At 73.3% G+C, this 230,686-nt stretch carries 210 protein-coding genes and 7 tRNA genes; 136 read left to right on the top strand and 81 right to left on the bottom strand.

The window, feature by feature from the left end; all coding sequences use genetic code 11:
- Positions 1–66: 66 nt before the first annotated feature.
- The 6 genes from O2W20_RS15545 to O2W20_RS15520 all read left to right on the top strand — a co-directional run bounded on the left by O2W20_RS15545 (position 67) and on the right by O2W20_RS15520 (position 5,089).
- Positions 67–1,047, top strand: a complete 981-nt coding sequence (locus O2W20_RS15545) for a methylenetetrahydrofolate reductase (protein WP_331254118.1) — start codon at positions 67–69, stop codon at positions 1,045–1,047.
- Positions 1,044–1,808, top strand: a complete 765-nt coding sequence (locus O2W20_RS15540; RefSeq protein WP_269171277.1) for a class I SAM-dependent methyltransferase — start codon at positions 1,044–1,046, stop codon at positions 1,806–1,808. The genes O2W20_RS15545 and O2W20_RS15540 overlap by 4 nt, the downstream gene beginning before the upstream one ends.
- 134 nt (positions 1,809–1,942) lie before the next feature.
- Positions 1,943–2,992 (top strand): NAD(P)-binding domain-containing protein, encoded by a 1,050-nt coding sequence (locus O2W20_RS15535; RefSeq protein WP_269171278.1) that lies wholly within the window; start codon positions 1,943–1,945, stop codon positions 2,990–2,992.
- Positions 2,993–3,168: 176 nt separating this feature from the next.
- Positions 3,169–4,149: an ice-binding family protein gene (locus tag O2W20_RS15530; RefSeq protein WP_269171279.1), complete on the top strand. Its 981-nt coding sequence runs from the start codon at positions 3,169–3,171 to the stop codon at positions 4,147–4,149.
- A complete protein-coding gene (locus O2W20_RS15525; RefSeq protein WP_269171280.1) occupies positions 4,146–4,778 on the top strand; it encodes a class F sortase in 633 nt (210 codons plus the stop codon). The genes O2W20_RS15530 and O2W20_RS15525 overlap by 4 nt, the downstream gene beginning before the upstream one ends.
- Positions 4,779–4,825: 47 nt before the next feature.
- The gene (locus O2W20_RS15520) at positions 4,826–5,089 is read left to right on the top strand and encodes a hypothetical protein (RefSeq protein ID WP_269171281.1); all 264 of its coding nucleotides are present in this window, start codon (positions 4,826–4,828) and stop codon (positions 5,087–5,089) included.
- A 9-nt stretch (positions 5,090–5,098) separates the two neighbouring features.
- Here O2W20_RS15520 and O2W20_RS15515 read toward each other — a convergent pair whose 3' ends face one another.
- The 3 genes from O2W20_RS15515 to O2W20_RS15505 are packed head-to-tail and all read right to left on the bottom strand — an operon-like array spanning position 5,099 to position 8,845.
- On the bottom strand, positions 5,099–7,486 hold the full coding sequence (locus O2W20_RS15515) for a SpoIIE family protein phosphatase (RefSeq protein ID WP_269171282.1): 2,388 nt from the start codon (positions 7,484–7,486) through the stop codon (positions 5,099–5,101).
- Positions 7,483–7,611 carry a hypothetical protein gene (locus tag O2W20_RS15510; protein WP_269171283.1) on the bottom strand — a complete coding sequence of 43 codons (129 nt, stop codon included), beginning with the start codon at positions 7,609–7,611 and terminating at the stop codon, positions 7,483–7,485. The genes O2W20_RS15515 and O2W20_RS15510 overlap by 4 nt, the downstream gene beginning before the upstream one ends.
- Before the next feature lie 55 nt (positions 7,612–7,666).
- The gene (locus tag O2W20_RS15505) at positions 7,667–8,845 is read right to left on the bottom strand and encodes a PucR family transcriptional regulator (RefSeq protein ID WP_269171284.1); all 1,179 of its coding nucleotides are present in this window, start codon (positions 8,843–8,845) and stop codon (positions 7,667–7,669) included.
- Between the two features lie 153 nt (positions 8,846–8,998).
- Between O2W20_RS15505 and O2W20_RS15500 the strand changes: the two genes are divergently transcribed.
- Both O2W20_RS15500 and pruA read left to right on the top strand, forming a co-directional pair.
- Complete coding sequence (locus O2W20_RS15500; protein ID WP_269171285.1) at positions 8,999–9,931, top strand: proline dehydrogenase family protein; 933 nt, start codon at positions 8,999–9,001, stop codon at positions 9,929–9,931.
- Positions 9,932–9,980: 49 nt separating this feature from the next.
- Positions 9,981–11,606 (top strand): L-glutamate gamma-semialdehyde dehydrogenase, encoded by a 1,626-nt coding sequence (gene pruA, locus O2W20_RS15495; protein WP_269171286.1) that lies wholly within the window; start codon positions 9,981–9,983, stop codon positions 11,604–11,606.
- 72 nt (positions 11,607–11,678) lie between these two features.
- Here pruA and O2W20_RS15490 read toward each other — a convergent pair whose 3' ends face one another.
- The gene (locus O2W20_RS15490; RefSeq protein ID WP_269171287.1) at positions 11,679–12,227 is read right to left on the bottom strand and encodes a gluconokinase; all 549 of its coding nucleotides are present in this window, start codon (positions 12,225–12,227) and stop codon (positions 11,679–11,681) included.
- A gap of 58 nt (positions 12,228–12,285) precedes the next feature.
- On the opposite strand from O2W20_RS15490, the gene O2W20_RS15485 reads away from it, so the two are divergent.
- Positions 12,286–13,461, top strand: a complete 1,176-nt coding sequence (locus O2W20_RS15485; protein ID WP_269171288.1) for an MFS transporter — start codon at positions 12,286–12,288, stop codon at positions 13,459–13,461.
- A 48-nt stretch (positions 13,462–13,509) separates the two neighbouring features.
- Here O2W20_RS15485 and O2W20_RS15480 read toward each other — a convergent pair whose 3' ends face one another.
- The 3 genes from O2W20_RS15480 to O2W20_RS15470 are packed head-to-tail and all read right to left on the bottom strand — an operon-like array spanning position 13,510 to position 15,454.
- A complete protein-coding gene (locus tag O2W20_RS15480; RefSeq protein WP_269171289.1) occupies positions 13,510–13,881 on the bottom strand; it encodes a hypothetical protein in 372 nt (123 codons plus the stop codon).
- A gap of 20 nt (positions 13,882–13,901) precedes the next feature.
- Entirely contained in the window at positions 13,902–14,696 is a 795-nt protein-coding gene (locus O2W20_RS15475; protein ID WP_269171290.1) for an enoyl-CoA hydratase/isomerase family protein, read from the bottom strand.
- A gap of 32 nt (positions 14,697–14,728) precedes the next feature.
- Positions 14,729–15,454 carry a GAF and ANTAR domain-containing protein gene (locus O2W20_RS15470; RefSeq protein WP_269171291.1) on the bottom strand — a complete coding sequence of 242 codons (726 nt, stop codon included), beginning with the start codon at positions 15,452–15,454 and terminating at the stop codon, positions 14,729–14,731.
- 328 nt (positions 15,455–15,782) lie between these two features.
- Between O2W20_RS15470 and O2W20_RS15465 the strand changes: the two genes are divergently transcribed.
- Positions 15,783–16,520 (top strand): GAF and ANTAR domain-containing protein, encoded by a 738-nt coding sequence (locus tag O2W20_RS15465; protein WP_331254117.1) that lies wholly within the window; start codon positions 15,783–15,785, stop codon positions 16,518–16,520.
- Positions 16,521–16,958: 438 nt separating this feature from the next.
- Here the strand turns inward: O2W20_RS15465 and O2W20_RS15460 are convergent.
- Positions 16,959–17,034: transfer RNA gene (locus tag O2W20_RS15460), tRNA-Lys, on the bottom strand.
- A 200-nt stretch (positions 17,035–17,234) separates the two neighbouring features.
- Between O2W20_RS15460 and O2W20_RS15455 the strand changes: the two genes are divergently transcribed.
- Positions 17,235–18,440, top strand: a complete 1,206-nt coding sequence (locus O2W20_RS15455; protein ID WP_269171292.1) for a L,D-transpeptidase — start codon at positions 17,235–17,237, stop codon at positions 18,438–18,440.
- Positions 18,441–18,450: 10 nt separating this feature from the next.
- On the opposite strand, the gene O2W20_RS15450 is transcribed toward O2W20_RS15455, so the two are convergent.
- Entirely contained in the window at positions 18,451–18,993 is a 543-nt protein-coding gene (locus tag O2W20_RS15450) for a DUF1353 domain-containing protein (RefSeq protein ID WP_269171293.1), read from the bottom strand.
- Positions 18,994–19,130: 137 nt separating this feature from the next.
- Here O2W20_RS15450 and O2W20_RS15445 point away from each other — a divergent pair, with 137 nt between their 5' ends.
- Genes O2W20_RS15445 through O2W20_RS15430 form a run of 4 tightly spaced genes read left to right on the top strand, consistent with a single transcriptional unit; the run spans position 19,131 to position 20,903 of the window.
- A complete protein-coding gene (locus O2W20_RS15445; RefSeq protein ID WP_269171294.1) occupies positions 19,131–19,487 on the top strand; it encodes a DMT family transporter in 357 nt (118 codons plus the stop codon).
- Entirely contained in the window at positions 19,484–19,804 is a 321-nt protein-coding gene (locus tag O2W20_RS15440; RefSeq protein WP_269171295.1) for a DMT family transporter, read from the top strand. Before O2W20_RS15445 ends, O2W20_RS15440 begins: the two co-directional genes overlap by 4 nt.
- Before the next feature lie 44 nt (positions 19,805–19,848).
- Positions 19,849–20,247, top strand: a complete 399-nt coding sequence (locus O2W20_RS15435; RefSeq protein ID WP_269171297.1) for an ArsR/SmtB family transcription factor — start codon at positions 19,849–19,851, stop codon at positions 20,245–20,247.
- Positions 20,244–20,903 carry a cation diffusion facilitator family transporter gene (locus tag O2W20_RS15430; RefSeq protein ID WP_269171298.1) on the top strand — a complete coding sequence of 220 codons (660 nt, stop codon included), beginning with the start codon at positions 20,244–20,246 and terminating at the stop codon, positions 20,901–20,903. Before O2W20_RS15435 ends, O2W20_RS15430 begins: the two co-directional genes overlap by 4 nt.
- Positions 20,904–21,358: 455 nt before the next feature.
- On the opposite strand, the gene O2W20_RS15425 is transcribed toward O2W20_RS15430, so the two are convergent.
- From O2W20_RS15425 to orn, 7 genes are all read right to left on the bottom strand, one after another.
- Complete coding sequence (locus O2W20_RS15425) at positions 21,359–22,054, bottom strand: DUF2306 domain-containing protein (RefSeq protein WP_269171299.1); 696 nt, start codon at positions 22,052–22,054, stop codon at positions 21,359–21,361.
- A 99-nt stretch (positions 22,055–22,153) separates the two neighbouring features.
- On the bottom strand, positions 22,154–22,825 hold the full coding sequence (locus O2W20_RS15420; RefSeq protein WP_269171300.1) for a response regulator: 672 nt from the start codon (positions 22,823–22,825) through the stop codon (positions 22,154–22,156).
- On the bottom strand, positions 22,822–23,952 hold the full coding sequence (locus tag O2W20_RS15415) for a sensor histidine kinase (protein WP_269171301.1): 1,131 nt from the start codon (positions 23,950–23,952) through the stop codon (positions 22,822–22,824). The genes O2W20_RS15420 and O2W20_RS15415 overlap by 4 nt, the downstream gene beginning before the upstream one ends.
- A gap of 134 nt (positions 23,953–24,086) precedes the next feature.
- Entirely contained in the window at positions 24,087–24,758 is a 672-nt protein-coding gene (locus O2W20_RS15410) for a haloacid dehalogenase type II (RefSeq protein ID WP_269171302.1), read from the bottom strand.
- A gap of 64 nt (positions 24,759–24,822) precedes the next feature.
- Positions 24,823–25,596, bottom strand: coding sequence for a hypothetical protein (locus O2W20_RS15405; protein ID WP_269171303.1), 774 nt, complete (start codon positions 25,594–25,596; stop codon positions 24,823–24,825).
- A gap of 294 nt (positions 25,597–25,890) precedes the next feature.
- Positions 25,891–25,966 (bottom strand) — tRNA-His (locus tag O2W20_RS15400).
- Between the two features lie 62 nt (positions 25,967–26,028).
- Positions 26,029–26,700 carry an oligoribonuclease gene (gene orn, locus O2W20_RS15395; protein WP_269171304.1) on the bottom strand — a complete coding sequence of 224 codons (672 nt, stop codon included), beginning with the start codon at positions 26,698–26,700 and terminating at the stop codon, positions 26,029–26,031.
- A 139-nt stretch (positions 26,701–26,839) separates the two neighbouring features.
- On the opposite strand from orn, the gene O2W20_RS15390 reads away from it, so the two are divergent.
- Positions 26,840–28,063, top strand: a complete 1,224-nt coding sequence (locus O2W20_RS15390) for a hypothetical protein (protein ID WP_269171305.1) — start codon at positions 26,840–26,842, stop codon at positions 28,061–28,063.
- A 117-nt stretch (positions 28,064–28,180) separates the two neighbouring features.
- Positions 28,181–29,935 carry a hypothetical protein gene (locus O2W20_RS15385; RefSeq protein WP_269171306.1) on the top strand — a complete coding sequence of 585 codons (1,755 nt, stop codon included), beginning with the start codon at positions 28,181–28,183 and terminating at the stop codon, positions 29,933–29,935.
- A gap of 10 nt (positions 29,936–29,945) precedes the next feature.
- On the opposite strand, the gene O2W20_RS15380 is transcribed toward O2W20_RS15385, so the two are convergent.
- The gene (locus O2W20_RS15380) at positions 29,946–30,542 is read right to left on the bottom strand and encodes an SACE_7040 family transcriptional regulator (protein ID WP_269171307.1); all 597 of its coding nucleotides are present in this window, start codon (positions 30,540–30,542) and stop codon (positions 29,946–29,948) included.
- Positions 30,543–30,605: 63 nt separating this feature from the next.
- On the opposite strand from O2W20_RS15380, the gene O2W20_RS15375 reads away from it, so the two are divergent.
- On the top strand, positions 30,606–32,207 hold the full coding sequence (locus tag O2W20_RS15375) for a carboxyl transferase domain-containing protein (RefSeq protein ID WP_269171308.1): 1,602 nt from the start codon (positions 30,606–30,608) through the stop codon (positions 32,205–32,207).
- A gap of 43 nt (positions 32,208–32,250) precedes the next feature.
- Here O2W20_RS15375 and O2W20_RS15370 read toward each other — a convergent pair whose 3' ends face one another.
- Positions 32,251–32,781, bottom strand: a complete 531-nt coding sequence (locus O2W20_RS15370) for a ferritin (RefSeq protein WP_269171309.1) — start codon at positions 32,779–32,781, stop codon at positions 32,251–32,253.
- A 98-nt stretch (positions 32,782–32,879) separates the two neighbouring features.
- Between O2W20_RS15370 and O2W20_RS15365 the strand changes: the two genes are divergently transcribed.
- From O2W20_RS15365 to O2W20_RS15340, 6 genes are all read left to right on the top strand, one after another.
- Positions 32,880–33,065, top strand: a complete 186-nt coding sequence (locus O2W20_RS15365) for a hypothetical protein (RefSeq protein ID WP_269171310.1) — start codon at positions 32,880–32,882, stop codon at positions 33,063–33,065.
- A gap of 55 nt (positions 33,066–33,120) precedes the next feature.
- Positions 33,121–35,115 (top strand): acetyl-CoA carboxylase biotin carboxylase subunit, encoded by a 1,995-nt coding sequence (locus O2W20_RS15360; protein WP_269171311.1) that lies wholly within the window; start codon positions 33,121–33,123, stop codon positions 35,113–35,115.
- Positions 35,112–36,272: an acyl-CoA dehydrogenase family protein gene (locus tag O2W20_RS15355; RefSeq protein ID WP_269171312.1), complete on the top strand. Its 1,161-nt coding sequence runs from the start codon at positions 35,112–35,114 to the stop codon at positions 36,270–36,272. Before O2W20_RS15360 ends, O2W20_RS15355 begins: the two co-directional genes overlap by 4 nt.
- Positions 36,273–36,311: 39 nt before the next feature.
- The gene (locus tag O2W20_RS15350) at positions 36,312–36,557 is read left to right on the top strand and encodes a type II toxin-antitoxin system Phd/YefM family antitoxin (RefSeq protein ID WP_269171313.1); all 246 of its coding nucleotides are present in this window, start codon (positions 36,312–36,314) and stop codon (positions 36,555–36,557) included.
- Positions 36,554–36,805: a Txe/YoeB family addiction module toxin gene (locus tag O2W20_RS15345; RefSeq protein WP_269171314.1), complete on the top strand. Its 252-nt coding sequence runs from the start codon at positions 36,554–36,556 to the stop codon at positions 36,803–36,805. The genes O2W20_RS15350 and O2W20_RS15345 overlap by 4 nt, the downstream gene beginning before the upstream one ends.
- A gap of 186 nt (positions 36,806–36,991) precedes the next feature.
- Entirely contained in the window at positions 36,992–39,322 is a 2,331-nt protein-coding gene (locus O2W20_RS15340; protein ID WP_269171315.1) for a LamG-like jellyroll fold domain-containing protein, read from the top strand.
- 96 nt (positions 39,323–39,418) lie between these two features.
- Here the strand turns inward: O2W20_RS15340 and codB are convergent, their stop codons facing one another.
- Both codB and O2W20_RS15330 read right to left on the bottom strand, forming a co-directional pair.
- Positions 39,419–40,714, bottom strand: a complete 1,296-nt coding sequence (gene codB / locus O2W20_RS15335; RefSeq protein ID WP_269171316.1) for a cytosine permease — start codon at positions 40,712–40,714, stop codon at positions 39,419–39,421.
- Entirely contained in the window at positions 40,711–41,214 is a 504-nt protein-coding gene (locus O2W20_RS15330) for a nucleoside deaminase (protein ID WP_269171317.1), read from the bottom strand. Before O2W20_RS15330 ends, codB begins: the two co-directional genes overlap by 4 nt.
- A 144-nt stretch (positions 41,215–41,358) precedes the next feature.
- Between O2W20_RS15330 and O2W20_RS15325 the strand changes: the two genes are divergently transcribed.
- The gene (locus O2W20_RS15325) at positions 41,359–42,894 is read left to right on the top strand and encodes a helix-turn-helix domain-containing protein (protein ID WP_269171318.1); all 1,536 of its coding nucleotides are present in this window, start codon (positions 41,359–41,361) and stop codon (positions 42,892–42,894) included.
- Here the strand turns inward: O2W20_RS15325 and O2W20_RS15320 are convergent.
- From O2W20_RS15320 to O2W20_RS15305, 4 genes are all read right to left on the bottom strand, one after another.
- A complete protein-coding gene (locus tag O2W20_RS15320; RefSeq protein ID WP_269171319.1) occupies positions 42,891–43,904 on the bottom strand; it encodes an NADPH:quinone reductase in 1,014 nt (337 codons plus the stop codon). The genes O2W20_RS15325 and O2W20_RS15320 overlap by 4 nt on opposite strands.
- 107 nt (positions 43,905–44,011) lie before the next feature.
- Complete coding sequence (locus O2W20_RS15315; RefSeq protein WP_269171920.1) at positions 44,012–44,275, bottom strand: WhiB family transcriptional regulator; 264 nt, start codon at positions 44,273–44,275, stop codon at positions 44,012–44,014.
- A 392-nt stretch (positions 44,276–44,667) separates the two neighbouring features.
- Positions 44,668–46,347 (bottom strand): DUF885 domain-containing protein, encoded by a 1,680-nt coding sequence (locus tag O2W20_RS15310; RefSeq protein ID WP_269171320.1) that lies wholly within the window; start codon positions 46,345–46,347, stop codon positions 44,668–44,670.
- 42 nt (positions 46,348–46,389) lie between these two features.
- Positions 46,390–46,839 (bottom strand): cupin domain-containing protein, encoded by a 450-nt coding sequence (locus O2W20_RS15305; RefSeq protein WP_269171321.1) that lies wholly within the window; start codon positions 46,837–46,839, stop codon positions 46,390–46,392.
- A 133-nt stretch (positions 46,840–46,972) separates the two neighbouring features.
- Here O2W20_RS15305 and O2W20_RS15300 point away from each other — a divergent pair, with 133 nt between their 5' ends.
- Both O2W20_RS15300 and O2W20_RS15295 read left to right on the top strand, forming a co-directional pair.
- The gene (locus O2W20_RS15300) at positions 46,973–47,851 is read left to right on the top strand and encodes an SRPBCC family protein (protein ID WP_269171322.1); all 879 of its coding nucleotides are present in this window, start codon (positions 46,973–46,975) and stop codon (positions 47,849–47,851) included.
- Between the two features lie 156 nt (positions 47,852–48,007).
- Complete coding sequence (locus O2W20_RS15295; protein WP_269171323.1) at positions 48,008–49,933, top strand: glycosyl hydrolase family 28-related protein; 1,926 nt, start codon at positions 48,008–48,010, stop codon at positions 49,931–49,933.
- A gap of 42 nt (positions 49,934–49,975) precedes the next feature.
- On the opposite strand, the gene O2W20_RS15290 is transcribed toward O2W20_RS15295, so the two are convergent.
- The 4 genes from O2W20_RS15290 to O2W20_RS15275 form a co-directional block, all read right to left on the bottom strand.
- Positions 49,976–50,956 (bottom strand): LacI family DNA-binding transcriptional regulator, encoded by a 981-nt coding sequence (locus O2W20_RS15290; protein WP_269185512.1) that lies wholly within the window; start codon positions 50,954–50,956, stop codon positions 49,976–49,978.
- Between the two features lie 237 nt (positions 50,957–51,193).
- Complete coding sequence (locus O2W20_RS15285; protein WP_269171325.1) at positions 51,194–52,204, bottom strand: ABC transporter permease subunit; 1,011 nt, start codon at positions 52,202–52,204, stop codon at positions 51,194–51,196.
- A gap of 5 nt (positions 52,205–52,209) precedes the next feature.
- Positions 52,210–53,763, bottom strand: a complete 1,554-nt coding sequence (locus O2W20_RS15280; RefSeq protein WP_269171326.1) for a sugar ABC transporter ATP-binding protein — start codon at positions 53,761–53,763, stop codon at positions 52,210–52,212.
- A 28-nt stretch (positions 53,764–53,791) separates the two neighbouring features.
- Positions 53,792–54,763 carry an ABC transporter substrate-binding protein gene (locus tag O2W20_RS15275; protein WP_269171327.1) on the bottom strand — a complete coding sequence of 324 codons (972 nt, stop codon included), beginning with the start codon at positions 54,761–54,763 and terminating at the stop codon, positions 53,792–53,794.
- Positions 54,764–54,960: 197 nt separating this feature from the next.
- On the opposite strand from O2W20_RS15275, the gene O2W20_RS15270 reads away from it, so the two are divergent.
- Positions 54,961–55,968, top strand: a complete 1,008-nt coding sequence (locus tag O2W20_RS15270) for a class I mannose-6-phosphate isomerase (protein WP_269171328.1) — start codon at positions 54,961–54,963, stop codon at positions 55,966–55,968.
- A 48-nt stretch (positions 55,969–56,016) separates the two neighbouring features.
- Here the strand turns inward: O2W20_RS15270 and yczE are convergent, their stop codons facing one another.
- Positions 56,017–56,673 carry a membrane protein YczE gene (yczE, locus tag O2W20_RS15265; RefSeq protein ID WP_269171329.1) on the bottom strand — a complete coding sequence of 219 codons (657 nt, stop codon included), beginning with the start codon at positions 56,671–56,673 and terminating at the stop codon, positions 56,017–56,019.
- Between the two features lie 60 nt (positions 56,674–56,733).
- Between yczE and yczR the strand changes: the two genes are divergently transcribed.
- On the top strand, positions 56,734–58,116 hold the full coding sequence (yczR, locus tag O2W20_RS15260) for an aminotransferase-like domain-containing protein (RefSeq protein ID WP_269171330.1): 1,383 nt from the start codon (positions 56,734–56,736) through the stop codon (positions 58,114–58,116).
- A gap of 98 nt (positions 58,117–58,214) precedes the next feature.
- Here yczR and O2W20_RS15255 read toward each other — a convergent pair whose 3' ends face one another.
- Positions 58,215–60,815, bottom strand: coding sequence for a bifunctional FO biosynthesis protein CofGH (locus O2W20_RS15255; protein WP_269171331.1), 2,601 nt, complete (start codon positions 60,813–60,815; stop codon positions 58,215–58,217).
- Between the two features lie 151 nt (positions 60,816–60,966).
- Positions 60,967–61,479, bottom strand: coding sequence for a flavin reductase family protein (locus O2W20_RS15250; RefSeq protein ID WP_269171332.1), 513 nt, complete (start codon positions 61,477–61,479; stop codon positions 60,967–60,969).
- Positions 61,480–61,505: 26 nt separating this feature from the next.
- Between O2W20_RS15250 and O2W20_RS15245 the strand changes: the two genes are divergently transcribed.
- Together O2W20_RS15245 and O2W20_RS15240 are read left to right on the top strand one after the other, a co-directional pair.
- Entirely contained in the window at positions 61,506–62,930 is a 1,425-nt protein-coding gene (locus O2W20_RS15245) for a dihydrolipoyl dehydrogenase family protein (RefSeq protein ID WP_269171333.1), read from the top strand.
- Positions 62,931–62,933: 3 nt separating this feature from the next.
- Positions 62,934–63,920 carry an NAD(+)/NADH kinase gene (locus tag O2W20_RS15240; RefSeq protein WP_269171334.1) on the top strand — a complete coding sequence of 329 codons (987 nt, stop codon included), beginning with the start codon at positions 62,934–62,936 and terminating at the stop codon, positions 63,918–63,920.
- Between the two features lie 12 nt (positions 63,921–63,932).
- Here O2W20_RS15240 and O2W20_RS15235 read toward each other — a convergent pair whose 3' ends face one another.
- Positions 63,933–64,718 (bottom strand): transglutaminase-like domain-containing protein, encoded by a 786-nt coding sequence (locus tag O2W20_RS15235; RefSeq protein WP_269171335.1) that lies wholly within the window; start codon positions 64,716–64,718, stop codon positions 63,933–63,935.
- Between the two features lie 109 nt (positions 64,719–64,827).
- Between O2W20_RS15235 and O2W20_RS15230 the strand changes: the two genes are divergently transcribed.
- Positions 64,828–65,658: an SGNH/GDSL hydrolase family protein gene (locus O2W20_RS15230; RefSeq protein ID WP_269171336.1), complete on the top strand. Its 831-nt coding sequence runs from the start codon at positions 64,828–64,830 to the stop codon at positions 65,656–65,658.
- 54 nt (positions 65,659–65,712) lie between these two features.
- Here the strand turns inward: O2W20_RS15230 and O2W20_RS15225 are convergent, their stop codons facing one another.
- Positions 65,713–68,040, bottom strand: a complete 2,328-nt coding sequence (locus O2W20_RS15225; RefSeq protein ID WP_269171337.1) for a putative bifunctional diguanylate cyclase/phosphodiesterase — start codon at positions 68,038–68,040, stop codon at positions 65,713–65,715.
- A gap of 96 nt (positions 68,041–68,136) precedes the next feature.
- Positions 68,137–68,538, bottom strand: a complete 402-nt coding sequence (locus O2W20_RS15220) for an STAS domain-containing protein (protein ID WP_269171338.1) — start codon at positions 68,536–68,538, stop codon at positions 68,137–68,139.
- A gap of 298 nt (positions 68,539–68,836) precedes the next feature.
- Here O2W20_RS15220 and O2W20_RS15215 point away from each other — a divergent pair, with 298 nt between their 5' ends.
- The gene (locus tag O2W20_RS15215; RefSeq protein ID WP_269171339.1) at positions 68,837–69,907 is read left to right on the top strand and encodes an LLM class flavin-dependent oxidoreductase; all 1,071 of its coding nucleotides are present in this window, start codon (positions 68,837–68,839) and stop codon (positions 69,905–69,907) included.
- Between the two features lie 7 nt (positions 69,908–69,914).
- On the opposite strand, the gene O2W20_RS15210 is transcribed toward O2W20_RS15215, so the two are convergent.
- Together O2W20_RS15210 and O2W20_RS15205 are read right to left on the bottom strand one after the other, a co-directional pair.
- Entirely contained in the window at positions 69,915–70,598 is a 684-nt protein-coding gene (locus O2W20_RS15210; RefSeq protein ID WP_269171340.1) for a GAF and ANTAR domain-containing protein, read from the bottom strand.
- A gap of 389 nt (positions 70,599–70,987) precedes the next feature.
- The gene (locus O2W20_RS15205) at positions 70,988–71,767 is read right to left on the bottom strand and encodes a formate/nitrite transporter family protein (RefSeq protein WP_269171341.1); all 780 of its coding nucleotides are present in this window, start codon (positions 71,765–71,767) and stop codon (positions 70,988–70,990) included.
- A gap of 682 nt (positions 71,768–72,449) precedes the next feature.
- On the opposite strand from O2W20_RS15205, the gene O2W20_RS15200 reads away from it, so the two are divergent.
- The 3 genes from O2W20_RS15200 (at position 72,450) to O2W20_RS15190 (ending at position 74,026) form a co-directional block, all read left to right on the top strand.
- Complete coding sequence (locus O2W20_RS15200; RefSeq protein ID WP_269171342.1) at positions 72,450–72,623, top strand: hypothetical protein; 174 nt, start codon at positions 72,450–72,452, stop codon at positions 72,621–72,623.
- 176 nt (positions 72,624–72,799) lie between these two features.
- A complete protein-coding gene (locus tag O2W20_RS15195; protein ID WP_269171343.1) occupies positions 72,800–73,600 on the top strand; it encodes a TIGR02587 family membrane protein in 801 nt (266 codons plus the stop codon).
- 12 nt (positions 73,601–73,612) lie between these two features.
- Positions 73,613–74,026, top strand: a complete 414-nt coding sequence (locus O2W20_RS15190; protein ID WP_269171344.1) for a hypothetical protein — start codon at positions 73,613–73,615, stop codon at positions 74,024–74,026.
- Between the two features lie 15 nt (positions 74,027–74,041).
- Here O2W20_RS15190 and O2W20_RS15185 read toward each other — a convergent pair.
- Positions 74,042–74,117: transfer RNA gene (locus tag O2W20_RS15185), tRNA-Arg, on the bottom strand.
- A gap of 200 nt (positions 74,118–74,317) precedes the next feature.
- On the opposite strand from O2W20_RS15185, the gene O2W20_RS15180 reads away from it, so the two are divergent.
- Both O2W20_RS15180 and ettA read left to right on the top strand, forming a co-directional pair.
- Positions 74,318–74,845: a single-stranded DNA-binding protein gene (locus tag O2W20_RS15180; protein ID WP_269171346.1), complete on the top strand. Its 528-nt coding sequence runs from the start codon at positions 74,318–74,320 to the stop codon at positions 74,843–74,845.
- Between the two features lie 114 nt (positions 74,846–74,959).
- On the top strand, positions 74,960–76,630 hold the full coding sequence (gene ettA, locus O2W20_RS15175; protein WP_269171347.1) for an energy-dependent translational throttle protein EttA: 1,671 nt from the start codon (positions 74,960–74,962) through the stop codon (positions 76,628–76,630).
- Between the two features lie 114 nt (positions 76,631–76,744).
- On the opposite strand, the gene O2W20_RS15170 is transcribed toward ettA, so the two are convergent.
- Complete coding sequence (locus O2W20_RS15170; protein ID WP_269171348.1) at positions 76,745–77,176, bottom strand: protein-tyrosine phosphatase family protein; 432 nt, start codon at positions 77,174–77,176, stop codon at positions 76,745–76,747.
- A gap of 81 nt (positions 77,177–77,257) precedes the next feature.
- On the opposite strand from O2W20_RS15170, the gene O2W20_RS15165 reads away from it, so the two are divergent.
- A complete protein-coding gene (locus O2W20_RS15165; RefSeq protein WP_269157286.1) occupies positions 77,258–77,671 on the top strand; it encodes an acyl-CoA thioesterase in 414 nt (137 codons plus the stop codon).
- An 86-nt stretch (positions 77,672–77,757) separates the two neighbouring features.
- Here the strand turns inward: O2W20_RS15165 and O2W20_RS15160 are convergent, their stop codons facing one another.
- The 4 genes from O2W20_RS15160 to O2W20_RS15145 all read right to left on the bottom strand — a co-directional run bounded on the left by O2W20_RS15160 (position 77,758) and on the right by O2W20_RS15145 (position 81,808).
- On the bottom strand, positions 77,758–78,357 hold the full coding sequence (locus tag O2W20_RS15160) for a biotin transporter BioY (RefSeq protein ID WP_269171349.1): 600 nt from the start codon (positions 78,355–78,357) through the stop codon (positions 77,758–77,760).
- Positions 78,358–78,452: 95 nt separating this feature from the next.
- Positions 78,453–79,964, bottom strand: coding sequence for a glycoside hydrolase family 13 protein (locus O2W20_RS15155; protein WP_269171351.1), 1,512 nt, complete (start codon positions 79,962–79,964; stop codon positions 78,453–78,455).
- A gap of 126 nt (positions 79,965–80,090) precedes the next feature.
- On the bottom strand, positions 80,091–80,489 hold the full coding sequence (locus O2W20_RS15150) for a globin (RefSeq protein WP_269171352.1): 399 nt from the start codon (positions 80,487–80,489) through the stop codon (positions 80,091–80,093).
- Positions 80,486–81,808, bottom strand: coding sequence for an MFS transporter (locus O2W20_RS15145; RefSeq protein WP_269171921.1), 1,323 nt, complete (start codon positions 81,806–81,808; stop codon positions 80,486–80,488). Before O2W20_RS15145 ends, O2W20_RS15150 begins: the two co-directional genes overlap by 4 nt.
- A 297-nt stretch (positions 81,809–82,105) precedes the next feature.
- Here O2W20_RS15145 and O2W20_RS15140 point away from each other — a divergent pair, with 297 nt between their 5' ends.
- Positions 82,106–83,101 carry an ABC transporter substrate-binding protein gene (locus O2W20_RS15140; RefSeq protein WP_269171353.1) on the top strand — a complete coding sequence of 332 codons (996 nt, stop codon included), beginning with the start codon at positions 82,106–82,108 and terminating at the stop codon, positions 83,099–83,101.
- A 22-nt stretch (positions 83,102–83,123) separates the two neighbouring features.
- Here the strand turns inward: O2W20_RS15140 and O2W20_RS15135 are convergent, their stop codons facing one another.
- Complete coding sequence (locus O2W20_RS15135) at positions 83,124–85,202, bottom strand: prolyl oligopeptidase family serine peptidase (protein WP_269171354.1); 2,079 nt, start codon at positions 85,200–85,202, stop codon at positions 83,124–83,126.
- 132 nt (positions 85,203–85,334) lie between these two features.
- Between O2W20_RS15135 and O2W20_RS15130 the strand changes: the two genes are divergently transcribed.
- Positions 85,335–85,946 carry an HNH endonuclease gene (locus O2W20_RS15130; protein ID WP_331254056.1) on the top strand — a complete coding sequence of 204 codons (612 nt, stop codon included), beginning with the start codon at positions 85,335–85,337 and terminating at the stop codon, positions 85,944–85,946.
- A 22-nt stretch (positions 85,947–85,968) separates the two neighbouring features.
- On the top strand, positions 85,969–86,823 hold the full coding sequence (locus O2W20_RS15125) for an SCO6745 family protein (protein ID WP_269171355.1): 855 nt from the start codon (positions 85,969–85,971) through the stop codon (positions 86,821–86,823).
- Between the two features lie 10 nt (positions 86,824–86,833).
- Here O2W20_RS15125 and kynU read toward each other — a convergent pair whose 3' ends face one another.
- Positions 86,834–88,099 carry a kynureninase gene (gene kynU / locus O2W20_RS15120; protein WP_269171356.1) on the bottom strand — a complete coding sequence of 422 codons (1,266 nt, stop codon included), beginning with the start codon at positions 88,097–88,099 and terminating at the stop codon, positions 86,834–86,836.
- Positions 88,100–88,135: 36 nt separating this feature from the next.
- On the opposite strand from kynU, the gene O2W20_RS15115 reads away from it, so the two are divergent.
- The 3 genes from O2W20_RS15115 to O2W20_RS15105 are packed head-to-tail and all read left to right on the top strand — an operon-like array spanning position 88,136 to position 90,480.
- Entirely contained in the window at positions 88,136–89,572 is a 1,437-nt protein-coding gene (locus O2W20_RS15115; RefSeq protein ID WP_269171357.1) for an amidase, read from the top strand.
- A 46-nt stretch (positions 89,573–89,618) separates the two neighbouring features.
- A complete protein-coding gene (gene ctaJ / locus O2W20_RS15110) occupies positions 89,619–89,951 on the top strand; it encodes an aa3-type cytochrome oxidase subunit CtaJ (protein WP_269171358.1) in 333 nt (110 codons plus the stop codon).
- Positions 89,952–90,009: 58 nt separating this feature from the next.
- Positions 90,010–90,480, top strand: coding sequence for a DUF5130 family protein (locus O2W20_RS15105; RefSeq protein WP_269171359.1), 471 nt, complete (start codon positions 90,010–90,012; stop codon positions 90,478–90,480).
- Positions 90,481–90,560: 80 nt separating this feature from the next.
- Here the strand turns inward: O2W20_RS15105 and pepN are convergent, their stop codons facing one another.
- Entirely contained in the window at positions 90,561–93,110 is a 2,550-nt protein-coding gene (gene pepN / locus O2W20_RS15100; RefSeq protein ID WP_269171360.1) for an aminopeptidase N, read from the bottom strand.
- A 157-nt stretch (positions 93,111–93,267) separates the two neighbouring features.
- On the opposite strand from pepN, the gene O2W20_RS15095 reads away from it, so the two are divergent.
- From O2W20_RS15095 to O2W20_RS15085, 3 genes are all read left to right on the top strand, one after another.
- The gene (locus O2W20_RS15095) at positions 93,268–93,933 is read left to right on the top strand and encodes a mycothiol-dependent nitroreductase Rv2466c family protein (protein ID WP_269171361.1); all 666 of its coding nucleotides are present in this window, start codon (positions 93,268–93,270) and stop codon (positions 93,931–93,933) included.
- A gap of 209 nt (positions 93,934–94,142) precedes the next feature.
- Positions 94,143–94,784 carry a hypothetical protein gene (locus O2W20_RS15090; RefSeq protein WP_269171362.1) on the top strand — a complete coding sequence of 214 codons (642 nt, stop codon included), beginning with the start codon at positions 94,143–94,145 and terminating at the stop codon, positions 94,782–94,784.
- A 132-nt stretch (positions 94,785–94,916) separates the two neighbouring features.
- The gene (locus O2W20_RS15085) at positions 94,917–95,684 is read left to right on the top strand and encodes an SDR family oxidoreductase (protein ID WP_269171363.1); all 768 of its coding nucleotides are present in this window, start codon (positions 94,917–94,919) and stop codon (positions 95,682–95,684) included.
- Between the two features lie 6 nt (positions 95,685–95,690).
- Here the strand turns inward: O2W20_RS15085 and O2W20_RS15080 are convergent, their stop codons facing one another.
- The 3 genes from O2W20_RS15080 to O2W20_RS15070 form a co-directional block, all read right to left on the bottom strand.
- Positions 95,691–97,469: a SpoIIE family protein phosphatase gene (locus O2W20_RS15080; RefSeq protein ID WP_269171364.1), complete on the bottom strand. Its 1,779-nt coding sequence runs from the start codon at positions 97,467–97,469 to the stop codon at positions 95,691–95,693.
- A 117-nt stretch (positions 97,470–97,586) separates the two neighbouring features.
- A complete protein-coding gene (locus tag O2W20_RS15075; protein WP_269171365.1) occupies positions 97,587–98,342 on the bottom strand; it encodes an MBL fold metallo-hydrolase in 756 nt (251 codons plus the stop codon).
- A complete protein-coding gene (locus tag O2W20_RS15070; protein WP_269171366.1) occupies positions 98,339–99,016 on the bottom strand; it encodes a DUF429 domain-containing protein in 678 nt (225 codons plus the stop codon). Before O2W20_RS15070 ends, O2W20_RS15075 begins: the two co-directional genes overlap by 4 nt.
- A 37-nt stretch (positions 99,017–99,053) precedes the next feature.
- On the opposite strand from O2W20_RS15070, the gene O2W20_RS15065 reads away from it, so the two are divergent.
- Together O2W20_RS15065 and O2W20_RS15060 are read left to right on the top strand one after the other, a co-directional pair.
- Entirely contained in the window at positions 99,054–99,539 is a 486-nt protein-coding gene (locus O2W20_RS15065; protein WP_269161910.1) for a ribose-5-phosphate isomerase, read from the top strand.
- Positions 99,540–99,549: 10 nt separating this feature from the next.
- Positions 99,550–100,140 (top strand): hypothetical protein, encoded by a 591-nt coding sequence (locus tag O2W20_RS15060; protein WP_269171367.1) that lies wholly within the window; start codon positions 99,550–99,552, stop codon positions 100,138–100,140.
- A gap of 66 nt (positions 100,141–100,206) precedes the next feature.
- On the opposite strand, the gene O2W20_RS15055 is transcribed toward O2W20_RS15060, so the two are convergent.
- Together O2W20_RS15055 and O2W20_RS15050 are read right to left on the bottom strand one after the other, a co-directional pair.
- Positions 100,207–101,448 carry a GNAT family N-acetyltransferase gene (locus tag O2W20_RS15055; protein WP_269171368.1) on the bottom strand — a complete coding sequence of 414 codons (1,242 nt, stop codon included), beginning with the start codon at positions 101,446–101,448 and terminating at the stop codon, positions 100,207–100,209.
- A gap of 71 nt (positions 101,449–101,519) precedes the next feature.
- Positions 101,520–103,709: an MMPL family transporter gene (locus tag O2W20_RS15050; RefSeq protein ID WP_269171369.1), complete on the bottom strand. Its 2,190-nt coding sequence runs from the start codon at positions 103,707–103,709 to the stop codon at positions 101,520–101,522.
- Between the two features lie 194 nt (positions 103,710–103,903).
- Here O2W20_RS15050 and O2W20_RS15045 point away from each other — a divergent pair, with 194 nt between their 5' ends.
- On the top strand, positions 103,904–104,254 hold the full coding sequence (locus O2W20_RS15045) for an MmcQ/YjbR family DNA-binding protein (RefSeq protein ID WP_269171370.1): 351 nt from the start codon (positions 103,904–103,906) through the stop codon (positions 104,252–104,254).
- Between the two features lie 21 nt (positions 104,255–104,275).
- Here the strand turns inward: O2W20_RS15045 and O2W20_RS15040 are convergent, their stop codons facing one another.
- Positions 104,276–104,941 (bottom strand): response regulator, encoded by a 666-nt coding sequence (locus tag O2W20_RS15040; RefSeq protein ID WP_269171371.1) that lies wholly within the window; start codon positions 104,939–104,941, stop codon positions 104,276–104,278.
- A complete protein-coding gene (locus tag O2W20_RS15035) occupies positions 104,938–106,260 on the bottom strand; it encodes a sensor histidine kinase (RefSeq protein WP_269171372.1) in 1,323 nt (440 codons plus the stop codon). The genes O2W20_RS15040 and O2W20_RS15035 overlap by 4 nt, the downstream gene beginning before the upstream one ends.
- A gap of 262 nt (positions 106,261–106,522) precedes the next feature.
- On the opposite strand from O2W20_RS15035, the gene O2W20_RS15030 reads away from it, so the two are divergent.
- The 5 genes from O2W20_RS15030 to O2W20_RS15010 all read left to right on the top strand — a co-directional run bounded on the left by O2W20_RS15030 (position 106,523) and on the right by O2W20_RS15010 (position 114,927).
- Positions 106,523–108,319 carry a cell wall-binding repeat-containing protein gene (locus O2W20_RS15030; protein ID WP_269171373.1) on the top strand — a complete coding sequence of 599 codons (1,797 nt, stop codon included), beginning with the start codon at positions 106,523–106,525 and terminating at the stop codon, positions 108,317–108,319.
- Positions 108,320–108,548: 229 nt separating this feature from the next.
- Entirely contained in the window at positions 108,549–110,054 is a 1,506-nt protein-coding gene (locus tag O2W20_RS15025) for an aldehyde dehydrogenase family protein (protein ID WP_269171374.1), read from the top strand.
- Positions 110,051–111,757, top strand: coding sequence for a choline dehydrogenase (betA, locus tag O2W20_RS15020; RefSeq protein WP_269171375.1), 1,707 nt, complete (start codon positions 110,051–110,053; stop codon positions 111,755–111,757). The genes O2W20_RS15025 and betA overlap by 4 nt, the downstream gene beginning before the upstream one ends.
- A complete protein-coding gene (gene betT / locus O2W20_RS15015; protein ID WP_269171376.1) occupies positions 111,754–113,802 on the top strand; it encodes a choline BCCT transporter BetT in 2,049 nt (682 codons plus the stop codon). Before betA ends, betT begins: the two co-directional genes overlap by 4 nt.
- Positions 113,803–113,916: 114 nt before the next feature.
- Positions 113,917–114,927: a sigma-70 family RNA polymerase sigma factor gene (locus O2W20_RS15010; protein WP_269171377.1), complete on the top strand. Its 1,011-nt coding sequence runs from the start codon at positions 113,917–113,919 to the stop codon at positions 114,925–114,927.
- A gap of 147 nt (positions 114,928–115,074) precedes the next feature.
- Here the strand turns inward: O2W20_RS15010 and O2W20_RS15005 are convergent, their stop codons facing one another.
- Positions 115,075–115,752, bottom strand: coding sequence for a response regulator (locus O2W20_RS15005; protein WP_269171378.1), 678 nt, complete (start codon positions 115,750–115,752; stop codon positions 115,075–115,077).
- On the bottom strand, positions 115,749–117,035 hold the full coding sequence (locus tag O2W20_RS15000; protein WP_269171379.1) for a sensor histidine kinase: 1,287 nt from the start codon (positions 117,033–117,035) through the stop codon (positions 115,749–115,751). The genes O2W20_RS15005 and O2W20_RS15000 overlap by 4 nt, the downstream gene beginning before the upstream one ends.
- 260 nt (positions 117,036–117,295) lie before the next feature.
- On the opposite strand from O2W20_RS15000, the gene O2W20_RS14995 reads away from it, so the two are divergent.
- The 3 genes from O2W20_RS14995 to O2W20_RS14985 are packed head-to-tail and all read left to right on the top strand — an operon-like array spanning position 117,296 to position 119,894.
- The gene (locus tag O2W20_RS14995; RefSeq protein WP_269171380.1) at positions 117,296–117,919 is read left to right on the top strand and encodes a DedA family protein; all 624 of its coding nucleotides are present in this window, start codon (positions 117,296–117,298) and stop codon (positions 117,917–117,919) included.
- On the top strand, positions 117,916–119,124 hold the full coding sequence (locus O2W20_RS14990) for a glycosyltransferase (protein ID WP_269171381.1): 1,209 nt from the start codon (positions 117,916–117,918) through the stop codon (positions 119,122–119,124). Before O2W20_RS14995 ends, O2W20_RS14990 begins: the two co-directional genes overlap by 4 nt.
- Entirely contained in the window at positions 119,121–119,894 is a 774-nt protein-coding gene (locus tag O2W20_RS14985) for a DUF998 domain-containing protein (protein WP_269171382.1), read from the top strand. Before O2W20_RS14990 ends, O2W20_RS14985 begins: the two co-directional genes overlap by 4 nt.
- A gap of 114 nt (positions 119,895–120,008) precedes the next feature.
- Here the strand turns inward: O2W20_RS14985 and O2W20_RS14980 are convergent.
- Positions 120,009–120,082: transfer RNA gene (locus tag O2W20_RS14980), tRNA-Gly, on the bottom strand.
- A 76-nt stretch (positions 120,083–120,158) separates the two neighbouring features.
- On the opposite strand from O2W20_RS14980, the gene O2W20_RS14975 reads away from it, so the two are divergent.
- From O2W20_RS14975 to O2W20_RS14950, 6 genes are all read left to right on the top strand, one after another.
- Positions 120,159–120,232: transfer RNA gene (locus O2W20_RS14975), tRNA-Pro, on the top strand.
- Between the two features lie 95 nt (positions 120,233–120,327).
- The gene (tig, locus tag O2W20_RS14970) at positions 120,328–121,770 is read left to right on the top strand and encodes a trigger factor (protein WP_269171383.1); all 1,443 of its coding nucleotides are present in this window, start codon (positions 120,328–120,330) and stop codon (positions 121,768–121,770) included.
- Positions 121,771–122,072: 302 nt separating this feature from the next.
- Positions 122,073–122,723 carry an ATP-dependent Clp protease proteolytic subunit gene (locus tag O2W20_RS14965; protein ID WP_373286332.1) on the top strand — a complete coding sequence of 217 codons (651 nt, stop codon included), beginning with the start codon at positions 122,073–122,075 and terminating at the stop codon, positions 122,721–122,723.
- Positions 122,724–122,725: 2 nt separating this feature from the next.
- Positions 122,726–123,358, top strand: a complete 633-nt coding sequence (locus tag O2W20_RS14960; protein ID WP_269171384.1) for an ATP-dependent Clp protease proteolytic subunit — start codon at positions 122,726–122,728, stop codon at positions 123,356–123,358.
- A 319-nt stretch (positions 123,359–123,677) separates the two neighbouring features.
- Complete coding sequence (gene clpX / locus O2W20_RS14955) at positions 123,678–124,952, top strand: ATP-dependent Clp protease ATP-binding subunit ClpX (RefSeq protein WP_269171385.1); 1,275 nt, start codon at positions 123,678–123,680, stop codon at positions 124,950–124,952.
- A 713-nt stretch (positions 124,953–125,665) separates the two neighbouring features.
- Positions 125,666–126,046 (top strand): endonuclease domain-containing protein, encoded by a 381-nt coding sequence (locus tag O2W20_RS14950; RefSeq protein ID WP_269171386.1) that lies wholly within the window; start codon positions 125,666–125,668, stop codon positions 126,044–126,046.
- A gap of 42 nt (positions 126,047–126,088) precedes the next feature.
- Here the strand turns inward: O2W20_RS14950 and valS are convergent, their stop codons facing one another.
- Entirely contained in the window at positions 126,089–128,677 is a 2,589-nt protein-coding gene (gene valS / locus O2W20_RS14945) for a valine--tRNA ligase (protein WP_269171387.1), read from the bottom strand.
- Between the two features lie 19 nt (positions 128,678–128,696).
- Between valS and O2W20_RS14940 the strand changes: the two genes are divergently transcribed.
- Positions 128,697–130,094 carry a bifunctional folylpolyglutamate synthase/dihydrofolate synthase gene (locus tag O2W20_RS14940; protein ID WP_269171388.1) on the top strand — a complete coding sequence of 466 codons (1,398 nt, stop codon included), beginning with the start codon at positions 128,697–128,699 and terminating at the stop codon, positions 130,092–130,094.
- A complete protein-coding gene (locus tag O2W20_RS14935) occupies positions 130,091–130,480 on the top strand; it encodes a DUF4233 domain-containing protein (protein ID WP_269171389.1) in 390 nt (129 codons plus the stop codon). Before O2W20_RS14940 ends, O2W20_RS14935 begins: the two co-directional genes overlap by 4 nt.
- A gap of 7 nt (positions 130,481–130,487) precedes the next feature.
- Here the strand turns inward: O2W20_RS14935 and O2W20_RS14930 are convergent, their stop codons facing one another.
- Positions 130,488–131,024: a Clp protease N-terminal domain-containing protein gene (locus tag O2W20_RS14930; RefSeq protein WP_269171390.1), complete on the bottom strand. Its 537-nt coding sequence runs from the start codon at positions 131,022–131,024 to the stop codon at positions 130,488–130,490.
- A 1-nt stretch (position 131,025) separates the two neighbouring features.
- Entirely contained in the window at positions 131,026–131,247 is a 222-nt protein-coding gene (locus O2W20_RS14925; RefSeq protein WP_036336706.1) for a helix-turn-helix domain-containing protein, read from the bottom strand.
- Between the two features lie 72 nt (positions 131,248–131,319).
- Here O2W20_RS14925 and ndk point away from each other — a divergent pair, with 72 nt between their 5' ends.
- The 18 genes from ndk (at position 131,320) to holA (ending at position 153,761) form a co-directional block, all read left to right on the top strand.
- Entirely contained in the window at positions 131,320–131,739 is a 420-nt protein-coding gene (ndk, locus tag O2W20_RS14920; RefSeq protein WP_269171391.1) for a nucleoside-diphosphate kinase, read from the top strand.
- 60 nt (positions 131,740–131,799) lie between these two features.
- Positions 131,800–133,728, top strand: coding sequence for a TIGR03960 family B12-binding radical SAM protein (locus tag O2W20_RS14915; RefSeq protein WP_269185511.1), 1,929 nt, complete (start codon positions 131,800–131,802; stop codon positions 133,726–133,728).
- Entirely contained in the window at positions 133,728–134,495 is a 768-nt protein-coding gene (locus O2W20_RS14910) for a TIGR03936 family radical SAM-associated protein (protein WP_269171393.1), read from the top strand. Before O2W20_RS14915 ends, O2W20_RS14910 begins: the two co-directional genes overlap by 1 nt.
- Positions 134,496–134,782: 287 nt before the next feature.
- Positions 134,783–138,148 (top strand): Rne/Rng family ribonuclease, encoded by a 3,366-nt coding sequence (locus tag O2W20_RS14905; protein ID WP_269171394.1) that lies wholly within the window; start codon positions 134,783–134,785, stop codon positions 138,146–138,148.
- Between the two features lie 222 nt (positions 138,149–138,370).
- Positions 138,371–138,706, top strand: a complete 336-nt coding sequence (rplU, locus tag O2W20_RS14900) for a 50S ribosomal protein L21 (protein ID WP_442928894.1) — start codon at positions 138,371–138,373, stop codon at positions 138,704–138,706.
- A gap of 4 nt (positions 138,707–138,710) precedes the next feature.
- The gene (gene rpmA / locus O2W20_RS14895) at positions 138,711–138,998 is read left to right on the top strand and encodes a 50S ribosomal protein L27 (RefSeq protein ID WP_166757520.1); all 288 of its coding nucleotides are present in this window, start codon (positions 138,711–138,713) and stop codon (positions 138,996–138,998) included.
- Between the two features lie 108 nt (positions 138,999–139,106).
- Positions 139,107–140,594, top strand: a complete 1,488-nt coding sequence (gene obgE, locus O2W20_RS14890) for a GTPase ObgE (protein WP_269171395.1) — start codon at positions 139,107–139,109, stop codon at positions 140,592–140,594.
- Positions 140,591–141,712: a glutamate 5-kinase gene (proB, locus tag O2W20_RS14885; RefSeq protein ID WP_269171396.1), complete on the top strand. Its 1,122-nt coding sequence runs from the start codon at positions 140,591–140,593 to the stop codon at positions 141,710–141,712. The genes obgE and proB overlap by 4 nt, the downstream gene beginning before the upstream one ends.
- A gap of 12 nt (positions 141,713–141,724) precedes the next feature.
- Positions 141,725–142,204 (top strand): peptide deformylase, encoded by a 480-nt coding sequence (def, locus tag O2W20_RS14880; RefSeq protein WP_269171397.1) that lies wholly within the window; start codon positions 141,725–141,727, stop codon positions 142,202–142,204.
- Positions 142,205–142,308: 104 nt separating this feature from the next.
- Positions 142,309–143,559: a glutamate-5-semialdehyde dehydrogenase gene (locus O2W20_RS14875; RefSeq protein ID WP_269171398.1), complete on the top strand. Its 1,251-nt coding sequence runs from the start codon at positions 142,309–142,311 to the stop codon at positions 143,557–143,559.
- Positions 143,560–143,600: 41 nt separating this feature from the next.
- Positions 143,601–144,485, top strand: coding sequence for an AAA family ATPase (locus O2W20_RS14870; RefSeq protein ID WP_269171399.1), 885 nt, complete (start codon positions 143,601–143,603; stop codon positions 144,483–144,485).
- Positions 144,485–145,921: a vWA domain-containing protein gene (locus tag O2W20_RS14865; protein ID WP_269171400.1), complete on the top strand. Its 1,437-nt coding sequence runs from the start codon at positions 144,485–144,487 to the stop codon at positions 145,919–145,921. Before O2W20_RS14870 ends, O2W20_RS14865 begins: the two co-directional genes overlap by 1 nt.
- Before the next feature lie 294 nt (positions 145,922–146,215).
- Positions 146,216–147,019: a nicotinate-nucleotide adenylyltransferase gene (gene nadD / locus O2W20_RS14860; protein WP_269171401.1), complete on the top strand. Its 804-nt coding sequence runs from the start codon at positions 146,216–146,218 to the stop codon at positions 147,017–147,019.
- On the top strand, positions 147,016–147,465 hold the full coding sequence (gene rsfS, locus O2W20_RS14855) for a ribosome silencing factor (protein ID WP_269171402.1): 450 nt from the start codon (positions 147,016–147,018) through the stop codon (positions 147,463–147,465). Before nadD ends, rsfS begins: the two co-directional genes overlap by 4 nt.
- Positions 147,462–148,232 (top strand): histidine phosphatase family protein, encoded by a 771-nt coding sequence (locus O2W20_RS14850; RefSeq protein WP_269171403.1) that lies wholly within the window; start codon positions 147,462–147,464, stop codon positions 148,230–148,232. Before rsfS ends, O2W20_RS14850 begins: the two co-directional genes overlap by 4 nt.
- A gap of 46 nt (positions 148,233–148,278) precedes the next feature.
- Entirely contained in the window at positions 148,279–149,205 is a 927-nt protein-coding gene (locus O2W20_RS14845) for a DegV family protein (protein WP_269171404.1), read from the top strand.
- A gap of 138 nt (positions 149,206–149,343) precedes the next feature.
- Positions 149,344–150,219, top strand: a complete 876-nt coding sequence (locus O2W20_RS14840; protein WP_269185510.1) for a ComEA family DNA-binding protein — start codon at positions 149,344–149,346, stop codon at positions 150,217–150,219.
- 38 nt (positions 150,220–150,257) lie between these two features.
- Positions 150,258–153,761, top strand: coding sequence for a DNA polymerase III subunit delta (gene holA / locus O2W20_RS14835; RefSeq protein WP_269171406.1), 3,504 nt, complete (start codon positions 150,258–150,260; stop codon positions 153,759–153,761).
- 152 nt (positions 153,762–153,913) lie between these two features.
- Here the strand turns inward: holA and rpsT are convergent, their stop codons facing one another.
- A complete protein-coding gene (gene rpsT, locus O2W20_RS14830; RefSeq protein ID WP_036336679.1) occupies positions 153,914–154,174 on the bottom strand; it encodes a 30S ribosomal protein S20 in 261 nt (86 codons plus the stop codon).
- A 212-nt stretch (positions 154,175–154,386) separates the two neighbouring features.
- Between rpsT and lepA the strand changes: the two genes are divergently transcribed.
- Positions 154,387–156,234, top strand: coding sequence for a translation elongation factor 4 (gene lepA, locus O2W20_RS14825; protein ID WP_269171407.1), 1,848 nt, complete (start codon positions 154,387–154,389; stop codon positions 156,232–156,234).
- Positions 156,231–156,884, top strand: coding sequence for an MOSC domain-containing protein (locus O2W20_RS14820; RefSeq protein WP_269171408.1), 654 nt, complete (start codon positions 156,231–156,233; stop codon positions 156,882–156,884). Before lepA ends, O2W20_RS14820 begins: the two co-directional genes overlap by 4 nt.
- Positions 156,885–156,886: 2 nt before the next feature.
- Here the strand turns inward: O2W20_RS14820 and O2W20_RS14815 are convergent, their stop codons facing one another.
- Both O2W20_RS14815 and selD read right to left on the bottom strand, forming a co-directional pair.
- Positions 156,887–157,852: a zinc-binding dehydrogenase gene (locus O2W20_RS14815; RefSeq protein WP_269171409.1), complete on the bottom strand. Its 966-nt coding sequence runs from the start codon at positions 157,850–157,852 to the stop codon at positions 156,887–156,889.
- Between the two features lie 54 nt (positions 157,853–157,906).
- Entirely contained in the window at positions 157,907–158,914 is a 1,008-nt protein-coding gene (selD, locus tag O2W20_RS14810; protein WP_269171410.1) for a selenide, water dikinase SelD, read from the bottom strand.
- Positions 158,915–159,124: 210 nt separating this feature from the next.
- Between selD and O2W20_RS14805 the strand changes: the two genes are divergently transcribed.
- The 9 genes from O2W20_RS14805 (at position 159,125) to selB (ending at position 169,981) form a co-directional block, all read left to right on the top strand.
- The gene (locus tag O2W20_RS14805; protein WP_269171411.1) at positions 159,125–160,123 is read left to right on the top strand and encodes a LacI family DNA-binding transcriptional regulator; all 999 of its coding nucleotides are present in this window, start codon (positions 159,125–159,127) and stop codon (positions 160,121–160,123) included.
- Between the two features lie 365 nt (positions 160,124–160,488).
- Positions 160,489–161,841 carry an ABC transporter substrate-binding protein gene (locus tag O2W20_RS14800; RefSeq protein ID WP_269171412.1) on the top strand — a complete coding sequence of 451 codons (1,353 nt, stop codon included), beginning with the start codon at positions 160,489–160,491 and terminating at the stop codon, positions 161,839–161,841.
- A gap of 103 nt (positions 161,842–161,944) precedes the next feature.
- Positions 161,945–162,901: a carbohydrate ABC transporter permease gene (locus O2W20_RS14795; RefSeq protein ID WP_269171414.1), complete on the top strand. Its 957-nt coding sequence runs from the start codon at positions 161,945–161,947 to the stop codon at positions 162,899–162,901.
- Positions 162,898–163,824 carry a carbohydrate ABC transporter permease gene (locus tag O2W20_RS14790; RefSeq protein ID WP_269171415.1) on the top strand — a complete coding sequence of 309 codons (927 nt, stop codon included), beginning with the start codon at positions 162,898–162,900 and terminating at the stop codon, positions 163,822–163,824. The genes O2W20_RS14795 and O2W20_RS14790 overlap by 4 nt, the downstream gene beginning before the upstream one ends.
- A gap of 145 nt (positions 163,825–163,969) precedes the next feature.
- Positions 163,970–165,481, top strand: coding sequence for an arabinosylfuranosidase ArfA (gene arfA / locus O2W20_RS14785; protein WP_269171416.1), 1,512 nt, complete (start codon positions 163,970–163,972; stop codon positions 165,479–165,481).
- Between the two features lie 107 nt (positions 165,482–165,588).
- Entirely contained in the window at positions 165,589–166,662 is a 1,074-nt protein-coding gene (locus O2W20_RS14780) for an ABC transporter ATP-binding protein (protein WP_269171417.1), read from the top strand.
- A 64-nt stretch (positions 166,663–166,726) separates the two neighbouring features.
- Positions 166,727–166,822 (top strand) — tRNA-OTHER (locus O2W20_RS14775).
- 61 nt (positions 166,823–166,883) lie between these two features.
- The gene (selA, locus tag O2W20_RS14770; RefSeq protein WP_269171418.1) at positions 166,884–168,221 is read left to right on the top strand and encodes an L-seryl-tRNA(Sec) selenium transferase; all 1,338 of its coding nucleotides are present in this window, start codon (positions 166,884–166,886) and stop codon (positions 168,219–168,221) included.
- Positions 168,212–169,981: a selenocysteine-specific translation elongation factor gene (gene selB, locus O2W20_RS14765; RefSeq protein ID WP_269171420.1), complete on the top strand. Its 1,770-nt coding sequence runs from the start codon at positions 168,212–168,214 to the stop codon at positions 169,979–169,981. Before selA ends, selB begins: the two co-directional genes overlap by 10 nt.
- Positions 169,982–170,039: 58 nt before the next feature.
- On the opposite strand, the gene O2W20_RS14760 is transcribed toward selB, so the two are convergent.
- Together O2W20_RS14760 and O2W20_RS14755 are read right to left on the bottom strand one after the other, a co-directional pair.
- The gene (locus O2W20_RS14760) at positions 170,040–170,201 is read right to left on the bottom strand and encodes a hypothetical protein (protein WP_269171421.1); all 162 of its coding nucleotides are present in this window, start codon (positions 170,199–170,201) and stop codon (positions 170,040–170,042) included.
- Positions 170,202–170,298: 97 nt separating this feature from the next.
- Entirely contained in the window at positions 170,299–171,084 is a 786-nt protein-coding gene (locus O2W20_RS14755) for an enoyl-CoA hydratase-related protein (RefSeq protein ID WP_269171422.1), read from the bottom strand.
- A 39-nt stretch (positions 171,085–171,123) separates the two neighbouring features.
- Here O2W20_RS14755 and hemW point away from each other — a divergent pair, with 39 nt between their 5' ends.
- Positions 171,124–172,356, top strand: a complete 1,233-nt coding sequence (gene hemW / locus O2W20_RS14750; RefSeq protein WP_269171423.1) for a radical SAM family heme chaperone HemW — start codon at positions 171,124–171,126, stop codon at positions 172,354–172,356.
- Positions 172,357–172,481: 125 nt separating this feature from the next.
- Here hemW and recQ read toward each other — a convergent pair whose 3' ends face one another.
- A complete protein-coding gene (gene recQ, locus O2W20_RS14745) occupies positions 172,482–174,320 on the bottom strand; it encodes a DNA helicase RecQ (protein ID WP_269171424.1) in 1,839 nt (612 codons plus the stop codon).
- A 105-nt stretch (positions 174,321–174,425) separates the two neighbouring features.
- On the opposite strand from recQ, the gene O2W20_RS14740 reads away from it, so the two are divergent.
- The 4 genes from O2W20_RS14740 to O2W20_RS14725 are packed head-to-tail and all read left to right on the top strand — an operon-like array spanning position 174,426 to position 177,846.
- On the top strand, positions 174,426–175,328 hold the full coding sequence (locus O2W20_RS14740; protein WP_269171425.1) for an ATP-binding cassette domain-containing protein: 903 nt from the start codon (positions 174,426–174,428) through the stop codon (positions 175,326–175,328).
- Positions 175,325–176,065, top strand: coding sequence for an ABC transporter permease (locus tag O2W20_RS14735; RefSeq protein WP_269171426.1), 741 nt, complete (start codon positions 175,325–175,327; stop codon positions 176,063–176,065). Before O2W20_RS14740 ends, O2W20_RS14735 begins: the two co-directional genes overlap by 4 nt.
- Before the next feature lie 36 nt (positions 176,066–176,101).
- Positions 176,102–177,241, top strand: a complete 1,140-nt coding sequence (locus tag O2W20_RS14730) for a sensor histidine kinase (RefSeq protein ID WP_269171427.1) — start codon at positions 176,102–176,104, stop codon at positions 177,239–177,241.
- Positions 177,238–177,846, top strand: a complete 609-nt coding sequence (locus tag O2W20_RS14725; RefSeq protein ID WP_269171428.1) for a response regulator transcription factor — start codon at positions 177,238–177,240, stop codon at positions 177,844–177,846. The genes O2W20_RS14730 and O2W20_RS14725 overlap by 4 nt, the downstream gene beginning before the upstream one ends.
- 4 nt (positions 177,847–177,850) lie before the next feature.
- Here the strand turns inward: O2W20_RS14725 and O2W20_RS14720 are convergent, their stop codons facing one another.
- Positions 177,851–178,216: a type II toxin-antitoxin system VapB family antitoxin gene (locus O2W20_RS14720; RefSeq protein WP_442929196.1), complete on the bottom strand. Its 366-nt coding sequence runs from the start codon at positions 178,214–178,216 to the stop codon at positions 177,851–177,853.
- Between the two features lie 246 nt (positions 178,217–178,462).
- Here O2W20_RS14720 and hrcA point away from each other — a divergent pair, with 246 nt between their 5' ends.
- From hrcA to O2W20_RS14705, 3 genes are read left to right on the top strand one after another with little or no spacing between them, the layout of a single operon-like run.
- The gene (gene hrcA, locus O2W20_RS14715) at positions 178,463–179,485 is read left to right on the top strand and encodes a heat-inducible transcriptional repressor HrcA (RefSeq protein ID WP_269171429.1); all 1,023 of its coding nucleotides are present in this window, start codon (positions 178,463–178,465) and stop codon (positions 179,483–179,485) included.
- A gap of 16 nt (positions 179,486–179,501) precedes the next feature.
- Positions 179,502–180,638, top strand: coding sequence for a molecular chaperone DnaJ (gene dnaJ, locus O2W20_RS14710; RefSeq protein ID WP_269171431.1), 1,137 nt, complete (start codon positions 179,502–179,504; stop codon positions 180,636–180,638).
- A complete protein-coding gene (locus O2W20_RS14705; RefSeq protein WP_269171432.1) occupies positions 180,635–181,393 on the top strand; it encodes a 16S rRNA (uracil(1498)-N(3))-methyltransferase in 759 nt (252 codons plus the stop codon). Before dnaJ ends, O2W20_RS14705 begins: the two co-directional genes overlap by 4 nt.
- A gap of 85 nt (positions 181,394–181,478) precedes the next feature.
- Here the strand turns inward: O2W20_RS14705 and O2W20_RS14700 are convergent, their stop codons facing one another.
- The 4 genes from O2W20_RS14700 to O2W20_RS14685 form a co-directional block, all read right to left on the bottom strand.
- Entirely contained in the window at positions 181,479–183,092 is a 1,614-nt protein-coding gene (locus tag O2W20_RS14700) for a PhnE/PtxC family ABC transporter permease (RefSeq protein WP_269171433.1), read from the bottom strand.
- Complete coding sequence (locus O2W20_RS14695) at positions 183,089–183,778, bottom strand: phosphonate ABC transporter ATP-binding protein (protein ID WP_269185519.1); 690 nt, start codon at positions 183,776–183,778, stop codon at positions 183,089–183,091. The genes O2W20_RS14700 and O2W20_RS14695 overlap by 4 nt, the downstream gene beginning before the upstream one ends.
- Positions 183,779–183,831: 53 nt before the next feature.
- Positions 183,832–184,797, bottom strand: coding sequence for a putative selenate ABC transporter substrate-binding protein (locus O2W20_RS14690; RefSeq protein WP_269171434.1), 966 nt, complete (start codon positions 184,795–184,797; stop codon positions 183,832–183,834).
- 153 nt (positions 184,798–184,950) lie between these two features.
- Positions 184,951–186,510, bottom strand: a complete 1,560-nt coding sequence (locus tag O2W20_RS14685) for a GAF domain-containing protein (RefSeq protein WP_269171435.1) — start codon at positions 186,508–186,510, stop codon at positions 184,951–184,953.
- A 151-nt stretch (positions 186,511–186,661) separates the two neighbouring features.
- Between O2W20_RS14685 and O2W20_RS14680 the strand changes: the two genes are divergently transcribed.
- The 7 genes from O2W20_RS14680 to O2W20_RS14650 all read left to right on the top strand — a co-directional run bounded on the left by O2W20_RS14680 (position 186,662) and on the right by O2W20_RS14650 (position 192,248).
- Positions 186,662–187,033: an HIT domain-containing protein gene (locus O2W20_RS14680; RefSeq protein WP_269171436.1), complete on the top strand. Its 372-nt coding sequence runs from the start codon at positions 186,662–186,664 to the stop codon at positions 187,031–187,033.
- Between the two features lie 93 nt (positions 187,034–187,126).
- The gene (locus O2W20_RS14675) at positions 187,127–188,257 is read left to right on the top strand and encodes a PhoH family protein (RefSeq protein WP_269171437.1); all 1,131 of its coding nucleotides are present in this window, start codon (positions 187,127–187,129) and stop codon (positions 188,255–188,257) included.
- Positions 188,258–188,259: 2 nt separating this feature from the next.
- Positions 188,260–188,757 (top strand): rRNA maturation RNase YbeY, encoded by a 498-nt coding sequence (gene ybeY, locus O2W20_RS14670; RefSeq protein WP_269157199.1) that lies wholly within the window; start codon positions 188,260–188,262, stop codon positions 188,755–188,757.
- Positions 188,754–190,094, top strand: a complete 1,341-nt coding sequence (locus O2W20_RS14665; RefSeq protein ID WP_269171438.1) for a hemolysin family protein — start codon at positions 188,754–188,756, stop codon at positions 190,092–190,094. Before ybeY ends, O2W20_RS14665 begins: the two co-directional genes overlap by 4 nt.
- Positions 190,095–190,100: 6 nt before the next feature.
- A complete protein-coding gene (locus tag O2W20_RS14660; RefSeq protein ID WP_269171439.1) occupies positions 190,101–190,439 on the top strand; it encodes a cytidine deaminase in 339 nt (112 codons plus the stop codon).
- A 73-nt stretch (positions 190,440–190,512) separates the two neighbouring features.
- The gene (locus O2W20_RS14655) at positions 190,513–191,592 is read left to right on the top strand and encodes a sensor histidine kinase (protein WP_269171440.1); all 1,080 of its coding nucleotides are present in this window, start codon (positions 190,513–190,515) and stop codon (positions 191,590–191,592) included.
- The gene (locus tag O2W20_RS14650) at positions 191,589–192,248 is read left to right on the top strand and encodes a response regulator transcription factor (RefSeq protein WP_269171441.1); all 660 of its coding nucleotides are present in this window, start codon (positions 191,589–191,591) and stop codon (positions 192,246–192,248) included. Before O2W20_RS14655 ends, O2W20_RS14650 begins: the two co-directional genes overlap by 4 nt.
- On the opposite strand, the gene O2W20_RS14645 is transcribed toward O2W20_RS14650, so the two are convergent.
- On the bottom strand, positions 192,249–192,848 hold the full coding sequence (locus O2W20_RS14645; RefSeq protein WP_269171442.1) for a hypothetical protein: 600 nt from the start codon (positions 192,846–192,848) through the stop codon (positions 192,249–192,251).
- A 75-nt stretch (positions 192,849–192,923) separates the two neighbouring features.
- Here O2W20_RS14645 and era point away from each other — a divergent pair, with 75 nt between their 5' ends.
- The 3 genes from era (at position 192,924) to O2W20_RS14630 (ending at position 195,433) form a co-directional block, all read left to right on the top strand.
- Complete coding sequence (gene era / locus O2W20_RS14640; RefSeq protein ID WP_269171443.1) at positions 192,924–193,841, top strand: GTPase Era; 918 nt, start codon at positions 192,924–192,926, stop codon at positions 193,839–193,841.
- 84 nt (positions 193,842–193,925) lie between these two features.
- On the top strand, positions 193,926–194,672 hold the full coding sequence (gene recO, locus O2W20_RS14635) for a DNA repair protein RecO (RefSeq protein ID WP_269171444.1): 747 nt from the start codon (positions 193,926–193,928) through the stop codon (positions 194,670–194,672).
- Positions 194,669–195,433 carry an isoprenyl transferase gene (locus O2W20_RS14630; protein ID WP_269171445.1) on the top strand — a complete coding sequence of 255 codons (765 nt, stop codon included), beginning with the start codon at positions 194,669–194,671 and terminating at the stop codon, positions 195,431–195,433. Before recO ends, O2W20_RS14630 begins: the two co-directional genes overlap by 4 nt.
- 61 nt (positions 195,434–195,494) lie before the next feature.
- Here the strand turns inward: O2W20_RS14630 and O2W20_RS14625 are convergent, their stop codons facing one another.
- Positions 195,495–195,845, bottom strand: a complete 351-nt coding sequence (locus tag O2W20_RS14625) for an ArsR/SmtB family transcription factor (RefSeq protein ID WP_269171446.1) — start codon at positions 195,843–195,845, stop codon at positions 195,495–195,497.
- Between the two features lie 65 nt (positions 195,846–195,910).
- On the opposite strand from O2W20_RS14625, the gene O2W20_RS14620 reads away from it, so the two are divergent.
- Positions 195,911–196,186 (top strand): antibiotic biosynthesis monooxygenase family protein, encoded by a 276-nt coding sequence (locus tag O2W20_RS14620; protein WP_269171447.1) that lies wholly within the window; start codon positions 195,911–195,913, stop codon positions 196,184–196,186.
- Between the two features lie 3 nt (positions 196,187–196,189).
- Here the strand turns inward: O2W20_RS14620 and O2W20_RS14615 are convergent, their stop codons facing one another.
- Positions 196,190–198,163, bottom strand: a complete 1,974-nt coding sequence (locus O2W20_RS14615) for a methyl-accepting chemotaxis protein (RefSeq protein WP_269171448.1) — start codon at positions 198,161–198,163, stop codon at positions 196,190–196,192.
- A gap of 136 nt (positions 198,164–198,299) precedes the next feature.
- Here O2W20_RS14615 and O2W20_RS14610 point away from each other — a divergent pair, with 136 nt between their 5' ends.
- The 3 genes from O2W20_RS14610 (at position 198,300) to O2W20_RS14600 (ending at position 200,518) form a co-directional block, all read left to right on the top strand.
- Positions 198,300–198,746: a DUF1622 domain-containing protein gene (locus tag O2W20_RS14610; RefSeq protein WP_269171449.1), complete on the top strand. Its 447-nt coding sequence runs from the start codon at positions 198,300–198,302 to the stop codon at positions 198,744–198,746.
- Positions 198,747–198,762: 16 nt separating this feature from the next.
- The gene (locus tag O2W20_RS14605) at positions 198,763–199,026 is read left to right on the top strand and encodes a hypothetical protein (RefSeq protein ID WP_269171450.1); all 264 of its coding nucleotides are present in this window, start codon (positions 198,763–198,765) and stop codon (positions 199,024–199,026) included.
- Between the two features lie 79 nt (positions 199,027–199,105).
- On the top strand, positions 199,106–200,518 hold the full coding sequence (locus O2W20_RS14600) for a glycine--tRNA ligase (protein ID WP_269171451.1): 1,413 nt from the start codon (positions 199,106–199,108) through the stop codon (positions 200,516–200,518).
- Here O2W20_RS14600 and O2W20_RS14595 read toward each other — a convergent pair.
- On the bottom strand, positions 200,488–201,681 hold the full coding sequence (locus O2W20_RS14595) for a type IV toxin-antitoxin system AbiEi family antitoxin domain-containing protein (RefSeq protein ID WP_269171452.1): 1,194 nt from the start codon (positions 201,679–201,681) through the stop codon (positions 200,488–200,490). The two genes, O2W20_RS14600 and O2W20_RS14595, sit on opposite strands and share 31 nt — an antisense overlap.
- A 240-nt stretch (positions 201,682–201,921) precedes the next feature.
- Here O2W20_RS14595 and dusB point away from each other — a divergent pair, with 240 nt between their 5' ends.
- From dusB to O2W20_RS14565, 6 genes are all read left to right on the top strand, one after another.
- Positions 201,922–203,079: a tRNA dihydrouridine synthase DusB gene (gene dusB, locus O2W20_RS14590; RefSeq protein WP_269171453.1), complete on the top strand. Its 1,158-nt coding sequence runs from the start codon at positions 201,922–201,924 to the stop codon at positions 203,077–203,079.
- 22 nt (positions 203,080–203,101) lie between these two features.
- The gene (locus tag O2W20_RS14585) at positions 203,102–203,560 is read left to right on the top strand and encodes an Rv0361 family membrane protein (RefSeq protein ID WP_269171454.1); all 459 of its coding nucleotides are present in this window, start codon (positions 203,102–203,104) and stop codon (positions 203,558–203,560) included.
- A 70-nt stretch (positions 203,561–203,630) separates the two neighbouring features.
- On the top strand, positions 203,631–204,260 hold the full coding sequence (locus tag O2W20_RS14580; protein WP_269171455.1) for a YdcF family protein: 630 nt from the start codon (positions 203,631–203,633) through the stop codon (positions 204,258–204,260).
- Between the two features lie 8 nt (positions 204,261–204,268).
- Positions 204,269–204,748, top strand: a complete 480-nt coding sequence (locus O2W20_RS14575) for a hypothetical protein (protein WP_269171457.1) — start codon at positions 204,269–204,271, stop codon at positions 204,746–204,748.
- Complete coding sequence (gene dnaG, locus O2W20_RS14570) at positions 204,748–206,634, top strand: DNA primase (protein ID WP_269171458.1); 1,887 nt, start codon at positions 204,748–204,750, stop codon at positions 206,632–206,634. Before O2W20_RS14575 ends, dnaG begins: the two co-directional genes overlap by 1 nt.
- Positions 206,631–207,191, top strand: a complete 561-nt coding sequence (locus O2W20_RS14565; protein ID WP_269171459.1) for a hypothetical protein — start codon at positions 206,631–206,633, stop codon at positions 207,189–207,191. The genes dnaG and O2W20_RS14565 overlap by 4 nt, the downstream gene beginning before the upstream one ends.
- A 7-nt stretch (positions 207,192–207,198) precedes the next feature.
- Here the strand turns inward: O2W20_RS14565 and O2W20_RS14560 are convergent, their stop codons facing one another.
- Positions 207,199–207,411, bottom strand: coding sequence for a hypothetical protein (locus O2W20_RS14560; protein WP_269171460.1), 213 nt, complete (start codon positions 207,409–207,411; stop codon positions 207,199–207,201).
- 67 nt (positions 207,412–207,478) lie between these two features.
- On the bottom strand, positions 207,479–208,528 hold the full coding sequence (locus O2W20_RS14555; protein WP_269171461.1) for a GGDEF domain-containing protein: 1,050 nt from the start codon (positions 208,526–208,528) through the stop codon (positions 207,479–207,481).
- Positions 208,529–208,709: 181 nt separating this feature from the next.
- On the opposite strand from O2W20_RS14555, the gene O2W20_RS14550 reads away from it, so the two are divergent.
- From O2W20_RS14550 to O2W20_RS14530, 5 genes are all read left to right on the top strand, one after another.
- Positions 208,710–208,782: transfer RNA gene (locus tag O2W20_RS14550), tRNA-Asn, on the top strand.
- A 79-nt stretch (positions 208,783–208,861) separates the two neighbouring features.
- The gene (locus tag O2W20_RS14545; RefSeq protein ID WP_269171462.1) at positions 208,862–210,097 is read left to right on the top strand and encodes a site-specific integrase; all 1,236 of its coding nucleotides are present in this window, start codon (positions 208,862–208,864) and stop codon (positions 210,095–210,097) included.
- Between the two features lie 1,404 nt (positions 210,098–211,501).
- Positions 211,502–214,960 carry a CHAT domain-containing protein gene (locus O2W20_RS14540; protein ID WP_269171463.1) on the top strand — a complete coding sequence of 1,153 codons (3,459 nt, stop codon included), beginning with the start codon at positions 211,502–211,504 and terminating at the stop codon, positions 214,958–214,960.
- Between the two features lie 12 nt (positions 214,961–214,972).
- A complete protein-coding gene (locus tag O2W20_RS14535; protein WP_269171464.1) occupies positions 214,973–215,428 on the top strand; it encodes a hypothetical protein in 456 nt (151 codons plus the stop codon).
- Between the two features lie 348 nt (positions 215,429–215,776).
- Positions 215,777–215,980: a hypothetical protein gene (locus O2W20_RS14530; RefSeq protein ID WP_269171465.1), complete on the top strand. Its 204-nt coding sequence runs from the start codon at positions 215,777–215,779 to the stop codon at positions 215,978–215,980.
- A 92-nt stretch (positions 215,981–216,072) separates the two neighbouring features.
- On the opposite strand, the gene O2W20_RS14525 is transcribed toward O2W20_RS14530, so the two are convergent.
- Both O2W20_RS14525 and O2W20_RS14520 read right to left on the bottom strand, forming a co-directional pair.
- Positions 216,073–217,413 carry a protein kinase domain-containing protein gene (locus tag O2W20_RS14525; protein WP_269171466.1) on the bottom strand — a complete coding sequence of 447 codons (1,341 nt, stop codon included), beginning with the start codon at positions 217,411–217,413 and terminating at the stop codon, positions 216,073–216,075.
- A 458-nt stretch (positions 217,414–217,871) separates the two neighbouring features.
- The gene (locus O2W20_RS14520; RefSeq protein WP_269171467.1) at positions 217,872–218,309 is read right to left on the bottom strand and encodes a hypothetical protein; all 438 of its coding nucleotides are present in this window, start codon (positions 218,307–218,309) and stop codon (positions 217,872–217,874) included.
- A 764-nt stretch (positions 218,310–219,073) separates the two neighbouring features.
- Between O2W20_RS14520 and O2W20_RS14515 the strand changes: the two genes are divergently transcribed.
- The gene (locus tag O2W20_RS14515; RefSeq protein ID WP_269171923.1) at positions 219,074–219,784 is read left to right on the top strand and encodes a TIGR02391 family protein; all 711 of its coding nucleotides are present in this window, start codon (positions 219,074–219,076) and stop codon (positions 219,782–219,784) included.
- A gap of 43 nt (positions 219,785–219,827) precedes the next feature.
- Here the strand turns inward: O2W20_RS14515 and O2W20_RS22810 are convergent, their stop codons facing one another.
- Complete coding sequence (locus O2W20_RS22810; RefSeq protein WP_442928940.1) at positions 219,828–220,025, bottom strand: helix-turn-helix domain-containing protein; 198 nt, start codon at positions 220,023–220,025, stop codon at positions 219,828–219,830.
- Between the two features lie 835 nt (positions 220,026–220,860).
- Positions 220,861–221,688 carry an IclR family transcriptional regulator domain-containing protein gene (locus tag O2W20_RS14510; RefSeq protein ID WP_269171468.1) on the bottom strand — a complete coding sequence of 276 codons (828 nt, stop codon included), beginning with the start codon at positions 221,686–221,688 and terminating at the stop codon, positions 220,861–220,863.
- 517 nt (positions 221,689–222,205) lie between these two features.
- Between O2W20_RS14510 and O2W20_RS14505 the strand changes: the two genes are divergently transcribed.
- From O2W20_RS14505 to O2W20_RS14485, 5 genes are all read left to right on the top strand, one after another.
- Positions 222,206–223,087, top strand: a complete 882-nt coding sequence (locus tag O2W20_RS14505; RefSeq protein WP_269171469.1) for an extradiol ring-cleavage dioxygenase — start codon at positions 222,206–222,208, stop codon at positions 223,085–223,087.
- Positions 223,084–223,443 (top strand): hypothetical protein, encoded by a 360-nt coding sequence (locus O2W20_RS14500; RefSeq protein ID WP_269171470.1) that lies wholly within the window; start codon positions 223,084–223,086, stop codon positions 223,441–223,443. Before O2W20_RS14505 ends, O2W20_RS14500 begins: the two co-directional genes overlap by 4 nt.
- A gap of 262 nt (positions 223,444–223,705) precedes the next feature.
- Positions 223,706–224,896: a cytochrome P450 gene (locus tag O2W20_RS14495; protein ID WP_269171471.1), complete on the top strand. Its 1,191-nt coding sequence runs from the start codon at positions 223,706–223,708 to the stop codon at positions 224,894–224,896.
- A 1-nt stretch (position 224,897) separates the two neighbouring features.
- Positions 224,898–225,095: a ferredoxin gene (locus O2W20_RS14490; protein ID WP_036341558.1), complete on the top strand. Its 198-nt coding sequence runs from the start codon at positions 224,898–224,900 to the stop codon at positions 225,093–225,095.
- On the top strand, positions 225,092–226,231 hold the full coding sequence (locus O2W20_RS14485) for an NAD(P)/FAD-dependent oxidoreductase (protein ID WP_269171473.1): 1,140 nt from the start codon (positions 225,092–225,094) through the stop codon (positions 226,229–226,231). The genes O2W20_RS14490 and O2W20_RS14485 overlap by 4 nt, the downstream gene beginning before the upstream one ends.
- Before the next feature lie 73 nt (positions 226,232–226,304).
- Here O2W20_RS14485 and O2W20_RS14480 read toward each other — a convergent pair whose 3' ends face one another.
- Together O2W20_RS14480 and O2W20_RS14475 are read right to left on the bottom strand one after the other, a co-directional pair.
- Entirely contained in the window at positions 226,305–227,825 is a 1,521-nt protein-coding gene (locus O2W20_RS14480) for a CoA-acylating methylmalonate-semialdehyde dehydrogenase (protein ID WP_269171474.1), read from the bottom strand.
- 47 nt (positions 227,826–227,872) lie between these two features.
- Positions 227,873–228,976, bottom strand: a complete 1,104-nt coding sequence (locus O2W20_RS14475) for a zinc-binding dehydrogenase (protein ID WP_269171475.1) — start codon at positions 228,974–228,976, stop codon at positions 227,873–227,875.
- Positions 228,977–229,368: 392 nt separating this feature from the next.
- On the opposite strand from O2W20_RS14475, the gene O2W20_RS14470 reads away from it, so the two are divergent.
- Positions 229,369–230,544: an acyl-CoA dehydrogenase family protein gene (locus O2W20_RS14470; RefSeq protein WP_269171476.1), complete on the top strand. Its 1,176-nt coding sequence runs from the start codon at positions 229,369–229,371 to the stop codon at positions 230,542–230,544.
- Positions 230,545–230,686 lie beyond the last annotated feature (142 nt).

Here is a 230,686-nt window from a genome sequence, read left to right as displayed (position 1 = left end):
CGACCAGGAGTGGGGGCAGCGGAGCAGACGGGCCCCACCGAGGAACGGCCCGGCTGTCCCAAGCGGATGGTCTTCGGGCCCTGCGGTGGGGTGCGGGACGACGGGAGCTGCGAGCTGGCGGCGTACCCGTGCGTCTTCCTCGAGCCACCGCTGCCGCGCTGGACCGAACCGACCCCGCCGGCCCCGCTGCCGTCCCCGGGTGGGTTGCTGGAGCGGGCGCGGACCGGGCCGGTGGTCCTCACCGACCTGACGGTGCGCCCGTTCGACCCGGCGTCGGTGCGGGCGGTCGTGGCCGCGCTGGCCCCGGTCAGCGACGGCCTGCTCATCGGGGAGCACCAGAACCGGCCCGACCTGCCGCCCACGCTGATGGCGCAGGAGGTGCTGGCCGCCGGGGGCCGGCCGTGGACGACGCTGGCCTGCCGGGACCGCAACCGGGTCGTGCTGGAGCAGGAGCTGGCCGGCCTCGCCGCGGTGGGGGTCGACGGGGTGCTGTGCGTGACCGGCGACGGCCGCGGCCCGGGCGTGCGGCCCGGCGTCAGCTCCGTGTTCGACCTCGACGGGACCCGGCTCGCCGCACTGGCCGCCGCAGCCGGGCTTACCGCGGCGGTGCCCGAGTCGCCGGACGCGCCGCCCGTGCCGCTGCGCCCGCAGCGGGTGGCCGGCAAGGAGCGCGCCGGAGCCCGGCTGTGCGTGCTCAACCACGTGGCCGGCCCGGCGCGGCTCGCCGCCTTCACCGCGGCCGCGCGGGCGGCCGGGGCGACCCTGCCGTTCGTCGCGTCGGTCGCCGTCTACACCGACGAGCGGTCGGCGCGCGTGCTGCAGGCCTTCCCCGGCCTGCACCTCGACGACGCGGCGGTCGAGCGGGTCCTCGCCGCACCCGACCCGGTGGCCGCCGGCATCGAGGCCGCGGTCCGAGAGGCCCGCGTCCTGCTCGCCGTGCCGGGCGTGGTCGGGGTCAACCTGTCCGGGCTCGCATCGGCCGGTGGGCCGGCCGCTGCCGCCGCAGTCAAGGCCGAGGTGGCCGCCAGGATCCGGGAGGGCACGTGAGCGAGATCGCCAGCGAGGCGATGGAGTCGGAGTTCGGCACGGTGGCCGGCTGGACCGAGGAGGCCGTGCGGGCCCTCGGCCCGGAGCACGCCGTGCCGGCTGGTTGCCGGGGCAGTGGCAGCGAGGGAGCGCTGCGCTGGCTGGCCGACTCGCTGGCCCTCCGCCCCGAGGACCGGGTGCTGGACGCCGGTGCCGGGGTCGGCGGCCCGGCCGGCTGGCTGGCCGCCGACCGGGGCGTGCAGGCGGTCTGCGCCGAGCCGATGGCCGAGGCGGTGCACGCCAGCCGCACGCTGTTCGGACTGCCCTCGGTGGTGGCCCTGTCGCAGGCGCTGCCGTTCGCCGATGACTCCTTCGACGCCGCCTGGACCCTCGGCGTGCTGTGCACCACGGAGGAGAAGCCGGCGATGCTCGCCGAGCTGGCCCGGGTGCTGGCGCCCGGCGGCCGACTCGGGTTGCTGGTGTTCGTGGCCGAGGCGCCGCTGCCGCCGCCCCTGCCCGAGGGCAACAGCTTCCCGAGCCCGGCGGAGGCGGACGCGCTCCTGGGCCAGGCCGGCTTCTCGGTCACCGGACGCGCCGACGCCGACCTCGCCGACAGCCCACCGGAGTGGCAGCAGCGGGCCGATGCGGTCGACGCCGAGGTCCAGCGCCGGCACGGGGAGGACCCGGCGTGGGCGCAGGCGCAGGAGCAGTCCCGCCGGGTGGGCCGACTGCTGGGTTCGGGGGCACTGCGCCCCCGGCTGCTCACCGCCGTCCGCCACTGACCCGGCAGCAGTGATCAGGTGCCCTGATCCACAACGGTCCCCCTGCACCAACATTCGTGCAGGGGGACACCTGGTGATCAGGGGACCTGATCACTGCTGGGCACAGGCGGGGTGGGCGTGGTGTTGCAGGGGGCGTGCACAGCGACGTCGTGGTGATCGGGGCCGGGCAGGCCGGGCTGTCGGCGGCGTACGCGCTGCGCCGGGCCGGAGCGGACTTCGCCGTCCTGGACGGGGACGGCGGGTCGGGCGGCGCCTGGCAGCACCGCTGGCCGTCGCTGCGGCTGGACGCCGCCCACCGGATCCACCCGCTGCCCGGCCTGGCGCTGCCCGACGCCGACCCGTCGGCACCGGCCAGCCAGGTGGTCGCCGACTACTTCGCCGACTATGAGCGGCGCTTCGCCCTGCCGGTGCACCGGCCGGTCGGCGTCCGTTCCGTCCGGCGCACCCCCGGCGGCTTCGCCCTGGACACCAGCGTGGGGGAGTGGACGGCGCGGGGGCTGGTCAACGCCACCGGCACCTGGACCCGGCCGTTCTGGCCCACCTACCCCGGCCGGGAGCTCTTCGGCGGCCGGCAGCTGCACGCCGCCGAGTACCGCGACGCCGAGGAGTTCCGTGGCCGGCACGTGGTCGTCGTCGGCGGCGGGACGTCCGCCGTGCAGCAGCTGATCGAGATCAGTGCGGTCAGCAGCACCACCTGGGTCACCCGGCGTGAACCGGTCTGGCGCACCGGTGGGTTCGACGAGGACGCCGGCCGGGCCGCGGTGGCGCTGGTCGAGGAACGGGTGCGCGCCGGTCTGCCCCCGGGCAGCGTGGTCGGTGTGACCGGGCTGGTCGAGACCCCGGCGGTGCTCGCTGCCCGGGCCCGGGGTGTGCTGGACCGGCTGCCGCTGTTCGACCGGCTCACCGCCGACGGCGTGGTCTGGGACGGCGACCCGGCCCGGTTCGTGCCGGCGGACGTCGTCCTGTGGGCGACCGGGTTCCGGCCGGCGCTGGAGCACCTGGCGCCGCTGCGCCTGCGGACGCCCGGCGGGGGCATCGCGATGGACGGCACCCGCGTGGTCGGCGAACCGCGGCTGCACCTGGTGGGCTACGGGCCCTCGGCGAGCACGATCGGGGCCAACCGGGCCGGCCCGCGCGCCGCGCGGGAACTGCTCCGGGCGCTGCGGGACGACGTCGCGGCCTGAACAGTTCTTGCCGAAGCGAGCCCACTGATCCGTCACCCATTGGGACTACAGGGAGTCATTCCACGACTACGGTTGGGTAATGTCGGGGCCGAGGGCACCTCGAGCACCGGCATCCATGTCGATGACGTCTTCAGCGCACTGCTAGCCCGACTCGGGTCGGAGACAGGAGCGCCGACGTGGCGTCGGTCCCCAGCACGTTCCCCAGCCCCACCCGCCGGACACGTCGGGCCCGGCTCCGATCGGCCGGGGCCCGCCGCACCACCCTCTGCGGCGTCGCGGTGGTGGCCGCCTCGGCCCTCGTCCTGGCCACCGCCGGCAGCGCTCAGGCGGCGCCCGCAGCGACCGCCGTGCCGCTGGGCACCGCCGAGCCGTTCGCCGCGCTGTCCGGATCGTCGTTCACGAACACCGGTCCCACCGTGATCGCCGGGGACATCGGCGCGTCCGACCCCTCGATGGTCGGCACCACCTCGATCACGCTCACCGGCACCAACCACGGCAACGACAGCGTCACCGCCAGTGCGAACGCCGCGCTGACCAACGCCCTGGTGTCGGCCGCGGGCCAGGGGCCCGGGGACACCATCTCGGCCGATCTCGCCGGACAGACGCTCACCCCCGGCATCTACACCTCGCCGTCGGCGCTCAGCATCGCCGGACCCACACCGCTGGTCCTGGACGGTCAGGGTGACCCCAACGCCGTCTTCCTCTTCCAGGCGGGTTCCACGCTCATCACCCAGCCGGGCACGTCGGTCAGCCTCATCAACGGCGCGACCGCGTGCAACGTGTTCTGGCAGGTCGGCAGCTCGACCACGCTGGGTGTGAACTCGGTCTTCCGCGGCGTCGTCCTGACGCTGACGGACACCACGATGAACACCGGCGCGACGCTGGAGGGCTCGGTGCTCTCCAGCGGCTCGGTGAGCCTGGACAGCAACACGATCATCCGGCCGGCCTGCGCGACACCGCCCTCGACGCCGCCGCCGACGACGGCACCGCCCACGACGACACCCCCGACGACGACGGCGTCCCCCACCGCGGCCCCCGACACGACCGGGGCCGAGGACGAGACGACCTACGGCCAGGTCGGTCGCGTCCCGGTCGGCTCGGTCGACACGGGTGACGGCAGCACCGCAGACGTCCCGCTGGCGCGGCCGACCCGGTGACGGCTCCCGGACGGCGCCACTCCTGGCCGACCCGGGCCCTGCTCGCCGTCGTCCTGACCGTCCTGGCGGTCACCACCAGTGGCTGTGCCGACTCCGCGCCGGGCGCCGCGCCGGCACCGACGAGCACGGTGGCACCGGACACCGTCGCGCCGGCCGCCGCCCCGCCCGCCGTGCTGGCGGCGTCCCCGCCGGTCCGGGTGCAGATCCCGGCCATCGGCGTCGACTCGGAGCTGATGGACCTGGGGCTGCAGCCCGACGGCACGCTCGAGGTGCCGCCGTCCGGCTTCCCGGCCGGCTGGTTCACCGACGCGCCCACCCCGGGTGAGCGTGGGCCGGCCGTCATCGCCGGGCACGTCGACTGGGCGGGCTCCCCGGGGGTCTTCGCCGAGCTGGGCGACATGGTGGTCGGTGACGAGATCGCCGTGCAGCGGGAGGACGGCAGCACCGCGCTGTTCCGGGTCACCGAGGTCGGGCAGTACCCGAAGGACGAGTTCCCGACCGCTGCCGTCTACGCGGACCTGGACCACGCAGGGCTGCGCCTCATCACCTGTAGCGGCGAGTTCGACCCCGCCGCGCACAGCTACCTGGACAACACCGTCGTCTTCGCCGACCTGGTGCTGCCGGCCTGACCCGTGCCGGACGGTTGCCGGGTGCCCGGACCAGGTAGGAGCAGGGCATGAGCGCGACCCCAGACCCGGCCCTGCCGGACTCCGGCATGGCCACCGGCAACGACGAGGGCGAGCCCGGGGAGCAGAGCCGGGCGCCCCTGACGCCGGAGGAGCAGCAGCAGCTCGCCGCCCTCCAGCAGCCGGCCGACGGCGAGGCCGAGCCCGCCGTGGAGGACGGCCCCGAGGTCGCCGCCGCCGTCGCCGACGATGCGCCCCTCCCCGGCACCGGCGGCCCGCCGGACGGGCTGACCCCGGAGTTCACCGACCGCTGACGCCCGGTCTCAGGCGGGCTGGTCCTGCGGCTTGAGCCGCACGGTGACCAGCGCGACGTCGTCCTCCGCGCGGTCGGGCAGCATCCGGGCCAGCAACTGGTCGGCCAGCTCGTCGACCGGCTCCTGCCAGACCCGACCGAACTCCTCCCGGAGCCGTTCCACCCCGATGTCGAAGAGCTGGTCGCGCCGCTCGACCAGCCCGTCGGTGTAGAGCAGCACGGTCGACCCGCGGGGGATGGTCAGCACGTGGTCGCGACGCGCGGCCGTGGCGTCGACGCCCAGCAGCAGGTCGGCACGCGCGCCGTCCAGGACCTCGACCTGCCCGTCCGGGCCGGCGACCACCGGCGGCAGGTGACCGGCGTTGGCCCAGCGCAGCCGGGTGACCCCGCGCCGGCGCTCCTCCGCCGTCTGCTCCAGGCGGGCGACGAGCACCGACGCCATCGTCTTCAGCTCGAGACCGGCCATGGCCCGGTCCAGCCGCTGGAGCACCCCGGCGGGGCTGTCGTCGCTGTCGTAGGAGATGCCGCGCAGGAGCCCGCGCAGCTGCCCCATGCAGGCCGCGGCCTCCGTGTCGTGCCCGACGACGTCCCCGATGACCAGCATGGTCGCGCCGTCGGGCTGCTGGAAGACGTCGTACCAGTCGCCGCCGACCTGGGCCTCCCGCGCCGCCGGCACGTAGCGCACCGCGAAGTCCAGGTCGTCGCGCTCCGGCGGCGCGGACAGCAGGCTGCGCTGCAGGGTCAGGGCGGTGCGGGCCACCCGCCGGGAGCGGGCGTAGAGCGCCTCCAGCAGGTTGTTGCGCAGCTCGCCGGCCTCGGCCAGCTCCGCCGGGCTCCACGCCTCCGAGCGGTCGCGCACCGTCTCCCGCCACCGGTCGAAGGACTTGCGCGGGGAGAGCCGGATGGAGTCGCCCTCCCGCTCGGCGATCGCCTTGTTGTGCGGGTCGCCGCCCCAGTCGACCGAGTGCACCTGCTCGCTGCGGGTCCAGATCACGTACTGCCCCTCGGGCAGCGGCAGCGCCAGCACGCCGCAGGCCAGCTCCGCGGGGACGTCGAGCTGGGGTGCGACCAGCGGCAACCGGTCGGTGCTCACGACGTCGCCGGACTGCTGCCCGGCCCAGCGCGCCAGCGCGCCGGCCACCTCCGGGGGCAGCGGGACGCCGGCGCCGCCGGTGTGCCCCTGCAGGCTCACCACGACCGAGGAGGCCGGGACGACGTCGAGCAGGCCCGGGCGGCCGAGCACCGTCTCCGACAGCGGCCGGTCCTCGTCCAGCGCTGCGGTGGTCAGCCACGCCATCGTCGACCGGACCCGCAGCGCCCGGCGGTGCTCCTCGTCCTCGGTGCGGTCGACCAGTCGCAGCGACAGCGTGGAGCCGAGGAACTCCGCTGCCGCGCGGGTGGCGTACGGCGGGGCGTGCGGGCCGGTGTAGTGGTGGCAGGCGATGAGGCCCCAGAGCTTCTCCCCGCGGAGCAGCGAGATCGACATCGAGGACCGGACGCCCATGTTCTGCAGGTACTCGCAGTGGATGGGCGAGACGCTGCGCAGCGTGGAGTAGGTGAGGTCCAGGGGCCGGCCGGTCGACGGCAGGTCGACCGGCTCCAGCGGCGACGGCGTGTAGGCGACGTCGGAGATCAGCCGGACCCAGTTCTTCTCGTACAGCGCCCGGGCCTGGGCGGGGACGTCCGAGGCCGGGTAGTGCAGCCCGAGGAAGGAGTTGAGCTCGGGCAGCTTCGCCTCGGCGACGACCTCACCGTTGTAGTCGGCGTCGTAGCGGTAGACCATCACCCGGTCGAAGCCGGTGAGCGCCCGCACCGCCTCGGCGGTGATGTCGTAGAGCTCTTGCAGCGAACCGGCCCGGTTGAGGTCAGCGATCGTCCCGCGCACCGCCTGGTAGGTGTTCGGGAAGGAGAACGGCCGCGGCCCGTAGGCGGGCTCGAGCTCGACGACCAGCGTGCTGGCCGAGGAGGTCACGACCTGACCGTCGACCGACGAGGCGGCCGCCGGGCTGGGGAGCGTGCTGCCGTCGGGACTGTGGATCGCCCGGTGCAGGATCGCGTCGACCGGGCACGGCGTGCCGGCGCAGTCCAGCACCAGCTCGACCGGGTTGCGCTCGCGCAGGTCGCCGAAGGCGCTGGCCGACCGGGCGATCGCCCCCGCCGGACCCACCCCGATCACGTCGGCGAGCGGGCGGCCCAGCGCGTCGTCCCAGGCCGTGCCGACGACGTCGGCGAGGTTGCGGGACACCTGGCGGACCACCATGTCCGGCTCGCTGACCGCCAGCAGCACGCCCCGCGGCTGGATGCTGCCGGGCACGTGGATCGGCTCGCGCTCGCAGTTGCTGAGATCGACCGGCTCGCCGGGCGCCAGCCAGGGGCCCGCCTGCAGTTGGTCCGTCACGCAGTGGCCCCGTTCATCGCCGGAGTGGAGGCCCGCCGCGCTTCGACGGGGTGGTGACCGGCGGTCCCGGAGGGCGGGCGACGGAACACGTCGGCGTTCTCGGCCACCCGGTCCCCGTCGGTCATGGCGTCGCTCCCGGCCCGGGCAGACGCTCGTGCAGAGTTCATGAGTCAGCCGAGCTTAGGTCACCGGCGCGTCCGGGGGGTTCCGGAACGGGTCGGCCGACGAGAGCCGCGCCGCACGGACGCCCAGGTGCAACAGCAGCCGGTCGGCCCCGTCGGCGAGGTCCAGCCCGGTGAGCTCGGCGATCCGGCCGAGCCGGTAGTAGAGCGTCTGCCGGTGGATGCACAGCTGTGCCGCCGCCCGCTGCGGGCTGCCGGCGCAGTCCAGCCACACCTCGGCGGTGCCGGTGAGCACCGGGTCGGTGAGCAGCCGCGCCAGCGAGGTGTCCGGACCGGGCAGTGCGGCCACCTGCCGCCACGCGCCGAGCTCGGACCAGGACGCCGCCGGGGCCAGCCGGGGGTCGACGGCGGCGACCCGGGCCGCGGTCCGCGCCTCGTGCCACTGTGCGGGGAGCTCCTGGCAGCCGCGCCGGGGGGCGGCGAGGCCGGCCGTGCTGCCCGCCGGGAGCTTGGCGAGGGCGGCTGCGCTCAGCGCCCCGGCCGGCCGGGTGTCGGCGTCCCGGGACAGGGGCAGCAGCACGGCCACCGCGACGGCGTCGGCGCCTGCGGGGAGCACGGCGGTGACCGCGCCGGCGCCGGGCGGCGTCCAGCCGGTGGGCAGGCCGCCGGCGGCCGGGCGCAAGGCCACCAGCGTCACCGTCGTCCGGTCGCCCCCCAGTGCGTCGGTCAGCTCCCGCACCGCCCGCCCGGGCGCGGCACCGGTGAGCACGGCGCGCAGCGCGGCGGACAGGTCTGCGGTGCCGGGCCGGCCCTCCGCGAGCAGCCGGCCCGCCTCGGCGGCCAGCGCCACCGCCTCGGCCAGGCCGGGGGCCGCCGGGTCGCCGACGTCGGTGCGGCCCCCGTCGAGCAACCAGAGGTAGCCCTGCAGCCGCCCGCTGGCGCGGACCGGCAGGCACAGCCGGGTGAGGATGCCGGCCGCCGGGTCGGCCGGCACCCGCAGCGGGTCGGTGGCGTCGGCGATGCCGAACTCCTCGAACCGGCGGCGCACCTCCGGCGTCGATCCCCGGCCCAGGATGGAGCGCGCGCGGACGGCGTCCATCGTGGTGCCGGGGTCCCCGCCCTCCGGCTCGCCGTGCGCGCAGAACGCGAGCATCGTGAAGTCGCGGTCCTCCAGCGTCGCCGGGGCGGCGAGCAGCCGGGAGACCTCGTCCACCAGGTCCTGCAGGTCGTCACGCACCGGGAGTTCCTCTCGCCGTCTCAGACGATCGTACGAGGGTGTCCCGGCGAGTCCGGACATCTGTCGATGGTGCGCAGCGGGTCGCCGTCCCTAGCGTTCGGAGCACCGCACCGCCACGCGAGACACCACCACCCCACCCCAGCGGAGGCCCCCGTGCTCACCCAGAAGGCACTCCTCGCCGCCGCCCGCCGCCCGGGGCTGCGCAAGGTGGTCACCGGCACGCCCGTCACCCGCCGGGTGGTCGAGCGCTTCGTCGCCGGGGAGACCCTGCCCGAGGCGATCGAGGTCGTGCAGTCGCTGGCCGCGGACGGCCTCGCGGTCACCCTGGACCACCTGGGCGAGGACGTGACCGACCGCAGCGAGGCCCAGCGCACCCGGGACGCCTACCTCGCCGCGCTCGAGGCCCTGGCGCCACTGGACCTGGGCCGGGCGGCCGAGGTCTCGGTGAAGCTGTCCGCGTTCGGCCAGGCGCTCCCCGTCGGCGGCGACGACCTGGCGCTGGAGCTGGTGCGCCCGGTGGTGGAGCTGGCGACCTCCCTGGGCACCACCGTCACCCTGGACATGGAGGAGTCGCACACCGTCGACTCCACCCTCGGCGTCCTGGCCGAGCTGCGCCGCGACCACCCCGGCACCGGTGCGGTGCTCCAGGCAATGCTGCGCCGCACCGAGGACGACGCCCGCGCCCTCGCCGTCCCCGGGTCGCGGGTGCGGCTGGTCAAGGGCGCCTACCACGAGCCCGCGTCGGTCGCCCACCAGGACAGGGCCGCCGTCGACGCCGCCTACGGCCGCTGCCTGGAGACGCTGGTCCGCGGGCCCGGGTACCCGATGGCGGGCACGCACGACCCGCGGTTCGTCCAGCAGCTGCTGGACCTGGTCGCCGAGACCGGCCGCAGCACCGACAGCTACGAGTTCCAGATGCTCTACGGGATCCGCCCCGACGAGCAGATCCGGTTGGCCGCCGAGGGGCACACCGTCCGGGCCTACGTGCCCTACGGCGCCGACTGGTACGGCTACTTCATGCGCCGGTTGGCCGAGCGCCCGGCCAACCTCCAGTTCTTCCTCCGCTCACTCGCCACCAAGTCCTGACCCCGAGGGCCAAAGTCGCGATTTTGGCCCCTCTCCTGAGGAGCACCCCATGGACGCCGTCACCCAGGTCCCCGCGCCGCACAACGAGCCGGTGCGCGACTACGCCCCCGGATCCCCCGAGCGGGCCGCGCTGCAGCAGCGGCTCACCGAGCTCGCCGCCTCGCCGGTCGAGCTGACCGCCACCCTCGGCGGGACCCAGCGGATGGCCGGGGGAGCCGCGTTCGACGTCGTCGCCCCGCACCGGCACGCCCAGGTGCTCGGCACCTCGGCCGCCGCCACCGCCGCCGACGCCCAGGAGGCGGTGCGCTGCGCCAAGGACGCCGCACCCGGCTGGTCGGAGCTGTCCTTCGACGACCGGGCCGCGGTCTTCCTCCGGGCCGCCGACCTGCTGGCCGGGCCGTGGCGGCAGACGCTCAACGCCGCGACGATGCTCGGGCAGAGCAAGACCGCCTACCAGGCCGAGATCGACTCCGCCTGCGAGCTCATCGACTTCTGGCGCTACAACGTGCACTTCGCCCGGGAGATCCTCGCCGAGCAGCCGGTGTCCGGTCCCGGGGTGTGGAACCGCGTCGACCACCGCCCGCTGGAGGGCTTCGTCTACGCGGTCACGCCGTTCAACTTCACCGCCATCGCCGGCAACCTGCCCACCGCGCCCGCCCTGATGGGCAACACGGTCATCTGGAAGCCCGCCCCCACCCAGCAGTTCGCCGCGCACTTCCTCATGCGCCTGCTCGAGGCCGCCGGTCTGCCGCCGGGCGTGATCAACATGCTGCCGGGCGACGGGGTCGCCGTCTCCGACGTCGTGCTCGCCGACCGCGACCTGGCCGGCATCCACTTCACCGGCTCGACCCCGGTGTTCCAGCACCTGTGGCGCACCGTGGGGGAGAACATCGCCGGCTACCGCGGCTACCCGCGGCTGGTGGGGGAGACCGGCGGCAAGGACTTCATCGTCGCGCACCCCTCCGCCGACCCCGACGTGCTGCGCACCGCGATGATCCGCGGCTCGTTCGAGTACCAGGGGCAGAAGTGCTCGGCGGCCTCGCGGGCCTACGTGCCGCGCAGCCTCTGGGGCCAGATCCGCGACGACCTGATCGGCACCGTCGAGGAGCTCCCGATGGGCGACGTCACCGACTTCTCGAACTTCATGGGCGCGGTCATCGACCGCAAGTCCTTCACCAAGCTGTCGAAGGTGCTCGAGTCGGCGAAGGACGACGACGCGCTCACCGTCGTCGCCGGCGGCACCGCCGACGACAGCGAGGGCTTCTTCGTCCGGCCCACGGTCATCGAGGGCACCGACCCCGGGCACGAGGTGTTCACCACCGAGTACTTCGGCCCGGTGCTGGCGGTGCACGTGTACGACGACGCCGACTACGACCGGGTGCTGACCCAGATGGAGTCGGCGGCGCCCTACGCGCTGACCGGCGCCGTCATCGCCCAGGACCGGACGGCGATCGACCACGCGCGCCGGTTCCTCCGGCACGCGGCCGGCAACTTCTACGTCAACGACAAGCCGACCGGCGCCGTCGTCGGCCAGCAGCCCTTCGGTGGCGGCCGCGGCTCGGGCACGAACGACAAGGCGGGGGCGAAGCAGAACCTGCAGCGCTGGACCAGCACCCGCGCGATGAAGGAGACGTTCGTCCCCGCGACCGACCACCGCTACCCGCACATGGGGTAGTCACCCGTTGATCATCGGCGAGTGGCTGCCCGCACCGGTGTGTCGGGCGGCCACTCGCCGATGATCATGCGCTCAGTCGGGGAGCTGGATCTTGCGCTCGTCGCACAGCTCGGCGAGGAAGTCGCCCACGGTCTCCTCGACCGAGCCCTCGCCGGGGACGACCGCACCCGGTTCGTCCTCACCCAGCGGCTCCAGGGTGTCCAACTGGCTGCGCAGCAGGGACGGCGGCATGTAGTGCCCCTGGCGGTTGGCCAGCCGCTCGGTGAGGGTCTCCTCCGAGGTGTTCGCGTGCGCGAACCAGACCGAGGGGTGCCCGTCGCAGAGCAGGTCGCGGTAGCTGCGCTTGAGTGCGGAGCAGGTGAGGATGAACGACGTCCCGGCGGCCTCGTGCTCGCCGATCAGCTCGGCCATCCGGCGCAGCCACGGCCAGCGGTCCTCGTCGTCCAGCGGCGTGCCACTGCGCATCTTCTCGACGTTCTCCGGCGGGTGCAGGTCGTCGCCCTCGATGAACTCCCACTGCAGGCGGCGGGCGAGCTCGTTCGCGACGGTCGACTTGCCGGAGCCGGAGACCCCCATGACGACGATCGAGGTGGTCGCCGGGATGCTGTCCGTGGTTTCCATGCCCCTGACCGTAGGGAGTCGGGGGACCAGTTGGTAACCGAGGACGGGGGCAGACCACGTGACGACGACGGAGCGGCGGAGTTCGCTGTGGCGGCTCCCGGCCGTCCGGTCCCTGTTCGCGCTCAACGCGCTCGGGTTCCTCAGCTACTCGCTGCTGCTGTCGGCGCTGCCCGTGCACGCCGCCGCCCTGGGCGCCGGGCTCACCGCTGCCGGGGCGGTGACCACGGTGTTCCTGGTGGCCACGGTGCTCGCCCAGATGGTGGTGCCCGCGCTGGTCGCCCGGTTGGGCATCGGCCCGGTGCTCGCCGGGGGGCTGGTCGCCCTGGGGGCACCGTCCCCGCTGTACCTGCTGGCCGACGACGTGCGCTGGTTCGCCGTCGTCTCGGTGGTGCGCGGTCTGGGGTTCGCGGTGCTCACCGTGCTCGGCTCCACCATCGCGGCCCAGGCGGTGCCGCCCGCGCGGCGCGGTGAGTCGATCGGCATCTACGGGCTGGCGATCTCGGTGCCGACGCTCGCCGCGGTGCCGGGCGGGACGGCGCTCACCCTGGCCGGCCACTTCCCGTGGGTCGCCGCGATGGCGGCGGCACCGGTGCTCGCCCTGGTCTTCGTGCCGGGGCTGGTGCGGGCCCTCGGCCCCCCGGAGGTGCCCACCCCGGGTGGCTCGCGGGCGGCGGTCTGGGCCGCGGCCGCGCCGTCGTTGATGCTGCTGGTGGTGACCCTGGCCGGCGGCGGGCTGGTGACCTTCCTGCCGATCGAGCTGCCCGGCGGTGCGCTGGCGGTGGTGGCGCTGCTGGTGTTCGGGGTGAGCACCGCCCTGTGCCGGTGGGGTGCCGGGCTGCTCGTCGACCGGCTGGGTGCGCGGGTCCTGCTGCCGGCCACGCTGGCCAGCGGGGTCGCGGGGATGCTGCTGGTCGCGCTGGGGCTCCGGGCGGCGGGCGCCGGCGGGGCCACGGCCGTGCTGACCGGGGCCTTCGCGCTGGGCGTGGCCTACGGCGCGGTGCAGAACCTGACCCTGGTGATCGCGCTGGCCCGGGCCGGCGCCGGGCAGACCACGACGGTCAGCGCGGTGTGGAACGCCTGCTACGACACCGGCACCGCGATCGGGGCGCTGGCCGTCGGGGCGGTCGCTGCCCAGGTCGGCCTGTCGTCGAGCTACGTCCTCGTGGCGGCGCTGCTCGCCCTGGCCCTGCCGCTGGCGGTCACGTTGCCTCGCGCGCTGCGCGCCGCCGGCTGAGCGCGCTGCGCGCCGCCGGCTGAGCGCGCTGCGCGCCGCCGGCTGAGCTCAGCGGGCGGAGGCCTGGCCGCCCAGTCGCTGTCGGGCCGCCTCGGCCAGCTGCTCCACCGTCTGCACCTCCGCGGCGGCCTCCCGCAGCCAGGTGCGCAGCCCGTCGACGTCGAAACGGTTGCGGTCGCGCAGCTGGCCGAGCAGCACCTGCCGGGCGCTGGCCTGGGCGCGCATCGCCGTGGGCAGCGTGCGCCCGGTGCGGCGGGCCCGGGTGGTGAGACTCGCGCCGAGGAAGACCAGCTCGCGGACGTCGGTCAGGCCGGCCAGGAGCGCCTCGGCGTCCTCGGGCCGGTCGTCGGCCAGCAGCTGGAGGTACTCGTCGGCACGGCGTGCGCCGGTGTCGGCGGGGGACTCGGACGGTGCGGTCACCCCTCCACTGTCCCTGGGAGTCACCGCCCTGACCACTGCGGGGGGCGCTTCTCCAGGTAGGCGGCGATCCCCTCGCGCCGGTCCTCGCTCAGATAGGGGTTCGGGCCGACGTCCAGCCGCAGCGCCGCTGCCAGCGGGAGCTCGAGCCCCTTGACCGCGGTCTCCTTCATCCGGCGCACCGACAGGGGTGCGTTGGCGGCGATCCGCTCGGCGAGGGCCAGGGCGGCGGGCAGCACCTCCTCGGCCGGGACGACGCGGTTGACCAGCCCCCAGCGGGCGGCGTCCTCGCTGGTCACGTACTCGCCGGTGAAGAGCATCTCCAGCGCGATGCCGGTCGGGATCCGCTTGGGCAGCACCACGGACCCGTAGTTGGCACCCATCCCGATCGTCGCCTCCGGCAGGCCGAGCTTGATCCCGGGGGCGGCGATCCGGATGTCGCAGGCCAGCGCGAGCTCGAAGCCGCCGGCGACCGCGTGCCCGCCGAGCGCGGCGATCACCGGTACGTAGGTCTCGCCCAGCACCTCGAACAGGGTGCGGCCGGGGCGGTTCATCGGCGGCCGGAAGGGCTCACCGCGCTGGTCGCGCTCGCGGATCTCCTTGAGGTCGAAGCCGGCGCAGAACGCCGGGCCGTTGCCGGTGAGCACGACGGCGCGGACGTCGGCGTCCTCGGCGCAGGCGAGCAGCTCGTCGACCAGGTCGGTCTGCAGCGCCGTGGAGAGTGCGTTGCGCCGCTCGGGGCGGTCGAGGGTCAGTACGCGGACGTGCCCCCGGGTCTCGGTGACCAGTCCGGACTCGCGGCGCTGCGGTTCGCTCATGGCCGCGATCCTCCCGCGCCGAGCCCGGCCGGTCAGGGGGAGGGCAGCTCCCCGGTCTCCACCAGGTGATCGGCGATGTCGCGGACCTTGGTGTTGCTCTCCATCGACAGCTTGGCCAGGGCGGAGAACGCCCGGTCGGCCGGCCACTTGTGCCGCTCCATCAGGATGCCCTTGGCCTGGTCGATGACCGCCCGTGAGTCCAGGGCGGCGCGGAGGTGCTCGGCGCGTTCGACGGCGGTCTCGTAGAGGTACATGTTCGACACCGGGACGACGGCGTAGGCGGCGAAGCGAGCGGCCAGCTCCCGGGACCGCTGGTCCAGGGGCGCAGCAGTGCGGGCGTAGACGTTCAGGCCGCCGCTGATCAGCTCCTGCGGGGGCAGCGGGAAGGACAGCATGCTCCGGCAGCCGCGCTGGGCGGCCAGCTTCGGGAAGGGGCCCCAGCGCTCGTCGATGCCGGTGTCGACGACCTCGACGAGCCGGCCGGTGGTGGCCGCCTCCAGGCAGGGGCCCGCGTCCTGCGCGTACTGGGCCCGGTCCAGCTGGCGGGCGAGGGGGTGGCTCGCGGCGGGGGTGGCGGGCCGGCCGTCACCGATGATGGTCACCGAGGTGACCGGTTCGCCGGGGAGGACCTGCGCGGCCAGGTCGGTGACCTTCTGCAGCACCGACTCCAGCGAGTGCTCGGCGAAGGAGATCCGGCCCAGCTCGTCGAAGGCGCGTTGGACGGCGTCGGCGTCGGGATCGGGGGTGGGGCGAGTCACGGTGGTACTCCGGCGTCAGATGTGCACCGGACGTCGCTCGTGCCGGCGGTGAAGGGCCCCGGGTTTCTCAGGGCTCAGCTGTCGTGGGGTGCAGGACCCCGTGCCGCACGCCGGCTGTGTGACGGTGTGGCGCGACGAGCATAGTCAGCCGCAGCAACGGCCCAGGTGGAGCGCCCTGTCAGGGCTCCACGGCAGGTACGGTGGACAGTGGTGCCCGGGTGAGCCCGGGCGTCAGTGCGTCAGACAGCGGCGTGCACGCGAGCGGGGCCTCAGTGCGGGGCCCTCGCCGAGGTTGCCACCCCGGTGCTGTACAGACCGGGAGTTTGACGTGTCCATCTCTGACAGGCCTCTGACCCGTGACGCCACCGAGGCCCTCGAGCGCCTGGGCAGCCTGGCTCTGCGTGACCACTCGATGGAGTCGGTGCTGCAGACCGTCGCCGACCTGGTCAAGCAGGTGCTGCCCGGCGAGATCGAGGCCTCGATCTCGCTCCTGGTCAACGACAAGGCGACGACGACCGTGTACACCGGCAAGCTCGCCCTGGACCTCGACGAGAGCCAGTACGGCCGCGGCTACGGCCCCTGCCTGCACGCTGCCGCGACCGGCGAGCTGGTCGAGATCCACGATGCGCGCACCGAGGATCGCTGGCCCGACTACGCCCGGGCCGCCTGGGAGCGGGGCAGCGGGAGCTCGCTGTCCGTGCCGCTGCCGATCCAGGAACAGATGGCCGGCGCGCTGAACATCTACGCCCGGGAGGTGCAGGGCTTCGGCGAGGAAGCGCGGTCGGCCGCCGTGCGGTTCGCACCGTACGCAGCCGTCGCCGTGTCGAACATGCACGCCTACCAGAGCGCCCGGCACATGGCGGAGAACCTGCAGGTCGCACTGGAGTCCCGCGCGGTGATCGACCAGGCGAAGGGCATCCTGATGGAGCGGCACAAGCTGACCGCCGACCAGGCCTTCCAGGCGATGGCGGCGGTCTCCATGCGGCGCAACCGCAAGGTGCGCGACATCGCCGAGACGCTGGTCCGGACCGGGGAGTTCCAGCCCGACGGGCCGATGGCCGGCTGAGCGACCGCTCTCGTCATTCCGGTTGGGCCGGGACGAGGGCGGGCAGAACGGAGCAGGGTCGTCTGCGTGCCGGCACACAGAGGACCTCAGGTTCGGTGGTCGAGACCACGGCCACCGAGCCGCCCCATCCGCGGACGGCGCCCGGCCCGAACACCTCGAGGTCGCGTCGTCCCCCTGACCCCGGGCCGGCGTGGCTGCCCTGCGCGGCCGGACGGCGAGGCACATCCGTGGACCGGGCGTGGTCGACGTCGACGTCGACGCCGATCCCCATGCCGAGGCCTTCTACCGGCGCCTCGGCGCGGCCCGTCCTCCCGGAGCACGGTGCCCCCGGTCGGTCCCTGCCACGGATGTCCCTCCGCGTCATGGCGGAACACCGCGTCGTCTGCCGAGCAACGACGAAGCGGCCCCGTCCCGGAGGACGGAGCCGCTGGTCGATCGTGGTGCGCCATCAGGGACTCGAACCCCGAACCCGCTGATTAAGAGTCAGCTGCTCTGCCAATTGAGCTAATGGCGCGTGTCGCTCGACGTGGTCGGGCAACAGGAGAGGACTCTACACGCCGATCGGCATCCACCGTCCGGTGGGGCAGGGTCATCCACGTCACGTGTTGTGGCAGACAACGAACTGTCAGCAGACGCGTGGACACTGGGCGACGGTGCACGACGCCCGCCGGGAGGGTCCCGGTCGGCGCGCACCGGAACAGGGGACAGGTCTTCGTGGGTTCGCAGCAGGCGAGACGGATCGCTGCACTGCTCGTCGCGGCGTTGCTCGCCGTGCTGGCGGGTTGCTCGGGGTCGTCGACCGAGAGCTCCCCGGACGAGGAGGCAGCGGCACCGACGACCGTGGCTGCCGCTTCGGTGTCGGTGAACCTGGCCGACCGCGCCGTCGACGTCGCACCGACCGCCCCGCTGCAGGTCACGGTCACCGGCGGCGAGCTGGGGGAGGTCACGGTCGCCGACGACGCCGGTGCCGAGGTCGCGGGCAGCGTCGAGCCCGAGCCGGCCGACCCGTCGACCGTCGTCTGGACGCCGGAGACCGAGCTGGACTACGGCACGAGCTACACGGTGACCGCGACGGCCGCCAACGCCTCCGCCGAGGAGACGACCGCGACCTCGACCTTCACGACGGTGACCCCGGAGACGCTGTCCACCCCGGGCATCGGCCCGCTGGACGGCACCACCGTCGGGGTCGGCATGCCGATCCGGGTGTTCTTCGACGAGCCGGTCGCCGACCAGGCCGAGGTGGAGCGCCATCTGCTGGTCACCAGCAGCACGCCCACCGACGGGGTGTGGAACTGGGTGCGCGACGACGAGGTGCACTTCCGGCCCTCCACCTACTGGCCGGCCGACAGCGAGGTGACCCTGGAGGCCGACCTCTACGGGGTCGACTTCGGCGAGGGCGTCTGGGGTGAGAAGGACCGCACCATCTCCTTCAGCGTGGGCGAGCGGCACGTCTCCGTCGCCGACGCCGCGGCTCACACCCTGACCGTCCACGACGGCGACCAGCTCGTGCAGACCTTCCCGATGAGCGCCGGCGACGCGGAGAACCCGACGCACAACGGTGCGCACGTCGTCCTGGAGAAGTTCGCCGACATCACCATGGACTCCTCCACGTTCGGCCTGGCCGTCGACGCACCCGGCGGCTACCGCACCGACGTGCAGTACGCGACGCGCATCTCCAACAACGGCGAGTTCGTGCACGCCGCCCCCTGGTCGCTGGCCGACCAGGGCTCGCGGAACGTGAGCCACGGCTGCATCAACCTGGCCACCGAGAACGCGAAGTGGTTCTACGACTTCTCCCAGCCCGGAGACGTCGTCGAGGTCGTCAACTCGATCGGCGGCACCCTCACCGCCGCCGACGGCGACATCTACGACTGGGCCATCCCGTGGGCGGAGTGGACGGCCGGCAGCGCGCTGTCCTGACCTGGGCCGGTCAGCGCCACACGTCGTGCTCCGGCTCCTCGTCCCGACCTGCCACCAGGGCCGTGACCACGGACTCGGCGGCCCGGTAGACCGTCAACGCGACCGCGATCACCGCCGCCGGCGGGACGACGATCGGTGTGGCCAGCACCGACAGGGCCAGCACCCGCGGGGCGTCGAGCCACCAGCCCACCCGGCGCACCGGGTTGGCCAGGGCACCCCAGCGGACGCCGCACCACATCAGCCACCGCCGCAGCGGCGGTACGCCGAGCTCGCGCATCACCCGCCGGAAGACCCCGTCGGCGTCCCGGGCCGAGAGCACCCCGGTGGGCACCCCGACGTCGGTCAGCCAGTCGTGCAGGACGGCGGCCGGGGTGTAGCGACCGGAACGTGGGAAGAGCCACACCACGATGCGGGGCACCGAGGCGAAGTCGGTCCGGAAGCCGGGCGGGACGACGAAGGTGTCCCGGTCACCGCGGTAGACCAGGGGCGCGAGGACCTCCCACGAGGTGTCGGTGGCCCGGCGCACGGTCAGGGCGAGGGAGTCGAAGGGCACCGCCGCAGGATCCCCCGCTTCGCCGTCCCCGGCACCCGCCCACGCCGATCGCCGGCCCGGGCGGGATGGTGGAGTGAGCGGGTGACACCAGGGTGGGGTCCGGCGGACCGTCCGGCGATCGCGACAGGAGGACCTACGTGAACCGGTGGCTGTGGCTGGCCGGGGCGATCGTCGTCGAGGTCGCCGCCACGCTGTCCCTGCGGGCAGCCGTCGAGCAGGCGGCCTGGTACCTGCCCGTGGTCGTCGGCTACGTCGCCTCGTTCCTCCTCCTGGCCGGCACGCTGCGCCGGGGGATGGCCATCGGGGTCGCCTACGGCATCTGGGCTGCCAGCGGGGTGATGCTCACGGCCGTCGCCGCCGCCTTCCTGTTCGGTGAGGCGCTGACCCCGCTGATGGGTCTCGGCTTCGTGGTCATCGTCGCCGGGGTCCTGCTGGTGGAGCTCGGTTCGCACCGCACCGAGCCCGCCCTCGCAAGGCCGGGAGAAGGCCGGTGACCTGGGCCTTCCTCGCCGCCGCGATCGCGTGCGAGGTGGGTGCCACCATGTCGCTCCGCGCCTCGGACGGGTTGCGTGACAAGCGCTGGGCCCCGTTGATCGTCCTGGGCTACCTGGCCTGCTTCACCTTCCTCACCCTCGCGCTGCGGGAGGGGCTGGCCATCGGGGTCGCCTACGGCATCTGGGCCGCGAGCGGCGTCGCCCTGACCGCGGTGATCGCGCACCTGGTGTTCCGTGACCCGCTCACCCGGACGATGGGCGCCGGGATCGTGCTCATCGCGGTCGGCGTCCTGCTCGTGGAGCTGGGTGCACATTGACCCGGCGGCCACTTCCCACCGGAGTCGAGCGCTATCATCGCCGAATGACGATGATTGACGTGGGAGCCGAGGCGCTGCCGTTGCACCGGGGTGAGACCCCGTCGGTCGACGAATCCGCCGCGCTGAGTGCGGCGGCGTGCATGTTCCGCAGCCTGGGCGACCCGGCCCGGCTGGCGATCGTGCGGCACCTGACCCTCGGGGAGCACAAGGTCGTGGAGCTGACCGAGCACCTGGGTCTGGCGCAGTCCACCGTGTCGGCGCACCTGTCCTGCCTGCGCGACTGCGGGCTGGTCACCTCCCGGCCGCAGGGGCGGGCCTCGATGTGGTCGCTGACGACCGCCCCGGAGCTGCTGGCGCTGCTGGCCGCCGCCGAGCAGCTGCTCGCCGCCACCGGCGATGCGGTCGCGCTGTGCCCCACCTACGGCGAGAGCGGTCGGGCGTGACCGGCCGGTCGCCGGCCCTGACCGACGCGGAGACCGAACGGCTGACCCGTCGCGGCCTGCGCCTGGCGCAGTTCACCGTCGTCTACAACGTCGCCGAGGGCGCCGTCGCGATCACCGCCGGCCTGCTCGCCGGGCTGGTGTCCCTGGTCGGGTTCGGCGTCGACTCCGGCATCGAGTCCTTCGCCGCGGTCCTGGTCGGGCTCCGGCTGTCGGCGCGGCTGCGGCACGGCAGCACCGACGAGCGCAAGGAGCGTCGTGCGCTGAAGGCGGTGGCGGTCACCTTCTTCGTCCTGGCCGCGTACGTGGTGATCGAGGGGGTCCGCAGCCTGCTCGGCGACGAGGAGCCGGACACCTCCACGGTGGGACTGGTGCTGCTGGCCGCTTCCATCGTGGTCATGCCGCTCCTGGCCCGCGCGAAGCGCCGGGTCGGCCTGGCGCTCGGCGGTGACCCGCTGGTCCTCGCCGACGCGGCCGAGACCCGGATCTGCGTGCTGCTGAGCATCTCCACCCTCGTCGGGCTGGGGCTCTACGCCGTGACCGGTGCCGCCTGGCTCGATCCGGTCGCCGGGTTCGTCGTCGCGGCCTTCGCCGTCCACGAAGGGCGGGAGGCGTGGGAGGGAGAGCTCGTCGAAGAGGAGGAGGACGACGACGGCTGACGCGGTGCGGAGGGGCCGGGGAGCGGCTGCCCCGAAAGGCCCTGCTCAGGCGCCGACGTCCACGGCACCTCTTGCTGGCCGCGTCCGGGAGAACCAGTCCATCGGTCAGCACTCCGGGGCCAGGGCCCGCGGCCGGGACCGTGTCGTGGCCCCCGACCCGGGCGTACCCGGCGGTCGCCCGGACTCCTCGTTCCGGGTCCCGCTGACGACGTCGGTGGGGGGCCACTGATGGAGGATGCGGATCGCTCCTGGCGCGCCACGTGCCCGTGCCCTCTGCGCCGACCCGCTCGAGGAGTCGATGAGGCGGTCCTCGCCCGAACTGCTCGCCACCGCCGGGGCCCCTCCTCGACCACGCGGCGACGGCGCAGCAGCAGGGCTGCGCGGTCTCCGGCGATCGCCGTTCGTGGTCGAGGGCCGCTCGGCCGGTGGGGCGACCGCCTCCCGGCCGGTCGCCGTCAGTAGATCTCCCCGGCCGGCGCGGTGCGGGGCCCGACGACCGGAGCCGGCCGCGGCCGGTCCGCCCGACGGCGGATCAGCCACTCCGCGACGACCAGGTTGATCAGCCAGCCGGCGCCCATGGCCAGGGCCTCCGCGGTCGGACCCGGCTCACCGGCGACGAGGAACAAGGAGGCGGCGGTGAACACCTGCGTCCCCGCGCCGAGGCCGATGGCGTAGCCGCGCAGCATCCAGGCCCGGTGCCGCGGGACGTCCCGGCGCAGGACGGCGGCGATCCCGAGCCCGATGGCCCCGGCCATCCCGATGCCCGCCGCGGCGCGGAACGCGGTCAGCAGCCCGGCGTCGGCCTCGGTGATCGTGAGCGTCAGCCACAGCCCGGTGAGCGCGGTGGCGAGGCCGGCGGGGGCCGCCAGCCGTCCCGTCGTGCGGTGCCAGCGGGGCCGCGGGCCGCGGGTCCCCGGGACGAACTGAACCGCGCCGAGGACCGTGAAGAGGAGCGCGCTGACGATGTGCAGCACCAGGGGTGCCGGCGTGGCCGCGGAGTGCGGCGCCTCGGGCAGGACCGCCGCGCCGCCGGAGAGCTCGACGAGGCGGGCGCCGCCGGCGGCGAGCGGCACCAGGGCCAGGGCGATGAGCCCCGTGGGGACCAGCCACTGCCGCGGCGGGCGGGGTGTCGTGCGGGCTGCTGTCGTCATGCACCGGATCGTCGTGACCGCGGGGCCCGTGGTCATCGCCGGAAGGACCGGTTCCGATCTCGTACTTCCGGTGGACCGGCCGGTGGTGATCGGGCCGGGCTACCGGCCCGGGGAGCGTGGCGGGACGCGGTGCGTCTCGTAGGCCCAGATGGCGATCTCCACGCGGTTCCGGACGCCGAGCTTGGCCATGAGGCTGCCGACGTGCGTCTTCACGGTGCTCAGCGTGATGTGCAGCTCGCGGGCGATCTGGTCGTTCGACCGGCCTCGCGCGACGGCGGAGACGACCTCCTCCTCACGGTCGGTGAGCCGGTCGACGGGCTGAGCCGGGGGCGCGGCGGGCCCGGACCCGGCGAAGGCGTCGAGCAGCCGGGCGGTCACGCTGGGCGCGATGAGGGCGTCGCCGCGGGCGGCGGCGTGCACCGCCTGGGCGAGCAGGTCGGGACCGGCGTCCTTGAGCAGGAAGCCCCGGGCTCCGGCGCGCAGTGCGGCGTACACGTACTCGTCCAGGTCGAAGGTGGTGATCACCACGACGGGGACCGGGTCGGCCACGTCCGGGCCGGCGAGCCGGCGGGTGGCCTCCAGTCCGTCCGTGCCGGGCATGCGGATGTCGAGCAGGCAGACGTCGGGACGCAGCCGCCGGGCCAGCTCGACGGCCGCCTCGCCGTCCGCAGCCTCGCCCACGACCTCGATCCCGGGCTGCGCGTCGAGGATCATCCGCAGCCCGGTGCGCACGATCTCCTGGTCGTCCGCGACCACCACCCGCACGGTCATGCCGGTCCGCGGCGGGGCAGCACCGCAGCGACCGTCCAGCCACGTTCGGGGCCCGGCCCGGCCTCGAACGTGCCGCCGAGCAGGTGCACCCGCTCGGCCATGCCGCGGAGGCCGAAGCCGGCCCCGCCGGCGTGGGCGGAGCCGCCCTCGCCGTCGTCGTCGACCCGCAGGTGCACCCACGCACCGTCGACGACCACCCGCACGTCGACCCTGGTGGCGTGCCGGGCGTGCCGCCGGGCGTTGGTGATCGACTCCTGCGCCAGTCGGTGGACCGCCGTCGCCACCGACGGGGAGACGCCGGTGACCTCGCCGAGGACCTCCACCGCGACGTCCGGCCCGTCGGGACCGTGCCCGGCCAGCGCCTGGAGGTCCGGGAGCCCGGGGGTCGGCGACAGTGTCGCGGGCTCGTCGCGGCGCAGCACACGGACCATGCTGCGCATCTCGGTGAGCGTGCGGGCCGCCTCCGCCTCGATCAACCGCAGCGCCTCCGTGGCGGCGTCCGGGCGTGCGGCCGACGTGGCCAGCCCGGCCTGGGCGCGGATCGCGATCGCCGACACGTGGTGGGCCACGGTGTCGTGCAGGTCGCGGGCGAGGTCCTCCCGCTCCCGCGCGGCGACCTGGTCGAGCTCGCGGGACCGGGCCCGGGCCCGGTAGCGGGCGGCCGCGCCCAGGGCGAGGGACGACAGCAGGACCGCGGCGCCGCCGAGGGCGTCCTCGGGCGACGTCGAGCCCACGACCGCCGAGGAGGCGGCGCTCCCCACGAGGACGACCAGCCCGCCGAGCGCCTCACGCCCCGAGCCCCACCGCAGCAGGGCGTAGGGCAGGACCAGCGTGACCGCGGCGGAGTACAGGCCCTCGTCGTCGCCGGTCAGGACGGCGAGGACGTGGAGGCACACCAGGAAGACGGCGAGGACGAGCAGCGGCCGCGCCCGGCGCCACAGCAGCAGCGGGACGAGCGCGCAGAGGACGGCCACCTGCAGCCAGCGGAACGGCAGGTCGGGCCGCAGGACCCCTTCGAGCACGGCTGCCGACGCCGCCAGGGCGGCCAGCACCCGGTCCGGCCAGGCCGGGGCGGGTGGGGCCGGGGGCCTGGGCTCGTGCCAGAGCGAGCTCAGCGGTGCGTGCACCGGGTCACCGTACGAGCCCGGAGGCCGTGCGGTGATCAGCCGGAAGTACGAGGCCGTGGTCGGCGAACGAGCTGCTCGGCCACCATGCGCTCGGCGGCGACGCCGTTCAGGTGCAGGTCAGCGGAGCAGCGGGATCAACCCAGCTGCCCGGCGAGGTCGGTCAGCCCGGTGGCGCGCAGCGACGGCGGGGTGAAGGAGTCCGGGTACGGCGTCCCGGCGCGATCGAGCCACGCGGTGCGTAGCCCGGCGCGGGCGGCTCCGTCGATGTCCCAGGGATGGACGGCCACCAGCAGCATGTCGCCCGGATCGCTGTCGCAGGTCCGGGCGGCGTACTCGTAGGCACCGCGCGCGGGCTTCCAGATCCCGGCGTCCTCCACCGACAGCAGTGCCTCGAACTGGTCGCGGATGCCCGCATCGGTCAGCAGGCGATCCGACACCTGGGTCGAACCGTTGGTGAGGGTCACCAGCCGGCGACCCGACTCCCGGAGGGTGCGGACCCCGTCGGGCACGTCGGGGTGCACGGGCAGCTGTCCGAAGCCGGCCATCACGTGGTCGACGGCGTCGTCGAGGTCCCGGTCCAGTTCGACCTCCTGCAGCACCGTGCGCAGCGCGCCCGTCCCGAGTTCGGCGAAGGGGCGGGAGGCGCCGGCGGCGGTCAGGGCGAACCCGTCGCGCAGCAGCGAGGCGAACCACAGCTTCGCCAGGTGCGCCGGTGCGCCGACGTCGCTGAACCGCTGGGCCATCGGGCTCATGTCGGACAGGGTCTCGTTGACGTCGAAGACGATCACGGACGGCGAGGTGCTCAACGCGGGGCTCCTGGGGATCGGTGCAGCGGGGGACGGACGGCGGATCAGGGACCGGAGCCGGCGCTCATCCGGCGTCCGCGCTGGACGCAACCAGGACGAGGACCCGCGGCAGGGTCGCGCGGTAGGCGTCCAGGACGGCGGCCATGCCGGGGCGCGCATCGGTCACCCCGGCATGCTCGAGGGCGGCCGGTGAGGCGGCGACCCGCCACGGGAGGCCGCGCGCGACCTCGGACGCCCTCGCCTGCAGGTGGTCGGCGGCCGGTCGGCTGACCTCCACCTGGGGGCGCAGTGCTGCCCAGGCCGGTTCCAGGAGGTCCCGTGCGGCCAGCGAGCGCCAGACGGTGTTGACGATCGGCGTCTCCAGCGCGGCACAGATCTCGCCGTAGACCTGCGGGGCCGGGGCGTCCGCGGGCGAGGGGGCGGGTTCCCGTGGCTGCACCGGGCGGGGCGCGGGGGCGTGCCCCGGCGCGGACGGCAGGTCGAGCTCACCGTCCAGTGCCAGCCGCAGACCGGCGGCGAGCAGGAGCATCCGGCTGAGTGGGCCGGCGAACCCGGCGAGCGCGGCTCGGACGTCGGCGTCGGCAGGCGGCTCTGCGACGTCCCGCACGGAGGTGACGAGCCGCTGGGCTGCCGACCCGAACTCGTCGGTGGACAGCACGGGGACGGCCTGCTCGTGGGCCAGCACCAGACACCCCGGGCAGAGCGCCAGGGACTTGAACAGGCTGGGCACGAACGGCATGCCCTCGAGGAGGTCGGCGTAGACGGCGGCGACGACGCCCGTGGCGTCGGCCTCCTCCACCATGGGGTAGCTCGCGGCCCCCGCAGCGTCAGCGCCCATGGTCGTCACCCGGTGACCGGGCAAGGAGCTCGAGCACGATGCCGGAGGACCGTGGCCGCACGGAGGCGGCTCCCGGTCCCGCGGCACGCCGTCGTCTCGTCGTCCTCGGCATGGGGTCTCCTCCGATCGGCTGCACGGGGCCATGCCCCCGGATGTGCCCGTGAACCGCGGAGGGTCGATGCGCGTGGAGGGCTGCCCGCTCACGGGCGCGTCCGGTCACTGGACGCGGACGTCCCGGAGCTCGGCCGGTGCAACGGGAGAAGCCCTGGTCAGCGAACTGACCAGGGCCTCCGGTGGGGTGAGTGACGGGACTTGAACCCGCGACATCCAGGATCACAACCTGGCGCTCTACCAGCTGAGCTACACCCACCATGTACACCGGGCGGCTGGCGAGAGCCGGCCCGGTGGACGAGCACACGATACCGGAGGCGGTCAGCTCTCCGACGAGGCCGGGGTGGCGGCCGGCTCGGCGTCGACCGCCAGCAGCGGTGCGAAGGCCGTCACGGCGTCGGTGGCCGCCGCCTGGGCCTGGTCGCTGCTGGGGCCCGGCTCCGGGACGAAGAGGGTCTGCCGGTAGTAGGCCAGCTCCCGGATCGACTCCAGGATGTCGGCCAACGCCCGGTGGGCCAGGCCCTTGGGCGGCTGGGCGAAGTAGACCCGGGGGAACCAGCGCCGGGACAGCTCCTTGATCGAGGAGACGTCGATCATCCGGTAGTGCAGGTGGTCGTCGAGCTCGGGCATGTCCCGCGCCAGGAAGCCGCGGTCGGTGCCGATCGAGTTGCCGCACAGCGGCGCGGTGCGGCGTTCGGGCACGAACCTCTTCACGTAGGCGAGCACGAGGGCCTGGGCCTCCTCGAGGGTGACCGTCGAGGCACGCACCTCCTCGGTGAGCCCGGACTTGGCGTGCATCTCGGTGACCACGTCGGCCATCCCGGCCAGGTCGGCGTCCTCGGCGTGGATGATCACGTCCAGCCCGGGGTCGAGCACGTTGAGCTGGGAGTCGGTCACCACCACCGCGACCTCGATGAGCTTGTCGCCGACCAGGTCGAGCCCGGTCATCTCACAGTCGATCCAGACCAGGTTGTTCGCTGCGCTGTCCGCCACGGCCGCGACCCTACGCACCGCTGCGGCAGCCCACCGGCCACACCCGCCCCAGGGCTCGCGGCCCGCCGTGGGAACGGGCCTCCCGGGCTTCTCCCGTGGCTACAGTCCGGGCTCCTGCACCGACCTCGCGGAGCCGCTCGTGTCCTCCAGCACCTCCCTCACGTCGCCGTCCCGGCCGTCGGTGCCCGCACCGGCCTCCCCGGGCGACGCGTTCCGGCACCCGGTCGCGCTCCTCCGCTGGCTCTGGCAGGCCTACATGACCCCGGGGCGTCCCGGCCGGCCCACCAGCCCTGACGAGCTGCGCTGGATCTACCTGGCCTGGCTGGGTGCCTTCGCGCTGAAGATGCTCGGCTCCTCCTGGGACGTCTCCTGGCACTTCAAGTGGCTGCGCGACGACCTGGCCCCGCCGCACCTGCTCAACTCGGCCGGCACCGCCCTCGTCGTCGCCCTCGTCGTCTTCCACAGCTACAGCGGCCGCGGCGTCGACCGGCGTGCGCTGCAGCTCATGCAGGCCGGCATCGGCACCTTCCTGGTCGCCATCCCGATCGACGTCGTCAACCACCGGGTCAACGGGCTGGACATCACCAGCTGGAGCCCCAGCCACGCACTGCTCTACCTGGGGACGGCGATCATGCTCGCCGGCGCCATCCGGGGCTGGTGGCTGTACGCAGCGCCCGGCCGGTTGCGCGACCTGGTGTCGCTGGGGCTGTGGCTGTTCTTCCTGGAGAACGTGATGTTCCCCAACCAGCACCAGGAGTACGGCGTGCTGTCCCTGGCCGCCTACCGGGCCGGCCGGACCACCGCCGAACCCCAGCTGCTGGACTTCGCCGCCTCGCAGGGGCAGACGCCCGTCCAGTTCATGCTGCCCGTGCCTGCCTGGGTGCACCCGGCCTGGCTCGTCTGCGCCGGGCTGCTGGCCCTCGTGTTGGCCCGCCGGGCCGTCGGGCTGCGCTGGACGGCCACGGTCCTGGCCGGCAGCTACCTCGCCTACCGGGCGGTGACCGGGTTGCTGCTGGACGCCACCGGCTTCCCGCCCTCGGTCCTGCCGCTGATGCTGCTCGCCGGTGCGGTCCTCATCGACCTCGCCGTGCTCGCCCGGGTGCCGGGCTGGCTGGCCGGCCTGGCCGTCACCGGGGGAGCAGCCGTCGGGGCGTTCGTCCAGTCGGCGCTCGACGTCATCCCGCCGTGGGACTGGTCGGCGCTGCCGGTGGTGGCGGTCGGCCTCGCCGTGCTCTGGGGCGGCCTGGACCTTGTCATCGGGAGCCGGCGGTTCGCCCGGTGGCGGGCGCCGGTGGCGCCGGGCGGTCCTGCGGTCGGGGACACGCCGATCGCGGCAGGGGAGGGCGGCGCGTCCTCGCGCTGAGCCCGGAACGGGCCCGGCGATGACGTAACGTCGAACCGGTCCGCCGCCCAGCCGCCGCGGCCCCGCCGCGGTCGCTCCCGTCCTGCCGCGCCCACGCTGCCAGCCCCTGGAGAGTCCGTGCTGATCCTCACGCCGACGCCGCTGCAGACAGCGGCCGAGCGTGCGTTCTTCGCCGAGCTCGCGGGCTGGGACACCGGCAGCGGCGTCCGGGGTGCCGTCATGGCCTCGCTGCCGGTCACCGAGGGCCCGATGCAGCGCCGGCAGTCCGACGCGGTGCTGTTCGTGCCCGAGGGCGTCGCCGTCGTCCGGGTCGTCGAGGTGGAGCGCCAGTCCGGCGTCGTCACCGCCGCACCCGAGGGCGCCTGGACGATCGGGCCCGGCGACGGGCCCGGCGAGGTGCTCCAGCTGGCCGGTGGGGGCTCCAACCCGCTCGACGGCCTGATGCGGTCGGGGATGCACGCCGCGGTGACCCTGCGCAAGGCCGGGATCGAGCCCGGGCGGATCGCCCGGCTCACCGTCCTCACCGGATCGGTGACCGGGCTGCTGCCGGCGGACGGCGACCTGGGCGAGGGTGACCAGGTCGCCCTCCTGGAGCCCGGCTCGCTGCAGCTCGGCGTCGCCCGCGCGGCCCGGCACGCGGGCACGGACAACCCACGACTGTGGACGACGGCCGACGTCCGCGCCGGCATCGAGGCCCTCGGCATGGCCGGCCGGGTCCCCACGGTCGAGGAGCTCAACGGCGAGGGCTTTCCCTACTCGCCCTACGTGCTGCGCCGTCCGGACCTGCTGACCCCCGCCGCGCTCAACGCGGCACCCCGCCGGACCACCGCCGCGGCACCGGCACCCGCGCCGCAGGCCAGACGCGCAGGCGGCGAGGGCGGGCCGCTGGTCGACCCGGCAGCCGCTGCCCGGATCGCCGCCGCCGCGGTCCAGGCGCAGGAGGCCGCTGAGCGGAGGGCCGACGCGTCCGCCTCCGCCGCCGTCCCCGCCGCGGAGGCAGCACCTGCTCCCGACGCGCCGCCGGCCCGCCCCGGCGACACCATGGCGCTGGTCCACGAGCCGGGCGGCCCCCCGGCCGAGGACACCGGCGGCCTGGGCGGGCTCTTCGGCACCCCCGAGGCCGGCGCGGGACCTGCTGAACAGCGGCCGCGCGAGCTGCCACCGGAGCTCCGTCCCCGTCCGCAGGCCCGCCCCCTCCAGCCGGCGTCGGGCAGCAGCGCGACGACCGCCGGGGGCGGCTCCTCCCGCCGCCGCCAGGTCCTGCTCGTGGCGGCGGTGCTGGCGGTGGTGGCGCTGCTCACCGTCGTCGGTGTCCTGGCGCTGACCGAGGACGACGGTGACGCGGGGACGACGACGGCGGGTGCGACCGCCGGAGCCGCGCCCACCACGTCGGCGCCCCCGGGCCCCGTCATCGGCTCCACCGCAGTCGTCAACGGCACCACCTTCACGCTGCAGGTGGCCGAGGAGGACGCGACCTGCAACGGGCACGCCTACGACGCCGTCGCCGGGTTCTTCGCCAACAGCGACTGCACCGACCTGGACCGGGCGCTGTGGTCGGCGGAGGTCGACGGCCTGCCCGCGGTCGTCTCCGTGGCCCGGGTGACCATGCCCGACGCGGCCAGCGCCCAGGCGCTCCGCTCGCTGACCGACACCGACGGCAGCGGCAACGTCAGCGACCTGCTGCGCGAGGGGGTGCGGTACGACGGCGCACCCGAGCGGCTGTCCAGCGCCCAGTACGCCAGCAGCCAGCAGGGCTCCACGGTCACCATCGTGGAGACCTCGTGGGCCGGGGCCCAGGCGGGCGCCACCTCGGGCCTGGACGCGCTGGCCAGCGCCGGTCTCTCGCTCCCCGGCGAGGGCGTCACCAACTGAGGCAGCGCCGTCAGCTCGTGGCGGCGGCCATGGCCATCCCGGCCAGCAGCTCGGCCATCGCCGGGCGGGCGACCCGGCCCGCGCTGTGCGGCGTGGAGTTGATCAGCCCGAACAGTGCGTGCGCCCGGGCCCGGCAGGCCGCGGTCGAGGCGCCGGGGTGGACCCGGGCGAGGACGGCGACCCACTCCTCGACGTAGCGCCGCTGCAGCTGCCGCACCTGGCGGGCGTCCCGGTCGGTCAGCGCGCCCAGGTCCCGGTCCTGCACCGTGATCAGCGCGGGGTTGTCCAGGGCGAAGTCGACCTGGAACTCCACCAGGGCGCGCAGCTGGTCGACCGGTGAGTCGCCGGCCGCCGCGATCCGCTCGGTGCCGCCGGCCAGCAGCCGCTCGCTGATCCGCAGCAGCATCTCGGCCAGCATGGCGTCCTTGCTGGCGAAGTGCCGGTAGATCGCCGGGCCGGTCACGCCCACGGCGGCACCGACGTCGTCGACGCCGACCGAGCGCGAGCCGCGCTCGGCGAACAGCTGGGCGGCCGCGCGCAGGATCTGCTCCCGGCGGGACGGGTTCGCCGCGTCGCTGTGCAGGGCGCTGTCCTGCTGGGACGTCACGGCGTCAGGTTAATGGCCGTTCACACTGGACCGGCACTGTGAACGGTGGTTAACCTCACTCCCGTGGACGCACCGGTGCTGCCCAGTGCCCCGTCGGCCGACCCGGCGGTGGCCGGCAACGCCGCGCACCACGCCGGCCTGGCCGCCGCGCTGGCCGCCCAGCTGGCCCGGGTGGCGCTCGGTGGTGGCGAACGGGCCCGGCAGCGGCACACCGACCGCGGCAAGCTGCTTCCGCGCGAGCGGGTCGACGCGCTGCTGGACCCGGGGAGCCCGTTCCTCGAGCTCTCGCCGCTGGCCGCGCACGGGCTGTACGACGACGAGGCGCCGGCCGCCGGGATCATCACCGGGGTCGGCAGGGTGGCCGGGCGCGAGGTCGTCGTCGTCGCCAACGACGCCACCGTCAAGGGCGGCACCTACTACCCGATGACGGTGAAGAAGCACCTGCGGGCGCAGGAGGTGGCCAAGGAGAACCGGCTGCCCTGCATCTACCTGGTCGACTCCGGCGGGGCGTTCCTGCCGTTGCAGGACGAGGTGTTCCCCGACCGCGAGCACTTCGGCCGGATCTTCTTCAACCAGGCGAACCTGTCGAAGGCGGGGATCCCGCAGATCGCCGCCGTTCTCGGCTCGTGCACCGCCGGCGGTGCCTACGTGCCGGCGATGAGCGACGAGGCGGTCATCGTCCGCGGTCAGGGGACGATCTTCCTGGGCGGCCCCCCGCTGGTGAAGGCCGCGACGGGGGAGGAGGTCAGCGCCGAAGACCTCGGCGGCGGCGACCTGCACTCCCGGGTCAGCGGGGTCACCGACCACCTCGCCGAGGACGACGCGCACGCGCTGCAGATCGTCCGGCAGATCGTCGGCACGCTCGGCCCGCGCGAGCCCCGGCCCTGGGACGTCGAGCCGGTCGAGGAGCCCGCCTACCCGGCGGAGAGCCTGTACGACGTCGTCCCGGTCGACACCCGCACGCCCTACGACGTCCGCGAGGTGATCGCCCGGCTGGTCGACGGCAGCCGGTTCGCCGAGTTCAAGCCGCTGTACGGGTCGACCCTGGTCACCGGCTTCGCCCGGCTGCACGGGCACCCGGTGGGGATCATCGCCAACAACGGCGTGCTGTTCGCCGAGTCGGCGCTCAAGGGGGCGCACTTCATCGAGCTCTGCGACCGGCGGAAGACCCCGCTGCTGTTCCTGCAGAACATCTCCGGCTTCATGGTCGGCCGCGACTACGAGGCCGGCGGCATCGCCAAGCACGGCGCGAAGATGGTCACCGCCGTGGCCTGCGCGCGGGTGCCCAAGCTGACCGTCGTCATCGGTGGCTCGTTCGGCGCCGGCAACTACTCGATGTGCGGTCGGGCGTACTCGCCCCGGTTCCTGTTCACCTGGCCCAACGCGCGCATCTCGGTGATGGGCGGGGAGCAGGCGGCCAGCGTGCTGGCCCAGGTCCGCCGGGACCGGCTCGGGGACGACTGGAGCGCCGAGGACGAAGAGGCGTTCAAGGCGCCGATCCGGGCCCGCTACGAGGAGCAGGGCCACCCGTACCACGCCACGGCCCGGCTCTGGGACGACGGCGTCATCGACCCCGCCCAGACCCGCACCGTGCTCGGGCTCGCGCTCTCCGCGTGCGCTAACGCCCCCCTCGAGGAGGTCGGCTATGGCGTCTTCCGGATGTGAGCCCCGGAGGGGCCAAGATCGCGACTTTGGCCCCTCGACGGGGTCAGCCGGCGGCGCCGGCGATCGCGGGGGCCATCGGGTCGGTGCCCTCGGGCTTGACCTCGCGCAGCACGTAGTCCTCGATCTGCTCCACGTCGTGGGCCGAGCGGCGGACGACGGCGAGCAGGTCGCTCATCTTGCTGACCTCCTCGACCTGCTCCTTGATGAACCACTGCATGAACTGGTCGGAGGCGAAGTCGTTGTGCTGCCGGGCGACCGCGGTGAGCTGGTTGATCTGCTCGGTGACCCGCTTCTCCTGCTCCAGGGCCAGGGCGACCGGCGCGACGACGTCGGCGAACTCCGTGATCGGGGCGGCGATGCCGGGCATCTTGACCGGGGCGTCGGCGTCGAGCAGGTAGCGCACCATCATCATCGCGTGGTCGCGCTCTTCGCCGGCCTGGTCGAAGAAGAGCTGCGCGGTCTGCGGCATGGTCAGCTCGTCGAAGTAGATGGCGCAGGCCACGTACTGCTGGTGGGCGGCGAACTCGTGGCCGATCTGGGCGTTGAGCAGGTCGATGAAGGCATCGGCGGCCATCGGGACTCCTGTAGGTCGCAAGGTGACGTCCCTGGAACGGTAGCGGGCGACACGCCGTACCCGTGGACGGGTCGGCAAGGCATGGCTAACCTCACCGCGTGGGGAAGTCGGCGAAGATGCCCAAGAAGAAGTGCTGCGTCGACAAGCCGCGGTGTGGTCGTTGTCCGCTGCGCGCGCTCGCCGAGGGCACGCTCCCGCCCGGCTACACGGTCAAGAAGCGCCGGCTGGTCAAGGCCACCAAGGCCGACGTCGCCCTCGCGAAGAGCACCCGCAAGGCAGCCTGACCCCGCCTGGGGCCAAAAGCGCGATCTTGGCCTCTCCCGTGGGGGGTGCTAAGCCGTGTTCGAGACCGTCCTGGTCGCCAACCGCGGGGAGATCGCCGTCCGGGTCATCCGGACGCTGCGGGCGATGGGCATCCGCTCGGTCGCGGTGCACAGCGAGGCCGACGCCGGCGCGCTGCACACCCGGCTCGCCGACATCGCCGTCCCGATCGGCCCGGCGCCGGCCACGCTGAGCTACCTGTCGATCGACCGGGTGCTGGACGCCGCCCGGCGCACCGGCGCGCAGGCCGTGCACCCCGGCTACGGCTTCCTCTCCGAGAACGTGGAGTTCGCCCGCGCCTGCGAGAAGGCCGGGATCGTCTTCATCGGTCCACCGGTCGCCGCCATCGAGGCGATGGGCGACAAGATCCGGGCCAAGCAGACCGTCGCCGCGGCCGGGGTGCCGGTGGTGCCGGGCCGCACCGAGCCGGGCATGGACGACGCCGCGGTCGCCCGGGCCGCGGTCGAGGTGGGCTTCCCGGTGCTGCTCAAGCCCAGCGCCGGCGGCGGCGGCAAGGGCATGCGGGTGGTGCGCGAGCCGGCCGACCTGGCCGAGCAGATCGCCGGTGCCCGTCGTGAGGCCCGCAGTTCCTTCGGCGACGACACGCTGCTCGTCGAGCGGTACCTCGGCCACTCGCGGCACATCGAGGTGCAGGTCTTCGGCGACACCCACGGCACGGTCGTCCACCTGGGCGAGCGGGAGTGCAGCCTTCAGCGCCGGCACCAGAAGGTGATCGAGGAGGCGCCGTCCCCGCTGTTGTCCGAGGCCCAGCGCGAGGCGATGGGTGCGGCGGCGGTGGAGGCGGCCCGGGCGGTCGGCTACACCGGCGCCGGCACGGTCGAGTTCATCGTGGACGCCGACTCCCCGCAGGACTTCTTCTTCCTGGAGATGAACACCCGGCTGCAGGTCGAGCACCCGGTCACCGAGTGCGTCACCGGGCTGGACCTGGTGGAGCTGCAGCTGCGGGTGGCGGCCGGTGAGCGGTTGCCGATCGGGCAGGACGACGTCCGGCTGACCGGTCACGCCATCGAGGCGCGGGTGTACGCCGAGGACCCCGCGCGCGGGTTCCTGCCGCAGGCCGGGGAGGTCGTCGGGCTGGTCGAGCCGGCCGGCGCCGGCATCCGGGTGGACAGCTCGCTGCGGGTCGGCGGCGTCATCGGCACCGACTACGACCCGATGCTGGCCAAGGTGATCGCCTGGGGCCCGGACCGGGAGACCGCCCGCGCCCGGCTGGTCACCGCACTCGGCGACACCGCCGTCCTCGGGGTGGCCACCAACACCGGCTTCCTGCGCGACCTGCTGACCGACCCCGACGTCGTCGCCGGCCGGCTGGACACCGGGCTGATCGAGCGCCGCGGCGACGCGCTGACCGGTGCCCGCCCGACCCCGCCGCACGTCCACGCGGCAGCCGCCCTGGCACTGCTGGCGGAGGCCGAGCCGCGCGGTGCGGTGGTGGACCCGTGGGCGGACACCTCCGGGTGGCGGCTCGGCGAGCCGGCCTGGACGGTCCGCCGGCTGCAGGCGCCCGGCGCGGACCCGGTGACCGTCCGGGTGTGCGGCCGCACCACCGCCGCGCAGGTGCGGGTGGGGGACGGCGAGCCGATGGCCGCCCGGGTCGCCCGGGACGGCGACCAGCTCAGCGTGACCCTGGACGACGTCACCACCCGCTACACGGTGGTGCACGCCGGCGGGACCGTCTGGCTCGCCGGCGACGGGCACACGGTCGGGCTGCGCGAGCACGAGCGGCTGGCGACGGCCGGGACGACGGCCGGGTCCGATGGTGCGGTGTCGGCACCGATGCCCGGCACGGTCACGGTCGTGCAGGTGTCCCTCGGGGACCAGGTGGAGGCAGGAACCCCGCTGCTGGTCGTCGAGGCGATGAAGATGGAGCACGTGCTGACCGCCCCCCTCGCGGGCACGGTCACCGAGCTCCCGGTGACGGCCGGCCAGTCGGTCCGGCTCGACGAGCGGGTGGCCGTGGTGACCCCACCGGCGCCCGGCGAGGAGGAATGACCGTGCTGGACTACCGGCTCGACGAGGAGACCGAGGCGCTGCGGAAGGTGGTCCGCGAGTTCGCCGTGGAGGTCATCGCACCGCAGATCGGCGGGTTCTACGAGCGCGACGAGTTCCCCACCGACATCGTGCGGCAGATGGGCGAGCTGGGCCTGTTCGGCCTGCCGTTCCCCGAGGAGTACGGCGGCTCGGGCGGTGACTACTTCACCCTGTGCGTGGCGCTGGAGGAGCTGGCCCGCGTCGACAGCTCGGTGGCGATCACCCTGGAGGCCGGGGTGTCGCTGGGCGCGATGCCGATCTTCCGGTTCGGCACCGAGGAGCAGAAGCAGCAGTGGCTGCCCCGGCTGTGCGCCGGTGAGGCGCTGGGCGCCTTCGGGCTGACCGAGGCCGGTGGCGGTTCCGATGCCGGGGCCACGAAGACCACCGCCCGGCTCGAGGACGGCGAGTGGGTGATCAACGGCTCGAAGGCGTTCATCACCAACTCCGGCACCGAGATCACCGACCTGGTCATCGTCACCGCGGTCACCGGCACCAAGCCCGACGGCGGCAAGGAGATCTCCGCGATCATCGTGCCGTCGGGCACCCCGGGGTTCGCCGTCGGCAAGCGGTACGCGAAGGTCGGCTGGAACGCCTCGGACACCCGCGAGCTCGCCTTCAGCGACTGCCGGGTGCCCGCGGAGAACCTGGTGGGGGAGCGGGGGCGGGGGTACGCCCAGTTCCTGTCGATCCTGGACGAGGGCCGGATCGCCATCTCCGCGCTGGCCGTGGGGTTGGCCCAGGGGTGCGTCGACGAGTCGGTCAAGTACGCCGGGGAGCGGGAGGCGTTCGGGCAGCCGATCGGCCGCAACCAGGCGGTGCAGTTCATGATCGCCGACATGGAGGTGCGGGCCTCGACCGCGCGGCTGGCCTACTACCGGGCGGCGGAGAAGATGCTGCGCGGCGAGCCGTTCAAGCGGGAGGCCTCGATCGCCAAGCTGTACAGCTCGGAGATGGCGATGGAGAACGCCCGCTACGCCACCCAGGTGCACGGCGGGTACGGGTTCATGACCGAGTTCCCGGTCGGCCGGTTCTACCGGGACGCCAAGATCCTGGAGATCGGCGAGGGGACGAGCGAGGTGCAGCGCATGCTGATCGCCCGCTCCCTCGGCCTCGGCTGAGTAGTACAGTTTCTCGTACCACTTGCCGATGGAGGTCTCGTGTCCGTCACCGCCAGCGAAGCCCGTCAACGACTGTTCCCGCTCATCGAAGAGGTGAACGACGACCAGGTCGCGGTGGAGATCGTGTCGAAGAAGGGGACGGCGTTCCTCGTCTCCGCGGATGAGTACCACTCGTTGAAGGAGACGGTGCACCTCCTCCAGTCGCCGGAGAACGCCCGGCGTCTCCGGGAGAGCCTCGCCGAGGCAGCCGTCGGCCGAGTGGAGCCGCACGAGCTCATCCCGTGAGGATCGTCTTCACCACCCACGGGTGGGAGGACTACACCAGCTGGGTGGGAGACCGGAAGGTGCTCCTCCGCATCAACCGCCTCCTCGACGAGGCCACGCGTGATCCCGGTGCGGGGGCGGGCAAGCCCGAACGGCTCCGGGGAGACCTCTCCGGGTGCTGGTCGCGCCGGATCGACCAGCAGCACCGGCTCGTCTACACCGTGCAGGGCGACGACCTCGTCGTCCTCCAGGCCCGTTACCACTACTGACCCCGTGCGCCTGGACTGAGGGCGTCGCCGTTCCGGTACGTCCCGGGTCGGGAAGTTGATCTAGATGCTTCACGTCCGGCTGGTGCGGCGTACACAGCGCGGACACCAGTCGGCCACAGCCGCTCGACAGCGTGCCTGGGGCGGTGGGACCACCCACCGCCCCAGCACCGTCGAAGGGCACCTCCCATGCACCTGCTCAGATCACGGCCCGCCCCCCGCGGCGCCAGCCCCACCCGGACGGCGTGCCTGCGCGCCGTCGCCGGTGTCGGGGTGGCGGCCACGGTCGCCGGTCTCGCCACCGCCGGTGGCCTGGTCACCGCCGGCCCGGCGGCGGCCGCACCGGCCGAGGCGGCACCCGGGGCGGCGGCCGCCACCGAGCCGGCCTCCCGGTTCACCCTCGCCGTCCTGCCGGACACGCAGTTCTACTCCCGCTACGCCGAGTCGGAGTTCGAGCGGCCCGACCGCTACGGCGACGGCAACAACCCCTTCGCCGCTCAGACCGAGTGGCTGGCCGAGCACGCCGACGAGCTGCGCATCCCGTTCGTCGCGCACCTCGGCGACGTCGTCGACCAGGTCAACCAAGAGGGCGAGTGGCGCACCGCCGACGCCGCCATGCAGACGCTGGAGGACGCCGACCTGCCGTACTCGGTGCTGGCCGGCAACCACGACGTCCGGAACTCGGCGAGCAACTGGTTCGACGACCAGTACGACCTGGCCGCCGAGCCCTTCCTGCGCTGGTTCGGCCCCGACCGCGCCGCGGAGCAGTCCACCTACGGTGGCAGCGACCCGACGGGGATGAACCAGTACCACGTGTTCGAGGCCGAGGGTCAGCAGTTCATGGTGCTGGCGCTGTCCTGGCGGGCCTCGGACGCCACCCTGCGCTGGGCCGACGAGGTGATGGCCCAGCACCCGACCGTGCCGGTCATCCTCACCTCGCACGACATCATCGGCATCCAGGACGACGGCGTCTCCCCGCAGGAGACCGGGTACGGCCTGCGGCTGTGGGACCAGCTCATCAAGGGCAACGACCAGATCTTCATGACGCTGAACGGCCACTTCCACGGCGCGACGCAGCTGGTCAAGCAGAACGACGCCGGGCACCCGGTGACCCAGGTCCTGATGGACTACCAGATGGCCTACGAGGGCGGGAACGGCTACCTCGGGCTGTTCGAGTTCGACCTGACCAACGACACGATCTCGGTGCAGACCGGCTCGCCGTGGGTGGTCGCCAAGCCGCAGGAGAAGCTCACCTCCTACGACCAGGCGTTCCTGGAGGGCCCGGGCCAGCAGTTCACCGTGGACATCGACTTCGAGCAGCGGTTCGCCGGGTTCAACCCGGCGTTCACCGCGGGCTCCGCGGACGAGCCGTCGCTCACCCAGGCGGCCCGCGACATCCTGCTCGACGGCTTCGTCGCCCCTGACCCGATCACCACCTCGCTGCCCGGTTCGACGAGCGACTACCCGGTCGTCGAGGGCACCCTGGCGCACTGGCGGATGAACGGGCGCAACGGCGTGGTCGCCCAGGGCGGGGTCATCCGCGACGTCGCCGGCAACAACCGGAACAACCTGATGCGCGTCCCGATCGCGCAGTCCGGGTCGCCGACGGCGCAGCTGGGTGACGTGCGGTTCACCGACGACGCGAACCCGTTCTCCTCCGACGGTGCGGCCGTCTGCTTCGCCAACTCGAGCAAGCAGACCGACCGGTACAGCTACCTGACGACCCGGTCGGACGCCCCGGTGAACACCGCTGCCCTGGCCGACGGGTACACCGTCGAGACGTTCCTGAAGATCGACGACAGCTGGACCCAGAGCGACAACGCCTGGATGAAGGCGATCGTGCGGTCGGGCAACCGCTCGGAGATCGGCGTGCCGCGCACCCGCTGGGACTGGACGGCGTCCCCGGTGGCCCTCGGCCTGTCGAACCTGAAGGAGTTCCAGTGGACCGAGGTGCCGATCGACACCGCCAAGGGTGACCGGACCGCGTGGTCGGGCGAGATCATGGTCGACACCTGGGTGCACGTCGCGGTCGTCAACGACCCGGCGACGGCCACCACGACCATGTACGTCGACGGCGCGCCGGTGCTGCGGAACGCCTCGGACACCGTGGGCCACGGCCTGGACGGCGCGATGCCGTGGCTGTTCGGTGCCGACTGGGTCGACGACCAGGCCACCAACGGCTGGAACGGCTGCATCGGGGAGACCCGGGTCGTCGACCACCCGATCGGCCAGGACGAGTGGCTGACCGCACGGGTGGACCTCGACGGGCTGACCGTCACCACCCCGGCGCCGGACGCGACCCTGTCGCGGACGGTCACGGCCAGCGGCACCGGCACGCCCGGGGCAACCGTCACGGTGCAGGCGAACATCGACCGCACGGTCACCGTCGGCGCGGACGGCGTCTGGCGGGCGAACCTCGGGACGCTGCGCCCGGGCACGCACGAGCTGGTCGCGCGGCAGTCCATGGGCGACCGGTCGGCCGATCCGGTGACCGTCTCCTTCACCGTCGCCGGCCGGTGATCCCCGGGCGCTCGGCTCGGCACCGAGCCGGCCGCTGAACGCAGTGGGGGGTGCGGACCACGGTCCGCACCCCCCACTGTGGTCCGAGCCCCGGGCTCAGCCGACCGGGGCCGGGCGCCGGCCGCGCTGCACGGCCAGCACCCCGACCACCGCCACGACCACGCCGATCACCGGCGGGATGCCCCAGCCGGCCTCGTTGCTCGCCCAGGCGGCGAGCGAGGCCACCACGTAGACGGCCAGGTTGCGCCACTCGACGCCGGGCAGCAGCGCCGTCGCCCCGGTCATCCCACCCCGCCACCGGGCCAGGAAGTCACCGATCACCACGCCGCCGAGCGGGGGGACGAGGATGCCCAGCCAGACCAGGTAGTCGATGAGGTTGTCGTAGATGCCGGTGACGGCCAGCAGCGTGCCCAGGACGACGCCCCCGACCACGAACGGCTTTTTCGACCGCGAGTTCGCGATCTCGGCACCGGCGACGCCGAAGTTGTAGGCCGTGTTGTCGTTGGTCGTCCAGAGGTTCGCCACCAGGAAGACCAGCCCCCAGCCGACCAGGCCGAGCTGGTAGAGCACCAGCACGAAGTCGCCCTCGCCGAACGCCACGGCGCCGATCGCCCCGAAGCCGAGCATCAGCAGCTGGCCGAGGAGGAAGGCGATCAGGCAGGCCCAGAAGCCCGCCGACGGGGTGCGCGCGAAGCGGGTCCAGTTCGGCGCCTGGGTGCCACCGGAGGCGAAGGTGCCGACGACGATCGTCACCGCGACGGCGACGGTCATCGTCTCGGTCGGCACGATCGCGGTCAGCCCGCTCCAGCCGCCCACCTCCTCCAGCGACCGCCAGGTCACCCACCCGGCCAGCGCGAGCAGCAGCGGGACCGAGACCAGCGACAGGGCGTACATGCCCTTGTAGCCGAAGTAGGCCGTCGCGCCCATCACCGCGCCGCCGACCACCATCAGCGCCACCTCCGGCCCGCGCCCCTCCCAGCCGAGGGCACTGGCGGTGAGCTGGGCAAGAGTGGCGACGGTGACCCCGTACCAGCCGACCTGGGTGCCGCCGAGCAGCAGCGAGGCGAGCTTCGCCCCCCGCGTGCCGAGGGTGTAGCGGCACATCATCACCGTGGTCAGCCCGGTGCGGGCGCCGATCCCGCCGATGACACCGACGTAGACGCCCAGGACGGCGCTGCCCAGCAGCAGCACCCAGATCAGGCTGGTGGCCGGGAAGGCCGCCCCGATCTGTGCACCGGCCAGCATCGTCGGGGTGAAGAAGGTGAACCCGAGCAGCACGACGGACAGCGAGAACAGCGACCGGCGCGCCGACGTCGGCACCGGGTCGATCGGGTAGTCCGGGTCGACGGCGTCGGCCGGGGACTCCGCCCGGCGGCTGGTGCTGGCGCTCATCGGGCTGCCTCCGTCCCGGCGTGGGGAGCGGCGGTGTCCTCGCCGATGTCCTCGTTCCAGAGTGCGGGCTGGGCGGCGATGAAGTCGGTCATCAGGTCGATGCACCCCGGGTCGTCGAGGACGACGACCTCCACGCCGTGCTCGGCGAGCCAGTCGTGCCCACCGGAGAACGTGCGGGCCTCACCGACGACGAGCCGGGTGATGCCGAACTGGCGCACCAGCCCGCTGCAGTACCAGCAGGGGGACAGCGTGGTCACCATCGTGGTGCCGCGGTAGGAGGGCCGGCGGCCGGCCGCCCGGAATGCCGCCGTCTCGGCGTGGACGGAGGGGTCGCCGTCCTGCACCCGTCGGTTGTGGCCGCGGCCCCACACCTCGCCGTCCGGGCCGATCAGCGCCGCACCGATCGGCACCCCGCCGGTGGCCAGCCCGGCTCGGGCCTCCTCCAGCGCCACCGCCAGCCAGGCGCGGTCCTGGTCCTGCTCGTGCTGCGTGGGGCTCATCTGCGTGGTCCTCCTCGTGGCGCCGGCGCCGCGCGGTGGCGGGCTCGGCACGAGGGTCGCCCTGCCGACACCGCTGGGCAATGAGCAGACCGTCAGGGATCATCGCCCCGGTCCCTGACGATCTGTCCAGCCCGGAGGCTGCTCGTGGCGCTGACACTGGCCGAGTTCCTGCTGCTGCCGTCGGTGCGGCAGGCCAGGCCGGAGGTCGCCGTCCCGCCCGCCCAGCTCGGTGCGGCCGTCCGCTGGGTGCACTCCAGCGAGATCTACGAGATCGGCCCCCTGCTCTCGGCCGGGGACCTGCTGCTCACCACCGGCCTCGGGCTGGCCGGGGCGGACGCCGGTGCCCGACGGCACTGGGTCCGCGAGCTGGCCGCACGCGGGGTGGCGGCGGTCGCGATGGAGCTGGGCCGGTCGCTGCCCGACCTGCCGGGCGAGATTCTGGACGAGGCCGCCCGGCAGGGCCTGCCGCTCTACCTGCTGCGCCAGGTCGTCCCCTTCATCCGCATCTCCGAAGAGGCCAACGGCGCGATCCTGCACGCCGACGCACCCCGGCTGCGGATGGCCGACCAGGTGGTGCACCAGGTGCACGCCGAGCTGGCCGCCGGTGGCGGCACCCCGGCGGTGGTCGGCTGCGCGGCCGCCGCGACCGGTGGCCCGGCCGCCCTGGTCACCCGGTCGGGCCAGGTGGTCGCCGCAGCGGGTGTGCGGGACCAGCGGGCCACCGAACGGCTGCTCCGCCGGCCCGCCGCGAGCTCGCCGGTGCGCATCTGGGACGTCGACTGGGGGTCGGTGCTCCTGGGTCCGGGGCCCGGCACCGACCTGCCCGGGCTGCGGGTGCTGGCCGCCCGGCTGGCGAGCGTGGCGGCGGTGGCGGTCGGGCAGTCGGGCACCGGGTCGCCGGGGGACCTGGCGGCGCCGCTGCTGGCCGACCTGCTCGCCGACGCCGTCCCCGGGGTGCGGGAGCTGCTGGTCCGCGCCGGGCTGGCGCGCTTCCACCCCTCGCCGGACGCGCGGGTGCTCGGCATCGCCGCGTCCTCGCCTGATCCCCGGCAGGTGCTGGCCACCTGGACCCGCGTGGCGGTGACCCACGACCTGGAACTGCTCGCCGACCGGGTCCGGGGCGAGGCCGTGGGGCTCGTCGCGGTGCCGCCCGCCCCGGACCGGCCCGACCCGGCCGGGTGGCTCGCGGGCGCCCTGCCGTCGGCCGGTGCGGTCACCACCGTCGGGCCGGAGGTGCCGGTCGCCGACGCCGGCCGGTCGCTGCGGGAGGCGCACGACGCCCTGCCGGTGGCCACGCTGCTCGGCCGGGGCACCGCGGTGACCCGCGACCTGGCCCTGTTCCGGCTGCTGGGGAGGTTGGACGACCGGGCGCTGACCCTGCTGGTGGACGACGCGCTGGCGCCGCTGCTGAGCTGGGACGCCGCGCACGGCAGCGACCTGGTGGAGACGCTGGCCGTCCACCTCCGGCACGGCGGGAGCAAGACCCGGACCGCCGAGGCGCTGCACGTGCAGCGGCAGTCGCTCTACCAGCGGCTGGCCCGGATCGAGGTGCTCCTGGGGCGCCCCGTCGACGACCCGACGTCCCACGAGCACCTCGTCCTCGCCACCAGCGCCCGCGCGCTGCTGGACGCACGGATCGCCCAGCAGCACCCGCGACGTCGCCGGCCGGGGTCTGGCTAGGCGGTGACGTCGATGAGCACCTTGCCGACGGCGCCGTCCTGCACTGCCTGGTGGGCGGCCGCCGTCTCGGCGAGCGGGTGGACGTGCAGCGGCAGCCCGGCGTCCTCGCCGACCCGGATCGCGCCGTCGAGCACCGCGGCGTTGACGTCGCCGACGGCGATGTCCTTGGCCCGGGTGGGCTCGGTGTAGACGAGCACGAACTGCCAGCGGGCGTTGGGCACCATCTGGGAGCGCACCGGGACGGTCACCTCGGCGCCGCCGTCGTCGGCGTACATGGCGACCGCGCCGTGCATCGCGACCAGCTGGGCGTCGACGGCCGCGTTCTGGGCGGCGGAGACCTCCACGATCGAGTCGACGCCGTTCGGCGCGATCTTGCGGACCTCGGCGACGACGTCCTGGGAGGTGTAGTCGATGACGTGGTCGGCACCGGCCCGCGCGGCCAGCTGGGCCTTCATCGGGGAGCTCACCGTGGCGATGACGGTGGCCTCGGCCCAGCGGGCCAGCTGGACAGCCGCGTTGCCGACTGCGCCGGCGCCACCCTGCACCAGCACGGTGCGGCCGTTCAGCGAGCCGGGGGAGAGCCGGTCGGGCAGCGACTCGGCGATGGTGAGACAGCGGTGCGCGGTCAGGAAGGGGATGCCGAGCGCGGCGCCCAGTTCGAAGGAGGGATCGGCGCCCAGGAGCACGGTCTGCCGGGCCGGGACGACGGTGTACTCGGCCGCCGTGCCGTGCGGCCGCTGCCAGGCGGCCTCCCAGATCCACACCCGTTCGCCGACGAGCACGGGGTCGACGCCCTCGCCGACCGCGTCGATCGTGCCGGCGCCGTCCTGGTTGGGCACCTGGCCGTCGGGGCCGGGCTGGGCGGTGCTGCGGGACTTCCAGTCGGTGGGGTTCACGCCGGAGAAGGCCAGGCGCACCCGCACCTCACCGGGACCGGGGTCGGGGGTGGGGCGGTCGACGAGCTGCAGGACGTCGGGACCGCCGGGCTGGGTGTAGGTGATGGCTCGCACGATCCCCTGCTACCCGCAGGTTGCCGGTCTCACCATCGACGGTCATCGGCCCTCCTGCAGGGGCCCGCCACGAGCCTGCGAGTGGTGGGGGGCAGGAGGGTCCTTCGTCAGCTGGCGCGGCGGCGGAGGCGACGACGCTCGCGCTCGGAGAGCCCGCCCCAGATGCCGAAGCGCTCGTCCATGGTCAGGGCGTACTCCAGGCACTCGGCGCGGACGTCGCAGCCGGTGCAGATCTTCTTGGCCTCGCGGGTGGAGCCGCCCTTCTCCGGGAAGAACGCCTCCGGGTCGGTCTCGGCGCACAGCGCGCGCTCCTGCCAGCTCTGGTCCTCGGTGTCCATGCCCGGGAAGCCGGCGTCGAAGACGTCGGCCATGCCCAGCACGTCCTGGCCGTAGGTGACCGGCGCCGTCTCGGCAGCAGCAGTCCGGTAGTCGCTCATCCACGTCACGTCAGCCATCACGATGCGTCCCCCTGCGTCTCGTTCCGGCGTCCCGCGGTTGCGGTTGCCGTTTCGTCACCGTCGGTGACGTCGAGGGGAATTACACGGGGGTGGTTCCCCAGGCGTCAAATGTCGGGCAGATGACGCCGGACCCCGTCAGTCACTGCTGTCCCACTGACCTCAGGAGGATGTGGAGATCGGCACGACACGCCGTGTCCAGGGTCAGGTTCTGCCCACCGGGGGGATCCGGTTCGTCCAGATCGAGATCGGCCGGGACCGCACGATCTGGACGAACCGGACCCCGTTCGTCCACCCGTCCGGCGAGGTCAGAACCGGGCGAGCTCGGCAGCGAGCGGTCCCAGCCCCAGCGGACCGAGGTCCAGGACGTCGCGGTGCCAGCCCTTGAGGTCGAAGGCCGCGCCGGCGCGTTGTTCGGCCTGCGCGCGGCAGGTCAGGAACACCCGCTCGCCGACCTTGTAGGACGGCGCCTGGCCGGGCCAGCCCAGGTAGCGGTGCAGCTCGTCCACCCGCATGGCGTCCTCCATGTCCACGTGCGTGCGGAGGAAGTCCAGGGCGATGTCGTAGGTCCAGCGGTCACCGGCGGCCCGGCCCGGCGGGATCGGCAGGTCCAGGTGCACGCCGATGTCCAGGACGACCCGCGCGGCCCGCAGTTCCTGGGCGTCGAGCATGCCCAGCCGGTCACCCGGGTCGTCCAGGAAGCCCAGCTCGCCCATCAGCCGCTCTGCGTACAGCGCCCAGCCCTCGCCGTGCCCGGAGCACCAGCACAGCAGCCGCTGCCAGCGGTTGAGCAGGGCGGCGTTGTGGACGGTCTGCCCGATCTGCAGGTGGTGGCCGGGCACGCCCTCGTGGAAGACCGTGGTGGTCTCCCGCCAGGTGGTCATGTCGGTGACGCCGTCGGGCAGTGACCACCACATCCGGCCCGGCCGGCTGAAGTCCTCGGTCGGGCCGGTGTAGTAGACGCCCTCGCCGGAGGTGGGCGTGAGCCGGCCCTCGATCCGCTTCACCGGGCCCGGGACGTCGAAGTGCACGCCGTCCAGCGCGGCGATCGCCCGGTCGGCCGTGTCCTGCAGCCAGACCTGCAGTGCGTCCCGCCCGCGCACCTGCCGGGCCGGGTCGGCGTCCAGGGCGGCGATCGCCGCGGCGATGCCCTGCCCGGGGGCGATCTGCTCGGCGACCGCACGCTTCTCCGCGACGACCCGGGCCAGCTCGGCCCACCCCCACGCGTAGGTCTCCTCCAGGTCCAGGTCCACGCCGGTGAAGAGCCGGGACTCCAGGGCGTACCGCTCGCGGCCGACGCCGTCGGCCTCCGGTGCGCGGGGGAGGAGCTCGCGCTCGACGGTGTCGGCGAAGCTCAGGAGCGCCGCGTCCACCCCGGCCACGGCCCGGGCGAGGTCGGTCCGCAGCGCATCACCGACCTGGGCCCGGCCGGTGAACTCGGCGTAGAAGCCGGGCCGCCCGGCGGCACCGGCCCAGCGGCGGGCGATGCCGGCGGCCAGCCGCACCTGGCGGGCCGCGGAGACCCGGCCGTGGTCGGCGGCATCGATCAGCCCGGCCACGTAGCCGGCCACGGCCTCGGGGAGGGCGGTCAGCCGGCGGGCGACGGTGGCCCAGTCGTCCTCGGTCTCGGTCGGCATCAGGTCGAACGGCGTGCGGAAGTCCTGCAGCGGGCTCTCCATGCTGTTGAGCGCGGCCTGCGTCCAGCCGGCGTCGCGCAGGGCCAGCTCGGCGCCGAGCCGCTCGAGCATCGCGCTGCGGGCGACGTCGTCCCGCCGGTCGACCGGCTCGATCGCCTGCACCTGGGCGATCGTGCGGCGCAGCAGCTCGGCGCTGGCTGCCTGCCCGCCGGGGGTGAGGTCCGGCCAGCGGTCGTCGTGCCCGGGCACGCCGATGTAGGTCGCCACGGTGGGCTGGTCGGCGGCGTAGGCGTCGACGAAGCGGTCGGCCAGCTGGTCGAGGGGGGACGGCGGTCGCACGGGCTCGCTCACGCCGGGGACGCTAGCTGCGCCCCCGCTCCCGTGCAGCCGAGATCAGTCGTCGGCCCCGCTGCTCTGCGGCAGCAGCGAGGGCAGGTTCACCACGATCGCCTCCTGGCTGCTGCGGGCGATCAGCACCACGGCCTCCTCGTCGCTGAGGTTCTCCTCGCGGTGCGGCGTGTACGGGGGCACGAAGACGTAGTCGCCCGGCCCGGTCTGCAGCCGCACCTCCTCGCCGTGCACGGCGAAGACGAACACGGGATGGCCGCGCAGCACGTGGATCGCGGTCTCCGAGTCGCCGTGGTGGTGGTCGCCGGAGCCGGTGTGCGGAGGCACGTGGGTCTCGCCCATCCAGAGCCGCTGTGCCCCGACCGACACCGCCGAGATCGCCTCCCGCCGCGCCATGCCGGAGGTCTGCGCGGTCTCCTCGGACAGCTCGCCGGCGCGGACGTGCCGCAGCGGCTGGTGCCAGTCGTCGGGGGTGTCCTGCTGCGATCGGGTCACGGTGCTCCTCCAGTGGATCGGGACGTCGTCCCCATCTTCACCGAATCGGCCTCCCGGTGGACGGGACGTGCATCCACGGCGTGACCGGGTAGGGGGTGAGCCAGAGCACGTCCTGCTACGAGGAGGAACGACGATGAGCACGAAGGTCGAAGAGTCGATCCAGGTCGACGTCCCGGTGCGCACCGCCTACGACCAGTGGACGCAGTTCGAGGACTTCCCGCACTTCATGGGCGGGGTCAAGGAGGTCCAGCAGCACGGTGACCAGCGGCTGCACTGGGTCGCCGAGATCGCCGGGGTGAAGCGGGAGTGGGACGCCGCGATCCTCGAGCAGGTCCCGGACCAGAAGATCGCCTGGGCCGCCACCAGCGGTGCGACCAACGCCGGCGCCGTCCGGTTCGAGCCCGCCGGGCCGGCCTCCACGATCGTCCACCTGACCCTGGAGTACGAGCCCGAGGGCGTGGTCGAGCAGGCCGGCGACAAGCTCGGCATCGTGAGCCGGCAGGTGAAGTCCGACCTGAAGAAGTTCAAGGACCTGATCGAGGACGAGGGCTACGCCAGCGGTGCGTGGCGCGGGTCGGTCCGGCCCGGGATGGGCGCCGGCACACCCGGTGTCGAGGAGGCCGCGTCCTCCCGGGGGGACAGCGGCAAGGCCGGGGTCTCGGCGAAGGCCGTCGTCGCCGGGGCCGCCGCGGTCGCCGGCGCGGCAGCCGCCGGCGCGGCCATGGCCGGCTCGAAGAGCGGGTCGCAGTCCGAGGAGAGCGGCGCCCAGCCCGAGCGGTCGGGTGAGGTGCCGGCCTCGCCGCCGGTGGCCGCCACCCAGCCGGCGGCCGTCCCGCCGCCGGTGACCGCCACACCGCCGGCCGAGGCGGTGCAGGCCGAGGTGGTGCAGGCCGAGGTGGTGGTGGAGAAGCCCGAAGGCGGGGCCCGGGTCACCCCGGCCGAGGAGGACGGCACGACGACCGGGCGGGACGACGGCGAGGAGCCGATGATCGCCGGCGGCCACCCCCGCTGACCTGTGCGGCGGGAGGAGGGGCCGCCCGGCCCCTCCTCCCGCACCTGCGTCGTGGCGCGGACCGGCGCGCCGACGACCTCTTGACAGCCCCGGGGGGCTCCTCGAACCTTCGAGTCACGTGACACGTGTCACCCACTCAACGACGAGGACCTCCGCATGGCATCTCGCAGCGTCCCTGCCCGCCCGCCGTCCACGCCCCGCCGGCGATCACCCGCCGGTGGACGGGACCGCCTCGGTCGCCTGCTGGCCCTGGCCCTGCCCCTGGGCCTGGCGTTCACCGCCGTCCCGGCGACCGCGAGCGCCGCTCCGCCCGGCGACCGGCCGGATGGAGGCACGGTCGACCTCGGTCCGAACGTCACCGTCTTCGACCCGAGCATGCCGGTCGACCAGATCCAGGCGACCCTCGACGCCACCTACGCCCAGCAGGTCGACGACGAGATGGGCACCGACCGGTACGCCTACCTCTTCGAGCCGGGCACCTACGGCACCGACAGCGACCCCCTGCAGATCAAGGTCGGTTACTACACGGAGATCTCCGGGCTCGGTGCCTCGCCGTCCGACGTGCTGATCAACGGCAAGGTCGAGACCTACAACCGCTGCCTCGCACCGGACAACTGCATCGCGTTGAACAACTTCTGGCGCACCGTCTCCAACCTGACCATCCAGGTCAACGGCACCGGGCAGGACGCCTGCCGGGCGCCGACGAACTTCTGGGCCGTCTCCCAGGCGGTGTCCATGCGCCGGGTCCAGGTGCAGGGTGGCGACCTCTCGCTGATGGACTACTGCACCGCGGGGCCGCAGTACGCCAGCGGCGGGTTCATCGCTGACTCGACCGCCGGCACCGTCATCAACGGCTCGCAGCAGCAGTGGTTCACCCGCAACAGCGTGATCGGTGAGTGGACCAACGGCGTCTGGAACCAGGTCTTCGCGGGCGTCGAGGGCGCGCCGGACGACGCCGCCTTCCCGACCCCGCCGTACACCACGCTGGAGACCACCCCGGTGAGCCGGGAGAAGCCCTACCTGTTCCTGGACCAGGGCGGCCGCTACGCCGTCCGGGTGCCGGACGCCCAGCGCGACACCCGCGGCGTGAGCTGGGACGAGGGCATGACGGCGGGGCGCACGATCCCGCTGTCGCAGTTCCTGGTGGTGACCCCGGACACCGGGTTCGGGCAGATCAACTCCCAGCTCGCCCGGGGCGGGCACCTGCTGTTCACCCCGGGGGTCTACGACGTCGCGCACAGCCTCAAGGTCAAGCGGGCGGGCACCGTGGTCCTGGGCATCGGGCACGCGACGCTCACCGCCACCCGTGGGGTGACCCCGCTGGAGGTCGAGGACGTGCCGGGCGTGGTCGTCGCCGGGCTGACCATCGACGCCGGGAGCCAGCTGTCCCCGGTGCTGCTGCAGGTGGGGGACGGCAAGGGCCGGTCCCGGTCCGACGCCGCCGACCCGACGACGCTGTCCGACGTGTACTTCCGGGTCGGCGGCCCGCACGTGGGGAAGGCCGACGTCGCCCTGGAGGTGAACAGCGACCACGTGCTCATCGACCACACCTGGGTGTGGCGAGCCGACCACGGGGTCGAGGACTTCACCGCCGGCGTCAACGGCGACACCGACCGCTGGCGGACCAACGTCGGCCGCAATGGTGTGGTCGTCAACGGTGACGACGTCACCGCCACCGGCCTGTTCGTCGAGCACTTCCAGCAGCACAACACCATCTGGAACGGCGAGCGCGGCCGCGTCGTGCTCTACCAGAACGAGATCCCCTACGACCCGCCGTCGCAGGCCGACTGGCAGGAGCCGGACGGCACGCTCGGCTGGGCCGGCTACAAGGTCGGTGACCACGTCGAGCAGCACCGGCTGGACGGCGGTGGGGTCTACGGCTACCAGCGCAACGCCGAACCGGGCATCACCACCGAGACGGGGTTCGAGGTGCCGGTCACGCCGGGCGTGCAGCTGCACCACGTCATGACCGTCCACCTGGACGGGATCGGCGTGATCGAGAACGTGGTCAACGACGTGGGGGGCCGGTCGGACGCCAGCACCCAGGGGACACCGCAGTACGTCGTGGACTACCCGGGCTGACCCGTCGCCGGCGGGCCGGGGCGCCGTGCCCCGGCCCGCCGGTCACGCCGAGCCGCGCACCACCAGCCGCAGCACCTCGGCCGGGTCGGGCCTGGGTGGCGGGGGGCCGCCGTCGAGGGCCGCGGCGACGGCGGTGGCGATCGCCCGGGCCTGCACCCTCGCGTCCTGGGCCACGGTGGTCAGCGCCGGGTCGCTCAGCCGGGCGGCGGGGACGTCGTCGACGCCGACGACCGCGAGGTCGCCCGGCACGGTCAGCCCGCAGGCGCGTACGCCGGCCAGGACGGCCAGCGCGACCTCGTCGTTGTAGGCCGCCACGGCGGTGACCCCGGTGCCGCGCCAGGTACGGACGGCGTCGGTGGCCGAGCCGACGGTCAGGTCGACGTCCTGCACCACCGGGGCGGCCAGCCCGCGCCGCGCGCACTCGGCGCGGACCCCGCTCAGCCGCCGTTCGGCGAAGTCGGCCAGCCGGGGCTCGGCGGGTGCCGCCCAGCCGATCCCGACGTGCCCGGTGTCGGCCAGGTGCCGCACCTGCAGCTGCCCCACCCGGGTCTGCGGCACGGCGAACACCGCGTGCGGGTCGTCGTCGAGGGACGTGGTGAGCACCTGGATGCCGGCCCCGCGCATCGCGTCGGCGTCCTCGGCCCCGAAGTCGGTGAAGCCGACGACGGCGCGCGGGGTGACCGCCCGCCACAGCTCCGCGAGCGGGCGTGGTCCCCGGCCGTGGTGCACCAACACCGACAGCTGCCGGTCGGCCAGCTCCCGGGTGAGCTCGTCGAGGACGGTGTCCAGGACCGGGCCCACCGTCCAGTTCGGCAGCACGCAGAGCACCAGGTCGCTGCGGCCGCTGCGCAGCGTCCGGGCCGCGGCCGAGGGGGAGTAGCCCAGCCGGGCCGCCGCCGCCAGTACCCGTTCCCGGGTGTCCGCGGAGATCATCGCGCCGTGCTTGTCGTTGAGCACGTAGCTCACCGTCGTCCGGGAGACACCGCTCTCCCGGGCGACGTCGGCGCTGGTCACCCGTGGCACGTCCGTCCTCCCGCCCGCTGTGGTGCGGTGATCGTGCCGCACCGGTCGCGAGTGGAAGAGCATCGTCTCCCGTGACTGGAAGACCATCGTGTCCCGTGACTGGAAGAGCATCGTCTCCCGTGACTGGAAGAGCATCGTGTCCCGTGACGACGACGCCCGCCCCGGTCGGTGGACCGGGACGGGCGTCGTGGGTCAGGGGCCGGCCGGTGGGGGAGGGCGTCCGTCCACCGGCTGGAGTCACGTTCCGGCGCGGGAGAAGCGCTTCAGGCTGTCCAGCGCGATGGCGATGATGATCACCACGCCCTTGATGATCAGCTGGTAGAAGAACGGCACGTCCAGCAGGATCAGGCCGTTCGACAGCACCCCGATGATCACCGCGCCGACCAGCGTGCCGAGGATCCGGCCGCGGCCACCCGCCAGGGACGTGCCGCCGAGCACGACCGCGGCGATGGCGTCGAGCTCGTAGCCCTGGCCGGCGGTCGGCTGGGCGGACAGCACCCGCGCGGAGAAGATCAGGCCGGCGACCCCGGCGGCCGCGCCGGCGAGCATGTAGGCCGACAGCAGCACCCGCTTGACGTTGATCCCCGCCAGTCGGGCCGCCTCCATGTTGCCCCCGACGGCGTAGACGTGACGGCCGAACCGCGTCCGCTCCAGCAGGAACCAGAAGATCGCGTAGACGACGACCATCACGATCACCGGCTGCGGGATGCCGGCCACGCTGCCGTTGCCGATCCCGCGGAAGCCCAGGTCGCTGGCGACCAGGGGCTGACCGTCCAGCAGGGAGTAGGCCAGCCCGCGCAGGTACGTCATCGAGCCGAGGGTGACGATGAACGCGGGCAGGGCCAGCCAGGCGACGAACGCGCCGTTGAGCGCGCCGGCGACGGCACCGATGAGGATGCCGCCGAGCAGGGCCAGCGGCGTCGGCACCCCGTCGACCGCGAGCAGGACACTGCCCACCCCGGCCACCGCGAGGATCGACCCGACGGACAGGTCGATGCCTGCGGTGAGGATGACCACGGTCAGCCCGGCGGCCAGGATCGCGTTGATCGAGACCGACCGAGCCACGTTGATGGCGTTGTCGACGGAGAGGAAGTTCGGCGCGAGGGCGGCCATCAGCGCGATGAGGATGAGCAGCACCAAGAAGATGCCGACCCGGTCCCACCAGTAGGCGACGACGGACCCGCGTCGGACCGCTGCCGGCTCGGGCTTCGTGTCCGGGAGGGGGTTCTCCGGGGTGGTGTCGGTCATCGGGTTCATCGGGCAGTCCCAGCGGTCTCGGTCGTGGTGGCGCCGTCGTCGTAGACGCCGGTGGCGTGTTGCATGACGCGCTCCTCGTCGGCGTGGCGGGCGTCGAGGGTGGCGACGATCCGGCCGTTGCGCATGACCAGCAGCTCGTCGCTGATTCCCAGGGCCTCCGGCAGGTCCGAGGAGATGACCAGCACGGCGGCCCCGGTGCCGGCGATCTCGTTGATCAGGCGGTAGATCTCGCTCTTGGCGCCGATGTCCACCCCGCGGGTGGGCTCGTCGAGGATCAGCAGCTTGGGCTTCTGGAGGAGCAACCGCCCCAGCACCAGCTTCTGCTGGTTCCCGCCGGACAGCGCCCGAGACTCCAGCTTCAGCGCGTTGGACCGCACCTTGAGCTGGTCCATCACGCCGCGCACGGCCGTGAGCAGCGACCCGCTCCGGACGACGCCGGCGCTGCTGTGGTCCCGCAGGGTGGACATGCCGATGTTGTCCTTCACCGACAGGTCCAGGAACAGCGCCTGGTCCTTGCGGCTCTCCGGCAGCAGGCCGACCCCGGCCTTGATGCCGTCGATGGGGCTGTGCACGTCCAGCGGCTCGCCGTCCAGCGTCACCGCGCCCCCGGTGCGGCGGTCGGCGCCGTAGATCAACCGCGCCACCTCGGTGCGCCCGGCGCCGATCAGGCCCACCATCCCGACGACCTGGCCGCCGCGCACGTCGAAGCTGACCGGTCCGATGTCGCCGGGCCCGGTCAGGTCGCGGACGGCGAGTCGCACGTCCCCGGACTGGTGGGCGTTGCGCACGTAGAGGTCGTCGATGTCGCGGCCGACCATCATCTTCACGATGTCACCGGGCCCGACCTGTTCCGGCCCGTCCGCCCGCATGTCCCGGGTGCCGATGAGCTGCCCGTCGCGGAACACGGTGACCCGGTCGGCGAGCTCCCAGACCTCCTCCATGCGGTGGCTGATGTAGACCAGGCCCATGCCCCGCGAGCGCATCGACCGGATGAGCTCGAACAGCTGCTGGCTCTCGGTGCGGGACAACGCGGCCGTCGGCTCGTCGAGCACCAGGACCTTGGCGTTCTCCGCCACGGCGCGGGCGATCTCGACCATCTGCTGCATCCCGACGCTCAGCTGGCCGATCGGCCGGTTCGGGTCGATGTCCGCGCCGACCCGGGCGAGCTTCTCCCGGGCCTGCGCGACCATCGTCCTGCGGTCCAGCATCCCGAAGCGCAGCGGCTCGTTCCCGGTGGCCAGGTTCTCGGCCACCGTCATCTCCGGGATGGTGTTGAGCTCCTGGTGGATGATCGCCACCCCGGCGGCCATGGCGTCGCGGGGCGAGGCCATGGTCACCGGGGAGCCGGAGATCCTGATGGAGCCGGTGTCCGGCTGGTAGTTGCCCGAGATGATCTTCATCAGCGTCGACTTGCCGGCGCCGTTCTCGCCCATCAGGGCGTGCACCTCGCCCGCCCGGACGTCGAAGCTCACGTTCGACAGGGCCAGGGTGGCGCCGAAGCGCTTGCTGATGCCCTCCACCTCGAGCAGCGGAGCTGTTGACTCACTCACGAGAGTTCCTCCCACCAGCCGGTCGCCGTCACCAGCCTTCGTAGGAGCTCACGTTGTCCTTGGTGACGAGAGTCGGCTCCAGCAGGCTGACCCGCTCGGCCGGGGGGTTGCCGGCAACGATGTCCTTGCCGACCTCGAGCGCCTCCAGCGCCATGCCGCCCGGGTCCTGGGCGGCGCTGGCGACGAAGTTGGACGCCGGGTCCTCCAGTGCCTTCACGGCCTCGGGGGAGCCGTCGACACCGACGATCGTCACGCCGCTGCGGCCGGCCTGCGCGACGGCCAGGTCGGCGCCCAGCGCCTCGGGGTCGTTGATCGCGAAGATCCCCTGGACGTCCTGGTTGGCGGTCAGCATGTCGGTGGTCAGGGCGAGCCCGCTGGCGCGGTCGTTGTTGCCGGCCTGGCGGGCGACCACGGTGATCCCGGGGTTCTCGGCGAGGACCTCCTCGCAGCCCTTCACCCGGTCCTGGGGAGCCGTCGTGGGGGTGCCCTCGATCATGAAGATGTTGCCCTGGCCGCCGAGGGCGTCCACCAGCGCCTGGCAGGACTGCCGGCCGGCCTCGACGTTGTCGGTGGTGACGGCGGCGGCCGCACCCTCGGCGTCCACGTCGACGGCGACGACCGTGATGCCCGCGGCCTGGGCCCGGGCGACCGCGGAGGCGATCCCGGAGCTGTCGACGGCGTTGAGCAGGATGAGGTCCATCCCCTGCTGGATGAAGGCGTCGATCTGGTCGTTCTGTGCCGCGAGGTCCTGGCGCCCGTCCTGGACGTTCAGGTCGAAGCCCTGCTCCTCGGCAGCCGCCTCCATGCTGTCCTGCATCGATGCGAAGAACGGGTTGGAGATGTCCTGGAGCATCAGCCCCACCTGCTCCACCTCGCCGTCGCCGCCTCCGCCGCCGCTCCCGCCCGTGGCGGTGTCGCCGTTGCTGCAGCCGCTGAGTGCCACTGCGCCCAGGATGACGAGGGCGGTGGACGTGGTCCGGGCCCGAGAGATCGACTTCATCGTCTGTTCCTCCGTTGGATCGTGCTCGAGTTGCGCTGCGGGTCGAGGCCCCCGTGGCGTCCGGCTGGACGACGGGACCGTGGCCGGCCGCGCACGAAGATAGCTTTGCTCACGATGTCCCCCGTGGTCGGCGGCCACGGATGTCGCCGATCTGTGATGTGGGGCCCGTCGCCCCACCACCTCCACGAGGAGCCTGCATGCCGCTCACGCCGATCGCCCTGCCCGACAACCGACCTCCGGACCGCTTCTACGCAGGCGGCGAGAGGATCGCCGAGTTCCGTGGTCTGCCGTGGGCCGGCGGCAACCTGCCGGAGGACTGGGTGGGTTCCACGAACACCCTGCACGGGGAGCAGGCGCTGGGGCTGACGACGCTGCCCGACGGGCGCGTCCTGCGCGACGCGGTCCGGGCCGATCCCGTGGCCTGGCTCGGAGCGGCGCACGTGGCGCGCTTCGGCACCGACACGAAGCTGCTGACCAAGCTGCTCGACGCCGGCCAACGTCTGCCCGTGCACGTCCACCCGGACACCGAGTTCGCCGCCCAGCACCTCGGGCGGGCCCACGGCAAGACCGAGGCGTGGGTGATCCTGCGCGGGGGCAGCGTGCACCTCGGCTTCGCCCGGGCCCTGCCGCGCGCGGAGGTGCACCGGCTGGTGCGGGAGCAGGACGTCGAGCCGCTCCTCGCGTCGATGCACCGGATCGAGGTGGCTCCGGGCGACGCCGTCCTGGTGCCCGCCCGGATGCCCCACGCGATCGGCGAAGGCGTCTTCCTCGTCGAGGTCCAGGAGCCCGAGGACCTCTCCGTCCTGATGGAGTGGCGTGGTTTCGCCATCGACGGCGAGCGCGACGGTCACCTGGGGCTGGGCTTCGACCTCGCGCTGGAGGCCGCCGACCTGACCGCCTGCTCCGCCGTGCAGGTCGGTCAGCTGGTACGGCGTGCCGAGGGCAACGGGCCGGTCCTGCCCGACCAGGCCGCGGACTTCTTCCGGATCGACCGGATCGCTGCCGGTGCGGTGCTGGACGCCGGGTTCGGCGTCGTCGTCGTGACCGGCGGGACCGGCCGGCTGCGGGCCAGCAGCGGGCCACACACGATGCCGGTCAGCGCGGGACAGACGGTCCTGGTACCGCACGAGGCGGGAGAACTGGTCCTGGAGACCGACGGCGGTGACATCGAGGCGCTGTGGTGCCGGCCGCCGGCAGCGGGCTGACCGGGGACATCGGGGGTCGGGGGTCGCCATGCCGCGGGTGCGGCCCGCTCAGTCGTTGGGCAGCGCCGGGACTCGGGGCACCGCGGCGGTGACCACCGACCCGTCGCGGAGTCGGAACACCGGCAGCATGCTGTGCATCAGTGGCCCGATCGCGGCGGCGTACAGCACCGTCCCGACGCCGACGGTCCCGCCGAGCAGCCAGCCGATGCCCAGCACCAGCAGCTCGATCGTCGTCCGCACCACCCGCACCGAGTGGCCGCGGGCGGCGATGCCGGTGGTCAGCCCGTCGCGTGGCCCGGCACCGAGACCGGCGCCGATGTAGGCGCAGGTGGCCACCGCGTTGAGCAGCACCCCGGCCAGCAGCAGCGGGACCCGGACGGCGAGCGCCTCCGGTGCGGGCAGCAGCGCCAGGGTGGCGTTGATGGACAGCCCGATGAGGACGACGTTGCACACCGTGCCGAGCCCGGGCCGGCGGTGCAGCGGCACCCACAGCAGCAGCACCACCGCGCCGACGAGGATCGAGCCGGTGCCGACCTCGACGCCGAGCACGCCGGCCACCCCCTGGTCCAGCACACCCCAGGGCATCTGCCCGAGCCCGGCCCGCAGCATCATCGCGACGCTGATCCCGTAGAGGGCCAGGCCGCCCAGCAGCAGGGCCAGCCGGGCCGGTCGGCGGTCGGCGGGCACCGGGTCGATCAGTCGCATGAGGCCACCCTGGACGACTTGGCCCTGTCCGGGCAGGGCCAAGTCCCGGACAATGGCCCGGTGCACACCGAGCGGCTGGCCGACCTCCTGGGACCGTGGCTGGGCGGGGGCCGGGCCTACGCCGGCGTCGCCGCCGGGATCCGCGGTCTCGCGCTCGACGGCCGGCTGTCGGTGGGCGCCCGGGTGCCCTCGGAACGGCAGCTGGCTCAGGCGCTGGGGCTCAGCCGCACCACCGTGAGCGCCGCCTACGACCTGCTCCGGGGCGAGGGGTACCTGCACAGCGCGGCCGGTGCCGGGAGCCGGGTGACCCTCCCGTCGCCCGCCCCGGTCCGCCCGGACGCCGACCCGGGGGAGCCGGCCGTCGTCCGGGACCTCACCATCGCGGCCGCACCGGCCCCCGCCCAGCTGCTCGACGCCGTCGCCGGGGCCACCGCCGACCTGCGTCCGCTGCTGGCCGGTCACGGCCTGCACCCCTACGGCCTGCCTGCGCTGCGCACCGCGGTCGCCGGGCACCTGACCCGCCGGGGGCTGGCCACCGAGCCGGAGCAGGTGCTGGTCACCAACGGCGCGCTGGCGGGCTGGGACCTGCTGCTGCGCACCATCACCCGGCCGGGGCAGCGGGCACTGGTCGAGCAGCCCACCTACCCGGCAGCGCTGGACTGCCTCGCGGCCCACCACCTGCGGCCGGTCGCGCTGCCGGTGAGCACCGAGGGCTGGGAGCTGCCGGCCGCTGCGGCCGACGTCGCGCTGGTCACCCCGGACGGGCAGAACCCGACCGGCCTGCTCGCCGACGACGGCCAGCGTCGAGCGCTGCTGTCCGCGCTCGACGCCCCGGTGGTGGCCACGGACGAGACGTTCGCCGAGCTGGTGCTCGACGGCGCCCGGCCCACCGCGCTCGCCGCGCTCGACCGCCGGGTCGTGACGCTCGGCTCGATGAGCAAGGCGTACTGGTCGGGGCTGCGGGTGGGCTGGGTGCGCGCGGACCCGCCGCTGCTGGCCCGGCTGGCCCAGGCGCGCGGCACGACCGACCTCAGCAGCCCGGTGCTGGAGCAGCTGGTCGCCGCCCGGCTGCTCGCCGTCGCCGACGACGTGCTCGCCGACCGAGTCGCCTGGCTGACCGCCGCCCGAGACGCACTGCTCGCCGCGCTCGCTGCCCGGCTGCCGGACTGGCGCGTCGTCCGGCCGCGGGCCGGCTCGGTGCTCTGGGTGCAGCTGCCCGGGCAGAGCTCCACCCGGCTCGCCGCACACGCCCTCGACCTGGGCCTGCGGGTGACCCCGGGGCCGCGGTTCACCGTCGACGGCACCGCCGACCGGTGGCTGCGGCTGCCGCTGAGCGCGCCGCCGGAGCAGGTCGACGAGGTGGCCGCCGTGCTGCAGGCCGCCTGGGCGCGTACGGCGAGCGGGGCCGACAGCCGCCGCACCCCGTCCCGCTGGACCGCCTGAGGCCTGGCGCAGCGTGGATCAGGTCACCTGATCAGACGCTGTCCGCCCGCAGCAACGGTGGTGCGGGGGGACAGCTGGTGGTGCAGGGGGACGGCCGCTCAGAGGAGCTTCAGGGTGAGGGCGCGTCGGCCCTCGTCGCTGCGGGCGGTGGCCATCCGTTCGGCGCTCGGGGTGCCGTAGTCCGTCGTCCGCTGGCGGGCCGGCCGGCCGATCGCGGCGGCCATCGCCTCCAGCTCGGCGATCGTCTTCAGCGACCCGTTGCCCGAGCCGGCCATCCGGCTGATCGTCTCCTCCATCAGCGTGCCGCCGAGGTCGTTGGCCCCGCCGTTGAGCATCGCCTGGGTGCCGGTGTCGCCGAGCTTCACCCACGAGGTCTGGACGTTGTCGATCCGGCCGTGCAGCAGCAGCCGGGCGACGGCGTGCACCGCCCGGTTCTCCCGGTTCGTCGGCCCCGGCCGGGCCACGCCGGCCAGGTAGATCGGCGAGTTGTGGTGCACGAACGGGAGCAGCACGAACTCCCGGAACCCACCGGTCTCGTCCTGCAGGGCAGCCAGTGTGCGCAGGTGCGCGACCCAGTGGGCGGGGGTGTCGACGTGGCCGTACATCATCGTGGAGGTCGTCGGCAGGCCCACCTCGTGCGCCGTCTTCACGATCTCCAGCCAGGTCGCCGTCGGCAGCTTGCCCTTGGTGAGCACCCAGCGGACGTCGTCGTCCAGGATCTCCGCCGCGGTGCCGGGGAGGGAGTCGACGCCGGCCTCCTTCGCCGCGGCGAGGAAGTCGCGGAACGACAGCCCGGTGCGGGCGGCGCCGTTGACGACCTCCATCGGCGAGAACGCGTGCAGGTGGATGTCGGGACGGCGGGACTTCACCTCGCGCGCCAGGTCGAAGTAGGCGGTGCCGGGCAGGTCGGGGTGGATCCCGCCCTGCATGCAGATTTCGGTCGCCCCGCCGGCCCAGGCCTCGTCGACCCGGTCGCCGACCTGCTGCATCGACAGGGTGAAGGCGTCGGCGTCGGTGCGGCGCTGGGCGAACGCGCAGAACCGGCAGCCGGTGTAGCAGACGTTGGTGAAGTTGACGTTCCGGTTCACCACGTAGGTGACGTCGTCGCCGTTGACGTCCCGGCGGACGGCGTCGGCCAGCGCGCACAGGTGCTCGAGGTCGGTGCCGTCGGCGCCGAGCAGGGTCAGGTACTGGGAGTCGGAGAGCCCGGCCGGGTCCTGCTCCGCGTGCAGCAGCGCGGCCAGCACCTCGCGGTCGCCGACGGTCAGCGCGGTGGAGGAGCCGTCGCGGGCGGCGACGGTGGCCTCGCGCAGCTCCGACCAGTCGCCGTAGACGGCGTCGAAGTCGCTGCGCCGGTCGCCGGTGCGGCCCACGGTGTCGATCTCGGTGTGCAGGTCGACCCGGCCGGAGGAGGTCCAGGCCTCGTCCGGCTCCTGCCAGGGCAGGCCCACCGGGAGCCGGCCCTCCACCGCCAGTCCGTCGTCGCCGGCGAGCGCGGAGACGTGCGGCCGCACCCGGGGGTCCAGCCACGGCTCGGGCTGGGTGACGTAGCCGGGCTGGGCGGCCAGCCGCTCGCGCAGCGTGAACCCGGCCTCGGCGCTCAGCGCGGCGAGCTTGTCGATGTTCGGCCACGGCCGCTCGGGGTTGACGTGGTCCGGCGTCAGGGGCGAGACCCCGCCCCAGTCGTCGACCCCGGCGCGCAGCAGCAGGCCCAGCTCAGTGGAGTCGCTCAGGTTCGGCGGTGCCTGCACCCGGGCGGCCGGGCCGAGCATCAGCCGGCTGACCGCGACCGCGGCGACGTACTCCTGCAGGTTCAGGTCGTCGTGGGCGGCCATCGCGGTGCGGGGCTTGGCCCGGAAGTTCTGCACGATGACCTCTTGCACGTGCTGGTGCCGCCGGGCCGAGGCGCGGATCTCGGCGATCGCGTCGACCCGTTCCGCGTAGGTCTCGCCGATGCCCAGCAGCACGCCGGTGGTGAACGGGACGGCGGAGCGGCCGGCGTCCTCCAGCACCCGCAGCCGGACGGCGGGCTCCTTGTCCGGGCTGCCGAAGTGCGGGCCGCCCTTCTCCGACCAGAGCCGGGCCGCCGTCGTCTCCAGCATCATCCCCATCGAGGCGGCGACCGGCTTGAGACGCTGGATCTCCTCCCAGGACAGCACCCCGGGGTTGAGGTGCGGGAGCAGCCCGGTCTCCTCCAGCACCCGGATCGCCATCGCCCGCAGGTAGCCCAGCGTGGAGTCGAACCCGTGCGCCTCCAGCCACTCCGCGGCCACCGGCCAGCGCTCCTCCGGGCGGTCGCCCAGGGTGAACAGCGCCTCCTTGCACCCCAGCGCGGCCCCGGCCCGGGCGATGTCGAGCACCTCGTCCGGGGACAGGTAGGGCGCCTTGCCCTCCGCGCGCAGCTGGCCCGGCGTCGTCACGAACGTGCAGTAGTGGCAGCGGTCGCGGCACAGGTGGGTGAGCGGGATGAACACCTTGCGGCTGTAGGTGACCACCCCGGGGCGGCCGGCCGAGGCCAGGCCGGCGTCCCGTACCCGGGAGGCGGCGGTCAGCAGCCGGTCCAGCGGTTCACCCTCGCCCAGCCCGCGGGCGTGCAGCAGGGTCTCGGCCTCGGTGGCGTCCAGCGTCATTCCGCGCTCGGCGCGCACCAGGGCACGGCGGAGGGCGGAGTCGGACGGGGCGGGCAGGGCGGTGCTCATCGCCGACGACGCTAACCCCGTGGTGTGACCACCGCGTTCCGTGGCCTCCGCTCCGAGCAGTCGATGAGGTGGGTCGAGCCGCGTGAGCTGGGGTTGAGCCGCGTCGTGGCGCGGCTCAACCCCAGCTTGCCCGGGTCAACCCGGACGGCGGTCAACCCGGGCGGCGGAGGGGGGCGCCGACGCCGTCGGCCCAGCGGCCGCGGAGGCGCACCAGCGGGTCGCCGTCGCCGAGCACCGGGACGCCCTCCACCTGCAGCAGCACCACCACGTGGCTGCCGGCCTCCACCACCGAGGCGACCGTGCAGTCCAGCGCGGTGAGCGCCTCGTCCAGCACGATCGCGTCGCTGACCGGGGCGCGGTGCCAGGGCACCGACTCGAGCAGGTGCCGGGCGCTGGGCCGCCCGGCCGAGGCGAACCGGCTGGCGAGGATCGCCTGCCCGGTGTTCAGGACGTTCACCGCGCCGCTGCCGATGGCCTGCAGCACCTCGGCCGGGTACCCGTCGGCGGCCAGCCCCACGGCGACCAGCGGGGGGTCGGCGGAGACGCTCATCATCGAGGTGACCGTCGTTCCCACGTCGTCGATGTCGTCGCGCACGGTCAGCAGCACGACCCCGGCGGCGTACTGGCGCAGGGCGGCGGCGTGGTCGGCGGGATCGACAGGCACGGGGGTCAGTCGACCACAATGCCGAGGTGACCACTGCGGAGCAGACGTACGACGTCATCGTCCTGGGTGCCGGCTCGACGGGGGAGAACGTCGCCGACATCGCCACCCGCGGCGGGCTGAGCGTCGTCCTGGTGGAGAGCGAGCTGGTCGGCGGCGAGTGCTCCTACTGGGCGTGCATGCCCAGCAAGGCGTTGCTGCGGGGCAGCGAGGCGCTCGCCCAGGCCCGCGCCGTGTCCGGCGCCGCGGCGGCGGTGACCGGCGAGCAGGACGTCGCCGCCACCCTCGCCCGCCGGGACGGCTTCACCAGCCACTGGGACGACGCCGGCCAGGCGACGTGGGTCGAGGGCGCCGGCATCACGCTGGTGCGCGGGCACGGCCGGCTGGCGGGGGAGAAGCGGATCGTCGTGGCCCAGGAAGACGGCACGGAGCTGGTGCTCACCGCCCGGCATGCCATCGCCGTGTGCACCGGGTCCCGCGGCGCCGTCCCGCCGGTCGAGGGCCTGGCCGACGTGCAGCCGTGGACCCCGCGGGAGGCGACCAGCGCCAAGGAGGCACCCGGCCGGCTCCTCGTGCTCGGCGGCGGTTACGTGGGCAGCGAGATGGCCACCGCCTGGCAGCAGCTGGGCTCCTCGGTGACCCTGCTGCAGCGCGGGCACCGGCTGCTGCCGAACCTGGAACCGGCCGCCGGGGCGGCGGTCGAGGCGTCCCTGCGGGAGATGGGCGTCGACGTCCGGCTGGGCAGCGAGGTGCGCTCGGCTCGCCGGGAGGACGGCGGCGACGTGGTGCTCAGCACCGCCGACGGCGAGTTCCGCGGCGACGAGGTGCTGGTGGCCACCGGCCGCGCCGCCAACACCGACGAGGTCGGGCTGGAGACCGTCGGCCTGGAGCCGGGCGGGTACCTCGACGTCGACGAGTCGCTGCAGGTGCCCGGGCTCCCGTGGCTGTACGGCGTCGGCGACGTCAACGGCCGCCAGCAGCTGACCCACATGGGCAAGTACCAGGCCCGCCAGGCCGGCGCCGCGATCGTGGCCCGGGCCCGTGGCGAGCAGGTCGACCTGGCCGACTGGTCGCCGTTCGTGGCCACCGCCGACCGCCGGGCGACGCCGAGCGTGGTGTTCACCGAGCCCCAGGTGGGGTCGGTCGGGATGACCGCCGCCCAGGCGGCCGATGCCGGCGTCCCGCACCGGGTCGTGGAGTACGCGATCGGCGGCGTCGCCGGTGCCGCGCTCTTCGCCGACGGCTACTCCGGGACGGCGATCGCCGTGGTGGACACCGAGCGCGAGGTGCTGCTCGGGGTCACGTTCGTCGGCCCCGGGGTCGCCGAACTGCTGCACTCGGCGACGATCGCGGTGGTCGGTGAGGTGCCGATCAGCCGGCTGTGGCACGCCGTTCCGTCCTACCCGACGATCAGCGAGATCTGGCTGCGCCTGCTCGAGACCTACCGGGGCTGACGGGTGCACGACGGGAGCCGGATCGGCCTGGTGCTGCACCCGCACCGCGACTGCGTGGGCGCGGTGGCCCAGGTGCTGGCTTGGACCACGACGCACGGGGTGGAGCTGGTCGCCGCGGCAGCGGACGTCGAGCGGCTGCACCTGCGCGGCGTGACGCCGGTGGACGTCGCCGAGCTGGCCAGCAGCTGCGACGGGATCATCGCCCTCGGCGGTGACGGCACGCTGCTCGGCGCGATGCGGATGGTGGTCGCGGACCCCGTCCCGGTGCTGGGCGTCAACTTCGGCCGGCTGGGCTTCCTCACCGAGGTCGAGGGCCAGGAGCTGGACGGGGCGCTCACCGCGCTGGCCGAGGGCCGCTCGACGCTGGAGTCGCGCAGCTGCCTGGTGGTGCGGGGGCCGGGCTGGGAGACCGTGGCCTTCAACGACGTCGTCCTGGCCCGGGTGCCGGGGGAGGGCATGGTCGACGCGACCCTGTCGGTGGCCGGCCGCCGTTACGGCCACTACCGCAGCGATGCGCTGATCATCGCCACCCCGATGGGGTCGACGGCCTACAACTTCGCCGCCGGCGGTCCGGTGATGTCCCCGGGGGCGGCGGGCGTGCTCGTCACCCCGTCGGCGCCGCTGAACGGCATCGACCGCACCGTGGTGCTGGGGCCGCACGAGCCGTTGCACCTGGCGCTGCCGGAGACCGCCGGCCGCCCCGCCGTGGAGGTGGACGGCCTGGTCGTCGGTCGTCTGGGGCCGGGGGACGAGCTGCACGTGGAGGCCCGCGCAGACGCCGGGCTGCTGGTGCGGCTGGACGACTGGCTGGCCGCCGACCGCAGCCGGGTCAAGCTCTCCCTGCTGGACCTGCCGCTGCTGCCGGAGGAGCTGATGGAGCTGGTGCCCGAGGAGCTGCGCCGTCGGACACCGGGTGGGGTGCCGGCCCCGGGCACCGGCCCGGTCCGTGCCCCGCAGGGCGCCCGTGGTCCCGGCGGCCAGGTCGGCTGAACCGGGCCGGCCTCAGGGCAGCGGGAAAGGCTCGTCGGCCGGCGCGGGGAGGTCGCCGTCCACCGTGGCGGTGACCGTCATGCCCCGGAAGGCGGCCCGCCCGCCGAACAGCGAGAGGAAGGCGGTGTCCGCGGCGTCCCGGCCGGAGCAGATCCGGACGAGGGCGGAGGTCGGGGCGAGCCGGGTGGCGTCGACGGTGTGCCACACCCCGTCGACGTCGGCCTCGACGACCGCGTGGAAGTCCATCGGCGACAGGCCCGGGGCGTAGACGGCGACGAGCCGGGCGGGGACCTCCAGCGCGCGGAGCAGCGTGATCGTCAGGTGCGCGTAGTCGCGGCAGACGCCCTGGCCGAGCAGGAGGGTGTCGACCGCGGTGTCCACCGGGCGGCTGGACCCGGAGGTGTAGACCAGCCGGCGGTGCACCCAGGCAGCGACGGCAGCGACCAGCTCGGCCCGCGGCAGCGACCGGTCGAACTCGGTGCCGGCGTAGCCCTCCAGCTGGTCGGAGGGGCAGTAACGACTGGGCCGGACGAACTCCGCCCAGTCGGCCGGGGTCACCGGCCGCGGGGCGCCACCGGAGGAGACCTGCGCGCTGTAGCTGATCGTCGTCTCGCCGGCGAGCAGCTGCAGGCGGTGCACCCGTGCGCCGGGGACGGCGATCTCCTCGGCGGGCACGGGCCGGCCGTCGGTCAGCACGGTCAGCTGTTCCTCGGCAGGCGCAGCGACGACGACCTGCAGCAGCGCGGTCGCCGGTGCGGGAGAGGAGACGGTGAGCGAGCAGGCGACGTCGGTGCGCATGACCGCAGATCCTGGTCTGCACGTGTCACCGGCGGGTGTCCAGCGGATGTGGTCTCCGGCACGGGACCCCTCGCCGCGGCGGCGGGAGGGGCGTGGTGCAGTAGGGGACGTGCAACCGGGCAGTGATCGTCGGACGTGGCAGCGGTACATCGCGCTGGGGGACTCCTTCACCGAGGGCCTCAGCGACCCCGAGCCGGGGACGCCGGACTCGTTCCGGGGCTGGGCCGACCGGCTCGCCGAGCACCTGGCCGCGGCGTCGCCCTCCGGCAGCGTCGAGTACGCCAACCTCGCCGTCCGCGGCCGGCTGCTGCCGCAGGTGCTGGCCGAGCAGGTGCCGGTCGCGCTCGCCTCCCGGCCCGACCTGGTCAGCCTGGTCGCCGGCGGCAACGACCTGCTCCGACCCGGCGCCGACCCCGACCGGCTGGCCGCGGACCTGGAGGCCGCCGTCGTCTCCCTCCGCGAGGCCGGGGCCGACGTGCTGTTGGCCACCGGCGTGGACCCGCGGCAGACGCCGATCATCCGCCGCACCCGGGGCCGGGTCGCGGTGTTCAACACCCACCTGTGGTCGATCGCCGCGCGGCAGGGCGCGGTCGTGCTCGACCAGTGGGGCGCCGCCTGGGTCCAGGACGCCCGGATGTGGGACCCGGGTGACCGCATCCACCTGACCGCCGAGGGGCACCGGCGGACGGCGCTGGCCGCCGCAGCCGCACTCGGCGTCCCGGTGCGCGGTGACGGCACGGACTGGCGCACCCCGCTGGAGCCGGCACCGCCGCTGCCGGTGCGGCAGGTGGTCGGGCAGGAGCTCGCCTGGGTGCGCGGGTTCGTCCTGCCCTGGATCGGCCGCCGGTTGCGCGGTGAGTCCTCGGGCGACGGGCGCGCGGCGAAGCGACCCGAGGCGATCCCGTTGCGCGCCGCCCTCACCGCCGTGCACGACTCCTGACCCGGGGGCGGGCCGGTGGGCTCCTCGTCGGGAGCTCGACCGGCACCGCCCGGGTCAGCTGCGGCCGACCTCCGGGAGGTCGCCGGTGTCCAGCGAGCCCAGCCGCTCCTGGAAGGACTCCAGCCAGGGACGGAGCCCGGAGAGGTCGGTCGGGTCGGCGGTCAGCGCCCGGAGGTCACCGAGATCCGCCGGCTGCCGCGGCCCGGGGACACCGGGGGTGCCGGGGGCGCCGTTGGCGGCCAGCAGCGCGCGCAGCTCGAGGAGCTCGCTGGAGGGCCGGAAGACCCCCGGGTCGAAGGAGTCGCCCTGCTCCGCGCTCGCCTCGGCGTCGCCGGTGTCCGCCGGTGGCTCCGCCGCCTGTGGCGCTGCGGGCCCGGGCGTGGTGCCCGGCAGCTGGAAGGAGTCGAGCTGGGGGACGGCGGCGCTGGCCACGACCGGGCCGGGCCCCTCGAGGTCCTGCTCGGCGAGTGCGGCACCCAGGTCGAACCCGTGCCCGGACTCCGGCTCCTCGTCGTCCCGTCCGGACCACTCGTGCTCCGGCATGGCGGCGTCCGCACCGGCGGCAGGCCCGCTGTCCGGTTCGGCCGAGGGGGCGGTGGCCGGTTCGTCGAGGTCGTGCAGCCCGGTGGGCGCCGGGTACTGGTCGAGTTCGCGGGCCGGCAGCGGGGCGGGCCGGCCGAAGGCGTAGCCCTGTGCCATCGAGCAGCCGTGCTCGCGCAGCCAGGTGGCCTGCGCGACGTCCTCGATGCCCTCGGCGATCACCTGCAGGCCCATGCCCTGGCCCAGCTGGAGCAGGCCCTGCACCAGTGCCGCGGTGGCCGGCTGGGCCACGATGTCCGCGACGAAGGACCGGTCGATCTTCAGGGTGTGGATCGGCAGCCGGTGCAGCGCGGTGATCGCCGAGTAGCCGGTGCCGAAGTCGTCCAGCGCCAGGGTCACGCCGGTCTCGGTCACCGTGTCGACGGCGTGCAGCGTCGCGTCCGCGGCGAACAGGGCGGTCGACTCGGTGATCTCCAGCTCCAGCCGATCCGGGGCCAGCCCCGACTCGGCGAGGGCGTCGGCGACCAGCTCGCTGAAACCCGGCTCGGCCAGGTGCCGGGCGGAGATGTTCACGTGCACCCGCAGCGCGGGGTCCCAGCCGGCGGCGTCCCAGCAGGCCTGGTGCAGCACCCAGGCGCCCAGCCGGGAGGTGAGCCGGTTGTCCTCGGCGGCGGACAGGAACGCCCCCGGCGGCAGCAGCCCGCGGGTCGGGTGCTGCCAGCGGATGAGCGCCTCGTAGCCGAGCAGGTGCTCGTCGGAGAGCGCGACGATCGGTTGGTAGAACAGCCGCAGCTCACCGGCCTCCAGGGCGTGCCGCAGGTCGGTCTCCAGCTGGAGCTGGTCGACGTAGCCCTCGCTGAGCGCCCCGTCGTGCACCTCGACCCGCCCGCGGCCGCCGCTGGCCTTGGCCCGGGCGAGCGCCGTGTGCGCCTGGCGCAGCAGCGCCTCGGGCGTGAGGTCGGTGCCCAGGGTCATGCCGATGCTGGCCGAGAGGGTGACCTCCCGGTCGAGCACGTGGAACGGCTCGTCGAGCACGCCGAGCAGGCGGTCGGCCAGCGTGCGCAGCCCCTCGACGTCCTCGACGTCCTCCGCCAGGACGAGGAACTCGTCGGCCCCGAAGCGCACGGCGGTGTCCTCGACGCGGGTGCTCCAGCGCAGCCGGTCGGCGACCTGGCAGAGCAGCTGGTCACCGCCCTCGTGGCCGAGGGAGTCGTTCACGGCGGTGAAGCGGTCCAGGTCCAGGTGCAGCAGCCCGACCAGCGTCCCGCGCCGGCCGGACCCGGCCAGCGCCCGCTGCAGCCGCTCGGTGAGGGCCCGCCGGTTGGGCAGCCCGGTCAGCGGGTCGGTGAAGGTGCGGCGGACCAGGTCGTCCTCGACCCGGCGGCGGTCGGTGACGTCGACCAGGGTGAGGAGCACGAACTGCGGCTCGCCGTTGCTGCGGTGGATGAGCTCCTGGCTCTGCATCGCCCAGATGCTGCTGCCGTCCGCGCGGCGCAACCGGCGCTCGCCGACGACCTGCAGCTGGGGGTCCAGCAGCGGGGTGCCGGGCAGGTGCTCGGCCGCGCGGTCCTCCAGGGGGACGTCGTCGGGGTGGGTGAGCAGGTCCAGGTGCCGGCCGACGAGCTCACCGGACGTCCGTCCGGTCAGCTCGCACATCGCCGGGTTGACGACGAGCAGGCGCCCGCTGGGGTCGACGACGGCCTTGGCGACGGGTGCGGACAGGAAGAGGGCGCGGAAGAGCTGGCCGCGGTCGGCCAGCAGCACGTCGGCCGCGGCCAGTCGTCGCCCGGCAGTGCCGGCGGGCACGGGAGCGCCCGGCGACTCGGGGGCGGAGGAGGTCACCGCGACAGCGTCGCGCATCGAGCCCGCTCAACCGTGGAACCCGGCCGATCGAGATGTGTTCGTGCCGTCACGTTGGGTGATGGATGACCTCTCTCGTCACACCGCCCGCGGTGTGTCACACCCGACGCTCCGGAGCGGTGTGCGCCCTCGTCGTGCGGTGTCGGCGATCAGCAGGTCGAGACCACTGAGCCGGAGCAGCCGGTCGACGCAGCGGGGAGTGCCGGTGAGCCGGAGTTCCCGGCCCGAGTCCACGGCCAGCGCATGTGCGCTGGCCAGGCCTCGGAGCCCGCCGACGTCACACCAGGTGACCTCGGCGGTGTCGATCACCCAACAGGAGTGGCTGGTGGCAGCCAGGGCCTCCACCGCACCGGTCAGGTGGTGAGCGGAGTCCCGGTCCAGCTCGCCGCGCAAGACGATGGTGGCGTGCACCCAGTCGACCGAGACGACGAGCTCCTCGGACCCATCCGGTCCGGTGGTCTGCAGTGGTTCGGTGGTCATCAGCAGCGACATGGCGAGTCCCAACCGGGGCCCGGGAGTCGAGGTTCCGACGCGCACGGCCCCACCAGCGGGCGGTACGGCCGGTGGTTCGACCAGGCGCCCAACCGTACGCCCGTGCCGTCGATCATGCAGCCACCGTGATCCCCGGCGAGAAGGCGACGTGGCCGGCGAGGTCCCGGTCGACGCGGTCGACCGCCGACGGCTCGAGGTCCGGGGCAGCTCCCCGCACCGTCAGCGCCGGTGCCCTCGGGAACACTCCCGGGCCTGCCGGCGCTGGCCGCAGGGCAGACGACGAGAGGTGAGTGCAGTGGACAAGCGGATCGGTTTCCTGTCCTTCGGGCACTGGCAGCCCATCCCGGGCTCGCAGGTGCGGACCGGGCGGGACGCCCTGGTGCAGAGCGTCGAACTGGCGGTGGCCGCCGAGGAGCTGGGCCTGGACGGCGCTTACGTGCGAGTGCACCACTTCGCCCGACAGCTGGCCTCGCCCTTCCCGCTGCTGACCGCGATGGCGATGCGCACCAGCCGGATCGAGCTGGGCACCGGCGTCATCGACATGCGGTACGAGAACCCGCTGTACATGGCCGAGGAGGCCGCGGCCGCCGACCTGCTCAGCGCGGGCGACCCGCTCAGCGCGGGCCGCCTGCAGCTCGGCGTGAGCCGCGGATCGCCGGAGACGGCGCTGCGCGGCTCGGAGGCCTTCGGCTACGTGCCGGCCGACGGCGGCAGCGACGCAGATGTGGCCCGGGAGAAGACCGCGCTGTTCCTCGCCGCGATCAGCGGGGCCACCGTCGTGGACGCGGACCCGCGGATGACCGGCGGGGCGTCCGGGCGGCTCGCCGTCCAGCCGCAGTCCCCGGGCCTCCGGCAGCGGATCTGGTGGGGGTCGGGCACCCGGCAGACCGCGGTCTGGACCGCACAGCAGGGGATGAACCTGATGAGCTCGACGCTGCTGTCCGAGGACACCGGGGTGCCCTTCGACCAGCTGCAGGCCGAGCAGATCGCGCTGTACCGCGCGGCCTGGGCCGACGCCGGCTGGGCGCACGAGCCGCGGGTCTCGGTCAGCCGCAGCGTCCTGCCGATCACCACCGACACCGACCGGCAGTACTTCGGCTCGGGGCAGGGTGGCGACGACCAGGTCGGCCTCCTGGAGGGCGTGCGGGCCCGGTTCGGCAAGAGCTACGTCGGTGAGCCCGACCAGCTGGCCGAGGAGCTGGCCAAGGACGCCGCCGTCCGGGACGCCGACACGTTGCTGCTCACCGTGCCGAACATGCTCGGCGTCGAGTACAACGCCCACCTGCTGGAGACGGTGGTGCGGCACGTCGCGCCGGCGATCGGCTGGGTGGCACCGGGGGAGCGCCGCGCCGCCTGAGCGGCGGTCAGTCGGTCGTCATGGCCCCGGTGCTGGTCAGCTCCTCGGCCACGTCGAGCAGTTTGCGGTTGGTGTGCGACGACGCCCGCACCAGCAGCTCGAAGGCCTGCGCGGCGGTCAGCCGGTGCCGCTCCATCAGGATGCCCTTGGCCTGGCCGATCAGGTCGCGGCTGTCCATGGCGGAACGCAGGTTCGACTCCTGCCGGGCTGCGGACAGCGCGATGGCGGCGTGCGAGGCGAAGATCTGCCCCACGGACTCCGAGTCGGCGTCGAAGGAGTGGGACTCCTGGGCGTAGAGGTTCAGGGCACCCAGGTTGTCGCCCTCGGTGAACAGCTGGAAGCTCAGCATGCTGCCGGCTCCCCGCCGGGAGGCCTCGGCGGCGAAGCGGGGCCAGCGGGACTCGCTGGCGAGGTCGTCGACCCGGACGGTCTGCTCCTCGCGGAGGGCGTCCAGGCAGGGCCCCTCGTCGAACTCGGCCTGCAGGGCGTCGATCTGCTGGGCCTGCTCGCTGGTGGCGGCCTGCGGCTCGACCCGGCGGCGGACGACCAGGCTGACGCTGGCCATGTCCGCGCCAGGCACCGTGTCGACCGCCGCGTTGGTGATCGACTCGAGCGTGCGGCCCACGTCGCCGTGCTCCTCCTGGAGCGTGCGGGCGATCCGGCCCATCACGTCCCCGAGGCCGTCGGGCATCCGACCGTGGTGATCCGAGTCGGCACCGGTTGGAATTTGGGCTGCGGACATGTCGGCAGCGTAGGCCGCTGGCAGGTCGTCCGAGCTCCGCACCGTCTCGTCGCCGGCAGCGCACCGGGGACGCCGGCGGACCTGCATGTCCGGTTGTCGCACGCGGCTGTTCGGGACGAGCCGGGTACCGGCGACGCCCTCACTCGCGAAGGCGACAGCCCTTGCCCCGCACCGTCGTCGCACCGGTTCGCGGGCGTGGCCACCTGCTCACCGGGCGGGTGCCCGGTCACCGCCCGGACGTCGGGTCGTCGCGGTGACGGGGCGTCCGCACCGGGGCGCGTGCCGGTCTGACCTGCTCGGCGGCCAGTGCCCCGGGACCCAGTCGCCGCGGGGTGGCGTCACCGAGAGCTCTTGACCTGTGCCGTGTGCGTCAAGGTGATCAGCAGCAGACCACCGGCGAGGTTGCCCACCGTGGCCAGCCCGACGTTGCGGAGCAGGTCGACGTAGGTGACCGCATCGGACAACCAGACGCCGAAGAGGATCTGCAGGCCCGAGACGGCGGCGTGGTCGAAGGGGCCGAGGGCGAGGAAGAAGCCCACCATCGCGCTGACCAGGATGCGGGCGCTGACCGAGTTGACCGCCTTGAGCATGTAGGAGAGGAGGGTCACCAGCGCCCCGGCGAGGACGGCCCGGGCGAGGGTCGGGGCCCAGCCGAGCGCCGCGGTGCCCTCGGCGAGGTGCACCAGCACCTGATCGGCATCGCCGGGCAGGGCGCCCTCGACCGTCATGACCCCGACCAGCACCGCGCCGCCGATGAGGTTGAGCAGCAGGATGGTGCCCCACAGCCGCACCATGCGGACCCAGACCCGCACGCCGCCTTCCTCGATCGCGGCCGCCACCGGGTCGAAGAAGTTCTCGCTGAACAGCTCGGTCCGCCCGACGATGAGGAAGACGACCCCGAACGAGAAACCGATGGCGCCCACCACCTCGGCGGGCCGCTCGCCCATCGCCGAGTCCAGCAACGCCACGATCACGCCCAGGGCCACGATCCCGAAGACGATCGTGACGCCCGCGATGAAGCCGGTGCTCACCTGTTCCAGTGGCGGCATGTAGAGCCGCCGGTGCCCCTCCTTGCGCGCGCGGGCGTAGATCTCGTCGGGATCCGGTGCCACAGCCATGGCACCTGAGCTACCACCGATCCGGTGATGGGACACCCGGTCCTGCTGTCGTTCGCGTGACGGAGCCGGGGTGCCGGAGTCGTCGGCGGTGCGCAGGAGGAGCACCGACCCCTCACCGGGAGGAGCCAGCCGTGCCCGCAGGACGAGTTGTCGGAGACCGGGCGACAGCGGCGGTGACGCCGCCCATGGAGGAGACCAACGAGGCCGGACCCGACCAGTTGGCCACCGCCAGGCAGCAGGGGACGCCCACGCGCCGCACTGCAGGCGATGCTGGAGGAGGACGGCGCAGCCGTCAGCGCAGCGGGCAACGTCGTCGTCGCCCCGGTCGACGAGCAGACCGAGGCAGGTACGCCCCAGACGGGGACGGCGGCCTGGTCTGGCGCGAGGCGCCGGAAGCGGCCGACGCCCACCTCGAGGTGGTCGTGGCCGACCTCGCCGACGGCCGGTTCGTCCCGGGTCGCGAGCCGAGCCACGCCGCCCGATCCCGCGGCCCCGAGACGTCCTGCGCAGGCTGACCGCCCGACGGGGCCCGCGCCGGGCCCTCGGGCGTCGCGGTCCGTGACGACGTTCCTTGCGGATTCGTGACGACGGCAGCGATCCGGGATTGGGGCTGCCGGAGGCCGGGCATGTCGGCCGGGCGCACATCCGACGTCGGCCATGGCCGACCGACCCGAGGAGAACGATGACCAGCATCTCACTGCCTGCACGCCGCAACCGGTGGCGCTCCGCCGCCGCCGGCGTCGCCATCGCCGCCGCGTCGTTCACCATGACCGCTTGCGGAAGTGAGGACGAGGGCGTCGAGGACACCGGCGTGGTCGAGGAGGGTGACGTCCTCGAAGAGGAGGAGGACGAGTAGGACTCGTCCGGTCGCGACAGCTGGGTCGGTCGGTGGGGCTGCGAGGTCTGCGCCCCACCGACCGACTGCGTTCCGGCGGCTGAACGGGCTCGGGGGCTCGTGCAGCCGGTCGCCCGACCCGGTCCCCGGACTCCGACCGCAACCGCGGGACCACCTGATGCCGGCGAGGGAGCGCGATGCCACCGCAGACCGAGACCCGCCGCCTGGCCCAGGGGTTCGGCCGTGCGGTCGGCGGGGCTCTGCTGTTCGCCCTGCCCGTGCTGATGACGATGGAGGTGTGGCGGCTCAGCCTGAGCATCGACCGCCACCGGCTCCTCGTCCTCACCGTCGGGACGGTCCTGCTGGTGGTCGGCCTCGCCCGTCGCCTCGGCATCGCCGGGGGCGGTTGGCGGGCCGCTTCGGTGGACGCGGGCGTGGCGTTCCTCGCCGCGGCCGTTGCCGCCGCGGTCGTCCTGACCACACTGGGCGTCCTGGACTGGCTCCGGGACTGGCGAGACGCGACGTCGATCCTCGGACTCGCCCTGCTGCCGGCCGCGGTCGGCGCCTCGTACGCCCGGGCCCAGCTCGGCGAGGGCGGATCCTCCCCGGCCAGGTCCGGGTACGGCCACGAGGTCTTCCTCATGGCGGCCGGTGCGGTCGTGTTCGCGGCCAGTCTGGCGCCGACGGAGGAGATCGTCCTGCTGGCGGCCACGATGACCCCCTGGCACACGCTGGCCCTCGTCGGCACCACCCTCGCGCTGATGCACGCGTTCGTCTACCAGGTCGGCTTCGGTGGGCAGGAGCACGACGACGGCCCGATCCGGGCCTTCGTGGGCTTCACCCTGGTCGGCTACGCGGTGGCGCTGTGCCTCTCGGCCTACCTCCTGTGGGCACTCGGCCGCTTCGACGACACCGGCCTGGTCATGGTGGTCACCGAGACGGTCGTGCTCGCTCTCCCCGCTGGCCTGGGTGCCGCGGTGGCCCGGCTCATCCTGTGACGAGAGGGACCTGTGTCTGATCCGGACGAGGACACCGAGAGCACGGAGCACGGTGGCACGTCGGCGGCCGAGTACGCCGCGGGCGGGCTGGGCGGGCTGCTGGTGTTGTTGCTGGTCGCCTTCCTCGGCTACCAGGCCCTCGCGGTGCGGGACAGCGGACCGGACCTGGCTGTCGAGGTCACGGACGTCCGGCTCGTGGGCACCGGGTACGAGGTGCGCCTCGAGGTCACCAACGACGGCGGCACCACGGCCGAGGCTGTCCACCTCGGCGGCGAGCTGGCGCGAGACGGACGGCAGGTGGAACAGGCGTCGGCCAGCATCTCCTACGTCCCCCCGGACAGCCGGCGGGAGGCGGTCCTGGTCTTCACCGCCGACCCACGCGACGGCGACCTCGCCGTCGGCGTGGAGGGCTACCGGCCCGCCTGAGGGAAGGGCAGCCAGTGGCGCGCCCGGCAGGGATCGAACCTGCGACCAAGTGCTTAGAAGGCACCTGCTCTATCCACTGAGCTACGGGCGCTCGCGGCCAGATCATCGCATCGGACCGGGGCGTCGTGCCGGAACCGGGGGCGTAGCGGTCGGCACCGACTGCTCGGTGTCGGCCGTCCACAGCGGGCGGGCGTGTCCACAGTCCAGCCGGACGCCTGTCCTGGCCCGCCGCTGCGCTCCACGGTGGTCCCAGCCCGGCAGGTCGCCGGGGACCGCACCCTGAGGAGCACCGTGAACGACACCCCTCTGCACGTCGTCGGCAACGTGGTCGACGTCCCGCGCCAGAACCGGACCAGCAACGGGTCGGTGACCAACTTCCGGATGGCCTCCACCTCCCGCCGCTGGGACGAGGAGACCAAGGGCTTCATCGACGGCGCCACGCTGTGGATCGACGTGGCCTGCTGGAACGAGCTGGGCGGCAACGTGGCCCGCAGCGTGACCAAGGGCGACCCGGTGGTCGTCGTCGGCAACCTGCTGACCGAGTCCTGGGAGAGCGAGACGGGGCGCCGCAGCGCCAACCGGATCAAGGCGATCGCGGTCGGGTTGAACCTCGCCCGCGGCTGGTCGGACTTCACCCGGCCGCCGCGCGTCGACCGGTCCGCCGGGCTCGCCTCCCCGCAGGAGCCGGGTGAGGACGCGTCGTCGACCGAGGACCCGTACGCCCACCGGCCCACGGACTACACCGGGGGGTCGGAGACGTTGCACAGCACAGACTCCGAGGTCACGTCCGAGGAGCCGGCGGTCCCGGCGCTGACGTGAGCCTCCCCGGCTGGGAGGATCGGAGCTGAGAACGCAGGGGGCGGGGCCGGTGCCCGCCGAGCACGGCTGCCCCGCCCCGCCCCCACTCGCGACCCGACGGAAGGCTCCCACTCAGTGGCCCAGTACATCTACTCGATGGTCCGTGCGCGCAAGGCGCACGGCGACAAGGTGATCCTCGACGACGTGACGCTGGCGTTCCTGCCCGGCGCCAAGATCGGTGTCGTCGGCCCCAACGGTGCCGGCAAGTCGACCGTCCTGAAGATCATGGCCGGCATGGAGACCGCGTCCAACGGGGACACCGTGCTCGCCCCCGGCGCCTCGGTCGGCATCCTGGAGCAGGAGCCGCCGCTGAACGAGGACCTCGACGTCCGCGGCAACGTCGAGGAGGCGGTGAAGGACCTCCGCGCGGCGCTCACCCGCTTCGAGGAGGTCAGCGCCGCCATGGGCGAGCCCGACGCCGACTTCGACGCGCTGATGGCCGAGCAGGGCGAGCTCATGGAGGTCATCGAGAACGCCGAGGGCTGGGAGCTCGACAACCGCATCGAGCAGGCGATGGACGCGCTGCGCTGCCCGCCCGGCGACGCCGACGTCCGCGTGCTCTCCGGTGGTGAGCGTCGCCGGGTGGCGCTGTGCAAGCTGCTGCTGGAGGCCCCCGACCTGCTCCTGCTGGACGAGCCCACCAACCACCTGGACGCGGAGAGCGTCGCGTGGCTGGAGCAGCACCTGGAGAAGTACGCCGGCACCGTCGTCGCCGTCACCCACGACCGGTACTTCCTGGACAACGTCGCCCAGTGGATCCTCGAGCTCGACCGCGGCCGGGCCTACCCCTACGAGGGCAACTACTCCACCTACCTGGAGACCAAGGCCACCCGGCTCAAGGTCGAGGGGGCCAAGGACGCCAAGCGCGCCAAGCGGCTGAAGGACGAGCTGGAGTGGGTCCGCTCCGGTGCCAAGGCGCGCCAGGCCAAGAGCAAGGCGCGGCTGGCCCGCTACGAGGAGATGGCCACCGAGGCGGACAAGTTCCGCAAGCTGGACTTCGAGGAGATCCAGATCCCGCCGGGCCCGCGACTGGGCAGCGTCGTCGTCGAGACGAACAAGCTCACCAAGGGCTTCGGCGACCGGGTGCTCATCGACGGGCTGTCCTTCACGCTGCCGCGCAACGGCATCGTCGGCGTGGTCGGGCCGAACGGCGTCGGCAAGACCACGCTGTTCAAGATGCTGGTCGGCGAGGACAAGCCCGACGACGGCGACATCAAGATGGGCGAGACGGTGAAGGTCGCCTACGTCGCGCAGGACCGCAGCGGCATCGACCCGGCCAAGAGCCTGTGGGAGGTCGTCTCCGACGGCCTGGACCACATCAAGGTCGGCAACGTCGAGATGCCCTCCCGAGCCTACGTCTCGGCGTTCGGCTTCAAGGGCCCGGACCAGCAGAAGAAGGCGGGGGTGCTCTCCGGCGGTGAGCGCAACCGGCTGAACCTGGCGCTGACCCTCAAGCAGGGCGGCAACCTGCTGCTGCTCGACGAGCCCACCAACGACCTGGACACCGAGACGCTGACCAGCCTGGAAGGCGCGCTGCTGGAGTTCCCCGGCTGCGCCGTGGTCGTCAGCCACGACCGGTGGTTCCTCGACCGGGTGGCGACGCACATCCTGGCCTACGAGGGCGACTCGAAGTGGTTCTGGTTCGAGGGCAACTTCGACGACTACGAGAAGAACAAGGTCGAGCGGCTCGGCCCGGACGCCGCCCGCCCGCACCGCGCCACCTACCGGAAGCTCACCCGGGACTGACGAAGGACCCCGCTGCCCCCCCTGCAGCGGGGCCGGCGGGACCTCGACGGCCGGTCGGAGCGCTTCGCTCCGGCCGGCCGTCGTCGCGTGGTGGCCTTCGGTGTCCGGCCTGCGTCAGGCGCCGAACCGGGCGACGAAGCGCACCTGGCCGCGGGTCTCCACCGCGTGCCGGCGGTAGTGCCCCCGCACGAAGGCGACCGCCCGGGCCGGGGGGAGTCCGTCCAGGACGGCCAGGCAGGCCAGCGCCGTCCCGGTGCGACCGGTGCCGCCCGCGCACGCGACCTCGACCCGCTCGGTCCCCGCCCGCTGCCACAGCTCACCCAACGCCTCGTGCAGGTCGCCGGGGGCGGTGGGCAACCGGAAGTCCGGCCAGCACACCCAGCGGGTGGTCCAGGGGACGGGACACGGGGGCCGGCCCAGCAGGTAGAGGCCGTACGTGGGCGTCGCACCGCCCTCGGGCAACGGCCGGCGCAGGCCGCGACCGCGGACCCGGCGCCCCGACGGCAGCACCAGCACGCCTGGCTCGGTCTCCGCCCACGGGTCCACGAGCGCACCGTAGGCCTGCACGCGCCGCGAGGGAACAGGGCCGCTGCGGACGGCGGCGGGCCATGAGGCAGGGTGACCGGTGTGAGGCACACCGTCGCCGTCCCGATGCGCTGGTCGGACATGGACGCCTATCAGCACATCAACAACGTGGCCTTCCTCGGCTACTTCGAGATGGCGCGGGTCGACCTGTTCTTCGACCAGCCCACCCACGACGAGAAGACCGGCCTGCGCCGCGGCATCGTGGTCGCGACGCACGAGATCGCGTACAAGCGGCCGGTGCTCTACGACGCCGACCCCCTGCAGGTGCAGATCTGGGTCTCCGGCGTCCGGGCTGCCGCCTTCACCTGTCACTACGAGCTCTTCGACCACGGCCAGCTGGCCGTCACCGGCAGCACCCTGCTGGTGACGTTCGACTTCGCGCTGAACCGGCCGCGCCGGCTCACCCCGGAGGAGAAGACCTTCCTGGCCCGCTACCTCGACGAGCCCGGCGACTGATCAACCGCAGCGACGAGAACCGCCCCGCTGCGGCATCCGCGGGGGCGGACACCGCAGCGGGGCGGTCCTGGTCAGGTGCCGGGAGGTCAGCGGCTGCGGCGGACCAGCGCCCAGGCGCCGCTCAGCACACCGGCGGCCACGACCGCCTTGACGAGGCCACCGACGATGAACGGGTAGAAGCCCGCCTCCAGCGCCGCAGAGGCCGAGAGCCCGGCGCTGACGGCCAGCCACGGCACCCCGACGGCGAAGATGACCGCCTGGCCGGCGACGAACAGCGGTGCGGCCTTCAGCGGCTGCCGGTCCATCCCGCGACGGGCGGCCAGGCCGATCAGGAAGGCGGCGGGGATGAAGCCGACGACGTACCCGCCGGTGGCACCGAAGACGACCTCGACGCCGCCACTGGCTTCCGAGTAGAACGGCAGCCCGACCAGCGCCGCCATGATGTAGACGGCCTGCACCGCCACCCCGCGGACCGGACCGAGGCTGGCCGCGGTCAGCACGACCGCCAGCGTCTGGCCGGTGATCGGCACCGGCGAGCCGGGGACCGGGATGGACACCTGGGCCAGCAGTGCGGTGAATAGCACGCCGAGGCCGACCAGCGCGACGTTGCGCGCCCGGACGGCCGGCACGAGGTCGGCGAGAACGAGCGGGCGCGCCGGGAGCGCGGGCAGCGAGGCAGTGGCCACGGGTCCTCCTGAGGTGCAGGTCGGCGCGGTGCGCCGTGGGTCGGCTGAGAGTCTGCCCTACCCGGGCGCGTACCCGAACCGCTGGTGCGCCGGGCTCACGGTCGCAGCCACACGGCCCCGTCGACCGGCACTGCGCCGTCGGCGACCGGTGCGCTCGCCAGGAGGACCTGCCCCTCCGGCAGCGGGACCGGTGCGGCCGAGAGGTTGAGCAGGCAGACCAGCCCACCGGGGCGCCGGAACACCAGGCAGCCCTCCGGTGCGGGCAGCCACTCCACGCCGTCACCGGCGAAGGCGGGAGAGCTGCGGCGCAGCGCCAGCGCGGCTCGGTACAGCGACAGCATCGAGTTCGCGTCGTCCGCCTGGGCCTCGGCGGTCAGCGGCGCCCAGCCGGTGGGCATCGGCAGCCAGGTGTCGGCGGTCGTGGAGAACCCGTACGGCGGCTGGTCGCCGGACCAGGGCAGCGGTACCCGGCAGCTGTCCCGTCCCCGCTCGGTGCGCCCGGAGCGTTCCCAGATCGGGTCCTGCAGCACCTCGTCGGGCAGGTCGACGTCGGGCATGCCGAGCTCGTCGCCGTTGTAGACGTAGGCGACCCCGGGCAGCGCCAGCTGCAGCAGCGCCGCGGCCCGCGCTCGCCGGGTGCCGACCTCACCGCCGCCGTAGCGGGAGACGTGCCGGGGCCGGTCGTGGTTGGACAGCACCCAGCAGGCCGGCGCCGGGGTGGCGGCGACGGTGGCCAGCGAGTGCTCCACCGCCGAACGCAGCTCCTCGGGCTCCCACTCGGCGGTCAGCAGCCGGAAGTTGAAGGCCAGGTGCAGCTCGTCCGGGCGCAGGTACTGGGCCAGCCGCTCGTCGTCGAACACCCAGACCTCGCCCACCGCCATCCGGTCGGGGTAGCGGTCCAGCACCGCGCGCACCCGCTGGTGCAGCTGGTGCACGTGGTCCTGGTCGAAGCGCAGGTCGCCCGGGCCGTCGTCGGCGAACAGCCCGGTGTCCTCCGCCGGCACCATGTCCGGCAGCCCGGCGGGCTTGGCCATCCCGTGCGCCACGTCGATCCGGAAGCCGTCCACCCCGCGGTCGAGCCAGAACGCCAGGGTCTCCTCGAGGTCGGCGACCACCTCGGGGTTGCTGTAGTCGAGGTCGGGCTGCTCGGGGGCGAACAGGTGCAGGTACCACTGGCCGTCGGGCACCCGGGTCCAGGCCGGCCCACCGAACACCGAGGGCCAGTTGTTCGGCGGCTGTGCGCCGTCCGGGCCGGCCCCGTCGCGGAAGAAGTACCGGTCCCGGGCCGGGGAGCCGGCCGGGGAGGTCAGCGCCTCGCCGAACCACTCGTGGTCGTGGGAGCTGTGGTTGGGCACCAGGTCGATGGTCACCCGCAGGCCCAGCTCGTGGGCGTCGTGCAGCAGCGCGTCGAAGCCGGCCAGGTCGCCGAAGACCGGCTCCACGCCGCGGGGGTCGGCGACGTCGTAGCCGTGGTCGTGCATCGGCGAGGGGTAGAACGGCGTGATCCAGAGGGCATCGACGCCGAGCTCGGCGAGGTACGGCAGGTGCGCGCGGATGCCGGCCAGGTCACCGACGCCGTCGCCGGTGGCGTCGGCGAAGCTGCGCACGTAGACCTGGTAGAAGACCGCGTCCCGCCACCAGTCGGCGGTCGTGGGGGAGACGGGCGGCGGGTGCTGGCTCAGCGGGGGCTCCTCGGGAGGTCGGTGCAGGTGCGGCCGCGGCGCAGGGGTCGGTCAGCGGTTCTGCATGCTGTGCGCCGCCATCTCCAGGTAACCCCACAACGTCGCGTCCTGCTCGGCGGTCAGCTCGAGGGAGTCGACGGCGGCCCGCATGTGGGTGAGCCACGCGTCGCGCGCCTTCTCGTCGACGGCGAAGGGCGCGTGCCGCATCCGCAGCCGGGGGTGTCCACGCTCCTCCGAGTAGGTGCGCGGCCCACCCCAGTACTGCTCCAGGAACATCCGCAGTCGGGTCTCGGCGCCCTCCCAGTCGTCCGCCGGGTACATCGGGCGGAGGATCGGGTCCTCCCGGACCGCGCCGTAGAAGTGCGCGACCAGGGTGCGGAAGGTCTGCTCGCCGCCGATCTCGTCGTAGAAGCTGCCCGCCGACGGCAGCGACCGGCTCGTCTCGCTCATGACTGCGATGGTCCTCCAGGGACGGGCGCCGGGTGCACGGGGGCCGTGGCCGCTGGGGGTCGGCTGCGCCGCAGGGCGATCAGCGGGACGACGACGACGACCAGGCCGAGGCCGCCCGACAGCGCCACCACCGTGCTCGGTGCCAGGGCCTCGGCCCCGAGCCCGGCCAGCACCACACCGAGCCCCTGGACGCCGGCGAGCCCCGCGGCCGCGACGCCGAACGCCCGCCCGCGGTAGGCGCTGGGCACCGCCTGCACGAAGGCGACGTTCAGCGGGATCGAGCAGGCGCCGCCGATCCCGGCGACGAAGAAGAGCGCCACCACGGCGGTGAACGCGGCGGTGCCGGTGCCCAGCCACAGGGGCACCAGCCCGGCCAGCAGCACACCGCTCAGCGACAGGGCGACCAGCGGGGCCAGCAGTCGCTCGCGGACGTGTGGCGGGCAGAACCGGCCGACGACCAGACCGCCGAGGGCGGTGCCCGCCGGTGCGGCGGCCAGCAGCACGCCGGTGGCCGCGGTCGTGCCCTGCAGCTGCAGGCCCAGCGGGGTGGCGATGCCCTCGGGGGCGTTGACGAACAGGGCGGCCACCCAGAGCACCCCGACGATGGACAGCAGCCGGGGCGTGGTGGCGACGAACCGCATGCCGCTGGCGGTCTCCTGCCACAGCGATCGGGCCTCGGCCTCGGCGTCGGCCACCCCCGGCGCCGGGCGGGGCTGCAGGCCGAGGGCCAGCCAGCCGGCGGAGACGGCGAAGGTGGCGGCGTTCAGCAGCAACGCCGCCGAGGGGGAGAAGTGCAGGAGCAGGGCGCCGCCGAGCAGGAAGCCGATCACCTGGGACACCTGGGCCGTGATCCCGGTCAGCGAGGTGGCCACGGCGTAGCGGTCGCCCTCCAGCACGTCGGCCATCAGCGCTGACCGGGCCGCCTCGAACGGTGGCGAGCACAGCGACACCAGCAGCAGCAGGCCCAGCAGCAGCGCCAGCGGCATGCCCGGGACCGCCATGCCGGCCACCAGGACCGCGCGGATCACGTCGCTGGTGATCAGCACCCGGTGCCGGGGGAGCCGGTCGGCCAGCGCGGCCAGCACCGGGCCACCGAGGACCCACGGCAGGTAGCTGATCCCGAAGGTGATCGCCGACAGCAGCGCCGACTGGGTGCGCTGGTAGACGAGCACGGTCAGCGCGACCCGGGCGAGCTCGTCGCCGATCGTGGAGAGCAGGTAGGAGCCGAACAGCGGACGGAACTCGCCGACGGCGAAGACCTGCCCGTAGGTGGCCGGCCGACTGGTCGGGCGTGCTGGACGCGAGCGGGGGCGGCTCAGCAGCGTCCCCTGCCGTCAGGGGCGGCGATCACCGTTCGTGCCCGTTCCATGACGCGGGAGTGTGGCAGGTCGGGCGCGCACCGTCGCTCACCGGCAGGGGAGCTGCTCGGCGTGCCGCCCGCGTTCCGGTACCGGAACGCCCAACTGCGGCCCGAGCTGCCGCTGAGGTGGCGCTGCCACATGACGGAAGCTCCCGTTGACGTGACCTGCGCCACGACCTAGCGTCCGCCGCCACCCACCCGAACGCCGTCCCCCTGTCTCGTGTGCGGCGGCCGCCGAGATCCACTGGAGGAACGCGTGCTCAGGACGTCCAAGAGCTCGATGGTGCTGGGCTCGATGGTGATCGGCGCCCTGGTGCTCGCCGGCTGCGGCGGCGGGGACGACGAGGCCGCCGAGCCCGCGGCCGGCGCGGCAACCGATGAGCTGACCACCGTGCGGGTGGGGGCGATCCCGATCGTGGACGTGGCGCCGCTGTACCTGGCCCAGGAGGTCGGGATCTTCGCCGACCACGGCCTGGAGGTGGAGCCCTTCCTCGCCCAGGGCGGCGCCGCCATCGTGCCGGCGGTGCTCTCCGGGGAGGCGGAGTTCGGCTTCTCCAACATCACCAGCCTGCTGCAGGCCGAGTCGCGCGGGGTGCCGCTGGCCCTGGTCGCGCCGGGTCCGGGGGCCACCGGCGACCCGGAGGAGGATTTCGCCGCGGTGATCGTCCCCGACGACTCCGACGTGCAGGAGCCGGCCGACCTGGCGGGGAAGCGGATCGCCATCAACTCGATCAACAACATCAGCGACACCGTCGTCCGGGAGACCGTCCGGCAGGACGGCGGCGACCCCTCGTCGATCCAGTTCGTGGAGCTGGCCTTCCCCAACATGGTCGCCGCGGTCGCCGACGGCTCGGTGGACGCGGCCTTCGCCGTGGAGCCGTTCGCCACCGTCGGGGTGAGCCAGGGCATGCGGGTGGTCGCCGCCCCCTACACCCAGACCGACGAGGCGCTGACCGTCGCCGGGTACTTCACCTCCGACCAGTACGCCGCCGAGAACCCCGAGACCGTGCAGGCCTTCGCCGATGCCATGGAGGAGGCGCAGCAGTACGCCACCGAGCACCCCGACGAGGTGCGCGAGGTGCTGGGCAGCTACACGAACATCGACCCGGCGATCGCCCAGGAGCTGACGCTGCCCACCTACCAGACCGAGATCAACCGCGACTCGGTCGAACGGCTGCTCGAGCTCGGCGTCGAGGACGGGATCATCCCCGAGGGCGTGGACCTGGAGAACGTGTTCGCCGACCTGGAGTGAGCGGGCCGGCCGGCGCCCGCCCTCAGCTTCGGGCGGGCGCCAGCCCGGTGTGCGCCGCCAGGAAGGCCAGCTGGTCGGCGGCCAGGCCGACCGTGCGACTGACCGCCCGGGCCCCGTGCCCGACCGACAGCTCCCGGCGCAGCACGATCGGGGCCGCCGCCGTCGTCGCGTGCTGCAGGGCGGCGGCGAGCTTGCGGGCGTGCAGCGGGTCCACCCGGGTGTCGGACTCGAAGGTCGTGAACAGCACCGCCGGGTAGGCGGTGCCCTCGACCACCCGGTGGTAGGGCGAGTAGCCCAGCAGCCAGCCCAGCTGCACCGGGTCGGCGGCGGTGCCGTACTCGTCGTTCCAGGTGCGGCCCAGCCCGAACAGCTCGTACCGCACCATGTCCAGCAGCGGGGCGCTGCAGACGACGGCGGCGACCAGGTCGGGGTGCTGGGTGGCCATGGCGCCCACCAGCAGCCCGCCGTTCGAGCCGCCCATCACCGCCAGCTGCGCCGGCGTCGTCCAGCCCTCGGCGATCAGGTGACCGGCGGCCGCGGCGAAGTCGTCGAACACGTTCTGCTTGCGCTCCCGCATCCCGGCCCGGTGCCACTCCTCGCCGTGCTCGGACCCGCCACGCAGGTTCGCCACCACCCACACCCCGCCGGCGGCCACCCAGGCCAGCGCCTGCGCGCTGTAGGCCGGGGTGAGCGAGACGTTGAAGCCGCCGTAGCCGTAGAGCACGGTCGGGCGCGGGGTGTCGGGGGTGCCGGTGGCGGAGAGCACGAACAGGTGCACCGGCGTCCCGTCCGACGACGTCGCGTGGGCCTCGACCACCTGGACGTCGGGCACGCTGCCGGCCACCGGCGCCTGCTCGTGGGGGGTGAGCGCAGTGGGGTCGGCCGCGTCCCAGCGGAGCACCGACGGGGGCGTCGCGTAGTCGGTGAAGCCGACCCAGGCGGTCGTGCCGCCCTCCGGCGGCGCGCTGACGCCGGCGACGCTGCCCGGAGGGAGGGCGGTCACCTGGGCGAGCCGGCCGGAACCGTCGGCGGCCCACACCGAGAGCCGGTCGGTCGCGTCGACTGCGTGGACGGCGAGCACCCGCAGGTCGCCGTCGGGGCCGTCGACCAGGGCGACGTCGCCGAGCACCCCGTCGTCGGACTGCGGGACCACCTCCTGCCAGGCCGACGGCGTCCAGCTGGCCGGGGCGGTCGGGTCGGCCACCACCAGCCGGCTGCGAGGGGCGTCCCGGTCGGTGTGCAGCCACAGCCGGCCGTCCCGGGCCACCCACGCCGAGGTCTGCGCGTCCACGCCGACCTGCAGCTCGCGGAGGACGCCGTCCCCGGCCAGGTCGGCCAGCCACACGTCGTCCCGCGGCGCGGTGCCGACCGAGGCGGAGACGACCAGCCAGCGGCCGTCGGCGCTGGTGCGGGCGCCGAAGTAGGTCGCGGGGTCGCTGCCCTCCCCGTGCACCAGGACGTCGTCGGCGGGGTCGGTGCCCACCCGGTGTCGCCACACCCGGCGGTGGAACTGCTCCTCGCCGGCCGGGACGAGCTCGGGGGCCAGCCGCCGCACGTAGAAGAGCTCCGTACCCCCGGGCAGCCAGCCGACGGGGGAGTAGCGGCAGCGGTCGATCGGGCCCTCGACCAGCTCCCCGGTGCCGACGTCCAGCAGGAACAGCTGGGACTCCTCGTCGCCGCCGACCGAGACCTGGTAGGCCAGCCGGTCGCCCTCCCACGAGGGCGACCAGGCGTCCAGCGTGGTGGTGCCGGCCGGGTCCAGCGCCGTCGGGTCGACCAGCACCCGCACGCTGCCGTCGGGTTCGGTGACCCGCAGCACGGCGTGCTCCTGGCCGGGGTCACGGCGGGTGGAGAAGGCGCGGCCGTTGCGCCACACCGGGATGCCCACGGCACCGGCGTGCACCAGTTCGGCCATCCGCTCGGCGAACGCCGGACGGCCGGGGAGGCCGGCGAGGAGCTCGGCGGCCAGCTCGTCCTGCGCGGCGGCCCAGGCCACGCTGCGCGGGTCCTCGGCGTCCTCCAGCCAGCGGTAGGGGTCGGCGACCGGGTGACCGTGCAGGTCGTCGACCAGGTCCAGGCGGGGGGCATCGGGGTAGCGCACGCGCCGACCGTAATCCGGGCACGGTCGGCCGTCGGCGGGGGTCGCTCCCGTTATCACACCGGGGCAGTGCAGGATGAAGGTGCCCGTGGGCTGTCGAAGCCGTCGGTGGCCGGGGGCACTCGGAGGTGTCCCGTGTCGATCACCGCACTCGGGTCGTCGTCCGGGCCGGGTACCACCGGCTCCCGACGCGACGCCCTGGCCAGTCCGCACGCGCCTGCCCCGGCGGCGTCCACCACCGGCGCGACGCTCCTGCTGAACGCCACGTACGAGCCGTTGTGCGTGGTCTCCAGCCGCCGCGCGATCGTGCTCGTCCTCGCCGCCAAGGCCGAGGCCGTCGACGTCACCGACGACGAGGTGCACGCCGAACGGGTGACCGTGGCCGTGCCCGTCGTCGTGCGGCTGACCCGGTACGTGCGGGTGCCCTACCCGGTGTCGGTGCCGCTGTCCCGCCGGGCGGTGTTCACCCGGGACGGGCAGACCTGCGTGTACTGCGGGGGGTCGGCGACCAGCATCGACCACGTGGTGCCGCGCAGCCGGGGTGGCACCCACACCTGGGACAACGTCGTGGCCGCCTGCCGGCGCTGCAACCACACCAAGGCCGACCGGTCGCTGGCCGAGATGGGGTGGTCGTTGCCGCACCCGCCGGGCGCGCCCAGCGGTGCCGCCTGGCGGCTGCTCGGGCACCGGACGGTCGACCCGCGCTGGCGGGAGTGGCTGGGCATGCCCGACTCGGTGAGCGCCTGACGAACTTGGCAGGATCCCGGACGTGAACGACGGAGCACGGCGACTGTGGTCCCTCGGTGAGCCGTTCCACGCGCTCACCTACTTCGCCGACGAGGCGCGCACCGCCTACGCCGAGGCCGGGGTCCGCGGCTTCTGGGCGGGGTACTTCGCCGGCCGCGCCGCGCCCCTGGGGCCGGTCGGGCCGGCGCTGGTGACGGCGACCTTCGGGTCCTTCGCCCCCGAGTTCGTCGCCCGCCGGGTCCCGGACGTGTGGACGGCGACGTCCCCGGCCGCCGCCCTCGCCGCCCGGCTGGCCGGGGTGGACGCCGCGGTCCACCGGTCGCTGTCGGAGTGGCTCGGTTCCCCCGAGGCCGAGGAGGCCGCGACGCTGGCCCGCCGCGCCGCCGAGGCCGTCGACGTCCTCGGCCGGCCACTGGCGGCGGCCAACGCGGACGTGCCCTGGCCGGTCGAACCGCACCTGGTGCTGTGGCAGGCGCTGACCACGCTGCGCGAGCACCGGGGCGACGGTCACCTGGCCGTCCTGCTGCAGCACGAGCTGTTGGGGCTGCCGGCACTGGTGCTCACCGCGGCGGCCGGGACGTCGTCGGCCGACTGGCTGCAGAAGGCCCGCGGCTGGTCGCCGGAGCAGTGGGCGGCCTGCGCCGAGGAGCTCACCGGACGCGGCCTGCTGGCCGACGGGGAGCTCACTCCCGAAGGTGTCGCGCTCCGCCAGGCGGTCGAGGCCGACACCGACCGCCTGGCGCAGGGCCCGTGGACGGCGCTCGGGCAGGACGGCTGCGATCGGCTGGCCGAGCTGCTGACGTCGGTGCGCCGGGCGATCGTGGCGGCGGGGGACTGGCCGCCGCAGAACCCGATCGGCGTCCCGGAGCCGGCCTGAGGCCCGGCTGTCAGGTCACCCGGGCGCGCTCGGTCGGGTAGCCCTCGTGCGCCCGGTCGGCGAGCACGGCGCGCAGCCGGTCCATCGCGTCCCAGACGTCGACGAACCGGGTGTAGAGCGGCGCGGGGCCCAGTCGCAGCCGGTCCGGGGTCCGGAAGTCCGGCACGACGCCGCGGTCGATCAGCGCCTGGGTCAGCTGCCAGGCCTGCGGGTGCGCCAGGCTGACGTGCGCCCCACGCCGGGCCGCCTCCCGCGGTGAGGCGACGGTGACCCCGTGTCCGGCCAGCCACTCGTCGGCCAGCGCGATCACCAGCTCGGTCAGGGCCTGGCCCTTGACCGCCAGTCGCTCGATGCCGGCTTCCGCCGACAGCCGGGCGCCGACCTCCACCGCGGCCATGGCCAGCACCGGGGGAGTGCCGACGGCGAACCGGTCCACGCCGTCGGCCGGGTCGTACGCCGTCCCCATGGCGAACTGGTCGCGCTGCCCGAACCACCCCCAGATCGGCTGGCGCAACTGCTCCTGGAGCTCGCGGCGCACGTACAGGAACGCCGGGGCGCCCGGGCCGCCGTTGAGGTACTTGTAGGTGCAGCCCACCGCCAGGTCGGCCCCGGCCGCCGTGAGCCCGGCGGGCACCGCGCCGGCGGCGTGGCTGAGGTCCCACACGACGAGCGCCCCCGCGTCGCGGGCCAGCCGGGTCACCTCGGCGATGTCGACCAGCGCGCCCGAGCGGTAGGCGACCTGCGAGAGGACGACGACGGCGACCCGCTCGTCCAGCGCACCGGCCAGCACGTCGAGGTCGAGGCCGGTGTCGATGTGCGCCGCCACCTCGCGCACCGTCATCCCGCGCGCCTCGGCCACCCCCGCGACGATGTACCGGTCGGTGGGGAAGTCGTCGGCGCAGCAGACCAGCACGTCCCGGCCGGGGCGGGCGTCGGCCGCAGCGACCAGCAGCTTGTAGAGGTCGACGCTCGTCGTGTCACCGACCAGCACCTCGCCGGGCCGCGCCCCCAGCACGCCCCCGGCGAGGACGTCGCCGATCCGCCCGGACTGCTGCACCCAGTCGCGCCAGGAGCCGACGAGCCCCTGCCCCCACTCCTGCTCGACGACCCGCGCGACGGCGGCGGGGGTCTCCTTCGGCAGCCGGCCCAACGAGTTGCCGTCCAGGTAGAGCAGCCGGTCGGGGCCGTCGTCGTCGGTGCCGGTGAAGCGGGCGCGGAACCCGGCCAGCGGGTCGGTGGCGTCGGCGGCTTCGGCGGCGGCGCGGGAGAGGTCCACACGGAGATCCTGCCGGTGGCGGCTAGCGTCCGGGAGGTGACCTCCTCGCCCGGCACCCAGCTGCACGACCTGACCGCGCTGGAGCAGGCGGCGGCGGTCCGCGCGAAGGAGGTGAGCCCGACCGAGCTCGTCGAGCACTCCCTCGCCCGCATCGAGGCGCTGGACACCGCTCTCGGGGCGTTCCTGACCGTCACCCCCGACCGGGCGCGCGCGGCGGCGGCGGCAGCCGACCAGGCAGTGCTGGCCGGCGGGGACCTGCCGCCGCTGCACGGCGTCCCGACCGCGATCAAGGACCTGGCCAACACCGCCGGGGTGCGCACCACCTTCGGCTCGGCGGTGCTGGCCGACTTCGTGCCCACCGTCGACGACGCCGTGGTCACCGCGCTGGCCGCCGCCGGCACGATCAGCCTGGGCAAGACGAACACCCCCGAGTTCGGCTTCCCCTGCTACACCGACAACGACCTCGCCGGCCCCGCCCGGTGCCCGTGGGAGCCCTCGCTCCTGGCCGGGGGTTCCAGCGGCGGTGCGGCTGCTGCGGTGGCCGCCGGGCTGCTGCCGTTCGCCCACGGGTCCGACGGCGGCGGCTCCATCCGCATCCCCGCCGGGATCAACGGGCTGTTCGGGATCAAGCCCAGCCGCGGCCGGGTGAGCAACGGCCCGCTGAGCAGTGAGACCACCGGCCTGGGCGTCCAGGGGCCGCTGGCCCGCACCGTGCGGGACGCCGCGGCGATGCTGGACGCGATGGCCGGGCCGGTGCTGGGTGACCCGTTCTGGGCGTCGCCGCCGCCGGCCGGGGAGACCTTCCTCGGTTACGCCGACCGCCCGCCGGGCCGGTTGCGGATCGGCCGCTACCTGGACTCCGGCATGCCCGGTGCCGATCTGGACCCGGAGGTGCGGGCGGCGTTCGAGGACGCCTCCGTGCTGCTGTCCGACCTGGGCCACGAGGTCGAGGACCTGCCGGCGGCACCGCTCACGCCCGAGGTCTTCCCCGCCTTCGAGGTGGTCTGGGCGTTGTCGGCCACGACGCTGCCCGTGCCACCGTCCCAGCTGGACCGGCTGCGACCGCTGACCCGGTTCCTCCGCGACCGGGGGCTGGCCCTCAGTGCGAGGGACGCCATGCAGGCGATGTTCACGCTGCGGGTCTTCGCCCGCCGGTTCATCCAGGCCACCACCCGGTACGACGTGCTGCTCGCCCCCATCTGCACGCTGCCGCCCCAGCCGGTCGGCTGGTTCGACGGGGACGGCGACGGGGCTGCCGACTTCGAGCGGCAGAAGCGGTACGCGGCCTTCCCGGCGGTCTACAACGTCACCGGCCAGCCCGCGGTCAGCGTGCCGCTGTGGTGGACGGCGGGTGGGCTGCCCATCGGGACCATGCTCGTGGGCCGCCCGGCCGACGAGGCCACCCTCATCTCGCTGTCCGCACAGCTGGAGGAGGCGCGACCGTGGGCGCACCGACACCCCGCGCTCTGGTGACCCGTCCTGCCGGGCCGGTGCTCGGTGGTCCCGGTAGATTGCCACCATGTCCGTGCTCGAGACCGTGCTCATCTACGGCGTCGTCCCGCTGGTGATCGTGCTGCTGTTCGCTGCGGTGACGTTGTTCCCCGGCCGCAGCAAGGACCGCACCAAGTACCGCCCCGGGCAGTCCTGGGACTACGCACCGCTCTGGTACGAGCCGCACCCCGACGTCCCCGGCGTGGTCGGCGGCCATGCCGAGGACGCTCCCGGGGCGGGGCACGCGGCCCCGCGGCTGGGTGCCACCGCCTCGGTGCTGGCCATCGGTCAGCGTCCGTACGTCCCCGAGGCCGACACCGTGCGGCGCACCGCTGCCGGCGGCGCCCGCGGGACCTGGTGACCGGGCCATGAGCACCTCTGCCGCCCAGCTCCCTCCTTCCTCCGGAGACACCCCCCCGATGACCCAGCAGCTCAACCGGCAGCCCGCCGCCGACCAGCACGGGCCCAGCGCGACGGATCAGACCGGGAACAGCTCCGTCATGGAGCCCGGCTCCGGGCCGTTCAGCTACCGCGACCTCGCCCGGCTCGACGAGGCGCTGACCATGTCCGCCAAGGAGACCGGGCTGCGGTTCACCCTCTACGTCGGCGAGCTGGGCAGTGACACCCGGGCCACCGCGGAGGACCTGCACGCGCGGTCCGGCGGCGACACCACGAACAGCGTCCTGGTCGCCATCTCACCCGGGCAGCGGGTGCTGGAGATCGTCACTGGCACGGCTGCCGCTCGCCGGCTGCCCGACCGGGCCTGCGCCCTGGCCGTCCTGTCGATGACCAGCCGGCTGGGCGCCGGCGACCTGGTCGGGGCGATCATCAACGGGCTGCGGCAGCTGTCCGACGCCGCCGGCCACCCCGCGCGCCGCAACGCCCACTAGTCGCGCCCCTGCAGGGGGCTGAACGCCAGCGGCCCAGGACTCGTCGAGTCCTGGGCCGCTGGCGTTCGGCGCCTCCGCTCTCAGCCGGCGGCGGCGTCCCGCTTGCGCGCCCACAGGGCGCGGGCGACGCCGTCCCGGCCCTCGCTCACCAGCCGGCGCAGCGGTGCCGGCGCGGACTGGTCGGCCAGCCACCCGTCGGCCGCCGCGAGCGTCCGCTCGTCGATGACCTTCGGGAACAGGTACTCCACGGCGTTCTTGGCGATCTCGCCGGGACGCCGCTCCCACAGCCCGCCGATGTCGGCGAAGTACCGGTCCACGTAGGGGGCGGTGAGCTCCTGCTGGGCCGGGTGCCAGAAGCCGGCGACCATCGCCTCGTGCACGGCGTTGGCGATGGACTCGTCGGTGAACGCCCGTTCCCAGGTCTCCGCCTTCGACTCCGGCGTCGGCCGCAGCGCCCGGGCGGTCGCGGCCCGCCGGGCGCCGGTGGCGGTGGCGTCCCGCTCGGCCTCCGCGTCGATCTCCGCGTCGCCGGCGGCCCCCACGGCGACCAGGCCGTGCAGGAACGCCCAGCGGGCATCGGTGTCGACCGTGAGGCCCTCGACGGCCAGGGACCCGTCGAGCAGCCCCCGCAGCGCCGCCACGTGCTCGTCGCCACGGGCCGCGGCCGCGAGGGTGCGCGACCACTGCAGCTGGGCGTCGCTGCCGGGCGCCGCGCCGTGCAGGGCGGCCAGCGCCTTGTCGGCCAGCATCTCCCAGCCGGTCGGCGCCCAGGCCGGGTCGGCGTAGGACGCCAGCGCCGACTGCACCCGGGCGAGCAGCGACTGGACGACGCTGATCTCGGTCTCCGCGTCGACGCCGGCGAGCACGAGCTGGACCCAGTCGCGGGCCGCCAGCTCACCGTCGCGGGTCATGTCCCAGGCCGCCGACCAGCACAGCGCTCGCGGCAGCGAGTCGGGGATCGTGCCGATCTGGCTGCGCAGCGTGGCCAGCGACCGCTCGTCGAGGCGCAGCTTGGCGTAGGTCAGGTCGTCGTCGTTGACCAGCACCAGGTCCGCGGCCGGGTGGCCGATCAGCTCGGCCACCTCGGTGCGGGCGCCGTCGACGTCGAGCTCCACCCGATGGGACCGGGTCAGCCCGTCGGGGCCGGAGCTGTAGAGGCCGACCGCCAGCCGGTGCCGCCGCAGCACGGGGTGCGCGGCGACGGCGGTCTGCTCGATCGCGAACGAGGCGTACCGGCCGGAGTCGTCGAGCTCGTAGACCGGACGCAGGGTGTTCACCTGGCTGGTCTGCAGCCACTGCGCCGACCAGTCCGACAGGTCCCGGCCCGATGCCTCGGAGAGCTCGCTGAGCAGGTCGTCGAGGGTGGTGTTGCCGTACTCGTGCTTGCGGAAGTACCGGCGCACCCCGGCCAGGAAGTCGTCCTGCCCGACGTAGGCCACCAGCTGCTTGAGCACCGAGGCGCCCTTGGCGTAGGTGATCCCGTCGAAGTTCACCTCCACCGCGGCGACGTCGACCATGTCGGCCGCGATCGGGTGGGTCGAGGGCAGCTGGTCCTGCGCGTAGGCCCAGGACTTCTCCGTGTTGGCGAACGTCGTCCACGCGGTCGTGTACTCGGTGGCCTCGGCCTGGCACAGCGTGGAGATGTAGGTCGCGAAGGACTCGTTGAGCCACAGGTCGTCCCACCAGCGCATGGTCACCAGGTCGCCGAACCACATGTGCGCCAGCTCGTGCAGGATCGTCTCCGCGCGCCGCTCGTAGCGCGCCCGGCTGGTCTTGGACCGGAAGACGTAGTCCTCCAGGAAGGTCACGCAGCCGGCGTTCTCCATCGCCCCGGCGTTGAACTCGGGGACGAAGAGCTGGTCGTACTTGTCGAACGGGTACGGGTAGTCGAACACCCGGTGGTAGAAGTCGAACCCGGCCTTGGTGACCGCGAAGATCGCGTCCGGGTCGAGGTGCTGGGCCAGCGACGCCCGGCAGTAGATGCCCAGCGGGATGCCGTCGTGCAGGTCGGTGACCCGCGCGTAGGGCCCGGCGACCAAGGCCACCAGGTAGGTGGAGATCCGCTTGGTCGGGGTGAAGTGGACCAGCTGCGAACCGGCCTCGCCGGCCTCGATCGTGCGGTCACCGGTGTTGCTGATGACCTGCCAGTCGAACGGTGCGGTGACGTGCACGGTGAACGTCGCCTTGAGGTCGGGCTGGTCGAAGCAGGCGAACATCCGCTTGGCCTCGGCCGGCTCGAAGTGCGTGTAGAGGTAGACCTGGGAGTCCTCCGGGTCCTCGAAGCGGTGCAGGCCCTCGCCGGTGCGGGAGTACCGGCAGTCGGCGTCGACGACCAGCTCGTTGGTCTCGGCGAGCCCGGGCAGGGCCAGGCCGCCCTCGGCGGTGTACCCGCTGACGTCGAGCTCGACGCCGTTCAGGGTCGCCCAGCGCACCCGGTCGGCCACCAGGTCGACGAAGGTGTCGGCGCCGGGCGTGCGGGCGTCGAACCGGATGGTGGTGACCGAGCGGAACGTCTCCTCGCCGGGATGGCCCTGGCCGTCGGTCACGTCCAGGAAGAGGTCGTAGCTGGAGACGGTCAGCAGCGCGGCGCGGGCCGCGGCGTCGTCACGAGTCAGGTTGGGAACTGCCACGCCCCGGAGCTTCCCATGCGGGGACGACGGTCTCCTCCCGTGTGCCCCTGGGGAGGGCGGGGAACAAGCCGGGGACGGCCCGACTTGGTTGGGCGCAGACGACCGGGTGGCGCGCGAGCGACCGCCCGGAGCACCGACGACAGACTGAGGAGCACCCATGACCGAGGCAGTGCAGAGCTCTCCCGTGAAGGCCCGCGTCGACTTCTGGTTCGACCCGCTGTGCCCGTGGGCGTGGCTCACCAGCCGCTGGGTGCTGGAGGCGGCGAAGGTCCGTGACATCGACCTGCAGTGGCACGTGATGTCGCTGTCGGTGCTCAACCGCGGCCGCGACCTGTCACCGGACTACCAGGAGATGATGGCCAAGGCGATCGGCCCGGTCCGGGTCGCGGTGGCCGCCGCCCAGCAGCACGGCGACGCGGTGCTCGGCGACCTCTACACCGCGATGGGCACGCTGCGGCACCACGAGGGCCGGGAGATCGAGGAGATCATCGCCCCGGCCCTGGACCGCGTGGGCCTTCCCGCCGAGCTGGCCGAGGCCGCCGGCTCCACCGAGTACGACGAGGCCCTGGAGAAGAGCCACCACGAGGGCATGGACCCGGTGGGCGACGACGTCGGCACCCCGGTCATGCACATCGACGGCGTGGCGTTCTTCGGTCCGGTGATCAGCAAGGTGCCGACCGGTGAGGACGCCGGCAAGGCCTTCGACGGCGCCGTCCTGCTGGCCAACCTGCCCGACTTCTGGGAGCTCAAGCGCACCCGCCTCTCCGGCCCGGACATGTCCTCGGTGCCCGCCGACGCCCTGGAGCTGACCGGCACCCGCTGACGCCGTGGACGGCCGCCTCCCGGACGGGGAGGCGGCCGTCGTCGTCCGTGGGGCTCGTCTCGTCCTCGCCCCGGGACACCGTCGTCGGCGTGTCCGGGCCTGACTCGTCGACCAGGGCGGGTGAGCACTGGACGTGCCGCAGCTCAGCCACTAGACATGCCGCAGCCGGGCCGGGCCGACCGGGCCGCCGAACAGCGACGGAGACCTCCATGTCCGCCCTGTCCACGCGCCGCGTCGCCGCCGTCACCATGGCCGGCCTGGTCACCGGTGCAGCCACCCTGGTCGCTGCCCCGGCAGCCCTGGCCGCACCGGCACCGCTGCCGACCCCCGTCCTCTCGGACACGACCGTCGTCCCGGGGCAGCCGTTCACCGTGACCTTCACCGGGTGCGGCCCCGACGCGGTCGGATCGCTCCCCGACGCAGACGGATCGCTTCCCCTCGTCTGGTACGAGATCACCAACGGGAACGACGTCACCGACACCAACGCCGCCAACGCCGACCCTGACGGCATCGTCACCTTCGACGAGTCGTTCCAGCCTGGGACGGCCCCGGGGGAGTACACGATCGAGGGCGTCTGCGATCACTTCTACCGGGTCCAGTTCTTCCCGCCGGTCACCGTGACGGTGGCCGAGCCCGCACCCACCCCGCCGTCCCAGCCGACCGGCCCGGAGAAGGGCGACGAGGACGACGCCAAGGCAAAGGCCAAGGCGTTCGTCCTGGCCAAGGCGAAGGCGTTCGTCAAGGACAAGGGCCTGACCAAGGGCAACGCGAAGGCCAAGGCCAACGCGAAGGCCCAGGCCAAGGCGTTGGCCAAGGTCCTGGCCGAGGCAAGGGCCAAGGCCAAGGACTGAGATCCGGGCACGAGCTGCGGGTGAGCACCTGCCGGAGCTGTGCGGGCCGGCCGCTCCGCAGCCGCCCGGTCGACGGCCAGCACCCGCTGAGCATCCCCCCACCCTCGGGGGTGGGTGCGGCAGGATGACCCGATGCCGCACCCCCTTCGTCAGCGGATCTTCATCACCGGTGCCAGCGCTGGTCTCGGTCAGGGCATGGCCCGGGAGTTCGCCGCCCGCGGCCGTGACCTGGTCCTGGTGGCCCGGCGGCTGGACCGGCTGTCGGAGCTGCGCGAGGAGCTGTTGGCCCGGCACCCGGGCATCCGGGTGGTGGTCGGCGAGCTGGACGTCGACGACCCCGAGGCCGTCGCAGCGACCGTGCCCCGGCTGGCCGGGGAGCTCGGGGGCATCGACCGGTTCATCGCCAATGCCGGCCTGGGCAAGGGCACCCCGGTGGGCACCGGCGGGGCGCGGCCGAACCGGCAGGTCCTGGTCACCAACGTGCTGGGCACGCACGCCTGCTGCGAGGCGGCCGTCGCCCTCTTCCGCGCCCAGGGCAGCGGCCACCTGGTGGTCATCTCCTCGGTCGCCGGGGTGCGCGGCATGGGCGGCACCCGGACGGCGTACGCCACCTCCAAGGCCGCCGACGCCGTGCTCGCCGAGGGCATCCGGGCCGACCTGCTGGGGGACCGGCGCACCCGCGGCATCCGGGTCACCACCGTCCACCCGGGCTTCATCGAGACCGACATCAACACCGGCCGCCGCGGGCCGTTCACGGTCGACCTGGAGACCGGTGTCACCGCACTGACCGCGGCGATCGAGCGGGAGCCGGTGCGCGCGTACGTCCCGGAGTGGCCGTGGCGCCCGGTCGCGGGGCTGCTGCGGGTCCTGCCGCTGCCGCTGGTCCGTCGGCTCGCCTGAGGGCCCTCAGGCTCCCGGCGGTGCGGGGACGGCGTCCGGCACGTGGCCCGGGCCGGCCTCCGCCGGGCGGGGCCGGTCCTGCCGGTGCAGGCGCACCGCCACCAGCGCGACGTCGTCGTCGGGGCGGCCGTGCACCAGCCGCTCGATCACGGCGTCGCACAGCGCCCCCAGCCGCAGGTGGGCCAGGTCGGCCAGCGCCTCCCGCAACCGGTCCAGCCCGGCGTCCAGCCCGAGTGGGCCCTCCGGCCCACGCTGCTCGATCAGCCCGTCGGTGTAGAGGAACACCGTCGTGCCGCGGTCGAGCTCCGCCACGTGCTCGGCGCGCGTGGTGGTCGGGTCGACACCCAGCAGCAGGTCCGCGCGCCGGCTGCCCAGGGTGGTCACCCGGGCGTCGGTGTCGAGCAGCAACGGCGGCGGGTGGCCCGCGCTGGACCAGCGCATGGAGGTGACGCCGCGCCGACGTTGTTCGTCGGTCTGCTCGAAGCGGGCGATCGCGGCGGTGGCGATGGTGCCGACGGCCAGCACGTCCATCGCGCTGTCCAGCCCGGAGAGCACCTCCGCCGGTCCCGCGTCGCTGTAGACGGCGATGCCCCGCAGCAGGCTCCTCAGCTGCCCCATCGCGGCCGCCGCCTCGATGTCGTGCCCGGCCACGTCGCCGATGACGACCATCGTGGTGCGCCCGGGCTGGATGAAGGCGTCGTACCAGTCACCGCCCACGCGCGCGGCCTGCACGGCGGGCAGGTACCGGACCACGATCTCGGCGTGGTCGGGCTCCGGTGGGTCGGTGAGCAGGCTGCGCTGCAGGGCCTCGGCGACCTGCCGCTGCTGGGTGAACAGGCGCGCGTTGTCCAGGGCCGTGCCGGCCCGGGCCGCGACGTCGGTTGCGGCCCGGAGCTCGCGGGTGGTCCACGGTGCGGAGCCGGCGTCCCGGAACAGGCTGAGCAGACCCACGGTGCGGCCACCGGCGAGCAGCGGGACGCCGGCGACGCAGCCTGGCCGCAGGGCGGCCAGCCGCTGCTGCGCCTGCGGGGTGACCACCAGCGCTGCGGTGAAGGAGTCGAGTTCGTCGGCCCGGCCGTCGCCGACGACCGCCGGCCGCCCGCTGCGGATCGCCAGCCGTGCCGGTGAGTCCGCGGCCAGGGCGCCGGTCCGGGACTCGGCGTAGGCCTCGGCGGCGTGCTGCAGCTCAGGGTCGCGGTGCACCACGGCGACGTCGTCCAGAGCACCGCTGGTCGCGTCGTACGTGCTGACGATGACCCAGTCGGCGAGCCGGGGGACGACCAGCCGGGCGAGCCGGCGGACTCCCTCGTCGACCTCGAGGGTGGTGCTCAGTGCAGCGGAGGTCTCGGTGAGCAGGTCCAGCAGGTCCAGCGCCGCGGGGTCATCGACCGTCGCCGGCGACGTCGCGGGTGCGACGGCCCGGCGCCGCTCGGCGGTGACGTCGTGGAACTCGACGTCCATGCCGCCGGCGGCCGGACGCACCGACATCCGGTACCACCGGTCGTGCGGGGGGTAGTACTGCTCGAAGTCCACCGGCTCCCGGGTGTCCATCGTGTGCCGGTAGGCCCGTTCGACGTCGGTGCCCAGGGTCAGCGGGTGGATCTCCCACTGGGTGCGACCGAGCAGGTCCTCCCGCCGCTCCTGCAGCAGTGCCTCGGCGGCCCGGTTGACGTACACCCAGCGGAAGTCGCCGTCCATGCAGACGAGCGGGATCGCGGCCGACTCCACCCAGGCACCGGCCCGGTGTGGGTCGGGGAGCGGGTGGGCAGGGGCCCGGTCCGGCACGGGTCTCCTCCGGATCGGCGGTGGCTGCCCGCCGCTGCTCGGATCAGGCGCCACGAATCTCATCACACGCAACCGGGTCGCGGGGAGGACTTTGGTCCCTGGTCTCCGAGGCGCTGTTCACGCTCGGCTGCGGGCGGTCTCCCGGGTGGCCTCGTCGAAGGGCGGGGGTGCGCCGGGGTCGGCCAGCCAGGTCGCCAGCTGGAGCAGTTCGTCGCGCTGGTCGGCCACGAAGGCGGCGTCCACCACCCCGCCGTGCCCGGGGACGACGGGCCCGCGCACCAGCGCGAGCAGCGCCGTCACCGTCTGCGCCCACTCCAGCGGGTAGGCGTCGTCCATCGCCGGTGGCGACCCGTCCTCGACCAGGTCCCCGGCGAAGAGGACGTCGTCCACGGCGACCACCAGGTCGGCGCCGGTGTGGCCTCGCCCGAGGTGGCGCAGCGTGACGGTGCGGCCGCCCACGTCGAGCCGGGCGAGGTCGTCGACCAGGTGGTCCGGCGGGTCGATGGGCGCGGTGGCGACCAGCTCGGCCGCGGGGTCGCCCTCCTCCCGGAGGGCGGTGACCACCGAGGCCCGCTGGTGCTCGCCGGTCGCCTCGAGCTCCTCGGCGCACCGGCGGTGCCCCCAGATCTCGGCCGGGCGGAAGGCGGCGTTGCCGAAGCAGTGGTCGAAGTGCGCGTGGGTGTTCACCACCGTCCACGGGTGCGGGGTCACCGCCCGGACCGCTTCGGCCAGCGCGCGGCCCTCGCCCAGGTGGCAGCGGGTGTCGATCACCAGGCAGCCGCCGTCGCCGACCACCAGCCCGCAGTTCAGGTCGAGCTCCCGGTGCCGGCGGACGAACACCCGGTCACCGATCTCCCGCCAGCCGGCGGTCACCAGCAGATCCGCATCGGCCGGCCGCGCGAGTCCGTCGTCCCGTCGCCCACCCGCTCGGCGGTGCCGGCGGCCAGCCGCTGGGCCGACCAGGCAGCGGCGCAGGCGTCGAGGGCGTCGACCAGCGGGACGCCGGCCGGTGCCTCGGCGAGCGCCTCCTCCACGTCCATCACCGCGCGCAGGGCCCGCAGCCGTTGCACCGAGCCGCGGGCGGTGCCCTTGCGGTCGGTGACCCCGCCGAGGCCGAGCCGGAACGCCAGCTCGGGGTGCACCTCGACCACCCGGTCGGTCGGTGGCTCGCCCAGGGCGTCGTCCAGGGCCCGGATGGAGGGGACGAGCATGAAGGCCTGTGCCGACGGCGCGCGCGGCGGCACGGTCACCGCGCGGGAGATCACCCGGGCCTCGGCGTAGTCGTCGGTGGCGAGCACCGCCCGCACCGGCGTGGGGAACACCGAACTGGCTGCGCCGGTCGGCCGCAGGAGCTCGGCAGCCGCGACGTCACAGGCTCGGACCCCGTCCTCGGACAGCCCGATCGGCATGTCGACGGCCACCACCTCGACGTCCGGCACCGCCAGCACGGCGGCTGCGTCGGCCAGCACCACCAGCCGCACGGACCGCCCGTCGAGCAGCGCGCCGACCCACGCGCCGCGCCAGCCGTCCACCCCGAGCACCGCCACCGGGCCAGCCTGCCAGGAGTGCTGCGAAGATCGGCACATGCGCGTCTTCCTCGGCACCGACCACGCCGGCCTCGAACTGAAGTCCCACCTGATGCAGGTGCTCGCCGACGAGGGCTTCGAGCCGGTCGACTGCGGGGCCTTCGACTACGACCCGCAGGACGACTACCCGCCGTTCTGCTTCGAGGTGGGGGAGCGGGTCGTCACCGAGCCGGGCAGCCTCGGCATCGTCATCGGGGGCTCGGGCAACGGTGAGCAGATCGCCGCGAACAAGGTGCCCGGCGTCCGGGCCGCGCTCATCTGGAACGAGAGCACCGCCCAGCTGGCCCGCCAGCACAACGACGCGAACGTCGCCGCCGTGGGCAACCGGCAGCACAGCGTGGAGGAGGCCACCGCGCTGGTGCTGACCTACCTGCGCGAGCCGTTCAGCGGCGAGGAGCGGCACTCCCGCCGGATCGGTCTGCTCACCGAGTACGAGCAGAACCGCCAGCGCCCGGCCGGCGGGCTGCCCACCCGCAACCCGTGAGCAGGCGCCGGTGACCGGGGACGACCTGCGCGCTGCGGTCACCGCGGTACAGCAGGTGTTCGCCCGGGTGCCCGACGGGGCCGCGGCGGTGCCGACGCTGGGCACCGACGTCATCGGCGTCGCCGCGCACGTCACCTCCTGCCTGACCTGGTACGCCCAGGACCTGGTCGCCGGGCCGGTGGAGGTGAGTGCCTTCGACGTGGTCCGCCGACCTGACGCCGACCTCGCCGAGACCTGCCTGCAGTTGACTGCCGCGGCCGAGGTGCTGGCCCGGGTGGTCGACGCCGCCGGCCCGGCCGAGCGCGGCGCCCACGACTGGGGGCTGGCCGACGCCTCGGGCTTCGCCGGGATGGGCTGTGCGGAGCTGCTGCTGCACACCGGCGACGTCGCCGTGGACCGTCAGCTGGACTGGACCCCGCCGTCCCGGCTGGCCGAGGCCACCCGGGCACGGCTCTTCCCGTGGGCGCCGGCCGACGCCGACCCGTGGGACGCCCTGCTCTGGGCCACCGGCCGCGGCGAGCTCCCCGGCCGGCAGCCGGTCACCTCCTGGCGCTGGCACTGCGCCCCACTGTCGGAGTGGGACGGCACCCAGCCCCGGTGACGTGAGGAAGGACCCCACTGCCCCCCACCACTCGCGAGCTCGTGGCGGGACCCTGCAGCGGGGCCGTCAGAAGTCGTCGGGGCACCAGGGGGCGACCGGCCAGCCGAAGGCCGTCGACGCCTGGGTCACCGCACCCGGGCTGATCTCGGTCACCCGGCCGGCGGCCTGCAGGGCGGCCAGGGAGACGCCGCCGAGGTAGGCCGCTGCGAGCGCGTCGACGTCCAGGACCAGGTCCGGGTCGCGGTCGGTCCGGTCACTGTAAGCACCGGCCGGATGGCCCCAGACGTGCCACCGCCCGTCGTTCCAGTCACAGAACCGATCGCGCACCTCGAACACCATGTCCAGCCGAGCCGGGTACCGGCGGGCGGAGAGCGCAGCGCCCACGTCGACCAGCCGCAGCCAGAGCGCATCGACCGGACGCTCGTGCCAGGCCCTCCCGTCCACCAGCAGGTGCGACAGGGGGTCGGCGGTGGAGCCGGACGGGTACTCGATCGTGCGCATGAGGTCGTGCCCGAGCAAGAAGTGCCACAGGGCGGCGTGGGCGGCCGGGCTGCCCGCCCGGACCTCCTCGACGGTCAGCGTGCCGTCGGGCTCGCTGGTGTCGGTCCAGGAGGCGCGCACCCGGTAGCTCGCGTAGCCGGTGACCGTGCCGTCGGCCTCGGTGTGCAGCGCCAGCTGGCGGGGCGGGCCGCCGGCGGCGGGCTCGGCGGAGTCGTGCAGCCGCCGCTCCCACCAGCGCTCGTCCCGGGCCATGTTGCCCGGCACCGACCGGCGCACCTGCTCGTGCAGCGCTGTGGCCGCCGGCCGGAACTCCTCGTCCCCGACCAGCCGCACCGTGCCGGTGCCGCAGTCGACGTCCGGCCGCAGGCGCAGTCGCTCGGTCAGCCCGGTCCAGCCGCCCCGCCGGGCGGCCGGCGCGTACCCGAACCGGCCGTAGATCGGCCACTCGGCGGCCCACAGCGCCGCCACCGGCTCGCGGCCGGCCGCGTGCACCTCCGCCAGCTGGCGCCGCATGATCGCCGTCAGCACCCCGCGCCGCCGGTGGGTGGGGGAGACCGTCACCCAGGTGACGCCCGCCGTCGGCACCACCGCGCCCGGCACGCTCATCTCCAGGCTGTAGATCCCGGAGGTGGCGGCCACCCGCTCGCCGTCGAACAGGGCGAGCGAGCGGTCCAGCTCGGCCGTCGGGGACGGGGAGTCCATGTACGGGCCGGAGTGGTCGTGGCCGAAGGTGGTGCGCATGCCGCGGACGAAGCGCGGCCACTCCTCGGCGGTGATCGGGCGGAGCTGGTCGGCGATGTCGGTCACGGGAGGTGTCTACCCGCCGGGGACGACGCTCGGCCAACCAGTTCCGGGCGTGCGCTCCGCGCACCAGGACCTCAGTGGCTGGCGGCCGGCAGCCAGCCCAGCCACCGCGGCAGCCACCAGGTCCGCTCGCCCAGCACCGCCATCGCCGCCGGCAGCAGCACCCCGCGGACCAGGGTGGCGTCGATCAGCACCGCGACCGCCAGGCCCACCCCCAGCTGCTTGAACTCCAGCATCGACAGCGTCGCGAAGATGCTGAACACCGCCACCATGACCACCGCGGCGCTGGTGACCACCCCGGCCGAGCGGGAGACCCCGGTGGTCACCGCCAGCCGGATCGGGATGCCGGCCCGGGCGGCCTCGCGGACCCGGGAGACCACGAACACGTGGTAGTCCATCGACAGCCCGAAGAGCACCACGAACAGGAACAGCGGGATCCAGGAGACGATCGCGCCGGTGGAGGTGAAGCCGAGCAGGCCCTCGGCCCAGGTGGACTGGAAGACCAGCACCAGCACGCCGTACGCGGCGCCCACCGACAGCAGGGTGAGGACGGCGGCGATCAGCGCGACCGCCAGTGACCGGAACGCCACGGTCAGGACGACGACCGTCAGCGCGAGCACGAACCCGATCACGATCGGCAGCCGCTGCGTCATCGTGTCGCTGAAGTCGGCGTCCCCGGCGGTGGCCCCGGTGACGGCCGTGGCCGTGCCGGACACGGAACCGAGCGTGGTCGGCACGAGGTCCTCGCGCAGCTGGGTGAGCCCGGCCCGGGCCTCGTCGCTGCCGGCCGCACGGTCGCCCGCCACCGACAGCCGGGCGACCGTGCCGTCGGGGCTGACCTCGAGCTCGCCGGCGGCTGTGGCGTCCGGCAGCCGGGCGACCAGCTCGTCGGTCGCGTCCTGGACGGCGGGCACGTCCAGCCGCTGCCCGTCGGTGCGCCAGACGACGACCTGGTCGGTGCTGCCCTGCTGCGGGAAGGCCGTGGCGATGGCGTCGTGGGCCCGGACCACCCCGCTGTCCCGGGAGAGCGCGTCGATGCCGGGGTTGGAGGTGGCCATGCCGATCGCCGGCGCGGCCACCGCGAGCAGCGTGGCCACCCCCACCGCCAGCGAGGCCCGCGGCCGGGACACCACCCGCCGGACGACCGCGGACCAGACCCGGCTGTCGTCCGAGCGGCCCACCAGCCGGCCCAGCAGCGGGACCCGCGGCCGCTCGATGCCCCGTCCCAGCAGCGCGAGCGTCGCCGGCAGCACGGTCAGCGAGCCGATCACGGACACGAGCACCACGAGGATCGTGCCGGTCGCGAACGAGGTGAACACCGGGCTCCCGGCCAGGTACATGCCAGCCATCGCCACCGCGACGGCGAGGCCGGAGGTGAGCACGGCCCGCCCGGAGGTGGCGGCCGCCAGCTCGACGGCGAGCGCGGTGGGTGCGCCGTGCCGCCGTTCCTCCCGGGCCCGCCGGACGTAGAAGAGCGCGTAGTCCACCCCCACGGCCATGCCGATCAGCAGCACGACGCTGGAGGTGCTCGCGTCGACCGGGGTCAGCTGGGAGACCAGGGACACCAGCCCGAGGGCGCCACCGACGGCGGTGAGCCCGAGCAGGAGGGGCACCCCGGCGGCGAACAGGGCACCGAAGGCCACCAGCAGCACCACCAGCGTCACCGGCAGGCTCAGCAGCTCCGCCCGCAGGAAGTCCTCCTCCAGCTGCTCGCCGACGACGGCGTCCAGCGAGCTGCCGCCGGACTCGACGACCCGCAGCTCCGGGTGCTCGGCCTGCACGTCGGCGACGGCGTCCAGCACCGGGTGCACCGCGTCGGCGGCGGCGGCCGAGCCGGTGCGGTCCCCGACGTCGAGGGTGACCGGCACCAGCAGCGCCGTCCCGTCGGCCGAGGCGACCGGGGCGCCGACGGCGGCCACCTCGTCCAGCTCCCGGACGGCGGCGGTGACGTCCGCGGCGGCCGCGGTGCCCTCGGTACCGATCGCCGAGCCGTCGCGGGTCTGCACGAGCACCTGCTCGGTCGGCGGGTCGGGGAACCCGGCGCCGTCCAGGACGACGTCGGCGCGGCCGGACTCACCGCTGCCGCTCTGCGCAGCGGTGAGCGTCTGGGTGCCGGTGATGCCGCCGAGCGCGACGGCCAGTGCGACCGCGAGCACCCAGAGCCCGACGACGGTCCAGCGGTGGGTGGCGCTCCACCGGGCCACCCGGACGGCGACCCCGTCCCGCGTGGGTGGAGGAGGTGCGGTGTCGGGCAGGGCGGTCATCACGGGCACGCTCACGGCAGGGCCTTCCGGCTGGGGCGCCGCGGGTGCGGCGTCGCTGCACCGAGCCTCGCGGGCCGAGATGATCACGTCGTTGCCGCTGACCCCCCGAACGAGGTCGGGCTGGCACCATCTCGGGGTGCCGGTCAGCCCGACGAGGGGTGCGTCCTGTCGGTGGCCGGTGGCACCCTGCCGCCATGCCAGCCACCGCCGACGACGTGCGGGCGATCGCCCTGGCCCTGCCCGAGGCCACCGAGCGACCAGCCTGGGACATGGCGTGCCTGCGGGTGCGCGACAAGGTGTTCGCGTCGATGCCCCCGGCGGAGGAGTGGGTGGCGATCCGGCTGGCGCCCGGGGAGAACGCCGAGCTGGCCGCGGAACGCCCGGCGGTGTTCTCGGTGCCGCACCACTACCGCAACAGCAGCATGGTCGTCGTCCAGCTCGGGGCCGTCGACCGGGCTGAGCTGGCCGAGCTGCTCACCGAGGCCTGGCGGCTGCGGGCGCCGGCCCGGCTGCGGGCGGCCTTCGATGCCGCAGCCGGCGGCTGAACCCGGGCCGGCGCCCGGTGGTCAGCTGCGCAGGTAGGCCAGGGTGGCCATCACCCGGCGGTGCTGGTCCTCGTCCTGGGCCAGGCCCAGCTTGGCGAAGATGTGCTGGGTGTGCTTCTCCACCGCGCCCAGGGTGACGACGAGCTCCCGGGCGATCGCGGCGTTGGAGTGCCCCTCGGCGATCAGCCCCAGCACCTCCCGCTCCCGCGGGGACAGGGCGCGCACCGGGTCGTCGCGCCGGCGCCGGGCGAACAGCTGCGCGACCACCTGCGGGTCGAGCACGGTGCCGCCGGCCACGACGTCGTCCAGGGCGGTCAGGAACTGGTCGACCTGCGCGACCCGGTCCTTGAGCAGGTACCCGACGCCCCCGGCGCCGTCGGCGAGCAGCTCGTCGGCGTAGGCGACCTCCACGTACTGGGACAGCACGAGCACCGCGGTGCTCGGGACGGCCCGGCGCGCCTCGACCGCGGCCCGCAGGCCCTCGTCGGTGTGCGTCGGGGGCATCCGGACGTCGACGACGGCGACGTCCGGCCGGTGTTCGACCACCGCACGGACCAGCGACGGCCCGTCGGCGACGGCGGCCACCACCTCGGTCCCCGCCTCGCCGAGCAGCCGCACCAGGCCCTCCCGCAGCAGCACCGAGTCCTCGGCCAGCACGACCCGCGTCCGGGGCCCTCCCTCGGTCACCGGCACGGCAGCTCGCCGATCAGCCGGGTCGGCCCGCCGCGCGGGCTGTCCACGGTCAGCACCCCGTCGACCGCGCGCAGCCGGTCGGTGAGCCCGGCCAGTCCGTGACCGGGGGCCAGCACCGCGCCGCCGCGGCCGTCGTCCTCGACCACGACCCGCAGCCGGTCGTGCTCGCAGACCACCGTCACCCGGCTCACGGTCGCCTCGCTGTGCTTGGCGACGTTCGCCAGCGCCTCGCTGACCAGGAAGTACGCGGAGTTCTCCACGGCGGGCGTCAGCCGTTGCCCAGGCGGCAGGGCGCAGGCGAGCTCCACGGGGACGGGGGAGCGGGCCGCGAGTGCAGCGAGCGCTGCGGCCAGGCCGCGGTCGGCCAGCACCGGGGGCGCGATGCCGCGGGACAGCGCCCGCAGTTCCTCCAGCGTCTCGCGGGTCTGCACCGCCGCCTCGTCCAGCGTCGCGCGGGCGCCGTCGGGGTCGCTGTCGACCATCCGGCGGGCCCGGTGCAGGTCCATGCTCAGCCGGACCAGCCGCTGCTGGGGGCCGTCGTGGATGTCCCGCTCCAGCCGGCGCAGGGCCACCGCCTCGGCCGCGACCGCGGCGTCCCGGCCCTCCGACAGCCGGCCGATCTCGGCCTGGGTGGCGGCCCGGGAGGTCAGCAGCACCCGGCCGAGCTGCGCCTCGGCGAGGGCGCACCCCCGGACCACCGCGGGCAGCGTCAGCGCGAACAGGATCCCGATCGCGGTGTAGAGCAGCACCCGGTTGGTGGAGCTGTCGGCCAGCCCGATGAGCTCGGGGAACGTGTAGTTCGCCGCCTGCCCCGACTCGTCGTAGGGGATCGACCAGTCCCACGTCATGGAGGTCAGACCGGCCAGTGCCATCGCCCACCAGACGACCGTCACGACGAAGACGGGGATCGACACGGTCATGTGCAGCACGGCGTGCAGGACGTCGAGCCAGGACTGGGGGTCGCGCAGCGGGGTGACCAGCCGGCGCAGCAGCGGGGCATCCGGCTGTGTGCGCCGGTAGATGGGCCGGGGCAGTTCCCTTCGCAGGACGTCGGGCAGTTGCCTCCGCTCCAACGTCGCGAACCCGCGGGCGACCAGCAGGGCCAGCACCAGGACCAGCAGTCCGACCCAGATGCCCAGGGTGACCACCCCGACGGTCAGCAGGGTCACCACCAGGACGAACGCGAGGATCGACAACCAGAAGTTGACCAGCACGTACCCGGTGTCCATGCCGAGCTGGCGCCACCAGCTGCGCCGGGGCTCGTGCGCCACGGGCTGGCCGGCCTGGGCGGGCCGTTCGGCGGTCATCGTCATGCGGACCAGCCTGGCCTGCGGCGACGCGCCGCCCCAGCCCGCTGGCTGGCCGGTGCGGACTCGGGTTGACCCGACCAGTGCGCGCTCATCTCGGGGGCAGATGCTCCCGGCCCGCACCCGGCGTGTCCAGGACGCCGGGCCGTCGAGCGGGTTTCGCCTCACCGCCGGACGCATCTACTGTCGGGGAGCCCCCGATCACGTTCGTGTCCGTCCGCCCCGGAGCCCCGGCTCCCTGGTGGCTGGCAGCACAGGAAAGCAGCCCATGCGCCGCACCGCAGTCCTGCCCCGTCCCGCCCGCGGCCCCGCCGCCCCGGCGCTCGCCCTGGTCACCGCGCTGGTGCTCGCCGGGTGCACCGGCTCCGACGACGACGGCGCTGCCGGCGGGTCCGGCGACTCCGACGAGCCGGTCGTGGCCGAGGTCGTCGCCACGGCTCCGGACGCGGCGCGCACGCTCGTCCCCGACTCCGACCCGGTGGCCGCCGCGGTCTCGACCAGCCGGGCGCTGTACGGCAGCTCGGACGTGGCGGTCGTCGCCGGCAGCGGCGATGCCGACGCCGAGCTGCTGGGCGCGGTGGCGGCGGTCGGTCTGGGCGTGCCCCTGCTGCTGGGCTCCGACGACCCGGCCGACGTCCTCGGGGAAGAGCTGGACCGCCTCGGTGTGCAGACCGTCCTCACCGTCGGCGGCGACGCCGACGACCTGCTCCCCGGTGGCGCGGACGACGTGGACGTCGTGACCGTCCCGGCAGAGGCCGAGGCGCTGGAGCAGGCGACCGGTCTGGACCTGGCCGAGGCGACCACCGTGCCCGACGCGGAGCGGGCCGCTGCGGTGGCCGGGCTCTCGCCTGACGCGCTCCCGGCCCTCACGGCCGAGGTCCCGCCGGCACCGGCCAGTCCGTCCGAGTCCGAGGCGTCGGAGCCGTCCGAGACGGAGGCGTCGGAGCCGTCCGAGACGGAGGCGACCGAGTCAGCGGCGTCGGAGTCCGAGCCCGTGGAGGCGACGGGGGAGCTGCCCGAGGTGCAGCGCGCCGAGCCGCTGGAGGACGTCGTCGTCCTGGCGAGCGGGGGCGCCCAGTCGCTGGCCGGGATCGCGACGGCCCGGGCCGCCGGTGCCGAGGTGCTGCTCACCGGTGGGGTGACCGACCCGCGTGGCTCGGCGGCGGTCGTCGAGCGCCTCGCGACCGAGCCCACGGTCGTCGTCCTCGGTGCCGACCTGGCCGGTGCGCCGGGGATCGACTGGAAGCTGGACACCGCGGCGACCGGCACCCAGCTGCCCGGCGGCGGGCAGCTGCTCTTCCCCGGCCGGCTGATGGTGGCCCTGTACGGCACCCCCGGCACCGGTGCGCTCGGGCTGCTGGGGGAGCAGGACCTCCCGGGGGCCATCCAGCGCGCCCAGGAGTACGCCGCCCAGTACGACCCCCTCGTCGAGACGCCCGTCGTCCCGGCGTTCGAGATCATCGCGACGGTGGCCTCGGCCGAGGCCGGTCCGGACGGGAACTACTCGACCGAGATCGACCCGGAGACCTTCCGTCCCTGGATCGAGGCCGCTGCGGAGGCCGGCGTCTACGTCGTCCTGGACCTGCAGCCGGGGCGGACGGACTTCCTGACCCAGGCCAAGCAGTACCAGTCCCTGCTGGAGTACCCGCACGTGGGGCTGGCGCTGGACCCGGAGTGGCGGCTGGAGCCGGGGGAGGTCCACCTGCGCCAGATCGGCCAGGTCGGGGTGGACGAGGTCAACCAGGTGGTCACCTGGCTCGCCGACCTCACCCGGGAGAACGACCTGCCGCAGAAGCTCCTCATCCTGCACCAGTTCCAGGTGCGGATGATCATCGACCGGGAGCGGCTGGACACCTCCCGTGACGAGCTGGCGATCATGGTCCACGTCGACGGGCAGGGCAGCCAGCCGGCCAAGCAGGACACCTGGGCGGTGCTGCACCGGGACGCCCCGGCGCCGCTGTACTGGGGGTGGAAGAACTTCATCGACGAGGACGTCCCGATGATCTCGCCCGAGGAGACCATCCGGACGGTGCAGCCCACTCCGGAGCTCATCACCTACCAGTAACGGGACGAGCAAGTCCCCTTTCCGCGGAGGCGTGTTCGGTAGGGTTCCTCGGCGCCCACTCGGCGTCCGAACCCGCGGACGCCGTCGAAGGAGCAGGCTCTCTCGCACCGACGGGGCAGGCGCCGGTCGTCCAGATGCACATGTCGGATCACCCCCGTTCCACGGGGGCAGCGATCGCGTTCCGCGCCCCGTCCAGCGGCAGAGCTCCTGCGGCGGACGAGAGGAACCCATGCCCGACCTGTTCATCGATGGAACGTGGCAAGACGCCGCTGAGGGTGGGACCCGGGAGATCCGGTGCCCGGCGGACGGGACCCTGGTCGCCACCGTCTCGGAGGGGACTGCCGAGGACGCGGTGCGCGCGGTGCGGGCGGCTCGTCGGGCGTTCGACAGCGGCCCGTGGCGCGACACCACAGGCACCGAGCGCGGGCGGGTCCTCCACCGGGTCGCCGACCTGCTCGAGGAGCGGAAGGACGAGGTCGCCCGGCTGGAGTCGCTGGACACCGGCAAGCGGCTGGTCGAGTCCGAGCTCGACGTGGACGACATCGCCGCGGTCTTCCGGCACTACGCGGGGCTGGCCGGCGCGGACGCCGGGCGGGTCGTCGACCCGGGCATGCCGGACGTCTCCAGCCGGATCGTCCACGAGCCCATCGGGGTCTGCTCGCTCATCACGCCGTGGAACTACCCGCTGCTGCAGACCTCGTGGAAGGTGGCCCCGGCGCTGGCCGCGGGGAACACCTTCGTGCTCAAGCCGAGCGAGCTGACCCCCTCGACCTCGATCTGGCTGATGCGGGCGCTCACCGAGGCAGGCGTGCCGGACGGCGTCGCCAACCTGGTGCTCGGCACCGGCGCGAACGTGGGTGCGCCGCTCACCGAGGCGCCCGAGGTCGACCTGGTCTCCTTCACCGGTGGCCTGGTGACCGGCCGGAAGATCATGGCCGCCGCCTCGGCGACGGTGAAGAAGGTCGCCCTGGAGCTGGGGGGCAAGAACCCGAACATCGTCTTCGCCGACGCCGATCTCGACGTGGCGCTCGACTTCGCGCTCACCGCCGTCTTCCTCGACTCCGGGCAGGTCTGCTCGGGAGGCGCCCGGCTGGTCGTCGAGGAGACAATCCACGACGACTTCGTCGACGAGCTGGTCCGGCGCGCGGAGAAGATCCGGCTGGGCGGGCCCTTCGACCAGGAGGCGGAGACCGGGCCGCTGATCAGCGCGGCCCACCGGGAGAAGATCGAGGACTACGTCGCCGCCGGGCTCGCCGAGGGCGCGGTGCTCCGCGTCGGCGGCGGACGGCCGGAGGACCCGGAGCTCGCCGACGGGTTCTTCTTCCTCCCGACCATCCTCGACGGGTGCCGCACCGACATGCGTGTGGTGCAGGAGGAGTCGTTCGGCCCGGTGCTCACCGTGGAGACGTTCAGCGGCTCGAGCCCCGACGAGCTCGAGGACGCGGCCGTGGGGATCGCCAACGACACGATCTACGGCCTCGCCGGCGCCGTCTGGACCCAGAACGCCGGCCGCGCCGAGCGCGTGGCCCGGCGGCTGCGACACGGCACGGTCTGGATCAACGACTACCACCCCTACGTGCCGCAGGCCGAGTGGGGCGGGTTCAAGCAGTCGGGGACCGGTCGGGAGCTCGGCCTCGCCGGCCTGGACGAGTACCGGGAGACCAAGCACATCTGGCACAACACCAGGCCGGCCGCGCAGTACTGGTTCGGCGAGCCCGCAGGGAGGGACGCATGAGCAAGTCCTACGACTACGTCATCGTCGGAGGCGGGTCCGCCGGATCCGCCCTGGCCAACCGCCTGAGTGCGGACCCGGCGACGACGGTCCTCGTCCTCGAGGCCGGGCGCAGTGACTTCAAGGTCGACCCGTTCATCCACATGCCGGCGGCGCTCCCGTACCCGATCGGCAACCGGCTCTACGACTGGAAGTACGAGTCCGAGCCGGAGCCGCACATGAACGGCCGCCGGGTGTTCCACTCCCGCGGCAAGGTCCTCGGGGGCTCCAGCAGCATCAACGGGATGATCTTCCAGCGCGGCAACCCGCTGGACTACGAGCGCTGGGCCCGGGAGCCGGGCATGGAGCAGTGGGGCTACGCCGAGTGCCTGCCCTACTTCAAGCGCATGGAGACGTGCCTGGCCGGCGCGGACCAGTGGCGCGGTGGTTCCGGCCCGCTGGTCATGGAGCGCGGGCCGGCGACGAGCCCGCTGTTCGGTGCCTTCTTCGAGGCCACCCAGCAGGCCGGGCACCCGTTGACCGACGACGTCAACGGCTACCGGCAGGAGGGGTTCGCGCCGTTCGACCGCAACGTCCACCGAGGCCGTCGGCTCAGCGCCTCGCGCGCCTACCTGCACCCGGTGATGAGCCGGCCCAACCTCACCGTGCACACGCTGTCCCACGTGACCGCGGTGCGGATGAACGGTGGCCGGGCCGTCGGCGTCGACTACCTGCGCGGCGGGAGGTTCACGCGCAGCGTCGACGCCGGTGAGGTGGTCCTGTGCGGAGGGGCGTTCAACTCCCCGCAGCTCCTCCAGCTGGCGGGGATCGGGAACGCCGCGGAGCTGGAGCAGCTCGGCATCGAGTGCATCGCGGACCTGCCGGGCGTGGGGGAGAACCTCCAGGACCACCTCGAGGTCTACATCCAGTACGCCAGCAAGCAGCCGGTCTCGATCGCGCCCTGGCTCAAGCACCGGCACAAGCCGCGCATCGGTGCGGAGTGGTTGTTCCTGCGCCGGGGCGTCGGTGCCTCGAACCACTTCGAGGCCGGTGGGTTCATCCGCAGCAACGACCAGGTCGACTACCCGAACCTGATGTTCCACTTCCTGCCGATCGCCATCCGGTACGACGGGACCCGGCCGGCCAGCGAGCACGGGTACCAGGTGCACATCGGGCCCATGTACTCCGACGTCCGCGGCACCGTCAAGATCAAGTCCAGGGATCCCTTCGAGCACCCCGCGCTGCGGTTCAACTACCTGTCGACGGAGAACGACCGCCGCGAGTGGATCGAGATGGTGCGTGCGGCGCGCGACATCCTGGAGCAGCCGGCGTTCGCGCCCTTCAACGCCGGGGAGATCTCGCCCGGCCCGTCGGTCGAGACGGACGAGGAGATCCTCGACTGGGTCGCCCGCGACGCCGAGACGGCGCTGCACCCGTCCTGCACCGCCAAGATGGGCACTGACGACATGAGCGTGGTGGACCCCTCGAGCATGCGGGTGCACGGTGTCGAGGGGCTGCGCGTCGTGGATGCCTCGGTGATGCCCTTCGTACCGAACGGCAACATCTACGCCCCGGTCATGATGCTGGCGGAGAAGGCCGCGGACCTGATCATGGGCAACGAGCCGGCGCCGCCGCTGCACGCGCCGTACTACCGACACCGTGAGGGGATGCCCCTCTACCCGCCGGGCGACCCCCGGAACACGGTCCTCGCCGGGCAGCCGTCATGAGCGAGCAGACCGTCGCGGCCGAGGGGTCGACGACCGCTGGGCCGTCGGCACGGATCAAGAAGCCGGTGTTCTACGGCTCGGCGGCCGGGGTCCTGATCGTGGCCGGGTGGGCCATCGCCGCCCCGACGGCGGCGGCGGACGCGATCGGCACCCTCGTCGGCTGGACCTCGGAGTGGTTCGGCTGGTTCTACATCTTGCTGGCGACCGCCGTCCTGGTCTTCGTGATCTTCCTCGGGGTGTCCCGGTACGGGCGGACGAAGCTCGGCCCGGAGCACTCGACGCCGCAGTACAGCACCTTCGCCTGGGCCTCGATGCTCTTCGCCGCGGGCATCGGCACCGACCTGATGTTCTTCGCGGTGGCCGAGCCGGTGACGCAGTACCTGGCGCCGCCGGTCGGGGAACCGGAGACGGTCGAGGCAGCGCGTGAGGCGACGGTCTGGACGCTCTTCCACTACGGGATCACCGGGTGGGGGATGTACGCGCTGATGGGGATGGCGCTGGCCTACTTCTCCTACCGGATGAACCTGCCGCTGGCGATTCGGTCGGCGCTGTACCCGATCTTCGGCAAGCGGATCAACGGCGCCCTGGGCCACACCGTCGACATGGCCGCCGTGCTCGGCACGATCTTCGGTGTCGCCACCTCGCTCGGCATCGGCGTCGTCCAGCTCAACTACGGGCTCGACGTGCTGGTCGGGATCCCCGAGGGCCGCGCGGCCCAGGTCGGGCTGATCGCGCTGGCCGTCGGCATCGCCACCATCTCGGCGGTCAGCGGGATCGACAAGGGGATCAAGCTCCTCTCCCAGCTCAACGTCCTGCTCGCCATCGGTCTGGCGGCCTTCGTGCTGATCGCTGGCAACACCGTGTTCCTGCTCAACGCCCTGGTGCTGAACATCGGCGACTTCGTCAGCACGTTCGGCGACCTCACCCTGCAGACCTTCGCCTTCGACCGGCCGGTCGACTGGCTGAACGGCTGGACGCTGTTCTTCTGGGCCTGGTGGATCGCCTGGGCGTCGTTCGTCGGGTTGTTCCTCGCCCGCATCTCCCGCGGCCGCACCATCCGGCAGTTCGTGGCCGGCACGATGATCATCCCGTTCACCTACATCCTGATGTGGGTGTCGATCTTCGGGAACAGTGCGCTGGACCGGGTGCGCGGCGGCGACGAGGCCTTCGGTGAGCTGGCGATGAACACCCCCGAGCGCGGGTTCTACACCCTGCTCATGGACTACCCGGTGTTCCCGCTGACCGCGGCGGTCGCCACCTTCGTGGGCCTGCTCTTCTACGTGACCTCGGCCGACTCCGGTGCGCTGGTCATGGCCAACCTGTCCTCGGAGCTGAGGACGCCGCAGGACGACGCCGGCACGAGCGTGCGGATCTTCTGGGCCGTGGCCACCGGCCTGCTCACCGCCGGGATGCTCATCGTCGGTGGGGTGCCCGCCCTGCAGAACGCCACGATCATCATGGGGTTGCCATTCGCCTTCGTGATGGTGCTGGTCATGGTGTCGCTGTACAAGGCGCTGCGGGTGGAGGCCAACCGCACCGCCAGCCATGCCCAGAGCCTGCCGGGGCGGCTGTCGGGACGGACCCCGGTCGCCGGGGACCGGCGCGGTGGACGGACCTGGCGCACCCGGCTGAGCCGAGCCATGTCCTTCCCCGACAAGGCCCGGATCGACCAGTTCCTCGACGAGGTGGCGGAGCCGGCGCTGGAGGAGGTGGCGACGGAGCTGCGCGCCGAGGGGGTCGAGACCGAGGTGCGCCGGGGAACCGACGAGCTCGGGCAGACCTACGTCCAGCTGGTCGCCGATCTGCGGGGCGACTACCCGTTCGCCTACCGGGTCCAGCCGGCAGAGGTGCCCATGCCGGTCTACGGACCGGCCTCACCTCGCGGGGACGACACCTACTTCCGCCTCGAGGTCCACATGCGGGAGGGTGGTCAGGGCTACGACATCATGGGGTACACCCACACCCAGATCATCGACGACGTGCTCGACCAGTACGAGCGGCACCTGGAGTTCCTGCGCCTCCAGTCGTCCGGCACGACGTCCTGACGCGGTGCGGTCGCCGCACGACCCCGTGCGGCGACCGCACCCGTGCGTCTTACTTCTGTCGGTCCCCTCGGGCAGGATCCTCCCCGGAACAGCCCAGCCCGGGAGGAGCCCGTGATGACCGGTGCGATCGTCGAACGGCCGGACGTCGGTCAGGTCGCTGAGCTGGAGCCGCGGCTGGCCGAGCACCGGCGTGAGCTGACCGGGTACTGCTACCGGATGCTCGGGTCCTCCTTCGACGCGGAGGACGCGGTCCAGGAGACGATGGTCCGGGCCTGGCGGTCGCTGGACCGCCTGCAGGGCAGCGGGGCGCTGCGCTCGTGGCTGTACCGGATCGCCACCAACGTCTGCCTCGACGCTCTCGACGGGCGCAAGCGCCGGGCGCTCCCGGTCGACCTGTCCGACGAGTCCTCGGCCCCGGTGCCGGCCTCGTTGGCCGGCGTGCTGGCCGACGGCGCGTGGGTCGAGCCGGCGCTGGACCGCGCGGTCCTGCCCGTGGGGGGCGACCCGGCCGACCTGGCGGTGCAGAAGGAGTCGGTGCGGCTGGCGTTCGTCGCCGCGCTGCAGCTCCTGCCGCCGCGCCAGCGGGCCGTGCTCATCCTGCGGGACGTGCTGCGCTGGAAGGCCGACGAGGTGGCCGCGCTGCTCGAGACGTCCGTCGCCGCCGCGAACAGCGCGCTGCAGCGGGCCCGGGCCACGCTCGCCGCACACCAGGCGCGGGACAAGGCCCCGGACCGGGACGTGGCCGCCCCCGATGCCGAGCTGCTGGCCCGGTACCTGGACGCCTTCCTCCGCTACGACATCGAGGCGCTGGTGGCCCTCCTCCACGAGGACGCCGTGATGGACATGCCGCCCTACGCGATGTGGCTGCGCAGCGCCGCGGACATCGGCGCCTGGTTCGCCGGCCCCGGCGCGGAGTGTCGCGGTTCGCACGTGGTGCCGCTGGAGCTCAACGGCTACCCGGCGTTCGCCCAGTGGCGGCCGAACGGGCCGGACGGCGCCCACCGGCCATGGGCCGTGCACGCGCTGACCACGGCCGACGGGCGGATCACCCGGATGACGGCGTTCCTGGACACCCGACTGTTCGACCTCTTCGGCCTGCCCCGGGACCCGGCGGCGGGGGGCTGACCCGGTTCAGGGCTGCCTCCGGGGCAGGGTCGCGACCGGGGCACCTCAGCCGTGGTCAGCCCGCCGTCGGGCCGCACGACCGCCTGGATCGTGCTCGGCCTGTCCGGGCCGTCGGCACCGCGCCGTCGGCGGTCCCCCGCCACCGGCTCAGCGGTCCGGGTCTCCGGGGCGGACCAGCCCGTTCTCGTAGCCGTAGACCACTGCCTGCGCACGGTCGCGCAGGTGCAGCTTCTGCAGCACCCGGCTGACGTGGCTCTTGGTGGTCTGCTCGGCGATGAACAGCTCCGCGGCGATCTCGGCGTTGGACAGCCCGCCCGCCATCAGCGTCAGCACCTCCCGCTCCCGCTCGGTCAGCCCGTTCAGCGCCGGGTCCGGCGGACGGGCGATCGTCCGGGCGTCGACGAACTGCTCGATCAGCCGGCGGGTCACCCCCGGCGCCAGGAGAGCCTCACCGCCGGCCACCACGCGGATCGCCCGCAGCACCTCCTCTGGTTCGCTGTCCTTGAGGAGGAAGCCGCCGGCCCCCGCCTGCAGCGCGGCGTACACGTAGTCGTCGAGGTCGAAGGTGGTCAGCACCACCACCTTCGGCCGGTGGCTGCCGGGCTGGTCCGCGGCCAGCATCCGCCGCGTCGCCTGGAGACCGTCCAGCACGGGCATCCGCACGTCCATCAGCACGACGTCGGGGCGCAGCATCCGGGCGGCCGCGACCGCCCGTTCCCCGTTCTCCGCCTCGCCCACGACGGTCATGTCCTCCTGGGAGTCGACGACGGAGCGGATGCCCAGCCGGATCATCGACTGGTCGTCCACGACGAGCACGCGGATCACGAAACGGCCCCTGGTCCGGCCGCCACGCCGCGGTCGGGCAGGTCGGTCGCGACGGGCACCTCCGCCGCCAGCGGCAGGTGGGCATCCACCTGCCATCCGCCACCGGGTACGGGGCCCGCGCTCGACCAGCCCCCCAGCAGCGTTGCGCGTTCGCGGATGCCGATCAGCCCGTGGCGAGCCCGGGTGGGGTCGCGGAGGTCCATGCCCGCACCGGGCTGAGCGACCGGGGAGGCGGTCGGTGGGTTGGTGACCGTCAGCTCGATCGCGTGTCCCTCCGGTGCGAGCCGGACGTCGACGGTCGCCGGCGCACCCGGGGCATGCCGGACGACGTTGCTCAGCGCCTCCTGGACCACCCGGTACGCCGCCGCCTGCACGATCTCCGGGACCTCCCGGGTCACCAGCGCCGGGTCCACCGTGAGCCGGGCCGCCGTCCCGCCGCGCGCCGTTCCGGCGACCAGCTCGGGCAGGTCGGGCAGTGTCGGGGTGGGCGTGACCGGGGCGTTGGCCCCGTCGTCCCGCAGCACGCCGAGCAGCTGGCGCATCTCCGCCATGGCGGCCTTGGCCGAACCCGCGATCTGCTGCAGCTCGGCGGCCGCCTCCGGGCCCAGGTCGGGAAGCCGGAAGCGTGCGGTGCTGGCCTGCATGTGCACGACCGACATCGTGTGCGCCACCACGTCGTGCAGCTCCCGGGCGATCCGGGTGCGCTCCTCCACCAGCGCCCGCCGGGCCTGCTCGACCGCCACGTCCCGCTGGGCCGCCGACAGCTCGCCGGCCAGCCGGGACCGCTGCTGCCACACCGACCCGGCCATCAGCACGAGCAGGGCGCTTGCCGCGTAGACCACGACGGTGATGTCGCCGGCGGTCTCGCTGCCCCACTCGTCCACCTGGACGGCCATCAGGCAGGCGAGGCCCAGCAGCGAGGCGCCCCAGACCAGGGCAGCCGGCCGCCAGCCGCGGGAGACCGCCAGCAGCCCGACGTGCGCGACGAGGAGCAGGACACCGGGGACGGTGAGCGGCCAGGCATGCCCGTCCACGGGGTCGACCGCCAGGGCGGTGGCCGCCGCCGCCACGAACTGGACGGCGGTGGCGAGCAGTGGACGGCGCAACGCGAGCGGGAGCGCGAGGCCCTGCGGCAGGTGGATCAGCAGCGCGGCGGTGAACGGCAGCCCGTAGACACCCGTGGTGGTGGGCAGCTGCAGGAGCACCAGCAGGATCCCGGCGATCGCCGTTCCGGCCGTCCAGGACCTCGCCGGGGCACGGTCGTCCGGCCGGGTCACCGCCATCCGTCCTCCACCTGCCGCTCCTCCGCCGTCCGGACGGGCACCGGCCCGCCGGTGATCCCCTCCCGCGGGCTCTCCTGCCTGCACGCTAGAGCGTCGCGGAAGGGCCGTCGTCCCTCTCCCGAGCGGGGGGACCCCCTACCGCGGTACGGGTGCGCGCCCCTGGTGCAGCCACCGCGGAGCCATGCCGAACAGCTCCGCAGGCCGACGACCACGGCGTCCTCGCCGTCCTAGCTTCTCCTCGCCGCCGGAGGGTCCGGCGGTTGATCCGCCCCGTCGCCCGGGGCGGGTCGGGAGGGAGCAGCGACCAGGTGCAGGCCTATCTCGTCCTGTCGGTGCTGATGCTGTTGGAGGGGCCGGCCACCACGGTGGCGGCCGGTTCGATGGTCGGCGCCGGTGTGCTGGCGCTGCTGCCCGTGTGGCTGCTGGCCGTCTCCGCCGACGTCGTCGGCGACAGCCTGCTGTACGCCCTCGGCCGGAGCGGGCGGCATCGGCGCATGCTCCCGCTGCTCGCGCGGCTCGGTGTCTCCGGAGCCCGCGCAGCGCGGCTCCTGGAGGACGTGCGTCGACGCCTCCCCCGGGTGGTGGTCGGCGCGAAGTTGGTCGACATCGGCGCCGTCCCGGCCTTCCTCGCGGCCGGTCTGGCCGGCGTGCCCTACCGCCGCTTCGTCGGCTGGGTCGCGCTCACCAGCTCCGCGCGAGCGGCCGTGCTGGTCGCCCTCGGCCTGCTGGCGGGTCCGCACATCGCGGGGATCGCCAGCTCGCCCTGGGCCTTCGTCTCGCTCAGCGCGGCACTGGGCGGCTGCGTGCTCGCCGTCTCGCTCATCGCCAAGAAGTTCATCGCCAAGAAGTCGTCCTCCCTACGAACTCGAGGAGTCCTCCCGTGAAGATCCTGATCGCCGCCGACACCTACGCGCCCGACGTCAACGGCGCCTCGTACTTCGCCCAGCGGCTGGCCGCGGGCCTGGCCACCCAGCACGAGGTGCACGTGCTCGCCCCGTCCCGGAGCCACCACAGCACCTCCGCGCAGGCCACCGGAGGCGTCACCGAGCACCGGGTGCGTTCCCTGCCGGTGCTCGTCCGCCGCGGCTTTCGGATCTGCCCGCCCGCCGGGTTGCAACGCCGCGTCCGAGCAGTGCTCCGGACGGTTCGACCGGACGTGGTGCACGTCCAGAGCCACTTCCTGGTGGGACGGGCGGTGCTCCGTGCGGCGCGCGCGCTGGGCATCCCCGTGGTCGCCACCAACCACTTCATGCCGGAGAACCTGCTGCACTACGTGCCCGGGGGCGCCGCCGTCCGGCGCCGGGCGCACCAGTGGGCGTGGCGGGACGCCGCCGGCGTGCTCGCCCTCGCCGACGTGGTCACCAGCCCCACGCCGTTCGCCGCGGCGTTGGCCGAGTCGGCCGGTGTCCCCGGGCCGGTGCTGCCGATCTCCTGCGGGCTGGACCTGGACCGCTTCGCCCCCGGGCGGGACGGTGCCCGGTTCCGCCGCAGGTACGGACTGCCCTCCGTCCCGGTCCTGGCCTCCGTCGGCCGGCTGGACCCGGAGAAGAACGTGCACGAGCTCATCGAGGCGCTCGCCCTGGTCCGGGCGCGCTGGGACCTCCACCTGCTCGTCGTCGGGGACGGTTCGGAGCGCACCAGGCTCGAGGCGCTGGCCGCCGAGCGGGGCGTGGCGGGTGCGGTGACCTTCACCGGCGTCCTGAGCGACGCCGAGCTGCCCGAGGCCTACGCGGCCGCGGACTTCTTCGGCATGGCCGGCACCGCTGAGCTGCAGAGCCTGGTGACCCTGGAGGCGATGGCCACCGGGCTGCCGGTGCTGGGCGTCGACGCCGGTGCGCTGCCGCACCTGGTGCACCACGGGCGGACCGGCTGGCTCTACCAGCACGGCGACGTCGAGGAGCTCGCCGAGCGGCTGACCGCCCTGCTGGACGACCCGGCGTCCGCCCGGCGGATGGGCCGGCGCGCCCGGGCCGTCGCCGCAGAGCACGACCTGGGCGCCACGCTCAGCGCGTTCGTCGGCCTCTACGACGCCTGCCTCCGCTCCCGCACGGCGGACCAGCCCCGCCGCGATGTCCTGGTGCCGACGTGACCGCGCTCTCGGCGCCGCCGCGACCCGGGCCGGCGACGGCCGTCGCGGCGGACGTCCACCCGGTCCCGGGAACCAGCAGCCGGTCCGCGCCGTGGTTGCCGGCCGTCCTGCTCGGGGTGGCCGTCGCCGTCCTGGCCGGGATCGGCACCGACGTCGTCGGCGGGAGCGCCCCCGACGGCATGCTCAGCGACGCCGTGCACCGGCCCGCCGGCGGCTGGTGGCTCGCGGGGTGCATCGTGGGCCTGGAGATCGCGGCGGCCGGTACCGCCCTCGGGGTGCACCGCCGCCTCGGGGCCGGTGCCCGGCGGACCGCGGTGCTCGGACTGCTGGCGCTGTGGTCGGTCGGCCTCGCCGCGGTGGCCGCGTTCCCCACCGACCTGCCCGGGCTCGACACGACGGCGTGGGGACGGCTGCACCAGGTGGCGGCCGCCGTGGCGATGGTGGTGCCGCCGGTCGTCGGGCTCCTGGTCGCGGCGACCTGCTCGCCCCCGGCTCGCCGCGCCCTGCGCGGTGCGGCGGTCGGCCTCGGCGGGCTGGGCGCGTCCTTCCTGGCCCTGCACGTCCCCGTCGTGTTCGCGGGCGCCGATCCGGTGCCGGGCATCGGGCTGGTCGAGCGGCTGCTGCTGGCCGGCACGGCGACGACCGCCGTGCTCGTCGCCGCGGGCCTGGCCGGCATCGTGGCTCCGCCGCCCGCCACCGAGGGACGTCTCCGGGCAGTACAGCGACGTCGAGGTCGCTCACAGCCAGGGCGTGCCTCGTCCGTGCCCTGAGCACTGGCCAGAGCCCGTGGTCAGCGGTCGACAGGGGTCAGCACCGTCGAAGCACAGGAGCGGCACCCAAGGCTCGCTGAGCTGCACGAACGGGCATCCGAGCTGGTCAGGACGTGGAGCGGGTGACCGGGATCGAACCGGCATGGCCAGCTTGGAAGGCTGGGGCTCTACCATTGAGCTACACCCGCATGCTTACCGCGCCAGCCTATCCCGTGCCCGCGCGGCGCTGTCCGCAGGCCGTCGGCCTAGACTCGCCGTTGGCCACGGGGTGTAGCGCAGCTTGGTAGCGCACCTGCTTTGGGAGCAGGGGGCCGCAGGTTCAAATCCTGTCACCCCGACACTGCCGCGAGGTCTGGAAGACTCGCGGGCACGATCGGCCGCCGTCCCCGCGGAGGCCACGCCCATCCCCGTCGTACCTGAGGAGCACGCCGCTGTGAAGAGCACCATCGAGAACCTGGGCCCGACCCGGGTCCGGCTCGCGATCGAGGTGCCGTGGAGCGACCTGGACCACGCCTTCGGTGAGGTCTACAAGGAGCTGGGCAAGCAGGTGCGCGTTCCCGGCTTCCGCCCCGGCAAGGTCCCCAACCGGGTCCTCGACCAGCGGATCGGCCGCCCGGTCGTGCTCGAGCAGGTCGTCCAGCACGCCGTGCCGGAGGTCTACTCCGAGGCGATCCGGGAGAACCAGGTCCGCGTCATCAGCCAGCCGGACGTGGAGGTCACCCGCATCGACGACGGGGAGGCCCTCGCCTTCACCGCCGAGGTCGACGTCGCCCCCACGCTCGAGCTGCCCCCGCTGGACTCCCTGGCGGTGACCGTCGACGACGTCGAGGTCACCGACGAGGAGATCGACCAGCAGATCACCGTCATGCGCGAGCGCTTCTCCACCCTCTCCGGTGTCGAGCGGGCGGCCGCGGACGGCGACTTCGTCTCCATCGACCTGGAGGCCACGCTCAACGGCGAGGTGCTCGAGGACGGCAGCACCACCGGGATGTCCTACGAGGTCGGCTCCGGCAACCTGATGAACGGCCTGGACGAGGCCGTGCGCGGGCTGTCCGCCGACGAGAGCGCCACCTTCTCCACGGAGCTGCTCGCCGGTGACCAGGCCGGTGAGATGGCCGACGTGACCGTCACCGTCCGGTCGGTCAAGGCCAAGGAGCTGCCGGAGCTGGACGACGAGTTCGCCTCGATCGCCAGCGAGTTCGACACCCTGGCCGAGCTGCGCGAGGACGTCCGCACCCGGCTGGCCCGCACCAAGGTGCTGCAGCAGGGCGCGCAGGCCCGCGACAAGCTGGTCGAGCACCTGCTGGAGACCATCGAGGTCCCGGTGCCGGAGAAGCTGGTCGAGCAGGAGCTCAGCTGGCGCAGCCAGGCCATGGAGCGCGAGCTGCAGCAGGCCGGCATGGACTGGGACGCCTACTTCTCGATGACCGAGGTCGAGAACCGCGAGGCCTACGACGCCGAGATGCGCACGAACGTCGAGAAGGCCGTGAAGACGCAGTTCGTGCTCGACTCGATCGCCGACGCCCGCGAGGTCACCGTCGACAACGAGGACCTCTCCGCGCAGATCATGGCCCAGGCCCAGCGCAACCGGGTCAGCCCGGAGCAGTACGCCCAGCAGCTCCAGCAGGGCAACAACATCGCCGAGTTCGTCGCCGACGTGCGGCGCACCAAGGCGCTCGCCCAGCTGCTCGAGGAGACGACGATCACCGACGAGTCGGGCAACGTCGTCGACCTGGAGGCGCTGCGTCCGCGCACCGTCGCCGCCGACTCGGCCGACGCCGAGGACGCCGACGCGGCTGAGGTCGCCGAGGCCGACGCCGTCGAGGCCGACGCCGCCGAGGAGACCGACACCGAGGCGACGGCCGACAAGGCCTGATCCACCCCGGCACACCGCGCCGCCCGTACCCAGCTGGGTACGGGCGGCGCTGCCGTTCCCGAGGCCCTGGCCGCGGCGTCGCTGCGCCCACGGCGAACACCGGCCCGCGCCGGGAGGAACCGGTCGGGGGTGCGCGTTAGGGTCGACGTGACACTCAGGCACCCCTGAAGGACGACCACACGAGGCCGCACTGACGACCGGCACCGAGGGTCGTCCGCAGCGTCGTCGGTCGCCCCCCGACCACCGGCCAACCCGTTCCACGAGACCGACTGCACCGCAGTCCTACGGAGGTCACCGCACCCGTGAGCAACTCAGACCTGATCACCGCCAGCGCGCCGCTGATGCGCGCCGGCGGCTCGATGATGAACCTCAACGACTCGGTCTACGAGCGCCTGCTGCGTGAGCGGATCATCTTCCTCGGCAGCCAGGTCGACGACGTCATCGCCAACCAGCTGGCCGCGCAGATGCTGCTGCTGTCCGCAGAGGACCCCAAGCGCGACATCCACCTCTACATCAACTCGCCCGGCGGCTCCGTCACCGCCGGCATGGCGATCTTCGACACGATGCAGTTCATCGACTGCGACGTCGCCACCTACGCGATGGGCCTGGCCGCCTCGATGGGCCAGTTCCTGCTCACCGCCGGGACGAAGGGCAAGCGCTACTCGCTGCCCCACACGCGGATCCTGATGCACCAGCCCTCGGCCGGCGTCGGCGGCACCGCCTCCGACATCGCCATCCAGGCTGAGCTCTTCCGCAACACCAAGGCCCAGCTCAACGAGCTGCAGGCGCAGTTCACCGGGCAGACGGTCGAGCAGATCGAGAAGGACTCCGACCGCGACCGCTGGTTCACCGCGCAGGAGGCCCTCGAGTACGGCTTCGTCGACCACGTGGTGACCCGCGCGGAGACCATGACCTCGACCGACAACCCGGTCACCGACGGACCGGAGAAGTGACTATGAGCGACTTCCAGATGCCGCAGAGCCGGTACATCCTCCCCTCCTTCGTCGAGCGCACGAGCTACGGCATGAAGGAGTCGAACCCGTACAACAAGCTCTTCGAGGAGCGCATCATCTTCCTCGGGGTGCAGGTCGACGACGCCTCGGCCAACGACGTCATGGCGCAGCTGATCACGCTGGAGTCCAACGACCCCGACCGTGACATCACCATGTACATCAACAGCCCCGGTGGCTCGTTCACCGCGCTGACGGCCATCTACGACACGATGATGTTCGTCCGCCCCGACATCCAGACCGTCTGCATGGGCCAGGCGGCCTCCGCGGCCGCCGTCCTGCTGGCTGCCGGGACCAAGGGCAAGCGCCTGGCGCTGCCGTACTCCCGCGTGCTGATCCACCAGCCCTCCGGCGAGGCCGGTGGCCAGGTCACCGACCTGGAGATCCACGCCCGGGAGATCGAGCGGGTGCGGGTGCAGATGGAGCAGATCCTGGCCCGGCACACCGGACAGACCCAGGAGCAGGTCCGCAAGGACATCGACCGGGACAAGATCCTCACGGCCCAGCAGGCCATGGAGTACGGGATCGTCGACCAGGTCATCCAGAGCCGCAAGCTCAACGCGCTGCCGCCGGTCTGATCCGGTGACAGGACGGGCCGAGAGCGCGCGTGTCGCGCTCTCGGCCCGTACCGTTCTCCCATCTCTCGTTTCGGTGTTCTCCCCGCAGTCCGCCGGGTCACGGGGGAGGGCCGGGGCGGGTGTTGCGGGCCGGGCGAGCCGGGTGAGTTCCTGCCTGGGAACGTCGGATCAGCCGGGTAGGTTCGGTGAACGCCCGATTCCCCGGTCACGACCGCAGGGACACCGAACGCCAGCAGGACGGGCGTCGACAAGGGCATGACACAGCACGAACCAACGGGACCGCGGCAGCGCTGTCCCATTCGAGGTGGAGGTCAGCCAGGTGGCACGTATCGGTGAGAGCGGCGACCTGCTCAAGTGCTCGTTCTGCGGGAAGAGCCAGAAGCAGGTCAAGAAGCTCATCGCTGGCCCTGGGGTGTACATCTGCGACGAGTGCATCGACCTCTGCAACGAGATCATCGAGGAAGAGCTCTCGGAGTCGTCGGACCTCAAGTTCGACGAGCTGCCCAAGCCCAAGGAGATCCACGACTTCCTCGAGCAGTACGTCATCGGCCAGGACCAGGCCAAGCGCACGCTCGCCGTCGCCGTCTACAACCACTACAAGCGGGTGCAGGCCGGCGGCACGGACCGGGGCCGGGACGAGGGCGTCGAGCTCGCCAAGTCCAACATCCTGCTGATGGGCCCGACGGGCTGCGGCAAGACGCACCTGGCGCAGACGCTGGCCCGGATGCTCAACGTGCCCTTCGCGATCGCCGACGCCACGGCGCTCACCGAGGCCGGCTACGTGGGCGAGGACGTCGAGAACATCCTGCTCAAGCTGATCCAGGCGGCCGACTACGACGTCAAGCGCGCCGAGACCGGGATCATCTACATCGACGAGGTCGACAAGATCGCCCGCAAGAGCGAGAACCCGTCGATCACCCGGGACGTCTCCGGTGAGGGCGTTCAGCAGGCGCTGCTGAAGATCCTCGAGGGCACGACCGCGTCGGTGCCCCCGCAGGGTGGGCGGAAGCACCCGCACCAGGAGTTCATCCAGATCGACACCACGAACGTGCTGTTCATCGTCGGTGGCGCGTTCGCCGGGCTGGACCAGGTGATCGAGGCACGCACGGGCAAGCAGGGCATCGGCTTCGGCGCCGAGGTCCGCGGCAAGGCCGAGATCGAGGAGGCCAACGCCTTCGCGCAGGTCATGCCCGAGGACCTGCTGAAGTTCGGCATGATCCCCGAGTTCATCGGCCGGCTGCCGGTGATCACCAGCGTGCAGAAGCTCGACCGCACGGCGCTGATGAACATCCTCACCGAGCCGAAGAACGCCCTGGTGCGCCAGTACCGGCGACTGTTCGAGCTCGACGGGGTGGAGCTGGAGTTCACCGACGACGCGCTCGAGTCGATCGCCGACCAGGCCATCCTGCGGGGCACCGGTGCCCGTGGTCTGCGGGCGATCCTGGAGGAGGTGCTCCAGTCGGTGATGTACGACATCCCCAGCCGCGAGGACGTCGCCACGGTCGTCATCACCCGCGAGGTCGTGCTGGAGCACGTGAGCCCCACCCTCGTGCCCCGCAAGCCCGCCCGCGCCCCCCGCGAGAAGTCCGCGTAACCCAGCCACACCCCGACGGCCCGTTCCCCTCAGGGGAGCGGGCCGTCGCGGCTTTCAGGAACAGGTGTGCGCAGACTGTCAGCTGGCAGCTGCCCGACTGACAGTCCGCGCCCGCCGTCCACAGATGCTCGGCGCGGCTGCGGCGCCCAGGCCGGGCGCGCCAGGCTGTCGGGGTGCGGCACGACGTCGAAGGCCTGGTCGGACCGCGAGGATGGACCACGTGGGCGCAGTTGACGGCGCAGGTGAGCCCGACGACCGTCCGCTCCTGGGTCGCGAGTGGCCGGCTGCTGCGTCTCGGTGGTGGCTGCTACGCGGTGCGGGGGTCGACGACCGACTGGCGGGTCCGGGTGGCTGCTGCCGTCCGGTCGCGGGAGGCCGTGGTCAGCCACGCCACCGCCCTGGCGCTCTGGGGCCTCGTCGCGCCGCCCGTTGGTCCCGTCCACGTCACCGTGGCGCCGGGCCGCAGTGGTCGTGGTGGCCCGGGAGTCGTACTGCACCGGGTGGCCGATGTGGACTGGCACGTGCGGCCGGTCGGCGGGTTGCCGGTGACGTCGGTCGAACGTTCGGTCGTCGACGCGTGGGCTGATCCCTCCGGTGCCGGGCGCCCCGCTGTCCGCGCAGCAGCGATCACCGCGGTCCGCCGGCGGCTGTGCACGGCGCGACAGTTGGCCGATGAGCTGGCTCGGCGTCCCCGGTTGCCCGGGCGAGCTGCCTTGACCGAACTCGTCCGGTTGCTCGCCGACGGGTGCCAGAGCGAGCTCGAGATCTGGGGTTGCCTGCAGGTCCTGCGTGCTCCGGGCATGCCGGCGTTCGTCCAGCAGCGTCCGATCACGGTGGCGGGGGAGCGGTTCCTCCTCGACGCCGCCTGCGAGGACGTGCTGCTCGCCGTCGAGATGGACGGGGCCGCCTGGCACGGCTCCCGCGAGCAGCGGGAGCGGGACATCCGCCGAGATGCCCTGGCGGCCACGGTGGGGTGGCAGACGCTCCGGTTCGGCTACCGGAGGCTCACGGTCGAAGCCGCCGCCTGCCAGAGGGAGATCCTGACCGTCCACGCGGCCCGGCGCCGCCTGCTCGGGCTCGACGGTGTGCGCTGAGTGCCAGGTCCAGGCTCGGCACCTGGCACTCAGCGCACACGGTCAGGCGGTGGGTGTCTCGGCGAGGACGACGTCGACGTGGAGCGGGCCCTCGCCGGCGACCACGGTCAGCGACTGGATCCGGCCGGCGTCCACCAGGTCACCCCGGGCGGCCTCGACCGCGGCCATCCGCGCCGCGGAGACGGTCACTGTCGTCGTCGCGACGTCGGTCCGCATCGACGTCTTGGCGTCGGACTTCGCCTTGCGCACCAGCGACAGCACCTCGGCCGCCGCCGACACCACCGCCGGGTCGCCACCGGCCGGCAGCTCGGTCGCGGTCGGCCAGAGCGCCTGGTGCACCGAGCCGGTCTGCCACCAGGACCAGACCTCCTCGGTCACGAACGGCAGCACCGGGGCCAGCAGTCGCAGCTGCACCGACAGCGCCAGCGCCAGCGTGGCCTGGGCGGAGGCAGCCCCGGGGCCAGAGCCGTAGGCGCGGGTCTTCACCAGCTCCACGTAGTCGTCGCAGAACGACCAGAAGAACGACTCGGTGACCTCGAGCGCCCGGGTGTAGTTGTAGGCCTCCATCGCCGCGGTCGCCTCGTCGACCACCTGCGCCAACGAGGCGAGCAGCCCGAGGTCGATCGGCTCAGTGACCGCCTCGGCCGTCAGGTCGGGAGAGGCTCCCAGCCCCAGCACGAACTTGCCGATGTTGAGCACCTTCATCGCCAGCCGGCGGCCGACCTTCATCTGCGCCTCGTCGAACGGGCTGTCCGCCCCCGGCCGGGCGCCGGCGGCGCGCCAGCGGACTGCGTCGGTGCCGTAGCGCTCCAGGACGTCGATCGGGGTGGTCGCGTTGCCCTTGGACTTCGACATCTTCTTGCGGTCGGGGTCGACCACGAAGCCGGAGATGGTGGCGTGCGTCCACGGCACCGTGCCGTGCTCGAAGTGCGCCCGGACGACGGTGGAGAACAGCCAGGTGCGGATGATGTCGTGCGCCTGCGGCCGCTGGTCCATCGGGAAGACGTGTGCGAACAGCTCCGGGTCGGTCTCCCAACCCGAGGCGACCTGCGGCGACAGCGACGAGGTGGCCCAGGTGTCCATGACATCGGGGTCGGCCATGAACCCGCCCGGCACGCCCCGCTGGTCGGCGGTGAAGCCCTCGGGGACGTCGGAGGACGGGTCGACCGGCAGCGCCGACTCCGGCGCCAGGATCGGCGCGGAGTGGTCGGGTTCGCCCTCGGAGTCCAACCGGTACCAGACCGGGAACGGCACACCGAAGAACCGCTGCCGGCTGATCAGCCAGTCGCCGTTGAGCCCCTCGACCCAGTTGTCGTAGCGGTGCCGCATGTGCTCGGGCACCCACTGGATCTCCCGGCCGCGGGCCAGCAGGGCGTCGCGCAGGTCGCCGTCCCGCCCGCCGTTGCGGATGTACCACTGCCGGGTGGTGACGATCTCCAGCGGGCGCTCGCCCTTCTCGAAGAACTTCACCGGGTGGGTGATCGGCTTCGGGTCGCCCGCCAGGTCGCCGGACTCGCGGAGCAGCTCGACGATCCGCTGCTGCGCGCTGAAGGAGGTCTTGCCGGCCAGCTCGCCGTACACGTCGGCGGGCACGTCGGCCGGCGGCTCGGCGAGGAAGCGGCCGTCCCAGCCGATGACGGCGCGGGTCGGCAGCTGCAGCTCCCGCCACCAGGTGACGTCGTTCAGGTCACCGAAGGTGCAGATCATCGCGATGCCCGAGCCCTTGTCCGGCTCGGCCAGCCGGTGGGCGACCACGGGGACCTCGACGCCGAACAGGGGAGTGGTGACCGTCTTCCCGAACAGCGGCTGGTAGCGCTCGTCGTCGGGGTGGGCGACCAGGGCGACGCACGCCGGCAGCAGCTCTGGGCGGGTGGTCTCGATGAACACCGGGTCGCCCGAGGGCCCACTGAAGCCGATCCGGTGGTAGGCGCCGGGGCGTTCCCGGTCCTCCAGCTCGGCCTGGGCGACCGCGGTGCGGAAGGTGACGTCCCAAAGGGTCGGCGCCTCCTGGGCGTAGGCCTCCCCGCGGGCCAGGTTGTGCAGGAACATCTTCTGCGCGGTGGCCCGGGAGGACTCCGAGATGGTCCGGTAGACGTTGGACCAGTCGACCGACAGCCCGACCCGACGCCACAGCTCCTCGAACGCCGCCTCGTCGACCGCGGTCAGCCGCTCGCACAGCTCGACGAAGTTGCGCCGGGAGATCGGCTGCTGGTCCTTGCCCGGCTTCTCCGGCGGCTCGAACGACTCGTCGTAGGGGAGCGAGGGGTCGCAGCGCACGCCGTAGTAGTTCTGCACCCGGCGCTCGGTGGGCAGGCCGTTGTCGTCCCAGCCCATCGGGTAGAAGACGTGCTTGCCGCGCATCCGCTGGTAGCGGGCGACGATGTCGGTGTGGGTGTAGCTGAACACGTGACCCACGTGCAGCGACCCGCTCGCCGTCGGCGGCGGCGTGTCGATCGCGTAGGTCTGGGCGCGGGGGGCGGACAGCGCCGCGTCGCGGTCGAAGGCGTAGGTGTCGCCCTCGGCCCAGCGGGCCACCCACTTCTCCTCCAGCCCGTCGATCGAGGGCTTCTCGGGTACGCCGCCGGTGCTCCCCGGGGGAGTGCTGTCCAGGGATCGGGTGTCGGCAACCATGACTGGCATCCTAAGAGCGATGAGCACCTCCCTTTCCCGTGACCTGGCCCGGGTCGAGCAGGCGCTCTTGGCGCGGTGGCCGGAGAACCGGCTCGAGCCGTCGCTGACCCGCATCTCCGCCCTGGTCGACCTGCTCGGCTCCCCGCACCGGGCGATGCCCGTCGTCCAGGTGACCGGCACCAACGGCAAGACGACGACGGCGCGGATGGTCGACGAGCTGCTGCGCGGCTTCGGCCTGCGGGTCGGCCGGTTCACCAGCCCGCACCTGGAGTCGATGCGCGAGCGGATCGTGCTCGACGGCGAGCCGCTGCCGGCCGAGCGCTTCGTCGAGGTCTACGACGACGTCGCCCCCTACGTGCAGATGGTGGACGCGGGCAGTGACGTCCCGATGTCCTTCTTCGAGGTGATGGTCGCGATGGCCTACGCCGCCTTCGCCGAGGCGCCGGTGGACGTCGCGGTCGTCGAGGTCGGCATGGGCGGCACCTGGGACGCGACCACCGTCGCCGACGCCCGGGTCGCCGTCGTCACACCCGTCTCGATGGACCACGCCGAGTACCTGGGGCCCGACGTCGCCACGATCGCCACCGAGAAGGCCGGGATCATCAAGCCGGCCACCGGGGACGGCGTGCTGCCCGACGGCCGCCCGGACGGCGGTGTGGTCGCGGTGCTCGCCCACCAGCCGGCCGGCGCGCTGGAGGCGCTGGTGCGGCGGGCGATCGAGGTCGACGCGACCGTCGCCCGCGAGGGCACCGAGTTCGGCGTGCTCGAGCGCCGGGTCGCCGTCGGCGGCCAGCAGGTGCGGCTGCAGGGGCTGGGCGGTGAGTACGACGAGGTCTTCCTGCCGTTGTTCGGCGCGCACCAGGCGCAGAACGCGGCCGTCGCGCTGGCCGCGGTGGAGGCCTTCCTGGGGGCGGGGTCGGCCACCGGCCCGGTCGCCCAGGACGTCGTCCGGGAGTCCTTCGCCGCAGTGCGCTCGCCCGGGCGGCTGGAGCGGGTGCGCACCTCCCCGGCGGTGCTGGTCGACGCGGCGCACAACCCGGCCGGCATGGCGGCGACGGTCGAGGCGGTCCGGGAGTCCTTCGACTTCACCCGCCTGGTCGGCGTCGTCGGCTGCGTCCAGGGCAAGGACGTCAGCGGCATGCTGGCCGAGCTGGAGCCGCTGTGCGCCGAACTGGTGGTCACCCAGAACAGCTCCCCGCGGGCGATCCCGGCCGACGAGCTGGGGGCCCTGGCGGTCGACGTCTTCGGGGCCGACCGGGTCAGCGTGCACCCGCTGCTCACCGACGCGCTCGAGTCGGCGATGGAGCTGGCCGAGGCCGGTCCCGACGACGCGCTCGGTGGGTCCGGCGTGCTGGTCACCGGCAGTGTGATCACCGCGGGGGAGGCCCGCAGCCTGCTCGGCGGCAAGCGGTCGTGACGGCGCCCGACCCGGTGCGCGCCGGCAAGGCGCTGGGCGGAGCTGCCGCCGCGATCCTGCTGCTGGAGGGGATCGCCGTCCTCTTCGTGCCGCGCGGCATCGCCCAGACCGGAGAGGGGCTGACCAGCACCCGGCTCACGGTCGTGCTCGTCCTGGCGGTGTTGCTGATCCTGGCCAGCGGGGTGCAGCGCCGTCCGCAGGGTCTGGTCATCGGCACGGCACTGCAGGTGCCACTGCTGCTCACCGGGCTGATCAGCGGGGCGATGTGGCTGGTCGGCGGCGTGTTCCTGCTGATCTGGCTGTACCTGCTCCAGGTCCGCAAGGAGCTGCTGGGCACGCCCTTCGGGCCGCCGCCGACCGCACCCCCGGCGCCGCCCGCCGGCTGACGGGAGCTCACGCCGCCGAAGCGTCCCCGAGCTGCCCGCGCAGCCGGTCGGCATCGGTGCCCACCTGCCGGAGGACCCGGGTCACCACCGGGTCGCCGACGGCCAGCAGCCCGGCGAGCAGCGCTCCGGTGTCGATGGCCCGGGCCCGTCGGCGCACCTTCGACCGGAGCACGTGCCGCAGCGACTCCTCGAGGGCGCGCTTGCTGCCGTCGGCGAAGGGGATGTGCCCGGCCGGCTCGCGAGCGCCGCGGTCCAGGGCGCCTGGGCCGAACGCGGACTCCGCGGCGGCGCGCACCTGGTCCAGGTCGATGCCCACGGTGGCGAGCGCATCGGCGTCCAGGGCGCTGCCCGACCGGTCCAGAGCCGACCGGAGGTTCGGGTGGTCGGCGCCGGCGGCACGCAGCACCGCGCCGCCGCGGCCGGGGTCCTCGGCCAGGGCCAGCAGCAGGTGCACCGGGTCGATCTTCTCCGCCCGCAGTGTGCGGGCCTCCTCCTGGGCGACGACGACGGCCCGGCGGGCCTCGTCGGTGAAGCGCTCGAACACGTCAGCGGTCCCTTCGTGAGGTGGCGTGCTTCTTGTGGACGGCCTGCTTGCTGACGCCCAGGGCGTCGGCGATCTGCTGCCAGGACCAGCCGCGCGCCCGGGCGTTGCCGACCTGCAGCACCTCCAGGCGGTCGGCTAGGTCGCGGAGCGCACGGATGGCGCGGAGCCCGGTGTCCGGGTCGTCGGCCGCGGCGGCGGTGGTGACGTCGGTGGGGGAGGCCATGCCGTCAACGTAGATTGACGGATGTCAGCTGTCAACCTGAGTTGACGGTCGCCGTCCCGTACGCTCCCGGCCGTGTCTGCACCCACTGCTGAGCGTTCGCTGGTCCTGATCAAGCCCGACGGCGTGGCCCGGGGCCTGGTCGGCCAGGTCATCGCCCGCCTGGAGGCCAAGGGCCTGCGCCTGGTCGCCGCCGAGCTGCGCACCCTGACCACCGAGGTCGCCGAGGAGCACTACGGCGAGCACCGCGAGCGGCCCTTCTTCGGCTCGCTGGTCGAGTTCATCACCGGGGGCCCGCTGCTGGCGCTCGTGGTCGAGGGGCCGCGCGCCATCGAGGCGTTCCGTGCGCTGGCCGGCGCGACCGACCCGGTGAAGGCGGCGCCCGGCACGATCCGCGGCGACTTCGCCCTCGAGGTGCAGGCCAACATCGTGCACGGCTCCGACTCGCCCGAGTCCGCCGCGCGCGAGATCGCGCTCTTCTTCCCCCAGCTCTGACCCGTCAGGGGCCGAAGTCGCGACTTTGGCCCCTGACGGAGCGGCTACCCTGGGCGGGTCATGACTGTCGAGTCTCTATACCCCCGCCTCGAGCCCCTCCTCGCCCAGGTCCAGAAGCCCATCCAGTACGTCGGTGGCGAGCTCAACGCCCAGGTGAAGCCGTGGGACGACGTCGCCGTCCACTGGGCGCTGATGTACCCCGACGCCTACGAGGTGGGCCTGCCCAACCAGGGCCTCATGATCCTCTACGAGGTGCTCAACGAGCGCGCCGACGCCCTGGCCGAGCGCACCTACGCCGTCTGGCCCGACCTCGCCGGGCTGATGCGCGAGCACGGGGTCGGCCAGTTCACCGTCGACGCCCACCGCCCGGTGCGGGAGTTCGACCTGCTCGGCGTCAGCTTCGCCACCGAGCTCGGGTACACGAACCTGCTCGAGGCGCTCGACCTCGCCGGCGTCCCGCTGCACGCCGTCGACCGCGACGAGAGCCACCCGGTGGTCGTCGCCGGTGGGCACGCCGCCTTCAACCCCGAGCCGGTCAGCGACTTCGTCGACTGCGCGGTGCTCGGGGACGGCGAGCAGGTCGTCGGGGACATCACCGACGTCGTCGCCGCCTGGAAGGACCAGGGCCGCCCCGGTGGGCGGGTCGAGCTGCTGGCCCGGCTCTCCCGGGTCGACGGGGTCTACGTGCCCCGCTTCTACGCGGTCAGCTACGCCGCCGACGGCACGATCGCCGAGGTGCGCCGCACCCGGGACGACGTCCCGGCCCGCGTCGGCAAGCGCACGGTGATGGACCTGGACGAGTGGCCCTACCCCAAGCAGCCGCTGGTCCCGCTGGCCGAGAGCGTGCACGAGCGGATGAGCGTGGAGATCTTCCGCGGCTGCACCCGTGGCTGCCGGTTCTGCCAGGCCGGGATGATCACCCGCCCCGTCCGCGAGCGGACGATCACCGGCATCGGCTCGATGGTCGACGCCGGGCTCAAGGCCACCGGCTACGAAGAGGTGGGCCTGCTCTCGCTGAGCAGCGCCGACCACTCCGAGATCGGCCAGCTGGCCAAGGAGCTCGCCGACCGGTACGAGGGCACCAACACCGGCCTGTCGCTGCCCTCCACCCGGGTCGACGCCTTCAACGTCACCCTGGCCAACGAGCTCTCCCGCAACGGACGCCGCTCCGGGCTGACCTTCGCCCCCGAGGGCGGCAGCGAGCGGATCCGCCGGGTGATCAACAAGACCGTGTCCAAGGAGGACCTGGTCCGTACGGTCACCACGGCGTACGCCAACGGCTGGCGCCAGGTGAAGCTCTACTTCATGTGCGGTCTGCCCACCGAGACCGACGAGGACGTGCTGGAGATCGCCGAGCTGGCGGTCGAGGTGATCCGCGCCGGCCGGGAGGCCAGCGGCAGCAAGGACATCCGCTGCACCGTCTCCATCGGTGGCTTCGTGCCCAAGCCGCACACCCCCTTCCAGTGGGCGGCCCAGGCCAGCGCCGAGACGATCGACCACCGGCTGCGGATCCTGCGCGAGGCGATCAACGCCGACCGCCGGATCGGCCGTTCGATCGGCCTGCGCTACCACGACGGCAAGCCCGGGGTGATCGAGGGACTGCTGTCCCGCGGCGACCGCCGGGTCGGGAAGGTCATCGAGCGGGTCTGGCGCGACGGCGGTCACTTCGACGGCTGGAGCGAGCACTTCTCGTACGACCGGTGGCAGACGGCCGCGGCCGAGGAACTCGCTGCCTTCGGGCTCGACCTCGCCTGGTTCACCACCCGGGAGCGCACCGAGCACGAGGTCCTGCCCTGGGACCACCTGGACTCCGGGCTGGACAAGGAGTGGCTCTGGGACGACTGGCAGGACGCGATCAGTGAGGACGAGGTCGGCGACTGCCGCTGGACCGGCTGCTACGACTGCGGCGTCTGCCCGACGATGGGCACCGACATCCAGATCGGGCCCACCGGGCGCAGCCTGCTGCCCCTGACCCCCGTCAGCCGGTAGTGGCCCGCACCCCGGACGGCCCACCGCCGCCGCCGACCGTGCAGAAGCTGCGGCTGCGCTACACCAAGCGCGGACCGCTGCGGTTCGCCTCGCACCGCGACCTGGCCCGCGCCCTGGAGCGTGCGCTGCGTCGTGCACAGGTGCCGATGGCGTTCTCCGCCGGCTTCAGCCCGCACCCGAAGATCTCCTACATGGGGGCGGCGCCGACCGGTGCGGCCTCGGAGGCGGAGTACTTCGAGATCGGGCTGTCCGCCCGGCGTGACCCGGAGCAGGTGCGGGCCGCACTGGACGCCTCGTTGCCGCCGGGGATCGACGTCCTGGAGTGCGTCGAGGCGGTCGAGGGCAGCGGCTCGCTGGCCGACCGGCTCGACGCCACCCGGTGGCGCATCGACCTGCCCGGGGTGGACGCCGACCAGCTGTCCGCCGCCGTGCAGACGTTCCTCGCCCAGGAGGTGGTGCTGGTCGCGAAACGGACCAAGAACGGCACCAAGGACGTCGACGCGCGGGAGGCCGTCGTCTCCGCTGCGGTCGCTGTTGAGGCAGGTTGTGCCATACTGCTCGTGGTCGTACGGCAGCTCACGCCGACCGTGCGACCGGATGACGTGATGGCCGCTCTGGCTGCCGTCGCCGACCTGCACCCGCCGTTGCCCGCCCGGGCCGTGCGTGAGGCGCAGGGCCGGCTCGACGACAGCGGTGACGTCGCCGATCCGCTCGGGCCCGACCGCGTGGCCAGTTCCCGCTGCCAGGGGGAGCCGGCTCAGGTCTGACCCGGTCGGACCCGGATGCGCCCGGCGTCGCCTGCGCCACGTCTGCCAGCCGTGGCGCTGCACCACCTGAACTCGGCACCACCTGATCTTTCGGACCACCGCACCACCCGTGTTCAGCACGCTGCACCACCGGGCCCCAGCCGCACTGGCCGGGGCGCGGACCAGACTTCGCGGGCCGGGCAGAACCGCCGCTCCCAGTGGCCGCCCGACCCGCCCAACCCACGTTCCTGCGCGGCCGCCAGTCGGAGACGATCGGCGCCCGGGGACGCACAGGAGGCGAGCCCTTCGTGGCCGACCACGACGACAACGAGAACAGCACCGACCTCGGCACCGCGGAGGGATCGACGCCTCCCGCCGATCTGCTCGGCGGCCCGGCGGACCCGGCCGATACCGAAGGCCTGCTCGGTGAGCCGGACGACGAGCCGACCGCCGAGGAGCCGGCCGAGATCCCGGTGGCCGAGGCGGTGACGCCCCAGCCGGAGCACGAGCTCCCCAGGTTCGGCGCACAGTTCAGCTCACCCGAGCCCACGACCGTCACCGCCCGGCCCCGCCGTCGCGCGACCCGGCCGGCCGTGACCGCCGACCCCGACTCCGTCGAGCCCCCTGCGCCGCAGCTCTCGCACGTCGCCCCCGCCTTCATCAGCTTCGTGGCCCCCGAGCCCGAGGTCGCTGCACCGCGCCGCCGCAGCCGCCGTCCCCAGGCCGAGTCGCCGAGCGAGTCGACCGAGACCGACACCGGCCGGACCGACGACCGCCCGGCCACCGACGAGCGGGACGCCGAGCAGGCGCCGCCGCGGCGTTCCCGCAGCCGTCGCCGCAGTGCGGCCGAGAGTGAGCCGGTCGAGGTCGAGGAGACCGAGACCACCGAGACCGACGAGCGGGACGCCGAGGACGCCGACGACCGCGATGGCGAGGACGGCGGTTCCTCGGGCAGCCGTCGCCGGCGCCGGGGCCGTCGGGGCCGCGGCCGTGGACGCACCGGTGAGGACGCCACCGACGGCGACCGCGAGGACGAGGACGCCGAGGCCCCGGCCGGTGCCGACGAGTCCGACGACAGCAGCGAGCGCGACAGCAGCGAGCGCGACAGCAGCGAGCGCGACAGCAGCGAGCGCGACAGCAGCGAGCGCGACGGCCAGGACGACGAGGACGACGACGCTGCCGAGGGCGGCTCGGGGTCCAGCACCCGTCGCCGTCGCCGTCGCCGTCGCCGCGGCAGCAGCGGCGAGAGCGGCAGCAGCGGCGAGAGCGGCAGCGACGACACCGCCGAGGACGCCGACGACCGGCCGGAGCGCGCAGGCCGCAACGGCCGCACCTCCAGCGACGACGACGTCCGGGGCGTGGCGGGCTCCACCCGGCTCGAGGCCAAGCGCCAGCGCCGCCGTGAGGGCCGCGACGGTGGCCGTCGCCGCGCGCCGATCCTCTCCGAGTCGGAGTTCCTGGCGCGGCGCGAGGCCGTGGACCGGGCGATGGTCATCCGGCAGCAGGGTGAGCGCACCCAGATCGCCGTCCTGGAGGACGACGTCCTCGTCGAGCACTACGTCACCCAGGCGCAGGCGACCTCGTTCGCGGGCAACGTCTACCTGGGCCGCGTGCAGAACGTGCTGCCCAGCATGGAGGCCGCCTTCGTCGACGTCGGCAAGGGCCGCAACGCCGTCCTGTACGCCGGCGAGGTCAACTGGGACGCCGCCGGTCTGTCCGGCAAGTCCCGCTCGATCGAGACCGCCCTCAAGTCCGGCGACAAGGTCCTGGTCCAGGTCACCAAGGACCCGATCGGCCACAAGGGCGCCCGGCTGACCCAGCAGGTCAACCTGCCCGGCCGCTTCCTGGTCTACGTGCCGGGTGGCTCGATGACCGGCATCAGCCGCAAGCTGCCGGACAAGGAGCGCCAGCGGCTCAAGGACATCCTGAAGAAGATCGTCCCCGAGGACGCCGGCGTCATCATCCGCACGGCCGCGGAGGGCGCCTCGGAGGAGGAGCTCACCCGCGACGTGGCCCGGCTGCAGGCGCAGTGGGAGGTCATCCAGACCAAGGCGTCTTCGACCAGCAACGCGCCGACGTTGCTCTACGGCGAGCCGGACCTGGCGATCCGCGTGATCCGCGACGTCTTCAACGAGGACTTCAAGCGGCTGGTCGTCCAGGGCGACGACGCCTGGGACACCGTCGAGGCCTACGTCGCGCACGTCTCCCCGGAGCTGTCCGAGCGGCTGCAGCGCTACGCCGGCACCGGCGACGTCTTCCACGACCTGCGGATCGACGAGCAGCTGATGAAGGCGCTCGACCGCAAGGTCTGGCTGCCCTCGGGCGGCTCGCTGGTCATCGACCGCACCGAGGCGATGACGGTCGTCGACGTGAACACCGGGAAGTTCGTCGGCTCCGGCGGCAACCTCGAGCAGACCGTCACCCGGAACAACATCGAGGCCGCCGAGGAGATCGTCCGTCAGCTCCGGCTGCGGGACATCGGCGGGATCATCGTCATCGACTTCATCGACATGGTCCTGGAGAGCAACCGCGACCTCGTGCTGCGGCGGCTCACCGAGTGCCTCGGCCGCGACCGCACGAAGCACCAGGTCGCAGAGGTGACCTCGCTGGGCCTGGTGCAGATGACCCGCAAGCGGGTGGGCCAGGGGCTGCTGGAGGTCTTCTCCGAGCCGTGCGAGCACTGCCGCGGCCGGGGTGTCCTGGTGCACGTCGACCCGGTGGACGACAAGAAGCGGTCCAGCGGGAACGGCGGCGCCGGCAACGGCGCCGGCAACGGTGGCGGCGGCAACGGCGGCCGCAACCGGGGTGACTCGGGCAACGGCTCGGGCGCTCCGGGCGGTGGCTCTGGCACCGTCTCCGGCTCCGGCCGCGACAAGGGCCGGAACGACCGGGCGAAGGACGCCGACGTCGTGACCCCCGAGGTCGAGGAGACGGCACCCGCGACGGAGCAGGAGGCCACCCCGACGCCGGCGGTCGAGGCCCCGGAGACCGACGGGACCGAGACCGGCGGCGGTCGCGGCCGGCGCAGCCGCGGCGGTCGGGACCGTGGCGCCCGCGACGGCGGCACCAAGGACCGTGGTCCCGCGGACACCGGTGCGCCGGACGCCGCTCCGCAGGAGGAGCCGGGCGCAGCGGTGACCGAGACGCCGGAGACGGTGGACGAGGGCACCGCGACGTCACGTCGCGAGGACCCGGCCGCCGGCTGGGACGTGGCGGACGCCATGGCGCTGCAGGGCGGGGCCTCCTTCGACGAGCCGGCCGCGGCGGAGCAGGCTGTCGAGCCGGACGTCGAGCCGACGCCCGAGCCGGAGACCGAGCCGGAGACCGAGCCGGTCGACGACGGTCGGGGTCGCCGCAGCCGGGGTCGCCGCGGACGCGGGCAGTCGGCCGAGGCCCGGGCGGCCGAGGACGCTCCCGTCACCGAGGCGCCTGTCACCGGGACATCTGTCAGCGAGGCGCCCGCCGCCGAGCAGCCGACGCCGGACAGCGTCCTGGCGGCGGTGGTGGCCCCACCGGCCGAGCCGGAGGCCACGGTCGCTGCCGAGGACCGGTCGGAGCCGACCGTCGTCGTGACACCCCAGCCGGTCGCCGAGCCCGCGGCCGTTCAGGACGTCCCGGCGGCCCGGCCGCGGCGCCGCAGGGCCGCCTCTCGGCCCGCAGGCCCGCCGGCCTGATCGAGGGGCCCGGTGCCCCCACCGCGGGCGAGCTCGCGGTGGGGGCACGGGGCCGACCGGGTCGACCGCACGCGGTTCGACCCGGGCACGGTGCCTCGGGTACGCTGGACGGGTTGCTCCACCACGGGCCGTGCACTCCGGTGCCGCCTGGGAGGCGCGAGCAGCACGTCCAGCACTCGGCCCTCGTGGCGGTCGTGCGCGCAGGACAACAGTGCTGGACACATGGAATCGATCGAGGAGTCAGTGGTGTACGCAGTCGTCAAGGCCGGTGGAGCGCAGCACAAGGTGGGTGTCGGTGACACGTTCACCATCAACCGCCTGAGCGGGGAGGCCGGTGACACCGTCACCCTTCCGGCCATCCTGCTGGTCGACGGCGACACCGTCACCTCCGACGCTCAGACGCTCGCCGGTGTGACCGTGACCGGCGAGATCGTCGAGCACGGCAAGGGCCCGAAGATCCACATCCACAAGTTCAAGAACAAGACGGGCTACCACAAGCGCCAGGGGCACCGTCAGCCCCTGACCAGCGTCGTGGTCCGCGACATCACGAAGGGCTGACGACATGGCACACAAGAAGGGCGCATCGTCGTCCCGTAACGGTCGCGACTCCAACGCCCAGCGCCTGGGCGTCAAGCGCTTCGGTGGTCAGGTCGTCAAGGCCGGCGAGATCATCGTCCGCCAGCGCGGCACCCACTTCCACCCGGGTCTCGGCGTCGGCCGCGGCAAGGACGACACCCTGTTCGCCCTCGTCCCCGGCGCGGTGACCTTCGGCTTCCGCCGTGGCCGCCGCGAGGTCGCCATCACCGCCGTCGGCGCCCCGGTGGCTGCCCGCGAGACCGTCTCGGTCTGAGCACCACCCCGTTCCACCAGCTCTGACTGGGTGGCGGCGCCGGAGTCCGGCGCCGCCACCCGTTTCCCTTTCCGGACAGTTCGGCCGTAGCGCAGAGAGGCGGCGATCATGGCCGCTTTCGTCGACCGCGTGACGGTCCACGTCTCGGCAGGCAAGGGTGCCAACGGGGTCAGCTCCGTGCACCGGGAGAAGTTCAAGCCGCTGGGTGGTCCCGACGGGGGCAACGGCGGGGACGGCGGGGACGTCGTCCTCGAGGTCGACCCCAGCGTGCACACCCTGCTGGACTTCCACCACCGCCCGCACCAGAAGGCCGGCAACGGCAAGCAGGCGGCGGGCGACTACCGCAACGGCGGGCGCGGGGCCGATCTGGTCCTCGGCGTCCCGTCCGGGACGGTCGTGAGCGTCGGCGGCCAGGTCGTCGCCGACCTGGTCGGGGCCGGTGCCCGGCTCGTGCTCGCCCACGGCGGCAAGGGCGGGCTGGGCAACGCCGCGCTCGCCAACGCGCGCCGCAAGGCCCCCGGCTTCGCGCTGCTCGGCGAGCCCGGTGACGCGGTGGACGCCGTCCTCGAGCTGAAGAGCATCGCCGACGTCGGCCTGGTCGGGTACCCGTCGGCCGGCAAGTCCTCGCTCGTCGCCTCGATGTCCGCGGCCCGGCCGAAGATCGCCGACTACCCCTTCACCACGCTGGTCCCGCAGCTGGGCGTGATCCGCTCCGGCGACACGACCTACACGATGGCCGACGTCCCCGGCCTGATCCCCGGCGCGTCCGTGGGCAAGGGCCTCGGCCTGGAGTTCCTGCGGCACGTCGAGCGCTGCGCCGTGCTGGTGCACGTGGTCGACATGGCGACGATGGAGCCCGGCCGCGACCCGGAGACGGACATCGAGGCCCTCGAGCACGAGCTGCGCGAGTACGGCGGCGAGGAGCTCGATCTGGTCGGCCGGCTGCGGATCGCCGTGCTCAACAAGATCGACGTCCCGGACGGCCGCGAACTGGTCGACCTGGTGCGCACCTCCCTGGAGGCGCGTGGCCTGCAGGTCTTCCCGATCAGCGCGGCCACCGGGGAGGGCGTGACCGAGCTGGGCTACGCGCTGGCGGCCGCCGTCGAGGAACACCGGGCCTCGCTGCCCGACCTCCCGCCGGCACCGATCACGATCTCCCCGCGCGCGGTCGACGACGGCGGCTTCACGGTCGAGCCCGACCCGCGCACCGACGGGTGGGTCGTGCTCGGGGTGCGGCCGGAGCGCTGGGTCCGGCAGACCGACTTCAACAACGACGAGGCCGTGGGCTACCTCGCCGACCGGCTCAACCGGCTGGGCGTGGAGGAGGAGCTGGCCAAGGCCGGCGCCGTCCCCGGTGACGCGATCACCGTCGGCGACGTCACCTTCGACTGGGAGCCCACCCTCCCGGCCGGCACGCTCACCATCGAGGAGACCGCAGGCCTGGGTGGTCGGGGCACCGACACCCGGCTCGAGGACAACTCGCGGCCCTCGGCCGACGAGCGGCTGCTGGCCAAGAAGGCCCGCCGGCTGCCGTACGAGGTGGCCGAGGGCGACGGCTGGGTCGACGCCGACCTCCTCGACGACGCCGACCGGTGACCGCCCGCGCGGAGATCGCCGCCGCGCAGCGGGTGGTGGTCAAGGTCGGGTCCTCGTCGCTGACCACGCTGCCCGGCGGGTTGGACGAGACCCGGCTGCGGGCGCTGGTCGACGTCCTCGGCGCGCTGCGGGCCGCCGGGCGGCAGGTCGTGCTCGTCTCCTCCGGCGCGATCGCCGCCGGGTTGGCGCCGCTGGGGCTGGCCGGCCGCCCCCGTGACCTGGCCACCGCGCAGGCGGCCGCGAGCGTGGGGCAGCTGCGGCTGGTGCAGACCTACGCCGACGCCTTCACCGCCCATGACGTGACCGTCGGCCAGGTGCTGCTCACCGCCGACGACCTGACCCGGCGCAGCCACTACCGCAACGCGCAGCAGACGATCGAGCGGCTGCTGGCCCTCGGTGTGCTGCCGATCGTCAACGAGAACGACACGGTCGCCACCGAGGAGATCCGGTTCGGTGACAACGACCGGCTCGCCGCGCTGGTCGCTCACGTGGCCATGGCCGATGCCCTGCTGCTGCTCTCCGACGTGGACGGCGTCTACGACGGCGATCCGCGCACCGGGCCGGCCGCGCTGGTCGACACGGTGCGCGGTCCGGCCGACCTGGCGGCGGTCGCGCTCGGCTCGGCCAGCCGCAACGGCGTCGGCACCGGCGGGATGGCCACCAAGGTGGAGGCCGCCCTCATCGCCTCGGCGGCGGGGGTGCCCGTCGTGGTCACCTCCACCGCGCAGGCGGCGGCCGCGCTGGCCGGCGAGCGGGTGGGCACCCTGTTCGCCCCGACCGGGCGGCGTCCCTCTGCCCGGCAGTTCTGGCTCCGCTACGCCAGCCGCCCCCGGGGCCGGGTGCTGCTCGATGAGGGGGCCGTGCGCGCCGTCCGTGAGCGGCACGCGTCGCTGCTCGCCGCGGGCATCACCGGGGTGACCGGGGAGTTCCTCGCCGACGACCCGGTGGAGCTGGTCGGCCCGGACGGCGAGGTGGTCGCCCGCGGCCTGGTCGCCTACGACGCCCGCGAGCTGCCGGCGCTGCTGGGCCGTAAGACCGGTGACCTGGACCCGGAGCACCGCCGCGAGGTCGTCCACCGCGACGAGATGGTCCTCGTCGGGCGCGCCACCCGGGGCTGAGAGACTGGTGCGGTGACCGTTCGCCCCATCCGCGAGATCGGCGACCCGGTGCTGCGCACCCCGGCCGACCCGATCCGCGGCTTCGACAAGGACCTCGCCGCGCTCGTCCGCGACCTGGAGGAGACCGTCGACCACCCCGGCCGGGCCGGGGTGGCGGCGACCCAGATCGGGGTCGGCCTGCGGGTCTTCTCCTACAACGTCGACGGCGTGATCGGGCACATGGTGAACCCGGTGATCACCGAGCGCAGCGAGGAGACCCAGGACGACGACGAGGGCTGCCTGTCGATCCCGGGGCTCTACGCGCCGACGGTACGGGCGATGCACTGCGTGGCCGAGGGGTTCGACGTGCACGGTGAGCCGCTCCGCATCGAGGGCAGCGGACTGCTGGCCCGCTGCCTGCAGCACGAGGTCGACCACCTGGACGGGAAGCTCTTCGTCGACCGGCTGACCGGCGATGCCCGCAAGCAGGTTCTCCGCGCCCTGCGCACCTGAGGCCTCCGCCAACCCAGGCATAGGAGGCTTTTCACCCGGTTTGGGCTCCGCAACCGGGTGAACAGCCTCCTATGCCGCCTCCGGCGGCCGCGTAACCTCGACGCGTGTCCGACGTCGAGTTCCCGCTGATCGGAGCCGCCGCGGCCCGCGCCCGCGAGGCCGCCCGCGTGCTCCGCACCCTGCCGACCGAGACCAAGGACGCCGCGCTGGCCGCGATGGCCGACGCGCTGGTCGAACGCACCGACGAGGTGCTCGCGGCCAACGCCGTCGACGTCGAGGCCGCCGCGGCCGACGGGACGCCGGAGTCGGTGCTCGACCGGCTGCGCCTGGACCCCGGCCGGCTCGCCGGGGTGGCCGACGCGCTCCGGCAGCTGGCCTCGCTGCCCGACCCGGTCGGCGACGTCGTCCGCGGGTCGACGCTGGCCAACGGGTTGCAGCTGCGGCAGGTGCGGGTGCCGCTCGGTGTGGTCGGGATCGTCTACGAGGCCCGGCCCAACGTGACCGTCGACGCGGCCGGGCTGTGCCTGAAGAGCGGCAACGCCGCGTTGCTCCGCGGGTCCGGTTCCGCGCACCGCACCAACACGGCGCTGGTCGCCGTCCTCACCGAGGCCGCCGAGAAGGCCGGGCTGCCGGCCGGGTCGATCGCGTTGCTGCCTGCGGACCGCGCCTCGGTCGGTGAGCTGCTCAACGCCCGCGGGCTGGTCGACGTCGTCATCCCGCGGGGTGGGGCCTCACTGATCAACCGGGTGGTGCGGGAGGCGACCGTGCCGGTGATCGAGACCGGTGTCGGCAACTGTCACGTCTACGTCGACGCCTCCGCCGACCCGGCCATGGCCGAGGCCATCGTGCTGAACGCCAAGACGTCCCGGGTCAGCGTCTGCAACTCCGCGGAGACCCTGCTGGTGCACCGGGACGTCGCGTTCCTGCCCCGGCTGCTGGCCGCGCTTGCCGACGCCGGGGTCACCCTGCACGGGGACGAGGCCGCCCGGCGGGCGCACGAGGGCGTCGTCCCGGCCACCGACGAGGACTGGGCCACCGAGTACCTGTCGCTGGACATGGCCGTGCGGGTGGTGGACGACCTCCCCGGCGCGCTGGACCACATCAGCCGGTGGGGGAGCGGGCACAGCGAGGCGATCGTCGCCGACTCCGCCCGGGCCGTCGCCGAGTTCACCGCCGGTGTCGACGCCGCGGCGGTGCTGGTCAACGCCTCCACCCGGTTCACCGACGGCGGCGAGTTCGGGTTCGGCGCCGAGATCGGCATCTCCACCCAGAAGCTGCACGCCCGCGGTCCGCTCGGGTTGCCGGAGCTCACCTCCACCACCTACGTCGTCACCGGCAACGGCCACACCCGCTGACCTGGCCCGCCCGAACGCCCGAACGCTCAACGAGGAGCCGCATGTCCCGCACGCCCACCCACGCCGCCCAGTTCGCCGACGTGGCGGACGTGACGACGCGGCTGACGGCCGCGGGGTACCTGCCCGACGCGCAGATCGCCACGACCGTCTTCCTGGCCGACCGGCTGGGCAAGCCGCTGCTGGTGGAGGGCCCAGCGGGGGTGGGCAAGACCGAGCTGGCCAAGGCGATGGCCGCCGCGACGGGGTCCGAGCTCATCCGGCTGCAGTGCTACGAGGGCCTGGACGAGGCGCGGGCGCTGTACGAGTGGAACTACAAGAAGCAGCTGCTGCGGATCTCCGCGGCCGGCACCGGCGGTGCCGACTGGGACACCGTGCACGACGACGTCTTCGGTGAGGAGTTCCTGCTCGCCCGGCCGCTGCTGACCGCCATCCGGCGGACCGAGCCGACCGTGCTGCTCATCGACGAGACCGACAAGGCCGACGTCGAGGTGGAGGGCCTGCTGCTGGAGGTGCTCAGCGACTTCCAGGTCACCATCCCCGAGCTGGGCACGATCACCGCCACCCGCCGGCCGCTCGTGGTGCTCACCTCCAACGCGACTCGCGAGCTGTCCGAGGCGCTCAAGCGCCGCTGCCTGTACCTCGCCCTGGACTACCCGAGCGCGGAGCGGGAGCGGGAGATCGTGCTGTCCCGGGTCCCCGACCTCGCGCCGGGCCTGGCCGACCAGCTGGTGCGCACGGTGCGGGCGCTGCGCGCCCTGGAGCTGAAGAAGTCGCCGTCGATCTCCGAGACCCTGGACTGGGCGCAGACGCTGTTGGCCCTCGGTCTGGACACCCTGGACGAGCAGGCGATGCGCTCGACGCTGGGCGTGGTGCTCAAGCACGCCAGCGACCAGGTGCGCGCCGCCGCCGAGCTCCGGCTGAACTGATGCCGCCGGGAGCCGCCGTCGAGCCGGGGGGGCTGGTCGGGCACCTGGACGGCTTCGTCCGCGCGGTGCGGGAGGCCGGCGTGCCGGTCGGGATCAGCCAGGCCGTGGACGCCGCACAGGTGCTCACCGTCGTCGACCTGCTCGAGCGGGAACAGCTGCGGCACGGACTGGCCGCGGTGCTGCTCCGCCGGGCCGCCCAGCGCGAGGTCTTCGATGTGCTGTTCGACCTCTGGTGGCCGCTCACCGACCGGCCGGTGCCGGTCGCCGACGACGATGCCCCCGGGGACGGCGACGAGGACGGCGAGTCCGGGGCCGACGGGCCGCTGCCGGTAGGGGACCCGGGCGCGCTGGCCGAGGCGCTGCGCGCCGAGCTGCTGCGGCTGCTGCTGGAGGGGGATGAGGAGGCGCTGCGCCGGTTCGCCCGGCTGGCCGTCGACCAGCTCGGTGCCGGGGCGCCCAGCCCCTCGGGGCAGTCGTTCTTCAGCTACCGGGTGCTGCGCGCGCTCTCGCCGGACACGCTCGTGGCGCAGCTGCTGGCCGGGATGCTCGGCGGCGGTGAGACCGGGGGGCTGGCCGAGCAGGTGGCCCGGTCGACGGCGAGGGAGCGGATCGCGGCGTTCCGGACGGCGGTGGAGGCCGAGGTCCGGCGGCGCACCGCCGCGGAGAAGGGGCGGGACAAGGTCGCCCGCAACGCCGTCCGCCCGATGGCCGACCAGGTCGACTTCCTCCGCGCCCAGCAGGCCGACCTGGCAGAGCTGCGCCGCACCGTGGCCCCGCTGGCCCGGCGGCTGGCCGTCCGGCTGTCGGCCCGCCGGCGGCTCGGCCGGGCCGGGCGGCTGGACTTCCGGCGCACGGTGCGCGCCTCCCTGGCCACCGGCGGGATGCCGCTGGTGACCCACCACCGGCCGCGGGCGGTGCACAAGCCCGAGCTGGTGGTGCTCTGCGACGTCAGCGGCTCGGTGGCCGGCTTCAGCCACTTCACCCTGATGCTCACCCAGGCGCTGCGCGAGCACTTCAGCGGCGTGCGGGCGTTCGCCTTCGTCGACTCCACCGACGAGGTGACCCGGTTCTTCACCCCCGGCGCCGACGTCGTCGACGCGATCGCCCGGATCGGCCGGGAGGCCGACGTGGTGAGCTTCGACGGGCACAGCGACTACGGCAACGCCTTCGAGGTCTTCGCCGAACGGTGGCCCGCCGCCGTCGGCCCGAAGACGTCGTTGCTCGTCCTCGGCGACGGCCGCACCAACTACCGGCACCCGGGCCTGCCGACGCTGGCCGACCTGGTGCGGCGGTCGCGGTCGGCGCACTGGCTCAACCCGGAGCCGCGCCGGTTGTGGGGCAGCGGCGACTCGGCCGCCGACCGGTACGCCGAGGTCCTCCCGATGGTCGAGGTGCGTACCGCGGCCCAGCTGGCCGACTTCGTCACCACGCTCTGAGGCCGCCTCCTACATGACGACACGCCGACGGAATCGTTCCCACGCGCCCGCCTCCTCGCGCAGCCCCCAACGGGACGGCATCGTCCGGTTCAGGCACGACGGCGGGGTGGAGGACGAGCTGCAGGAGTGGGTGCCATGACCACCCGGCGGACTCACGCCCGCAACCGGCGGCACGGGGGAGCCGGTCGCCAGCCCGAGGGGGCAGGGACCACCCGGCCGTCGTGCCCCTCCTCCTGGCCCCCGGAACCGGTGGTCGGACGACCGGCCCCGGCCGGGCCGGGCTAGGCTCGGTCGGTGGCAGGACGTCGACTCGGGGTGATGGGCGGGACGTTCGACCCCATCCACCACGGGCACCTGGTGGCCGCCAGCGAGGTCGCCGGACTGTTCGGGCTGGACGAGGTCGTGTTCGTGCCGACCGGTCAGCCGTGGCAGAAGTCCGACCGGGGCGTCAGCCCCGCGGAGGACCGCTACCTGATGACCGTGATCGCGACCGCCTCCAACCCTCGGTTCTCGGTGAGCCGGGTCGACGTCGACCGGGGCGGGCCGACGTACACCATCGACACCCTCACCGACCTGCACCGCCTGCACCCCGACGCCGAGCTGTTCTTCATCACCGGTGCCGACGCGCTCGCCCAGATCGTCGGCTGGCGGGAGACGGACAAGCTCTTCCAGCTGGCCCACTTCGTGGGCGTCACCCGACCCGGGTACCAGCTGGCCGACGCCGACCTGCCGCAGGGTGCAGTCAGCCTGGTCGAGGTGCCGGCGCTGGCGATCAGCTCCACGGACTGCCGCGACCGGGTGCGCCGCGGGCGGCCCGTCTGGTACCTGGTGCCCGACGGTGTGGTGCAGTACATCGAGAAGCGCGGGCTCTACCACCCCGGCACCGGGGCCGACGACCTGCTCGACGGCCCGAGGACCGGGGGGTTCCCGGCCGAGCGACGGGTGGCCACCGACCACCGCGAGACCATGGCCGCCCCACCCGGCCCGACCCTGCGCGACGACCCCGTGCGCAACGACCCCCTGCGCGACCCGGACCTGAACGACACCCCCATCACCGGGGACGACCCGTCCCCCGATCTGCAGGAGATGCCCCGATGACCGCCTCGGACGAGGCACGCGAGACCGCGCTCATCGCAGCGCAGGCCGCCGCCGACAAGCTCGCCACCGACGTCTCCATCGTCGACGTCAGTGACCGCCTGGCGATCACCGACGCGTTCGTCCTGACGTCGGCGCCCAACGAACGCCAGGTCCAGTCGATCGTCGACGGGGTGGAGGAGCGTCTGCGCGAGCACGGCGTGAAGCCGGTCCGCCGCGAGGGCGTGGCCGAGGGGCGGTGGGTGCTGCTCGACTTCGTCGACGTCGTCGTGCACGTCCAGCACGCCGAGGAGCGCGCCTACTACGCCCTCGAGCGGCTCTGGAAGGACTGCCCGGTGATCCCGTTCACCGACGGTGCGGTCCCCGCCGCCCCGACGCCGGCCGAGGAGGACGCCGCCGGTGACGAGGGCGGCAGCGCCGAGGACGCCGCGGGCGAGTCCGGCCGGTGACCGGGGGCGCCGACGCCCCGGCGGTGTCCCGCCTGCTCGTGTGGCGGCACGGCCGTACCGAGTGGAACGCCGCCGGACGCTTCCAGGGCCAGCTCGACCCACCGCTGGACGCCGAGGGGCGGTCCCAGGCCGCGCGCACCGCACCCCACCTGGCCACCCTGCTGACCGGTCAGGAGACGCTGCTCGTCTCCAGCGACCTGCAGCGTGCGGTCGACACGGCCGAGGCGCTCGCCCCGCTGCTGGGTGTGCCGCTGCGCATCGACGAACGGCTGCGCGAGCACGGGTTGGGCAGCTGGGAGGGCCTGACCCGCCACGAGGTGGCCGACCGGCACCCGGGCCAGTACGCCGACTGGATGGCCGGCCGGCCGGTGCCCGATCGTGGCGGGGAGGCGCAGGCCGACGTCGCTGCCCGGGCCCTCGCCGCGGTGGCCGACCTGCCGCCGGCGGCCACGGCCGTGCTGGTGACCCACGGCGGCACGGCAGGCCGGCTGATCGAGGCGCTGCTGGGGCTGGGCGCGGAGCACAAGCGGGTCTTCGGGCCGCTGGGCAACTGCCACTGGAGCGAGCTGTCCTTCCAGGCCTCGGGGTGGCGGCTGATGCGGCACAACCTGTCGGCCCTGGCACCTGAGCGCATGGAGGGCGGCGTGCGATCGCCCGGTGACCGCGGACCCTTCCCCGAGCTCTCGGCCACCGACGCCCCCGACGCACCGCGGGCGGGAGCCAGCCCCGAGGAGGGTGCGCCCCTGACCGACGCCGACGCGGGCTGACCGACCGCCCCCGCACCGCTGCGCCGCACGCGGCTAGCCTCGCGCCATGTCCGTCGCCGTGGTCACCGACTCGACGGCCTACCTGCCGGCCAACGTCGTCGAGCACTACGGCATCGAGGTCGTGCCGCTGTACGTGGTGCTCGCCGGGCGTTCGGGCCGCGAGGGCAGCGACGTCACCTCCGCCGAGGTCGCCCGCTCGCTTTCCGTGCGGGGCGGGCACGTCAGCACGTCGCGCCCGACGCCGGGGGACTTCGTGGCCGTGTACCGCCGGCTGCTGGACGGCGGTGCCGACCGGCTGGTGTCGGTGCACCTGTCCGGGGAGCTCTCGGGCACCTGGGACGCCGCCCGGGTCGCGGCGGCGCAGGTAGGTGAGCACCTGGTGACCGTGCTTGACTCCCGGTCGGCCGCGATGGGCACCGGGTTCGCCGTGCTCGCCGCAGCCCGGGCCGCCGCCGACGGTGCCTCGGCCGCCGAGGTGGCCGACGCGGCCCGGGAGACGGCGGCGGCGACGCGCACGTTCTTCGTCGTCGACACCCTGGAGCACCTGCGGCGGGGCGGGCGGATCGGCGCGGCCGCCGCGCTGCTCGGCGGTGCCCTGGCGGTGAAGCCGGTGCTGCACGTGACCGATGGCCAGGTGGTCGCTCTGGAGAAGGTGCGCACGTCCGCCCGTGCGCTCAACCGGCTGGTCCAGCGCGCGGTCGACGTGGCCGGTGACGCCCCGGTGGCTGCCGCGGTGCACCACCTCGCCGCCCCGGAGCGCGCCCAGCGGCTCGCCGACCAGCTGGCCGCCCGGCTGCCGGCGCTCACCGAGCTGTACGTGAGCGAGCTCGGGGCGGCCGTCGGGGCGCACGTCGGGCCAGGGGCGGTCGGCGTGGTCGTCGACCCGACCCCACGCCCGGGCGCGGAGGCAGGTCAACGGCACGAGGACGGGCCACCGCCGTCGCCGGACCCGTCGGAGCAGGTCCAGGACTGAGGTCAGGAGGTCGGGCACCCGGTCACGGTCGGGTGCCTGCGGCAGTCGACGGGCGCCGCCGTCCACAACGGTGCCCTTCGTCCACAACCCGGTCGCGGCCCTCGTCGGGGGTGGAGCCGGCTCCCTAGCGTCCGTGCCGTGCGCCCTCCTGCCCGTCGCAGCGACGATTCCGACGTGATCCGGGCCCGGCTGCGGGCGCTGCTGGCCGAGGGGCAGCGCGGGAGCGGCTGGGTCCCCGACACCGACGAGCCGGACGAGCTCCCCGGTGAGGACGACGACTGGCCGGCCGATGAGGACGACCGCACGACCCAGCCCGTCGAGCCCGTCCACCTGCCCGCTGGGCTGGGCCGGCACCGCGCACCCGGGCGGGCCGCCCGCGTCGACCCCGGTCGTCCCGGCGCCTGGGCGTTGTGGACGGTCGCGGTGGTGGCGGCCGTCGTGGTCGTCGGCTGGACGTGGATCGGCCGCCCGGTCGTCGACCAGGTGCCGGCTGCCGCGTCCAGCGGCGCCCCCGCCGCGTCGGTGACCGCACCGTCGCCCGCCTCGGCCGGCCCCGCACCCGCGGGGGACGGTCCTGAGGGCGCGGGGACCGGCACGGTCGTGGTGTCGGTCGTCGGGCTGGTCGGCGCCCCGGGCCTGGTCACCCTGCCGGCCGGCGCTCGCGTGGCCGATGCGCTGGCGGCGGCCGGCGGGCTGCTGCCCGAGGCCGACCCGGCGTCGGTGAACGCCGCGGCGGTGGTCAGCGACGGTCAGCAGATCGCCGTCGGGGTGCCCGGGGCGGTGCAGGGCACGGGCGGCCCGGAGGCGGCGGGAGCAGCCGGCGCCGTGCTCGACCTGAACACGGCGACCGTGGCGGAGCTGGACGCACTGCCGGGGATCGGCCCCGTGCTCGCCCAGCGGATCGTCGACCACCGCTCCGCCCACGGGCCGTTCACCAGCGTCGACCGGCTGGACGACGTCAGCGGCATCGGCCCGGCGATCTTCGCCGAGCTGGCCGAGCGGGTGCGGGTCTGACCATGCCACCGCCCGGCGCGGGACGGCCGGTCCACCGCGTGCAGACGACCGACCGGTGGTCCTGGCTCGACCTGCGCCTCGTCCCTCCTGCGCTCACCGTGTGGGTGCTGACCCTGCTGGCACCTCACCTGCCCGCCGGCCTGCTCCTCGCCCTCGCGGCTGCCTCGGCCCTGGGCGCCGCCGGCCTGCTGCTGGCCGGCCGGTCCCACCGGGCCGGCGCGCTCCGTCAGGTCGCGGCGCGCGGGGTCGTCATCGGCTGCCTGGCGGCGGTCACCGTCACCGGAGCCACCTCGGCGGTCCGGGCCCAGGCGCGGGCGGCCGCCCCGCTGCTGGCGCTCGCCGACCGCGGGTCGGTCGTGGAGGTGCTCCTGGAGCTGACCGACGACCCCCGGCCGGTGGCCGGCGCCGGCGCAGCCCGGGTGCTGGTCCACGGCACCGCCTCCCTGGCCGGGGACGAGACGGGCGGCGATGACCCGGTGCTGCTCTTCGGTGCCGCCGAGGAGTGGGCCGGGCTGCTGCCCGGTCAGTCGGTGCGGCTCCACGTCCTGGTGCGGCCGGCGGAGCCGCGGGACGACGTCGTGGCGGTCCTGTCGGCGCGCTCACCACCCGAGCCGGTGGGTGGGCCCGGCGAGATCCAGGACGTCGCCGGGTCCCTGCGCACCGGGCTGGCCGAGTCGGCTGCCCGGACCCTGCCCGACCGCGCCGCCGGGCTGCTGCCCGGCCTGGTGGTGGGGGACACCAGTGCCATGGACCCCGCGCTGGTCGAGGAGTTCCGGCGGGCGGGTCTGGCCCACCTGACCGCCGTCTCCGGGGCCAACGTGGCGATCGTGGTCGGCCTGGTGCTGTGGCCGCTGCGGGCCCGGGCCGTCGACCGGCGGTGGCAGGCGCTGGCCGCGGCGCTGGCGATCGCGGGGTTCGTCGTCCTCGCCCGCCCGGGGGCCAGCGTGCTGCGGGCGGCGGCCATGGGCGTGGTGGCGGTGCTGGCGCTGGCCTCCGGTCGGGCCCGTGCCGCGGTGCCGGCGCTGGCGGTCACCGTGCTGGTGCTGCTGCTCCTCTCACCCGGGCTGGCCAGCGACGTCGGGTTCGCCCTGTCGGTCGCTGCCACGGCGGCGATCGTGCTGCTGGCCCCGGGGTGGTCCCGGGCGCTCCGCCGGCACCGCGCGCCCCGGCCGGTGGCCGACGCCGTGGCGGTCAGCGCGGCCGCCGGCCTGGCCACCGCACCCCTGGTGGCCGGTCTCGCCGGGCTGGTCAGCCTGGTGTCCCTGCCGGCCAACCTGCTGGCCGCACCCGCGGTGCCGCCGGCGACCGTGCTGGGCGTGCTGGCCGCCCTGGTGTCGCCCGCCGCGCCCTGGTTGGCCGACGTGCTCACCTGGCTGGCCGGCTGGCCGGTGCGCTGGCTGGTCGTCGTCGCCGAGCGCGCTGCGGCGGTGCCCGACGGCACCACCGGCTGGCCGGCCGGCACCTGGGGTGCGGTCCTGCTCGCCGTGCTCCTCGCCGTCGCGGTCTGGGCGCTGTGGCGGTGGCCCCGGCTGCGTCCGCTGGCGGTGGCCGCCCTGCTGGGCGTCGTGCTGATCGGTTGGCCGTTGCGCCAGGCCGGCCGGGGGTGGCCGCTGCCCGACACGGTCGTGGTGGCCTGCGACGTCGGCCAGGGCGATGCGCTCGTGCTGCCGACCGGTCCCGACGAGGCGGTGCTGGTCGACGCCGGCCCGGATCCCGCGCTCGTCGACGGCTGCCTGCGCCGGTTGGGGGTCGACCGCCTGCCACTGGTCCTCCTCTCGCACCTGGACGCCGACCACGTGGGCGGGCTCGCCGGCGCGCTGGCCGGGCGGGACGTCGGGGAGGTGGCCACCGGGGCGCTGACGCCCGACGACGAACGGGTGCCCCGGCTGGACCGGGCGGTGGCCGAGGCCGGCGCGCAGCACGTCGTCCTCCGGCCGGGGGACCGGCGCACGGTGGGCAGCGCCGGTTTCGAGGTGCTGGCCCCCGACCCGGCCGAGGCCGTCGCCGGGGCCGAGCCCAACGACCTCAGCCTCGTCGTGCGGGCCACCCAGCGCGGCGTGCGGGTGCTGCTCACCGGCGACCTCGGTGCGGGGGCGGAGGCGCGCCTGGTGGCGGCCGGCCTCGACCTGGGCGCCGACGTGTTCAAGGTGCCGCACCACGGCAGCGCCGACGCCGACCCTGGCTTTCTCGCTGCCAGCGGGGCGGCCGTCGCGCTGATCTCGGTGGGCGCCGACAACAGCTACGGCCACCCGACCCGGCGGCTGCTGGACTGGGTGGCCGACGCGGGGATGCGCACCTACCGCACCGACCGGGACGGCGACGTCGCGGTGGTGGGCCGGGCGGGGGAGTGGGGAGTGGCGGTGCGGGGACCGGACGCCGTGCTGCGCGCCGATGCCGGGCGCCAGCCGCCGGAGCTCGGTGCGTCAAGGGCGGGTTCGTCGGGGGCGCGCACGTCACAGGCAAGGCCAGCGGGTGGGGTGGCGACCCGGTCCCGTCGGCGCACCGGTCCCGTCGGGGCCCCGTGGCAGCATGGGCCCGTGGCAACTGCAGCACCTCCGGCACCGACCTCCCGGCTCCGGGTCGTGGTGGGCGAGGAGGAGCTGCTGCGCGCCCGCGCCGTCTCCGCGGTGCGCGCGGCGGTCCGCGAACGCCACCCCGACAGCGAGGAGCACGAGCTCCCCGCAGCCGGCCTGGCGGTCGGCCAGCTGGCCGACGTGCTGGCGCCCTCCCTGTTCGGTGGGCACCGGCTGGTCGTCGTCACCGGGGTGCAGGAGTCCGCGGCGGCGCTGGCCGACTCCCTCGTGAGCTACACCAAGGAGCCCGACCCCGAGCTCACGCTGGTCGTCGTCCACTCCGGCGGCAAGCGCAACGAGGCGCTGCTGAAGGCGTTCAAGGCAGCCGGGGCGGCGGTCGACGAGTGCCCGAAGATCAGCTCGGCGGGGGAGCGGGTCGCGTTCGTGCGCAACGAGGTGCGGTTCGCCGGCGGCAAGATCACCCCGGACGCGGTGACCGCGTTGCTGGAGGCGGTGGGCAACGACCTCCGCGGGCTCTCCGCGGCCGCCAGCCAGCTCGTGTCGGACTTCGGTGGGGTCATCGACGCCGACGCCGTCGCCCGCTTCCACCGGGGCCAGGCCGAGGTCACCGGGTTCACCGTCGCCGAACGGGTGCTGGTCGGGGACATGGCCGGCTCGGTCGAGATGCTGCGCTGGGCACTGGACCGCGGGGTGGCCCACGTGCTGATCGCCGACGCGCTGGCCGACGGGGTCCGCACCGCCGCCCGGGTCGCCTCGCTGAACACGACGAACATCGGCGAGCTGGCCCGCCAGCTCAAGCTCCCGCCGTGGAAGGTGAAGAAGGCGCAGACCCAGGCACGTGGCTGGAGCATCGACGCGTTGCAGCAGGCGATCGGGGTGGCCGCCGACCTCAACGCCGACGTGAAGGGCGCCGCCGCCAGCGCCGACTACGCCCTGGAACGAGCGATCCGCCGGATGGTGGACATCCGCGCGGCCGCGGCCGGCGGGCGGGCCCGCGCCCTCCGCTGACGCCCCGACCGGATCACCGTCCCGACCGGATCACCGTCCCGACCGGGTCACCGGCTCGGTGCAACGAGGTGAACCGGCCTCGGTGGACGGCCACAGACGCGACGAGCCCCCTCCCGTGCAGGGAGGGGGCTCGTCGCGGAGCGGTGCGCAGCTCAGAGGCTGGCGACCTTCTTGGCCAGCGCCGACTTGCGGTTGGCGGCCTGGTTCTTGTGGATGACGCCCTTGCTGGCGGCCTTGTCCAGGGCCTTCGAGGCGGTCGCGAGGGCGGCCTCGGCCGCTGCCTTGTCCCCGGCGTCGGCGGCCGTGCGGAAACGCCGGACCTGCGTCTTCAGGGCGGAGCGGACAGCGACGTTGCGCTGACGAGCGATCTCGTTCGTCTTGATCCGCTTGATCTGGGACTTGATGTTCGCCACGCGTGAGCCTCGGATGTGTCGCAGGGAGGTGTACTTCTGACAGTGCGTCCACGGCACAACGAAGCGCAGCGCGGACCGGCTTGCAAAGATACCAGCACGCCGCCCCGCACCCCAACCGGTGCGGGTCCGATCCGGCCCGGCAGAGCCGCGCGCGACGTCGTCGCCGGGCAATCGTCCTGTCCGGGCGCAGTCCGTGGGACGATGGGCGCACTGTGACGACTCCTGCATCCACCGATCCCGCCCGGATCCGGAACTTCTGCATCATCGCCCACATCGACCACGGCAAGTCGACGCTGGCCGACCGCATGCTCGAGGTGACCGGGCTCGTCGAGGGGCGCAACATGCGCGCCCAGTACCTCGACCGGATGGACATCGAGCGCGAGCGCGGCATCACCATCAAGGCGCAGAACGTCCGCCTGCCCTGGACGCCCCGCAGCGGCGAGGACACCAGCACCGAGTTCGTGCTCGACATGATCGACACCCCGGGGCACGTCGACTTCACCTACGAGGTGTCCCGCTCGCTGGCCGCCTGCGAGGGCGCCGTCCTGCTGGTCGACGCCGCCCAGGGCATCGAGGCCCAGACGCTGGCCAACCTGTACCTGGCGCTGGAGAACGATCTCGCGATCATCCCCGTGCTCAACAAGATCGACCTGCCCGCGGCGCAGCCGGAGAAGTACGCCGCCGAGATCGCCCACATCATCGGCTGCGACCCCGACGACGTGCTCCGGGTCAGCGGCAAGACCGGCCAGGGCGTGCCGGAGCTGCTCGACCGGATCGTCCAGGAGGTCCCCGCGCCGACCGGTGCCGACGAGGGCCCCGCGCGGGCGATGATCTTCGACTCCGTCTACGACATCTACCGCGGCGTGATCACCTACGTCCGGGTCGTCGACGGCCGGATCTCCGCCCGCGACAAGATCAAGATGATGTCGACCGGCGCCACGCACGAACTGCTGGAGATCGGCGTCATCTCCCCCGAGCCCAAGCAGGTGGACAGCCTGGGCGTCGGCGAGGTCGGCTACTTCATCACCGGGGTGAAGGACGTCCGCCAGTCCCGCGTCGGTGACACCGTCACCCTCCAGCACAAGCCGGCGGCCGAGTCGATCGGTGGCTACCGCGACCCGAAGCCGATGGTCTACTCCGGCCTCTACCCGATCGACGGCAGCGACTACCCGCTGCTGCGCGAGGCGCTGGACAAGCTGCTGCTCAACGACGCCGCGCTGACCTACGAGCCGGAGACGTCGGCGGCGCTGGGCTTCGGGTTCCGGGTCGGCTTCCTCGGCCTGCTGCACCTGGAGATCGTCCGCGAGCGGCTGGAGCGCGAGGCCGGCATCAGCCTCATCTCCACCGCGCCCAACGTGGTCTACCGGGTGATCATGGAGGACGGCTCCGAGGTCACCGTGACCAACCCGAGCGACTGGCCCAGCGGCAAGATCGGCACGATCTACGAGCCGATCGTCAAGGCCACGATCATCGCGCCGAGCGACTACACCGGCGTGATCATGGAGCTCTGCCAGGGGCGCCGCGGGCAGCTCGGCGGGATGGACTACCTGTCGGAGTCGCGGGTCGAGCTCCGGTACACCCTGCCGCTCGGCGAGATCATCTTCGACTTCTTCGACGCGCTGAAGTCCCGCACCCGGGGCTACGCCAGCCTGGACTACGCCGAGGCCGGCGAGCAGGAGTCCAAGCTGGTGAAGGTCGACATCCTGTTGCAGGGCGAGGCCGTCGACGCGTTCTCCGCGATCGTGCACACCGACAAGGCGTACAGCTACGGCGTGCTGATGGCCGGCAAGCTGCGCGAGCTCATCCCGCGCCAGCAGTTCGAGGTGCCGATCCAGGCCGCCGTCGGTTCCCGGGTGATCGCCCGCGAGACGGTCCGCGCGATCCGCAAGGACGTGCTGGCCAAGTGCTACGGCGGTGACATCACCCGTAAGCGGAAGCTGCTGGAGAAGCAGAAGGAGGGCAAGAAGCGGATGAAGATGGTCGGCCGCGTCGAGGTCCCCCAGGAGGCCTTCGTGGCCGCGCTCTCCACCAACGAGTCCACCGCCAGCAAGCCCAAGTGAACGGGCGGGTCAGCGCGGTCTGCGTCTCGGGTGCGGACCTGCTGCCGCTGCCGGACAAGCGCCCGAACCGCTCCGGGATCCGGAAGTCGCCGGTGGAGGGCCGGGTCGCCGTCCACCCCCTCGGGCTGGAGGGCGACGTCCAGGTCAACAAGAAGCACCACGGTGGTGAGGGCCAGGCGGTCTACGCCTACGCCCAGGAGGACGCCGACTGGTGGGTGGCCGAGCTGGAGCGGGAACTGCCCCCCGGCCGGTTCGGCGAGAATTTGCGGACCGTCGGCCTCGACCTAATCAACGCCGTCATCGGTGAGCAGTGGCGGGTCGGGACGGCGCTGTTCCAGGTGACGGCCTGGCGCACCCCCTGCGCCAACTTCGCCCGCTACTGGGGCGTGCCGGACCTGGTGAAGCGATTCTCCGCCCGCGGTGCCACCGGCGCCTACCTGCGGGTGCTGGAGACCGGTGAGGTGGGTGCCGGTGACACTGTCACGATCGTGTCCCGCCCCGACCACGGCATCACGGTGGCCGGCGCGTTCCGGATCGTGATGACCGAGAGGTCGCGGCTGCCCGAGCTGACGCCGGTGCTGCCGTTCCTCGCGGACAAGGACCGGCCGGTGCTCGCCGCCAAGATCGATCGGGTCACCGCCCGGGCCTGACCTCAGACCGTGAAGACGATCTTCCCGGCGGTGCGGCCCTCGAGCATCCGGGCGAAGCCGTCCCGGGCCTGGGACAGCGGCAGCTCGACGTCGATCTGCGGCCGCACCCCGGTGATCCGGCACATCTGGATCAGGTCGTCGAGCTCGTCCCGGGTGCCCATCGTCGAGCCGATCACCGACAGCTGGGTGAAGAAGACCCGGTTCAGCTCGGCGCCGGGGTTGAAGCCGGTGGTCGCCCCGCAGGTCACCACCACGCCGCCGGGCTTGAGCGACTTGATGCTGTGCGACCAGGTGGCCTCGCCGACGGTCTCCATCACGCCGTCCACCCGCTCGGGGAGCCGGGCTCCGGTCTCGAACGCCTGGTCCGCGCCGAGCGCGAGCGCCGCCGTCCGCTTCTCCTCGGTGCGGCCGGTCACCCACACCCGATAGCCGGCTGCGCTGCCCAGCTTGACCAGGGCCGTGGCGACCCCGCCGCTGGCGCCCTGCACGAGGATCGTCGACCCGGGCCGCAGTCCGGAGCGGACGAACAGCATCCGGTAGGCGGTCAGCCAGGCGGTGGGCAGGCAGGCCGCCTCGGCGAAGGAGAGCTCGGCCGGCTTGGGGACGACGTTGCGCCGCGGCACGACGACCTGCTCGGCGAGTGTCCCCTGGTGCACCTCCGACAGCAGCGAGCGCTTCGGGTCCATCGTCTCGTCCCCGGTCCAGCCGGGAGAGGTGAGGACCGCGTGCACGACCACCTCGTTGCCGTCGGCGTCGATCCCCGCCGCGTCGCAGCCCAGGATCATCGGCATCCGCTCGGCGGGCAGGCCGACCCCGCGCAGGCTGAACAGGTCGTGGTGGTTCAGCGAGGCGGCCTTCACCTGGACCGTCGTCCAGCCCTCGGGGGCCTCCGGTTCCGGCCGGTCACCGACCTCCAGCACGGAGAGCGGGTCCTCGGGGGCGGGGGTGGAGACGAAGGCAGCGAGCATGAGCGGACGCTAACCGAGTACCGCCACCGCTGCGACGTGGGTGACCCCCGGGCCTCAGCGGATGACGACGGCGTGCTCCTGCTGCGCCACGAACTCGCCGATCACCGGTGCGCCGGGCACCTCGCCGCCGAGCAGCAGCCCGCCGGAGGTCTGCGCGTCGGCCAGCAGCAGCGCCTCGTCCTCGCTGACCGCCGACAGGTCGGCGTGCGGGCGCACCCAGTCCAGGTTCCGCCGGGTGCCGCCGGAGACCCAGCCGTCGGCCAGCGCCTGCCGGGCTCCGGCCAGGTACGGGACGGCGGCGGCGTCGACCACCGCGGTCACCCCGCTGGCGCGGGCCATCTTGTAGAGGTGGCCGAGCAGGCCGAAGCCGGTGACGTCGGTGCCCGCCCGGATGCCGGCGGCGACGGCGGCCACCGAGGCCTCCGCGTTGAGCGACGTCATCGACGCGACCGCCTCCGCGGACACCTCGCCGGTGTTCTTGTGCCGGCTGTTGAGCACGCCCACGCCCAGTGGCTTGGTCAGCGACAGCGCCGTCCCGGCGACGGCGGCGTCGTTGCGGATCAGCCGGTCGAGGTCGACCAGGCCGGTGACCGCCATCCCGTACTTGGGCTCGGGGTCGTCGATGGAGTGCCCGCCGCCGACGTGGCAACCGGCCTCGTGCGCGACCTCCAGCCCGCCGCGCAGCACCTCCGCGGCCAGTTCGACCGGCAGCACGTCCCGCGGCCAGCCCAGCAGGTTCACCGCCATGACCGGGGTGCCGCCCATCGCGTAGACGTCGGAGAGCGCGTTGGCCGCGGCGATGCGGCCGAAGGTGTACGCGTCGTCGACCACGGGGGTGAAGAAGTCGGTGGTGAGGACCAGCCCCTGGCCGCCGGCGATCCGCACCACGGCGGCGTCGTCACCGTCGTCGAGGCCGACGACCAGTTCGGCCGCCGGGTTCCGTGGGCCGGTGTGGGTGAGGCCGGCGACCACCGCCTCCAGCTCACCGGGCGGGATCTTGCAGGCGCAGCCGCCGCCGTGCGCGTACTGGGTCAGCCGGACGGACGGTGCGGTGGTGGTCACGTCGAACCAATCTAGATGGCTCGCCGGACGGCCGGCCGAACACGATGCAGGGCCGGTGTCGACACCGGGGGAGTGCCTCGTCCGGGGGTCCCCGGGGGTGGTGGGCTGTGGCAGTCTCCCGGAGGACCAGGGTGGCGAGGTCGGGGAGACCCCCGATCCGCCGAGGCAGACGCCGGACAGCCTGGTGGTAAAGGGAGGAGCACACCGGACGTGGCCGCCACACTGCACGACGTGGCCCGCCTTGCGGGGGTCTCCTTCAAGACGGTGTCGAACGTGGTGAACGACTACCCGCACGTCCGCCCCAGCACCCGGCAGCGCGTGCAGGAGGCCATCGCGCAGCTGGGGTACCAGCCGAACCTCTCCGCGCGCAGCCTCCGGTCCGGCCGCAGCGACGCCATCAGCCTCGCCGTCCCGGAGCTGCGGCTGCCGTACTTCGCCGAACTGGCCGACGAGGTGATCCGTGCGGCCGAGCGCCGGGGCCTGGTCGTGCTCATCGAGCAGACCAACCGGGACCGCAAACGGGAGCTCGACCTGCTCGGCAGCGCCCGGCTGCGGATGGTCGACGGTCTCCTGTTCAGCCCGCTGGGGCTCACCGCCGAGGACGCCGCGGTCGTCGAGATCGACACCCCGCTGGTGCTGCTCGGCGAGCGCCTCTTCCACCCCGCGGTCGACCACGTGACCATGCAGAACGTGGCCGCGGCGCGCGCTGCCACGGAGCACCTCCTCGCCCGCGGTCGCCGGCGCATCGCGGTCGTCGGCTCGCACCCCGGTGAGGTGATCGGCTCGGCCGGACTGCGCCTGCAGGGGTACCGCGCGGCGCTCGACGCGGCGGGCATCCCGTTCGACGAGCGTCTGCTGGGCCCGGCCGAGCTGTGGCACCGCCGGGAGGGTGCCGAGGCGGCGCAGGCGCTGATGGCCTCCGGGGTCGACTTCGACGCGGTGTTCGCGTTCAACGACACCCTCGCCCTGGGTGCCATGCACGCACTGATCGCAGCCGGCCGTCGGGTCCCCGACGACGTCGCGGTGATCGGCTTCGACAACACCGACGACGGCATGTTCTCCCAGCCGACGCTCACCACCGTCGACCCGGGGCGCCGGGAGATCGCCGAGCGGGCGGTCGAGACGGTCGTGCAGCGGATCGCCGACCGGAACATCGCCCCGCAGCACGTGGAAGTGGGCTACTCGATCGTCCAGCGCGAGTCCAGCTGAGGCCTCGGCCACCGGCCCGGGCACGGGTCCGTCCCCGCCGCCGAGCCTGCCGTGGAGCGGTTCGTCGACGACTCGCCGCGCACGTCGGCGCGTTCTGCCGAGCCCTCTTGACACCGGTCGTGGGATGGACCACATTGCTCTTCACAACGTTGTAGAAGGTGCTCCACGGCACAGTCGCCAACGTGTGCGGCGCTCCGGCGCCTGCTCCCGGTCACCACCCAGCGACCGGGTGTCCTGCGCGCGGCGCTGGGCGACACCCTCGCCCACTGCAGCTCGTCGCACCTCGCTCCACAGGGGCCGAACGTGCAGCCGGCCCCAGCCACCGACGACGGCGTCCGTGGCCGTCACTCCGAGAGGGACCTCCCGTGAACAAGAAGCTCATGACCGCACTGTTCGGTGCGGGGACCGTCATGACCAGCCTCACCGCCTGTGGCGGAGGTGGTGACGACGAGGCCGCCGCCAGCGGTGGCGGGTCCTGCAGCGTGCCCATCGCCAACGCGGACGCGCCGGTCGTCTCCGTGTGGGCGTGGTACCCGAACATGAAGACGGTGGTGGAGAACTTCAACGACACCCACACCGACGTGCAGGTCTGCCTCACCAACGCCGGCCAGGGGGCCGACGAGTACGCCAAGTTCCAGACCGCCGTCTCGGCCGGCCGCGGCGCCCCGGACGTGATCATGCTGGAGACCGACACCGTCCCGGTCTTCGCCCTGCAGGAGGCGCTGGTCGACCTGAGCGAGTACGGGGCCAGCGAGGTCGAGGGCAACTTCGGCGAGGGTGCCTGGCGCGACGTGTCCAGCGGCGACGCGGTGTACGGCATCCCGATCGACGGTGGCCCGATGGCGATGATGTACCGCCAGGACGTCTTCGACCAGTACGGCATCACCCCGCCCACCACCTGGGACGAGTACCGGGCCGCGGCGGAGAAGCTGAAGGCGGCCGGTGGGCCGCTGATGGGCGACCTCCCGGCGAACGTCCCGGCCCCCACCGTGGCGCTGATGCAGCAGAACGGCGCGGAGCCGTGGACCTACGACTCGGCGAACCCGACCGAGCTGGAGATCGACCTCAACAGCCCGGAGAGCAAGGAGGTCCTGGACTACTGGGCCGGCCTGGTCGAGGACGGGCTCGTCGGCACCCAGGACCAGTTCACCACCGAGTACATCTCCGGTGCGATCAACGGCGACTACGCCACCTACATCTCCGCCGCCTGGGCGCCCGGCTACCTGACCGGCGCCGGCGCGGGTGAGGGCGCGGACGCCGGCACCTGGCGCGTCGCCCCGCTGCCGCAGTGGGACCCGGCCAACCCCGTCTCGGTCAACTGGGGTGGTTCGGTCCTCGCGGTGACCAGCCAGGCGGAGGACACGGAGCTGGCCGCGCAGGTGGCGATGGAGCTGTACGCCGACGAGCCGTCGCTGACCGACGGGTGGACGTCGCAGACGATCTTCCCGCTGAACCAGTCGGTGCTGAACTCGCAGGAGTTCATCGACCACGAGTCGGAGTTCTTCGACGGCCAGACCGCCAACAAGGACGTCTACATCCCGGCGGCCAACGCCTACGAGGGGTCGACCTACAGCCCCTTCGGCACCACGTTCTACGCCCAGTTCACCGAGGAGATCGCCGCGATCAACGCCGGTGAGAAGACCGGCTCGGAGGCGCTGGACGACCTGCAGGCGGAGATGGAGGCCTACGCCGAGCAGCAGGGCTTCACGCTCAACTGAGGCTGCCGGCCCAGCCGGACCACTCCGTCCGGTCGCGGGGAGGGCGCACCGCCCTCCCCGCGACCGGGCACCCCCACCTCCCCAGAACGAGAGCGAGACGGTGATGGCAACGCTGGACACGGCACCGCGGCCGGTGTCCCCCGCAGCAGGGGCCACGGTGGCCACCGGACGGCGGGGCACCCGCCGACGCAAGCGGCGCGGCAACGGCATGGTCGGGTGGGTGTTCCTGGCCCCGTTCGCGGTGGTCTTCCTGCTGTTCCTGGTCGGCCCGCTGCTGTACGCCTTCTACCTCAGCCTCTTCACCAACGGGCTGGCCACCGGTGAGGAGTTCGCCGGTCTGGCGAACTACAGCCGGGCCTTCACCGACCCGGCCTTCCTGTCCGGTGTGTGGTTCGTGGTGCGCTTCGCCGTCGTGGTCATCCCGGTCCAGATGCTGGTCTCCCTGGCCGCGGCGTTGGTGCTCGACTCGCTCACCAGCCGCTTCGCCACGTTCTCCCGGCTCATGATCTTCGTCCCCTACGCGATCCCCGCCGTCATCGGTGCGGTGCTCTGGGGCTTCCTCTACAGCCCGAACTTCGGGCCGCTGGAGCAGCTGTTCGGGGAGGGCGCACCGTTCCTGCTCAGCCCGGACAACCTGTTCTACGGGCTGACGAACGTGGTGACCTGGCAGTGGGCCGGCTACTACATGATCATCATCTACGCAGCGCTGCAGGGGATCGACCCGGCCGTCTACGAGGCGGCCCGGATGGACGGCGCGAAGGCCTGGCAGATCGCGCTGAAGATCAAGATCCCGATGATCAGCTCCGCGCTCGTGCTCATCCTGGTGTTCGCCGTCATCGGCACCCTGCAGTTCTTCACCGAGCCACAGGTGCTGCTGCCGATCTCCAACGGGTCGATCACCACCGACATCACCCCGAACGTCTACGCCTTCAACCTGGCGTTCCGGTTCGCCCAGTTCAACTACGCCTCGGCCATCTCCTTCGCCCTGGGCATCGTGGTGTTCATCGGCGTCTACGTCTTCCTCTTCCTGACCCGCAAGCGTGGGGGGTTCCTCAAGTGAGCGTCCTGTCCAGCCCCGTCCGCGCCGACGACGCGGTCCACGCCCTCCGGGAGGGCCGCCGTGCCCGACGCCCGCGTCGGCGTCGTACCGGCTCGCACCTGTTCCTGGCCTTCCTCGTCCTCTACTTCGTGCTGCCGCTGTGGTTCCTCATCGTGGCCAGCACCAAGAGCCCCGGCGGGCTGTTCAACTCGCCGAACGGTGCGCTGTGGTTCGGGGAGGACTTCGCCCTCTTCGACAACCTCTCGACGCTGTTCACCTACAACGACGGCATCTACCTCAGGTGGCTCGGCAACTCGCTGCTCTACGCCTTCGGTGGCGGCATCGGGGCCACCATCCTGGCCGTGCTCGCCGGGTACGCGTTCGCCAAGTTCGACTTCCCGGGTCGCCGGTTGTCCTTCGCGCTGCTGCTCGGCGCGGTGATGGTCCCGATGACCGCCCTGGTCATCCCCACCTTCGTGATGCTGTCGGAGGTCGAGCTCACCAACACCGCGTGGGCGGTGATCCTGCCGTCGATGCTCAGCCCGTTCGGCGTCTACCTGATGCGGGTCTACACCGCCGACGGCGTGCCCGACGAGCTGCTGGACGCGGCCCGGATGGACGGCGCGGGGGAGTTCCGCACCTTCTTCCAGGTCGCGCTGCCCCTGATGCGCCCGGCGATCGTCACGGTGCTGCTGCTGTCGGTCGTGGGCACCTGGAACAACTACTTCCTGCCCCTCGCCGTCCTGTCGGACTCCGAGCTCTTCCCGATCACCGTGGGGATCAACCTCTGGCAGGGGCTCGCCGGGGCCAACAACGGCGGCGGCGTCTCCCTCTACACGCTGATCGTCGTCGGTTCGCTGGTGTCGATCATCCCGCTGATCGCCGCCTTCCTCGGCCTCCAGCGGTACTGGCAGGGCGGCCTGTCCATCGGCAGCCTCAAGTAGCTCACCGGCGGCCCGCCACCGGCGTCGGGCCCCGGCCGGCGCGGTGCACGCCCTCGTGCTGCCCGTCAGACCTCCCTCGCACGGACCTGTTGCAGGCCCGTCACCCCATCGCGCGGCCCGGCCGCCCCCACGTCGAGGAACCCTCATGTCCACTGCACACCTGACGCTCGACCCCCGCTTCACCATCGGCGCCGTCCACCGGCGGGTCTTCGGCTCCTTCGTCGAGCACCTGGGCCGCTGCGTCTACGACGGCCTCTACGAGCCCGGCCACCCGACGGCAGACGAGGAGGGCTTCCGGACCGACGTGCTGGAGCTGGTCCGCGAACTCGGGGTCTCGACCATCCGCTACCCCGGCGGCAACTTCGTCTCCGGCTACCGGTGGGAGGACGGCGTCGGGCCGCGGGAGTCCCGGCCGAAGCGCCTGGACCTGGCCTGGCACTCGCTGGAGACCAACCAGGTGGGCCTGCACGAGTTCGCCCGCTGGAACGACAAGGCTGGCAGCGAGCTGATGCTGGCCGTCAACCTCGGCACCCGCGGTGTGCTGGAGGCCCTCGACCTCCTCGAGTACAGCAACGTCCGGTCCGGGTCGGCCCTGTCGGACCAGCGGATCGCCGACGGCACCCCGGAGCCGTTCGGCGTGACGATGTGGTGCCTGGGCAACGAGATGGACGGCCCGTGGCAGCTGGGGCACCGCAGCGCGGAGGACTACGGCAAGATCGCCGCCCAGACCGCCAAGGCCATGCGCCAGCTGGACCCGTCGGTCGAGCTCGTGGTGTGCGGCAGCTCCAACTCGGCCATGCCGACGTTCGGCGCGTGGGAGCGCACCGTGCTGCAGCACACCTACGAGGACGTCGACTACATCTCCTGCCACGCCTACTACGCCGAGCGGAACGGCGACCTGGCCGGCTTCCTCGCCTCGGCCGTCGACATGGACCACTTCATCGAGTCCGTCGTCGCCACCGCCGACCACGTCAAGGCCGAGCTGCGCAGCGCCAAGACGATCAACGTCGCCTTCGACGAGTGGAACGTCTGGTACCAGGAGCGCTTCCACGCCGAGGACCAGATCACCGACATCGAGCAGTGGCCCTACGCGCCCCGCCTGCTCGAGGACGCGTACCACGTCGCGGACGCCGTCGTCGTCGGCAGCCTGCTCATCTCGCTGCTCAAGCACGCCGACCGGGTCACCTCCGCCAGCCTGGCGCAGCTGGTCAACGTCATCGCGCCGATCATGACCGAGCCCGGCGGGCCGGCCTGGCGGCAGACGACGTTCTTCCCCTTCGCGCTGACCTCCCGACTGGCCCGGGGCACCGCGTTGCGCGTCGAGCTGTCGAGCGAGACCTACCGGACGACCGAGCACGGCGACGTCCCGCTGGTCGACGCGGTCGCCACCCACGACCCGGAGACCGGCGCCACGGCGGTCTTCCTGGTCAACCGGGCGATCGAGGGGCCGACGACGGTGACCGTCGACGCCAGCAGCCTCGGCGACGTCCGCGTCCTGGAGACGCACACCCTGAACGACGACGACCCCTACGCGGTCAACACCCTGGCCGAGCCGACCCGGGTCACCCCGGTGGCGAACAAGAGCGCCCACCTGCAGGACGGCGTCCTCACCATCGAGCTGCCCCCGGTGTCCTGGACGGCGATCTCCCTTGGCTGACCCCCAGCCCGCCTGCACGGCGGCTCGGCCCACCGCGCAGCCGATGACCCCGCGTCCGTCCGTCCTGTCCGGATCCCCGGCATCCCCGACCACCAGGAGTGCGCCCGATGGCGACCGTCACCTATGACCGAGCGACTCGGCTCTACCCCGGCAGCGACAAGCCGGCGGTCGACCAGCTCGAGCTGCAGATCGAGGACGGCGAGTTCCTGGTCCTCGTCGGCCCCTCCGGGTGCGGCAAGTCCACCTCGCTGCGGATGCTCGCCGGCCTGGAGGAGGTCGACGGCGGCGCGATCCGGATCGGGGACAAGGACGTCACCGACGTCGAGCCGAAGGACCGGGACATCGCGATGGTGTTCCAGAACTACGCGCTCTACCCGCACATGAGCGTCGCGGACAACATGGGCTTCGCGCTGAAGATCGCCGGGATGGGCAAGGAGGAGCGCCGCACCCGGGTGGAGGAGGCGGCCCGGCTGCTGGACCTCGAGCCCTACCTGGACCGCAAGCCGAAGGCCCTCTCCGGTGGTCAGCGCCAGCGCGTGGCGATGGGGCGGGCGATCGTCCGCAAGCCGCAGGTGTTCCTGATGGACGAGCCGCTGTCCAACCTGGACGCGAAGCTCCGCGTGCAGACCCGCACCCAGATCGCCTCGCTGCAGCGCCGGCTGGGCATCACCACCGTCTACGTCACCCACGACCAGGTCGAGGCCATGACCATGGGCGACCGGGTCGCGGTGCTGAAGGACGGCCTGCTCATGCAGGTCGGTGCCCCTCGTGAGCTGTACGACCGCCCGGCGAACGTCTTCGTGGCCGGCTTCATCGGCTCCCCGGCGATGAACCTCTTCGAGGTGCCGGTGACCGACGGGGGCGTCCGCTTCGGGGACCGCGTCCACCCGGTGGCGCGGCAGTCCCTCGCCGCCAGCCCGGGCGACACGATGACCCTCGGCGTCCGTCCCGAGGACTTCGAGGTCGCCGACTCCGGCGCGGTGGTCGAGGTCGACGTGGTCGAGGAGCTCGGCGCCGACGCCTACCTCTACGGACGGCTCCTCCAGGGGGCCACCGAGCCCCTCGTCACGGTCCGCGTCGACGGCCGGCAGCCACCCCGCCGGGGGGAGCGGATCCACGTCGTGCCGCGGGCCGGCCACGTCCACCTCTTCGGCAGCGACGGCGCCAGGCTGGCGGACTGATCGTCGGGTCCCGCTGGACGGGCGGGACCTGCCGGTCCAGCCGTCGGGACGTAAGGTCGGCGGCGGAGACGTCAGGGTGTCTGGTGGCCCCCGCGGCCTCTAAAGCCGACGTGGCCGAGCAACTCGGTCAGGCGGGTTCGATTCCCGTCCGTCTCCGCCAGCCGCCCCGCGGAGCCGGCCCTCGGGCCGGCTCCGCGACGGCCACCTACGCTCGGGCCGCGATGACCACGGACGCCACGACCACCGCCGCGACCACCGACCCGCGCCGGCGCGTGCCCCGGACCGACACGGTGCTCGCCGACCCCGCCGTCGCTGCTGCGGTGCAGCGACTGGGCCGGGAACTGGTGAAGGGCGCTGTGCAGGTCGCGCAGCAGCGCGTTCGGGCGGGCGAGCTGCCACCGGACGACGTCGTCGCCGCTGTGCTGGCCGGGCTGCCCGGCACCGCCAGCAGCCTCTCGCCGGTGCTCAACGCCACCGGAGTGCTCGTGCACACCAACCTGGGCCGGGCACCGCTGTCCGGCGCGGCCGTGGCCGCGGTGGTGGCGGCCAGCGGCACCACCGACGTCGAGCTCGACCTCGGCACCGGCCGCCGCGGTCCGCGAGGGGAGGGGGCGCTCTCGGCGTTGCTGGCCGCCGTGCCCGCCGCCGAGGCCGCGCTGGTGGTCAACAACTGCGCCGCCGCACTGGCCCTGGTCGCCACCGCGTTCGGCGGGGAGCTGGTCATCGCCCGCGGGGAGCTGGTCGAGATCGGCGACGGGTTCCGCATCCCCGACCTGCTGGTCAGCACCGGCGCCCGGCTGCGCGAGGTCGGGACGACGAACCGGGTCTCGCTGGCCGACTACACCGACGCCCTCGGCCCGGACACCGGTGCGGTGCTCAAGGTGCACCCCTCCAACTTCGTCGTCCGCGGGTTCACCCGGTCCGCCGACGTCGCCGAGCTGGCTCCGGCGCTGGCCGGCACGGGGGTGCCGCTGGTCGCCGACGTGGGCAGCGGCCTGCTGCGCCCGCACCCGCTGCTGCCCGATGAGCCGGACCTGCAGACGACGCTGGCCGCCGGTGCGGACCTGGTGTTGTGCAGCGGCGACAAGCTGCTCGGCGGGCCGCAGGCCGGGATCGTGCTCGGCTCGGCGGCGCTGGTCCAGCGGCTGCGCCGGCACCCGCTGTACCGGGCGCTGCGGGTCGACAAGACGACCCTCGCGGCGCTCGAGGCGACGCTGCGCGGCCCGGTGCCGCCGGTCCAGGAGATGCTGGACGCCGACCCGGCCGCGCTGCAGGCCCGGGCCACCGCGGTGGCCGCCACCCTGCAGGCCCGCGGGATCGAGGCGGTCGCCGTCGCGTCGACCGCGCGGGTCGGCGGTGGGGGAGCGCCGGAGTTCGAGCTGCCCAGCGCCGCCGTCGCCCTGGACCCCCGGTTCGCCGAGCCGCTGCGGCACGGCGACCCGCCGGTGGTCGGCCACCTGGACGGCGACCGCACCCTGCTCGACCTGCGCAGCCTCCTCCCCGCTGACGACGAGCGGCTGATCGCCGCCGTGACGGAGGTGGCCCGCCGGTGGAGCTGACCGCTGCCGCCCGGATGGACGTCCTGGCGACCGCCGGCCACGTCGACCACGGCAAGTCGACGCTGGTCACGGCCCTGACCGGGATGGAGCCGGACCGCTGGGAGGAGGAGCGCCGACGCGGGCTCACCATCGACCTGGGCTTCGCCTGGACGACGCTGCCCTCCGGCCGCCGGCTCGCCATCGTCGACGTCCCCGGGCACGAGCGGTTCGTGGGCAACATGCTCGCCGGGGTCGGGTCGGTGCCCGCCGCCCTGGTCGTGGTCGCCGCCGACGACGGGTGGTCGGCGCAGACGGCCGAGCACGTCGCCGTCCTGGACGCCCTCGGGGTGCGGCACGGGCTGCTGGCCGTCACCAAGTCCGACCTCGCCGACCCCGCACCGGTGCTCGCCGACGCAGCCGAGCGGCTGGCCGGGACGTCGCTGGGCCGGGTCCCGGCCGTGGCGGTCAGCGCCCGCGCCGGCACCGGGCTGCCGAAGCTGGCCGCTGCGCTGGAGCAGGTGCTGGCCGGCCTGCCCGCGCCCGAGCCGACCGCGCCGGTGCGGCTGTGGATCGACCGGGCCTTCACCATCCGGGGCGCCGGCACCGTCGTGACCGGCACCCTGGCCGCCGGGACCGTGACCACCGGCGACCGCCTGGACCTGGGCGGACGTGCGGTGACCGTGCGCGGGCTGCAGTCGCTCGGTGCGCCGGTCGACTCGGCCTCGGCCACCGCCCGGGTGGCGCTCAATCTGCGCGGCGTGGCGGTCGAGGAGCTCTCCCGCGGCGACGCGCTGCTCACCCCGGACGCGTTCCGGCGCACCGCCGACCTCGACGTGAGCCTGGTGCGGCCGGTCGAGGAGAAGCTGCCGGCGGAGCTGGTCGTGCACATCGGGTCGGCGACGGTCGCCGCGCGGGTGCGGCCGCTGGACGGGGCGGCGCTGCGGCTGCGGCTGGCCACCGAGCTGCCGCTGCGGGTCGGCGACCGGCTGCTGCTGCGCGACCCCGGTGCCCGCCGGGTGCACGGCGCCGACGTGCGCGACGTGGACCCGCCGGAGCTGCGCCGCCGCGGCGCTGCCCGGACCCGCGCGGCGGAGCTCGCCGAGCAGCCGCTGGGGGAGGCCGGGGCGCGGGCGGACCTGGTGCGGCGCCGGTTCGTGCGCCGGGCGGACTTCGTCGCCATGGGCTGGCCGGTGCCCGCCGACGCCACGGCCGTCGGCCCCTGGCTCCTCGCTCCCGGGCTGGCCGACGAGCTGGCCGCCCGGGTGCCGCAGGTGGTGGCTCGTTACCGGCAGCTGCGCCCGCTGGAGCCCGGTCCGCCGACCGCGGTGCTGCGGTCGGCCCTGGAGCTGCCCGACGTGGAGCTGGTGCCCGCGCTCGTCCGGGAGCCCCTGGCGCTGCGGGACGGCCGGGTCGTCGCCGGCGCAGCGGCGCTGCCACCGGCGGTGCAGCAGGCGGTGGACGGCATCCGGGCCCGGCTGGCGCAGGAGCCGTTCGCCGCACCCGAGGCTGGTGACCTGGTGGCCGCCGGGCTGGGGCCGCGGGAGCTCGCCGCGGCGGTGCGGGACGAGCAGCTGGTGCGGATCGCCGAGGGCATCTACCTGGCCCCCGGCGTCGCGGAGGAGGCCCGGGCCCGGCTGGCGGCGCTGCCGCAGCCGTTCACGCTCAGCGAGGCGCGCAAGGCGTGGGGGACCACCCGCCGGGTCGCCGTCCCGCTGGCCGAGTGGCTCGACGCCCGCGGGGTCACCCTCCGCCAGCCGGACAACACCCGCCGCCTGCGCTGACCCGGCGAGGGAGCCGCCCGCGGGCTGCCTCCCTCACCGACGGTGGTCCGGAGGTCGCTCAGACCGGGCCGCCGCCGGCGGCCAGCTGCCGAAGGTCGACGTGCGCCGGCGTCTCGACCGGCAGCGGGGGGTCGGCGTCCCGGACCTCGACGAGCTGGTCGGGGGTCACCGGCTCCGGGAGCCGGCGGAACTGAGCCCGGGGGTCCACCTGCTCGGTCATGGCCTCAGGGTGCCGCCGTGGGGCCGGGCACGACAAGGGGTCGGGCACGCTCGTGCTCTGGCTGCACTGGTGCACCAGAGCACGAGCGTCCGTGGGGCTACTCGCCGGCCGGCACCCAGCGGGCGGGGCGCTTCTCCCGGAAGGCGGCGATGCCCTCCTGGCCCTCCTCGCCGGCGAAGAACCGCGCCGACAGCTCCAGCAGCCCGGGGAACTGCCCGGCCAGGTCGGTTCCCGACCGCAGCAGCCGCTTGGTCTCCGCGAGCGCGGTCGGCGCCCCGGCGGCCAGTGCGGTGACCTGGGCGGCGACGGTGGCGTCGACGTCGTCGTCGGGCACCGCCAGGTCGACCAGCCCACCCGCGGCGGCGGTCGCGGCGTCGAAGACCTCGCCGGTGAGCATCAGCCGGTGGACGACGTTCGGCAGCATCCGCGGCCGGCACACCGCGGAGATCACCGCCGGGACGACACCGATCCGGACCTCGGTGAACGCAAAGGTGGCGCCGGCCCCGGCCACCACCACGTCGCAGGCGGCGGCCAGCCCCACCCCGCCGGCGCGGGCCGGCCCGCGGACGGCGGCGAGCACCGGCTTCGGCGCGTGCCAGATGAGCTGCAGCAGCTCGGGGAACTCGTTGACCCCCTGGTCGGTGGCGGCGCCTCCGGTGGCCTCGGTGAGGTCCATGCCGGAGCAGAACACCCGGCCGGTGTGGTCGAGCACCACCACCCGCACGGCGTCGTCGGCGAAGGCCTCGGTGAGGGCGGCACGGAGCTGGGCGCGCATCGCGCGGGAGAGGGCGTTGCGGTTGGCGGGGGAGTCGAGGGTCAGCCGGGCCACGCCGGCGGACACCTCGACGGAGAGCACGCGGTCGTCACTGGTCGCGGAGGTCACGCCGCCATCTTGCCGGGGGCGGTCACACTGGGAGCAGCGATGACCACGACCCTCCCTCTCCTCGGCCAGACCCCGGCGCTGCCCGCGGACCCCTCGATGCTCCCGGCGTCCGCCCGCGAGGGGTTGTCGACGACGCCGTTCGGGCTGTACGTGCACGTGCCGTTCTGCGCGACCCGCTGCGGCTACTGCGACTTCAACACCTACACCTCCGACGAGCTGGGCCCCGGCGCCAACCGCAGCGAGTACGCCGGCACCGCGATCGCCGAGCTGCGGCTGGCCGCCGAGGTGCTGGGGCCCGACCGCCCGCCGGTGCAGACGGTCTTCGTCGGTGGCGGCACCCCGACGCTGCTGCCGGCGCAGGACCTGGTGGCCGTCATGGACGCCGTCCGTGAGCTCTTCCCCGTGGCCCCGGACGTCGAGGTGACCACCGAGGCCAACCCCGAGTCGGTGACGCCGGACTCGCTGGCCGTCCTGCGGGCCGGTGGCTTCACCCGGATCAGCCTGGGCATGCAGTCCGCCGCCGAGCACGTGCTCGCCGTGCTGGACCGCCGGCACACCCCCGGCCGGGCGGTGCAGGCGGCGCACGAGGCCCGCGCCGCCGGGTTCGACCACGTCAACCTCGACCTGATCTACGGCGCGCCGGGAGAGACCGACGCCGACTGGCAGGCCTCGCTGGACGCCGTGCTGGCCGCGCCGGTCGACCACGTCAGCGCCTACGCGCTGATCGTCGAGCAGGGCACCCGGCTGGCCCGGCGGGTGGCCCGGGGCGAGCTGCCGATGCCCGACGACGACGTGCTCGCCGACCGCTACGAGCAGGCCGACCGGGCGTTCGGCGGAGCCGGGCTGGGCTGGTACGAGGTGTCCAACTGGGCCCGCGACCGGGCGGCGCGCTGCCGGCACAACGAGCTGTACTGGGCCAACGCGAACTGGTGGGGCATCGGGCCGGGCGCGCACTCGCACGTCGGCGGGCTGCGCTGGTGGAACGTCAAGCACCCGGCCGCCTACGCCGACCGGCTCGCCGCCGGCCTGCACCCGGCCGCCGACACCGAGCTGCTGACGGCGGAGGACCAGGCGCTGGAGCGGGTGATGCTGGGGCTCCGGCTGCGTGACGGGCTGCCGCTGGCCGCGCTGTCGCCGGCCGGGCAGGCGCGGGCCGCGGAGGCATGCGTGCGGGGGCTGCTGGCGGCCGGGCCGCACGAGGCCGGGCTCGCCGTCCTCACCGACCGGGGCCGGCTGCTTGCCGACGCCGTCGTCCGCGACCTCACCGACTGAGGAAAGGACCCCGTCCTCCTCACCCTTCGCAGGCTCAGGGCGAGCCTCGGGACGGGGCCTGACTGCTGCCCCTCACCGCTCGCACGCTCGCGGCGGGCCCCTGCAGCGGGGCTGACGAGCGGGCGTCAGCCGTGCAGGGCGTCCAGCACCTGCTGGCCGAAGCGCTCCAGCTTGGTCGCGCCGACGCCGCCGATCGTGCCCAGGGCGGCCAGGGTCGCCGGCTCGTCGGTGGCGATCTGCCGCAGCGTCGCGTCGTGGAAGACGACGTAGGCGGGCACCCCCTGCTCCTTGGCGGTGGCGGCCCGCCAGGCCCGCAGCCGCTCGAAGGCACCGGCGGCCGAGGCGGGCAGCTCGGGGACGGCGGCCTTGGCCCCACGGGCCCGGGCCGCCCGCACCGGACGGTCGGGCTCGCGGCGCATCAGCACCTCGCGCTCCCGGCGCAGCACCGGCCCGCTGGCCTCGTTGAGCGCCAACGTCCCGTACTCGCCCTGCACGGCGAGCAGCCCCTGCGCCAGCAGCTGACGGACGACGCCGCGCCACTGGCCCTCGGACAGGTCGGTGCCGATGCCGAAGACGGTCAGCTCGTCGTGCGCGTGCTGGGCCACCTTGTCGGTGCGCTTGCCCAGCAGGATGTCGATCGACTGACCCGCGCCGAAGGACTGCCCGCGCTCCCGCTGCAGCCGGAGCACCGTGGACAGCAGCATCTGCGCCGGGACGGTCGCGTCCCAGGACTCCGGCGGGTTCAGGCAGGTGTCGCAGTTCCCGCAGGGTGAGCTCTCCTGGCCGAAGTGGGCCAGCAGCCGCACCCGCCGGCACTCGACGGTCTCGCAGAGCGCCAGCATCGCGTCGAGCTGGGCGGAGAGCACCCGGCGGTGCGCGGCGTCGCCCTCGGAGGAGTCGATCATCTTGCGCTGCTGCACGACGTCGGCCAGCCCGTAGGCCAGCCATGCGGTGGACGGCAGGCCGTCGCGACCGGCGCGGCCGGTCTCCTGGTAGTAGCCCTCCACCGACTTCGGCAGGTCGAGGTGGGCGACGAAGCGGACGTCGGGCTTGTCGATGCCCATGCCGAACGCGATGGTCGCCACCATCACCAGGCCGTCCTCGCGGAGGAAGCGGGACTGGTGCAGCGCGCGGGTCCGCTGGTCCAGGCCCGCGTGGTACGGCAACGCCGCGATGCCCTGGCCCACCAGGAACTCGGCGGTCTTCTCCACCGAGGCCCGGGACAGGCAGTAGACGATGCCGGCGTCCCCGGGGTGCTCGGTGCGCAGCAGGTCCAGCAGCTGCTTGCGCGGCTCGTTCTTCGGCGCGATCCGGTACTGGATGTTCGGCCGGTCGAACCCGGCGACCACGTGCAGCGCGTCGTCCAGCTGCAGCCGGGTGCTGATCTCGGTGTGCGTGGCCCGGGTGGCCGTCGCCGTGAGGGCGATCCGGGGGACGTCGGGCCAGCGCTCGTGCAGCATCGACAGCGCGAGGTAGTCGGGCCGGAAGTCGTGCCCCCACTGCGCGACGCAATGCGCCTCGTCGATGGCGAACAGCGCGATCCGGCCGCGCTCGAGCAGGCGGGCGGTGGGCGAGGCGCCCCCGCCCAGGGACTCCGGGGCCACGTAGAGCAGGTCGAGCTCCTCGGCGAGGAAGGCCTCCTCGACGGCCCGGCGCTCGCTGCGGTCCTGGCTGGAGTTGAGGAACCCGGCGCGCACCCCGAGGGTGCGCAGCGTGTCGACCTGGTCCTGCATGAGCGCGATCAGCGGCGAGACCACGACCCCGACGCCGTCCCGCAGCAGGGCCGGCACCTGGTAGCACAGCGACTTCCCGCCACCGGTGGGCATGAGCACCAGCGCGTCGCCGCCGGCGACGACGTGGTCGACGACCTCGCGCTGCGGTCCGCGGAAGGCGTCGTAGCCGAACACCCGACCGAGCACCTCGAGGGCCGGGTCCTGGAGCGCGGGGTCCTCGATCACGTCCACGAGGCGAGGGTAGGCGGGTCGGGGCCGGTGGTCTGACATCCGTCACGAGGTGTGGACGACGTCTCACACTGCCGCCGGACCCCCGGTGACCGCCAGGCTCAGGTCATGCCCGAGACCCCCGCCCTCGACGTCCGCGGACTGACCGTCCGGTACGGCGACGTCACCGCCGTCCACGACCTGACCCTGGCCGTCCCCCGGGGGGAGACCGTCGCCCTGCTCGGCGCCAACGGGGCCGGGAAGTCCTCCGTCGTCAACGCCGCCCTCGGCCTGTTCCGCCCGGCCGCCGGCACGGTCCGGCTGCTCGGCCGCGAGCCGACCGCGGCGCTGCAGGCCGGCGGCGTCGGCGCGATGCTGCAGCACGGCGGCCTGCCCAGCGAGGCACGCGTCGGCGAGGTGCTGGCGCTGGTCCGCCGTCGCTACCAGGACCCGTGGCCGCTGGCGGACCTGGCCGCCACGGCCGGCATCGGCGGTGTGCTCGACCGCTCGGTCGACGCGCTGTCCGGCGGTCAGCGCCAGCGGGTGCTCCTCGCCCTCGCCCTGGCCGGTGCCCCTCCGCTGCTGCTGCTGGACGAGCCGACCTCCGCCATGGACGTCGAGGGCCGGCAGGCGTTCTGGGCCACGATGCGCGACCTGGCCGGGCGCGGGCACACCGTCGTCTTCGCCACCCACCACCTCGACGAGGCCGACGCGGTCGCCGACCGGGTCGTCGTCGTCGCCGGTGGGCGGGTCGTCGCCGACGGTTCCGCGGCGGCGATCAAGTCGCGTATCGCCGGGCGCACCGTCCGGTTCCGCTGCCCCGGGCCGCGCGACGGCCTCTCGGGGCTGCCCGGCGTCACCAGCACGGGCGGAGAGGGCGACTGGGTCGAGCTGGCCACCTCCGACGCCGAGGCCACCCTGCGCGCGCTGCTCGCCGGCCACGACGCACTGCCTGACCTCGAGGTGCGCGGCGCCAGCCTCGAACAGGCCTTCCTGCACCTCACGAGCACCGCGGACGGAGCCCTCCGATGACCGACCTGTTCCTCTTCCAGCTCCGCCGGGTGGGGCGCAACAAGCAGTACCTGTTCTTCACGGTGCTGCTGCCGGCGTTGTTCACGATCTTCTTCACCCAGGTGATCGGCGGGCAGGCCCCAGCCGGGGAGTTCCAGGACCTGGCCGGCGCCGTCCTCGTCTCGATGATGGCTTACGGGGCGATCGGTGCGGCGCTCGGCGCGACGATCCGGATGGCCTTCGACCGCTCCTCCGGCTGGCTGCGTCAGCTGCGCGTGACCCCGGTGCCCGCCGGGTCGGTCTTCGCCGTCGACGTCCTGGTCGGGGCGCTGCTGGTGCTGCCCAGCCTGGTCGTCGTCGCGCTGGTCGGGCGGTTCGTCAACGGGGTCGAGTTCGGCCTGGGCACCTGGGTGGCGCTGGTCGGGTCGCTGTGGGCGGGGTCGGTGGTCTTCGTGGCCCTCGGTGTGGCGGTGGGGCTGGCGCTGGACGCCCAGGCCGCGGGTGCGGCGATCGGGATCCTCGGCACGGTGCTGGCCGCCCTGGGCGGCCTGTGGTTCCCGGTGGAGATGTTCCCGGACGGGATGGTCCCGCTGGCCCACGCCCTGCCGTCCTACTGGTTCGCCGAGCTGGGCCGGGACGTGGCGGCCGGCACGTTCACCGGCGCGCCGGTGCTCGTGCTGGCCGGCTACGGCGCCGTGTTCGCCGCCGCCGCACTGGTGGTCGCCCGGCGGCGCCCCCTGCACGCGGTGGCGGGCTGACCCGTGACCGGGCGGCCGAGCGCTAGCGTCCGTCTCGTGGACCGGTCGAACTGGTGGGGTCAGGCGATCTGGGCGGTGCCCTGGCTGCTGTTCCAGTTCTTCCCGATCGCCGACCTGGTCACCACCGACCGCCCGACGGCGGCGCGCTGGGTCGGCGCGATCGGGCTGCTCGTCTTCACCGTGGTCTACCTGCGGGTGATGGGCCAGCTCGGCCGGCCACGGGCGCTGCGGCCGGAGTTCGCGGCGACCGCGGTGCTGGCCGTCGCGCTGGCGGTCGGGTTCGGGCCGGGCTGGGCCGGGCTGATGATCTACGTGGCCGCGGCCGCCGCGGCCACGCTGCCCGGGCGCTGGGTGTGGCCGGCCGTCATCGGCGCGGCGCTGGTGTGCCTGGCGGTGCCCCTGGCCTCGGGGGACCCCGGCCTGCTGTTCCTGTCGCCCATCTGCCTGCTCACCGCCTTCGGGATCCGGGGCACCAGCTACCTGATCACCGTGAACCGGGAGCTGCAGGAGGCCCGCGAGGAGCTGGCCCGCAACGCCGTCACCGAGGAGCGGCTGCGCTTCGCCCGCGACCTGCACGACCTGCTCGGCCACTCGCTGTCGCTGATCGCGCTCAAGAGCGAGCTCGCCCGCCGGCTGGCCGAGGCCGACCCGGCCCGCGCCCGACAGGAGATGGCCGACGTCGAGGCGGCGGCCCGCCGGGCGCTGGCCGAGGTGCGGGACGCGGTCAGCGGCTACCGGCAGGTGACCTGCGCCCAGGCGCTCGCCGAGGCGCGCTCCGCGCTGACCGGGGCCGGCATCGACGTCCGGCTGCCCGACCGGGTGCCGGCGCTGCCGGGCACGGTCGACGCCGCGCTCGGCTGGGTGGTGCGCGAGGCGACGACCAACGTGCTGCGGCACAGCCGGGCCGGCACGGTGACGATCGGCCTGGCCGAGGACGGGGTGCGAGCGGTGCTGACGGTGACCGACGACGGTCGTGGCGCGGAGGACCCGGTCACCGTGCTGGGGACCTCTCCGGGGTCGGGCCTGGCCGGGCTGCGCGAGCGGGTCGGTGCGCTGGGCGGTGAGCTCGCCGCGGGCCCGGTGGACGGCGGTGGGTACCGACTGCAGGCCACGGTGCCGCTGCTCCCGGTGTCGGCGAGCACGGTGTCGGTGAGCACGGTGTCGGTGAGCGCGTGACGATCCGGGTGCTGCTGGCCGAGGACCAGGCGCTGGTGCGGGGTGCGCTGCGGGCGTTGCTGGACCTCGAGGAGGACATCGAGGTGGTGGCCGAGGTCGGCCGCGGTGACGAGGTGCTCGAGGCCGCCCGCGCCTGCCGCCCGGACGTCGCGCTGCTGGACATCGAGATGCCGGGGCAGGACGGGATCGAGGCGGCCCGGGAGCTGGCCGCCGCGCTGCCGGAGGTGCGCGCCGTCGTCCTCACCACGTTCGGCCGGCCCGGGTTCCTGCGCCGGGCGATGGAGGTCGGCGCCGCCGGCTTCCTGGTCAAGGACTCGCCGGTGGCCGAGCTGGCCCGGGGCATCCGGGCGGTGATGGCGGGGGAGCGGGTGATCGACCGGGACCTGGCCGCCGCGGCGCTGGCGATCGGCGCGACGCCGCTGTCCGGCCGCGAGGCCGACGTGCTGCGGGCGGCGGCGGACGGGGCGACGGTCGCCGACATCGCCGGGCGGCTGTTCCTGTCCGAGGGGACGGTGCGGAACTACCTGTCCTCGGCGATCGGCAAGACCGGGGCGCGCACCCGGGTGGAGGCGGCGCGGGTCGCGGAGGAGAAGGGCTGGCTCTGAACCGTCAGCGCGCCCGGCCGGCGTCGGCCGGGCTGGCGTCTGCGGAGCTGCTCTCGGCCGGGGTCTGAGCCGGCATCAGCGAGTCGAGGTCGAGCACCCGGACGTGGATGACGTTGCGCTGCTGCAGGGCTGCGCGCAGGGCGCGGTGCAGGCCGTCCTCCAGGTACGTCTCGCCCTGCCACTGCACCGCGTGCGGGAACAGGTCGCCGTAGAAGGTCGAGTCGTCGGCCAGCAGGGTGTCCAGGGCCAGCTCGCGCTTGGTGGTGACGAGGGTGTCCATCCGGATCTGCCGGGGCGGGATCATCGCCCAGTCGCGGGTGGAGAAGCCGTGGTCGGGGTAGGGGCGTCCATCACGCACCGCCTTGAAGATCAGGGCTGAGCCTCCCGCTCCCCGGCCCCCCGGTGGGGTCCGTCGACCGGGCTCACACTAGTGGCGTCCCGAGGCCGTCGCCGACGCTCCGCCGCCGGGATCGATCCCATCCGGCAGTGCGGCACCGCGAGCCGGAGGACGCCCTGGCCGGCCGGTCGTATGCTGGCACTCGGTCCACGCGAGTGCCAGGCACCTGCCCGGGCAGCCACCGCGGACCACGTCGATCCGGTACGGGAGGTGTCAGCCGTGGCGCACGACGACCGGCGCCTGCGGGTGCTGCGGGCCATCGTCCAGGACTACGTCTCCACCAACGACCCGGTGGGGAGCAAGGCCCTGGCCGCCCGCTACGACCTCGGGGTGAGCCCAGCCACCATCCGCAACGACATGGCGGTGCTGGAGGAGGAGGGCTACATCACCCAGCCGCACACCAGTGCCGGCCGGGTGCCCACCGACAAGGGCTACCGCTTCTTCGTCGACCGGCTCAGCGCGATCAAGCCGCTGTCGGCCGCCGAGCGCAAGGCGATCGAGAAGTTCCTCGACGGCGCCGTCGACCTGCACGACGTGCTCGGCCGCAGCGTCCGGCTGCTGGCCCAGCTGACCCGCCAGGTCGCCGTCGTCCAGTACCCCACGCTGGCGCGCAGCGCCGTCCGGCACCTGGAGCTGGTGCCGCTGTCGACGTCCCGGCTGCTGATGGTGCTGATCACCGACACCGGCCGGGTCGAGCAGCGCGTGGTGGAGGTGCCCGTCGACACCGAGGCCGAGACGGTCGCCGAGCTGCGCACGCTGCTCAACACCGCCTTCACCGGCGCCAAGCTCGGGGAGGCCAGCGACAAGGTCGGTGACCTGGTCGACAACTCCGCCCCGCACCTCCGCCCGCTCGTCGCCGCGGTGAGCGCCACCATGCTGGAGACCCTGGTCGAGCCCTCTGAGGACCGGCTGGTCATCGGCGGGACGGCGAACCTCGCGCAGGGCAGCGCACTGGACTTCCCCGGCACCTTCCGGCCGTTGCTGGAGGCGCTGGAAGAACAGGTGGTCGTCCTGCGGTTGATGGCCGAGGTGGGGCCCAGCACGGTGACCGTGAGCATCGGTGAGGAGAACGAGCACGAGGCGCTGACCGCCGCGTCGTTCGTCTCCGTGGGCTACGGGTCCGGCGACCAGGCGCTCGGTGGCCTGGGTGTCGTCGGCCCCACCCGGATGGACTACGCAGGGAACATCGCCGCGGTACGAGCCGTGGCCCGCTACGTCGGCCACTTGCTGGCCGAGAGCTGAGGACTGAGAACGCTTCATGGCAACCGACTACTACGGCGTGCTGGGCCTTGCCCGCGGGGCCAGTGACACCGAGATCAAGCGCGCCTACCGCAAGATGGCGCGCGACCTGCACCCCGACGTCAACCCCGACCCGGGCGCGAAGGAGAGGTTCGGCGAGGTCAGCCGGGCCTACGAGGCGCTGACCGACCCGGAGAAGCGTCGGATCATCGACCTCGGCGGTGACCCCTACGAGACCGGTGGTGGCCGCGGTGGCAGCCCGTTCGGCAACGCCGCCGGCTTCGGCGGCCTCGGCGACATCATGGACGCCTTCTTCGGCGGGGCCGGCGGACGCGGGCCGCGTGGCCGCACCCGGGAGGGCGAGGACGCGCTGATCCGGGTCGACCTGGACCTGGACGAGACGGTGTTCGGCACGACGACGGAGGTCACCGTCGACACCGCCGTGCTCTGCGACGTCTGCACCGGTGCCGGCACCGCGCCCGGCACCCACCCGGAGACCTGTTCCACCTGCAACGGCCGCGGCGAGGTGCAGAGCGTGCAGCGCTCCTTCCTCGGTCAGGTCATCGCCAGCCGCCCGTGCCCCACCTGCCAGGCCACCGGCCAGGTCATCCCCAACCCGTGCCCGAAGTGCGCCGGTGACGGCCGGGTGCGCTCCCGCCGCACCATCCCGGTGAAGGTCCCGGCCGGCGTCGAGGACGGCATGCGGATCCGGCTGGCCGGCTACGGCGAGGTCGGCCCCGGGGGCGGCCCGGCCGGTGACCTCTACGTCGAGGTCCGCGAGCGCCCGCACGACGTCTTCACCCGCGACGGCGAGGACCTGCACTGCCGGGTCACGCTGCCGATGACCGCGGCGGCGCTGGGCACCACGCTGAAGCTGGAGACCCTCGACGGCATCGAGGACCTCACGATCAAGGCCGGCACCCAGTCCGGCAGCGTGCTCACCCTGCGCGCCCACGGCGCCCCGCGACTGCGCGGCACCGGCCGGGGCAACCTGCTCGTGCACCTGGACGTGCAGACGCCCACCCGGCTCGACGGCCGCCAGTCCGAGCTGCTCCGCGAGCTGGCCGGGCTGCGCGGTGAGGACCTCACCGACGGCAACAGCGCGAACCACGGTGGGCTCTTCACCCGGGTGCGCGACGCGTTCAACGGCCGATGAGCCAGGCCCCGGACGCGCTCTCCGCCGACGGTGCCCCGCTCTTCCTGCTCGACGCGGTGCCGCCCGGCGACGTCCTGACCGTGGACGGCGCCGAGGGCCGGCACGCCGTCGACGTGCTGCGGCTCGGGGCCGGTGAGCGGGTCCGGGTGAGCGACGGGCAGGGACTGCTGGTCGAGGGCTCCGTGCTCGCGGCCGAGGGGTCGGCGCTGCGCGTCCAGGTGCTCGCCCGGCACGAGGTCCCCGCGCCGCAGCCGGAGTTCGTGCTGGTGCAGGCGCTGCCCAAGGGGGACCGCGGCCCGCTCGCCGTCGACCTGGCCACCGAGCTGGGCGTCGACCGGATCGTGCCGTGGACGGCGGCCCGCTGCGTCACCCGGTGGCGGGAGGACCGGGTCGACAAGGGCCTGGCCAAGTGGCGCTCGGCCGCCCGGGCCGCGACCAAGCAGGCCCGCCGTCCGCGGGTGCCCGAGGTGACCGAGCCGATGAGCACCCGGCAGGTCTGCGGGATGCTCGCCGAGGTCGACCTGGCGCTGGTGCTGCACGAGCAGGCCCGCCAGCCGTTCGCGCAGGTCGAGGTGCCGACGACCGGGACGATCGCCGTCATCGTCGGCCCCGAGGGCGGGCTCACCGACGGCGAGGTGGTCGCCTTCCGGGCGGCCGGCGCCCACTCCGTCCGCCTGGGTGCGGAGGTGCTCCGGACGTCGACCGCCGGCGCCGCCGCCCTCGCCGCGCTGAGCGTCCGCACCCGCTGGGCCTGACGCTCGACTGAGCAGTCGTGGTCGCCGACACGGCCGGACACGCCGGGGACGGCGACCACGACTGCACACTCGGCCGACGGCGGCCTCAGCGCAGGGCGGCCCGCGCGCGGGCGCTGACCAGGTCGACCGCGGCGGTCAGCAGCACCAGCGCCACCAGCACGGTGGTCACGGCGCCCCAGTCGAAGGCGGCCACCGCCGACGCCAGCAGCGCACCGAGCCCGCCGGCCCCCAGCAGCCCGACCAGCACGGTGTCCCGGATCGCCACCTCCCACCGGTACAGCGCGAACGCCAGCACTGGCCCGGTCGCCGCCGGGAGCACCCCGTACAGCCACCCCGCCACCGGCCCGGCACCCAGCGCGGTCAGCGCCGCCCGGGGCCGCGGGTCCAGCTCCTCGGTCGCCTCCGCGGCCAGCCGCCCCAGCACGCCGAGGGTGTAGACCCCCAGCGCCAGCGCGCCGGGCAGGATCCCCGGCAGCAGCACGAACAGCAGCACCAGCGCCCACACCGGCGGCGGCACCGCCCGCAGCAGCAGCAGGGCGAGCCGGACGACGGTCCCGGCCAGTCGACGTCCGGCGGACGCCCGGGCCGGACGAGCCGCCAGCCCGGCCAGCACCACCGCCCCGGCGGTGGCGACGGCGATCGCGATCACCGACATCTGCACCGTGTCGACCGCGGCCGCCGCGACCGCGGAGAGCAGCGACCCGTCGACGTCCGGGGGCCAGGCGGCCGCGAGCACGTAGCGGAGCTGTTCGCCGGTGCGGTCGGCGACCAGGGTGGCCGGGGAGATCGCCAGGTACCACCAGGACCAGACGACCGCAGCCAGCGTGCCCAGCACCGCGGTGGTCAGCGCCGGGTCCCGGCGCAGCCGGTCTCCGGACGAGCGCGGTGCGGCCACCCGCCGGCGCACCGCGCGGCCGCCGACGTCGGCGAGCAGGCACAGCAGCGCCAAGGCGTACACGCAGGACCACACCTGCTCCCAGCGCAGCGAGCTGAACGACAGCAGCAGCTGGTAGCCCAGCCCCCCGGCGCCGATCAGCCCGAGCACCACGGCCGAGCGCACCGCGCACTCCAGCCGGTAGAAGGAGTACGACAGCAGCCCGCCGGACGCCGGGGGCAGCAGCCCGTACAGCGCGGCCGGCACCCGCCCCACCCCGCCGGCCAGCAGTGCGGAGTGGCCGCCGCGCGGCACCTCGTCGAGCAGGTCGGCGAAGACCTTCGCGGTCACCGCGCCGTAGGGGACGCCGATCGCCAGCACACCCACCCAGGGGTCCAGCCCGAGCAGGTTGACCAGCAGCAGCCCCCACACCGCCTCGTGCAGCCCCCGGGGGACGGCGAGGGCCCCGCGGGACAGCGTCCACCCCAGCCGGCGTCGTCCCCAGGTGGTGCGGGCGACCGCCACCGCGCCGACCGCGCCCAGCAGCACGGCCAGGGCCGCCCCGAGCGCGGCGTAGGCGACGGTGACCAGCACCGAGTCGGCCAGCACGCGCAGGAACGCACCGTCCAGGGCGGGGGAGAGGGCGGCGGAGGCGAACCGGCCGAACTGCCCGGTGCCGGCCGGGTTGACGACGTCGCCGGTGAACGCCCCGGCCCCGGCCAGCGACCAGCCGAGGACGGCGAGCGCACCCAGCCCCCACGCCCAGCGGGTCCGCACCCGCTGCAGCCGTGGCGGCGCCTGCGGCCGGTCCAGGACGGCCGTCACCGCGGGGCGCCGTAGAAGTCCGCGAGGTCCCCGACGGTCAGCGCGGCCGCGGGTGCGTCGAGCACCACCCGGCCCTCGACCAGGCCGACCACCCGGGTGCAGTGCCGCAGCGCCAGCGCCGGGTCGTGCAGCGAGGCGACCAGCGCGCCACCCCGGTCGGCGGCCAGCCCGGCGAGCAGGGTGAGGGCGCGCTCGGCCAGCACCGGGTCCAGCGCCGACGCCGGCTCGTCGGCGAGCACCAGCTCCGGCTGCTGCACCAGCAACCGGGCGAGCGCGACCCGTTGCCGCTGGCCGCCGGAGAGCCGCTCGGTGCGCTCGAACACCCGGTCGGCCAGCCCGACCTGCTCCAGCGCGGCGAGCACCTCGGCCACCCCCTGCGGGCGCACCAGCGACCACGCCGCCCGCCAGGCCGGCCAGCTGGACAGCCGCCCGGCGTTGACGTTGTGCACCACCCGCAGCTGACCGACCAGCTCCAGGTGCTGGTGCACGGTGCCGACCCGCGCGCGCAGCTCCCGCTGGGCCCGGCCCCGCAGCGCCGTGGGGTCCGCCCCGAACACCTGGACCGAGCCGGCGGTGGGCGGCACCGAGCCGTTGACCAGCCCGAGCAGCGTCGACTTGCCCGCCCCCGAGGGGCCGACCAGGGCCACCCGCTGGCCGGCGTCGACGGTGAGGTCGACGTCGGCCAGGGCGCGGGTGGTGCCGTAGCGGACCTCGACGCCGTCCAGCCGGAGGACGGCGCTCAGCTGATCAGCCCCAGGTCGCGGCCGACCGCCTCGATCTGGTCGTAGTTCGCCGCCTCGGTCGGGATGAACGCCCCGGCGCCGAACAGCTCCAGCACCTCGTCCCCGGCGGGCAGGCCGGTGAAGTACTCGAGCAGCCGTTCGGGCAGGTCCGCACCCAGCCGCTCGACCGCCTGCGGGCCGAGCAGCCAGTGGTAGTCGTGGTACTCCGGCGTGCGGGCGTACTGGACCACCGCGGCGGGGTCGACCGTGCCGTCCTCGACGCGGGACCGCCAGACCTGCTCGTTGAGCACGCCGGCCTGGTAGCTGCCGGAGGAGACCAGCGAGATCGTCGCGTCGTGGGAGCCGGAGAACCCGGGCCCGCCGGGGAAGCCCTGCGGGTCCACGCCCTGCTCGGACAGGAAGTACGCGGGCATCAGCCGGCCGGACGTCGACGTCTCGCTGCCGTAGGTGAAGCGCAGGCCGGCCAGCGGGGTGAGGTCGTCGGCCGGGGCGAGCCCGGTGGCGGGGTCGACGATGAAGACCGAGTGGAACGACTCGTCGATGTCGCGCTGGGCGATCGGTTCGGCGCCGGGGGTCTGCAACCGGGCCTGGACGCCGGTGAGCCCGCCGAACCAGACCAGGTCGAGGTCGCCGGTGCGGAAGAGGGAGACGGCGGCGCCGTAGTCGGTGACCGGCTGGTAGCTGACGTCGAGGTCCAGCGCCTCCGACATCGAGTCGGCGAGCGTGCCGTACAGCCGCTGCAGGACCTCAGGGTCCTGGTCGGGGATCGCGCCGATGGTCAGCGAGCCCCGCGAGCCGGACGACGGGCCGGCCGAGCCCCCGGACGACGACACGGGGGAGGTGCGGCCACAGGCGGCGAGCACGGTCGCGGCGGCGGTGGCCGCGGTGCCGGCGAGGAAGCCGCGCCTGCTCAGTGCGTGTTCTCCGAAGCCACCCGACCGGACGGCGCGACGGCTGCTCACTACGTCCTCGGATGGGGCTGGGGTGCGGACACGGGAGACCTCCAGGAGCGTGGGTGACGGTGGACCGGCCCATCGTCACCCACGCCGTCCCGCACGGCGGCACCGACCACCACAATGGCCATTCTGGTGGTCGGGACGGAGATCGCCCGGGCGTCAGGACAGCTCGACGATGCTGCGGGTGACCGCCGCCTGCTCGGTGAGCACCCCCCCGATCAGGTGCTGGGTCTCGTTGATCCGCTCCACGATGTCCCGGATCGAGGCGAGCGCGCCCACCACGTCCTGCACGTCGCCCTGGATGGCTGCGACCCGGCTGCTGACGTCCTCGGTCGCCTGGGCGGTCTCCCGGGCCAGCTCCTTCACCTCACCGGCGACCACGGCGAACCCCTTGCCCGCCTCCCCGGCCCGCGCGGCCTCGATCGTGGCGTTCAGCGCCAGCAGGTTGGTCTGCTCGGCGATCCCGGTGATCACCTTCACCACCTTGTCGATCTCCGCGCTGGAGCGCCCCAGCCCCGCCACGAACCCGGTGGCCTCGCCGACGACGCGCTGCCCCTCCCCGGCCACCTTGGTGGCCTCGGCGACGTTGCGCTCCACCTCGTCGATCGAGGCGACCATCTCCCGGCCGGCGTCGGCGATGCGCTGGGTGGCCGCCAGCCGCTCCAGGGTCTGGGAGATCAGGAAGGCGGTGTTGCGCAGGGCGTCGCGCCGGCTGTCGGCGAGGATCAGCGTCCGCTTGGCGAAGAAGTCCATCGTGCCGACGATCCGGCCGCCGACGGTGATCGGCAGGCACACCCCGGAGCGGACGCCGGCGTTGCGCGCGGCCGGGGCGCGCACGCAGTCGTGCACCTGGCCGAGGTCCTCGACGAACACGAGCTCGCCGGCGGCCCAGGTGCGGCCGGCGACGCCGACGCCCTTGGCGAACCCCGACTCCAGCGTGATCCGCCGGAACTCCGCCCCCAGGTCGCCGGACTCCTGGGCGAACCGCAGGTCGTTCGTCGAGGCGTCCAGCGCCCAGTAGGAGCCGTAGTGCCAGTCGAACTCGCGCCGGATCGTGTCCAGCGCGATGGACAGCGTCTCCTCCTGGGTGCGTGCCCGGGCGAGCCCGCGGAGCAGGCCGTTGATCGCTGCGACGTCGCCGGCGGCACGCTTCTGGTCGGCGGCCTCGGCCACCCGGCCGAAGGCCTGGGAGACCAGCAGCCCCACCGCCCGCAGCGCGTCGAGCCGCTCGGCCGACGGAGCCAGGGTCGCCATGGTGAAGAAGTCCATCGTCCCGACGACCCGGCCCTGCTGGATGATCGGGAAGCACACGCCGCTCTTCACCCCGACCCGTTGGGCCACCGGGGCGCGCACGCAGTCGGTCATCTCGCCGAGGTCGGCGACGAAGAACAGGTCACGGGTCTTCCAGGCCCGCCCGGAGAGCCCGACGCCCTCGGCGAAGGAGGCGCTCCGGGTCACCGCGCGGAACTCGGGTCCGGCGTCACCGGACTCCACGGTGAAGTGCAGCTCGCCGTCCTCCGGCGCGACCATCCAGTAGGAGCCGTACGCCCAACCGAAGCTGTCCCGGACGGTGTCGAGCGCGACCCGGGCCACCTCCTCGCAGGTCGTGGCCCGGTCCAGGGCGGTCAGCACCCGCGTCACCGCGGTCACGTCGGAACGGGCCTCGACGAGCTCGGCTCCGTGGTCGGGGACGGTGCGACGGGACGCGACGATGCGCATGGCTCTCTCCACGGTCGAGGTGGGCCGTGTCCTCGACGTCCCGGTGACGTGGTCGGCAGGCGGACCGCGGACTCCAGCCGAGCCATCCGGTCGTGCGCAACAGGACGTACTCCCTCGTTCCGCATCCTGCGCGGGGCCTAGGGTCGGGCGGGTGAGCGAGCCGACGAACGACTGCCTGTTCTGCCGGATGGTGGCCGGGGAGATCCGGCCGGACGTCGTCCGGGAGACCGACCGCACGCTGGCCTTCCGGGACATCGACCCCCAGGCGCCCACCCACGTGCTGGTCGTCCCGAAGGAGCACCACGCCACCCTCGGTGCGCTGGCCGGAGCGGACCCCGGGCTCACCGCCGAGCTGGTCGCCGCCGCCCACGCCGTGGCGGTCCAGGAGGGCCTGGTGACGGCGGAAGCGCCCGAGCCCGGCTACCGGGTGGTGGCCAACACCGGCCCGCAGGCGGGGCAGAGCGTCCACCACGTGCACCTGCACGTGCTCGGCGGCCGCGGTCTGGGCTGGCCCCCCGGCTGAGCCCGGCGGCCCGAGCGGGGTGTCGACGCTGCCTGCGCGGGTACGCTGGGCCGGGTCACAACCCCCGTCGCAGGAAGGCAGGGTCGAGCGTTCTTGCCCGACACCTCACCAGACGCCGTACCGGAGACCATCGCGTCCTCCCGTGAGCTCTCCGCGCGCGCCGCGGCAGCCGGCGTCCCGGAACCGGCCGTACCGGCCGAGGTCCGCACCTCCATCACCGTCCCCGACAGCGTCTCCATGGTGGCCCTCCTGGGGTCCGGGGACGAGCTCCTCCGCCTGGTCGAGACCGAGCTCGCCGCCGACGTGCACGTGCGCGGCAACGAGATCGCGATCACCGGGCAGCCGGCCGACAACGCCTTCGCCGTCCGGGTCTTCGACGAGCTGATCGCCCTGCTGGCGACCGGCCAGGCGCTGCGTCCGGACTCGGTCCGCCGCGTCGTCGGCATGCTCCGGGCCGGCGGCTCCGAGCGCCCCGCGGACGTGCTGAGCCTGGACATCATCAGCCGTCGGGGCCGCACCATCCGGCCGAAGACGCTGAACCAGAAGCGGTACGTCGACGCCATCGACCACCACAGCGTCATCTTCGGCATCGGCCCGGCCGGCACCGGCAAGACGTACCTGGCGATGGCCAAGGCCGTGCAGGCGCTGACCACCAAGCAGGTCAACCGGATCATCCTGACCCGCCCCGCGGTCGAGGCCGGTGAGCGGCTGGGCTACCTGCCGGGTTCGCTGTCGGAGAAGATCGACCCCTACCTGCGGCCGCTGTACGACGCGCTGCACGACATGGTCGACCCGGAGTCGATCCCGCGGCTGATGCAGGCCGGCACCATCGAGGTCGCCCCCCTGGCCTACATGCGCGGCCGCACGCTCAACGACGCGTTCGTCATCCTCGACGAGGCGCAGAACACCACGGCCGAGCAGATGAAGATGTTCCTCACCCGGCTGGGGTTCGGCTCGAAGATGGTCGTCACCGGCGACGTCACCCAGGTCGACCTGCCCGGGGGTGCGCAGAGCGGCCTGCGGATCGTGCGCGAGATCCTCGACGGCATCGACGACGTCCACTTCTCCACGCTGACCAGCTCCGACGTCGTCCGGCACCGGCTGGTCGGCGACATCGTGGACGCCTACGAGCGCTGGGACGCCACCCGGCAGACCCCGGCGCAGGCGACCGGCACGCGCCCGGCCCGGCCCGGCCGCGCCCAGCCCCGGCAGCAGGGGAGCTGAGCGTGCCCGTCGAGGTCGCGAACGAGTCCGAGATTTCCGTCGACGAAGGCGCGCTCGCCGGCGTCTGCCGGTACGTGCTGGACGCCATGGAGGTCAGCCCGCTGGCCGAGCTGTCGGTGCTCTGCGTCGACGTCGACTACATGGCCAGCCTGCACGAGCGGTGGATGGGCGAGAAGGGCCCGACCGACGTGCTGGCCTTCCCGATGGACGAGCTGGACACCGCCCGTCCCGACGACCCGGACCCCGGTCCGGCGCTCCTCGGTGACGTGGTGCTCTGCCCGGCCGTCGCCGTCCGGCAGGCCCGCGCCGCCGGCCACTCCACGGCCGACGAGCTGCTCCTGCTGGCCACGCACGGCGTCCTGCACCTGCTGGGCTACGACCACATGGAGCCCGACGAGGAGAAGGAGATGTTCGGCCTGCAGTCCAAGCTCCTCGAGGGTTGGCGCGCCACCCCACGAGAGCCGGTGACCGGCGAGCCGATGGAGCCGGAGACCCGATGAGCTCGACCGCGATCGTCCTGCTGGGGATCGCCGTCGTCCTGGTCCTCGTCGCGGGCGTCTTCGCCGCACTGGACGCCGCCCTGCAGCGGCTGTCCAAGGCCGCGGTGGAGGAGCTGCGGCGGGACGGTGCCAAGCGGGCCGGTCCGCTGACCCAGGTCATGGAGGACCGGGCGCGGCACGTGGCGTTGCTGTTGCTGCTGCGGATCGTCTGCGAGACGGCGGCGACCGTCATCGTCGCGGTCATCCTCGACGGGCTGTTCGCCAGCATCGCCGTGGGTGTCCTCGTCGCCATCGCGGTGATGACCGTGGTCAGCTACGTGCTGATCGGCGTCGGCCCGCGGACTCTCGGCCGCCAGCACGCCTATCCGATCGCGCTGGCCGCGGCCTCGCTGATCCGGCTGCTGGGCCGGCTGCTCGGCCCGATCGCCACGCTGCTGATCCTCATCGGCAACGCGATCACCCCCGGCCGGGGCTACCGCGACGGCCCGTTCAGCAGCGAGGTCGAGCTGCGCGAGCTGGTCGACATGGCCGAGGAGCGCGGCGTCGTCGAGGCCGGCGAGCGGAACATGATCCACGGCGTCTTCGAGCTCGGCGACACCATCGCCCGCGAGGTGATGGTGCCCCGGCCCGACGTGGTGTGGATCGAGCGCGGCAAGACGCTGCGGCAGGCCCTGGCGCTCTGCCTGCGCAGTGGCTTCAGCCGGCTGCCGGTCATCGGGGAGAACGTCGACGACATCATCGGCGTCGTCTTCCTCAAGGACCTGGTGCGGCGCACGCAGGGCGCCACGGACCCCCGGGCCAGCGAGCCGAAGGTCGAGGACGTGCTGCGCCCAGCCAGCTTCGTGCCGGAGTCCAAGCCGGTGGACGAGCTGCTCCGGGAGATGCAGGCATCCCGCACCCACATGGCCGTCGTCGTCGACGAGTACGGCGGCTTCGCCGGGCTGGTCACCATCGAGGACATCCTCGAGGAGATCGTCGGCGAGATCGACGACGAGCACGACACCGTCCAGCGCCCGCCGATCGAGGAGCTGGAGGACGGCTCGGTGCGGATCACCGCCCGGCTGCCGGTCGAGGACCTCGCCGACCTGTTCCGCGTCGAGCTCCCCGACGACGACGGGGTGGAGACCGTCGGTGGTCTGCTGGCCCGGGAGATCGGCGTGGTGCCGATCGAGGGGTCGGAGGCCGAGGTCGGCGGGTTGCGGCTGGTCGCCGAGAGCACCGGCGGGCGGCGCAACCAGATCGACACGATCCTGGTCTGCCGGGTGGCCGAGCCGGGCGCCGAGGACGAGGCCGACGAGCCCGCCCGCGAGCCCCAACCGGCGGCCGTGGAAAGCTGAGCGGCCGTGACCTCCGCTGAGCTGGACCCCGAGGACGCCAAGCTGATCACGCTGGCCCGCTCCGCCCGGAGCCGGACCGGCGCCGCGGAAGGCGCTGCGGTCAGGGACACCGACGGCCGCACGTACCTCGCCGCCACGGTGGCCCTGCCCTCGCTGCAGCTGTCCGCGCTGCAGGCCGCCGTCGCCGCCGCCGTCTCCAGTGGGGTCGACGGGCTCGAGGCAGCCGCGGTCGTCAGTGCGGCGGAGACCGTCGAGGAGGCCGGGCTGGCCGCCGTCCACGACCTGACCGCGGCCGCGCCGGTCCTGCTCGCCGGCCCCGACGGGGTGCTCCGCCCAACCCGTTGACCGCCGCGGGCCCTACGGTGCCTGCATGGTCCCGGTATCGAACGAACCCGTTCCTCGTCGTGCCGGTGCTGGGATGACGGCGCCGGAGGACGCCGGCCGGGTCACTGATGCCGATGCTCGGCTCGACGCCGCGATCGCCGACACGGTCCTGGCCGATGCCGCCGTGGTCGCACCTCGGCTGTCGGCGGACCCCGCCCGGGCCGAGCAGCTGCACGGCCGCCTCCTCGCCGTGCTGCGGGTGACCCACGCCCGGGTCCGCGGGGTGCCGCCGGCTGCGGCCCCGACCGCACAGGTGGACGTCGGCGCCGCTCGGGCCCGGACCGGCCTGCACCCGGCGGAGTCGCTGCGCGTGGCCAGCCTGCTGTTCCAGCGCGCGCTGCCCGCGCTCGTCGTGCACCACCGGGACGACGCGGCGCCCGGTGCCCCGTCCGCCACCGAGCAGGTCGCGCTGATGCTGCACCAGGTGATCGACGAGCTCGTGATCCCCGCGTCGATCTCCTACGTCGACGTGCTGCTCGCCCGGATCAGCGACGCCAACCGGGACGAACGCCGCCGGGTCGCCCGCGACCTGCACGACCACACCAGCCACGGGATCGGCGCGGCCATGCAGGGGATCGACCTGGCCCTGCACCTGCACGCCAGCGGGCAGCCGCTGGACGTGGAGCGGCTGCGCACCACCCGGCAGCTGCTGCTGGACACGCTCAACGACGTGCGTGGCATGGCCACCCGGCTGCGCGACATGGTCGGGGACCGCACGCTCGGCCAGGCGCTGCAGGAGTACCTGGACTTCACCGCCCCGGTCGGGCTGGAGGTCACGCTCGCCGAGGACGGCGAGGACGTGGCGCCGCTGCCCGGCCACGTCAAGGAGGAGAGCTACCTCATCGTGCGCGAGGCGATCCGCAACTCTTTCCTGCACGGCCGACGGGCGACCCGGCTCGACGTCGCCGTCCGGGTCGCCGACGGTCAGCTGACGGCCACCGTGGCCGACGACGGCTCCGGCTTCGACCCCGCTGCGGTCGACGCCACCCGCAGCGTGGGGCTCTCCTCGGTGCGCGAGCGCGCCGAGGGCCTCGGCGGCAGCGTGGCCCTCGACACCGGACCGGGTGGTGTCCGACTGGTGCTCACCGTGCCGGCGCCCGGGACGTCGACGTGACCGGCCCCGAGCGCGGCATCCGGGTGGTCCTGGTCGACGACCACCGCCTGTTCCGCGAGAGCCTGGGCGCGCTGCTCGCCGTCCACCAGGGCATCGAGGTGGTCGCCGAGGGCGCGAACGGGGAGGAGGCGGTCCGGCTGGCCCGCCTCCACCAGCCCGACGTGGTGCTGCTGGACGTGGAGATGCCCGGTCAGTCGGTGCTGACCTCGCTGGTCGAGATCCGCAGTGCCTCGCCGTCGACCCGGATCGTCGTCCTGACCATGCACGAGAACACCCCGCTGGCCCGCCAGCTGCTGCTCCGCGGCGCCTCCGCCTACCTGATCAAGACGATCGGGCACCACGAGCTGGTCGCGGCGATCCGGGCTGCCACCGACCGTGAGCAGGACCTGATCACCCTGTCGGTGTCCCGGGGTGGGCTGGCCGGTCTCTCCTCGGGAGGTGGGCCGATGCTGTCCGAACGCGAGGTCGAGGTGCTCGCCCTCGTCGGCAAGGCCCGCTCCAACGCCGCGATCGCGGCCGAGCTGCGGATCAGCGAGGGCACGGTGAAGCGGCACCTGAGCAACATCAACGCCAAGCTCGGGTCGACGTCCCGGCTGGACGCGGTGCGGCGGGCGACCCGGGCGCGGCTGCTCGCCCCCGGCCTCGGCGACGACTGATCAGTCGCGGAACGGGCGGCCCAGGGCGTCGGCGACCGCAGCGGGGTCGCGCACCCACGCGGTGAACGCCTTGGGGGTCTCGCCGTCGAGGTCCAGGTGCCGGACGCTGATCCGCTGCCGGCCCGGCCACCAACCGCCGCGCCCCTTCGCCTTCGGCCAGCCGGCCGGCGGCGCTCCCGGCACGACCTCGCCGATCAGCACGAGCGGGACGACGCCGAAGGACGACGTCTGCCGCAGCCCGGCGATGTCGGTGGAGACCGCGAAGTCGGAGACGGTGAACCGGCCGGTCGACACCACCAGCACCAGCAGCCCGAGCCCGAGGGCGATCGGTGCCTCGTCGGCGACCGCGACGCCACCGTCCCGCCAGCCCAGGAACCCGAGCCAGGCGGCGACGGCGAGCACGGTCAGCGCCGTCACCCGCGGCGAGGCCGGGTCGTACTGCCAGTACCGCAGCGGCCGCGGGGTCACCGTGACGTACCGCTTCGGGCCACGGCGGGCGAAGTAGCCGTAGCTGGTGACCTGGTCGATGTGCCGCTCCCGGTCCCGGGCGGCCTGCACGACCAGGGGCTCGCCGTTGTCGCGTCGGGACCGGGGTGGCATGCCCGCCATGATCCCAGGGCAGCTCCCGCGCCGGCCGCGGCAGTGCTGTCGGTGCGCAGTGGGAGACTGGGCGGCGTGACCTCCTCCGATCAGCCGCCGTACCGCAGCGGCTTCGCCTGCCTGGTCGGCCGGCCCAACGCGGGCAAGACCACGCTGACGAACGCCCTGGTCGGCGAGAAGGTCGGCATCGTCAGCAACCGGCCGCAGACCACCCGGCACGCCATCCGCGGGGTCGTGCACCGCCCGGCGGGTCAGCTGGTGCTCGTCGACACGCCCGGGCTGCACAAGCCCAAGAGCCTGCTCGGCCAGCGGCTCAACGACGTCGTCCGCGACACGCTGTCCGAGGTCGACGTCATCGTCTTCTGCATCCCCGCCGACCAGCCGGTGGGCGCCGGCGACGCGTTCATCGCCCGGCAGCTCAAGGCGGTGACCACCCCGATCGTCGTGGTCGTCACCAAGACCGACGCGGCCGGCAAGAAGGCCATCACCGAGCAGCTGGTCGCCGCCAGCCAGCTGGTCGAGGCCCGCGAGATCGTGCCGGTCAGTGCCGTCGCCGGTGACCAGGTCGGCCTGCTGGAGGACCTGCTGATCGGGATGCTGCCCGAGGGGCCGCCGATGTACCCCGACGAGCAGACCACCGACGAGGACGTCGAGCGGCAGATCGCCGAGCTGGTGCGCGAAGCGGCGCTGGAGAAGGTCCGCCAGGAGGTGCCGCACTCCCTCGCCGTCACCATCGAGGAGATCAACCGCAAGCCCGACCCGCGCGACCCCGACGCCGTCTTCACCGAGGTGCACGCCCTGCTGCACGTCGAGCGGGCCAGCCAGAAGCCGATGCTGCTGGGCAAGGGCGGCGCGACGATCAAGGCGATCGGCAGCGAGGCCCGGGTCGGGCTGGAGACGCTGCTCGGCGGCCGGGTGCACCTGGCCCTGCACGTCACCGTGCTGGGGGAGTGGCAGGACGACCCGAAGAAGCTGCACCGGCTTGGCTACTGAGGCAGCAGGCGAGTGAGCATCGCAGGGAGCGCCAGCGACCGAGGAGCGGAGCGATCTGCTGCCGGGGAACAGGGCTACTAGGCCGTGAGCACCACACCGCAGTCCCTGTACCGGGACGAGGGCGTCGTGCTGCGCACCCAGAAGCTGGGTGAGGCCGACCGGATCGTCACCGTGCTGACCCGCCGCACCGGCAAGGTTCGTGCGGTCGCCAAGGGCGTGCGGCGCACCAAGAGCAAGTTCGGTGCCCGGCTGGAGCCGTTCAGCCACGTCGACCTGCAGCTCTACACCGGCCGCAACCTCGACATCGTGAGCCAGGCGGAGTCGATCCGCCCCTACGGCACCGAGATCGTCGGCGACTACCGCGCCTACACCGCCGGCACCGCCGTGCTGGAGACCGCCGACCGGCTGACGGCGGAGGAGAAGGAGCCGTCGCTGCGGATGTTCCTGCTCGTCATCGGGGCGCTGCGCACGCTGGCCGAGGGGGTCAAGCCGGCCCCGCTCGTGCTGGACGCGTTCCTGCTCCGGGCCATGTCGGTCGCCGGCTGGGAGCCGGCGCTGGGCGACTGCGCCCGCTGCGGCGAGGCCGGCCCGCACCGGCACTTCTCCGTCCCGGCCGGGGGCACCGTCTGCCCGTCCTGCCGGCCCACCGGCTCGGCGATGCCCAGCCCGGTCACCATCGAACTGCTGGAGGCGCTGTTGTCCGGTGACTGGGGGCGGGCCGAGGCCAGCCTGGGCACCAACCGGCGGGAGGGCAGCGGCCTGGTCGCGGCCCTGCTGCAGTGGCACCTGGAGCGCGGCCTGCGCTCGCTGCCGCTGGTGGACCGCACATGAGGCGCGAGGTGAAGGCGCCGAACCCGCACCCGTCGGGCGCCACCCCGCCGGACATCCCGGCCGACAAGGTGCCGCAGCACGTGGCGATCGTGATGGACGGCAACGGCCGCTGGGCGAAGCAGCGCGGGCTGCCGCGCACCGCCGGGCACGAGGCGGGGGAGTCCTCGCTCTTCGACTGCGTCGAGGGCGCCATCGAGCTGGGCATCGGGGCGATCAGCGCCTACGCGTTCTCCACCGAGAACTGGCGGCGCAGCCCCGACGAGGTCCGCTTCCTGATGGGCTTCAACCGCGACGTGATCCGCCGCCGCCGCGACGAGATGCACGAGCTCGGGGTGCGGGTGCGCTGGGCCGGGCGGCGTCCCAAGCTCTGGCGCAGCGTCATCAAGGAGCTCGAGGTCGCCGAGGAGCTCACCCAGGACAACGACGTCCTGACCCTCACCATGTGCGTCAACTACGGCGGCCGGGCCGAGATCGCCGATGCCGCGGCCGCGATCGCCCGCGAGGTGGCCGCCGGCCGGATCAAGCCGGAGAAGGTCACCGAGGAGACGGTCGCCCGGTTCCTGGACGAGCCGGACATGCCCGACGTCGACCTGTTCGTGCGCAGCTCGGGGGAGAACCGCACCAGCAACTTCCTGCTGTGGCAGGCCGCCTACGCCGAGCTGGTCTTCCTGGACACGCTCTGGCCCGACTTCGACCGCCGGCACCTGTGGCAGGCGGTCGAGGAGTACGCGAGCCGGCAGCGCCGTTTCGGCAGCGCCTGAATAAGGACCCCCTCGCCCCCCACCGCTCGCAGGCTCGCAGCGGGCCCCTGCGAGGGGGCCGTCAGGCGGTGTCGGTGGGCTCGGTGGCGTGACCGGCGTGGGCGAGAGCGTCCCGGACGATGTGCGCCACGTGCCCGTCGACCAGGCGGTAGTCGACCTCGCGGTGCCGGCGGACACCGGTCACCAACCCGGCGCCGCGCAGCACCCGCAGGTGCTGGGAGACCAGCGGCTGCGGCACCCCGAGCGCGTCGACCAGCTGGTGCACGCAGCGGGAGCCGTGCTCGTCGAGCAGGGTCACGATCGACATCCGCAACGGGGAGGCGAGGGCGGCCAGCAGCTCACTGGCGGCCTGGACGTCGGCGGGCACGGTCCGCGCCGCCGGCCGGGTGGACGGGGTCGCGGACGCGGTCATGGCGTCATCGTCCGAGTCGCTGAGAACCGTTGTCAACCTCCGGTCGGAGGAGGAAGCTGGCCCCGGTGTTCGCCGTCACCCGTCTGCGGGTCCCCGAAGCCACCGTCCCGGCGTTCCTGACCGCCGCCGACGAGCTGCTGGCCGCGCTGCGCGAGCGCCTCGGGTTCGTCCGCGGCGAACTCGGCCGGTCCGCCGACGACCCGGAGCTGTTCGCGCTCTGCACCAGCTGGGACGGCGTCGGCTCCTACCGCCGGGGCCTGTCCGCGGCCGAGGTGAAGGTCGCCGGGGCGCCGGTGTGGGTGCACGCCCTGGACGAGCCCGGCGTCTACCTCACCGACTGACGCTCAGGGCAGCTGGAAGCGGGCGACCAGCTCCCGCAGCTCCTCGGTGACCGTGGCCAGCGCCGCCGCCGTCTCCCGGGTCGACTCGGTGGAGCCGGCGGTGGACCGGGCCGCCTCGGTCACCGAGCGGACGTTCGCCCGGACGCCGTCGGTGCCGCTGGCCGCCTCGGCGACGTTGCGGCTCATCTCCGCCGTCGTCGCGCTCTGCTCCTCCACCGCCGAGGCGATGGTCTGCTGGAAGTCGTTGACCTGCTCGACCACCGCGGCGATCCCGGCGATCGACGCCGCGGCGCCGGCGGTGTCGGTCTGGATGGCCTCCACCCGCCGGACGATGTCCTCGGTCGCCCGCTGGGTCTCCGCGGCGAGGTCCTTGACCTCGCCGGCGACCACGGCGAACCCCTTGCCGGCCTCGCCGGCCCGGGCCGCCTCGATGGTGGCGTTGAGCGCGAGCAGGTTGGTCTGCTCGGCGATCGAGGTGATCGTGCCGACGACGTCACCGATCTGCCGGGACGACTCACCGAGCCGGGCCACCATCGCCGTCGTCTCCCGGGCGGCCGCCATCGCCGAGGCGCCCACCCGGGCGGCCTCCGACGTCGAGTGCGCGATCTCCCGGATCGAGGCCCCCATCTGCTCGGCGCCGGCGGCCACCGTGCGCACGTTGTCGCTGACGGCCTCGGTGGCGGCCCGGGCCGCGCCGGCCACCTCGGTGCCGCGCGCGGCGTCGCGGGCGACGGCGTCGGACAGGCCGCGCAGCTGGTCGGATGCCCCGGACAGGTCGTTGGTGCGGTTCCGCAGATCGCTGAGCGCGCTGCCCATGTTCTCCAGCGACCGGTTGAGCGCGACCGCCAGCGTGCGCACCTCGTCGGTGCCCGACTCGGGCAGCCGAGGCCGCAGGTCGCCGGCGGCGACCAGCTCAAGCGCGCCCACTGCGCGGTCCAGCGGCCGGGTGAGGGCACGGGCCACGAGCAGGGCGAGGACGGCCACGACGGCGGCGACGAGCAGGGCGACCAGCAGCACGGCACGCAGCAGGGAGGACGCCGGCGCGACGGCGTCCGCCAGGTCCTCGCTGAGCACCACGCCCCAGCCGTAGCCGGCGAACCCGAGCGCTCCCTGCGACGCCGACCAGCCGCGCACCTGCTCGACGTCCTGGCCGGTGCCGTCGGCGAGGTCGTCCGTGCCGTGGCCCGAGCCCCCGGCGACCAGCGCGGTGGCGGCCGGCGAGCCGGCCGCGGCCAGGTCCAGCCCGTCCTCGGCGCCGGGCCCGACCAGGACGACGCCGTCGCTGCGCAGCAGCTGGGCGGTGACGTCCAGGTCGCGGGCCGCCAGCCCGGCGACCTGCTCGTCCATGATCTGACCGATCACCCGCGGCACCGAGGCCCAGTTGACCCACAGCCGCTGCACGCTGCCGTCGGGCCCGTAGACCGGTGCGGCGTACACCAGGGTGGCGTCGTCCCGGCCGGTGGCTGCGCTGACCAGCGGGTCGACCTCGGGGTCCTGCACGTACGTCTGGCCGGCCGGCAGGGCCAGCGCCTGGGAGAACCACGGCCGGGTGGACAGGTCGGCGGTGGCGTAGGCGGCCGGGTCGACCGCCTCGCCGTCCCCGGTGACGCTGTTGCCGGCCACCACCCGACCGGTCAGGTCGACCACCAGCAGCAGGTCGTAGATGACGTAGTTGGTGCTGTAGAAGTCCGCGGCCTGCCCGACGGTGGCCGGGTCGGCGGAGGCGTCGGGGTTGAACGCGAAGGCCTGCACGTCGCCGTACCGCTCGAACAGGTTCCGGTCGATCTTGTCGATCGTCGACCGGGCCTCGCTCTGCAGCAGCTCGCCGGAGTTGCGGACCCAGTCGCCCTCGCTCCGCTGCCAGGCGAAGACGCCCAGGCCGGCAAGCGGGATCGTGGAGCAGGCGAGCACGACCAGGACCAGCAGCGCGCGGAGGGAGCGCAGGCGCAGGGCGGTGGCCAGGCGGGTGCCGGTCATGGGGTGGCCTCTCGGAGGTGCGCTCCTGCCCGCGTGTGCCGCGCGCGTGTGTGCGCCCCCGAGATCGGCAGCGCGCGACCCTCCTGTGACCACCGCCGGGGAGTAGGCCGACCGCCACCGGGGCAGGGACCGCCCCGTGGACGTGTTGGCAGCAGAAGAGACGACCGGGTTCCCCCACAGCTTCCTCTCCGAGGAGCTGCTCGAGGACTACGTGAACCTCTTCATCCGGTTGGTCGAGGCCGTCGGGGCGATCGTGATCTTCATCGGCGCGGTGATCGCCACCGTCCAGTTCGTCCGCGCTGCCGTACGCGGCCGGCACCGCGACGAGTTCGTCCGGGTCCGGCTGGGGCTGGCCCGCTACCTGCTGCTCGGCCTGGAGTTCCAGCTGGCCAGCGACGTCCTGCGCACCGCCATCGCGCCGTCGTTCGAGGAGATCGGCAAGCTCGCCGCGATCGCGGCCATCCGGACCGCGCTGAACTACTTCCTGGGCAAGGAGATCGCCGAGGAACGCGAAGAGGTCGAGAAGAACGACGAGAGGCGCCGCGAACGCGAGGATGGGCGCGCCGGCGGTGACCGGACGTGAACCGTGGAGAGCCGGCATGAGCCCGTTGCTGGAGGACGCCGCACTGCTGGTGGCCGTGCTGGGACTGGTCTCGGGCCTGATCACGCTGGTGCGGCTGCGTGACGTCCTGCTGGCGTTCGGCGTCCTGCTCGACTTCCTGATCGCCGCCGGCCTGATCCGGCTCGCCGGCGAGCTCACCTTCCGCGGCCTGCTGGGCGTCGCCCTGGTGATCGCCGTCCGAAAGCTGGTGATGCACGCGCTGGGGGCGGACCGGCGGGTGCCGACCGCCGCCGGGAACTGACGCCCGTGGCCGGGCGGCGTCGCTCCGGCGGCTAACGTCTGGGGGTCACTCGCCGACACCCCAGCCGGATGGAGCCCCCGTGCCCAGCGACACCGCCCCCGCCCGTACCGCCGACCCCGCTCGCCTGGACAAGGTGGTCAACCTCTGCAAGCGCCGGGGGTTCGTCTTCCCCTCCGGTGAGATCTACGGCGGCACCCGCTCGGCCTGGGACTACGGGCCGCTGGGCGTGGAGCTGAAGGAGAACATCAAGAAGCAGTGGTGGCGCACCGTCGTCCAGAGCCGGGACGACGTCGTCGGCCTGGACTCCTCGGTGATCCTGCCCCGCCAGACCTGGATCGCCTCCGGTCACGTCGGCGTCTTCACCGACCCGCTGACCGAGTGCCAGAACTGCCACAAGCGGTTCCGCGCCGACCACCTCGAGGAGGAGTTCGAGGAGAAGAAGGGCCGGCTGCCGGAGAACGGGCTGGCCGACATCTCGTGCCCGAACTGCGGCGTGAAGGGCTCCTGGACCGAGCCGCGCGACTTCAACATGATGCTGAAGACCCACCTCGGCCCGGTCGAGGACGAGTCGGGGCTGCACTACCTGCGCCCGGAGACCGCCCAGGGCATCTTCGTGAACTTCGCCAACGTCATGGGCGCTGCGCGCAAGAAGCCGCCCTTCGGCATCGGGCAGATCGGCAAGTCCTTCCGCAACGAGATCACCCCAGGCAACTTCATCTTCCGCACCCGCGAGTTCGAGCAGATGGAGATGGAGTTCTTCGTCGAGCCCGGCACCGACGAGGAGTGGCACCAGTACTGGATCGACGCCCGCACCGCCTGGTACACCGACCTCGGCATCTCGGCGGACAACCTGCGCCACTACGAGCACCCGAAGGAGAAGCTGAGCCACTACTCGACGCGCACCGTCGACATCGAGTACCGGTTCGGCTTCACCGGCTCGGAGTGGGGCGAGCTCGAGGGCATCGCCAACCGCACCGACTTCGACCTGAAGACCCACTCGGAGCACTCCGGCACCGACCTGTCCTACTTCGACCAGGCCTCCGGTGCCCGCTGGACGCCCTACGTCATCGAGCCGGCGGCCGGGCTCACCCGCTCGCTGATGGCCTTCCTCGTCGAGGCCTACACCGAGGACGAGGCCCCGAACGCCAAGGGCGGCGTCGACACCCGCACGGTGCTCAAGCTCGACCCGCGGCTGGCGCCGGTGAAGGCCGCCGTCCTGCCGCTGTCGCGCAACGCCGACCTCTCGCCGAAGGCCCGTGACCTCGCGGCGACGCTGCGCCGGAACTGGAACGTCGACTTCGACGACGCCGGGGCGATCGGCCGCCGCTACCGCCGGCAGGACGAGATCGGCACACCGTTCTGCCTGACGGTCGACTTCGACACCCTCGAGGACGACGCGGTGACCATCCGGGAGCGCGACTCGATGACCCAGGAGCGGGTCGCCCTGTCCCAGGTCGTCAGCTACCTCGGAGCCCGCCTCCCCGGCTGCTGAGCAGGGCGCCCCGGGCTGCTGCCGGGCGGGTCAACCCGGCTGACCTGACGTTGAGCTGTGTCACGGCGCGGCTCAACGTCAGGTCGACCGGCTCGACCTGCGCCGACCAGGTCGTCGGCCCGGGCCAGCCACCCGTCGTCCCCATCGCATCGGTCTCGGGGCCGGCCGGTGGCTCGGGGGACCTCGGTCCAGCTCCGGGTCGCCGGTCCGGGGGTGGACAGCATCCGTCGGACCAGCCGGTCGAACTCGGCACGCCCGGCGCCCAGGTCGACCGCTGCGGCGCGGACGAACCGGACACCCCGGGACCTGAGCTGGTCCTCGGCCCGCTTCTCCTGCCAGAGCGCGTCCTCGGGGGTCCGGCCGAACGCCGGACGGCGGTACTTCACCCGGCCGTCGAACTCGAGGGCCACGGCCTGCTCGGCGTACCAGCCGTCGACGACCTTCACCAGCCTCCCGTCGACCCGGAGCTCCACCTGCGGGACGAACGGCGGCAGGCCGAGCGCGGCAACCGTCATCCGGCCCTGGGTCTCCAGCCACGACTCGGCCCGGCCGTCTGCGAGTGCGACCACCCGCACGCTCCGCGGGATGCCGGGCACGCACGCCTGCCTCTCCAGCACCCGGCCCAGCTCGTCGCGCGTGGTCAGCCCGCGTAGCAGGGCGGCATCGACGGCGGCCACGGCGTCCACCTCCGGCCAGTGCCGGGCGAGGTCGACGACGGTGCGCGCCGCCGTCGTGACCCGGTAGGCGCCACGCACGGTGACCTCGTCGGCCGGCAGTGCGGCCCGGGTCATCAGCCACCCACGCCCACGGCGCCACCGGTGCGGATCGGTCAGCTCGACCGTCGGCGGGGCGGACCTCGGACGGGGCAGCCCCCAGACCCATGCGGCCGTCGCACCACTCAGGACGGCGGACGACCGGGCCAGGCCGGCGGTGACGGCCACCGCGTCGAGCCCAGGGCGTCGTCCGGTCCGCTCGACCTCGGCGAGATCGGCCGCGGTGATGAAGACGCCGGTGCGCAGCCGCACCCACGTCCCGGCCCGTACTGCCGTCCGGACCTCGCTCTCCCCGATCCCCGCAGCGGCGAGCTCAGCGGTGGTGAAGACCCCCAACCGACGACGCCCGGGCTCGTCGACGGCCATCGGGACGGGCACCGGGACGGTCATCCGAGCAGCCTGACCACCCGCCGGCCCACGGGCGCGCCCCCGGAGCCACCGGTGGACGGGGCGCTCACCGGTGGACATCGGCGGGCGCTCCAGCCGGGGACCCGGTAGGCGCCGACCGGGTTGACCCACGTGACCTGACGTCGAGCCGGGTCACGGCACGGCTCAACGTCAGGTCAGCCGGGTTGACCCGCCTCGCGGCCGTGAGCCCAGGCACACCCCGCGCCCACCTACCCTGGGGTCGTGACCAGCACCCTCTCGCGCGCGACGGCGCTGCCGTCGTTGCAGCTCGGTGGGCTGACGGTCGACCCCGCCGTGGTGCTCGCCCCGATGGCCGGGATCACCAACCCCGCCTTCCGGACGCTGTGCCGGGAGTTCGGGGCCGGGCTCTACGTGTGCGAGATGATCACCACCCGGGCGCTGGTCGAGCGGAACGCCAAGACGCTGAAGATGGTGCAGGCCGCCCCGGGGGAGGCCGACGCGTTCAGCGTGCAGCTCTACGGGGTCGACCCGGCCACCGTCGGGCGGGCGGTGCAGATGCTCGTCGACGAGCAGGTCGCCGGCACCCGCCCGGCGCACATCGACCTCAACTTCGGCTGCCCGGTGCCCAAGGTGACCCGCAAGGGCGGCGGCTCGGCCCTGCCCTGGCGCCGCCGGCTGTTCGGCAACATCGTCCGGGCCGCGGTGCAGGCCGCCGGCGACGTCCCGGTGACGGTCAAGACCCGGGTCGGCATCGACGCCGAGCACGTCACCTACCTCGACGCCGGCCGGATCGCGCAGGACGAGGGCGCCGCGGCGATCACCCTGCACGGGCGCACCGCCGACCAGCTCTACAGCGGCACCGCCGACTGGTCGCACATCGCCCGGCTGGTCGAGGAGGTGTCCATCCCGGTGCTCGGCAACGGTGACCTGTGGGAGGCCGACGACGCGCTGCGGATGGTCGCCGAGACCGGCTGCGCCGGCGTCGTCGTGGGCCGGGGCTGCCTGGGCCGACCGTGGCTGTTCGGCGATCTGGCCGCGGCTTTCGCCGGCTCGCCGGACCGCACGATGCCCACCTTCCGGCAGGTCGCCGAGATCATGCACCGGCACGCCACCCTGCTGGCGGCCGACCAGGGCGAGGTGCACGGCTGCAGCGACTTCCGGAAGCACGTCGCCTGGTACCTCAAGGGCTTCTCGGTCGCCTCCGACGTCCGTCGGGCACTGGCCATGGTCTCCGGGCTCGACGAGCTCGCCGGCCTGCTCGACTCGATCCCCGACCAGCCCTACCCCCAGGGCGTGCTCGGGGCGCCCCGCGGGCGCACCACCCCGCCACGGCCGGTCGCCCTGCCCGAGGGCTGGCTGGCCGACCGCGACGACCCCCGGCCGCCGGCCGGGGCCGAGCTGCTGGTGAGCGGCGGATGAGCACCACGACAGGAGTCCAGCGGTGACCCAGGGTCCCTTCCTCTACGACGACGACCCGGCGCCGCTGCACACCGGCACCCCGCAGAACCACAACAAGCTGCTGATCGGCATCTTCGGGGCGACGGTGCTGGTCGCGGTGGTCATGGTCGCGTTGATGCCGTTCTTCAAGGGGTCCGGTGAGGACCAGGCGCGCGAGGTGGCGGGGGTGTTCACCGCCGCGCTGAGCCAGGGTGACCTGGAGACCGCTTACGGCCTCGTCTGCGACGACGTGCGCGCCCGGGTGGCCCCCGCCGACCTGGCCGACCAGTACCTGCAGCCGGGCACCCCGACGGTGACCGGGGCGAGCGACAGCGAGGTCGACGGGGAGCCGGTGCAGCTGGTCGACGTCCGCTGGGACGACGACGGCGCGGTGACGACCAGCCAGCTGACGGTCGTGCCCGAGGGCGGTACGAAGGTCTGCGGCACGAGCGCTGCTGGGTGAGCCCAGACGCAGGCGGCACGCCGTCCCCAGGGGCTCCGCCGGTGCCAGCCGGCCGTGGTACCCATGACGGGTGGCAGCGGTGGCGGGGCGACTGGTCGTCCGGGTGCTCGGGGCAGCGGTGACCGCGGCCCTGTTGTTGGCTGCGTCCACGGCCTCGGCCATCTGGTGGATCGCCCGGCAGGACGCACGCCCGACGTCCGACGCGATCGTGGTGCTGGGCTCGGCGCAGTACAACGGCGTCCCGTCGTCCATCTTCGAGGCCCGGCTGGAGCACGCCCGGGAGCTCTACGAGGAGGGTGTGGCCCCGGTCATCGTGACGGTGGGCGGCAAGGCGACCGGCGACGAGTTCTCCGAGGCCGAGGCCGGCCGCGACTACCTGGCCCAGACCGGCGTGCCGACGGATGCGCTGCTGGCCGTGCCGGAGGGCGTCGACACGCTGGAGAGCGTGCGCGCGGTGGCCGCCGAGTTCGACGCCCGGAACTGGGACAGCGCCGTCCTGGTCAGCGACCCGTGGCACGCGATGCGCGCCGAGCGGATGGCCGAGGACGCCGGGCTGGACGCATGGAGCTCACCGACCCGGCAGGGGCCGGCCGTGCAGACCCGCACCACCCAGTTCCGCTACATCATGCGGGAGACCGCCGCCTACCTGCTCTACCGCGCGACCGGCGAGAGCGTCGCCGGAGCACCCGGGATCGGCTGAGGAGCACCATGCTGGAGCTGGGCAAGAGCGGGTCGCACGGCACCGAGCGGGGCGTCGTCCCGGTGCTCTCCGACGGTGCCGTGGTGGCGACGTTGCGCGCCGCCAATTGGAAGGAGAAGGCCACGGCCGAGGTGGGGAACCGGCACTGGGCCTTCCAGCGGCAGGGCATCCGTGAGCTGGTCGGGCGATGGGCACAGGAACCGGCGGAGAGCGTGCGGCTGCGCGCCCGCCAGGTCTCGGCGTGGAAGGGCACCTGGACGATGGAGCTCGACGGCCTGGCCGTCGACGGGGTGAGGACGTCGGTGCGGAAGGGCACCCATCGCTACGAGAGCGGTGGCCGCCAGCTCGCCCAGAGCGGCACCACCGGCGGCTGGTCGCCGCGGCCCACGCTGACCACCGAGCCCGGCCTCCCGCTGGACTCGGCCGTCTTCCTGCTGTGGTTCGAGTTCGTGCTGGGCCGGCGGCGCATCGCCGCGGCGGCGGGCTGATGGCCGGGCGGGGGCGCATCCGCGCCGCGGACATCGCGCTGGTCCGCGAGCGGACCAAGATCGACGAGATCATCGGCGAGCACCTGCAGCTCAAGCGCGCCGGCGGCGGGAGCCTCAAGGGGCTCTGCCCGTTCCACGACGAGAAGTCGCCGTCCTTCCAGGTCACGCCCTCGCGCGGGCTGTACCACTGTTTTGGTTGTGGGGTCGGTGGCGACGTCATCCGGTTCGTCCAGGAGATCGACCACCTGTCCTTCGCCGAGTCCGTCGAGCTGCTCGCCGGCCGCGCCGGGGTGCAGCTCCAGTACGAGGACGATGGCGGCCGGGCCACCGCCGGACCGAGCCGCGCGCAGGCCGGGCAGCGCGCCCGGCTGGTGGCGGCCAACACCGCGGCCGCCGACTTCTACGCCGCCCAGCTGATGACGCCGGAGGCCGCCCCGGCCCGCTCGTTCCTCGCCGACCGCGGCTTCGACCGGCAGGTGGCCCTGGACTTCGCCTGCGGCTACGCCCCCGGCGGCTGGGACACCCTCACCCGACACCTGCGCGGCCTGGGGTACACCCAGGACGAGCTGGTCACCGGCGGGCTGGCCAAGGAGTCCTCCCGGGGCACGCTGATCGACCGGTTCCACCGCCGGCTGCTCTGGCCGATCCGCGACCTGACCGGCGACGTCATCGGCTTCGGCGCCCGCAAGCTGATGGACGACGACCCGGGCCCCAAGTACCTGAACACCCCGGAGACCCCGCTCTACAAGAAGAGCTCGGTGCTCTACGGGGTGGAGCGAGCCAAGCGCGACATCGCCCGCAACCACCAGGCCGTCGTCGTCGAGGGGTACACCGACGTGATGGCCTGCCACGTCGCCGGCGTGACCACGGCGGTGGCCTCCTGCGGCACCGCCTTCGGGCCGGAGCACATCAACGTGCTGCGCCGGCTGCTGATGGACCAGGACGAGTTCCGCGGGGAGGTCGTCTACACCTTCGACGGCGACGCGGCCGGCCAGGCGGCGGCGATGAAGTCGTTCAAGGAGGACCAGCGCTTCGTCGCCCAGACCTTCGTCGCGGTCGAGCAGGAGGGCCGCGACCCGTGCGAGCTGCGCCAGGCCCACGGGGACGCCGCCGTCCGTGACCTGATCGCCCGGCGCACGCCGCTGATCGAGTTCGTGCTGCGGACGCACCTGGCCGAGTACGACCTGGACACCGTCGAGGGCCGGCTCGCCGCGCTGGACAAGACGGCGCCGCTGCTCGCCCAGATCAAGGACCACGCCCTGCGGCCGGCCTACGCCCGGCGGCTGGCCGGCCTGCTCGGCCTGCCCGACGAGTCCGAGGTCGTGGCCCGGGTGCGTCAGCTGGCCGGGGAGAACGGCGGCGAGCGCCCGAGGTCGCGCCCGCGCACGCCACAGCGGACGCCGGACGACGCGGCGGTCGAGGTCGAGCGTGAGGCGGTGAAGGCGGCGCTGCAGTGCCCGGAGATCGCCGGGCCGCAGTTCGACGCGGTGGAGCCGAGCTCCTACACCCACCCGGACTACGCCGCGGTCGCCGCGGCGGTGTCGGCGGCCGGGGGAGCGGCGGGGGCGACGACGAGCGGGGCGGCGTGGCTGGAGGAGGTGACGGCGCACTGCGACCGGGACACCGCCAAGGCGATGCTGACCGCGCTGGCCGTCGAGCCGCTGCACGCGGTGGGGGAGAACGACCCGACCTACGTCAACGCGCTGATGGCCCGGCTGCACGAGATGGCCACCGTCCGGGAGATCGCCGCGCTCAAGGGCAAGCTGCAGCGGACCAACCCGATCGAGGCTCAGGACGAGTACATGCGCGCGTTCAAGAAGCTGATGGACCTCGAGCAGCTGGCGATCTCGCTGCGCAAGCGCGCCGCCGGCGGGCTGACCCCGTGAGCCTGCTCGCGCGGGTGCGCAGGAAGTTCGCCCGCCCGCCGGAGCCGGTGCGCGCAGCCCTCGCCGGGGACGCCGACGAGCAGGTGCTGGCGTGGGGGGAGCGGGTCGACGGCGGGTGGACCGTGGCCACCTCTCGCGGCCTGCGCGTCGTCCCGGCCGGGTCGGGCGAGGCCACGCCCCCGCTGGCCTGGCACCAGATCGGCACCGCGCGGTGGGGCGCGGCCGGCGAGGGCGGCACCTTCGTGATCACACCGCTGGTCGAGGTGGAGCCCGGGGTCCAGGCGCGGGAGGCGCCCCAGCGGCACGTGCTGCGCGAGGCCGGGGGACTGCCGGGCGTGCTGCGGGCCCGGGTCGACCGGACGGTGGTCACCAGCAAGCGGCACCCGTTGCCCACGGGGGGCGGGGTGCTGCTGGTGGCCCGCCGGGTGCCCGGGCAGGCGGCGCGGGAGTGGACCGTCGTGTTCGACGACAACGCCGACCGGGACGACCCGGTGGCGCGTCAGGTCGCCCGCGACCGCCTGGCCGCAGCGGTGGACGCCGAGGACCCCAGCCGCTGACCCCGGGTCAGTTGCTGCCGGTCTCGTTGCCCAGCCGCGCCTTGACGGAGTCGACGGCGGCGTCGGCGCGGGCCTGCGCCATGCCGGCCGCGGTCTGCAGGCGCGGGTCGTCCTTGGCGTGGTTGTAGAGCCGGCGGATCTGCTCGTAACGCTCACGACCGGCCTTGGCGCCGAGGACGTAGCCGGCGCCGAAGCCGGCGATGAAGGACAGCTTGGCCACGGGGGACCTCCTGGGTTGGGCGGAAGTGATCACGCTACCGGCCCTGCCCGGTTCCGACCCGTCGAGCTCAGGACGTCGAGGTCAGTGCGCGCGGGTGGCCCGGCGCGTAGGCGATCCGGTCGCGGCCGGCCCGCTTCGCCTCGTAGAGCGCGCGGTCGGCGGTGCTGAGCAGCGAGAGGACCGTCTCGACGGGTTCCTGGCCGGGCGCAGGGTCTGCGCTCACGACCCCGATGCTGACCGTCACCGGAGGCAGGTCAGGGACCGACCGGTCCCGCACGGCCGCGTGCAGTCGTTCGGCGGCCCGGGTGACCTCCTCCGGTCCGGGGAAGTGGGCGACCCAGCCCAGCTCCTCCCCGCCGAGGCGCACGAGCAGGTCGTCGGCGCGGGCGATCCGGGTCATCGCGTCGGCCACCTCGGTCAGCACCCGGTCGCCGACGGCGTGCCCGTGGGTGTCGTTCACCGTCTTGAAGTGGTCGAGGTCCAGCACCATCACGGTCACCTGCTCGCCCGCCGCAGCGGCGGACGCCACGATCGACCCGGCCCGGACCTCGATGCCGCGGCGGTTGGACAGCCCGGTCAGCGGGTCGGTGACCGCCAGGGTGCGGGCCAGGTCGCGGGCGGCCTGCATGCGCCGCACCAGCAGCGTGACCACGGTGATCGGCGCCAGCACCATGACGGCCATCGTCAGCGCGGAGTAGACCCGGAGCAGCGGAGGGGTGGGCAGGGTCAGGCTGATCGCGACTACACCCGCCAGCGCGACCGCCGTGGTGGCGGCCACGCCCCGGCTCCGGAGCAGCATCGCGGCGGCCACCGGCACGACGACCAGCGCCGCAGCGCACAGCCAGCGGATGGTGATCTCCTGCTGGCAGAGCCCCTCGACGATCATCACCGTGCTGGCCGCGCCGATGATGACGGCGCCGTCCCGGGGCCCCAGCCGGCGGCGGAGGGCGACGTAGCCGGCCATGCACCCCCAGATCGAGGCGCCGAGGGCGGCGAGCTTGGCGTCGGCGTGCGCCCCGACCGAGCGTTGGAAGCCGCTCACCACGAACAGCGGGATGCTGCCGGTCAGGCAGATGGCGAGGAGCGTGACGGCGCGCCACTCGATGTGGCGGCTCACGCGTGCCACCGCTCGCTCGCCCAGCTCCCGCATGCAGACAGCATCGGCACCGGCTCCGCGTGCGTTGAGCGAACTCACCCGGGTGGGTGGCCGAGGACGCGACCCGCCGGATGCCACCCCCGGCCCATCGCCGGGTCGGGGGTGGGGTAATCTCTGTGGGCGCGCGGGCACCACCCGCCGATCCCCCGTAGCTCAATTGGCAGAGCATGCGACTGTTAATCGCAGGGTTATAGGTTCAAGTCCTATCGGGGGAGCTTTGACCAGGGCTCATGGCTCTGGAGCGTCGCACCAGGCATCATCAACTCATCGGAAACCGATGAGGGCAGGTGCCGCATGGGACGACCACCGCTGCTGGTGGGCACGTTCGGCAAGATCGGCTTCCTGCTCCTGCCGAGCGGCGAGGTGCAGGCCCGCGCCCGCTTTCGCGACTTCGACGGTCGCACCCGCCTGGTCTCCAAGACCGGGGTCAGCCGTGCCGCCGCCGAGCGGGCGCTGAAGACCGAGCTGGCCGCCCGCCGCGGCCCCGGGGGAGCCGGGGTGATCACCGCGAGCTCTCGCGTCTCCGCGCTCGTCGAGGCGTGGCTGGCTGCTGACCACGGCTGGTCCACCGGCACCGAGCGCACCTACCGCTCGGTCATCCGCACCTCGGTGCTCCCCGCCTTCGGCCAGCTGACGCTGCAGGAGGTCACCCCCGGCCGGGTCGGCCGAGCGCTCACCGCGATCGCCAAGGCCAGCGGGCCCGGTGCGGCCAAGACCGCCCGCGCCTGCCTGTCCGGCATTTTCTCCCTCGCCATCGACGACGGCGCCATCGGTGCCAACCCCGTGCGCGACGCGACCGTCCGGATGGACACCACCGCCAAGAAGGCACCTCGGGCGCTGACCGCCGAGCAGACCACCCGGCTGGTCGAGCTGTTCCACTCCAGCCCGCGCGCGGCCGAACTGGATCTCCCCGACATCGTCGACTGGATGCTGGCCACCGGCGCTCGGATCGGGGAAGCGGTGGCGCTGCGGACGGGGGAGACCGCCGGCCGGCCGCTGCTGGACCTGAACGCCGGCACGTGGGAGGTCAACGCCACCGCGGTGCGGGTGCCCAACCAGGGCATGGTCGTGCAGTCGCGGACCAAGACCGCCGCCGGTTGGCGGATCATCGCGGTGCCCGAGTTCGCGGTGGACATGGTGCGCCGCCGGCTTGCGTCACCCCACCGGCCGGACACCGAGCTGGTCTTCCCCGCGCCGTTCGCCGGGACGCTACGCGACCCGAACAGCGTGTCGGGTGACCTGCGCCAGCTGCTGGACTCCTTCGAGTGCGAGGTCTGCGACGGGACCGGCTTCCAGCCGGCGGCGAACCGGACCGCGGCCGGTCGCCCGGTCCGCTGCGCCGAGGGGCCGTGGTCGTGGGTCACCTCGCACACCTTCCGCAAGACGGTGGCCACCCGGCTGGACGAGGCAGGGTTCAGCCCGCGCCAAGTGGCCGACCAGCTCGGTCACGCCAACCCGTCGATGACGCTCGACGTCTACTTCGGCCGCCAGGTCGTCAGCGCAGAGGCAGCCCGCGTGCTCGGCCGTTGATCGGGTCGTCCGCTCCGGTGGGCAGGCGATCCGATCAACGCTGACTCGTACCGCGACCGTGAACGTCACCCCGCTGATGCAGATCGAGCAGGGCCTTGGGATGTCCCTGAGCGGCCCATGTACGGACATCCTCGTCAGGCTTCGGGGCGGTCCTTATCAGGGTCGAACTCGGCCGATCCGCCAGGCGGCGAGGAACCGGGCGGCGCGGCTCACGCACGCCGCTCAGCGCGCAGCCGTAAGTCACTACGACAGAGTGGTGCCGGCGCATCTGAGTCCCGGCGGGCGGGCTTCCACTCGTCACGATGACGGGGAGACGCCAGGTAAGGACGCTCAGCGGTAGGCCGTCCGAAGCACGTCGGGCCAACACGACGCCGGCTGTCTGAGCCACAGCGCGCGCCTCCTGCACGACCATCCCGACGACGTCCGGGAAGACAACCTCGTTCGGAAATCCGGTGACCTCGCCTTCCATGGGTCCAGGACGCGCGTGACCACTTGTCCGCCGAAGATGTGCGCGTCTCAAGGGTGACTCACTCAGGGCGGCCCTCGTAGCTTAAGTTCTCGCGGGCGCGGTGGCGACCGACCTTCTCGCGCTGCACGGAGGCGACCCTCGGGCGGTACGCATCGTCAACGAGGCCCTGACCTTGGCCCAACCCCCGCCACCGAGGTAAAGGCCCGCGTCAAAAAGTCCCGTGGATGGCCATGCGGAGGCTCCTGCCGCGTCCCGCCGGTTAGTGACGACCACGGCGACGGTGGACGCGGTCGAGGACGCACAGCCCCGGTTGTCCTTCGGCGCATGCAGTACTGCGACGGGCTACCTTCCTAGAGCCGTCATCTACCGGTCTCACCTCGGCGCTCCTTGCGACTCCCTATGAACGCCTTCGTGCAAGGCAGTCCTGAGCTGCAGCCACACAGGCAGCGGGGGCAGGGCTCCGCAATTCGTTTGCAGCGATCGTCAACGGAGCCTCCTCGCGAGCAACGCAGGCTAGGCATCGCGCCCTGATGATGGTGTCATGGTGAGCCTCAGGTTAGGAGGCGTCGTCCATGGGTCAGCACGCGGCCGAAGCTCCGCCAATACCCGCCGAAGCTGGAAGTTCCGACACGAAGCCCCCCAGCCCGGAACAGCCGCAACGGCGAGTCAAACTCGGCTGTCTCCCGAGATCGGCGGGCTCTGAATGAACGCGCAGTGCGTCACAACGTTGAGGTCCGCAGTGCCACGCCATGCCTGACAACGCGGGAAGTCCTGACCTGGAGGGAGTCGATCCGGTCATTGTCGCAATACACGACGGTGCCACGTGGGAGCACGTCTTCACCGCGTGCGACTTTGCCTCGGCTTGGGTGCTCGACCCGCAGCTCGAAACAAACGTGCGGGCACTAAGCTTCTCGCTGTCGCGCGAGCAGGCACGCTTGCGGGTAGAGCTGAACGCGATCGCGGGACTCCTAGCTGACTGCCGCTCATTCGGGATCCTTGAAGCCATCAGCCGTCGCTACGTTGATGTGGAGTCCCTGCACGTTGTGCGCTACGGCATGATTGAGTCTGAGGCCGGCCTCGAGCGACACGCTTCCGTTCCGGAATTAAAGAAGGCAATAGGCCTTATCCAGCGAGCGTTGGCGGACCGGGAGTTGTTCCTAGCACCTCCGCGAATGCGACGAGAGCTGGAGTTCCGGCTGAGCCTAGCATTGACTCGCTTGGCTACCAGCACTCAATCGTGGCAGGCGCTTCGTGAATCCATAGACTGGGCACAAAGGGGTCTTCTTAATTCCCTTCCTGGCAGCCCGCTGCGACGGTCGTTCCAGCATACCCTTACGACTAACGAGATGATTAGGGCAGACTGGACTAGCGATCCATCTAGTAGCGACTCGGTCATCGAAAGCATGAGGAGCATGGCGGCTGCCACGGATGTCGGGACAGTCGAGAGCAGCGTTGCTCATGAAGGCCTCGGCAACGCCCTGATGCAGTCGTTTCTCAGGAATGGGAAAGTAGTCGATCTAGAGGAAGCGGTCAAATCCTACCGGCGCGCCGTCGCCGATGGCGGCGCCGCTAGACCATCAACGCATGGAAACCTTGCGCAAGCTCTTTTTCGACAATACCGCGTAACTGGGGAGGCGACTCTACTCAATGAGGCAGTGAACGATGCCGAGGTATGCGTGGCTACTACCCCCGAGGACGCCCGACAACTCCCTGGCCGTCTTGCAAACCTTGGAACCCTGCTGCGGGAAAGGCAGCAGAGGGCGGACGCCCATGAGCCAAGTGACCTCTGGCGGGCATTGGGCCTTCATCGTAACGCATTGGAGTTGGCGATACAGCAAGCTCCGGCGACAGTTTTCGAGGTTGCGAATGACCTGGCGCTGACCCTGCTCGCCGCTGCGGCAATGACCTCCAGCGGCAACCTTATCAATGAGGCTGTCACGGTGGCTCGGCAAGGCTTCGAGGCATGTCCAGCGGGCCACCAATCCTACGCTCTACATGCAGGGACCCTGGGAGCAGCACTGCTGGCGCGTCACGATATCGATGGGGTGCCGGAAACGCGTCATGAAGCCGTTGACCTCTTGCGAATCGCCACTGAACGAACGAGTGACCAGGACATCCGTAAGCCTGGGCGGTTATCTAACTTGGCGCTAGCGCTGCAGAAGTCCTATCGGGCTGAAGGATCGCTCGCCGCGCTGGAGGAAGCGATTGGTTTCGCTAGTAAGGCCGTAGAGTTGGCTCATCCGATGGATGCAGATCGAGAAGTATACTTTTCCACCCTCGCCAGTGCGCATGACTACAGATACGAAATACACCGAGACCGCAGGGATCTCGCGGGTGCGATCAATCACTTCCATAGTGCGGTTGAAGCTGCACCCGATCAATCCGAAGGACTTCCGGTTCATCTAAGTAACTTGGCCTCTTCGTTGATGACCAGGTACTGGCTGGGAGAATACGCTGAGGATCTCGATGCGGCGCTGGAGTACTTCGGTGAAGCTCTCGAACGAGCCGGCTCGACGTCTTCAAGCAGGCCCCTCATCCAGGCTCAAGCGGTTGAAGCTCTGGTGGCGCGCTTCAGGAGGGATGGGAAAGCTGGAGACGCAGACCGCGCCGTAGAGCTGGCGAGCCACGCTGCAGAACTCGCCCCCCTGGCGTCCGGAGATCATTACGCGGCTTTGATCGAACTGGGCCACGCTCTCTCGGCACGCGCTGATGCAACCGGCAGCCCTAGTGATGACGAGAAGGCGAAAGCAGCATGGTTAGAGGTCTATGAAACGTCGCTCGACGGTTTTGCATCGGCGGCGCTTGCGGCCGCGATCGCATTGGCGAGTCGTTGCGAAGCCGTAGGCGACAGTTCAGCAGCTGCACACGCCTACAAGTGTGCACTTGAGGCAGAGCGTCGCGTTTACCAAGCACAGGTACTGCGAGAGGACAAGGAGGCGTGGCTTTCGAATACGCGCACAATCTTCGTCGATGCGGCCTTCGCCTTTGCGCGCGTAGCTGATTACCAGGCTGCTGTCCTTGCTCTCGAGTCGGGGCGTGTTCGCCTCCTGTCAGAGCGACTCGACCGTGATGGGGCTGACCTGGAAGAATTTGCACGCCGAGGCCATTCAGGACTTGGAGAAGCGTTCCGGGCGGCGGTGGAGCGGGTCAATGCCTTGGACGTGACGTTGATCGCAGACAAGCTCACTTCCGACTATACGAGCCTCCGCCGGGAAACCTACGACAGTGCGCGGCAGGCGCAGCGAGAGTTGGAAAGCATCCTTCAGAACATCCGACGTCTTCCTGAAATGTCTGACTTCCTGGCGCCGACTAGTTGGGAGGATGTCTGTGGCGCTTCAGGAGTAGCGCCCCTCGCATATTTTGTCGCCGGCGAGACAGGCGGGCTCATCTTGCTTGTTCGGCCGACTGGCATTCAATGTCTCAGTCCCCAAGAGTTGCCGGACTTCACTGCCCCTGGGGTTCTTGCTTTCGTCTCCAGGTTGCTAGATGACCGCGAGAACAATTTCCCGGCATGGGAAGGAACTCTCGACGACTGCCTGAAGTGGCTCTGGAAGGCGGCGGTCGGGCCGTTCTTGAAATTGGCTGCGGATTGCGAATCGGTTGACGTCGTCGCGACAGGTCTTCTCGCCCTTCTGCCGCTACACGCAGCCTCGACTGATAGTCCGAGGGGTCGAGTATTCGCGGATGAAGGATTGGTGTGGCGCTACGTCCCGAGTGGTAAGAGTCGGCCGACGACCTCCGGTCGGTCCCGGCACCTGCTTAATCGCAAATCGCTGGTAGTGTACTCGCCCGATCAGCCCAACCACGAGAAGTTGCGCGGGGCCGACGAGGAAGCGCGTGCCCTATTGGGCTCCAGGGAAGTCGTAGGCCTGAGTGGTGCCGACGCGACTGTAGACAACGTCCTAACTGAGATGCGAGGGGTCCAACTCGTTCACTTCGCCTGCCATGCCGAGGCAAATCTGTGGGAGCCGCTCAGCAGTGCGTTCATCCTCGCAGGCGAGGATAAGCTGAGTGTCCGACAACTGTTAGGCGTGACGCGGGGTGAGTTGGACTTGGCCGTGCTGGCGGCGTGTGAGAGCGGATTCCCCGGTCCTCGCATCCCGGATGAACTGGTGGCTCTAAGTAGTGCGTTGCTTGTTGCAGGCTCTACTGCTGTTGTGGCCTCCCTGTGGAGGGTGTCCGACGTCGCCACGCATCTCCTCATGACAGAGTTTTACAGGCGCATGGAGGAAGGTGCATCTCCGTCCGTCGCGTTGCGAGACTCGCAGGTATGGCTTCGAATGCACGGTGGTGAACGGAGTGCTGGGCCGCTCTCCTCACCCGTACCGAACCATGTCGGCGAGTTCGCCCATCCCTCGTTATGGGCCGGATTCACATATGTCGGCGGACGATGACTAGGAGTGGCAATGAGCGAAGTCAACGACGAGGCCATCGGTGATCAGGGAGGAATGGTTTCCCGCTTAATGGTTCCTGTGGAATTAATGACCTCGGTGGAGGCTGATTCACTCAGTGAGGAGTTGCGCGACGCGGGGCTCCCGTCGGTCGTGCAGAGAAGTCATGGTCTGGTGACGCGGTCATCCGCTGCGCAGGAAGTTTGGCTTGCTCTATCTGATCCAGCGGTTCAAATACTGTTGGGGGCGGCTGGGTCCGCGTTGTGGGACGGCGTCGTCGCAGTCCTCGGTCGCCGGATTGCGTCGAAGGGCGTGCGGTGCGTTGTCGCGGTGCGGGGTGGAGGACGAACAATTAAGGTCGTGGTGAATGGATCGATGGGGGATGTACAGGCGGCGCTGAAGTCGATCCCCGATGTGTTGGGGTCTGAAAGCCGACAAGGCATAGAAGCGACCAAGGACGGCGGGTCGTAGCGAGGAGCGGCATGGTGCTGATCGGCGGACGTGCGCTTCAGAGGATGCCGTCGATGGCCGAGTCGACGATGCGTGTGGCGCTTGGAGTGGGCAACGTAATGGCCCGGTGCTTTAACTACGACCTCGCCCCCATCGACAGGGATAGATCGGTGGCGTCAGCAGCCAGTCCCCTCCCGAGTCGGCTCTCGGGCGGAGTGCTCGTGACCACAGTGGGACTCACCGCGCCTGGCAGCTGTCAGTCGTCCCGAACCAGATGGTCGTCCGCTGGCTCAGTAGCTGTGCAAAGCATGACATTGAGGGGGCGGGCATTTCCGCGCCGCGGTCGCCCCTTTCATCGCGATCGCGAACGTGCTCAACGGCAACCGGCGCTACGCCCGGGTGGCCGCCGGGCCGGGCGGCGCGACCGTCGACGCGGAGGTTGCCCACATCGTCGGCATCCCGCCGCGTGGCCCTCGACGGCAGCTGACCCGCGAGGCCGCATGCCTGCTGCGCATCGCGTGGCAGACCAAACTCACCGCGCGCGTAATCCTCGCTGGTCCTTCTGTCTGCTGACCCACGCTGACTTCGTCGCACGCGACGAAGCACTGCGGCCAAGCTCCTAACGATCCCTCGTTCGCGTGTTCCCACCCCTGGGCCGCAGCGGGCTACAGGTCCTTTGCGACTTGAACATTTTCGGCGTCCATCCGAGCACGTATGGAGTCTCGTTCCCCCTTGGTCCGAGTAAACATTGCATCTTGGATCGGACCGAAGGGCCCAAAGTCGGCGTACACATCGCCGGGTGGGTAGAACCCGGTCCAACAGGCTGTGATCATGAGAATTACAATCACCCAGGCATACCCGGGTTCGATGTAGACGAGTGTCTCTGGAGGGGATGGCCGACGGCTCGGAGGGCGACGCGTGTACGGCGGGCCGCCTTGGCTGGCCTGCGGGGGCCTGCGCGTTGCGGTGATCGCACTACCGCTCTGGCCAACATCAGCTTGTACTACTGGGCCGAGGTCGATCGGTGACTGCGGTGGCTCATCAGGGCGGGCATCCATTTTCTGATCTGGCGTGGTGACGCGTGGCGGGGGAATCGGCGGGAGTACGGCGGTGTGTGTCCGGCCGGACTGCTGCCTCGGGTCCACCTCTGTGACTGGAGACCGGGTTTCGCTCAGTCCCGCCAACACCTGCTCGATTGCCTCACCGAAGGCAGCGGCACCGGCGTACCGGTTCGCCGGGGTCTTATGCAGCGCCTTAAGAATGAGGTCGCGGACAGGGCGCGGCACGTCATTCGGTAGCGGCGGCGGATTCCGCTCCAGGTGCATGCGGAGCACTTCGACACGGTTGTCGGATTCGAATGGCCGGTACCCTGCAAGGGACTCGAAGCCCACGACGCCGAGGGCGTACACGTCGGAGTGCTCTGTCGCCTTCTCGCCCCTGGCTTGTTCTGGAGACACATACTGGGCTGTGCCGAGTACTTGACCTTCGGCCGTAAGCGCCGTTGAGTCGCGCGCCAAGGCGATACCGAAGTCGGTCAACTTCACGACGCCGTTGGGCTGGACCATCAGGTTGCCCGGCTTCACATCCCGGTGAACGATCCCCATCTGGTGGGCGGCGGCAAGCCCTGCTGCCGCTTGGCGCATGATGACGAGTGTTTCGCTCGGTGTCAGCCGGTGGCGGGTCGCCAGGAGCGAGGCCAGCGACGATCCCGGGACCAACTCCATGATCATGTAGGCAGCGCGGCCGCCGTCAGCCGTTGTGTCTTCGCCGTAGTCGTGGACTGCCGCGATGCTGGGATGGGCCAGGCGGGCAGCGTTCTGTGCCTCGCGGCGCCATCGGGTAAGGAACATCGGGTCACCGACGTACTCCATGCGCATCACCTTCGCTGCGACCTGCCGGTCCAGTACGCGGTCATGCGCGGTCCAGACCTCACCCATGCCGCCCCGGGCGCGCAACGCCACCGCCGTGTAGCGCCCTCCGAGCAGAGCACCCGTAGTGATCGTCACCTGATGCTCCTCGCTTCGAGGCCGCCGGTTGTGGTGCTGACCCGTCACGGGGCGGCGAGCCCAGCGACACAGTCAGCTTAAATCGGCCGCGCCTTCCCGCGCTGTCCGTTCAGAGCCTGACCTTTGTCCTGAGCGCGTCGTCGGGCAACGGTGCGCTTGGTCGTTCGCATAGGCGCGTTCTCGGTTGGCGGCGCGCGAGGCCGCGGTGTTCGGAGCGGTGCACGCCGTGCAGCGGCACCGGTCCTTGACGTAGGCGGCCCTGGTGCCGTGGACGTGCCGGCGCCCTGCATGGCTGCACACGCGCGTGGTGCGCGTGCCGGCACGGCCCGCGCGCCGGGCGGTCCGTTCTAGAGCCAGCCGGTGCTTGGCGCAGGAGTGTCGGGGATGGTGGGCATCGGCCAGCGGCGTGCTGGCGTAGTCGGCGGTGTAGCCGCAGCTCGAGCAGGTCCGGGTGGTCCTCATCGCCAGCGCGGATGCCGGGGTAAGACCGGGGGGCGGCTGTTCTCTGGTATTCGGCCGGGAACGCCGGCTTGGAGCAGTACGTCGTCGATCCAGTCGGTGCGGATCGTGCCGGCGTCCCCAATGTGCTCGTCGAACGCCATCGCGGTGAGCCGGGAGGCGATGGCCGACCACGCGGGGTTGGACAGTGACCGTTCAATGTGGGCCTCGACGGTGTGGCGATCGATGTAGGCGACGCTCGCTTCGAGCAAGTCAGCCAGGTCGGTCAGCAGCCGGTATGTGTCGCCGCTGTAGGCGCTGACCAGGGCCACGCATAGCCGATGTCGGTTGGCCGCCGCGTCGAGCTCCTTAGGGTCGGCCACGAGGGACTGCGACGGATCGCTCGGTGTGTTGGTCGAGACGTCGTGCGGAATCGCCTCGTGGGCGTGGCTCGGCATCGGTGCTCCTCCCGGCAACTGGTGCTCGCGTCGGGAGCAGGCGCCGGGGAGATTGAGTAGTGACACCTCGATTAGGGAGGCCTCGGTCGCCGTCGGGTTCGGCGCTGCTGCGCGTAGCCGAGAGTGGGCGGCGGCGCGTCAGCGAAGGCTGCATGTGAGTAGCGAACGACAGGCTGACCGATGCGCTCAGTGCGTCCGACGAGGCCTCGACCTGACACGGCGAGAGCTGTGGCAGCGACCGAGCGCGCGGGTCGGCCGTCCGGTCTGGACTGAGGCGTGCGGCCGCCGCATCGCCGGCGGCAGCTTGCTACTCGTGTCGGTCGCAGCCGGCGCGCTGGGTGACGAACGGGTCAGCACGCACCTGGCTGCACCGAGCGGCTCCTGGGGCCGGCGTCAGCGACCTTCTAGGTGCTCGACCGGCTCGCGCAGCGGTCGGCGCAATGGGCTCGTTTGACCACCATTTTGACCACCATTCGAGTCCGTCCGCCCTCGTCCGCGGTCGTACGCCGAAGACCGACCGAGCCGCTGACCAGGACAAACGGACGTTGGCGAATTAGAGCGGACCCCCCGCCGACGACTGGGGGTCTCCGGATCCATGACCCATCGTGACCCGGGGTACCGACAGTCCAGGTGCGTCTGGGGGGGTGTGTCGACCGGCTCGGTACCGTCCGTTCTTCGTTCAGACGGAGGAGGACGTGCCCGTGCCCAGACGCGTGCAAAGGCCTCGCTCGCAAGTCGCGCTGGAGGTGCAGCGTGTGCGGTCGATGCGAGATGCGGTCGAGAAGTTCGCGGCCACCATCCACATGATCGAGCAGCACGAGGGTTCCGAGTCCGAGATCGGGGATGCCCTCGAAGAATTGATGACGAGGGCCCCGCTCGTGGAGACCATCCTGGAGTCCTTGGAGGAGCTGCCCTACAAGCCTGATCCGAGTTCCTGGGGTGGGCACCCAGGTCAGGCCTACCTGGGCTACCGGCCCTACTGCATGCGCGCCTACGGCAAGCTCCGGGACCGGCAGCTCATCGCATCGATCCAGTCACCCGGGCCGTCCCTGAGCGCGACGCGGCTGCACCCGTGGGTGTGGGACTCGGCTGGCTCCCTCTGGAACGACGGTCACCACCGGCAGGCCGTGAGCGCTGCCGCTGGGGTCATCTCCGCTCAGACGCAGGCCCTCCTGGGCCGCGACGACGTGGCCGACCAGGAGCTCATGAAGGAGGCGGTCAGCCTCAACGAGCCAACCGAGGGCGCTGCCCGACTCAGGGTGGCGGCGAGCATGGCCAGCAGGTCCGGTCGAGCGTTACAACAGGGTGCACTCAACCTGGCCCAGGGAGTCTTCGGGTACATCCGAAACCCGGCGACGCACGAGACCGGGGAGTGGGATGAGCAGGAGGCGTTGGAGAAGCTCGCGACCCTCAGCGTCTTGGCCCGCATGATCGAAGGGGGGCGAGGTTGTTCGGGTCCCGCCCGCCACGGCTGAGTAGGGCTCGGACCCGTGCGGCGTCTACCCGGGCGCTAAGGGCCTAGCGGGGGGTCTCTGCTGTGCCGAGGATCCGGTGGATGGTTGGGCGGCTCGCCCCGACGGCCTTGCTGATCTCGGAGATCGTCACACCGCTCTTGCACATGAGCTGGGCTGTCTTCACCTGCTCTGGGGTCAGTGCCCGGGGGCGGCCGGTGTGCTTGCCCCGCGCCGCGGCCGCCTGCCGGGCTGCGGACGCGATCGAAGTTGTTCGTCATCGTCGGCAACGGACGTCGCAACCGCCGCACCACCGGAGTTGTGATGGCGAGGGTCTTCGGGAAGCGCGCGTGGTTGCAGTCGTAGAAGCAGCCACGCTCGGCGTCGCGGCGGGGTCTGCTCTGGGACACACCAGCACGCGCCCGATGCGGGCGTCGTAGTCGGTCGATGAGAGCGGGCCCAGCAGACCCCGTCCCCCCGCAGTCGGCAGTGCCACCGAACTGCTGAACCCGGCTCCCACGGCCAGCGTATGGCGGGTGGCGGCCCGCCGGAGGAGGCGTCAGGCGCCCGCCCTGCCGACGAAGGTAAGTGGCGTGGCGCCGCTGAACCGACGCGGGGCCGAGTTCCACATTCGTTTGCCGCGGCCAAAGCAACTGCGGGGAAGAGTGCCAGGAGGAAAAACGCCGACGGGCCGTGCAATTAATCTTGTCGTACAGGCATCGTTTACTCATCGAAAACGTACCCAGATGAGCTCACGCAGCTAACGTCGACCAACGGTATAACTGCTGGTCGGAGCCATAAATCACAAATTGTCAACGTTGATCAACTAGGTTAAGATCAAATTGCAGGTTATAGGTTCAAGTCCTATCGGGGGAGCACAGCAAGCCCCTGGCCAGCGGAGACGCAGGTCAGGGGCCTTCTCGTGTCCGGGACTGGTGCACGGGTCCGTCACCGTTCCCTCTCAGGAGAGAGCGGTGACGCAGCCGCCGGTGAGCTCCCGCGATCGGTGGCCTTGTCGGGGGAGTGCCCACGGTCCCCGGATCGTCAGGAGTCTTCTGGTCGATCCGGGGTCGGGGGCGTGGAGTCCTGTCCGGCGAGGGTCAGGCGGTGGCGGAGCTGTCGGACTCGCGGGGGACCTCGACGAGCGGCTGGCTCTGCCAGTGCGCCCACTCGGCGCTGACGTTGCCGGCCGTGCGCTGCAGCAACGGCAGGTGGTCGGACAGGAGCTGGTCGATCGAGGTCTCCGCCGCATGGACGGTGACGTTCATGGCGGCGCGTACCGCACCGGTCCCGTCGCGCACCGGGACGGCGACCGAGCGGATGCCCGGTGCGAGCTCCTCGTCGGCCAGGGCCCATCCTCGCGCCCGGACCTCGGTGAGCTGATCCCGCAACTGCTCGGTCGACCGACCGATGAACGGCGGGAGTCCGGCCCGGCTGGGCTCGGCCAGGGTGGCGTCCAGCTCCTTCGGGGTCAGCGCAGCCAGCAGCACCTTGCCCTGCGAGGTCTGAGCCGCAGGGAAGCGGGTCCCGACCGCCACGCGGAGGGTGATCAGCTTCGGCACCGAGACACGCGCGACGTAGACGATGTCCGAGCCGTCCAGCTGGGACATCGACGACGACTCGCCGGTACGTCCGACCAGCTCTTCCATGTGCGGTCGGGCGATGTCCCACAGACCCAGTGCGTTGATGTAGGCCATTCCCAGGGTCAGCACCTTGGGGGTCAGCTCGAACGACGTGCCGACGGATCGGACGAAGCCGAGCTCCTCGAGCGTGAGGAGCAGTCGGCGAGCGGTCGGCCGCGCCAGATCTGCCGCCGTCGCCACCTCGGTGAGGGACATGCTGCGGTGGGCAGGGCTGAAGCACGCCAGCACGTCGAGCCCGCGTGCCAGCGCTTCTACGAAGTCAGGTCCTGCTCCACGACCGGCCATGTGTCCCCTCATTCCCCGACCTGGCGGCCGACCGGAAAAGTGGGCGCACCGCACTGTGGCAGCACGCCAGTCCGCTGTGCTTCGCCGCGCCGGACGTCGACGTCCATGGCCCCGCAGCCCCCGTGGGGCCCGGCGGGGTCGTCACCCGGCTGTGCACGTTCGTCATCAGCCCCTCCAGCGCTCGGACCTGCGTCCGCATGCCGGTTCCGGATGGGTCGATGGGTAGACGATCGACGCACTGGGCGGGTCGTGTCAAGGCCCGCGCCGACCCTCGTCATGGCCAAGAACCGGGCTGCTTGACTCCCCGCAAGTGTGACGGAAGACTCATTCAGCAGTGAGCGGACTCGCGTCCGTCTGCCGGTCGGGGAAGGGGAGGGTACGACGATGACCGCGCCGCAGCCTGGTGTTCGCGCACCAAGGAGGACGTGGGTCGTCGCCCGGTCTCCCGGTGGCCGGCTCCTCGGGGACCCTGGCCCGGCCCTCCACCTGCCCGAGCCGAAGACCAATGGAGGTCCTCATGGCTGAACTGGCCGCGGTCATCGCGTCCACCCACCACCCCTTCTACTACCGGGCGAGCACGGCCACCGGTGCGGATCGGCCGCCGTTCGCCGACGAGTGGGTGGCGAAGATCGAGGCGTTCCGGGAGACGCTCACCCGCGCGGAGCCCGACGTCCTGGTGATGGTCGGCAGCGACCATTTCCACCAGCTGTGGCTGGACAACATGCCGCAGTTCCTGGTGGGCAAGGCGCCGTTCTTCGACGCGAACTTCCACAACGAGGAGCGGGAGTTCGGGCTGCCGAAGATGACGTTGCGCGGTGAGGAGGACCTGGCGGCGCACCTGCTGCGGGACGGGCTGGACCGGGACTTCGACCTGGCGTTCAGCAACGAGCTGCGGATCGACCACAGCATCACCTGCCCGATCATCACGCTGCGCCCGCAGGCGGACCTGCCGATCGTGCCGATCTACACCAACATCTTCGCCCCGCCGCTGCCGCAGCCGAAGCGGTTCGTGCAGCTGGGCCGGGCGATCCGGGAGATGGTGGAGTCCTGGGAGAGCGACAAGCGGGTGGCGGTGATCGGCACCGGGCACCTGTCCCTGGAACTCGGCGGGCCGCGGCAGTTCGGTGAGCACGGGCCGGACCCGGAGTTCGACCGCAAGGCCGTCGAGTGGATCGCCAGCGGTGACATCGAGGGCTGCCTGGCCGAGGTGTCCCTGGAGTCCCTGCACCACCCGGGCAACGCCACCCACGGGTTCATGGACTTCATGCTGATGATGGGCGTGGCCGGGGAGGGCGCGAAGGCCGACCACGTGGACACCCTGGACCTGTTCCACACCATGGAGGCGTACTTCACCTGGTACCCCAACGGGGTCCCGAGCGGCAGCGGGGTGTCGGCATGAGCAAGTACCTGCTGGACAAGTTCCTCTACACGGTGGACCGGGACCCGGAGCTGACCGAGCGCTACCGGGAGGACCCGGCCGGCACGGTCACCTGGTGGGAGGCCGAGATGGCCAACACCGTCCTGAACTGCATCCTGGCGGAGAAGACCACCTGGCTGGCCTTCACCGACGCCGAACGGCGGGCGCTGGCCGAGCACGACCACGTCGCACTGTTCGAGATGGGCGCGCACCCGTTCCTGACGCTCACCCTGTTCATCGCGCTGTTCGAGCGCGACCACGGGCCGATGGAGTACCAGCGCGCCTACGGCAAGGCCATGGAGCACATCTCCATGCCCTACCCCGACATCGCGACCTGAGCGACGCCGGCTCGGTCGACGAGCCGCCCAGGAGAGGGGTCCGCAGCGCACCCGCCGACGGCTTCGGACACCCGTCCGGAGCCGTCGGCGGCCTGCGCCCCGGCGCCTCGTCCCGCCTGCCGGGAAGGCGCTCCCCGAGGACCTGAAGCCGGCTCCGTGTGGTCCTTGACACAGTGTTCCGCCGTCGTGCATCGTCGCCGTTGTCCGCATCGCGGACGTGTGTCCACGCGCAGCTGTCTGTTCTCTCGGAAGGACCCGCGACATGACCACCACGGAGACCGCCCCGACCTACTCCGGGGACATCTACACCGACGCGGCGCTCCTGGAGCCCTATGAGGACTACCGCGCGCTGCGCGAGCTTGGCCCCGCGGTGTGGCTCGAGAAGCACGGCGCCTACGCCGTCGCGCGCTACGACGAGGCCCGCGCTGTCCTCATGGACAGCGACACGTTCCGTTCTGCCAACGGCATCGCGCTCAACGAGCCGGCCAACGAGGCCATCCTCGGCTGCACGCTGGCCAGCGACGGCGAGCTCCACGCGCACCTGCGTCAGGTCGTGGCGCACCGGCTGACCCCCCGTGCCCTGCGGCCGATGAAGGACCTGGTCCGGGAGCGGGCCGACGAGCTGGTGGCCGAGCTGGTCGAGCGGAGGTCCTTCGACGCCGTCGCGGACCTCGCCCGGGCACTCCCGCTCTCGATCGTGCCGGACTTCATCGGCTGGCCGCAGGAGGGCCGGGAGCACCTGCTGCGCTGGGCCGGCGCCAACTTCGACTCCTTCGGGCCGATGAACGAGCGCGCCCAGCGGGCGATGCCCCAGTGCGGTGAGATGGCCGCGTTCGGGGCCGAGGTGGTCCGCACGGGCAACGTCCTGCCCGGCAGCCTCGGCGCCGGGGTGCTCGAGGCCCGGGACAAGGGCGAGGTGACCACCGAGCAGACGATGATGCTGATGCTCGACTACCTGGCGCCCTCGCTGGACACCACCATCAGCGCGGTCGGCAGTGCGATCTGGCTGTTCTCCCAGCACCCGGACCAGTGGGACCTCCTCCGCAAGGACCCCAGTCTGATCCCGAACGCGGTCAACGAGATCGTCCGCATCGAGTCGCCGATCCGTGCCTTCGGCCGGCTGGCGAACGAGGACACCGAGATCGGCGGCGTGCCGATCCCGGCCGGCTCTCGGGTGCTGGTCATCTACGCCTCGGCCAACCGCGACGAGCGCAAGTTCGAGCGGCCCGACGAGTTCGACGTGACCCGCCGGGACGCCGTCCATCAGCTCGGCTTCGGCCTCGGCGACCACGGCTGCGCCGGCCAGGGCCTCGCCCGGATGGAGACCGAGTCGCTCCTGCACGCCCTCGCCCAGCGGGTCACCAGGTTCCACCTCGGGGAGACCGAGCGGGCACTGAACAACCTGATCCGGGCCTTCGGCACAGTTCGGGTCACCGTCGACACGGAGGACTGACGTGAAGATCGAGGTCGACTACAAGCGGTGCGAGGGGCACGGCCTCTGCGAGGACCAGGCCCCCGACGTCTTCGAGCTCGACGACGAGGGCGACCTGATCTACCAGTTCGAGGGGCAGGACGTCCCCGCCGAGCACCAGACGGCTGCTGCGCGGGGTGCGGCGGCCTGCCCGGTGGCCGCGCTCCGAGTCGTCCAGTGACGCCGGTCCCCGCCGACGGGCACGTCGTCATCGTCGGGGGTTCGATCGCCGCTGCGACCGCGGCGCGGTCCCTCCGCAACCGGGGGCACGCCGGGCGGGTCACCCTGATCAGCAGTGAGGACCACCCGCCCTATGCCCGTCCGCCGCTGTCCAAGGCGGTCCTGACCGGCACCGACGTCCCCGAGTCGGCGTACCTGCCCGAGCTCGAGGGCGTCGAGCTGCTGCTGGGCGTGCCGGCGGTCGGCCTGGACCCCGCCGCCCGTACGGTCGCCCTGGCCGATGGCCGGGAGGTCGGCTACGACGGGCTGGTCATCGCGACCGGCGCCCGGGCGCGGACGCTGCCCGGGGGAGGGGACCGGGTCTACACGCTGCGCGACCTCGGTGACGCGCAGGAGCTGGGGCAGCTGATGCGTCAGGGCGCCCGGCTGCTCGTCGTCGGTGGCGGGCCACTCGGCATGGAGGTGGCCTCCGTCGGGCGGGAGCTGGGCACGGAGGTGACGCTGGTCAGCGACACGCCCCCCATGGAGGCGCTGCTGGGCGCCCACCTGGGTGGCCTCCTCGTCGAGGCCGCCACCGCGGCCGGGGTGGAGATCGTCCGGCAGCCGGTCAGCGAGATGCAGCAGGACCAGGCCGGTCGTCCGGTCGCCGTCCTGGCCGATGGCCGGCGGGTCGACGGCGACGTGGCCTTCGTGGCGATCGGCTGCCAGCCGAACGTGGAGTGGCTGGCCGGGAGCGGGTTGGCGGCCGGCCCGCGCGGCCTCGAGGTGGACGAGTACCTGAGGGTCGCGCCGGGCATCGTCGCGGCCGGTGACGTGGTCGCGTTCCCGGCGGAGTCCGGCTGCCGGCGGACGCCGTACTGGCAGTCCGCCTTCGACCAGGCGGTGACCGCCGTGGAGGTGCTGCTGGGCAGCGGGGACGCGCCCCACCTGCCGCGCCCCTACTTCTGGACCGAGCAGTTCGGCCACCACGTCAAACTGGTCGGCTCGGTGGTCGGGGACGACGCACCCGAGGAGCTGCCCGCTGCGGCGGGCACCGTGATGCGGTGGCGCGGATCGAACGGCGCACCGGTGGGTGCTGCGGGCATCGACTGCCCGCTGTCGATCACCAAGCTGCGCAAGCTGCTGGCCTCCGCGTAGGAGGCCCGCCGGTCGCCGACCCGGACCAAGCGCCGTCCTCCCCGACCCACGTGGGCCGGGGAGGACGGTGCGTTCAGGCGTTGGTGGGGAAACCGAGGTCCACGCCGCTGCCGCGCCGGGCGGACGGTGCCAGCCACCGGCTGGTGACCGCCTTGCCGCGCGTGTAGAACTGCACGCCCTCCTGACCGTGGACGTGCAGGTCGCCGAAGAGCGACTGCTTCCAGCCGCCGAAGGAGTAGTAGGCCATCGGCACCGGGACGGAGACGTTGATGCCGACCATGCCCACCTCGACCTCCTCCTGGAAGCGGCGGGCCGCCCAGCCGTCGTTGGTGAAGATCGCCGTCCCGTTGCCGTAGGGGTTGGCGTTCACCAGCGCGAGGGCCTCGTCGTAGGTCTCCACGCGCACGACCTGCAGCACCGGGCCGAAGACCTCCTCGCGGTAGACCTCCATCGCCGGCGTGACGTGGTCCAGCAGGGTGGGGCCCAGCCAGAAGCCGTCGGGGTGGCCGGCCACCTGGACGTCGCGGCCGTCGACCACGGGCGCGGCCCCCTCGGCGATGCCCGATCCGACCAGCCGGGCCACGCGGTCGCGGTGGGCCTCGGTGATGAGCGGCCCCATGTCCGACCCCGGCTCGGTGCCGGGGCCGACCTGCAGCCGGCCGATCCGGTCCTGCACGGCGGCGACGAACGGGTCGGCCGCGGCACCGACGGCGACGACGACGGAGACGGCCATGCAGCGCTCCCCGGCCGAGCCGAAGCCGGCCGAGACGGCCGCGTCGGCCGCGGCGTCGACGTCGGCGTCGGGCAGGACGACCATGTGGTTCTTCGCACCGCCGAGGGCCTGGAACCGCTTCCCGTGCCCGACCGCCTCCTGGGCGACCGTCCGGGCGACGGGGGTGGACCCGACGAAGGACACGGCGGCCACGTCGGGGTGGGCCAGCAGGGCCTCGACGGCACGCCGGTCCCCGTTGACGACGCTGAACACGCCGTTGGGGAGCCCGGCCTGCGCCCACAGCTCGGCGACCAGCGTGGACACCGAGGGGTCGCGCTCGCTGGGCTTGAGCACGAAGGCGTTGCCGCAGGCGATGGCCACCGGGTGCATCCACATGGGCACCATGACCGGGAAGTTGAACGGCGAGATGCCGGCGACGACCCCCAGCGGCTGCCGGATCGAGTGGCTGTCCACGCCGGTGGACACGTTCGCGCTGAAGCCGCCCTTGAGGAGGTGCGGGATGCCGCAGGCGAAGTCGGCGACCTCCAGGCCGCGGGCCACCTCGCCGGCGGCGTCGGAGAGCACCTTGCCGTGCTGCGCGGTGATGACCCGGGCCAGCTCGTCGGTGTGCCGGGACACCAGCTCGCGGAAGGCGAACAGCACGGCGCTGCGCTTGGCCAGCGAGGTGGCGGCCCACTCGCGTCCGGCCAGGGCGGCCGTCTGCACCGCCTGGTCGACGTCCGCGGCCGAGGCGAGGGCCACCCGCCCGGAGACGGCGCCGGTCGCCGGGTCGCGGAGGTCGGCGAACTCGCCCGACGTCCCCTCCCACGACTTGCCCCCGACCCAGTGCAGGGTGTCCGTGCTGTTCTGGTCCTGGTTCATGTGCTGCCTCTCGGATGGGTTGCTGCGGAGAGCGGGCGGACGGTCGGTCAGCGGCGCATGTCGACGACGGCGCGACCGACCACCTCGCCGCGGGACAGGGCCTGGTAGGCGGCGTCGGCCTCGGCGAGGCCGTACCGGCGGGTGATCAGCTCGGACGGGCGGATCACGCCGCGGGCCGCCAGGTCGAGGAGCTGCGGCATGTCGCTGCGGGCCCGGGCGCCGTAGGAACCGAGGATGCGCAGCTTGCGCCGCACGATGCGGGCGAGATCGACCTCTCCGGTCCTGCCTGCGGGGGCGATCCCCACGATGACCGCCCGGCCGCCGTCGTCGAGCACGTCGACCGCGGTGGCGAAGGTGCTGGGGTGCCCGAGCGCCTCGAAGGACACGTCCACGCCCCGTCCGCCGGTGAGCTCCCGGACGGCTGCGACGGGGTCGCACGTGGAGGCGTCCACCGTGTGCGTGGCACCGAGCGCCTTCGCCGCCTCGAGCTTGTCGGCGGCGCGGTCGACGGCGATGATCGTGCCCGCGCCGGCCGCGTGGGCGAACTGGACGAGTGCCGAGCCGATGCCGCCGGTCGCGACGATGGCCACGGTCTCGCCCAGCCGCAGCTCGGCCACGTTGTGCACGGCGCCGAACGCGGTGAACGCACTGCAGCCGAGCACGGCGGCGTCGTGCAGGTCCAGGCCGTCGGGCACGGCGAAGACGTCAGTCGCCGGGACGACGCAGTACTCGGCGAGCCCGCCCATCGAGTACATCCAGAGGGGGTCGCCGTCGGCCCGCGCCAGCCGCGTCTCGCCGTCGTAGAGCGTCCCCCGCAGCCGGTTGTAGCCGAAGAACGTCTCGCAGAGGTCCTCGTGCCCGCGCACACAGTGCCGGCAGGTGCCGCACGGCATGATGAACGCGCAGACCACCCGGTCGCCGACGGCGACGGTGGAGACGTCCGGTCCGATCTCCGCGACGATGCCGGACACCTCGTGGCCCAGGACGCAGGGCGTCGGGAAGGCCACCTCCCGCTTCATCACGTGCAGGTCGGTGTGGCAGACCCCGCAGGCGGCGACCTCCAGGAGCACCTCCCCGCGCCGGGGGGTGGGGCGCGGGATCTCCTCGATCGTCAGGCTCGGGGTCTCGCCGGTGAAGACGGCTGCGCGCACGAAGGCTCCTCGTGGGTCGTGGACGAACAGGTGGTGGGCGGCTGGCGGAGGGTGCCGCTCAGGCGTGCGCCGGACCGCTCGCTGCAGCGCCGTCCGCATACCGATCGGTCGTACGTTGCGGGCTCCGGTGTGGTGTGTCAAGACGCACAGTGAGCGGAAGATGCGGGGATCGAGGCGGGCCGAAGTGTGGCCCTTGACACGTTCCGCGTGGGCCCTGAGACTACGAACGGATGGTTGTCCGGTCAACGGACAGCGCATCGGTGACGCAGTTCGTCATCGGCAGTCCGCACGGGCCGGGACCGGCCGTCAAGCCTCCGGGCACCGCTGAGGACGACCGTCGCACCGCCCTTCCACCTGACCGCACAGCCTTGCTCAGCAGAAGAGGAGCCACCATGACGACGACCGCACCTGACACGGCGGATCGACCGGACCTCGTAGCCGCAGCCCGCGAGATCGCGCCCCTCATCCGGGAGCAGGCTGCTGCCAACGAGGCCGGCGGCAAACTGACCGACGCGGTGGCGGACGCGCTGCACGACAAGCGCCTGTTCGGCATGTGGACCCCCGTCTCCCTGGGCGGTGCGGAGCTCGACCCGATGGCGTCGCTGGAGGTCATCCAGACGATCGCGGAGGCCGACCCGTCGACCGCGTGGGTGCTGATGGCCGCGTCCCTGGCGACCGGCACCGGCGGCGCCTACCTCAGCGACGACGCCGTCGCCGAGATGTTCAAGGGCGACCGGCTGCCCGTCGTCGCCGGGCAGGGCACCCGCCCGGGCCGGGCGGTGCGGTCCGGCGACGGGTACCGGCTGTCCGGTGAGTGGGGCTTCGCCTCCGGCATCAAGCACGCCCAGTGGATCCACACCCTCGGCATCGTGGAGGACACCGGCCAGCCGCTGATCTTCGTCCTGCCGGTCGACCAGGCGACGCTCGCCGACGACTCGTGGAACGTCATGGGCCTGAAGGCGACCGGGAGCATCGACTACACCACCGACGACGTCTACGTCCCGGCCTACTTCACTCACGAGGGGCCGACGGAGACCCCGCAGCGCGGTGGCTGGATCTTCAAGCTGGGCATCATGCACTTCGCGCTCATCGGCCACTCGGCCTGGGCGCTCGGCGTGGCCCGTCGCATGCTGGACGACCTCGCCACGCAGGTCCGGGCGAAGGCCGGCCGCGCCGGCACCGTGGCCGACAGCACCCGCTTCCAGGCCCAGTACGGCGAGCTGGAGGCCAGGTACCACGCTGCCCAGGCCTTCGTGCAGCAGGTCTGGCAGGACGCCACCGAGACGCTGCAGAACGGTGGCGAGCTGAGCGTCGACCAGCGCACCAAGCTGCGCCTCGCCCTGTACAACGCCACCTGGTCGGCCGAGGCCATCAGCGTCGAGGTCTACCGGGCAGCGGGGACGTCGGCCCTGCGCACCGGCCCGATGCAGCAGTACTTCCGCGACATGCACGCCGGCACCCAGCACGTCACCTCGGCGCCGGGTGTCATCGAGGGCTGCGGCAGGCAGCTCGCCGGCCTGGCCCCCGACCACACCTGGCTCTACATGAACCTGGTGCCGCAGGGCTGACCGTCGACCGTGGGTGGCCGGACCAGGACCGGTCCGGCCACCCACGCACGGCACGTGGCCGACCAGCCGGACGGTCGGGGCCCGGGCCACTGCTCCACGCCGAAGAGGCGGGCAGCCACCGAACGGTGGCTGGGCCCGTGCC

Source organism: Modestobacter sp. VKM Ac-2982 (genome assembly GCF_026967935.1).
Classification (GTDB): domain Bacteria; phylum Actinomycetota; class Actinomycetes; order Mycobacteriales; family Geodermatophilaceae; genus Modestobacter.
The sequence above is the reverse complement of the archived record's forward strand: the minus strand, read 5'-3'. Positions and strand labels throughout refer to the sequence as shown.

Bases quoted from the DNA above. Each gene is read 5' to 3' on its own strand.
- O2W20_RS15545 (WP_331254118.1), top strand. From the start codon at position 67: ATGGTCTTCGGGCCCTGCGGTGGGGTGCGGGACGACGGGAGCTGCGAG.
- O2W20_RS15520 (WP_269171281.1), top strand. From the start codon at position 4,826: ATGAGCGCGACCCCAGACCCGGCCCTGCCGGACTCCGGCATGGCCACC.
- O2W20_RS15510 (WP_269171283.1), bottom strand. From the start codon at position 7,611: ATGACCGACGGGGACCGGGTGGCCGAGAACGCCGACGTGTTCCGTCGC.
- pruA (WP_269171286.1), top strand. From the start codon at position 9,981: ATGGACGCCGTCACCCAGGTCCCCGCGCCGCACAACGAGCCGGTGCGC.
- O2W20_RS15490 (WP_269171287.1), bottom strand. From the start codon at position 12,227: ATGGAAACCACGGACAGCATCCCGGCGACCACCTCGATCGTCGTCATG.
- O2W20_RS15475 (WP_269171290.1), bottom strand. From the start codon at position 14,696: ATGAGCGAACCGCAGCGCCGCGAGTCCGGACTGGTCACCGAGACCCGG.
- O2W20_RS15435 (WP_269171297.1), top strand. From the start codon at position 19,849: ATGACGATGATTGACGTGGGAGCCGAGGCGCTGCCGTTGCACCGGGGT.
- O2W20_RS15425 (WP_269171299.1), bottom strand. From the start codon at position 22,054: ATGACGACAGCAGCCCGCACGACACCCCGCCCGCCGCGGCAGTGGCTG.
- O2W20_RS15420 (WP_269171300.1), bottom strand. From the start codon at position 22,825: ATGACCGTGCGGGTGGTGGTCGCGGACGACCAGGAGATCGTGCGCACC.
- O2W20_RS15405 (WP_269171303.1), bottom strand. From the start codon at position 25,596: ATGGGCGCTGACGCTGCGGGGGCCGCGAGCTACCCCATGGTGGAGGAG.
- O2W20_RS15370 (WP_269171309.1), bottom strand. From the start codon at position 32,781: ATGGCCGCCGATGCCTTCATCGACCTGCTCAACGCCCAGATCGGCCAC.
- O2W20_RS15355 (WP_269171312.1), top strand. From the start codon at position 35,112: ATGACCGTGCTGGACTACCGGCTCGACGAGGAGACCGAGGCGCTGCGG.
- O2W20_RS15340 (WP_269171315.1), top strand. From the start codon at position 36,992: ATGCACCTGCTCAGATCACGGCCCGCCCCCCGCGGCGCCAGCCCCACC.
- codB (WP_269171316.1), bottom strand. From the start codon at position 40,714: ATGAGCGCCAGCACCAGCCGCCGGGCGGAGTCCCCGGCCGACGCCGTC.
- O2W20_RS15330 (WP_269171317.1), bottom strand. From the start codon at position 41,214: ATGAGCCCCACGCAGCACGAGCAGGACCAGGACCGCGCCTGGCTGGCG.
- O2W20_RS15315 (WP_269171920.1), bottom strand. From the start codon at position 44,275: ATGGCCGACGTCTTCGACGCCGGCTTCCCGGGCATGGACACCGAGGAC.
- O2W20_RS15300 (WP_269171322.1), top strand. From the start codon at position 46,973: ATGAGCACGAAGGTCGAAGAGTCGATCCAGGTCGACGTCCCGGTGCGC.
- O2W20_RS15295 (WP_269171323.1), top strand. From the start codon at position 48,008: ATGGCATCTCGCAGCGTCCCTGCCCGCCCGCCGTCCACGCCCCGCCGG.
- O2W20_RS15285 (WP_269171325.1), bottom strand. From the start codon at position 52,204: ATGACCGACACCACCCCGGAGAACCCCCTCCCGGACACGAAGCCCGAG.
- O2W20_RS15275 (WP_269171327.1), bottom strand. From the start codon at position 54,763: ATGAAGTCGATCTCTCGGGCCCGGACCACGTCCACCGCCCTCGTCATC.
- O2W20_RS15270 (WP_269171328.1), top strand. From the start codon at position 54,961: ATGCCGCTCACGCCGATCGCCCTGCCCGACAACCGACCTCCGGACCGC.
- yczE (WP_269171329.1), bottom strand. From the start codon at position 56,673: ATGCGACTGATCGACCCGGTGCCCGCCGACCGCCGACCGGCCCGGCTG.
- O2W20_RS15255 (WP_269171331.1), bottom strand. From the start codon at position 60,815: ATGAGCACCGCCCTGCCCGCCCCGTCCGACTCCGCCCTCCGCCGTGCC.
- O2W20_RS15235 (WP_269171335.1), bottom strand. From the start codon at position 64,718: ATGCGCACCGACGTCGCCTGCTCGCTCACCGTCTCCTCTCCCGCACCG.
- O2W20_RS15220 (WP_269171338.1), bottom strand. From the start codon at position 68,538: ATGACCACCGAACCACTGCAGACCACCGGACCGGATGGGTCCGAGGAG.
- O2W20_RS15210 (WP_269171340.1), bottom strand. From the start codon at position 70,598: ATGCCCGACGGCCTCGGGGACGTGATGGGCCGGATCGCCCGCACGCTC.
- O2W20_RS15205 (WP_269171341.1), bottom strand. From the start codon at position 71,767: ATGGCTGTGGCACCGGATCCCGACGAGATCTACGCCCGCGCGCGCAAG.
- O2W20_RS15200 (WP_269171342.1), top strand. From the start codon at position 72,450: ATGACCAGCATCTCACTGCCTGCACGCCGCAACCGGTGGCGCTCCGCC.
- O2W20_RS15195 (WP_269171343.1), top strand. From the start codon at position 72,800: ATGCCACCGCAGACCGAGACCCGCCGCCTGGCCCAGGGGTTCGGCCGT.
- O2W20_RS15150 (WP_269171352.1), bottom strand. From the start codon at position 80,489: ATGAGCGAGACGAGCCGGTCGCTGCCGTCGGCGGGCAGCTTCTACGAC.
- ctaJ (WP_269171358.1), top strand. From the start codon at position 89,619: ATGTCCGTGCTCGAGACCGTGCTCATCTACGGCGTCGTCCCGCTGGTG.
- O2W20_RS15105 (WP_269171359.1), top strand. From the start codon at position 90,010: ATGACCCAGCAGCTCAACCGGCAGCCCGCCGCCGACCAGCACGGGCCC.
- O2W20_RS15095 (WP_269171361.1), top strand. From the start codon at position 93,268: ATGACCGAGGCAGTGCAGAGCTCTCCCGTGAAGGCCCGCGTCGACTTC.
- O2W20_RS15090 (WP_269171362.1), top strand. From the start codon at position 94,143: ATGTCCGCCCTGTCCACGCGCCGCGTCGCCGCCGTCACCATGGCCGGC.
- O2W20_RS15085 (WP_269171363.1), top strand. From the start codon at position 94,917: ATGCCGCACCCCCTTCGTCAGCGGATCTTCATCACCGGTGCCAGCGCT.
- O2W20_RS15065 (WP_269161910.1), top strand. From the start codon at position 99,054: ATGCGCGTCTTCCTCGGCACCGACCACGCCGGCCTCGAACTGAAGTCC.
- O2W20_RS15050 (WP_269171369.1), bottom strand. From the start codon at position 103,709: ATGACCGCCCTGCCCGACACCGCACCTCCTCCACCCACGCGGGACGGG.
- O2W20_RS15045 (WP_269171370.1), top strand. From the start codon at position 103,904: ATGCCAGCCACCGCCGACGACGTGCGGGCGATCGCCCTGGCCCTGCCC.
- O2W20_RS15035 (WP_269171372.1), bottom strand. From the start codon at position 106,260: ATGACGATGACCGCCGAACGGCCCGCCCAGGCCGGCCAGCCCGTGGCG.
- O2W20_RS15030 (WP_269171373.1), top strand. From the start codon at position 106,523: ATGCGCCGCACCGCAGTCCTGCCCCGTCCCGCCCGCGGCCCCGCCGCC.
- O2W20_RS15025 (WP_269171374.1), top strand. From the start codon at position 108,549: ATGCCCGACCTGTTCATCGATGGAACGTGGCAAGACGCCGCTGAGGGT.
- betA (WP_269171375.1), top strand. From the start codon at position 110,051: ATGAGCAAGTCCTACGACTACGTCATCGTCGGAGGCGGGTCCGCCGGA.
- betT (WP_269171376.1), top strand. From the start codon at position 111,754: ATGAGCGAGCAGACCGTCGCGGCCGAGGGGTCGACGACCGCTGGGCCG.
- O2W20_RS15010 (WP_269171377.1), top strand. From the start codon at position 113,917: ATGACCGGTGCGATCGTCGAACGGCCGGACGTCGGTCAGGTCGCTGAG.
- O2W20_RS15000 (WP_269171379.1), bottom strand. From the start codon at position 117,035: ATGGCGGTGACCCGGCCGGACGACCGTGCCCCGGCGAGGTCCTGGACG.
- O2W20_RS14960 (WP_269171384.1), top strand. From the start codon at position 122,726: ATGAGCGACTTCCAGATGCCGCAGAGCCGGTACATCCTCCCCTCCTTC.
- valS (WP_269171387.1), bottom strand. From the start codon at position 128,677: ATGGTTGCCGACACCCGATCCCTGGACAGCACTCCCCCGGGGAGCACC.
- O2W20_RS14940 (WP_269171388.1), top strand. From the start codon at position 128,697: ATGAGCACCTCCCTTTCCCGTGACCTGGCCCGGGTCGAGCAGGCGCTC.
- O2W20_RS14925 (WP_036336706.1), bottom strand. From the start codon at position 131,247: ATGGCCTCCCCCACCGACGTCACCACCGCCGCCGCGGCCGACGACCCG.
- O2W20_RS14915 (WP_269185511.1), top strand. From the start codon at position 131,800: ATGACTGTCGAGTCTCTATACCCCCGCCTCGAGCCCCTCCTCGCCCAG.
- rplU (WP_442928894.1), top strand. From the start codon at position 138,371: ATGGAATCGATCGAGGAGTCAGTGGTGTACGCAGTCGTCAAGGCCGGT.
- rpmA (WP_166757520.1), top strand. From the start codon at position 138,711: ATGGCACACAAGAAGGGCGCATCGTCGTCCCGTAACGGTCGCGACTCC.
- obgE (WP_269171395.1), top strand. From the start codon at position 139,107: ATGGCCGCTTTCGTCGACCGCGTGACGGTCCACGTCTCGGCAGGCAAG.
- O2W20_RS14870 (WP_269171399.1), top strand. From the start codon at position 143,601: ATGTCCCGCACGCCCACCCACGCCGCCCAGTTCGCCGACGTGGCGGAC.
- O2W20_RS14865 (WP_269171400.1), top strand. From the start codon at position 144,485: ATGCCGCCGGGAGCCGCCGTCGAGCCGGGGGGGCTGGTCGGGCACCTG.
- rsfS (WP_269171402.1), top strand. From the start codon at position 147,016: ATGACCGCCTCGGACGAGGCACGCGAGACCGCGCTCATCGCAGCGCAG.
- O2W20_RS14845 (WP_269171404.1), top strand. From the start codon at position 148,279: ATGTCCGTCGCCGTGGTCACCGACTCGACGGCCTACCTGCCGGCCAAC.
- O2W20_RS14815 (WP_269171409.1), bottom strand. From the start codon at position 157,852: ATGCTCGCTGCCTTCGTCTCCACCCCCGCCCCCGAGGACCCGCTCTCC.
- O2W20_RS14795 (WP_269171414.1), top strand. From the start codon at position 161,945: ATGGCAACGCTGGACACGGCACCGCGGCCGGTGTCCCCCGCAGCAGGG.
- arfA (WP_269171416.1), top strand. From the start codon at position 163,970: ATGTCCACTGCACACCTGACGCTCGACCCCCGCTTCACCATCGGCGCC.
- O2W20_RS14780 (WP_269171417.1), top strand. From the start codon at position 165,589: ATGGCGACCGTCACCTATGACCGAGCGACTCGGCTCTACCCCGGCAGC.
- selA (WP_269171418.1), top strand. From the start codon at position 166,884: ATGACCACGGACGCCACGACCACCGCCGCGACCACCGACCCGCGCCGG.
- O2W20_RS14760 (WP_269171421.1), bottom strand. From the start codon at position 170,201: ATGACCGAGCAGGTGGACCCCCGGGCTCAGTTCCGCCGGCTCCCGGAG.
- hemW (WP_269171423.1), top strand. From the start codon at position 171,124: ATGACCACGACCCTCCCTCTCCTCGGCCAGACCCCGGCGCTGCCCGCG.
- O2W20_RS14740 (WP_269171425.1), top strand. From the start codon at position 174,426: ATGCCCGAGACCCCCGCCCTCGACGTCCGCGGACTGACCGTCCGGTAC.
- O2W20_RS14735 (WP_269171426.1), top strand. From the start codon at position 175,325: ATGACCGACCTGTTCCTCTTCCAGCTCCGCCGGGTGGGGCGCAACAAG.
- dnaJ (WP_269171431.1), top strand. From the start codon at position 179,502: ATGGCAACCGACTACTACGGCGTGCTGGGCCTTGCCCGCGGGGCCAGT.
- O2W20_RS14705 (WP_269171432.1), top strand. From the start codon at position 180,635: ATGAGCCAGGCCCCGGACGCGCTCTCCGCCGACGGTGCCCCGCTCTTC.
- O2W20_RS14685 (WP_269171435.1), bottom strand. From the start codon at position 186,510: ATGCGCATCGTCGCGTCCCGTCGCACCGTCCCCGACCACGGAGCCGAG.
- O2W20_RS14665 (WP_269171438.1), top strand. From the start codon at position 188,754: ATGAGCTCGACCGCGATCGTCCTGCTGGGGATCGCCGTCGTCCTGGTC.
- O2W20_RS14655 (WP_269171440.1), top strand. From the start codon at position 190,513: ATGACGGCGCCGGAGGACGCCGGCCGGGTCACTGATGCCGATGCTCGG.
- O2W20_RS14645 (WP_269171442.1), bottom strand. From the start codon at position 192,848: ATGCCACCCCGGTCCCGACGCGACAACGGCGAGCCCCTGGTCGTGCAG.
- O2W20_RS14630 (WP_269171445.1), top strand. From the start codon at position 194,669: ATGAGGCGCGAGGTGAAGGCGCCGAACCCGCACCCGTCGGGCGCCACC.
- O2W20_RS14625 (WP_269171446.1), bottom strand. From the start codon at position 195,845: ATGACCGCGTCCGCGACCCCGTCCACCCGGCCGGCGGCGCGGACCGTG.
- O2W20_RS14615 (WP_269171448.1), bottom strand. From the start codon at position 198,163: ATGACCGGCACCCGCCTGGCCACCGCCCTGCGCCTGCGCTCCCTCCGC.
- O2W20_RS14605 (WP_269171450.1), top strand. From the start codon at position 198,763: ATGAGCCCGTTGCTGGAGGACGCCGCACTGCTGGTGGCCGTGCTGGGA.
- O2W20_RS14595 (WP_269171452.1), bottom strand. From the start codon at position 201,681: ATGACCGTCCCGGTGCCCGTCCCGATGGCCGTCGACGAGCCCGGGCGT.
- O2W20_RS14575 (WP_269171457.1), top strand. From the start codon at position 204,269: ATGCTGGAGCTGGGCAAGAGCGGGTCGCACGGCACCGAGCGGGGCGTC.
- dnaG (WP_269171458.1), top strand. From the start codon at position 204,748: ATGGCCGGGCGGGGGCGCATCCGCGCCGCGGACATCGCGCTGGTCCGC.
- O2W20_RS14545 (WP_269171462.1), top strand. From the start codon at position 208,862: ATGGGACGACCACCGCTGCTGGTGGGCACGTTCGGCAAGATCGGCTTC.
- O2W20_RS14535 (WP_269171464.1), top strand. From the start codon at position 214,973: ATGAGCGAAGTCAACGACGAGGCCATCGGTGATCAGGGAGGAATGGTT.
- O2W20_RS14520 (WP_269171467.1), bottom strand. From the start codon at position 218,309: ATGCCGAGCCACGCCCACGAGGCGATTCCGCACGACGTCTCGACCAAC.
- O2W20_RS14515 (WP_269171923.1), top strand. From the start codon at position 219,074: ATGCGAGATGCGGTCGAGAAGTTCGCGGCCACCATCCACATGATCGAG.
- O2W20_RS14510 (WP_269171468.1), bottom strand. From the start codon at position 221,688: ATGGCCGGTCGTGGAGCAGGACCTGACTTCGTAGAAGCGCTGGCACGC.
- O2W20_RS14505 (WP_269171469.1), top strand. From the start codon at position 222,206: ATGGCTGAACTGGCCGCGGTCATCGCGTCCACCCACCACCCCTTCTAC.
- O2W20_RS14500 (WP_269171470.1), top strand. From the start codon at position 223,084: ATGAGCAAGTACCTGCTGGACAAGTTCCTCTACACGGTGGACCGGGAC.
- O2W20_RS14495 (WP_269171471.1), top strand. From the start codon at position 223,706: ATGACCACCACGGAGACCGCCCCGACCTACTCCGGGGACATCTACACC.
- O2W20_RS14480 (WP_269171474.1), bottom strand. From the start codon at position 227,825: ATGAACCAGGACCAGAACAGCACGGACACCCTGCACTGGGTCGGGGGC.
- O2W20_RS14470 (WP_269171476.1), top strand. From the start codon at position 229,369: ATGACGACGACCGCACCTGACACGGCGGATCGACCGGACCTCGTAGCC.